This is a genomic window from Neobacillus sp. SuZ13 (assembly GCF_030123365.1).
GTDB lineage: Bacteria > Bacillota > Bacilli > Bacillales > Cytobacillaceae > Neobacillus.
In genome coordinates, this window is record NZ_CP126107.1 from 1107229 (window position 1) to 1337914 (window position 230686).

The window sequence follows — 230686 nt, forward strand, 5'->3', positions numbered from 1 at the left end:
TGGAATGGACGTCATCCCAGAATCAATTGAGGATGCGAAGAAAAACGCAAAGCGTCACGGATTGTCCAATACAAAATATGTACCTGGAAAGGCAGAAGAAGTCCTGCCTAAATGGGTCAAAAAGGGTTGGAAGCCCGATGTCATTGTCGTTGATCCACCGAGAACAGGTCTTGATGGGCAGTTAATCCAAACCATCCTCCAAGCTGAACCAAAAAAGCTCATTTACATCTCATGTAATCCTTCAACATTGGCGAAGGACATTCAAACGTTAAGTGCAAAATATGAAGTAAAGTATATCCAGCCGGTGGACATGTTCCCACATACGGCACATGTGGAGTGCTGTTCACTACTTGTATTGAAAGACAAATAATTGAATGTGGCCTGTGTGTAAAAAAGTCTCTCTGATTTTCAGGGAGGCTTTTATATCTTTCTTTAGTGTTTTTTCTTTATTCTGTCAGAAAGATTTTAATGTACTAATGTGATAAAATTAATATAAGAACAGCACTATTTGGAGGTTCTGGGTTCGACCAGAGAGGTTTATTCAACAATACTAGCAAATATAAAATTTTCTTAGTAGGGATCTTTATTTTCTATACCTATAAGTGAAAAAGAAAGATCTTAAAAAATGCTTCTTATGATTGAAAAAGAGATGCTCTTTACTATAGAGCATCTCTTTTACTTACCAGCCTCGGCTTGAACCGCCGCCGCCGGAGGATCCGCCGCCTCCTCCTCGAGATCCGCCGCCTCCTCTTCCACCACCTCTTGATAGGATGGATAGAAGAAAATATGTCAAGGTGCCTCCGAAAAATTTAAAGTCTAAAACTACCACCACAAGGACAATGATGATGAGAAGCCAGGATGGAATTCCTATCCCTTCATCCTTCGGTACTGTCTTTTGGCCGTCACCACCGTTATATTCGGCAAGGACCTCATTGGCAAGTGCTTTATAAGTTTCCGAAACAGCATGGTTCGGCTGGTTACTTTTCAAATAAGGAATAGCATATTGATCCAAGATTCGGCCAGCTTTAGCATCTGGAATTCTTCCCTCGAGACCATAACCTACCTCAATCCGGATTTTATGTTCCTTCATGGCTAAAACAAGGAGGACGCCATTATCCTCCTTCTGACTGCCAAGCCCATATTGACGGAATGCCTCATTTGCATATTCTTCTATGGATTGGCCGCCAATGGATTGAACGATCAGCAAGGCTACCTGTGCAGTTGTTCTGTCTTCAAGATTCCTGCCTAAATTGATTAATTCTGCTTTTTCTGTTTCATTTAGGACATGGGCAAAATCTTGTACATAAATATCTCCTACTGGAGCAGGTATTTGGACATCCTCAGCAAGTGCACGGGCTGCACAAAGAAATAACGTGGTAAATACCAACAGAAAGCTGAAGATCCTTTTCATATTCATTACCCGTTGCCTCCAAAGTCAACTTTTGGAGCTTCTTGAGCCTTAGGGTCTGCTTTAAAATATTCTTTCGCATCAAACCCGCCGATTCCTGCAATAATGGAGCCAGGGAATCTTTTCGCTTTTTTGTTAAATTCTGCTACTTTTTCATTGTAATCCTTCCGGGCCACGGCAATTCTGTTTTCTGTTCCAGCCAGTTCATCCATAAGCTGAGTAAATTGCTGGTCTGCCTTCAGGTTAGGGTAATTTTCAACGACGACAAGCAATCGGCTTAGAGCCCCAGATAATTGATCGTTAGCGGTTGCTTCTTCTTCGGGGGTTTTTGCTCCAGCAAGCCGTGCACGTGCATCTGAGATGGATGCAATAACTTCTTTTTCGTGAGTCGCATATCCTTTTACAGTATTCACCAGGTTTGGAATTAAATCGAGCCTTCGTTGAAGTTGGTTTTCGATTTGAGCATGAGATTGATTTACGTCTTCTTCTAAATTGACAAAACTATTATAGCTGGACATGAACATAAGGCCCAATATGACAATAACACCGACCACAATCCCTATTCCTAGCCAACCTTTTTTCAATCTAATCAAGTCCTTTCTCACCTATAGTATTTATCACATAGTTAATAAGTTCCCTTTTTAAGCCATAATAAAACTTATCGCAAAATCTATAAATTAAACGTTTGTTTGGCTTTTTATTTTGGCCAAATAATGCTGATTTATTAAGGCTTAATTAACTTTCAATTAAACGTTTTTTTTACTATTTGGCAAAACTAGTTAATCGTTTGATCAAGCAACATTTATCCCCTCTAGAATAACCTTCCCCATCCATAATTCGTCACATCCTTTTAATACTTCCACCAACCTGTTTTTTTACTACTTTTCACGAAATAAAGCAAATCCATCTCCTCGATGTCTCAGTTCCTGCTCCTTCGGATCTTCTGACAACGCCAATTTAAATCGAAACAAAGCCATTTCCTTCGCATGATGGGGGAATATGTGTACCGACATTTAATCCTGCGGTTGTATGGGAAGGCTTGTAGGTGATTAATCCAAGGTCAGAACCGGACTCGGGAAATCCGACCGTCCGGGATCGTAGGGGGGCTACTAGAAACGTGAATCAATAAATATTGATTGCGCGCGCTTGTTTTCTACCCGACGGCGGGCCGAAAGCCAAATGGTTGAAGGGATTGAGCTCCATAATGTTAGTAAAACAAGAGGGCTGATCTATATTTTATCCATCCTTTAAGGCAAGATGGTTAAAACCTCTCTGGAATCAGAGACCTTCGCACGTTACACATTGATATGATATGCAACTCGGGAGACCCTATTGGTCTTTTCTTGATGGAAGAGTATGGTGTACAAGCGATAACAAGCAAGGAAGCTAGATGCCGAATAGGGAGTCGGATAGCAGCGTAGTACCAATGAAGTTGGGGAATGCCGATGGAGGAAAGGCTAGCTACCAGTTATCCACCTTATTAGGGACACATTTACTACACTCTGAGGTAGAAATTATGATGGCAACTATTAAGGATAGCAGAAATGCGAATGGTAACTAGGAGGAGCCGTGTGCTTTAATAGTGCAAGCACGGTTCTGAGAGGGGGTGGAGTACAATCTATCGAAAGGTAGAAAGGCTCCATTCTACTCGACTATTGAATAAAGAAATGGTAAAAGGATGTAAAAAGAGGCAAAATAAAGGTAATAAAGTTTAATATGTTAAAGTGAAAGCAGGAGATGGTGATATGTCAGAAGATGAATTATTCTCAAATAAGGCATCTAATGTTTATGAAATATATTCAAAAATACTCGATTTATTGAAAGAAATTGGACCTTTTGAAATTGAGTTTAAAAAGACTTCTATACATCTTTTGAATAAATCTGCCTTCGGAGGAGTTCATCCAAAAAAGAAATGGTTAGATTTTAATTTAGTAACAAACCATCAAATTGAACACGAGAAGATTACTAAAATTGAACAAGTTTCAAAAAACAGATTTCACAATAACTTTAGATTTCATAGTGAAAACGAACTAAATCAAGAGTTTTTAGTTCTTTTAAAAGAATCATATCAATTAATGAGTTAGTTAGAGGAAGGATATTTATTACCAATGAACAGCATTTTTTAGGAATTATATCTGGTATAATATTTGGTTTATTCTCTGTACTACTAATGCTCCCGATGAAATTTGAAGATAAACGTATTGCTATTATTGGTTAAAGAGGAAGAATTCATCAAATAAATAATGATAATATGGTTGATAATGTTGTTTTTTTAAAACGAGGTGTTCCTCTTGGTGACAGTTATATTAGTTCTTTTTATTGGGATGGACCTATATTCTTGTATTACTTGAATTGTATGTAGTTTATATTGGAGTTTTACATTATGGTGAATGGACAATTATCGTTGGCATTTTTCTAAGTATACTATTATGGAGATGCCTAAAAAAATACCAACCGAAATCACCATTCTAATCTTTTTGTTCAGCATGGCGGTGCCCAAAATAATGGACCATTTAATCGCTTCTGTTTCCCCGAATTTGTATCAGGTTACAGACAGTTAAAAATATGAACTGTTCGACCTTCTAAGGACATCGTGTGTGTATATTCCTACCTTTCGGATATTTATTAATTTATGTATATGAAATATGGAAACTGAAAAAATTGAAGCTTGTTTTTTACATTTTCATCTGGTACGTTTATGCAGTTTGTTTCGAATTCGTCATCGTAAAAGTACATGTATTTACCTACAGAGGATGGAAATTAGCATATGCCTTTCCTGTTTATATCATGGTCATCACCGTTGCTCTATCATTTATGTTTTTTTAACAAAATATAAACCACAAAGGCTGACGTAATAATTGGCTAGTTTCTTTATTTTTACAACAAACTATGATCGGTGACGTGCTTTAAATTGGAAACGCCTTTTTCCTAATTAGTTTGTGAAGATTTACACTTAAAGTAAACAGCTAATAGTTTGTAAAATGAAAGTTGTTTTTTTCTTTGGCTGCTGCATGGGTTTATTTAAGAATATTTAAGTACCCATTTAATTCTGAGGGATCTTGGTTATACACAAGTTTCCATGCCTCAAGGAGATTTTCTTTCGTTACTTTTAGTGCCGGTACAGCTACATAAGCCGGTGCTGGTTTGCCGAGCAGTGCATAACCGGCCAGGATTGCCTCGGCCACTCCTTGATGGTAGGGCATCTGCGAACCCGAGCCCTTGATAAGTTCATCTTTTGCAATTTCTACAGCAGTATTGGTACTCAAATCCATTGTCGTAATAACTAAATCATGTTTTCCTAGGGCACGGGCTGAGGCCATAGCACCTTCCGCCACCAAATCCCATACAACAAAGATTCCCTTCAAATCGAGGTGTTGAGAAATCATAGCGTCTGCAAGCTCTTTCCCATCATTCGGACTAGTAAAACCGCTGCGGACTACGATTTGAATGTCAGGATAACTTTCTCTAATCGTTTTTTCAAAAGCCATTAATCTTTGTTTCGTTACAAAAAAATCAGCATCGTAGTATATGACCCCAATCTTGCCTTTAAAACCTATTTTCTCTGCCATAATGTCGGCGGCATAGGACCCGTTTCCATAATTGTCGGCTGAAACGACGCTTACATAATCCTTACCCGCTTCCAACCCGTATGGTGTATTGTCCATAAAAACCAGCTTCACACCTGATTGAGCTGCGGTTTGAAAGGCACCCGAGGTTGATAACGGATCGATTGGAAGACTAACAATAATATCCGGTTTTTTTGCTAATATCTTTTGAATGTCTGCAACTTGCTTTTCCCAGTTAAGTTCGGCATCAGTTACAGCCACGACCCTAATCCCCATTTTATTAAAAGTTGTCTTCAATCCTTCAATTTGTGCTCTTGCCCAATTATTCCCGGTATAGTGCATGGCAATAGCAGCTGTATAGTTCTTTTCTCTTAGCTTTTTTAAATCTTTCATAGACAACTGCAGTGTCTTGGCAGAAACAGCTTCCTCTCCATTTGGTCCGGTACTTAAAATTTTATGTTCGGGTATATTTTGATTAATTGTACTAGTTAAAGTTTCGTATATAGTTGTTAAGAACTCCTTTACATTAACAGGTTTTGTCAGATAATTATCAAACCCCTTGCCTAATGTCTGCTGGATGTCCTGAGGCATGGCATTGGCACTGACAGCAATAATCGCTATATCCTTCGTGTTTTCATCCTGTTTTATAAGGTCAAACACCTCATAGCCATGCATATCTGGGAGGTTAAGATCTAGTAGAATTAAATCTACTTTTTCAGTCCTAGCCAGTGCCAATCCTTCTTTTCCGGAACGAGCAGTTAAGATCGTATAGGATGGCTGGGATTTCAGGATGTTCTTCACCAGGTGTAAGTTAGATTCATTATCTTCCACATACAGCAAACCATAGTGATCTGACTTAGGATTCTTTGTTGGTAAATCCATCACTTCTTCCCCCCATTGCATCGCGGTCGTTAAATCATGGGGAAGGGGGAGGCTAAAGCGAAAATCGCTGCCGATACCTTTTTGGCTCGCTACACTAATTTTTCCACTCATAAGTTGGACAAGTTGCTTTACTAAAGATAATCCAATGCCAGTACCTTCCTCTTGTGTTCCTTCAATCCGATAAAATGGGACAAACACTTTCTGATATTCTTCAACAGAAAGTCCAACTCCTGTATCCGCGATATGAATAACAGCCTCGTTTTGTTTCATATACGAGAAAATCATGACTTTGCCGTCTTCCCGGTTATATTTAATGGAATTATCGAGAAGATTAAGTAGGATTTGTTTCAGGCGAATCGGATCGGCAAGAACGGTTACGGTTTGCGAATGGTCCATTTGATTATGAATTGTAATTCTTTTTTTCATGGCAAGCGGCTGCACGATATGGATACATTCATTGATAACGGTCAGCAGATCTACCTCTTCAATTGAAACTTTTAATTGGCCTGTTTCGATTCTGGATAAATCCAAAATATCATTAATTAAGCTTAGTAAATGCTTCCCTCCGCTTAAGATCTCTTGGACAAAGTCCTGCTGCTCCTCATTTAAGGTTTCATCTATTTCTAATAGCTGGGCAAAACCAAGGATTCCGTTCAAAGGGGTCCGGAGTTCATGACTCATTTTGGAAAGAAAGTCCGATTTGGTTAGGTTTGCTTTTTCCGCCGCTTCCTTTGCCTGAATGATAGTTTGTTCCATTTTTTTTCTTTTGGTAATATCCGATATGGACACAAGCGCAGCTTGTTCCCCATCTTTATGTAATTTAAGTGGTTTTGAAGTAATGGAAAGCCATTTAGTCCCATTATTTCGATCGCTTACTCCCAAGACATAATCATGGAAAGGAATGCCCTGTTCGAGGGTGATAATTCCTGGCAATTCCGAATAGGGTAGGGGGGATCCATCTTCTTTTACATAATCTAATTTGCTTACATTTGCTTCCGTTAATAAATCGGATTTAATACCAAGTACTTTTTCAACATTTTCATTAAGCGCAATGATTCTGCCCGGCTTTTTATGAATAATGACGCATTCAGACATGGTTTGTAAAACTTCTTTATATAAATTTTCGTTAGGGGTGATTTCCATTTTTATACCCTGCCTTCCGAAAGAATAGTCATGGATTTTCCTGAAGCCATAGCTTTAGTATAGTCCACAGTAATTCTTCTTTAAAACTGCAAAAAACCGCCATACCTAATTAATATTAAAATACTTCCTATCCTGCTTAAACTGCCTTATACTGAGAGTAGTTAGTTTGACAGCGATTTCAAATAGTAGTATGTTATCTATTAATTTTTATATTAATGTTCCACTAAATAGAAGCTTTTAATATGAGGTGATCTTTTGAGAGTTTTAATTGCAGAGGACCATGCACCATCGAGAAAACTATTGAAGCATCTCATTAAACCTTTGCAGAGTTATGAAATGGTTGGAGAAGCCGTTAATGGTGAGGATTTAATTTGCAAGGTGATGATAGAAAAACCAGACATCATTTTGGTTGATATTAATATGCCATTGTTGAATGGGATGGAAGCGGTGAAATCTTGTAAAAAAGTAGTCCCGTCATTACAAGTTATCTTTATCACTGGGCATGATGAGTTTGCCTTAGAAGCTTTTAGTGTAAATGCAATCGATTACATTGTCAAACCTATTGACCGTGACCGTCTTTATGCAGCGTTAGGACGAGCAGCTGCACTTGCTAAGACTCCAGCGGAAAGCGAGCGCCCAACAGTTAAGAAGGATTTAATGGTTAAACAGTCCAATCAGTTTTCTTTTATACCGTTAGATGACATTATTTTTATTGAACGAGCGGACCGAAAGGCCGTCATCCATACAATTGATCAAAAAATAGAGGTAAATGAGGCGTTAACGAATCTTGAAGAACTCCTTGATTCCCGTTTTGTAGCCTCCCATCGTTCCTATATTATTAATTTGCAATATTTAAAGAGGATTGAAACGGCAGGGCAAACGTACAAAGCATATTTTAAAAATTATGAGGAAATAGCAAAAGTTTCCAAGAATAAGTTAGCAGAATTACAAAAAAATAAATCGCTGTGAGGTCCGGGTTTACCGGACCTCAATTTTTTGTTTTTTTAAAAAATTTATGATTTTATTGTCCGAATGAACGATGATTGTGTCCAAAAGGATAGAAAACGATTTCAATTGGAAAAAAACCTTGTCGGAAGATGATTAGACGACAATTTTGTAATCGATTACAATTCGAATATAGAAACAGGAAAGGACAAAAAACAAAGATGGTAGGGATTGTAGATGTAGCAAAGAAGGAAATTGTTTCTGCTAAAACCATTCTAGTTGTTGTGCCTGACATTACAAATCCGTTTTTTTCAAAGGTGTTTAGGGGGATTGAAGCAGTAGCGGTTACAAATGGATATCAAGTTATACTCGGCGATACAGGCAATGATCTGGAACGAGAAAAGTGGTTTTTAAACCTTTTGCATCAAAAAAAAGCAGATGGAATGGCTTTATTAACTGCCAAAACTGATGTAGCAATCGTTGAAGAGGCGGCCCAAAGATTTCCGTTGGTCCTTGCGTGTGAGTATATGGAAGGTTCCAACATCACAACTGTTTCGATTGATAACATAAGCGGTGCCAGAAAAGCAACGGAATATTTAATCGATTTGGGACACGAAAGAATTGGCTGCATTATTGGACCTCTCAATAGTGTCTTGAACCGAGACCGTCTCAAAGGATTCTATCAAGCAATGTCGAGCAACAACCTTATCGTGGATCCTGTGTTAGTCCAGGAAGGTGATTTCTCTTTTGAAAGCGGTTTTAACCTTATGATGAAGTTTTTTGCCATTGGTCAACTCCCATCTGCGATCTTCGCTGCCAATGATGAAATGGCAATGGGAGTCATTAAAGCCATTAAATCTAAGGGGCTTAAGGTGCCAGAGGATATTTCGGTTCTCGGTTTTGAAAATCTGAAATTCTCGTCCATATTCGAACCAGGTCTGACAACGATTGCCCAGCCAGCGTTTGAAATTGGTGAGAAAGTGGCGGAATTATTATTGAGGCTCATCAACAAAGAGGAAATCAAACACGAGCAAATGTTTTTAGCTAACCAGTTGATTGAAAGACAGTCATGTCAGCAGTATGCGAAAATTTTTTAGAAAAAAATGTAATCAATTACATTTTTTGAAGCCCATAGAAGCCTGGTTTTATAACTTAAATGAATGTAATCCATTACTAGTAATATTCTATTAAGCTTACATTTATGAAAAGGGGGTGGTGCCACACTTATAGATTTTAAGGTGGTACCGACAAATAACGAGCTTCAACTAAATAACTACTATAGTGGAGGTAATCAAATGAAAAAGAGTTTTTCTATTACAGTTTTACTGTTACTTGTTTTAAGTGTTTTTCTTGCAGGGTGTGGCGGAAAAAAATCTACATCTGAACAAGCGAGCACGAAAAAGAATGAAAACTACTCAGAAACAGCTTCAGGTCCATTAACGATCAATCCGAAGATTCCTGATTTAGCGGTACAAGATAAAGGGCCGAACGGAGAACAGGCCGTTTCAGCTAAGACATTGCAGCTTACGGAAGATGAGCTAAAGAAGATTAAAGAAGGTAAATATAAAGCGGCGATTGTTATGCACTACTCTGGTACTGACTATATGAATGCCGCAGTTGGTGCGATGAAGGATACATTTAAGAAGATGGGCATCAAGATCGTTGCTGTAACAGATGCACAGTTCAAAGCGGAGAAGCAAGTAAATGATATCGAAACCGTTTTAGCGAAAAAGCCGGACATTATGATTTCTGTTCCAGTTGATGCCGTATCTACTGCACCAGCTTATAAAAAGGCTGTTGCCCAAGGCGTAAAGTTAGTATTTATGGATGGTGCTGCACAAGGTTTAGTTGCAGGTAAAGATTACATCAGTATTGTGTCTGGTGACAACATGGGTAACGGAGCAACCGCAGCAGACATAATGGCTGAAAAACTTGGCGGAAAGGGTAAAGTCGGCATTGTGTATCACGATGTAAACTTCTTTGTAACCAAAAACCGTTCTGATGCTTTTGAAAAAAGAATCAAAGAAAAATATCCAAATATTGAGATTGTCGCAAAAAGTGGGATTACTGGTCCAAATCAGGCAGAAGAAGTAGCATCTGCTATGTTGACAAGACACCATGATATTGATGGTATCTTCGCTCCATGGGATGTACCGGCTGAAGGTGTTATGGCTGCAGCAAGAACGGCTGGCAGGGATGACCTAGTTGTTACAACAGTTGACTTAGGTACAAACGTAGCAATCTCCATTGCACAAGATGGAATTGTTAAAGGTCTTGGAGCACAGCTGCCATATGACCAAGGTGTAGCTCAAGCAATCCTTGCCGGCTATGCCTTATTAGGAAAAGAAGCACCAGCTTATGTTGCTTCACCATCCATCAAAGTTACGAAAGAGAATGTATTAGATGAATGGAAGTTAATCTACGGAACAGAGGCTCCTGACACAGTAAAAAATGCGATGAAATAATTTTAAAAAAAGGATAGAGGCTGCTTTTGAAAGCAGCCTCTAACATAAAAAGAAGGTGAACTTGGATGGAACAACCGATTCTCGAAATGAGAGGTATTAATAAAGCTTTTAATGGGATTACCGTTTTAAACGATGTCCATTTTTCCGTCAAAAAAGGTGAAGTTCACGCCTTGATGGGGGGAAATGGTGCCGGGAAATCGACGTTAATGAAAATCCTCACAGGCGTATACTCTGCAGACAGCGGTGAGATTTTAATTGAAGGAAAACCAGTAAGCATTAAAAGTTATGATGATGCTCAAAAGAATAATATATCGATGATTTTCCAAGAGTTTAGTTTAATTCCTACCCTTACCGTCGCCCAAAACATCTATCTTACTCGTGAGAAGAAAACATCATTAGGGCTGCTCGATGATAAGGATTGTGAAAAGAAAACAGAAAAATTGCTAGAAGAATTAGGCGTAGATATTAGACCAAATGATGTAGTTCAAAACTTGGGGGTTGGCTATTGGCAGATGACGGAAATTGCCAAAGCACTTTCACAAGAAGCAAAGATTCTGATTATGGATGAGCCAACCTCGTCCTTAACCAAAAATGAAACGGAAGTACTCTTTAGTTTTATTAACAAATTGAAAGCAAAAGGTTATTCCATTATCTATATTTCTCACCGGATGGATGAAATCTTTGAAATATGTGATCGAATCACGATTATGCGTGATGGCCGATATATCACAACAGAAAAATGCAGTGAAACCGATCTTGATACTGTAATTTCACATATTGTCGGTATGCAATTTGACCAAGCGTTTGAATGGAAAGAACGTTTCTACGCAACGGACGTGCCGCCGATTTTTGAAGTAAGAAACTTAAATGCCGAACATGTCCAAGATATTAATCTAAAAATTCAGCCGGGTGAAATTGTCGGAATTGCCGGGTTAATGGGAAGCGGCCGGACGGAATTACTTCGAAATCTCTTTGGGATTGACCCAATTAAGAGTGGAGACATCTACATCAATGGTCAAAAACAATCCATTAAGAATCCAAAGAATGCGATAGAAGCCGGACTTGCACTGATTCCGGAGGACCGCCGGATGCAAGGATTGGTTCTTGAACATAGTGTCAAGGATAATATGATTCTTCCAATTCTTTCGAAGGTGAAAAAAGGAGCTTTTATTGATAGTAAGAAGTCAAATGAGATTAGTAATGAATTTGTAAGGATGTTAAATATTAAAACAGATAATATTTTTAAAAAGGCCGGGTTGTTATCGGGCGGTAATCAGCAAAAAATCGTTCTAGCCAAATGGCTGGCGAACGACCCTACTGTCTTGATGTTGGATGAACCAACAATTGGTGTGGATATTGGTGCAAAAACGGAAATTGTGGAGATTATTAGAGCCATGGCCGAAAACGGCAAGGCGATCCTTGTGGTTTCCTCCGAGCTCCCAGAATTGCTTGCTTTGAGTGACCGTGTGATCGTCATGCATGATGGGAAAATCAAAAAGGAACTGACCCGCAGGGAGATTAAATCAGAGGAGGAATTACAATATGCAATCCAAGGTTTCTAGTATTCAAAAGCCAGCAACTCCTGCGTTGAAAGGATTCGAGTGGCGTAATTATATTGTCTATTTTGCCTTCGTGGGTGTATTAATCTATTTTTCTATCAGCTTAAGTGATGAAGGGTTTTTAACTTCAGGGAACTTATTAAACATTGTTAGACAAACAGCGACGATTTCTTTGATGGCGTTAGCAATGACATTTGTTATTAGTACAGGAGAAATCGACCTTTCTGTCGGTTCCATCGCTGCCCTTTCTTCTCTGGTAGGTGCATTAGCCATCCAAGCTGGTTATGGCATCATTGGTGGACTTATAGGCGGTGTTGGTACTGGTCTTGTGGTTGGATTAATCAATGGTCTGCTTGTAACAAAAGTAGCGATTCCATCCTTCTTGGTAACCCTGGGAACGATGGGAGCCATTAAAGGTGCTGCGATGTGGGTTACAGATACTGCTCCAGTTCCGATTGTAGACGCAAATTTCAATTTCATCTTTGGTTCAGGGGACATTGGTCCGATTCCAGTTTTACTTATTTGGACTTTAGTATTTACAGTGATTGCCCATATATTACTTCGTAAGACATCATTTGGCCGTCAGGTATTAGCAACAGGCGGAAATGAAAATGCTGCAAGATTCTCTGGCGTTAAGACAATGAAGATCAAGCTAATGGTATTCCTTGCAACTGGTTTAATGGCTGGTTTAGCTGGTCTCCTTTATGCGGGCCGTATGAATGCCGGACGTTTTTCTTTCGGTGAAGGGGATGAGCTTTCTGTTATTGCTGCCGTTATCCTTGGTGGGACAAGCTTGTTTGGCGGTGTAGGAACAATCATCGGAACGATTGTTGGTTCCCTAATGATTGGTACGATCAACAATGGTTTGATTATCATGGGTCTTGATGTCAGCCAGCAAATGATTATCAAAGGAATTATCATTATCTTGGCGGTGGCATTTGGTAAGAAAGCGATGAAACGATAATTTTAATAGAGATTTCCGCGGAATTATATTAAGTTCCGGGGAATTCCTCCACAAATAGACGGAATTAATGATAAAACTGGCAGAATTTCCTCGGAAATTGTCGTAATTAATGATAAAAGCGGCGGAATTCTTTTCAAAAAAGCGGAATGACCCTATAAGGTCTATAAATTTGCATCCTTGAACAACACGATCAACTTTTGAACAGGAGGAAGAAAGGTGGAGAAGATTAAAGTTGGTATTATCGGTACTGGTTTTATCGGGCCGACTCACATAGAAGCCATCAGAAGGCTTGGCTTTGTTGAAGTAGCTGGTTTGGCGGAAACTAGTCTAGAAATGGCTGAAAAAAAGGCAGCTGAGCTTGGAATTCCGAAGGCCTTTGGTGATTACCGAGAAATGCTGAAAGACAGCGAAATCCAGGTCGTGCACAATTGCACACCAAATCATCTTCATTTTGCCATTAATAAAGAGATTATTTTAGCTGGAAAGCATGTTGTCTCAGAGAAACCACTGGCTATGAACAGTGATGAATCAGCAGAATTGTTAGAATTAGCAGAAAAACAAGGCGTCATCCATGCGGTAAACTTTAATTACAGACAGCATGCGAGTGTACAAAACTTAAAAGCGAAAATCACTGAAGGTGATCTTGGGAAAGTAAACTTGGTTCACGGAAGCTACTTGCAGGACTGGTTATTATATGAAACAGACTATAACTGGCGTTTGGCGCCGGAAGTAGGCGGAAAGTCACGCGCAGTAGCGGACATTGGTTCCCATTGGTGTGATACCGTCCAATTTGTAACAGGCAAAAGGATTGTCGAAGTTTTTGCCGATTTAGCAACTGTTGTTCCAGTAAGAAAGAGACCGACAGGAAACGTAGCTACTTTTGGGGCACAGACGTCGGAAGATATGAAATATGAAGATGTACCAATTAATACAGAAGATTATGCATCTGTGCTTGTCCGGTTTGAGGATGGATCTAGAGGAGTCTTTACTGTATCTCAAGTCAGTGCGGGACGCAAAAATAGATTAAGCTTTGAGATAAATGGAAGTCAAGCTTCAATATTCTGGAACCAGGAAGAACCAGAGAAGCTATGGATCGGGCACCGGGATAAAGCAAATGAAGTTCTATTAGCGGATCCGGCGTTGTTTTCGCCAGAGGCAAGGTCTACTATTCATCATCCTGGAGGGCATAATGAAGGCTGGCCAGATGCTTTGAAAAATATGATGTTGAATTTCTACTCGTTTGTTCGCGATGGCAAAAGCCTGAAAACAGACAGGCCTAATTTTGCGACATTTGCAGACGGGCACCTTTCGATGTGTATCACAGACGCAATCTTAGAAAGTAACCAGCAGCAGAAATGGGTGAAGGTTCAGGCTAGCAAGGAGGTACTTGCGTGAAAATAGGTGTATTTACCCCCTTGTATCAGAACCTGCCTTTTGAAGAAATGTTGGATAAACTGGCAGCCATGGGTGTGGAGGCCGTTGAATTGGGGACAGGGAATTATCCCGGCAATCATCACTGTAATCCGGATGAATTGCTTGAATCTCCTGAAAAAAGAAAATCATTCCTAAGAGCACTTGAAACTAGGGGATTAACGATCAGCGGCTTAAGCTGCCACGGTAACCCGCTTCATCCAAATGTAAACATTGCTCAAGAGTCACATGACGTTTGGCGAAAAACGGTATTACTTGCAGAACTTTTGGAAGTTCCTGTTATCAATGGCTTCTCCGGCTGTCCGGGTGATCATATAAGTGCAAAAAATCCAAACTGGGTTACATGCTCATGGCCTCCGGAATATTTAGAAGTGCTGAACTGGCAATGGAACGAAGTCGTTATTCCTTATTGGAAAGAGGAAGCAAAATTCGCGAAAGAGCATGGCATTCAGCAAATTGCTTTTGAAATGCACCCAGGATTTGTAGTTTATAATCCTGAAACTCTACTAAAGTTAAGAGAGCATGCCGGCGAAAACATTGGTGCAAACTTTGATCCGAGCCACCTTGTTTGGCAAGGAATTGACCCGGTCGAGGCCATCAAAAACCTTGGCAGGGAAAATGCGATTTTCCATTTCCATGCGAAGGACACTTATTTAGATCAAGCAAATATCAAGATTAATGGTGTTTTAGATACAAAGCATTATAGCCAAATTTTAGACCGCTCTTGGACATTTAGATCAGTCGGATACGGCTCGGACGAAAAAATGTGGAAAGACATAGTAAGTGCCCTTCGAGCAGTCGGATACGATTATGTTATTTCCATCGAACATGAAGATATGCTTGCTTCCACCGACGAGGGACTATGCAAAGCTATTACTCTCTTAAAAGGGGCCATTTTCAAGGAGAAAATTACCGAGATGTGGTGGGCTTAATTTTTTGGAAGCATGGGGACGGTTCTCTTGCTTACAAAGGGAGGGGCTGTTCCCTCCCGCAGCTCATTTCAAGGAAATATGATAGGATAATTGTTTTTCAAAATTAATGATGAATGATTGGAGGCAGTACAATGACAACAATGAATGCTGTATTTTTTCCAGGAGATAAAAAGGTAGAGATTCGCCAGGTTGAAATTCCAACGCCTGGCCAAGGGGAAGTATTAGTTCAGTTAAAAGCATCAGCGATCTGCCGAAGCGATATGAGCTTATATTATGGAACTTCCGTTTTTGAAGGAACAAAATGCGGATGCACGGTACCAGGGCATGAACCTGCAGGAGTTATCACAGAAGTAGGAGCTGGGGTTTCCAATTACAAAGCGGGTGACCGAGTTGCTGTTTACTTAGCTCTTGGATGTGGTGAATGTGCACATTGTAAGAGCGGCTACAAAATGTTCTGTAAAGAATTTAAATGTATCGGCTTTGACTCTCACGGCGGTGACGCAGAGTACATGGTCGTTCCAGCTGAAAACTGTATGAGATTGCCAGATAGCATGAGTTTCGTAACGGCTGCTGTTTCAACAGACGCTGTTGGAACCCTTTACCACGCGCAAAAGAGATTAGGTATTTCAGGAAGAGACTACCTGGTTATTTTTGGAATGGGACCTATGGGCGGCGCTGGTGTGATGATCGCTAAAGGATTAGGAGCAACCGTTATTGCTGTTGATATGCTGGATGAGCGCTTGGAGCTTGCGAAGGAATTGGGTGCGGATTATACCATCAATGGTAAAACAATGAATGTTCAAGAAGAAATCGCTCGTATTACAAAGGGTCTTGGTGCAGATGCTGCGATTGATTGTTCCGGAAGCCCTTACGGAGAGAATGATGCATTAGATTGCGTGAGAGCACATGGACGGGTCGCTTTTATCGGCGAAAGTAAAGAGACAACAATCAAACCAAGTGCGCAATTAATTCGAAAACAGATTTCTGTAATGGGTTCTTGGTACTTCCCAATTCAAGAATTTGATGAAATTACGGAGTTTATTGTTAGAAAAAATCTGCCTGTAGAAAAGTTGGTTACTCACCAATTTAAATTGGAAGAAGCGGAAACAGCTTTCCGTATGTTTGATGAAAGAAAGACTGAGAAAGCTGTTTTTGTTTGGGAATAAGTAAATAAGCGCCTGGGAGGATGGCTTTACTGGCGGATAAGCTGTCTCAACTGGCGCATAAATGGATAGGTTGCTTTTACTGTCGGATAAGGTGGCGCACTGGAGGATGGCTACCTAACTGACTTAAAGCAACAATTAATTATAAGGAGCTGTTCACAATGAAAGGTATTTCATTCAATACATGGGTATATAGTAGTTTTCCAAACTGGCTTTCTTCTTATCCATTAGAAGAAGTCATCAACCGTCTTTCCTCTTTTGGTTACGATGCAATAGAAATCGGCTGTGCTGCCCCACATGCATGGCCGGATTATTTGTCAGCTGAAAGAAGACAAGAAATCAAAAAATTACTCAAGGAAAAGAACTTAAAGGTTTCATCTATGCTTCCAGCACCTGGCGGCGGTCCAGGGATGAACCCAAGCTCTCCATTAAAGGAAGAAAGAGAATTTACAATCAATCATTATAAAGAAGTTGTTCGTTTAGCGTCTGAATGGGAATGCCCAACAGTCATGTGGATTGCCGGCTGGGTCGTTTATGGAACCTCGCAACAGGAAGCTTGGAACTACAGTTTAGAAGGCTTAATCGAAGTTGCCAAATATGCAAAGGACCTTGGTGTGACGCTTGTAGTTGAACCAACTCCTGCAGACAGTAACTTAATCGAAACCGCTGATGACGCCCTTCTCTTAGCAGAGCAATCAGGAATGGATAATGTTAAGGTCATGTTTGATACATTCCATGCATTGTACAGAAATGAAGTTGCCAGTGATTATGTATACCGCATGAAAGACAAGCTTCATCATGTTCATATCGCAGACAGCGACCGTCTGCCTCCTGGTAAAGGAAAATGTGATTATGATTCGGTATTGAGAGCCTTAAAAGATATTAATTATGATGGATATCTAGCAATGGAAGTTGGATTCAATTCTAGAGCATCTGAACCGGATTGGTTTGCAAAAGAATCTATTACTTACTTGAAAGACAAATTAAAGGAAATTGGCTGGGAGTAAGTGATTAATTTACTAATTGTATAGGCAAGTGAGGCTTCGGGGTGAAACACAGGCGGTAAGTGCTGCTGGTTCACCCTGTATTTGCAAGGTGATTATTAAGTAAAAGGGGAGATACAACATGGGAAAGTCCTCTATTTTATTAAATACTCTTCAGTTTATCTCTGCCAAAGAAATCAATGAAACTAGTCCTAATTGGTTTAAAGAACATCGAGAGACAAATTATATAGAAATTCTTTATATGCAAGAGGGGTGTGGAGAATTTATTTTTGAAGATAAACCTTTTATTGGACAAGAAGGGGATATGATCATTTTTAATCCATTTAGTACCGTGGTAGTGAGAACATGTACGGGAAGCCCTTTAAAGGCTATTTCCATTTGTTTATTAAATGTTCCTATAAAAGGAAACCAGCGTTTAATTGATTCCAGTAATCACACTATTATACGTTTACAGGAGGAAAAAGACGAGATTAAGCATTATTTTCAAACCATTTTACGTGAATATGACAAGAAACATTCCGAGTATCAAGATGTGATTACCTCCATATTGCAAACCGTTATTATTAAAATCACTCGACTGCTAAAAACTGCTCGTGAGCCATCCATTTCTGAGATGAGCCTTAAAGTAAGAAAATATATTGAACAAAATTTTAGTCAAGAGTTGACTCTAAATATACTAGCAAACTTAGTTTATGTTAGTCCCTATCATTTGGCCCATGTATTTAAAGAAGAGGTAGGACTGCCGCCCATACAATACCTAATCCAGTGCCGTATTCAGGAAGCAAAACGTTTACTGAAGCATTCGGACCTTTCTGTGAGAGATATTGCCGCGATCATAGGATATGAGAATCCTAATTATTTTAATTTACTTTTTAAAAAAATTACAGGAAGTCCGCCAGGGAAATATAGAAAGAATGGAATAGTAGGTAGAGAATAATTCTTTTTTAAAAGTACCTTTTCAAAAAGCCGCAAGAATATATAGTTTTATCCGCAAAATTATTAATTTTCTATCCTATTAATTTAATGTAGAATAACAACTAAGAATATTTTATGTAATGGATTACATTTTTGTTTATGTAAAACAGAGGTAATTCTAATTCTTAACAACTAAAATGTAATCGATTACATCCAAATGAGGTGATGAATTTCTCATAAAACTATTTAAGATTGTAGTAATTTTTAAAAGTATAAAGTCAAAAATTCCAAGAAATATAAGGGGGCTAATTATGAAAAAGTTACTATCTATTATGACTATGATTCTATTTATTACTAGTATTGTACTTGTCGGGTGCGGCAAGCAAAGTGAGACTAGCAGCGGAAGTAACCCAAAAGAGGAAACAAAAACAGAAGAAACAACCGCCATTTCCGGTCCAATCACCATTAATCAAGAGATCCCTGACCAAGAAATATTAAGTAAAGGTCCGGGGGGAGAAGCAGCTGTTTCAGCAAAAACATTGCAGCTTACGGAAGAAGAAGTACAAAAGATCAAAGAAGGAAATTACAAAGCTGCGATTGTTATGCACTATGCTGGGAATGACTGGGCAACCGCTCAAATCGATGGCTTAAAGGCAACTTTTGCAAAAATGGGAATTCAAGTGGTTGCTGTAACAGATGCCCAGTTCAAAGCTGAAAAACAAGTATCCGATATCGAAACGGTTTTAGCTAAAAAACCAGATATTATCGTTGGTATCCCGGTAGATCCTGTTTCAACTGCCTCCGCTTTTAAGAAAGCAGCAGATGCAGGAGTGAAAGTCGTGTTTATGGATAATAAACCTAACGGATTAGAAGCTGGCAAGGATTATGTAAGCGTAGTGTCTGCTGATAACTATGGCAATGGTGTTCAGGCAGCAGAGATAATGGCGAAAAAGCTTGGTGGAAAAGGAAAAATCGGTGTGATTTATCATGATGCTGATTACTTCGTAACAAAACAACGAACAGAAGCCTTTGAAAAAACAATTAAAGAAAAATATCCTAAAATAAAAATAGTTGAGCGAGGCGGTATCATTGGTCCTAACGATGGTGAGAAGGTTGCATCTGGAATGCTGACCAAAAATCGTGATCTTGATGGAATGTTTGTCGTTTGGGATGTTCCAGCTGAAGGTGCTTTGGCAGCAGCGCGTACCGCTGGAAAGAAGGATTTTGTCATTACGACTATTGATTTAGGGACAAACGTTGCTTTGGATATTGCATCAAACGGTTTAATTAAAGGTCTAGGTGCCCAGTTGCCATATGACCAAGGAATTTCAGAAGCGGTTTTAGCGGGTTATTCTTTACTTAGTAAAGAAGCGCCAGCCTATGTAGCTGTACCTGCGTTAAATGTAACGAAAGAAAATGTATTAGATGCCTGGAAGCTCGTTTACCATCAAGAGGCACCAAAGTCTATCCAAGGTGCGGCAAAATAACTATAACTGAAAAATTAAGAGGATGATCAAAATTCTAGAGCCTCTTTTATTAAAAAAACTCCTTATTTGTCAAATAAGCAGTCGAAGTCTACTTTTGGTAAAAATTTAACTCTCATATCACGTAAAAAAAGTCCAGTCAGGCATGAGCAATTCTTCATAAAGAAGGATTGCCTTTTTGCGTTTGCATAGGGAATCCATTCATCTAAGCACCCTGGTTTAACTGCTTCCGTTAAACCAGAGTGGTGCTGAAGCAAAAGGATAGTCGTTTTTACAGACAATAAACTTAAAGATTTAAAAAAGGTAAGGAATAAAAGTGTTGTGTCTACTAACTATAGAGATGTGTAAAAACATGATACCGTTTTATGGCTGATTTACGAAAATTATTGTAATTCCTTATGTAATCGATTACAATAAATGTAAACGAACACTGAAGGGGAAAGCAATACATGGTTAGAATTGCGGATGTTGCAAAAATGGCAAATGTTTCAACGGCCACAGTATCCCGAGTCATTAGTAATGCAGGGACTGTAAAAAAAGAAACAGCTGAAAAAGTTTTAGAAGCCATAAAAAAATTAAATTACCAGCCTAATATGCTGGCAAGACAATTAAGAAGATCTGAAACCAAAACAATTCTAGTGGTGGTTCCTGATATAACCAATACTTTCTTTTCTGCGGTGCTGCGCGGAATTGAATCCATTGCCATCGAAAACGGATATCAAGTACTTCTAGGAGATGCGCGAAACGATGTCGAAAGCGAAACTAGTTTTTTAACGATATTAGGTCAAAAAAAAGCAGATGGATTGATATTATTAACTGCAAGGACCGATCAAAAAATATTAGAAGATTTATCTCAGGATTACCCTGTAGTATTGGCGTGTGAATACTATGAGGGTTCCAAGCTGCCTACGGTCTCCATTGATAATGTTAGCAGTGCAAGAAAGGCAACTGAATATTTAATTAGCTTAAACCACAAGAGAATTGGACATATTTCCGGACCCTTGAATATTGTAGTTGGACGAGATCGATGCAGGGGGTTTCATCAAGCAATGGCGCAACATGGCCTGTCTGTGGATCCAAGTTTGGTACAGGAAGGTGAATTTTCTTTTGAAAGTGGATTTAATTTAATGATGAAATTTTTGTCACTAGAGAATCCTCCTACAGCCCTTTTTGCCGGTAATGATGAAATGGCTATGGGCGCCATTAAAGCCGCTAAATCTAAAGGTTTAAGAGTGCCAGAGGATTTATCTGTTATTGGCTTTGATGATATTCAATTTGCATCGATTTTTGAACCTGCTCTAACAACCGTGGCACAACCAACGTTTGATATGGGTCAAAAAGCGATGCGTCTACTGTTAAAATTAATTAAAGATGAAGAAATAGAGAAAGATCAATTTATTCTTCCTGATAAACTCATTGTCCGTGAATCGTGCAAAGAACTTACCGTAGAAGAGTAGTTTAGCCTATTCCTGTTAGAATTAAAATAATGAAAAACAAAAGGGGAGTGAACTTAATAATGGTTCACTCCCCTTTTGTTTTTTATTGTTAGGGGACCAGCATTCTATTGGTTCTAGATCAGTTTTTATCATTCTGATTAAAAAAGAATCGAGGAAGTTTTAAAAAAATATTGAATTCTATACTGTAATCGATTACAATTAGGGTGTCGAAAAAAAGAGTAAAATATTTTAGTCCTAAGTGAAAAGGTATTTTATTCTGAAAGGTTATTTCTTAATTTAAAAGTATGAATAAATTCAAATTTTTTCGACGAAAATGTAATCCATTACATTTATAGAGGTTTGAAGGATAGATAAATTATATATTTTCTAGGAATAAACACATATTTTTTTGTAAGTTAGTGTAATCGATTACACCAGATGACTTCTACTCATTCTTGGGTGAATCGAAAAGTTCGATTGGAGGACGGAAAACAAATGGAAAAAATAAAAGTAGGAATCATCGGGACAGGTTTCATTGGCCCGACACATATTGAAGCAATCAGAAGACTTGGATTCGTGGAAGTCGTAGCATTAGCCGAGACGAGTCAAGAACAAGCGGAAAGAAAGGCAGCTGAACTTGGAATTCCGAAAGCATATGGAGATTACCTTGAAATGCTGCGTGACAGCGAAATTCAGGTAGTTCATAATTGTACCCCAAACCATGTGCACTTTGCGATTAATAAAGAAATTATTTTAGCAGGTAAACATGTGATCTCAGAGAAACCGCTTGCGATGAATAGTGAAGAATCAGCGGAATTGTTGGCGTTGGCTCAAAAACAGGGTGTTGTACATGGTGTGAACTTTAATTACAGACAGCATGCGAGTGTGCAAAACCTGCGAGCTAAAATTGCTAAAGGTGACCTTGGGAAAGTGAATTTGGTTCACGGAAGCTATTTGCAGGATTGGTTACTATATGAAACGGATTTTAACTGGCGTTTAGCACCGGAAGTCGGCGGAAAATCTCGCGCAGTAGCAGATATCGGGTCTCATTGGTGTGACACCGTTCAATTTGTTACCGGTAAAAAGATTGTAGAAGTATTTGCTGATTTAGCAACGGTCATTCCAGTTAGAAAGAAAGCAATTGGAAGTGTGGCCACTTTCAGCACACAAAGTACTCAAGATGTAGAATATGAAGATGTTTCAATCAATACAGAAGACTATGCATCCGTACTAGTTCGTTTTGAAGATGGATCAAGAGGAGTCTTCACTGTTTCACAAGTAAGTGCAGGCCGAAAAAATCGTTTAAGCTTTGAAATCGATGGCAGCAAGAGCTCTGCTTACTGGAATCAAGAAGAGCCAGAAAAATTATGGATGGGGCACAGAGATAAGCCGAATGAGATCCTTCTTGCCGATCCGGCACTGTTCGCACCTGAAGCAAGATCAGCGATTCATCATCCAGGAGGTCATAACGAAGGCTGGCCAGATGCACTGAAAAATATGATGTTAAATTATTATACGTTCATTCGTGATGGTAAAGATCCTTTAAAGGATCAAGCTAATTTTGCTACATTCGAAGACGGTCATATTTCGATGGCTATTACCGATGCCATTTTAGAAAGCCATGAACAGCAAAAATGGGTGAAGGTTAGTGCAAATAAGGAGGCTTTAGTGTGAAATTAGGTGTGTTTACAGTTCTATATCAAAATCTTCCTTTTGAAGCCATGTTAGATAAATTAGCCCAAATAGGGGTAGAGGCCGTTGAGTTAGGAACCGGTAACTATCCGGGGAATAGTCATTGTAATCCCGATGAATTGTTAGGGAATACAGATAAAATCAAATCGTTCCGACGGGCGATTGAAAGCAGGGGACTAACCATCAGTGGACTAAGCTGCCATGGCAACCCTCTACATCCTAATGTAAAGGCTGCCAAAGAGGCGCATGATGTATGGAGAAAAACGGTTTTACTGGCTGAACAGTTAGAGGTACCAGTTATCAATGGTTTCGCTGGATGTCCAGGGGATCATCCGGGTGCCAAGTTTCCGAATTGGGTGACCTGCTCTTGGCCTCCAGAATATGCAGAAGTTTTAGAATGGCAATGGAATGATATCGTTATTCCGTACTGGAAAGAAGAAGCGAAATTCGCTGAAATGCACGGGATTCATCAAATTGCTTTCGAAATGCATCCGGGATTTGTTGTCTATAACCCGGAAACACTACTAAAACTAAGAGAACATGCAGGACCGAACATCGGAGCTAACTTTGACCCAAGTCATTTGGTGTGGCAAGGAATTGATCCAGTTGAGGCCATAAAAAAACTAGGCCGTGAAAATGCGATCTTCCATTTCCATGCAAAAGATACCTATTTAGACCAAGCTAATATCAAGGTGAATGGTGTTCTCGATACGAAGCATTACAGTCAAGTATTGGATCGCTCATGGACCTTCCGCTCAGTGGGCTATGGCCATAACGAAAAAATGTGGAAAGATATGATCAGTACACTTCGTGCAGTAGGGTATGATTACGTGGTTTCCATTGAACATGAAGATATGTTGGCGTCTATCGATGAAGGCTTAATGAAAGCAATTACACTGTTAAAAGGAACGTTGTTTAAAGAGCAATTATCGGAAATGTGGTGGGCTTAAGGAAGCCCAGAGACGGTTCTCATGCTTCCGAAGCATGAGAACCGTCCCCCCGCACCCAATTAATAAAAATAGAGGTGTTAAAAATGAATACGCTTGTAGGTCAAGAACGTACTTTAGGCGGACTGCCAATGGGAGTCGTTTGGGGATTTGTTGCAACGTTAATTTTTATGGCCGGTGACGGTCTCGAGCACGCATGGTTGTCTCCCTATCTGATTGAAAAGGGATTGACCGTTCAACAATCAGCCACTCTTTTTGCGGTTTATGGAGCCATCTTGGCTATCGCATCTTATTTTTCTGGTGTACTCACCGAGATGTGGGGACCTAGGAAGGTAATGGTTATCGGTCTTGTTACTTGGTTAATCGGTCAGGTACTATTCATTGAATATGGTTTAAAGTTAAACAATTACGCTATTATGCTCCCGACTTATGGGATTCGTGGTTTAGGTTATCCTTTATTCTGTTACTCTTTCTTAGTGTGGGTTACTTATCGCAGTCCAGAGCGGATTTTGGCAACAGCTGTAGGATTATTTTGGGCAGCGTGGAGTGGCGGGCTCTATGTTGTAGGAAGTTATTTCCCTGCTTACATGCTTCCGAAGATCGGATATATCGGGTTATTGTGGAGTGCTGTAGCTTGGGTGTTAGTCGGAGGAATTGTTGGTCTTATTGTAGTAAAAGGTGATGTAAAAAAGGAACAAAAGGGAGATCCAAAGGAAAAGCTAAAGAGCTTAATGAGTGGATTTACCATTTGTATCGAACAGCCGAAAGTGGCGATCGGCGGCGTGGTTCGGATTATCAATTCAACAGGGATCGGTTCACTGCCAATCTTTTTCCCAATGTACTTGAAGTCCAATTACGGATTCACAACTGAACAGTTTTTACAAATGTGGGGAACGATGTGGTTTGCAAATATTATTTTTAACCTAATCATTCCTTACATCAGTGATAAATGGTTAGGCTGGCAAAAAACGATTCAATGGCTTGGCAGCTTCGGTATGGGCGTCATGTTACTCGTCTTGCTTTACACACCTGAAGTATTTGGCAGCAGTTTCTTGGCCTTGAATATTGCAGGTATTTTAATGGGAATTGTGCTTTGTGGTTTCGTGCCACTTTCAGCTCTAGTAGCATCTCTTGCTCCTGAGAAAAAAGGATCAGCAATGGCGATTGTAAGCTTTGGTGCAGGAATGTCCTACTTTATCGCTCCAGCAATCGTTGGGTTATTTATTGGACTTATCGGTGCAAAAGGGGTTATTTGGATCTTCGCAGGCACGTATTTCCTTGGTGCGTATTTAATGAAATTTATGAAACTTCCTTCCGAAAAGGATAATAAAAAAGAGATTTTATTAGAAAAACATGCAGGTTAATTATTTTTAAAAAAATTCGCTCATTAAGGGGGAAGAACAATGATTATCATTCACGCAAAATTGAAGGTGAATGCGTCTTATCGTGAAATATTCTTGGAAGAGGCAAGGCTTGTAACAAAACCGTCTCAAGCGGAGTCCGGAAATATTAGTTATCAATATTATGAAAATCCAGAAGAGGCAAACAGCTTTATCTTTGTTGAGAAATGGAAGGATGAAGAAGCGATTCAACTCCATGAGGAAACCCCTCACTTTAAAAGATTCATAAATGCTGTTGAACCCATAGTTGCTGAACCTATCCATGCAGAATTATTTGAGGCTTCAGTGAAAAATTAATTTTAGACAAATATAAGGATTAACTCCGAGCTGTGTATCAGCTAGAGTTAATCCTTATTTGGTAACTACAATTTTATCAGGTTTGTATAGAAAGGAATGGATGAAAAAATGAATCTGGAATTAAAAAATAAAACCGCACTTGTGACTGGAAGCAGTAAAGGTATTGGGAAAGCAATTGCCATGGCGTTTGCGGAAGAAGGTGCCAACGTTGTAATTTGTGCACGCGGCGCGGAATTGTTAAATGAGGCGTCGGCTGAAATCGAAAAAAACGGAGGAAGTGTTCTTGCTATTCAAGCCGATTTAACAAAACAAGCAGACGTCGACCATCTTGTTGTTTCTGCTATTGATCGTTTTAAAACCGTCGACATCCTCGTTAATAATGCGGGGATTGCAAGTGGATTTGATGACTTTGAATCATTGGATATAGACGAATGGCAGCATATTTTTGAAGTCAATCTTTTTGGAACGGTACGTGTAACTAAAGCAATTATTCCTTATATGAAAAGAACAGGATTTGGCCGCATTATTAACATCTCATCAGAATCCGGCATTCAACCAGACGCATTCATGCCTCATTACAATGCCTCTAAAGCAGCACTAATTAATTTTACAAAAAGCTTATCCAAGGCATATGCTGCAGAAGGAATACTTGTCAATACGGTATCGCCTGCATTTATCATGACACCCATGCTTGAGGACCTGTTGAAGGATAATGCCAAAAAGCTGAACATCAGTTATGATGAAGCAATCCAGCAATTTCTTAAGGAAAATCGTCCGCATGTTGAAGTGAAACGGCCAGGGACGGTGGAGGAAGTTGCTTCAGCTGTTGTGTACCTTGCTTCAAAAAAGGCTTCTTTTATAAATGGTGTCAACCTTCGAGTTGATGGTGGCTCCGTTGCAAGTCTCTAATCTGAATGCTTTAACTATGGATCATCATCAACATCTTGAAAAGCTGGCATAGGTATCGCTCATGAAATTCGTAACCGATTGAAGGTTGTAAAGAGATTTATTCATGTTAATAGTATAAAAGGAAAGGGAACAACTTTTACGATTTCCATTCCTCCTAAGCTTATAGTGAACAAATTGTGACAATATAAAATTATAGGTTGCATATTTAGGTGTAATCGATTACAATAATTCATGTAAGCGATACAACATCTATTATTCTTGTCTGATGATAGTAATGGCTAGAATTAAATAGAGATTAATTCATTACTTCCTTTTAAAAAACAGCAGTCATCTTCATACAAAAATGTAATGGATTACATTGTGCTAAACCGTAAATAGTGGATTAAATCTTATTATTATTGAAAGTTTAGAGAAATTTTTAAAAGAAAATGTAATCGATTACTATAATTAAAGGTGAGTTGCTCGGTTTTTATAGGATGAAATATGGCACACTAAATTCCAAAAGATATGGAGGTAATCAAATGAAATTAGGTTATCAAACAAATACTTGGGGCGGCGTAGTAGGTCATCCAGCAGGTGTGACTTCTATTAAAGACTCTTACTACCTTGCTTACGGATCTACAGAAGAGGCGTTAAAGGATATTGCCGAAGCTGGCTATGATGGCTTTGAAATCTTCGACGGCAACTTAATGGAATATAAAGATAAAAAAGATGAGTTTTTAAAATTGATGAATGAGCATTCTTTAACTTTGGTGGGTGTTTATACAGGCGGGAACTTTATTTTCCCTGATATTTTAGAAGAAGAATTAATAAAAATCGAAAGTGTAGCGGCATTCGCATCAGAAGTAGGTGCAGAGCATCTTGTGATCGGCGGCGGAGCAGTACGTGCAAACGGGATTCTTGAAAGTGATTATACCGCTCTTGGTAATGCGCTTAATAAAGTAGTAAAAATTGCTGAAAAATATAATCTTGTTGCAAGTTATCACCCTCATTTAGGAACGAATGTTCAGGCTCCTGAACAACTAGATAAATTAATGCCATTAACAAAAATTAATCTTTGCCCAGACACAGCTCATATCGAAGCAGGCGGTGGAGATCCTGTGGCTGTTATCAGAAAATATGTGGATCGTATCAAGTATGTGCATTTCAAAGATTATGCCAATGGAGATTTTTTACCATTAGGTAAAGGGCATCAAAAATTTGATGAAATGGTTAAAGCATTAGAAGAGGCAAACTATGATGGCTGGATTACGGTTGAGTTAGACAGCTACCCAGATCCAAAACAAGGGGCTAAAATCAGCCGCAGTTATTTAAATCAATTTGATAAAGTAAATCAAGCATAAACGTTTCATCCATTAGGAATATCAAACTTTTTAAAAATAAGAAGATAATAGTGGGAGGATACTAAGATGAAAAAATTAAACGTAGGTATGATCGGCGGAGGATTTATGGGTAAAGCGCATTCACTTGCATATGCAGGAATGCCAATGTTTTTCTGGCCAGCACCAGCAATTCCTCATCGCCATACAGTAGTTGACGTTAACGAAGGATTGGCTAAAGATGCGGCAGCAAGATTAGGCTTTGACAACTATGCGACTGACTGGAGAGATGTTGTTAATAACCCAGAAATCGATGTCATCGACATTGTTACTCCAAACAATACTCATGCTGAAATCGCAATTGCAGCAGCAAAAGCAGGCAAGCATATTATTTGTGAAAAGCCATTAGCATTAGGCGCTGAACAAGCGAAGGAAATGTTAGAAGCAGTAAAAGCTGCAGGTGTAAAACACGCAGTTGCTTTCAATTACAGAAGAACACCAGCTGTGGCTCTTGCGAAAAAATATATTGAAGAAGGAAGAATTGGTAAAGTTCTAAGCTTCCGTGGAACATACTTACAAGACTGGTCTGCTGATCCGAATTCTCCATTATCATGGCGCTTCCAAAAGAAAATCGCTGGATCAGGTGCTCTAGGTGATATCGGTACACACGTGGTTGATTATGCTCGTTACCTTGTGGGCGAAATTACAGATGTAAATGCAATTACAAAAACATGGATTCCTGAAAGACCAATTCAAACTGGCGGCATCGACAAGTTAGGTACAGTGAAAGCTGGAGGCAATGATGTCCCAAAAGCAGCTGTTGATGTAGACGATGAATTTATCACCATGGTCAAATTCGATAATGGTGCAATTGGAACAATCGAAGCAACTCGTAATGCACATGGCCGCAACAACTTCCTAACTTTTGAAATTCATGGTGAAAAGGGTTCTCTATACTTTAACTATGAGCGCCGTGATGAGCTTCAAGTTTGCTTTGCTGATGATCCAAGTGATGCAAAAGGCTTCAGAACTGTTTACTCAGGACCAGCTACTCCATACGGTGAAGGATTATGGCCAATCCCTGCTCTAGGAATTGGTTATGGTGAAACAAAGATCATTGAAACATATGATTTCTTTAAAGCAATCAGTGAGGGTACTGAATTCTCACCTAACTTCAATGATGGCTACCAGATTGAATTAATCGCAGATGCAATTCTTGAATCTGCTGAAAAAGGTCAATGGGTTAATCTTGAAAAAACGGCTGCGGCTGTAAAATAATGAGATAGGCAGAAGCGCCCATTAGTTACTGGGCGTTGGAGCTAGACAATTCTCAAACTTAACAAGAGGCTTCTCAATCGAGGAGCCTCTTTTGTAAACATGGCGCTTTTCGAAGTGGGATAACTTAAAGGAAATGAGTGAATGGTTATGGAAGAAAGATGGTTAGTTGGTGTTGATGTAGGTGGGACCACGGTTAAAATGGCTTTTATCAGTTTGCAGGGTGACATCATATATAGTTGGGAGATCGATACTGATCTAAGTAATAAGGGCAAACACATACCTGCATCGATTGCAAGAGCGATTGATCAAAAGTTAGTAGAATTAAATCAAACAAAAAATCAGTTAGTCGGAATCGGAATCGGTGCGCCAGGCCCTGTGAATTCGGAGGATGGTTCCGTTGAAGTGGCGGTTAACCTCGGCTGGGAACGATTCCTTTTACAAACCATTCTTGAGAGGGAAACCTCTCTGCCGGTTGTTGTCGACAACGATGCAAATATAGCGGCAATCGGTGAAATGTGGAAAGGTGCGGGCAAAGGGGCTAAAAACTTAATTTGTGTTACTTTAGGAACAGGTGTTGGTGGTGGAATTATCGTTAATGGTGAGGTTGTACATGGGGTAAATGGATCCGGTGGTGAAATTGGCCATATGACTTCCGTACCGAAAAACGGAGCCCCATGTAAATGTGGGAAATCAGGATGTCTGGAAACGGTAGCATCAGCAACAGGAGTTGCCCGTTTGGCAATGGAGAAATTAGCTTCTACCAACGAGACTAGTATATTACGAAATTTTAATGATGGACAGGCCCTGACTGCCAAGCGTGTTTTTGATGCTGCAAATGAAGGGGATGAACTCGCCAACAGAGTCATAGGTGATGTTGCCTACCATTTAGGGTTGGCCCTTGCTAATTTAGCAAATGGCTTGAATCCTGAAAAAATCGTTATTGGAGGCGGAGTATCAAAAGCTGGAGATACATTGCTGAGACCTCTGAAAGAGGAATTTATTCAATTCGCTTTTCCGAGAGTTGCACATGGTGTCGAGATTGTTATTGCCACACTAGGCAATAACGCAGGGGTCATTGGAGGAGCTTGGCTGGCGAAAGAGAAGTTAATTAATAAGTTAGTAATTCAATAATGCAAAAGGCTTCCAGAAATTATTCTAGGCCTTACCTCTAACAGTTTTTATCATGATTGTTCCAAAAAAATTAGTCAAAGTTCAGCTTTTTCTTACCTTCGATCACTTTAAAACTTATTAAGAAACATGCACTAGAAAAAATATAAATCATATATAGGTGATATCCCGTTTGAATGCTTGAGGAGGATATTAAACCTATGTTACCTACTGAAAAACATTTCGGTAATTTAGAACTAGTTTATGCATTTTATGGAGCTATGCCTACAGGTGTTACTGTTTCAGAAACCGGTCGTATTTTCATTTGCTTTCCGAAATGGGGAGACGATGTTAAATTTACGGTGGGGGAAATTGTTGAGGATAAATTGCAGCCTTATCCTAATTTACAAACCAATTTGGTTAATCCCGAGAATATCACAATGACTTTCATCAGTGTTCAAAGTGTAGTTGCTGATGGAAGGGGAACGCTTTGGATATTAGATACAGCAGCACCTAATTTTTCTGAACCTATTATAGGGGGGGCAAAATTAGTCGCTGTTGATTTAGAAACCAATACAATAAGAAAAGTATATACCTTTACAGAAGATGTAGTCCTGCCTACAACTTATCTGAATGATGTCCGTTTTGATTTTCGTGTTGGAAAAGCAGGTTATGCCTATATAACGGATTCTTCTTCAAGAGGCCCAGGAGCTATTATCGTCGTAGATTTATCAAATGGAAACGCGTTTAGACGGTTAAATGGGGCAAATTCAACTTCACCCGATCCCTATTTTTTACCGAAAGTAGAAGGTCAAATTTTAATGAATCGAAACCAAGACGGTTCAACTTCTCCATTTAGATTGGCTTCTGATAGTCTTGCGATTTCTCCCGATGGAAAGATATTATTTTTTGCTCCACTAACCAGTCGTCATTTGTTCTCGATCTCAACAGAAGCCCTGAGAGACAGAACAATACCGGATATGGATTTAACTTATCATGTGGAGTATTGGGGAGAAAAAGGTGCGTCTGATGGAATGATCACCGATGCAAAGGGAACTGTTTATGCTGGTGATTATGAAAACAACAGTATCCGTAAAATATTGCCAAGTGGCATAATGGAAACTATCGCACATGATCCGAGAATTTTGTGGCCGGATACTTTTTCAATTGGTCCGGATCAATATTTGTATGTCATTGTGAACCAATTACATCGACAGCCTAGATTTCATTATGGAAAAGACTTACGACAGAAACCTTATAGTTTACTTCGTATCAAAATTGATGAATTTCCTGCTCCGACATTTTCATAATAAAAATAGTCAATTAATTGTTTTAAATTATATAGGAACAGTTTATTTGTTGAGTGTTAAACTGTTCCCGGAAATTTTTATAATGTCGGTAAGTTCAATGCTGTATTGATATTATTTAAATCCAAACTGATCTGTTCGTTTGTATCCCAAGCATGGTACCATCCTTTTTCTACCATATATGCGGATATTTGTTCATGCATATCAAGAGCTTCCACTAAATGGCGAGTGAGGATTTCTTTAATTTCGGGTGTTCCTGCCTCCGTAGCTGCCATGGCATAATTTCTAATTCCACTTTTGGCTGAAATGAGTAGATCCATTGCAACGACTTGATCCGATAGTCCGTCCATGCCCGTTAAAGTTTCAATGATTGGATTCATGTTCATTCATCTCCTAATTTACTGCTTAGCGTTGGAAAGGATAGAAGCATATTCTTGTAATTGTCTCGTAGATACATCAATGTCTTGCTGCATAATATCTTTTAATAGCTGATCTGTAACTAACGCTTTCATCGTTTTGGATTTAGTTAAACAAGTGGTCTTAAATGCAGCCATCTCATGGACCTCAAGAACTTCATGTAAGGCGTAGTTCATTTTTATACCTCCTTCCTTAAGGTTTCAACACGACTTTTATACAATCATCCATTTTTGTGTCAAAAATCTCATAGCCACGCTTTGCTTCACTAAGTGGAAGTACATGACTTATGACATCTCCTGGATCAATTTTTCCGGTCGAAACTAATTCAAACATATATGGCATATAGTGGATGACAGGTGCTTGACCGGAGCGGATATTGATATTTCGCTGCATAATATCTCCAAGAGGGAAACCATTATATCTGCCGCCGTAAACGCCAGTAACTTGAATAGTCCCACCTTTACGCACTGCTTGTGAAGCCATGATAAACGCACTTAATGCTCCGCCATGAAGCTTCATTCCGCTTGCAAGGAACTCCATATCAGTCATTTTACCGTCCATACCAACTGCATCAATGACAACATCAGCGCCGCCTTTGGTGATTTCCTTCAGGTAATTTCCTACATTCTCATGGTCCTCAAAGTTAACAATTTCTACTTTGTTGGTGCGCTTTGCGTGCTGCAGGCGATAATTGACATAATCAACGGCAATGACTCGCTTTGCCCCTTTTAACCAACAGAATTTTTGAGCAAAAAGACCAACCGGACCACAGCCAAGAACAATAACTGTATCTCCATCCTTTACACCTGAATTGTCAACACTCCAAAAACCAGTAGTCATCGCATCGGCAATAACTGCTAACTTTTCATCTGGCTCTTCACAAGTCTCTGGAATTTTGAAATGAGTAAAGTTGGCAAATGGCACTCTTAAATATTCAGCTTGCCCACCTGGATAGCCACCCGTCGTACCAGAATATCCGAAATAGGCACCCATATCACCATTATCATTTGAATTATCACATTGGCTTTCCAAATGGTTTTTACAGTATTGGCATTCACCGCATGCTATATTAAAGGGGATAATTACTCGATCTCCCTTTTTTAGCTTAGTCACACCTGGACCAACTTCTTCGACGATTCCCATTGGTTCATGGCCAATAACATAGTTTTCTTGCAGGTTAGGAATCATGCCATGAATCAAATGTAAATCAGACCCACATATAGCTGTACTTGTTACTTTAATAATCATGTCATCTGGTTTTTCAATCTTTGGATCTGGAACTTCTTTGACTACAACATTTTTAATACCTTGATACGTTACCGCCTTCATTGGTTACAGCCTCCAGTGTTAGTGTTCATCAGGTGTCCGGTCAAACATACCTTTTCTATTGGTCTCAACAGGAAATAGATTCATTTTGCCAATCATCAATGTATTGTTGGCAGAGAGTTGGTCTAATTGATATTGTTCACTTAATTCGTATGGATGGAACCATTTTTTACTAATCATTAATTCTGTAATTTCTTGGTGCATGGCAATCCCTTGCATTAACTGGTTTCGTAAGAGGGTTCTAACATCAGGTGATGCGGACTCCGTTAATGCAACCGCAATATTACGCACACCTTCTTTGGCACGAAGAAGTAAATCCATCGCAAATGTGGTATCTGCTAACTCTGGTACGTGTAGCGAGTTTATAGGGTCTAAATAGTCATTGTTCAATGAATTTGCCTTCCTTTCAATTTATTATTGGTGTTGGCCGGTTTTGAGGAACAGGCGCTTGAAAAGGTGCACGTTGATAAACTGCCTGTAATTCTCCAAGCGCTTGCATGGACTGTTCAACATCTTTTTGCATTAATGCTCTCAAATCATGATCAAATACCAGTCCTTGCATTAGTTTTGATTTCGCTAAGCATAGGGTTTTAAAATTAATAACTTCATGTAGATCCAATGACTCATGATCGGCTAATTTTTGAATATCCATTTCTAATTACCTCCTTTTTACTACAATGGTATTGTTCCTAGTATAGGAGGAAACATTCTAAAATTTTTTAAAAAGATAAGTAAAGTATTTTGAATGTTTGGGATATTTGTGAGGTGGAGAAAATTCATTCAGCACTAAAACATTAATTTCAGCAATATGTACTTGCTTGGATAATTGATAAGAACGCGAGTTAAAACCCCTTGGTGCTCAAGGGGTTTTGTCTACCTTCGTAAAATCACAGTTATGGTGAAGTTTCTCTAAGATAATTCTCGTCGATCAACGGAACTCGGCGGTTCTTCAAACCATCCATTGGAAATCATGATGTTTGCGCAGTCTTCCGCAAGCTTTACATCCCTTGCGATGGCAGACGAATATTTGAGCCCGAGGTCGCGCCTCATGGAGCCGGACAAGGCAGTTCCATAATATGCCATTGCTGCTTGAATCAAAAATGCGCAATGGAATATCATCAATTTATCCGAAAATGGTGCAATCTGAGAATCTGTAACATGAGTGTCCCATGTGATGGCAGAACTAATGAAGTCTTCATGAAGGATGGTAGTAAAAATTTCAATATGTTCTGCTGCCAGTTTTACCACTTCCTCCATAAACCGGCGGATTTCTTTCGATTTAGCGGTTTGGCTAAAACCGAGAGCCAAGTCTTTAGTCAAGATGGTTTTCTGCAAATTAAAATAAAGACTAGATATTTCTATTGTGTTCAATGGTCGGCGTTCCCCGAACCATCCGGTTAAAAAGCTTTGCTTTTCCGCAAATTCAATTTTTTCTGGAAGCACGATGGTGGGCGGACGTTCCAGGAGACCTCTCGATTGCAGCATTCCCAATGTAGTTTCGTATAATTCATAAGATCCCATGTACGTTTCGAAATAGAATTGACGAATGTCTAGCCTGCGGGAAGCGGTAATCCCAAGAGAATAAGAAGTCAATCCGTGTGTCGACATTTGGTGCAAATAGAACAGCCAGAGTTCGTCTGAAAACAATCTCGGTGCATCTAAATGGACATCTTCCTCTGTAAATGCATGGGGAATCGGAAATTGTTCCTGATTGAATATGGCGGCGATTTTTTGAACAATGTTTTCTGATAAATTCAAAGCTTTGCCAAAAATAGCTTTAATTTCTGGATCTTGAATAGTTTGCAATGCATATTTGTTTACGCATAGAGCCATCGTATTATTCATATAAGGAGTCCATAAATTCGATACATCGAGTGCAACTATTTTTTTCTCCATTGCAATCCTCCAAAATTTTTAACATCTAATTCATGCTAATAACCGACAAGTTTTACAGAAATGTACTTTAAATGTTAGGCTTCTATTTTTAATCGGTTTTTATGTATTTTTGTCAAAAAGTTTGCCATCAAACCAATGTCACCCGGAATGGTGTTTCTCCGCTGACACATCAATTTCATCCGGACATCTTTAGGTAACAGAACAAAATCAAGGAAATAAAATTTGTAAGAAGCGGGGGCTTTAATGCAAAAAGCATAAATCATAAATAAGCAGAATATATACAATAATTTATTATTAATTAAACACACTAACATCTCATGTGTTGCCCCATACACCCGGCACATGTGGAGTGCTGTTCACTGCTGGTTTTAAAAAGGTAACCCAAAAATTAACTCTTCCGAACTAAAATAAACATTTCCGATTTTCAGTCCTGACTCCATACCAACCCGGGTTTGTTCCAATACGAATCCGGGTTTTTTTCAATATTTTTCTCAGACAACCATTCAATAATTGACCAAAGGTTGCCTATGCTTACCCTCATATTTTCTCAAGGGTATTTTTCATCTTTCCATTATCTTTTCTCGGCTTTCTCTTAATACCATTATTAAAGAAGCTGTTAAGCTTGTTGCAAAGTCCATGATGTCTTTTCAAAGATGACAATCATTTGTTTTGCAAGTGGTTGCTTTTGTTCTACGTGTTTCCTTTATCTCTTATGCCCTGTACCTGTCACCTCATAAAAAAGTGGAACAAGCTACTAATTATTCTGGGAAGTTTGTTATTGAAAAAGTTCTAAATATATATAACCTTTTCTAAAAAAGTTAGAATTTTATTCAAACCCCTTAATTATTACAATTAAAAGTGTAAAGAGAGTTTATAAAAACGTTAGAGGAGGCAAAAGGAAATAAAAGATAATTACTTCAAAAAATGAAACCGTTATCAAGTTTTTGAAAAAGAATAGAAACATTAGAGGAGAATTATCAATGAATGTATGGTAGGCTAATAGCCCATTTGGGGGATTACCATTTATTAAGAATGCAGTCAAAAATTAAGGAGGCTGGTTAAGGTGAAGAAAAAGGGAATCCTAACGGTAGTTTCATTACTTTTAGTATTATCTATCTTTTTATCGGGTTGTTCGGGAGAAAAAACAGATAGTTCAGAAACAAAAGGTGATAATAAAACCATTACGGTCCTCGTTGAAGGGGGAAGCCCGGCCTTTAAGGTTGCAAAAGAAACAGCCGTAGAATTTAAACAGAAAACAGGCTACGAAGTTAAAATTGAATCCGTTCCCTATACGGGAGTCTATGACAAACTTAAGGCTGAGGTAGCTTCACAAGCAGGAGCATTCGATGTTGCAACCATCGATATACTTTGGTTTCCTGCTCTAGCTGGCGGACTTTTACCGTTAGAAGATCTCATGACAGATGACCTTAAAAATGATTTATTCCCAGGATTAGTAGAAGGCGGAAGTTATCAGAATAAGGTTTATGGAATGCCTGTATGGACGAACGCCAAAAATTTAATCTACCGTAAAGATCTTTTCGAAGATGAAAAGAATAAAGCCGATTTCAAAGCAAAGTATGGATATGATTTACATCCGCCAACAACATGGGATGAATATCGTGATGCAGCCAAGTTTTTTACTAGAGATACAGATAATGATGGAAAAGTAGATATGTACGGAACTACGGTATTTGGTGCGAACAATGGGGATGCGGTAGCCAGCTGGCTGGATCATGCAGCTCAAGCAGGTGCGAAACCATTGGTTGTTGGTGATAATGGCAAAGTTCTTGTTAATACAAAACCGTATGTTGATTCCTTGCAATTTTTAGTTGACCTTTTGAAAAAAGATCAATCGGTTCCATCAGGTGCACTAGAAATGGCATCTGCTGAAACTTCTGAGCTATTTTGGAATGGAAAATCTGCCATGATGCTTGCTTGGGGTCACTTCTATGTCCCTTCAAATGACCCTAAACAATCAAAGGTAGCAGGAAAAGTTGGAAGTGCTCCAATGATTGGCGGCGGAGCAGGAATAGGTGCTGTCCCAGGTCCTTGGTACCAGGTTATCCCTAGTTCTTCCAAAAAACAAGAGATTGCCAAAGAGTACCTCAACTTCATCTATGAAAAGAATGAACTATTTATGAAATCATTGGGGGTAGCAGCGAGAAAATCCGTTTTTGAAAGTTATAGTACACAGCAGGGCTATGAACATTTGAAACCGCTTATGACGACATTAAGCGGACCACAAACGCAAAATCGACCTGCTATTAAGGAATGGCAAGAAATCGAAAGTGAAGCACTCATCCCAGCCGTGCAATATGCACTTTCTGGAGAAAAAACACCTCAAGAAGCACTAGATTGGGCAGCAGATGTAATCAAAGATTTATTGCCGCCACAATAAACTGAAACGTACTTAATAGAACCTCTTCATGCAGATATATAATCCATGAAGGGGTTCTAAAAAATATATTGATAGAAAGGAGCGGTTTTCTTGAGACTGAAAAATGGAGCATTATCGACTATCTTTTTCTTTCCTGCAGGGATCTTTATGTTGGTATTTCTGGTCTATCCAATCTTTCTTTTAATTAGAGACAGTTTTTATAAGATTGATATCATTAATCCTTCCTTACGAGAATTTGTCGGTTTTGCAAACTATACAAACTCGTTGACTTCAGAACGTTTTTTAAAAGCCCTTTGGAACACAGTAGTATATATAGGAGTAGCGGTGGGATTCGAGTTTATCTTAGGGCTTATCCTTGCTTTGCTTCTAAGTAATGCTTTTAAAGGAAGCCAATTTATTCGGACACTATTATTAAGCCCACTTATGCTGGCACCTTTAGTCACAGGGATAATTTGGAAATTTATGCTTAATGATCAATTCGGCATTATCAACTGGGGGCTTTATAAACTTGGAATCCTTTCTGATCCGCATCAAATACTCTGGTTATCAGACTCCCGTTTTGCACTCTATTCTACGATTATTGCAGACATCTGGTTAACAACACCTTTCATTATGCTCGTTCTATTAGCAGGTATTAAAGGAATTCCTATTAGTTTATATGAATCAGCTGAAATGGATGGGGCCAATAAATGGCATAGGTTCCGTTACATTACTTTCCCTTCTCTTATCCCAGTAGCAACAGTAGCATTATTAATTCGCATTATTGATGCTGCCAGAACATTCGATATTGTCTGGGTGCTTACGCAAGGGGGGCCAGGTTTTTCTTCCGAATTGCTAAGTACATATATGTATAAGACATTGACCCGCTATGGAGAGGTTGGGCAGTCTAGTGCAATGGCAGTCATCTTTATCATCATTTTATTGGTCCTAAGTTCTTTCTTCATTACAAAAATGTGGTCACCTAGGAGAAGACATTCATGATGATAGGAGAGGTGAAATAGAAATGGCCCATATACCATTAAAAGAAACGTTTGCAGAAAAACCAGTTTGGTTTGTAAATTTTCATGTTAAACATAAAATATGGACGCTGATTGTATTGTTGACCACTTGCTTGTTGGCTTTACTATTCTTAGGTCCGTATATCTATCTATTTTTAACATCATTGAAACCATCCGCCGAGGCAGTTACGGCGCCGCCAACTTTATGGCCCTCGAAATTTTCACTAGAAAATTATTTAAAAATGTTCGATTACTTGCCTATAGGAAAATATTTTTTAAATAGCTTAATTACAGCGGGTACCAGCACCATTTTAAGTGTGTTTTTTGGGGCCATGGCTGCATATGGAATTTCCAGGTTTTCTTCCATAACAGGAAGCTACTTTTTGTTATTTACCTTAGTGATCAGAATGGTACCAATGATTAGTATTGCAATTCCGATGTATATGATTGTAAAAAGTATGGGCTTAATTGATACCCATTTTGCGTTAATCTTGGTGTATACCAGCTTAAATGTCCCCTTTGCAATTTGGTTAATGATTGGTTTTTTTGACTCGGTTCCAAAAGAATTTGATGAAGCAGCCAGGGTGGATGGATGCAGCTGGATCGGTGCCTTTATCAGAATTATTCTTCCGGTGTCACTCCCTGGACTGGCAACGACGGCTATCTTTACTTTTATGTTAGCATGGAATGATTTCTTGTTCTCGCTACTCATGACCAGTACGAATGCCAAAACGGCGACAGTAGGGATTTCAGAATTTTTAACCGCCTATAATCTTGATTTAGGGCCAATGACAGCTGCTGCCATCTCATTTAGTCTACCTGTTATGATATTTTCCTTTTTCGTACAACGCTATATTGTAAGCGGTATGACTTTAGGTGCAGTGAAAGAATAACAATTTGATAAAAAAAGCAAATGGCGGAGTGAGGTATAAGTATGTATGATGTAACAGCTATTGGAGAGTTATTAAATGATTTTACTCAGACTAGAAATCCTGAGGAGGAGACGGTTTCTTTTGTTCAGAACCCTGGCGGAGCCCCAGCGAATGTACTAGCGGCATTGGCAAAATTTAATCGAAAGCCTGCACATTTCCTAGAGCAGATGTTAATTGATTGTGGAATTCATACTCATGGATTAACATTTTCGAATGAAATTCGCACCACCCTTGCTTTAGTCCATTTGAATGAAGAGGGGGATCGATCCTTCAGTTTTTATCGTAACCCTAGTGCATATATGATGTTACGAACGGAGGAAGTGGACCACGAAATCCTTTGCCAGTCAAAAATCGTTCACTTTGGTCACTCTCGTTAACAGATGAGCCTGCACGACCGGCAACCTTTGAAGCAATTAAACAGGCAAAAGATATTGGAAAGATTATTTCCTTTGATCCTAATTATCGAAGGCAATTATGGAAGTGTGAGCATCATGCTAAGGAATTGATGAAAAAAGGACTATTGAATTCGGATATCGTGAAATTATCGGAAGAAGAATTTCACCTGCTCGTAGGAGAAATGGAATTTCTCGAGGGAACAGATTATTTGGTAAAGGAATATCAACTGTCATTGCTATTCGTCACACTCGGGAACGAGGGCTGCCTTTTTCGCAAAGGAAAAGCTTTTGGAAAAATTAGCGGTTATAACGTCAAAGCAGTCGATACGACTGGAGCGGGTGATGCCTTCTTAGGATTCTTTAATGGGAAATCTGGTTTAGTGGCCATTTTTACCCATCATGATACGTATACAAACTCAAAGAAACCCCGGCACGGCAAAGCGATGGTTCCGATCAAAAAGTTAAATGGCTAGATAGCGGCAAGGATAATTATGCTGGAGTCAGTTGGTCAGACACAGTAGATGCGAGACGAATTTATATCGGCTGGATGAGCAACTGGAGGTATGCAAACGAAACTCCGACTCAAGGGTGGAGAGGTGCGTTGACGCTTCCACGAGAACTATTTCTGACATCCACGGGTCTGTTGATTCAAAAGCCAATAAAGGAACTGGAAAATCTCCGTGCCGAACATATCCACCTTGAGAATCAAATACTAGAACCAGACACAAATCTCCTTTTGAACCTTCAAGGAACGACTTGTGACATGATTGTGGAATTTGAGTTTGAAGTAGCAAAGGAATTTGGGATAAAAGTGTTGAAATCAGCCAAAAAAGAAACAGTGATAGGATATAATGTTGAAAAAGAGGAAATTTACATTGATAGAAGAAACTCAGGTGAAACCACTTTTAATGGATTCTTTCCATCTATCGATCATGAAGCAGTTAAAGCTCCAAACCATCGGATAAAACTTCATGTATTTGTCGATCGTTCTTCGATTGAGGTATTTGCTAATAATGGGGAAATGGCCATGACCAGTCTGATCTTTCCTGACTTATTAGGTAAGGGTTTTGAATTGTTTTCGAATGGCGGGGCCGTAAGCTGTGTAGAGAATTTATCGAATAATATTTTTCTTTCAGAGCGTATATATTCAGAAAAGCTGCAGGAAAAGCACGAATTCGTAAGGCTTTACTTTTAGCTATATCAAGGAAAAAGTAGTTTATGAACAAACACACTAAATCGATAGGAGAATTTATTTATGGCTAGTAAAAATCATTACGACGTAACAGAGTGGCCTGTCGGTAATCCGTATGAGGATATTGGTGAGGTAATCAATAGCATTATAGCAGATATTAAAAGTAGGCAAACGGACACTGATGTGAATAAAGGCGGAAAGCCGGGTGCGGTTATCTATATTCCACCGGGAGATTATCATCTTGGTAGTCAAGTAGTTATAGACATTAGTTATCTTAAAATTATGGGTTCTGGACACGGGTTTACATCTTCGAGTATTCGTTTTAATACTTCTGAAAATGAATGGGCGGATTTGCATGAATTGTGGCCGGGAGGAAGTCGCATACTCGTAGATATTCCCCTTGAAGTAAATGACGAGGAATATAAAGGAGCTGCATTTTATGTTGAACGAAGTGGAAATCCCCGAATAAGTTCAGTAGAGTTTTCTGACTTTTGTATTGATGGTTTGCATTTTATTGAAGATGGCTCAGGAGAAACAAATCCGGAGAACACATACACCAACGGGAAAACGGGAATTTATGTTGCAAGTGCTTGTGACTCATTTCGGATTACAGGCATGGGGTTGGTGTATTTAGAGCATGGAATTACTATTTATCATGCAGATGCACTGACTATACATGATAATTTCATAGTTGAATGTGGAAACTGTGTAGAGCTGCGAGGTTGGGGACAGGCTTCAAAAATAACCGATAACTTGATAGGAGCAGGTTTTAAAGGATATTCAATTTACGCTCAAAATTTTGGTGGACTTTTGATTACAGCGAATAATGTTTTTCCACGAGGTGCGAGCAGTATCTATTTTGATGGTGTGGCTCGTTCTAGTATCACAAATAATAGACTTCATTCATTTTATCCAGGAATGGTGGTATTCAGGGGTAATTGTTCAGAAAATTTGGTTTCTTCAAATCACTTTTTACGTGACCATGAACCTTGGACTCCTTTTCTGGGAATAGACAATGGTTTAGATGATTTGTATGGTCTCCTCTATATCAGTGGCAATAATAATTCTGTAATTGCTAATCACTTTTCTGAGGTAATTAATACTCAGAACATCAAGCCGGTAGGGGCAACACCTGTAATCATACGTATTGTTTCAGGTAATGGAAATTATATTTCTAATAATCATGTTGTTGCCACGGAGATTCATGCCAAGATAAGTGATTCTTGTTTCTCTGCGCAAGTAGAAGCTTTGTTAACTACCGAAGCATCAGAGCCGCTTACCGTAACAACAGTATTGGTAGAAAAAGAGTCGCTTCAAAATACGATTCTTGATTCGGGAAGTGATGCACTGGTTGTTATGGATAAGACTGTAAATGCATTCAGAGCCACTCCAACGCCAGGAGCATAAATAATATTCAACTATGTTTTTGTGGTGGATTGGCTTGACCGATGGACAGTGAACCAATCAAGTATTCTATCACCAGAGTAAGTATGACCATGGACAAAATTTATAAACTGGAGAAACATAATGGCTAAACTAATGAGACTCATCGATTCTCCAATTAAGCGTAAAATTATCTTATTAGCTTTGTTTTCAGCCCTAATCCCTTTACTTGTTATTGGTCCTTTTACGTTCATTTATTTTAATAAAGTAATAGAAAATAAAGTATCTTCCACGATTGATAACTTTTTAACTATTGTCGATTGGAATATTAACGCATTTGGAAGCAATGTAGAGAATCTATCTAATGACATTTTTCTTTCGGATGAAATTCAGGACTATTTAACCTATAAAAAAACAGATGCAAAGTTATACAGATTGGAGACGTCATCACTTGAAAACTTGAATAATATAACGGTGGTAAACAATCCCTATATTAATGCCATCTACGTTGGGAATGAAAATCACGGCTTTTTGAAAGTAAACCGCGGGGAACAAAATTTGAAGAATGATATCTATCAAACGATAAAAAGGTCCAATATCTATCCAAGATTACTTCATAGCGAATGGCAGGGTGAATGGTTAAATGGAAGTAATTTAAAACTTGTTAAAGGTGCTAACCAATCTTTACTGTACGGAAGAAATATTCGAGATCTTGGAACGAAGGAACAAATGGGGCTGGTTCTGATTGATCTTGATCCAGCCTATTTTGATAATATGTTTAATAATAGTAACCCTCCAGGAGATATTTTAATACTGGATGGAGATAAAATTTTGTTCTCTAGCAATCATAGTTTCTCTTCATCTCAGGTAGCCAAAATCATTCAAGGGCGTGAGAAAAGCGGAACCATAAAAAAAGTAATGAATGGAACGCAATATTTCTTTAATTATCATACAAACAAAAAAACAAATTGGGATGTTGTCAGTATTATCCCCTATGAAAATATTGTTCGCGAGGTCAATCAACTTCGATTAGTAACAATTTCTTTATTAGTGATGGCGTTAATGTTCTCCTTAATTATTGCCTTATTTATTACCAGGAGGATTACAAACCAGTTAAGTTTGCTGCGCATGGTTACTGAAAAAATGGGAAAACGAGAGACTGTAGTAGGTATTCATTTTAATAATGAGGATGAACTTGGAGAAATCGGGAATCAGATTGTTCATCTTTATAATTGGAATAATGATTTAACGAAAAGGTTATATAAATCACAGATTAAGGAAAAGGAAGCAGAGCTATTAGCCTTGCAAAGCCACATTAATCCACATTTTTTATATAACACTTTGAACACTATTTATTGGATGGCAGAGAAAGTAAAAGCGAAACAAATAGCAAAAATTGCGATTAACTTGTCAAAAATTTTTAGACTTACCTTAAATGATGGAAGTCATATTACCTCCGTAAAAAATGAAATGGATCAAGTGAAGAGTTATATGGATATCCAAAATATTCGTTTTGACCATAAAATCCACTACACATTTACGATTGAACCTGAAATCATGGAAGAAAGTATCATTAAATTGCTGTTACAGCCCATTGTAGAAAACGCTGTTTACCATGGGTTAGAACATCAGGAAAGCGGAACCATCATGATTGCAGGCACTAAGGTCGAGGCTGGTCTACTTTTCATTATTCGTGATACCGGAAAAGGATTTGACATGAATGAAGTAGATATTAACAAAAAGGGCTATGCTTTGAAAAATATTAATGAACGATTGAAACTTTATTATGGAAAAGAATATGGATTAAAGATTGAGAGTGAAATAGGAAAGGGAACTACCGTTTATCTTAAGGTTGGCCTAAAGAACGACGGAATTATCCATATCAATCTTTAAGGAGTTTTCTAATATGTATAAACTTTTAATTGTTGATGATGAAAAAATTGTAATTGAAGGTTTAAAATCAGCAGCTAACTGGAAGGAGCATCACATTGAAATTGTAGGATCTGCCTTAGACGGAGAAGAAGCCCTTAAAGAAATTATGAACAAGAAGCCTGACATTGTGTTAGTAGATATAAGAATGCCAAAATTAAATGGATTGGATTTAATTAAAGAAACAAAGGATCTTAATCTAGATACTGTTTTTATCATTATAAGCGGATATTCAAAATTTGATTATGCCAAAAGGGCTATTCAACTCGAGGCAATCGACTATCTAGTCAAACCTATTGAAGTAGAAGAAATTATTGATTCTATTAAAAACGCCATTTTCAAACTAGAAAAAATAAATAATGAAAAACATTCAACTGAGCGGATTAATGAATATCAAATGGCTTTAGAAGAAAAGCGTTTACTTGATTATATCTTAGGACAGAGATTTGCTGCCCCTGAAAAAGACCAAAAGCTAAAAAGTTTTTCTTTTTTAAACATCGGATTGAAGGGGCTTGCCTGGGAAGATTCAAAAGACACGGAAAAAACTCAAGTATCCTTAGAACGTTTAAAAAACTTATTGGAAAACAGGAAGATTGAGAGTTTTATCTATACGATTGATAGTGAAATCGTTGTTATGTTTTTAAACTTTGGTTTAGAGATTGGGAATGACGTGGTTCAGGACCTTGAGTCATTGATTTTTCATGATATTAAAATAAGACCCAATGTTGGAATCAGCAATGTTTATGAGAATATTTCGGACATAAAGAAAGCCTACAGTGAAGCAAAAGAAGCTTTGAAAAATGGCATTTTTTCAAACCAGTTAGTAACCTATTATAAAGAATTAGAAACGTTTAATCATTCATTTGGCAATCGCATTATTGAAAAAATTGATACATTTTTTAATGAAAAAGGCCTAGATCTTCTTAGCAGCATGAATCAGTTCATGGACAAAGTTTTTCTCGATTGCCAAAAAAGCAGCCTGCCTCCAGAAAGATCAAAATATGTATGTTTTAAAATCGTTAATCATTTTTTGGAATATATCGAAAGTGAATATGAAGTAAATAAAACTGGGGGCGAACGATATTTAGTTTACCAAGAATTAAATCAATTACAGTCTTTGGAAGAAATCAGAGTTTGGCTTGAACAATTTATTGAACAATCAACTGCTTTTTTAAATGAGAACCACGTGTCCTATAATGAAAAACTGATCATTGATTTAAAGAGTTTCATAAATGCTAATTTTAAGGACCCAATCGTTCTAGATGATTTAGGCAAGCTGTTCCATAAGAACCCTGCCTACCTATGTAGTTTGTTCTCTAAGGCAGTTGGCAGCACCATTTTTGAATATATTACAAAGGTTCGATTAAATAATGCAAAAAAAATGCTAAGAACCTCAAATTTAAAAGTATCCGAAATTTGTAAACAAGTAGGCTACGAAAATCAAAAATACTTTAATCAAGTATTCAAGAAACATATTGGAACAACCCCAAGTCTCTACCGTTCACAGCACATACTAAAGTAAATGTTGGATGGGAGTAATTTGTGGGGGGAGGACACATAAATTTATGAGCTCGGACGAGTGTTATTTAGAGTACCCGCTTGAATCAATTGGAAGCTGTTGCAAAATTAATATTGAAATAATAGAAGATCATTCTATTCTTTAGTATTTTTAATAAAATTTTGGATGTTAATAAAAAGGGGTACCCAAGTGAATTTTTATCCATTGGGTACCCCTTAAGCTTTATTTAAAACACTTTCGTAGTCCAATCCTCACAATTCCAAATATCGGTTGCAATTTCACGATAGAAATCTGGTTCGTGGGATACCATCAAGATACTTCCGCGGTATGCCTTTAAAGCACGCTTCAATTCTTCTTTTGCGTCCACATCCAAGTGATTGGTAGGTTCGTCTAGAATTAATAAATTCGTTTCTGTGTTAATAATTTTACACAATCGTACTTTGGCTTTTTCGCCACCAGAAAGGACTTCGACTTTACTTTCAATATGTTTCGTCGTTAATCCACATTTTGCAAGAGCAGCACGGACTTCAGCCTGATTCATACTTGGAAATTCGCTCCAAATCTCTTCAATACAAGTGTTGTAGTTGGACTGTTTAACTTCCTGCTCGAAGTAACCGATGTGTTGATACTCACCACGTTCCACTTTACCCGAAATTGGATCAATCAACCCAAGAATACTTTTTAAAAGAGTAGACTTACCAATACCGTTTGCACCAACGAATGCAATTTTTTGTCCGCGTTCCATTTTCAAGTTCAGAGGGCGAGAAAGTGGTTCATTGTAACCAATAACAAGATCTTCAGCTGTGAAAATATAACGACTAGCTGTACGAGCTTCCTTGAAGTTAAACTCTGGTTTTGGCTTCTCTTTCCCCAATTCAATAATTTCCATTTTATCGAGCTTCTTCTGACGAGACATCGCCATATTACGAGTCGCAACACTTGCCTTGTTACGAGCAACGAAATCCTTCAAATTAGCAATTTCTTGTTGTTGACGCTTGTAAGCAGACTCTAACTGTTGCTTCTTCATTTCATATATATTTAAGAAGTTATCATAGTCTCCAACATAGCGATTCAACTCTTGGTTTTCCATATGATAGATCAAGTTAACAACATTGTTCAAGAATGGAATATCATGCGAAATCAAGATGAATGCATTCTCATATTCCTGTAAATAGCGCTTCAACCATTCAATATGCTGTTCATCCAAATAGTTCGTAGGCTCGTCAAGTAATAGGATTTCAGGCTTTTCTAGCAAAAGCTTAGCTAGCAAAACTTTCGTACGTTGCCCACCGCTAAGATCATCTACATCTCGATCTAGTCCAACATCGTCTAATCCTAGGCCACGAGCTACTTCCTCAACTTTTGAATTAATTTGATAGAAATCATTACTATCTAAAGTTTCTTGTAGCTCTCCAACTTCTGCAAGTAATGCATCGATATCAGCACCTTCATCACCCATTTTTGCATAAAGTTCGTTGATCTCTGATTCAGCATCAAATAAATATTGAAAAGCTGTACTCAAAGCGTCACGCATCGTAGTACCTTTTTGAAGTACAGCATGCTGATCTAAATAACCAACACGAACTTTTCGTGACCACTCAACTTTCCCCTCGTCGGGTTTCAACTTTCCAGTAACAATATTCATGAAAGTAGACTTACCCTCACCATTTGCCCCAACTAGTCCAACGTGTTCTCCTTTTAAAAGTCGAAAAGACACATCATTAAAAATCGCACGATCACCGAAACCGTGACTTAAATTTTTTACGTTTAATACGCTCATTTTTTTAACCCCTTATCTAATATCACATGTGGATATTTTACTAGATTTTGGCCGCTTCTTCTATCTTAAAGTTATTTTTATGAAAAATGTAATTCGATTTTTCGGCTAAATTGAAGTCTGCCCCTTCTCAAGTAGTTGAGATTATTGAATTATATTAACTTGGGCGTATGGTAAAAGTCTATTATACAACCGAAACAGAAGGCAAGATATGTGTTATTTCCATATGGGAATAACTGTACAAAAAATGAAAGAATTGGTTGATTTCTAAACTAAAATCTTAATGGCTTACTTTACCATTCATATTAAACTCTTGGTAAATAGGTTATAAAATTTTTTTGAAAGAAAGCGTTGACTTGGAATGAAAGCGGATGCTAATATATGTTTACAAATTAATTATTTTTTTAGGATTGTTACTGATCAAGCAGGCAAAACCTAAATTGTAGTACTATTACTCTTATGGGTGTGGTGTACAATTTAGGTTTTTTTTATTTCCTAATTTGAAGTGCTGTTGCAGGAACTGGCCAGATGCTGCAACTGACTTCGGAAGTTTTACAAGTTTATATTTATAACACAGGATTGTTACTGGTAATGCAGGCAAAACCTGAGGGACACGAGTGGGACCATTGGGTCATATCCATCTCTTGTTACTCAGGTTATTTTTTTACAAAAAATCAGGAGGTATAACCATGGACTACAAAAAAACAGCCATAAGCATCATTGAATTAGTCGGTGGAGAAGGTAATGTTCAAAACGTTATTCACTGTATGACAAGACTACGTTTCAATTTACTGGATCAAAGTAAGGTAGATCGTAAAAGAATAGAAAAAGTTCCTGGAATCATGGGCACCAATATAAGCGGTGACCAATTCCAGATTATTATCGGAAATGATGTTCCAAAAGTATATAACGCTATTCTTGAAAACAGTGCGATAAAAATGGATAGCAAGGGTAAGAAATCCTCTGCAAAAGGAAAAAATCCGATCAATGCCATCTTTGATGTAATTTCTGGGGCATTCACACCACTTCTTCCTGCAATTGCCGGTGCCGGTATGATCAAAGGGATCTTAGCCATTGCGATGGCGTTTGGGGGGATGACAAACACTAGTCAAGCATATACCATCTTAAACGCTATTGGTGACGGTGCATTTTACTTCTTGCCAATTATTTTAGCAGTAAGTGCGGCCAAAAAGTTTGGCAGTAACGTTTATGTAGCGGCAACGATTGCTGCGGCGCTTTTGCATCCAACCATAACAGCTTTATTAGGTGCAGGTAAACCGGTTCATTTCCTTGGACTCCCTGTAACTGCAGTCACTTATTCTTCAACCGTTATACCAATTTTACTAGCGATTTGGATTGCGTCATATGTTGAAAGATGGGTTGACCGAGTAATTCCTAGTATGTTTAAGCTTATTTTAGTTCCAACTATCACTTTACTTTTCATTGTACCAATTACATTAATCGCAGTTGGTCCACTTGGTGCCATTCTTGGAAACTGGCTTTCTCTAGCAATTGGGGCATTATTTAAATATGGATGGATCTTTGCGGGGTTAATCTTAGGTGGTACATTCTCATTAATTATCATGACAGGTATGCACTATGCATTTACTCCAATTGTAATGAACAACCTTGCAACTAAAGGATATGACTTTATCTTGCCGTCAATGTTTGCCGCAAACATGGGACAAGCAGGAGCAACATTTGCCGTATCTTTACGCTCAAAAAATAAATCATTTAAATCATTAGCAATGACTACTAGTTTAACTGCACTTATGGGTATTACAGAACCTGCTATGTATGGTGTTAACATGCGCCTTAAGAAACCATTTATCGGTGGATTAATTGGTGGTGCTGTTGGTGGAGCATACTACAGTGCAGTAGGTGTAAAATATTTCATTCTAGGTGGTAACGTTGGTTTACCAGGTATTGCTTCTTTTATCGGATCGACATTTGTTTTAGCTATTATTGGATTACCAATTGCTTTCGCAGCAGGCGCCATCGCTACTTTTATAATGGGCTTTGAAGATGTAGAAGGTGAAGAAGAGCAAGAGACTACAACAGTAGATGAAACTAACACTGTTGACACAAAGTCTGAATTAGTAGTAGCAGCAGAAAAAGTATTTAGCCCGTTAAAAGGCGAAGTAAAAGCATTAAGTGAAGTAAATGATCCAACATTCTCTACTGGAATCATGGGTAAAGGTTTAGCGATCCTGCCGCAGGAAGGAAAAGTAGTTTCTCCTGTTACTGGAAGAGTAACGACTATTTTTAAAACAAAGCATGCGATCGGCATTACAAGTGATAATGGAGCAGAAATCCTAATCCATGTTGGTTTAGATACGGTAAGACTACAAGGAAAACATTTCACAGCACATGTGAAAGATGGCGACTTTATTGAAGTGGGCCAAACTCTTGTAACCTTTGATATGGAAGCTATTAAAGCAGAAGGATATGACTTAATTACTCCAGTCATTATTACAAATCCTGACCGTTATCAAACAATTGAACCTGTTAAACAAGGGAAAATCAATACACGTGAGGCATTCCTAGCATTGCAATAATATGAAGGTGGGGGAATCTATTTCCCCTGATTTTCTATATATTACTAACGTTAACCATTGGATTTATAAAAAAATTAGAGGTGATTGAAATTGAATCGTAAATTTCCAGAAGGCTTTTTATGGGGCGGAGCAACCGCTGCTAATCAATTAGAAGGAGCATCACAAGAAGGCGGTAAAGGTTTAAACCTTGCCGATGTACTCCCTGGTGGAAAAGTTCGTTTAGAACTCCTTATGAAACCTGGTTTCAATTATGAGATTGACGAAAGTAAGTACCACTATCCAAATCACGAAGCAATTGATTTTTACCATCGCTATAAAGAAGATATCGCTCTTTTTGCTGAAATGGGTTTTAAAGTATTCCGTATGTCTATTGCTTGGTCGCGGATTTTCCCAAGAGGGGACGAAGAAACTCCTAATGAGGAAGGTTTAGCTTTTTACGACCGGGTATTTGATGAGTTACATAAACATGGTATTGAACCAGTCGTAACCATTTCTCACTATGAAACACCGCTGCACCTTATTAAAGAATATGGTGCTTGGAAAAATCGAAAACTCATTGGGTTCTTTGAGCGTTATGCAAGAACTGTTTTTAATCGTTATAAAGATAAAGTGAAGTATTGGATGACATTTAACGAGATCAATGGAGCGACACATTTCCCGCTTTTCGGCTTAGGTTTTTCTGCATCAAGTGAAGAAGCACGATTACAGGAAAGTTTCCAAGGACTGCATCATCAATTTGTGGCTAGTGCCCTAGCTGTAAAAATCGGACACGAAATCATTCCTGGTTCGCAAATTGGATGTATGCTTGTATATGCTCCAGTGTATGCTTTCGATAGCAACCCTGAAAATGTCATGCATGCTTTAAAAGAAGAACAAATATTTAACTACTATTGTGGAGATGTTCAAGTTCGTGGGGAATATCCTGCATTCGCCAAACGTTATTTTAAGGAAAATGGTATTGAAATAGACATTCAAGAAGGCGATTTGGAAATCATTAAAGAAGGTACGGTTGATTATATTGGATTTAGTTATTACATGTCCCGCACTGAAAAGAAAGAAAAAACAAATGAAGAAAGTTCATCTGGTAACATTATCGGCGGTGTGAAAAATCCTTTCCTTAAAGCAAGTGACTGGGGCTGGGAGATTGACCCTGAAGGTCTTCGAATCTCATTAAACAAACTTTATGACCGTTATCAAGTACCTTTATTCATTGTAGAAAATGGTCTAGGGGCAAAAGATACAGTAGAAGCAGATGGCTCAATCAACGATGATTATCGCATTGATTATTTAAGAGACCATATTAAAGCGATGGGTGAAGCGATCGAAGATGGTGTTAACCTAATCGGATACACTCCTTGGGGATGTATCGACCTTGTGAGTGCCTCTACAGGTGAAATGTCTAAGCGATATGGATTTATTTATGTTGATAGACATGACGACGGCAGCGGAACATTAGAACGCAGCAAGAAGAAGTCTTTCTATTGGTATAAAGATGTTATTGCTACAAACGGCGAACAACTTTAATCCTAATACATGCCGGTAAACCATAATGGTTTCCGGCTTCTCTTTTTTAGAAAACTCAAATAGAGGAAATGAAAAATGAAACATAACATGTTCCCCCAGGATATTTCGTCATATCGATGACAGATGGACCTTTCCCATCTTCGTTCCAAACCCCCTCGATTTGATAAGCTGATGTGGAACCGCCCTAGAAAAAGTTCCAAAGTCTGAGTCACCAAATGTTGTACCTTCAAAACCAACGTTCCGTATTGTTAGTTAGCAGTTTCCTCGCTTTTTATCTTCTTATCCGACCAAAGAGCAAGCTGTAGTGTTAAAGCATCTTTAAACCTTTTTGGATCATAACCTGTTTCTTTTTCTATTTTGCTTAGCTGATAAATGAGTGTGTTTCGGTGAAGGTATAAGTCATCAGCAGTTTGCTGGATATTCAAGTTATTTTTAAAAAAGGCTTCTAAAGTATCTGCATATTTTAATAAGGTTTTATTCATGATTCTATTGGTAAACCTTTCTCCCCATGCACGATCTATTTTATAAATTAACGCTTTTGGTTCCACTTCGGCAAATGAAATGAAATCCTCTGCTTCATCACTGATCTGAAGGGCAAGGTCACAATCAATATAGGATTGGTTAAACTTACTCATTGAATTAAAAGAAGTGCTATATGCTAGTCGGAAATTTAACTTGAGCTTTTTCAAATCGTCATATATGTTATGTAGCTTTTTGTCTGCTTCTTCCTGAGTAAATCCGGAAAAGGCGATAAACATTCGATTAATATTGATAAAACCCACAAGGCCGTGTTTTTCACCAATTATTCCTTCTATTTTATTAGTTAATGTTTGATTCGTAATTGTGCGATCCGTCATTTGGATTACATGAGTGATAAATGGTTCCTGAAGTTTTAGCCCAATTAGGTTAAGCCACCGTTCGATATTGCTGTAGGATGGAGAACTTTTCAAAAGTTCTTCGATAATCATTTCTTTCGTTCGTAATTTCCATTCCAATTGAGAAGCGATAAATTTTTCTTTAATCATAAGCTCCGTAATCATTTTTACGATGCCGCCTAACTCCTGTATGTCTTTGGGATTTCCCGTAATGCCAATCACTCCCACAATTCTATCCTGAAATACAATCGGAAGATTAATGCCGGGATGAGCTCCTTTCCAAACACCTTTTTCATTAAAAGGAATAATTAGTGTTTCACCGCTTTTTAAAACTTCAAGGGCCCCCTCGTGAATATCGTCTATCCTAGCAGGATCACCGGATGCAATAATAATCCCTTTTTCATCCATAATGTTTATATTTCTATTAAGGCGTAGAGAGGTTTCTAGTACAATGGTTTGGGCAATTTCTCTTGTTAACATCATTTCCTCCGAAAAGTTAGTTAAACCATACAAAAAATTCAAAAAATTAATCCCTTTTTTTATATGGTACACACGATGTTTTCTATAATCAAGCTTAGTATAATGAGATTAGAAATGAAAACGATTTCTTGAGGGGGGATAATATGAAGATTGTAATTGCCCCTGACTCATTTAAGGGGAGTTTAAGTGCAGTTGATGCAGCAAGAGCAATAGAAAGTGGCATTCAAAAGGCATTTCCAGATGCTAATACTCTATGCCTTCCTGTTGCTGATGGCGGTGAAGGAACGTTGGATACATTAGTTGCTGCCACTCATGGACAAAAAATTCCAGTCTGTGTAACTGGACCACTAGGTCAAAAGATAGAAGCCGAATACGGTATATTGGGTGATGGGAAAACCTGTGTCATTGAAATGGCTAAGGCCTCTGGGATACCGCTAATTCCCCGAGAAGAGCTTAATCCATTAAAAGCCACTACCTTTGGAACAGGGGAACTTATTAAACAGGCTTTAGATGATGGTTTTAAGTCATTTATCCTAGCACTGGGCGGCTCTGCAACCAATGATGGTGGGGCGGGAATGCTCCAGGCTCTGGGGTTATCACTTTTAGATGAACAAGGAAACAAAATTTCCACTGGTGGAGCCGAACTCAAAAAAATCAGTTCCATCGATTTAAGCAATTTTGACAATAGAATTCAAGGTTGCCAATTTCTGATTGCCTCAGATGTAGAAAATCCTTTAATTGGCCCAAATGGAGCATCACATGTGTTTGGACCACAAAAGGGGGCAACTCCCGAGAAGGTTCTAATATTAGATGCATGTCTAGCTCATTGGGCAGATGAAGTTGAAAAAGTAACCGGTGTTCGTCTTCATGATTTACCAGGAGCAGGAGCAGCTGGTGGAATTGGCGGGGCATTCCAAGCTTTTTTCCCTTCTAGAATGAGAAGGGGCATCGATGTTGTTTTAGAATATACAGGCCTTCATAAGGCACTTGGGGGAGCGGACCTTGTCATAACAGGAGAGGGACAAGTAGATTTCCAAACGGCTTCAGGTAAGACTCCGATGGGAGTCGCGCAGGCGGCTTTATTAAAAAATATTCCGACAATCATTTTGGCTGGTTCCGTAGGAAAAGGAATAGAAGTACTTTATCAGTATGGAATTGTAAGCGTTCACAGTATTATAAACAAACCCATGGAATTAAAAGAAGCCATGGAATATGCTGGCGAATTGCTTGAAAAAGCAGCCGAGCAAGTGGTCCGTTCATTTTTTTATCAACGAAATAAAATAAAATTCCCCATAGTTTAAAGAAATTCGATTACGATAATTTACCATTTTGTTAAAACAAAAAATTATTATTATACTTGAGAGGAGCTACACTGTTATGAAAATTAAAGCAACACTTGATCGAATTCCCGGCTCAATGATGCTATTTCCACTTCTTGTTGGTGCAACATTAAATACGTTATTCCCTGGTACTCCTACTTTCTTTGGTTCCTTTACTGGTGCCCTTTGGACGGGCGCGCTCCCAATTTTGGCAGTATTCTTTTTCTGTATGGGATCAACATTAAGCTTCAAAGCCACACCTTATATCATGAAAAAAGGTGGCGTGTTATTAATCACAAAGATTGGCGTGGCTGCAATTGTTGGTATTATTGCAGCACAGTTCATAGGAAATGGAATGGTTCTTGGCGGGTTGTCTGTACTGGCTATTGTTGCTGCTATGAATGACACGAATGGTGGTATGTACATGGCTCTGATGGGACAATTTGGTAAGCCTGAGGATGCAGGTGCTTACTCCATTATGTCTCTTGAATCTGGTCCATTCCTTACAATGCTTACTTTAGGTGCTGCTGGTCTTGCTGGTTTCCCTTGGCAAGCGATGGTTGGTGCAGTACTACCATTAGTGCTGGGAATGGTTGCAGGTAATTTGGATAAAGATCTTCGTGAATTTTTTGGGAAAGCAGGTCCTGTTCTAATTCCTTTCTTTGCATTTGGTCTTGGGTGCGGACTGGATTTCAAAAAAGTGGCTGCCTCTGGTTTGACTGGAATCTTGTTAGGGGTTGCTGTCGTAGTTGTTACTGGTACTGCCCTATTCTTTGCAGACCGTTTAACAGGCGGTAACGGAATTGCAGGATTATCTGCTGCAACCACTGCTGGCAATGCCGCTGGAGTTCCTGCTGCTGTGGCTGCAGCAAACCCTGCCTATGCTGAAGTTGCGGGATCTGCAACAATTATGGTTGCTGCAAGTGTTATTGTGAGTGCAATTCTATGTCCAATAGTAGTTGCATGGTACGCAAACAGGCTTCAGAAGAAAGGAAAATTAATCCTGCAAGAGCGACAGGCGAGTTAATTTCTCTGGGTAAATAAATTGAAAAATATGCCCCTGAGAGCATTCTCAGGGGCTAAAATTTAATTGACTGCAATTATAATATAATTATTTAGGAAAATAAATGGCATTGTTTTTTCTAAAACTACCTATTTAACATTTTAAAAATTGAAAGTGAGCGATTAAAATGAAAACAAACCTATTATATGGCCAAAATAAACTTGAAGTTGAAGTGTCTGATGATGCATTTATTGTTGAGCCTAATCATTTACCAGGTTTAGAAAATGATATTGAAGCCCTAAAAGAAGCATTAAAAAATCCAATTGGCACTGCACCTTTAAAAGAAATGGTGAAAGCCACGGATAAAGTGGCTATTGTTATTAGTGATATTACGAGACCAACACCCAATCATAAGATGGTACCCGTACTGATTGAAGAACTTAATCATGTTCCAATCGAAAATTTTGTTATTATAAATGGAACGGGTACCCATCGTGACCAAACAAGGGAAGAATTTGTTCAAATGCTTGGAGATTGGGTTGTCGATAATGTAAGAATTATTAACAATCAATGTCATGATCAAGAAACATTAGTGAATGTTGGAAAAAGTAAGTTTGGTTGTGATGTATATTTAAATAAGGAATATGTGGAAGCCGATTTTCGCATTGTAACCGGCTTTATCGAACCCCACTTTTTTGCTGGATTTTCTGGAGGTCCAAAAGGGATTATGCCAGGCATTGCTGGTATTGAAACGATTATGACCTTTCATAATGCAAGAATGATTGGGGATGCTCGTTCTACATGGGGGAATATGGAAGATAACCCTGTTCAAGAGATGACTCGAGAGATCAATCGTATGTGTAAACCTAATTTCATGTTAAATGTTACATTAAATAGAGAAAAAGAAATCACATCTGTATTTGCTGGTGAATTGTATGAAGCCCATGACAAAGGATGCGAATTTGTAAAAGAACATGCCATGATCAAGTGTGACGATCGATTTGATGTCGTTATTACATCCAATTCTGGTTACCCCCTTGACCAAAATCTTTATCAAGCTGTTAAAGGGATGAGTGCAGCACATAAAATTGTTAAAAAAGGCGGAACGATTATTGTCGCTTCTGAATGCTCGGATGGACTTCCAAGTCATGGGAATTATTCGAAGATTTTTGAATTTGCTGATAGCCCACAAGCTTTATTGGATCTAATCAATGATCCGAATTTTAAAATGTTCGATCAATGGCAGGTTCAGAAACAAGCGGTGACGCAAGTTTGGGCAGATGTCTATGTATACTCCATGCTCACAGATGAACAAGTTATAGGTTCCATGCTAAAACCTACTCATAATATTGAACAAACTTTAGAGGAATTGAAACAAACATACGGAGAGAATATGTCGATTGCTGTTTTACCATTAGGCCCATTAACGATTCCTTACGTGGAAGAGTAAAAAGGGCAGGTTTAGGGTGGAGAAAATTATTTTAATTGCAGATGATTTAACAGGTGCATGTGATTCTGGAGTTCAATTTGCCCAATAAGACATGAAGGCTGCTGTTTTTTTGAAGAATCAAACCTAAATGGAAAAGATACAGATGTAATTATTTTGGTACCGACAGCCGGGCTTTAAGCCGACAGAAAGCATAAAAAGAAATAGATCATGCAGCAGGAAACCTAGATAAAATTTATAAAGGGTGATTATCATGCTAGATTTGAAATATACTAAACTTCAAGAAATTTTAAAGGAAATGAGGACTGTAGTCATTGCCTTTTCAGGCGGTGTGGACAGTACATTTTTATTGAAGGCTGCACTCGACACTCTTGGTCGGGAAAATGTATTGGCTGTAACAGCTGACAGTGAAACATACCCTTTTGAGGAATTGCAAGAAGCCATTAAGCTCACCGAACAATTGGGTGCAAGACATGAAGTAATTCAGACATCGGAATTAAATATTCCAGGTTATTCTGAGAATACATCAAACCGATGCTACTTCTGTAAAAAAAGCCTGTTTGAGCATCTTGTACCAATCATGGAAGAGGGTAACTACAGTAATGTAGCTTTCGGGCTAATAGCAGATGATCTTGGAGAGCACAGACCAGGAACAAAGGCAGCGAGAGAATATAACGTAAGGGGACCACTTCAGGAAGCTGATCTTTATAAAAGTGAAATTCGTGAGCTATCACAGCAAATGGGGCTACCAACTTGGGATAAGCCTTCCTTTGCTTGCCTTTCATCAAGGATAGCTTATGGAGAGCACATTACGATAGAAAAACTGAAAAAAATAGATAAATCAGAACAAGCTATTCGAGCTATTGGAATTCGGCAAGTACGCGTACGTACCCATGGTGAGATTGCTAGAATTGAAGTAGAACCACAAGAGATGCAACGTTTATTGGAAAATCATCAAGAAATCACAGCAAAACTTCAAGAATTTGGATACACCTATGTCACGATGGATTTCATCGGATACAAGAGTGGCAGTATGAATAAGGTTTTGCAACAGGCAGAGAGGTAGAAACGAGTTGGGAAATCTTTTTGGAGTTTTAGGAATAGGGTTTTTGTTAGGACTCAAACACGCTCTAGAACCTGACCATATTATTGCTGTTTCTACGATAGCAAGTAAACATAAATCACTCTTTCATTCCAGTTTATTAGGTGTTTTTTGGGGGATTGGACATACCTTAACGTTATTAGGGGTATTTCTCATTTTGGCCATTACGAAAGGAAGCATTCCTGAGAAATGGGGAATGGCATTTGAAATGAGTGTAGGCGTTATGCTTGTCTATCTAGGAATCGTTTCCCTTCGAACACTAAAAAGAAAGGATATAAAAAGAGAAAGTAAAGAAAGTAAACAACTTTTCTTAAAGTCTATGTTCATTGGTCAAATCCATGGACTTGCTGGAAGTGCTGCGATGACACTACTAGTTGTATCTGTGGTTGAATCTATGAAGGATGCGGTTCTATATATTGGGATATTTGGAACAGGTACCATACTAGGGATGCTTTTGTTTACATTTGTCGTCAGCTTACCCTTTGTATTTGTAGGAAAAATACAAAGGGTCGAACGCGTTTTAACAGGTATTGCTTCAATAATTAGTATCTGTTACGGAATTTACTATATCTATTTAATGGGTTATCAAGAGGGATTATTTATTTAATTCTTAACTTTAAGACAGCGGGTGATTTCATGAGTAAGTTTGATGATTTAGGATTCAGTAAAGTAGATATTGATCGAGAAAGGCGTACCGGTTATCCAGAAGTGATTTATGGAGAAGGAAAAACACCTGAACAAATTGGTTTGATCATGGATAAGCTGATTGATACGCACGGCAAAGTAATGGTAACTCGTCTATCACAAGAAAAGGCAGAATTACTGTTAGAACAATTCCCTTCAGCAAGATATGATACTGTATCACGCATTTTGCTTTTCGGTTCGGCTTCTCGTCAATATCAAGGTGAAGTGATGGTGATGTGCGCAGGTACTTCGGATTTGCCAGTTGCAGAAGAAGCCGCCGTTACAGCCGAGTGGATGGGATGTAATGTAAAACGACTCTATGATGTCGGTGTTGCTGGAATTGATCGTTTACTAGCGTATCGAGAAGAAATTACCAAAGCTAGTGTTCTCATTGTAGTAGCAGGAATGGAAGGGGCATTGCCTAGTGTCGTAGGCGGTTTAGTGCGGCGCCCGGTCATTGCTGTACCTACTTCTGTTGGATATGGTGCACATCTTCAAGGTCTTACCCCGCTTCTTGGTATGTTGACGTCTTGTGCATCAGGAATGAGTGTGGTGAATATTGACAATGGATTTGGAGCAGCATATCAGGCAGCTCTTATCCTTCAGCTAGTTTCAGAGGGGGTAAACCATGAAAGTACTTTATCTTGATTGCCAATCCGGGATCTCAGGTGATATGACCTTATCAGCATTGATCGATTTAGGAGCAGACTTAACATATATTCGAGAGCAATTGGAGAAGCTGCCAATCGATCCTTTTTCTTTAAATGTGAAGCAAGTAGATAAGAAAGGAATTTCAGCAAAACTGCTCGACCTGCACTTTAAAGAAGAATCACAGGTTCATGGTGCACATTCGAATGGAGAGCATCATCACCATTATGAAGACCATAACCATTTGCATGGTAATCATCATCACCATCATGAAGACCATAACCATTCGCATGGAGAGCATCATCACCATCATGAAGACCATAACCATTCGCATGGAGAGCATCATCATCACCATCATGAAGACCATAACCATTCGCATGGAGAGCATCATCACCATCATGAAGACCATAACCATTCGCATGGAGAGCATCATCACCGTCATGAAGACCATAACCATTCGCATGGAGAGCATCATCACCATCACGAAGACCATAGCCATTCGCATGTTGAGCACCACTATCATGATGACAACGGCCATTCACATAAGGATCACCACCACGGACATGAAGAACAGGATCATTCGCATCATCACCATCATTCACACAGAAAAGCTTCGACTATTTTAAATATGATAAATGACAGCGAATTACCTAGCCGGGTTAAGAAGAGAAGTATTGCTGTTTTTCAAGTGATTGCCGAGGCAGAGGGTAAAATACATGGTATGGATCCAAAAGATGTCCACTTTCATGAGGTAGGGGCAATGGATTCCATTATTGATGTAATCGGGGTATGTTTAGCCCTTGAGAATCTGGGAATCGATAAGCTCATTGCTTCGCCTGTTCCAACAGGTTATGGGAAGGTCATGATGGCGCATGGGCTTTATCCTATTCCTGCTCCGGCTACTGCCGAAATTTTACGAGGAGTTCCTTTAGCAGATTTTCATGTAATGGGTGAGTTAACGACCCCAACAGGAGCAGGCTTTCTAAAAGCGCTGGTTGATGAATATGGCCATATCCCTGCCATGTCAATAGAGCGAATTGGTTATGGGGCTGGAAAAAAGAACTTCGATCACCCGAATGTATTACGAGTTCTTCTTTTTCAGGCAAATGATGAAATTCAAAGAGAGACAATAACGATTCTTGAATGTCAGTTGGATGATATAACAGGAGAAACTTTGGGATATGTTTTGGAAAAAGTTTTAAATCATGGGGCACTTGATGTTTATTTCACTCCAGTAACAATGAAAAAAAGCAGACCTGGTTCGCTTATTACTGTTCTTACAAAGCCACAAGATTGTCTAGCAATGGAAGAGTTATTACTTAAAGAAACAAGTACTTTTGGTGTTCGTAAGTCTGAATGCTCAAGAAGAATCCTGTCACGCCGTTTTGAAAAGATAGAAACTCCTTATGGGAATTTGACAGTTAAAATTGGATACGAAGGGGATAAGATTTACAAATAACACCCGAGTATGAAGAGATAAAAGAGGCGGCAACTGAATACAAAATACCTCTTCTGGAAATCTATTCGGTCGTCCAGTTGGAAGCAAGGAAGATGCTAGAGTCTGGCTCATATTAAAGGAGTACAATAGAATTGATTATTTTTCTATATTCTAAACGATAATAGGGAGGAAATTGGAAGAGAACAAACGAATTCATTTAATGAAAAAAGTTTTTTCGAAAATTGGAGGAAATTATGGAAAGATTAGTTCATTTCGAGATTCATGTGAGTGACATGGACCGTGCGAAGAAGTTTTATGGAGAGGTATTTGGCTGGTCATTTCAAGATTGGAGTGAGTATGCAGGAATGCCTTATTTTGGTGCAGTGACGGGCGATGAAAACGAGCCTGGGATCAATGGTGCTTTGATGCAGCGTCAAAGTGCTCCACCGGAAACAAACCAGGCTTTAAATGGATTTGCTTGCACCATGGGAGTGGAAAATTACGATTCAACGGAAGCTAAAATTTTAGAGTATGGCGGAAAGGTTGCGATGTCTAAATATGCGCTGCCTGGAATGGCATGGCAAGGATACTATATTGATACCGAAGGCAATGTTTTCGGAATTCATCAACCAGATGCGAATGCAAAATAGAATCGATGCTAGGTGAATAAAAACATGAAATCACAAGATCCGGAAGGCATGCTCGAAAATGTACGTAAAATCTGTCTTGCACTGCCCGAAGCTGTTGAACATATCGACGGATTTGGTCACAATACGTTTAAAATAAATGGAAAATCCTTCGTGATTTCAGGTGAAAGTGAAAAAGGTTTCAGGTTATCGTTCAAGTCAGATCGAGAGACTCAAGAATTATTGCTACAGAAAGAGCATTATTACAAAACCCCATATATCGGACAACACGGCTGGGTATCTATTCAAAATCCGGCTGAGGAAAATTGGGATGAATTGACTGATCTAATTCAAGAAGCCTATTTACGTGCTGCACCGAAGCGTCTGGTTAAGCAATGGCATGAATTGAATAAAAAGTGAAGAAAGGCGGATAATCTGCCTTTCTTTATTTATGTTCTCTTAGTATCGATTTTTTCTTAAAGATTTATAATTCATAAATTCGCCCATAGAAACACTAGATTCGCCCATAAAAGACCAAAATTCTCTACGACCCCCTAATTCCTTTGGACAGGAACAGGGTTGAAATTATACACTTGTGCTAAGAATAGTGTCCAAGGTTAGGAGGTCTTATAAGATGTCAAAAAGGAAAATTGATGCACTCAAAAAGAGTTATGTCCGAATGGCTATCAAAAGTGGAAATTATACCAGCGTAGCCCGAAATGCTGGAATCGTTCGAAATACTCTATCGAAGTGGATTAAGGAGTATGGTGACGAAGTTAGGGAACAGATGGACGATCCAACCACTGCAATTCTTTCTGCTGAACCTACAAAAGAGGAATTGAAAGCCAAGTATGAACAGGCTATGAAGCTGCTCGGCGAAAAGGAACTGGAAGTAGCTATGCTTCGCAACCTTTTAAAAAAAGCCAATACCGGCCCTAACGGTCCTAGAGGAGGTTCGGATTTGGGCAGAGGAGGGTTTTTACATTAATAGGCTGACTGATGCTATAGGAATAAACCGGTCTTTATATTATTATCACGCTGGAGAAGAAGTAGTAGAGAGCAAAGGAAAACGTGGGCGCCCTTATCCTGGCTTTTCGAAAACAGAATCAGGCGAGATAGTTCCAGACTCCCAAATTGAAGAGTATTTGATGGAAGCCATTGAAGGTGAAGCTTCGGTTTATGAAGAACTTGACGCAATTACTTAAAGATGAACATCATTTGGTCATCAATCATAAAAAAGTCCATCGCTTGTGTGCTGACCTGGGAATCCTCTTGCCACAAAGGTCTGGGCATCCTAAATACCCTAGGAAACTTGTAAGGAACAGGCTGATTACAGCGCCTAACCAACTTTGGCAGCTTGATATTAAATATGACTCGATCGAGGGTAGCCGGAGGTTCTTTTACCTGGCAAGTGCCATTGATGTCTTTGACAGAAGCATAGTGGGTTATTACAGGGGATCGAAGTGCCAAGCCAAGGATATCACGGGAATGCTTAAAGAGGCAATTATCAGACGGGGCCTGGAGGCTCCCGAGGAAATGGTGGCCACTGCATTATCATCCGTACTGACAATGGGCCACAATTTGTAAGCAACCACTTCGGAGAATTTTGTGAAACAAATAAGGTTTATCATGAAAGGATTCCTCCGAAATGACCAAATTACAATGCTTTTATTGAGTCTTTTCACAGTATAATCGAGCGGGATGTATTCAGACGTTACTCTTTTGAGTTTTTTGAAGAGGCATACTTCCGGATTGACGAGTACATTGAATTCTATAACCAAAGGAGATACCATGGCAGCCTAAGGCGTATGTCTCCTCTCAATTTTCATGAGAAATACAAGGATAGTGGGTTTCCCCCGAAATGGCGATTAGCCTGTAAAGTAGGCAGAGGTACTCCTTCTTCACTTGCCAACTAAGCAGATGATAAAGCGAAAGGGTCAAGCGGTTTGGGCTTGACGCTGTAGTGTAATCATCTACAATGGCAAAAAGTGAGGAAGGAATTCCCCCAAAAATTAAAAACTAAGATAGAACGAGAAAACAGTAGCTAGTGTCAGGAATTAGGGGGTCAAACCGAATTCGCTCGTTAAAACCCCAGATTCGCTCATTAAACCTAAAAATTCGCCCATTGAAGAGATTTTGCATAAATAAAAAGAAAAATGTCCCATACTTGAAGGGGAATTTTACACAAAATAAATAAATAATTAACTACTCCTTGGAATTGAGGCTTCTCATGGACAAATCTCTCGATCTGGCATACACTAATTCAAGGTTAGAGTAGGAATTTTTTTGCTGTTGATTTTACCTATTGTCATAATGCAGGTGATTAAATGATACATAATTATTTAGGTCAGACCATGAGTTTTGAGATAGTTTATAAAAAACGTGAATCGTTGGGCATTACTATAGATGTTTATGGCAATGTTGAAGTCCAGGCCCCAAAAGGAACAACTGATGAACGTGTACTTCAATTGATAGAGGAAAAATGGGATTGGATCCAGCAAAAATCGAAGGAAATGAAGGATAGACTTCTGGGGCAAAAAGTGAAGATCTATGATCATGGAGAAATGTTCCTTTATTTAGGAAAAGAATACCCTATTAAGGTCACTCAAGATATAAATATCTTACAAGACTATGTAGTGTTTGAAGGGGATATGTTAAAAATATATGTTAAACAACTAGAGGAAGCAAAAATAAAACAAGCATTAAAACGATTTTACTATCAAGAATGTAAACAGTTAGTAGAGCGGAGTATTCGTTTTTATCAAAAGAATTTTAAAACAAAACCACGGTCTATGCGTATTTCAGATAATAACAGCAATTGGGGAACCTGTGATTCCAGGCAGCAGTTAACCTTTAATTGGAAGTTGGCGATGGCACCACAGCAGGTGATTGACTATGTAGTTGTTCACGAAATGTGCCATATGGTCCATCTTAATCATGATCGTTCCTTTTGGCGCCTTGTTGGTAAAATACTACCCGATTATGAGGAGCGAGAGAACTGGCTGGCATTATCAAGTTGGAAAATGACTGTTTGAATATGAACACCAAATTTTAAAGGAGGATTATAGATGGATAATAATGATATACTCATTCGATTGAGATATGCACTAGAGTTAAAAAATAAAGAGATGGCAGAAATATTTAAACTTGGCGGAGTGGAAGTAACCGTTCCTGAGGTGATAAAGGTTCTCACAAAATCAGACGATGAGGCTGAATATGACGAACAAATAAAATGTAATAACAGTATGTTCGATTCATTTTTAAACGGTCTTATTATTTATAAAAGAGGCAAACAAGAGCCTAAACCAGGACAACCGGATACCCCTGAACCAACAATAAAGAAAACCGTAAACGTTAATAATCTCCTGTTGAAGAAAGTAAAAATAGCGCTGGCATTAACGACTGATGATCTTCTCGAAATATTCGAAAGTGCAGGAATAACTGTAACTAAAGGTGAACTCGGTGCCTTATTAAGAAAAGAAGGACATAAGAATTATAAAGAGTGTGGGGATAAATTCGCTCGGAACTTTTTAAAAGGATTGGCATTAAAATATAGGGAATCTTAAATTACATACTAGAACAAGAAAGGGGGATACGATGGCAACTGAAAAAACAGAAATTGGCTGGAACTTTGATAACAGTTATTCTCGGCTGCCTGACATATTTTTTACCAAGACTGAACCAACACCAGTACGGTCACCCGAGTTGATTGTTCTTAATCATTCACTCGCAAACTCATTAGGCTTGAACGAGCAGGCACTTGATAGCGAAGCTGGCATTGCCATGTTTGCGGGCAACCAGATACCAGAGGGAGCAATGCCGCTCGCCCAAGCATACGCAGGGCATCAATTTGGGCATTTCACGAAATTAGGAGACGGCCGGGCAATCTTACTTGGTGAACAAATTACGCCAAATGGTGAACGACTTGATATTCAACTCAAGGGTCCAGGAAGGACACCTTACTCTCGCGGAGGAGATGGTCGAGCGGCGCTCGGACCGATGCTGCGCGAATACATTATCAGCGAAGCCATGCATGCCCTTGGGATACCGACCACCCGTAGTTTAGCAGTTGTGACAACAGGAGAGCCAGTATTCCGTGAAAGAACCTTGCCTGGTGCGATTTTGACACGTGTGGCCTCTAGCCATCTACGCGTCGGTACATTTCAATTTGCTGCGAAATGGGGAACGGTCGAAGAACTTCGGGATCTTGCTGACTATGCACTGAATCGCCACTATCCATATGTTGAAACAGATGAGAATCGATATCTTACCTTGCTCCAGGAAGTGATTAAACGACAGGCAGCGTTAGTTGCGAAATGGCAACTAGTAGGCTTCATCCATGGTGTAATGAATACTGATAACATGACGATCAGTGGAGAAACAATCGATTATGGGCCTTGTGCATTCATGGATACGTATGACCCAGCAACAGTATTTAGTTCCATTGATACTCAAGGCCGCTATGCTTATGGCAATCAGCCGTATATTGCTGGTTGGAATCTCGCCCGATTTGCAGAGACCCTTCTGCCGCTTATCCATAAAAATCAGGAAGAGGCTGTAAAACTGGCACAGGATGAGATTTCAAAATATATGGATTTGTATCAAAGCAATTGGCTTTCTGGGATGAGAGCAAAACTGGGGATATTTAACGAAGAAAAGCAGGATGAATCCCTTGTCCATAATCTCCTCGGTATTATGGAGAAGCATCAGGCAGATTATACTAATACTTTCCGCGCCTTAGCAATTGAAAGACCCGATGAAACGCACTTGGTGCAGACACCGGAATTTAAAGAGTGGTTTCAGCAATGGCAGGCACGACTTGGCAGACAACAGGAATCAATTGTTGATTCTCATCAGTTAATGCGTAGCAGTAATCCTGCGGTAATACCACGTAATCACCGGGTGGAGGCTGCACTCGATGCTGCCGTGGATCAAGAAGACTACAGTGTAATGGAGCGGTTGCTAGATGTCCTTTCAAACCCATACGCTCACTCCCCTGCACAAGCTGAATACTGTAAACTTCCGGAAAAAGCAAACCAGCCTTACCGAACCTATTGTGGTACTTAAGCAATCGTGTAATTTACTAGAAGTACAAGATAATGCTATCCTTTATATGGATAGCATTATTTTTTTAATGAAGACGGGGGTGGTTTCGTGTTTATATTAACTGAAAATGCAAAAACTGAATTACAAGATAGATTAACGTTAGCCGGCTCAAAACAATTGATTCGGCTGCAAATGCGGAAAAGTTGTTTTATGAAAGTAAAAGTGACGTTGGAAGAAACAATTCAGTCTAGCGATACAGAAATTACTAAGGATGAGCTCCATTTTATCATTGACAATGCTGAGTGCCATTATTTCAATCATAAAACATTAGATTTTATCCCGGATACAACTGGTTTTAAACAATTTGATATTCTGTAAAAAGAAGCCTGATTTCTATTAGAAATCAGGCTTCTTTTTTGAATATTATCAAAGGTAAATTAAACTATTTAACTAAATTATCTAAAAGATTGACAGAATAATGAACGAGAGTTACTATTAAATTGTCCTTAAGGAATGCGAACGCCATTCGATAATGTCGAACAAAAGGAGGATGGTTGTGTCAGAACGTTTAATTCAATCTGTTGAAAGAGCTGCTGATATCCTTGAATTATTTTTGGTAACTAAACCAGAACTAAGTATCAAAGAGATTAGTGAGCATTTGAATTTATCAAAAAGTACAGTCCACGGCATCATCAAGACCTTAGAACATAGAGGGTATCTTCAACAAAATCCTGAAGATTTAAAGTATAAGCCGGGGATCAAACTTTTTGAGCTTGGCAATTATGTCGGGAAAAATCTTGATATTGCGAAAGTTGCAAAGCCGATTATCAGAAAGTTAGTCGATGAACTAAATGAAACCGTTCACTTAGTTTCCTTACAGCGAGATGAAATTATTTACATTGAAAAAGTAGAAGGACAAAGTGCCCTCACTATTTATTCGCATATTGGGAAAAGAGCTCCCTTTCATAGTACTGGGGTAGGTAAGTCAATCCTTGCTCATTTAAATGAAAATGAGGTAAATAGAATCTTATCATCAATCACTTTGGAATCGTTTACGAAACACACGATGACAAATATTGAGGAGATTAAAGAACAGTTACATGGCATTCGTGAGCAAGGTTACGCGGTGGATGATGAGGAAATTGAGTTAGGTTTGAAATGTATTGCTGCTCCGATTTTCAACCATCAGGGAAATGTAATCGCTTCTATTAGCTGTGCTGCACCTAAAATGAGGCTAGATGAAAATAAGCTACCACAAGTAATAGCTGGAATTACACGGGCTGCAGCTGAGATTTCAAGTTGTTTAGGTTATCAAGGTAAAAGCATCTTATAGAAAAGCTAGATAGAAACAATCAATACAATATTTTTTAGGAGGAGAATTAATTTGTCAAAAGTAAAAGTTGCCGTTCTTGGCTCAGGGAACATTGGTACTGATTTAATGATTAAACTTGGACGCTCGGAATTATTAGAATTAACAGCAGTAATTGGAATTGATCCGCAATCAGACGGGTTACGCCGTGCAAGAGAGTTAGGTTATGCAGGGGTTGATACAGGAATTGATGGATTCCTTGCAGACCCAACCATAGAAGCTGATATCGTATTTGATGCAACTTCAGCCAAAGCGCATCTCTACAATGCAAAGGTATTAAAAGAAGCAGGTATAAAAGTCATTGATATGACTCCTGCTGCTGTTGGCCCATATGTATGTGCTGCTGTTAATATTGATGAACATTTAGACAAAGATAATATCAATTTGATTACTTGTGGTGGTCAGGCGACCATTCCAATGGTCCATGCAGTAAACCGCGTAGCTCCTGTAGAATACGCAGAAATTGTTGCGACCATTGCAAGCTTGAGTGCTGGCCCTGGAACACGTGCCAATATCGATGAATTTACGGAAACAACTTCTCGTGCGATTGCAGAAGTTGGTGGTGCCAAAAAAGGGAAGGCGATCATGATTTTAAACCCTGCAGAACCGCCAATTATGATGCGTGATACTGTTTATACCCTTGTAGAAGAAGGAAAAATGGATGAGGAGGCAATTAGAAAATCTATTGCTGAAATGGAAAAAGTAGTTCAAGCATATGTTCCAGGTTACCGACTTCGTACGGAACCTATTTTTGAAGGAAATAAGGTAACCATCTTCCTAGAGGTTGAAGGTGCTGGAGATTACTTGCCTGTATATGCAGGAAATTTAGATATCATGACATCAGCTGGAGTAAAAATTGCTGAAGCATTTGCCAAAAAACTATTAACGAAAGAAACAGTTTGAGCTGTAGAAAGGGGTAAATAATAATGACAAATGAAAAAGATATTCTTATCACTGAGGTAGCCTTGCGCGATGGGAGCCATGCTATTAATCATCAATATACAGTTGATCAAGTACTTAAAATTGCAAAAGCATTAAATGATGCTAACGTCCCTTATATCGAAGTATCTCATGGCGATGGTTTAGCAGGATCTTCGTTACAATATGGACTATCACGCACAAACGAAATGGAATTAATCGAAGCAGCAGTATCTGTTGCAGATAAATCCAAAATTGCTGTTCTTCTATTACCAGGAATCGGTACCCTGCATGAATTAAAAGAAGCAGCAAATTTAGGAGCTAAAATGGCACGTATTGCAACACATGTTACAGAAGCCGATGTAGCACCTCAACATATTGCCTATGCCAAAGAACTAGGGATGGAAACAGTTGGATTCTTAATGATGAACCATATGGCACCTGTTGCTAAATTAGTAGAACAAGCAAAACTAATGGAAAGCTATGGAGCAGACACTGTTTATGTGGTTGACTCTGCAGGTTACTTACTTCCTGACCAAGTCCGCGAACGGATTCGTGCTCTTAAACAATCGATTTGTGTTAATGTTGGTTTCCATGGTCATAACAATCTTTCACTTGCGATGGCTAACACAATTGCTGCGATTGAAGAAGGAGCTACTCGAATTGATGGCAGTGTTCGCTGCTTAGGTGCTGGAGCCGGTAATACACAAACAGAAGTACTAGTTGCAGTTTGTGAACGGATGGGAATTAAAACTGGGGTAGATTTGTATAAAATGATGGACTTGGCTGAAGATATTGTGGCTCCAATTCTCCAAGTACCACAGGAAATTACAAAAGACAGCTTAACTCTAGGATATGCAGGTGTATACTCAAGCTTTGCACTTCACGCAAAACGTGCTGCTGCAAAATTTGGTGTTGATTCACGTGATATTTTAATTGAATTAGGTAAGCGTAAAGTAGTTGGCGGTCAAGAGGATATGATCGTTGAAGTGGCAGCAGAAATTGCTAAAAATAAAAAAACAGTTTTAGCATAAAATTTACGGCTCACTACAAAGAGATTAATAGAATAGAGTTTTTGGAGGAGGGACAGTAGTCCCCTTCCATCAACTATCGTATATCGTAATCTTTTTTATTTTTACAGCAGGTGTAAGCGTTTAAACCTAAAAGAAGAGATAGACCTGCCTTAATTTCATCTTAGTTGAAATTAACATCCTAGGATTAGAGGAGAAATTGTATGGAATTAGTAATTATATTATTAGCACTCGGAATGTTAATGTTTATCGCATACCGAGGATTTTCAGTTATTATGTTTGCGCCGTTATGTGCGTTATTCGCGGTACTCTTAACAGATCCAGATTGGGTACTCCCGTTTTTCTCTAATGTGTTTATGGGAAAAATGGTAGAATATATTAAACTTTATTTTCCAATCTTCCTATTGGGAGCTATTTTTGGAAAAGTTGTAGAAATGTCTGGACTAGCCCGTTCCATTGCTTCTACATTAATTCAATTAGTGGGACGTAAACGGGCAATGTTAGTCATCGTTTTATTGTGTGCGATTTTAACATACAGCGGTATTAGTTTAGTCGTAGTTGCTTTTGCTGTATACCCATTTGCTGCAAACTTGTTTAGACAATCTAATATTCCTAAGCGGTTAATTCCAGGAACGATTGCATTAGGTTCATTTACCTTTACGATGGACGCACTTCCAGGTTCTCCACAAGTGCAAAACGTTATCCCAACTACATTTTTCAAAACCAATCTTTATGCTGCTCCTACGCTAGGGATTATTGGTGCCATTTTTATCTTCGTGATTGGTATGTTGTATCTAAACTCTCGTCGTAAAAAGGCAGAAATAGCCGGCGAAGATTATTATAGCTTTGGCACAATAAAAGAAAAACAAATCGACATTGATTTGGATCAAAATGAAAGTATTGGACGTAAAATCTTGGCATTTGTGCCAGTTGTGCTTGTTGGTGTGTTAAATAAAGTGTTAACTACTTTCATTCCAAAATGGTATCCTAATGGATTTGATTTTTCAAAAATCGGCTTAAATTTTCCGAACATTGAAACACCTCAAGTTGTCGGCATTTGGTCAGTTGAAATTGCTCTTATTTTTGGTATTCTTACCACTATTTTATATAACCGTAAACCGATTATGATGAACTTCAAAGATGGCATGAATGTAGGTATTGCTGGTGCATTATTAGCCATCATGAACTCTGCAACAGAATATGGATTCGGTGCCGTAATTTCAAACCTTCCTGGTTTTACAATTGCAAGAGATGGAATCGCTAAATTATTTACAAATCCATTATTAAATGGGGCAGTTACGACCAATGTTTTATCTGCCATTTCTGGATCCGCTTCGGCTGGTATCGCCATCTCGCTTGGAATTATGGCAGATAAATATATTGAACTAGCAACCCAATTTGGAATTCCACTTGAAGTAATGCACCGTGTCATTTCCATGGCTTCTGGCGGTATGGACACACTTCCACATAATGGTGCTGTTATTACCTTGCTTGCAATTACAGGATTAACACATAAGCAATCCTATCGTGATATTTTTGCTGTCACTATTATTAAAACAATCGCAGCCTTCTTCATTATTGCTGTATATTTAGTAACTGGAATTGTTTAATATATTAATTATTAAAGATGAAGGTAATGCACTTGGTAATCGACTGGGCATTTTAGAATATATATAAGTATAGACCCGAAGACCCGACTGTAATGGAGCAGTCGGGTCTTGTGAATTTATATCAAAATAAAAACTGTAAATCTCACAAAAATTATAAACAGTAATATTTCTCTAAATTAATAGCAATACCAAATATTCCTTTGTTTCAAGAATATACTATAAACATAGAGAGCATTGAATTAGCTTATCTTTTGGAGGAGTATATGAAAAAATACAGTTTTCTTGGACCTTTGATGGCTGTGGCAGTCCCATATTTGATTTTTGAAGCCTTTCATTTAGGGTTATTTAAGGATTTGAATATCCCTTTGCCGAGAGGACACTTTTATATTGTTAGCCTGGTGTCCATTCTAGCCAGTATCATTGCAATTTCCGTGGGGGTGGCGGGACGAAGGATCCGGAATATTAAAATAAGTTTTCTATCATTATCATTTTTATCACTTGGGTTAATGTTCTCGATTCATGGACTTTCTACTCCTAATTTTATCCTTGGCGTAACCCATTTGCCTGGAATCGCAGCCCAATTAAGTATATTCCTAGCTACCATCTGGACTTATTTATCTTCCATACCCTCAGACCATCCAATCGTTGCGTTTTTTTCAAAAGTGCAGCGGTACCTCCTGCCTTTATGGACAGTTACTTTAATATTTGTTTGTCTAATATTAATGATAAACCAACGTCTCGTTCATTTTCTTCCATTAAATGCAAAATCGTTAAATCCCATTTTGACTAGTGTAACTATGTTATTAAATGGCGTAACCATGTTCCACTATTATCAATCCTACAGGTTTACAAGATTTCCCTTGCAACTTGCGATTGTTTATAGCTCAGGCTGGTTATTGGTCTCTCAACTGATTATGGTCAGAGGGGTATTATGGAGTGTTAGTTGGTGGATTTATCATTTTTTATTACTTGCAGCCATGATTGTCATGATCATCGGTTTAGTGAAACAGTATGCAGTAAAAGGAACATTAGCTGAGTCAATCCGATCCTTGTTTACAAACGACCCATTTGAAAGAATAACTAACAGCATGGGTGCTAGTGTCAAGGTTCTAGTGACGGCTACAGAAAAAAAAGACACTTACACAGCTGGGCATACCTTCAGGGTGACAATGTATGCATTGAAACTTGCCGAAGAACTTGAATTGAAACCTGAACAACTACGTGCCATTGTTCAAGGGGGACTCCTTCATGATGTAGGTAAAATTAGTGTTCCTGATTCAGTTCTAAATAAACCGGGCAAGTTGCAGCCTGAAGAAAGAGCTCTCATTGAAAAGCATTCTGTCGATGGTTACGAAATGTGCAAAGAACTAGGCATTATGAAAGAAGAATTGGGTATTATCAGGTCACACCATGAAAAATGGGATGGAAGCGGGTATCCAGATGGATTAAAAGGGACAGACATTCCATTTTTCGCAAGGATAACGGCGGTTGCCGACGTGTATGATGCACTGACTTCTGAACGTTCTTATCGGAAGGCATGGGCTCATAGTGAAGCTATGAAGTATATTAAAGAAAACAAAGGGACCCATTTTGACCCTCAATGTGTAGACGCATGGGAGCGGCTCTGTATCCGTAATCCATCCGTTTATCAATATCCAGCCCAGGCTATTAAAGACCAGCCAACCATTAGGAAAATTTCTTCAATCAAATGAAAATAGTACAAAAAACAACACTGGAACATGAGTGTTGTTTTTTGTATGTGGATTTATTTACTGTCAATGTTCTCGATTTTCAATTTACTATGCAATTGATTCAGCCGTTCCATCAATTGTTTATATTCCTCGAGTTCAATATGACAGGATTGTATTTTGTCACTGATTGTACTTGTTATAGGCTGCTTTTCTTCAAGAGCTTTCTTTTCCAAGTAAATAAAAACCCTTCGTTCATCTACTGTTGAACGTTCTTTTCGAAGCCAACCATTTGCCTCCATTCTTGTAAGCATAGGAGTCAATGTTCCAGTCCCCAGACTCAATTTTTCGCCTATGTCTTTGACTGAAACACCATCCTTTTCCCATAATGCTAATAGCACCAAGTATTGAGGATAGGTTAAGCCATAGGGTTGTAGTGCACTAGAATACAACTTACTAAATTCGCTTGCTGTTTCGTACACAGCAAAGCATAGTTGGTTTTTTAATACCATGAAGTCTTCCAAGATGATCACCTTACTTTAAATAATTATGACAATAATTTTTTTATATCTTTCTCAATCCTGCTTGGTTCAGTCGTAGGAGCATAGCGCTCAATTACCTGTCCATTAGGGTCGACTAAAAATTTTGTGAAATTCCATTTAATATTTTTAGTAAGTGTACCTGGCTTCTGGTTTTTTAAATAAGTAAATAGGGGATCAGCATTAGCGCCATTAACATCAATTTTCGCAAATATTGGAAAGGTCACACCATAATTTAATTGGCAGAACTGTGTGGTTTCCTCAATATCATCGAATTCTTGATTATTGAATTGATTACATGGAAAGCCTAAAATCTCCAAGCCATCCTCATTGTATTTTTCATATAATTCCTGAAGTCCTTTGAATTGGGGTGTCAAACCACATTTACTGGCAGTATTCACTATCAGTAATGGTTTACCCTCGTAATCCATTATGGATTTTTCCTTACCATTTGTCATTTTTACATTAAAGTCATAAACTGTTGTCAATTTAACTTCCCCCTTAATATTTGGATTCATTTGTTTAAAAATAAGTCGTCTACGATTTAATCTTACACGATTTAATTAATTGTGGCAAGTTTGAAGATATTATTTATGGCTTGGATATCTTGAAATAGAAAAGAGAACGATAAGGATGAAAAGGAGGTCTTTTAGATGGGATTCAATTTTTCTAATGGTAGGAATGAAGAAAAGGAAGTACTTAAAGATGTTCTTACGGATGCTATTGAAACAGAAGAAGATTTAATGCGGACCTATCTAATAACCGCAGAGCGAATTCATGATGATGATGAATTAAAGGAACGTCTCGAGAATTTCGCAGAAGGAAACGCCAAACGAACCAAGCAGCTGATTGATGAACTGAATGAGAACAAGGAATAGTAACCAAGAGCTCATCTAGGGCAGACCAAGATGGGCCTTTTTTTTACCTTCATATCTTGTCACTGATTACCGCTTTTATCCAATCATAACCTCCTTGTTATTAAAGCAAAATAAGATGGTTCACTTATTTATTCCAAAGGAGTTGGTTGTGTTGAAATGGCATAAAACGATCCTATCAATGATACAACAGCGTCAAGATAAAAAGGTAGCCCTGGCTGTTGACACTTCCACGAATGAAGCCCCAAGCATTTTAATCAATAACATAGTAAAACTGTTTGAACAAGTTAAACCGGATACTATATTAGTCCAAGCAGATTTTAAAATTAGAAGTACGACCCCCATTAAAAGTGATACAATTAAATACCATACACATGGGAAATCTTCATATACTTTGGTACTTGAGTGGGCAAAAGAAGAGAATGTTGATACACTGTTTTACATTACAGATGTAACTGGTTTTATTTCTGAAGAGATTGAAAATGTTAGTTATGAAATGATATGGCTTGTACCGGGTGCTATTTTACCAAGAGTTCCGTTTGGTAAAGCAATTAAGGTAGCATAAAAAAGAAATCCCTCACCTACAAGTGGGGGATGACCTCGTTTGATTGGAGCATTCAATGAAAGAATATTATTACGATAAATTGATGGGAATAAAAACAGGCGGGGACCAAAAAGGATTTCATAAGTCATTTCATTACCATCGTTATGAGCCCACTCCTTATAGTGCGCTCGAAGAATTATTTACTTATTATCAAATTAATAGCAATGATCGAATCGTTGACTTTGGGTGTGGTAAAGGAAGATTAAACTTCTTTATCCATTATCATTTTCATGCAACGGTAATTGGAATTGAAATGAATAGGGATTTTTATCAGGAAGCAATTGAAAATCGAAAAAAATATAATAAAACAACTCACTCTAGTAATGATGATATTTTTTTTCATTGTTGTCTTGCTGAAGAGTATCAAATTGATTCATTAGATAATCGTTTTTATTTTTTTAATCCCTTTTCCATTCAAATTTTTATGAAAATCATTAATAATATCTTATATTCGGTTGAAAATGCGAAACGGGATGTTGAAATTATTTTATATTATCCATCAGAGGATTATATTTATTATTTAGAAAATGACACCATGTTTGAATTGAAAAAAGAAATTATTCTTCCTTATGTTCATGAACATAACCCAAATGAGCGATTTTTAATCTATCGATTAACCATATAGGTTTGCATTAACTTGTATATTTGACCATCTAATTTAGAGGCATATGAGGGTTTAAGCAATTGTTCCGAAATAATAATATACGTACAGTTGCTTCCTTTTAAATAGCTATAGATAATCTGAGCGGCATCAATTTCATCTCTACTAAGTTTATTAAAAGAATTATTTGCTGCTGCTTTAAAAATAGTTAATATACTGTCCTTAATGGTTTTGCGAACAGATTCCGGAGTGTACCAGCTAAACTTTTCTGTGAAGAGAATTTTGTTTTTCTGAATAAGGAATAGTTTAAAAGTCGTGTCTGTTAAGGGTTCAATAACGGCAATGCTATGATTGCTTTCTATAAATTCAATGACTTTTTCTTTATTAAGCAGTGAGTGGATAGCATTCAAGGTATCCCTATATTTTCCCGCCGCTTCGAAATCGAATTTTTCAGAGACCTCGATCATTTTTTTCTTCATTTCGTTGAGGAGACTTACATCCAAGCCTTTTAGCAATGCAATGATTTTGTTTATTCTTTCATTGTATTCATTGAGTGCTGCCCCTCCCATACACATGCCGAGACACAAACCTAAGGAATAGTTTAGACATGGAGTATTCTTGTTAGAAGGGCTGCTGCAGTTCACCTTATAGAAGTCTTTCATTCCTAGAAGCGCCTTTTCTACAATATGTTTGCTTTTATATGGGCCAAAATATAGACTATCTGGCTTATCTGTGTCTGTACAAATTTCTATTCTTTGGTACTCTCCATCCTTGTGAATTCTGATGTAGACATAGGACTGAGGATTTTTCATCATTCTATTAAAAATAGGTTTAATTTCTTTGATTAGTTTACATTCGAGCATGAAGGCTTCAAATTCTGTATCAGTAAGGGTATAGTCAAAATCCTTTAGGCTGGCTTTCAGCTTGATGATTTTTTGTGTATGGGCTTTTGAATTTTGGAAGTATGAACGCACACGATTTTTAAGATTTTTTGCCTTTCCCACATAAATAATTTGTCCGTTGGAGTCTTTCAATAAATACACTCCAGGGGAAGAGGGAAGGTGTTTCACTTTATCCTTTAAATACATATGTATACCTCCAATCACTATTTATATCTTATCACAAATAAAAAAGGTGCCCAGCCTTCATCATCCGTTATTCAAGGGGTGAGAAAGCCAGGCACTTTTTTTAATTATTTTATCCCTTTCATGAATCCTTGAATCTTAGGTGATAACATTAATAGGATAATACCTAGGGCGATGGACGCTCCGCCAATCACACCAAAGTAGGTCATTTCTGTTTCAGGGGTGTAGAATTTAACAACTTGTGCATTCAATGCTTGTGCAGCAGCACTTGCTAAGAACCATAAGCTCATTGTTTGTGCTGAGAATGCTGCAGGTGCTAATTTAGTTGTTGCTGATAATCCTACTGGTGATAAACATAACTCACCAAATACAACGATTAAATAACTAAGAACAAGCCATAGTGGACTTACTAATGAATCTGTACCGCCAAGATAAGCCGGGATAAGAATAACTAGGAATGACAAACCAGCAAATAATAATGATAATGAGAACTTTTGTGGAATCGATGGCTGACGATTTCCTAATTTAACCCAGATCCAAGCAAATACTGGTGCAAAGATGATAATGAATAACGGGTTTAAAGATTGGAACCATGCTGGTGAAATCTTAATTCCCATCCAGTCTAATTGAGTCCGCTTATCCGCATAATTGGCAAGGATGGTTGAGCCTTGTTCTTGAATGGCCCAGAACATTACCGCTGCAATAAATAATGGAATATAGGCAATAATTCTTGAACGTTCAACTGTAGTAGTTTTTGGACTGCGATACATGACAACGAAGTAAATCGTTGGGATTAAGATACCAAGGAAAGTGACAATATTAATAAAGCTAGCAAAAGTTAAAAGACCGTTTGGTATCAGTATTGCACATAAGATAACAAGAATAACTACACCAATACCAATCATCATGAAGACTTTTTTCTTCTCTGCAGGAGCCAGTGGATTCGCAACCATCGTTCCAGCAAGGCCTAGATTTTTTTTCTTAGTAACACTGAATACGACTAATCCTAAGAACATACCTACTGCTGCAATAGAGAAACCGATGTGGAAGTTACTTATCGACCCAACGATTAATGGAGATATGAATGCACCAAGGTTTATACTCATGTAGTAAATAGTAAAACCTGCATCACGACGTTCGTCCTTTTCGCTGTATAATTCACCTACTGCGGAAGAAACATTCGGTTTAAGCAACCCAGTACCTAGGACAATCAATACCATGGATACAAAGAACATAGCAACACTGCCAGGAACAGCAAGCGCTATATGTCCAAACATAATTAAGATTCCACCGTAGAACACGGCTTTTGAAGAACCAAAGATCCGGTCAGCTAGCCAGCCGCCAATGATTCCAGACATATAAACAAGTGATCCATAAATGGACATGATCGAAAGTGCGAGATTTTGATCAATGCCCAATCCACCTTTAGAAACTTCATAATACATATAGAAAACAAGGATGGCTCTCATTCCATAGTACGAGAATCGCTCCCAGAATTCAGTAAAGAAAAGGGTAGATAGTCCTTTAGGATGTCCAAAAAAACCTGTTTGAGGTACACTATCCACAATTTTCTGTCTATTGATGTTTGACATGTTATTACCTCCCTTTATATTATATTATAATACTTTCTGAAGTTTTGAATTGTCAAAAACATTTTTTAGTAAAAGAAGTTACAGAAGGTTGTAAACATTGATAATACTGAATTTTAACTAATTTAGATCGGAAAAGAAAGTTTTTTTAAAATAATAAATACATTCAGAGAAAAGGGACTTTTCGCTCTACTAGAGTAATAGATAATTATTTATCTTTAATTTTTGTTTAAAAAGAGCAAACTATACTAATAAGAAATCCTCCATTTTTGAAAGGCGAATTATGAGTGAAAATAAAAATAATCTTGAATCATTAAATAAAATCGATTTATTTTTTCAATTATTTAACGATATGTCAGATTTAGTCTACCTTACAAAGGTGGGAAAGGACGGTCAGTTCAGCTATGTACTGGCGAATGAGCCTGCTCAGAACTTTTCTGGACTAACGTCAAAATCCTTTGGTAAGCCCATAGAGGAAGTATTACCTGAAGAAGTTTTTCATATAATCGAGGAGAAATACAAGCAGGCGATAACTGCGAGGGAGTCAATTACATACGAGGATCGGATTGTTGTTCCTCCATCATACTCAAATAGGCTGAATAATAAGTATTCACCTGGTCAGTTCGTTTATTGGGAATCAACTATTACCCCTTTATGGAATCAAGAAGAGGAGTGTACCCATTTGTTGGCGGTGGTACGTGATGTAACCGAAAGAAAAGAGAGAGAAAATGAATTAAAACGGATGAATGATCGTTTTGAACTAGTATGGAACAGTACCGCAGATGCGATGTATACCTTTGATCGACACCAAAACTTTGTATCGGTAAATAAATCATTTATAAATTTATTAGGTTGGACCGAGGGTGAAATTCTTAATGATTGGACCATTAGTATTATTCCTAAGAACAGTAAAGACGATTTAAAGGAAATTATTAAGAGGGTAAAAAGTGGCGAAGTGGTTCCTTCCCATGAAGTACAGCGGATTACAAAGGAAGGGAAATTAATTGATGTATTAGCATCCTATTCCCCTATTTATGATGGTAACGGAAATTGGGATGGAGCAGTGGTGGTATATAAAGATATTTCTGAAAGAAAAAAGTATGAAGATCAATTAAAACACCATGCTCTCCATGATTATTTAACAGGAATGCCTAATCGAAATTTCTTTTCAATAATGTTAAAAGAAGAAATGACCCGAGCGGAGAAGTCTAAAAGAACACTTGCAGTGTTTTATCTCGATATTGATAAATTTAAAGTCATTAATGATACATTAGGACATGATATTGGTGATGAATTACTAAAGGAATTTTCAAGGCGTGTAAAAGCTTGTATTCGAGAGAAAGATTTACTGGCTCGCATAGGTGGTGACGAGTTTGGCATTCTTATTACTAACTTACATGATAAAAAGAAATCCATTGAAATTGCAGAAAGAATCTTATCCTCCTTCAGAAACAATTGGGTAATCGAGGGGCACCATTTAAAAGTAGCTTCAAGTATTGGCATATCCTTCTATTCTGATCCCTATAAACAGGATGAAAAATTGCTGCTGAAACAAGCAGATATAGCCCTATACAAAGCAAAAGGAAACGGCAGAGGCAACTATCAGGTCTATTAGAATTAATTGGGTGCCTGACACCACAGATGGATATTTGTCCATCTGTGGTGTCAGGCACCTTTTTCCTCGCCGCTAAACGGGCGCTTCCGCTTTTAAATTGTTATTGACATTGACGTTGCGTAAAGGTGTATCGTTAGTTTTACAAGGAGGGGAAACGAATGGAATATACTGTGCAGAAGCTTGGAAGTCTAGCGGGAGTTAGCACCAGAACACTTCGGTATTATGATGAAATTGGGATTCTTAAGCCGGCAAGAATTAATTCGTCAGGATACCGAATCTATGGTCAAGCAGAAGTGGATCGCTTGCAGCAAATCTTATTTTACAGGGAATTAGGGATCAGTTTAGAGAACATTAAAGAAATTGTGACGGCTCCTTCCTTTGACGGGGCAACTGCACTGAAAGAGCATCGTAAAAAACTCCTTGAGAAAAAGGAACAATTAGAATTGTTAATTGCAAATGTTGATAAGACAATTGCAGTAACGGAAGGGAGAATGAAAATGTCAAATAAAGAAAAGTTCGAGGGCTTTAAGAAAAAAATGGTGGATGAAAATGAGAAAAAATATGGAAAAGAGATTCGTGAAAAGTACGGCGATGATACCGTAAATAAGTCCAATGCGAAACTTCAAAATATGACACAAGAGCAATATGAGGAGGTGACTAAGTTAGCTGAACTGATCACAGAAACCCTTGCTGAGGCTTATAAAACAGGAGACCCTGCCGGAGATTTAGCTCAAAAGGCTGCTGATCTCCATAAACAATGGTTATGCTTCTATTGGAATGAATATAATAAGGAAGCTCATGCTGGTCTTGCACAAATGTATGTGGATGATGAAAGATTTACCGCCTATTATGATAAAGAACAGCCTGGTACGGCAGCGTTTCTAAGAGATGCCATTCATATTTATACCGGTATGAAAAAATAATTTTTTATAAAAGAAACTGGAGCTAAATAAACTATGGGCTGTCTTTCTTACCAAATTATGCATATCGGACCATTCGATAATGAACCAGAAAGTTTCGCTAAAATGGAGTTCTTTTGTAAGGAAAATGGCTATCTTCGAACAAGTAAAATCCACCGGGAAATTTATCTATCTGACCCGCGCAGGACTGATGTACAAAAACCAAAAACTGTATTGAGATTCCCTGTAAGACACCAATAGTCTTGCAGGGTTTTTTATTATTTTTAAGGATCTTTTAGTATTTTAGTATTTAAATTTAGGATTTTTTAAGGATCTTTTAGTATTTTAGTATTTAAATTTAGGATTTTGGTGAAAAACTTCAAACGTCCTTTATTGCATCAACGCGGCTCTGTGTAACTGGAATATTTTGAACTTTTTTCACGTAATTGACAAAAATGGATAGTACCACTAAAGTTATATATGTCATAATAATTTTAAAATTTACTATATTATTATATTTCTGATAAAAGGAATACATAAAAACAAACGAATGAACAGGTAGGTGCAAATGTGGAAAAGGATCCTCTTCTTCGAATAAAAGACTTAAAGGTGTCTTTTCAATCAGGGAAAAAATTCATTCCGGCTGTCGATGGTATCAGTTTTGATTTAAAGGATGGCGAAATATTAGGGATCGTTGGTGAATCAGGAAGTGGTAAAAGTGTCACTTCTCTAACGGCCATGGGGTTGATTCCTTCACCACCAGGGAAAATCGAGAATGGCGAGATTATTTTTGAAGGTAAAGACTTGAAAAATTTATCCGAAAAAGAATGGCGCAAAATCCGCGGTAATCAGATTTCAATGATATTTCAAGAACCAATGACCTCATTAAATCCGCTGTTTACGATTGGTAATCAATTAATTGAAGCGATTCGCTTACATACAGACCTTTCAAAGAAAGAAGCCATGGCACGAAGTATTGAATTATTAAAGCTTGTTGGAATCCCGAGGGCAGAAGGAATAATTAAAGATCATCCCCACCAGCTTTCGGGCGGGATGAGGCAGCGGGTTATGATTGCCATGGCAATGGCCTGTAATCCTAGGGTGTTGATTGCAGACGAGCCAACAACCGCACTCGATGTGACAATTCAAGCACAAATTCTAGCATTGATGAAGGATTTAAATAGGAAGACAAATACAACGATCATTCTCATTACCCATGATTTAGGGGTCGTTGCTGAAATCTGTGAACGTGTCATTGTCATGTATGCTGGGCAAATCGTCGAGCAGGGTGATGTTAGAACGATTCTCAAAAATCCTCAACATCCTTATACGAAGGGCCTGCTAAAATCTGTACCCGATTTAAGAGGGAAAACAGATCGGCTGTATAGTATTCCAGGCACAGTTCCTACTCCAGGGACGATTCATAAAGGCTGTCGATTTGCGGCAAGATGCACGGAGGCATTCGCGGAGTGCCAGGAAGAAACACCAGATTTATTTAAAATGGCAAAAGACGGACATGAAGTACGCTGTTTCCTACATACATTGGAGAAGGAGAGTGACAACCATGTCAGAGTTACTTCTTGAGGTTAATGGGTTAAAAAAGTACTTCCCGATTACAGGCGGCCTGTTTGGAACAAAGCAAGGCGAAGTCAAAGCGGTTGACGATGTATCTTTTTACGTTAGAAAAGGAGAGACATTGGGCATAGTTGGTGAAAGCGGCTGCGGAAAATCTACCACCGGCCGGCTCCTTATGCGTTTGATTGAAGCTAGCGACGGAAAGATTGTTTTTGAAGATAAAGAGATTACTAGTATGTCAAAATCGGAATTAAGAAAAACCCGGCGTGATATCCAGATGGTGTTCCAGGATCCCTATGCATCGCTTAATCCAAGACATTCTATTGAACAGATTCTAGAAGAGCCTTTGATCGTTCATGGAATTGGGACAAAAGAGGAACGCAAAAAGCAAGTGAGAGATATGCTTGAAGTCGTAGGTTTAAGCAGCTACCATGCAAAAAGATATCCACACCAATTCAGTGGTGGTCAGCGTCAGCGGATTGGAATTGCAAAAGCGTTAATGACGAAACCGAAACTAATTATCGCGGATGAGCCTGTGTCAGCGCTTGACGTATCGATACAGGCCCAGGTTCTAAATCTGATGAAGGATATTCAAAAAGAATTCCAGCTTACATACATTTTTATCGCTCATGATTTAGGAGTAGTACGCCATATTAGTGATCGCGTGGGCGTGATGTATTTAGGAAGATTAATAGAGTTAGCCGAAAGTGAGGAGCTTTATGAAAATCCAAAACATCCATACACAAAGGCACTTCTTTCAGCGGTACCAATACCAGATCCTGATATTAAGAGGGAAACTATTTTTATAGAAGGAGAACTTCCCAGCCCAGCAAATCCTCCTTCAGGCTGTGCTTTCCATACACGCTGCTCACTGGTGATGGATATTTGTAAAAATACTAGACCAGCGGAACAAAACCTGAACGGTCATTTTGTCGCATGTCACTTATATAACAAGTGATTTGCAGCATTTATGATAAAGAAAACAAAAATATAGGGGGTTAAAAAAGCTTATGAAGAAGAAATCTTTTAAACTGCTATTGATTTCTCTATTAGCCATCAGCATGTTTTTAGTTGGCTGTAGCAGCAAAACGAATGAAGAAGCAGGCGGCAAGAAAGATCCTGCCACAAGTGGCGGAGCGAAAAAGGATACACTAGTATATGGTCGTGGTGGAGATTCTACATCGCTAGATCCGATTACAACAACTGAAGGTGAAGCATTCAAAGTAACAGAAAACATTTATGAAACATTAATCCAATATGGTGACCAAGATACCACGATTAATCCAGGACTTGCTGAATCGTGGGAAGTGACACCTGATGGCTTAACTTACACCTTCAAGCTTCGTCAAGGCGTTAAATTCCATGATGGTACTGATTTTAATGCAGATGCGGTTGTTTTTAACTTTGATCGCTGGATGAATGGGGATGCTGATAAATTCCCTTATTACACTATGTTTGGCGGATTTAAAAAGGATGAGGGCCACGTTATTAAAGAAGTTAAAGCCTTAGATGCGAACACTGTTCAATTTGTTTTAAAACGTGCACAGGCTCCATTCTTAAAGAACCTGGCGATGTCTCCGTTTGGAATTGCAAGCCCTACCGCTGTTAAAAAATTCGGTGACAAGTTTAGACAGAATCCTGTTGGTACAGGTCCATTTAAATTCGTTGAGTGGAAAGAAAACGATACTATTACTTTAGAAAAGAACCCTGACTATTGGCAAAAAGGTTTGCCTAAGTTAAACAAAGTTATTTTCCGTGTAATCCCTGAAAATACTGCACGTCTTAACGCGCTTGCAAATGGCGAGATTGATGTGATGGATGGACTGAATAATTCAGATGAAGCGACTGTAAAAGGAAATGCCAACCTACAAGTAATTGAACGTCCTTCTATGAACGTTGGTTATATCGGTTTAACAACCACTCGTAAACCATTTGATAATAAATTGGTTCGTCAAGCAATTAACTACGCTGTCGATAAAAAATCGATTATTGATGCGTTTTATGGTGGAAAAGCTCTAGAGGCTGTCAATCCAATGCCTCCTTCTATTGAAGGCTATAATAAATCAGTTGAGCCGTATCCATATGATTTAGAGAAAGCTAAAGCATTATTGAAAGAAGCTGGATACGAAAAAGGATTTGAAATTGACTTATGGGCAATGCCTGTTGCGCGCCCTTATATGCCTGAAGCACAAAAAGTAGCTGAAGTTATTCAAGAGAGCTTAAGCAAAATCAACGTCAAAGCCAAAATCCAATCTGTGGACTGGGCTACTTACTTAGATAAAGCAGCAAAAGGTGAATTTGATATGTTCATGCTTGGCTGGACAGGTGACAATGGGGATCCAGATAACTTCCTATACACATTGCTTGATAAAGACAGCATTGGAAGTAATAACTATTCCCAATACAGTAATGACAAATTACATGACGTTTTAATTAAAGCACAAACAGAAATTGATCAAGCAAAACGTAATGCATTATACGAAGAAGCACAAGTAATTATCCATGATGATGCGCCATGGGTTCCACTTGTTCACTCTACACCGTTGTTAGCAGCAGGGAAAGATGTGGCAAATTACTTACCGCACCCAACTGGATCAGAAGCATTAACTAAAGTTGAATTTAAATAATCATGGCTGAAAGGGGGAGGGAGTTTAGCCTCCCCTTTTGTTAGCTAAGCACATTCATAACGATTGAAAAAAATGGTTTTGTGGCAGCGTCTATCTAGTCGCTTATGCTTTACAGTGAGGTGAAATAAATTGTTAACATATACAGTCCGCCGGGTGTTTTCATTAATACCTGTTTTAATAGGGATGACACTTGTTGTTTTTGCCATTATCCATGCTATTCCAGGAAATCCCGCTCAGGTAATTCTTGGTCAGAGAGCAACGGCAGAATCTATTGCCACGTTAACGAAGGAATTAGGGTTGGACAGGCCCTGGTACATACAATACGTAGATTATATTAATGCCCTGCTCCATGGGGATTTAGGAGTTTCACTGCGAACAAGGGGGCCAATTAACGAAGAAATATGGCCATACTTAGCAGCAACGGCAGAACTAACTGTTGTAGCTATGTTTATTGCCATCATTGTTGGAGTTAATGCAGGGATCGTCAGTGCCTGGTTCTCCAAATCATGGTTTGATTATGTTGCGATGGTGCTTGCACTGATTGGAGTGTCACTGCCGATTTTTTGGCTTGGTTTAATGGAACAATGGGTGTTTTCTATTGAATTAGGATGGCTGCCGACGACAGGAAGAGAGAATGTAAGAGACCCCGTTTCAGCGATTACTAATTTCTATTTAATAGATACTTTATTACAAGGAAGAACCGATCAGTTTGTTACTGTCCTTAAACATTTGGTCCTGCCTAGTATTGCCCTTGCCACCATTCCAATGGCGATTATTGCTAGAATGACGCGGGCAACCATGCTTGAGGTGATGAAGTCGGATTATGTCCGTACAGCGAGAGCAAAAGGACTGAGCATGTTTTGGGTCGTATATAAGCATTCCTTAAAAAATGCTGTCATCCCTGTATTAACAATTATCGGGCTGCAAACGGGCCTTTTACTTGGAGGAGCAATTCTAACGGAAACGATTTTTGGCTGGCCGGGAATTGGGAGATACCTCTATGATGCCATCGGCTACCGTGATTATCCGGTTATACAGTCGGGGATTTTAATTATTGCGGCAATTTTTGTACTTATAAATTTAATCGTGGATTTATTGTATGTGTTTGTAGACCCACGAATTAAATACACGAAATAGAGGAGGGGAACTAAAAGTGGCGGAACTTGAAAAAAAACCGGCAAATATAACGACGGTAATTGTTGAAGAAAAGCTGACACCTCCCTGGAAAGAAGCATGGATATCATTTTATAAAAACCGATTAGCTTTAGTGGGGTTAGGGATTGTTGTCTTTTTTATCATTATTGCAATAATTGCCCCGATTATTGCTCCATATAGTTATAAAGAACAAGTCCTAACCGACCGAATGCTACCGCCTTCTAGTAATCATTGGTTTGGGACAGACGACTTTGGACGTGATATTTTTTCTAGGATTGTATATGGCGCTAGAATATCTTTGTGGGTAGGCTTTTTCTCAGTATTAGGGTCTGTTGTGGCAGGGACATTTCTTGGAATTATTGCTGGTTACTACGGGCGCTGGGTAGATGCAATTATCTCACGCATTTTTGATATTATGCTAGCCTTTCCAAGTATTCTTTTGGCGATTGCCGTTGTTTCAATTTTGGGGCCATCCTTGCAAAATGCATTGATTGCGATTGCGGTTATTAATATCCCGAACTTTGGACGACTTGTTCGCTCTAAAGTATTAAGTGTGAAACAGGAAGAATATATTATGGCGGCCCGTGCGGTTGGAATGAAAGATTCCCGAATTCTACTTCGTCATATTTTACCAAATAGTATATCACCAGTAATCGTCCAAGCTACTTTAGCGATTGCTACAGCTATTATTGAAGCAGCAGCCCTTGGTTTCCTTGGTATGGGAGCGCAGGCACCGACACCTGAATGGGGAAAAATGCTCGCTGATTCCAAAAATTATATTACACAGGCACCATGGACATTATTCTTCCCAGGGATAGCCATAATGCTAACCGTCCTTGGCTTTAACTTAATGGGCGATGGACTAAGGGATATACTTGACCCGAAAATGAAACAATAGACGTAGAGACCCCTGTGTGGGTCTCTTTCTTTATAAGGATAAGAAAGATTAAGTTTTTGAACTTAGATTACTGTCTAGCGCAAGTGGCCCTAGCGGCTAGTGTCCTTCGCTCTCCGCCCTACGATAAGTCAAGCACGAATGCGCCTCCGGCTCTTCGTGTTTCCTTTATCTCAGTTGGAGCGCTCCACAAGGAAGGCTTCGGCAGCATAGGCATCGCACGAAGAAAGAGCGTTAGCTCTTTCGAGGAGGCCATACGCCGCTGAACAGGGCGCTTGCGCTTTTCTTTGGTGTCAGGTACCAATTAATCATTCTTACTTAAAAAATTGTCTAAAATCTCAAAATAGCATTATAATTATGCTTAATAATTTGTTTTATCCTATTGGGGGTTTGAGATTTTGGAGAGCAGAGATAAGAGTATTGTTTTTATTGGCTTCATGGGTGCTGGAAAAACTACGATCGGCAAGAAGGTCGCGGCTAAACTTAACCGTGAATTTATTGATATTGATGAAAGAATTGAAAAAGAGTATAACATGCCGGTATCCCAGATTTTTACTGAGTTTGGTGAGACTGAATTTAGAGATAGAGAAAAAAGCTTAATTGTGAGTCTAGCAGAACAGAAGCAAAAAGTTATTTCTGTTGGCGGAGGTGCCTTCCTTCAAAAAGAGATTAGAGAGACGTGTTTAGCATCTTGTATTGTGATTTTCCTCGAACTATCATTGGAAGCCTGGAAGGATCGATTAGGATTAATTATTGATAGTCGGCCGGTATTAAAAGGAAAGTCAATAGAAGAAATGGAAGAGCTTTTTTATAAAAGACAAGACATTTACAAGAACCATCATTTAAAGATTTCCACCGATCATAAAAGCGCGGAGGAAATTACGGACCTAATTGTAAAAGAATTAATTTCTTAGGGGACTAAACTTTTAGAAGTTTCAAAAGATCAATAAGGAGTGGGGATAATGCCTAAAACTATTACCGTTAGAGACCTCACAATTGGGGAAGGAATACCAAAAATCTGTGTGCCAATCGTTGGAGAGACTATTGCACAGTTAAAGGAAGAAGCTGATTTTCTTAAAAATCTCGACCTAGATCTAGTCGAGTGGCGTGTCGACCTTTTTGACCAAGTAGAAACTATTGAGAAAGTAAAAGAGGCGCTTATTGAACTTCGCTCAATCCTGCCTAATACACCACTCATCTTTACTTTTCGAAGTCACAAAGAAGGAGGCAATAAAGAAATTACCACATCGTTCTATTTTGAATTAAACAGGACCATTGCAGAAACTGGCTTGGTTGATATCATTGATGTTGAATTATTCAATGATGAAAATGAAATCAAGAAATTGATTGAAGATGCTCATGTGAAAAATGTCTTTGTTATTATTTCTAACCATGATTTTGAAAAGACGCCTGCAAAAGATGAAATTGTAACCCGGTTAAGGAAGGCACAAGAATTAGGGGGAGATATACCAAAAATTGCTGTGATGCCAATTAGTCCAGCAGATGTGCTCACCCTCCTAGATGCAACAAATACAATGAAGGAGCAATATGCGGATCGACCGTTCATAACTATGTCTATGGCAGGTAAGGGAGTCATTAGTCGATTGGCCGGCGAAGTATTTGGGTCCGCCCTTACATTTGGATCAGCCAAAAAAGCTTCAGCACCCGGACAAATCGCAGTTAAGGAATTAAGAAGCGTATTAACTTTGCTGCATGAAAGCCTATAAATTATTAAAAAACACTCATTGAGTGTTTTTTTTCTTTGGCTCAACATGCATAAAAAGTGAATAATCTTCCATCATTAAATGTAAGCGTTTTCAAAAATTTAAGCAGTAATTTTCATTAAAAACAGAAAATTAAGCTATTTTTCCATTGAATATTTATATGTGAATATGTATAATAATTCATTATAAAAGCAACTTAGGAGTTGGATAAATTGAAGGCTGCGATTATCGGTGGTACTGGTTATGGTGCAATTGAGTTAGTGAGGTTAATCAACAAACACCCCATTTTGGAGGTTGGTTCAATTGTTTCCAACTCCCAATCAGGGTCAAATTTTAGTGAAATTTATCCTCACCTTTCTGAAATTACTGATCAACCACTTGAAAATTTTGATGTTGATAAATTGTCTAAAAAAAATGAAATTGTGTTTTTGGCTACACCTTCGGGGGTGAGCAGTAGGTATGTTCCACAGCTTTTAGAGACTGGTATTAAATGTATTGATTTATCTGGAGATTTCCGGCTAAGGTCGGGTGATATATATGAATCATGGTATAAACATTCACCAGCAGAGGATAAATATTTACAACAAGCAACCTACGGATTAAGTGAAATTTATGCAGAAAAAATAAAGACTTCTAACTTAATAGCAAATCCTGGCTGTTATCCAACCGCCACAACGCTAGGTCTTATACCAGCGTTACAAACAAATTTGATAGATGAAAAATCGATAATCGTTGATGCAAAATCGGGAGTATCTGGTGCTGGAAGAGGACTTTCCTTAACATCTCATTACTCTGAAATCAATGAAAACTTAAAAGCTTATAAACTAGGAGCACATCAACATATTCCTGAAATAGAGCAAGTACTTTCAGATGAAAGTGGGAATCCACTAACGATTTCATTCACTACCCATCTTGTACCAATGACACGAGGAATCATGTGCACGATGTATGTGAATCTTAAAGAAAGAATTTCAACGAAAAAAGTTATAGATTTATATAAACATTTTTATCAAGAATCTCATTTTATAAGAGTACGGCCTGAAGGGAATATCCCTTCTACAAAAGAAGTATCCGGTTCTAATTATTGTGATATCGGCCTGCATGTTGATGAAAGAACAAACAGACTGACAATCATTTCAGTAATAGATAATTTAGTTAAAGGGGCTGCTGGGCAGGCCATCCAAAATGTAAATTTGATGAATGGTTGGGATGAGCGAACGGGGCTCACTGACATTCCGATGTATCCATAAGAAATACTACCTTGTTTAAATTGGAGAACGAAGGGAATTTGAAGGGGGAAATTAAATTGGCACAAGCAACATCCACAAACGAAATCGTTGTTATAGAAGAAGGTAGTGTTACCTTACCAAAGGGATACAAAGCAGGCGGCATGCACTGTGGAATAAAAAGAAAACGACTTGATTTAGGATATATCGTTTCAGAGGTTCCTGCAACGGCTGCAGGAGTATATACAACCAACATCTTTCAAGCAGCTCCACTATTAGTTACCCAAGAAAGTATCGCGAAAGAAAACAAGGTTCAAGCCATTATCGTGAACTCTGGAAATGCCAATGCATGTACAGGGGAACAGGGATTACTGGATGCATTCGCGATGCAAAAAAGTTTTGCAAACGAGTTGGGATTACAAGACCATCTCGTAGCTGTTACTTCTACCGGAGTCATCGGAGAACTTTTACCGATGGATAAAGTGTTAACAGGGATAAAACAACTCTTAAATCAAGAGAATCAAGATGAAAATAACTTTAAAAATGCTATCTTAACAACTGACACATGTGTCAAACATACTGGAGTGCAATTTAAAGTTGATGGAAAAACGGTTTCCATTGGAGGAGCATCTAAAGGGTCTGGAATGATTCACCCAAACATGGCTACCATGCTTGGATTTGTTACAACAGATGCAAACATTGCACAAGCAGACCTATTGGCAGCACTTCGAGAGATAACGAATCAAACCTTCAATATGATAACCGTTGATGGCGATACAAGTACAAATGACATGGTCCTCGTTATGGCCAATGGATTAGCAGAGAATACTCAACTAACAAAGGATCATCCAGAATGGCCACTTTTCAAACAAGGATTAAAAATTGTTTGTGAGTCACTCGCTAAAAAAATTGCAAGAGATGGTGAAGGGGCTACCAAACTAGTAGAAGTTCAAGTGAATGGAGCCTACAGTGAAAACGCAGCAAGTGCAGTCGGCAAAGCAATTATATCCTCCAACCTTGTTAAAACTGCTATTTATGGAACGGATCCAAACTGGGGTAGAATTGTAACTGCTATTGGCTATAGTGGTGTACCTGTTGAACCTAACGCGGTAAAAGTGGCAATTGGACCTTTCACAGTATTTGAAAATGGTTTGCCAAGCCACTTTGTTGAGGAAGAAGTAAAGGAATACTTAGAATCGGAAATTGTTAAATTGAGTGTTGAATTAAATCAAGGTGAATATAACGCTACAGCTTATGGATGCGACTTAACTTATGATTATGTGAAGATCAACGCATCCTACCGCACATAAGAGGAGGACGAGAGAATGAAATATATAGTCATTAAGTGCGGCGGAAGTGTGTTAGATAATCTCCCAAGATCCTTTTATGAAGATATTGTTTCACTTCATGAAGGAGGAGAATGGACGCCCATCATCGTCCATGGCGGCGGTCCATTAATTACCTCATTATTAAAAAATCTAAACGTTGACACCACTTTTGTGAATGGTCTTAGAGTAACCAATCACGAAGTATTAGATATTGTTGAAATGGTATTGAGCGGCTCTGTCAACAAACAAGTTGTCCGAAACATAATCGAAGTTGGGGGAAAGGCGATTGGCGTAAGTGGTGTAGATGGTTCCCTATTACAAGCTGAACCAACTGAAAATGCGGATACATTAGGATTCGTTGGTGAAGTAATTGGTGTCAACCATGAAGTAATCGAAGGAATCATTGCACAAGGTAATGTTCCAGTAATTTCTCCAGTCGGTATCGATGCTGGCGGACAGAGATATAACATTAATGGTGATATTGCTGCTTCAGCGATTGCCAAAGCATTGGGTGCAAATCTTTGCTTCATTAGTGATATACCTGGAATCTTAGTTGAAAAAAATGGTGCCAAGACAAAACTTGATAAAGTCTCAAAGGCAACCATCGAGGAACTGATCGATAATAAGACTATTTATGGTGGAATGATACCTAAAGTAAAAGCCGCCATTGATGGCCTTGTCCACAAAATTCCTGAAGTTAGTATTATCAATGGATCTGAAAAAAGCAGCTTAATAGATTATACGAACGGTAAAATGACCGGAACTAAAATTGTCTTAGAAGAGGGGATCGCGTAATGTCAATCAATAATTCCACCTCCCTGACCTCGCCAGTGATGGCAACATACAGCCGCTTCCCTGTCACACTAGTTAAAGGGAAAGGGAGCTATGTTTGGGATGAACAGGGAACGCAATATTTAGATTTCACTTCGGGTATTGCCACTTGTAACCTAGGGCATGTTCCTGATGTTGTAAAGGATGCACTTGAGGAGCAATTACAAAACCTGTGGCATTGTTCAAACCTCTATAATATCCCAAATCAGGAGAAGCTGGCGTCGCTTCTTACGGGTAATAGCTGCGGTGACCAGGTTTTCTTTTGTAATAGTGGAGCCGAAGCGAATGAGGCAGCGATTAAATTAGCAAGAAGATATGCCAGCAAAGTGAAGGGAAAAGAAGCACCTGAAATTGTCACATTTCAGCAATCCTTTCATGGGAGGACCCTAGCCACCTTATCGGCTACAGGACAAGAAAAAATTCAGCAGGGATTTTTTCCGTTAGTATCAGGGTTTAGTTATCTGCCATTTAATGATGAAGAAGCGCTGGAGTTGCTTTATACGATTGAGCCTGCAGCTGTTCTCCTAGAACTCGTTCAAGGTGAAGGTGGAGTCATTCCTGCAAACCATGAATGGGTCAAAAAGTTAGCGAAGATTTGTAAGGAAAGAGAAATACTCCTGATGGTTGACGAAATCCAAACAGGGATTGGCAGAACAGGTACACTCTTTGCTTATGAACAATACGGAATTGAGCCCGATGTCATTAGTATTGCCAAAGGTCTTGGCTCAGGTTTTCCGATTGGAGCGATTATCGCAAAAGAAGAGGCAGCCAAAGGCTTTGACCCAGGCAGTCATGGCAGTACTTTTGGAGGGAACCCATTAGCCACAGCTGCTGGAGTCGCAACGGTTAAACATATACATGACACGAACATATTAAATCAAGCAAACGAAATGGCTTCATACTTGGATAAAAAACTGCTTGTCATGAAGGAAGAGTACTCATTAATAAAAGATATCCGCGGACTTGGCCTGTTAAAAGGAATCGTTGTTGATACGAATGCCCTAGAAATCGTTCAAAAAGCACTCGAAAACAACCTTCTGATCCTTACAGCTGGTCCAAATGTGGTAAGGATTTTACCACCATTAACTGTCACAACTGAAGAAATAAATGAATTTATTAAAGCATTGGAAAAAACTTTCCAAAGTATTGAGAAAGGCGCGTGAGTAGTTTGCAGAATGGATACCTTACTTTGGAAACGGGCGAAGTCTTTGAAGGAGTACTAATTGGTGCTGAAAAAGATTCTCTCGGGGAAGTGGTTTTTAATACTAGCATGACGGGGTATCAAGAGATTATCACCGATCCTTCTTACGCTGGACAAATCATTACATTCTGTTATCCGATTATCGGAAATTATGGAATAAATGCAATTGACAATGAAAGTATCACACCAGCTTTGTCTGGGGTCATCATCGGTGATTTATGTGAAACTCCAAGCCATTATCAGTCAATCAATAAATTTTCTGAAAACCTTAAAGATGCAGGAGTTCCTGGGATTGCGGGAGTCGATACTCGACTTTTAGTAAAAACCATTCGCAGCCGCGGGACTGTAAAAGGATATCTAAGCAAAACAAAGAATAACGAAAATTTAGAATCAGATAATAGCTCATTTTGGGTAGAGAAAGTATCAACCAAAAAAATTCAATCTTTCAAAAACAACGGTCCGCATGTGGTGTTAATGGACTTTGGATATAAAAAGTCGATTCTTAACGCTCTGCTTGATGAAAACTGTGCGGTTACCATTGTTCCATATAATACGTCTTATGAAAAAATAAAATCATTGAATCCAGACGGAGTCCTGTTCAGTAATGGTCCTGGAGATCCGATGGATTTGAAAAAATGGTTTCCAGAAATAAAAAAGATTAGCCAAAACTATCCCACATTGGGAATTTGTCTGGGGCATCAATTAATAGCTTTAGCATACGGAGCAAAAACAACAAAACTTGCATATGGACATCGCGGAGGCAATCATCCAGTAAAAGAACTATTTACGGGGAAGGTAAAAATCACTGCACAAAACCATGGCTATGTTGTGGTTGATGAAAGTATAGACAACAAAGTATTTGATGTCACTTACCGTAATGTAAATGATCGGTCGATTGAAGGTTTGAAGCATAAGAATTTTCCAATTCAAACCGTACAATTTCATCCAGAAGCCCATCCAGGGCCAAGCGATACAGAGTATATCTTAAAAGATTTCGTAAGTCAGATAGCATCAATGGGAGAGACAGTATATGCCATTAAATAAATCCTTAAAAAAAGTACTAGTGATTGGATCAGGTCCCATCGTCATTGGGCAAGCTGCAGAATTTGACTATGCAGGTACACAAGCATGTATTGCCTTGAGAGAAGAAGGCATTGAAGTCGTTCTAATTAATAATAATCCGGCGACCATCATGACGGATGAAGCGGTTGCCGATAAGGTATATATTGAACCGCTTAATGTGGAAACCATTGAAAAAATTATCAAGAAAGAAAAACCAGACGGAATTATTGGCACCTTAGGCGGCCAAACTGGCTTGAATTTAACGGTTGAACTTTACGAACAAAATATTTTAAGTAAATACAATGTTGAATTATTAGGAACTTCTGTCGAATCCATTAAAAATGGAGAAGATAGAGAAAGGTTTCGCAGTTTGATGCTTGAAATTGGAGAGCCCATTCCTGAATCGGCTATTATTCACAGCTTTGAGGAAGGGGTATCTTTCGTTAAAGAAATTGGATATCCAGTCATTATTCGTCCTGCCTATACACTTGGAGGAGATGGCGGCGGCTTTGCTTACAATGAAGAAGAATTTGAAACGGTTCTAAAAAAAGGCTTAGCGGCTAGTCCAATTCATCAAGTATTAGTAGAAAGAAGTATTAAAGGCTGGAAAGAAGTTGAATATGAGGTTATGAGAGATGCAAATGATACGTGCATCATTGTTTGTAATATGGAGAATATGGACCCAGTTGGCGTTCATACAGGTGACTCGATTGTAGTCGCTCCATCGCAAACATTAACGGATGTCCAGTATCAAATGCTTCGTGATTCTTCAATAAAAGTAATTAAAGAATTACAGATTATCGGTGGCTGTAACATCCAGTTTGCACTGCATCCAGCATCGAATCAATATTACATTATCGAAGTAAATCCACGGGTGAGCCGTTCATCAGCCCTTGCATCCAAAGCAACCGGTTATCCCATCGCGCGGATGGCAGCTAAATGTGCGATTGGGTATCATTTGGATGAGATTGTGAACCCAATAACAGGTAATACGTTTGCTTCATTTGAGCCAGCGATTGATTATATTGTGGTGAAACTGCCTCGCTTCCCTTTTGACAAATTTCCTGAAGCAGATCGTACCTTAGGAACGCAAATGAAGGCGACTGGGGAAGTAATGGCGATTGATCGGACCTTTGAAGGTGCCTTAAACAAGGCTATTCGCTCGATGGAAATGAATGTCTATGGGCTTTGTCTCGAGGGAAATAAAACAATGGATGAAGAGAACTTAATTGGGCTTCTTAAACAAGCGAATGACCAGAGGCTTTTCATCATTGCAGAATCATTTAGAAGAGGAATCTCCCTTGAAAAGGTTCAACAAATCACCGAGATTGACCTATGGTTTTTGCACAAAATTAGCTCAATCGTTATGTTAGAAACGGAATTGGCTTCCTATAACTGGAATGATGTTCCTGTTTCCTTGCTCAAAGAGGCAAAACGAAATAATGTCGCCGATAAGCTATTATCTCAAATATATGCCATTCCAGAGAAACAAGTAAGAAGCAAGTGGAAAGAACTGAACTGGAAACCAGGCTATAAGATGGTTGATACTTGTTCGGCCGAATTTGATGCTGTCACACCTTACTATTATTCTACCTGGCATGGATTTGACGAGGTTGAGGTAACAAGCAAGAAAAAGATTCTTGTTATTGGCTCAGGTCCGATTCGAATCGGGCAAGGAATTGAATTTGATTACTGCTCGGTGCATGCTGCAAAAGCGATCAAGAAAAAGGGATACGAAGCAGTGGTTATCAATAATAACCCTGAGACAGTGAGTACCGATTATTCGGTTGCGGACCGCCTTTATTTTGAACCACTCGCTGCAGAAGATGTGCTCCATGTCATCGAAAAAGAAAAGGTCGATGGTGTTTTGATCCAGTTTGGCGGTCAAACAGCCATAAATATCGCCCATGCATTAGAAGAAGAGGGTGTAAAAATCTTAGGTACGACCGTGGAAAATGTCGATCGTTTAGAAGATCGAAAAGAATTTTATCAGCTGTTGGAGGATTTAAATATTCCGCATATTGAAGGAAAAACCGTTGCGCACCCGGAAGAACTGAAACAAGCAGCGGCTGCATTAGGATATCCAGTTTTAGTGAGACCATCCTATGTTATAGGCGGCCAATCCATGTTTACGATTTTTTCAGAAGCGGAATTGAACCAATATATAGCGCAGCTTGAGAAAAATTCACAAGCTTCTATGTGGCCTTTATTAGTAGATAAATATTTACCTGGACTAGAATGCGAGATTGATGCCATCTGTGATGGGAAAAATATCGTCGTACCAGGAATTTTTGAACATATAGAAAAAGCTGGTGTTCATTCTGGCGACAGTATCTCAGTGTTCCCGCCGGTGTCACTTTCAGAAAAAGTGAAAGAAACCTTAATTGATTACGCCGGGAAAATCGCTAACTCTGCACCGGTAATTGGAATCATGAACATTCAATTTGTAATCTATCAAGAACAGGTGAATGTACTTGAAGTCAATCCTCGTTCATCAAGAACAGTACCAATTATGAGCAAGGTAACAGGAATACCGATGATTGAATGGGCGACGCGTGTTCAATTAGGGGAAACGCTCACCGATTTATGTTCTACACAAGGACTAATGGATGAACCAGGTTATTTTTCTGTTAAATCACCGGTGTTTTCATCTAGTAAACTTAAAGGTGTCGACCATGTGCTCGGACCTGAAATGAAATCTACAGGTGAAGCACTTGGTATGGGAGTAACCTATCAAGAGGCTCTTGAAAAATCAATTCCATCCCTTGGCGGTCAATCAGAGGAAAATTATCTTTTTTGTTCCATCGCCGATCGAGATAAGCAAGCGTCACTTCCAATTGTGCAAGAACTTATAAAAAAACAATACAAGATTGCTGCAACAGAAGGGACAGCTGCCTATTTTCAAGACAATGACATTCAAGTTGAAAAAGTAATTAAGAGCGATGATGAAGTCCTTAATCTTTTCCGAAACCAGTCAATGAAGGCTGTTATTAACATACCGAATCAAGGTCGGAATAAAATTAAATTTGGGTTCCAGATTCGTGAACATGCTGTTCGCTACAAGGTACCTGTATTTACACACTTAGATACAATTGAAGCAATCATTGGCCTTGAAAAAGGGAAGAGATCCGATTTTGGGGTACGATCTGTGAATGAATATTACAAGTTAGAAGAGAGAGGTGCCGTTCATGGGTGAGGCCATTAATTTATTTGAAATTAGTAATAAAACTGTTCAGAAGCTGAAAGGAAAAGATTTCCTACAGCTTTCTGATTTCAGTACAGATCAAATCCTCTATCTTTTAAACGAAGCGGTAGAGATGAAGAAGCTCCAAAAACAAGGCAAACCACATCCGTATTTAGCCGGAAAGGTTTTAGGAATGATTTTTGAAAAATCCTCAACCCGTACAAGGGTATCATTTGAAGTAGGAATGCTGCAGCTCGGTGGCCATGCGATCTTCCTAAGTTCAAAGGATATTCAATTAGGAAGAGGAGAAAGCATATCAGATACGGCTAAAGTGTTGTCCCGTTATGTGGATGGATTAATGATTCGAACTTTTTCACATGATTCAGTAGAGGAATTAGCTGAACATGCAACTGTACCGGTCATTAATGGCTTAACCGATCTTCAACACCCAACACAAGTGTTGGCAGATCTATTAACAATACTAGAACATAAAGGGAAATTAGCTGGTTTAAAGCTATGCTATATCGGGGACGGAAATAACAATATGGCCCATTCCTTAATGGAGGGTGCCATGAAAGTCGGCATGGATATTAGCATTGCTAGCCCACCAGGCTATTTGCCTAATGGTAAAATAACCGAAGATGCCATCAAAGTGGGAAAACAAACTGGATGTTCCCTTATAATTACAAATGACCCTCAAGAAGCGATCAAAGGAGCAGATGTCGTCGTAACAGATGTCTGGACCAGCATGGGGCAGGAAGAAGAAACGGAAAAGAGATTGAAAGCATTCCAAGGTTTCCAAGTAAATGAAGAACTGTGCAATTTTGCAAATGAGGACTTTATCTTTTTGCATTGTTTGCCAGCACACCGTGGCGAAGAAGTAACGGCAGAGGTTATTGATGGTCCACATTCAGTTGTTTTTGATGAAGCTGAGAACCGCCTGCATGCTCAAAAAGCAATTTTAAAACTTTTACTAGAATAATAGTTTCATTTTCTATGGAACTTGTTGTATAATAATTCTATCAGTTGGATAAAAATACAGATATAGTAAGAGGAGAATTATAAAAATGACAAAAGAAAAAATCGTTTTAGCCTATTCAGGCGGTTTAGATACATCTGTATCAGTAAAATGGATTCAAGAAAAATACGGCTATGATGTGATTGCATTGGGTCTAGATGTCGGTGAAGGTAAAGATCTAGAAGCGATTAAAAATAAAGCACTAAATGTTGGTGCGGTAAAAGCTTATATGATCGATGCAAAGGAATTATTAGCAAAGGAATATATTTTACCAGCCTTAAAAGCGAATTGCTTATATGAAGGAAAATATCCATTATCATCAGCTCTTTCTCGCCCATTAATTTCTAAATTATTAGTGGAGGTAGCAGAAAAAGAGGGAGCAACTGCTGTTGCCCATGGCTGCACGGGGAAAGGAAATGACCAAGTCCGTTTTGAAGTTTCCATTCAAGCTTTAAACCCAAGCCTAAAGGTCGTTGCTCCTGTTCGTGAATGGGGAATGACTCGTGACGAGGAAATCAAATATGCAGAGGAAAACGGTATTCCAATTCCCGTTGATTTAGATAATCCGTTTTCAATTGACGCCAACATTTGGGGCCGTGCTTGTGAGGCAGGTGTGCTGGAAGACCCATGGGCTGAAGCACCAGAAGCAGCCTTCGATTGGACGAATCCGGTGGAATTAACTCCTGATACAGCAGAATATGTTGAAATCGAATTTGAACAAGGGGTACCGGTTGCTTTAAATGGCGAAAAACTTCCGCTTGTACAATTAATTGAAACGTTAAATGCGCTTGGCGGCAAACACGGTGTTGGCCGTATCGACCATATCGAAAATAGATTAGTAGGAATTAAATCTCGTGAAGTCTATGAAAATCCTGCTGCACTCATTTTAATCAATGCTCATAAAGAATTAGAGTTTTTAACCCTAACTCGCGAGGTCACTCAATTTAAGACACAAGTTGAACAGCAAATGGCTAAGATTATTTATGAAGGACTTTGGTATTCTCCTATCAAACCAGCACTTGATGCTTTTATTAATGAAACGCAAAAGACAGTTACAGGCACCATCCGCATCAAGCTTCATAAAGGGAATCATACGGTCGTTGGCAGAAAGTCTCCATTCAGCCTATACAATGAGGAACTTGCAACATACTCAAAGGGCGATGCGTTTGATCATAATGCAGCCGTAGGATTTATTAAAATTTGGGGATTACCGACTAAAGTCTACTCAGAAGTGAATAAAAAGGAATCTATTTTAAAATAATTCGGATTGCCCTCGAGTCCTTTTCGAGGGCTTCGTTATTAGGGTAGGGAGGAACACTACATGTCGAAATTATGGGGCGGCCGTTTTACAAAAGAAACTAATAAGCTGGTAGAGGAATTTACAGCTTCAATATCCTTTGATCAAAAGCTAGCTAAGGAGGATATCGCTGGGAGCCTCGCTCATGTGCAAATGCTGGGAGAGTGTGGCATCATTCCAATGGAGGATGCCGAGAAAATTAAGGATGGTCTTCTCTCCATAAAAAAGCTGGTTGATAATCATCAGGTCGAATTTTTAGTAGAAGACGAAGATATCCATATGAATATTGAAAAGCTATTAATTGAAAAGATCGGTCCTGTGGGTGGGAAACTTCATACAGGGCGCAGCCGTAATGACCAGGTGGCTACCGACATGCATCTGTATTTAAGAACAAAAACGACGGAACTTATTAAGTTAGTAGAAGATGTTCAACAAGCATTAATCCAACAGGCGAAAGAGAATGTCCAAACATTAATTCCTGGATATACTCATCTGCAGCGTGCACAGCCTGTATCCTTCGCCCATCACTTAATGGCGTATTTTTGGATGTTTGAGCGTGATAAAGAACGATTGATTGATAGTTTGAAGCGCATCAATTGGCTCCCGCTAGGTTCAGGGGCATTGGCAGGAACAACATTTCCTATTAACCGCGAACGTGTCGCTGAGTTGTTAGGATTTGAAACAGTTTATCCAAACAGTATGGATGCTGTTAGTGATCGCGACTTTATTCTTGAATTTCTATCAATCGGTTCGATTATCATGACTCATATTTCCAGATTATCAGAAGAACTTGTCATTTGGTCAAGTCAGGAGTTTCAATTTGTTGAACTGGACGATTCGTTCTGCACAGGGTCAAGTATTATGCCGCAGAAGAAAAATCCAGATGTACCAGAGCTTCTCCGTGGTAAAACAGGCAGGACCTATGGTAATTTAATCGGTTTGCTGACCGTTCTTAAAGGCTTACCTCTCGCTTATAACAAGGATTTACAGGAAGATAAAGAAGGTATGTTTGATACCGTTGAAACGCTTGAAGGTTCTTTAATGTTATTAGCACCGATGATTGAAACCATGACCGTTAATAAGGATATTATGCGTAAGGCGATTAACAATGATTTTTCTAATGCTACTGATATTGCCGATTATTTGGTGAGAAAAGGTCTGCCTTTCCGTGATGCTCATGAGGTGATCGGAAAAATTGTTTTATATGCGATCCAGAATAACAAATTTTTGCTGGATTTGAGCTTCGATGAATATAAAGACTTTAGTCCATTATTTGAGGAAGATATTTATGTGGTATTAGCTCCAGAGCATGTAGTGGCAGTTCGAAATAGCTTTGGTGGAACATCACCTGAGCAAGTTGAGAAGCAAATCAAGCTTGCTGAGGGGAAACTGCAGCGATAAAGATGAAATTCTAGAAGCCTGCCATTTGGCAGGCTTTTAGTTTGAATAAATTGTATTAATAGCGAAAATATTAGATAATCTCTTTATGAGAAATTTTTACAATTGAGTGGAGGGAAATAATGAAAATTCGTGTATCTGTCGTGCAATACCACCTACATACGATTCAATCCTTTGAGGAATTTGCTTCACAGTGTGAACATTATATAAAAACTGCCGAGGAGTTTGGGGCGGAGTTTGTCCTTTTTCCAGAGTTCTTTACTACCCAGCTATTATCGATTGGGAATGGACAAGGGCAAAGTCTAAGCATCAATGATTTGCCGAGATTTACTGAACAATATAAAGAACTATTTGCTAATTTTGCCAAAAATAAAAACATGCATATTATTGCAGGAACGCACGTGATTGAGAAGGATGGCAAGCTGTATAATACCGCTCATTTATTTTATCCAGATGGGAGGATTGGTGAACAAGCCAAACTCCATATTACACCGACCGAAGTCAATGAATGGAATATGGCACCAGGGGACTCCTTTCAAATCTTTGAAACAGAAAAAGGAAAAATCGCCCTCCTCACTTGTTATGATATTGAATTCCCAGAAATCGTGCGGATGGCAAAAGCCAAGGGTGCTGATGTCATTTTCTGTCCATCCTGTACAGATGATCGGCATGGTTTTCACCGTGTTCGCTATACCAGCCATGCACGTGCAATTGAGAATCAAATATATGTGGTCTTAACAGGAACAGTTGGTTCCCTTCCGACCGTTGACTTTATGCGCGCTAATTTTGGTCAAGCGGTAATCATTACTCCAAACGATATTCCATTTCCACCTAAAGGCATATTGGTTGAAGGTGAAATTAATAATGACATGATTGTGACTGGCGACCTGGATTTAAATTTGTTATATGAAGTAAGAGAACGAGGATCGGTTACAACCTGGCGTGATCGCAGAACGGATTTATACACAGACTGGGAATAGTAAACAGAAGGGGTGGGTTAGTATGTATCGAAGTGAATTTTACGTCTTTGACAAAGAACAGCCTGTTCCGGTTATCATTCGCAATTATTCAAAACAGGATTTTGACGATCTTATCAAGATTCAATCCGAGTGCTTCCCACCTCCTTTTCCGTCAGAATTATGGTGGAATAACGAGCAATTATCCAATCATGTGGCCCTGTTTCCAGAAGGGGCATTATGTATTGAAGTTGATGGTGAATTAGCGGGTTCGTTAACAGGCTTGATTATCGACTTTGACCCAAGCAATAAAAACCATACGTGGGAAGAAATCACTGACCATGGATACATCCGAAACCATAATCCAAGGGGTAATACCTTGTACATCGTTGATATCAGTGTCCGCCCTAGGTACCGTAAACTAGGGTTAGGAAAATTGATGATGCATGCGATGTACCATGTAGTGATCGAGGAAGGTTTAGAACGATTACTAGGCGGCGGAAGAATGCCAGGATATCATAAAACAGCCAATCACATGACACCAGAGGAATATTTAGCATCGACCATTAAAGGAAATATAAAGGATCCTGTTATTACTTTCTTACTGCGCTGTGGCCGTGTGCCAGTAGGAATTGTAGAAAACTATCTAGAGGATGAAGAATCCTGCAATTATGCGGCATTATTGGAATGGAAAAATCCTTTTAAATAAACGGGAGGTAAATCTTAATGGAATATATTAGAATCACCAGTATAGATGATCCAAATTTTAGAAAGCTTCATAACTTAATGGAAGAAATTTTCCCCCCTGAAGAAGTGCTAGAGTATGAGCTATGGAAAGAGCCATTAGAAGATCCGAGTATTCGCGTATTTGTGGCAGTCGACGGTGATAAAGTCTTAGGCGCAACTGAATACCGGTACTATCCTGATTGGAATATTGCCATGACAGATTTTACGATCATCAGTAAACCTGGCCACAGTCTTGGTCGATTTTTAGCTCAAAACCGATTAAAGGATTTACAACAATTAGCCAGCGAAAATAGAAAAGAGCTTTACGGAATGTTTGCAGAAATATACGATCCGTACAGGGTGGAACATCACGAATTTGGTGGAGTTAAGGTTATGGATCCTTTTGTGCGACGTGAAGTCCTTTCCCATCTGGGTTACAAGCGCATTGATATTTCCTATGTTCATCCTTCTTGGGAAAACAATGGGGAAGCCGTAACAGGGCTTGATTTATGTTTCATGCCATTAAATGAGGATATTGTTTCACTCCCTGCCAGCCTTGTAAAGGATTTTCTAACAACCTATTATTCCATTCTTTCAAATAAACCAGAGGAGTGGTTAGAAATGATAGACCGTTTGGGGGACAAAGAAGAGATATCCTTATTACCATTGTGAAAAAAGAAATTTCTAATAATATTGACAATTACAACGGATTCAACTAGAATTCTTTTTATAACTTGGAAATTTAATGAAACAAATACATAAAACTCTTATCCAGAGCGGCGGAGGGACTAGGCCCGATGAAGCCCGGCAACCATCAAGTATTTCTTGAAAAGGTGCTAATTCCTGCAGGTGATTTAACCTGACAGATAAGAGGAGGAATCTAACCCTCTTCTTATGAAGAGGGTTTTTTACTATTTGGTCGTAAATTATTTAATTGAAGGGTGGATTTAACATGTCTGTTATTAAAGTGGCAATTCTGGGTTTTGGAACAGTAGGGGAAGGTGTTTATAGAACGATACAATCTCATGCTCAAGAACTTGAGGGTGTATTAGGAAAAAGGGTCGAAGTTGCAGCCGTACTAATTAGAAATAAGCATAAAAAGAGAAATATTAATGAAGATGTATTAGTCACTGCAGATTTTAATGAAATTTTAAGTCTTCCTCAACTTGATGTGATTGTCGAAGCAATCGTCAATAAAGAACCCACCTTTACATTTTTAAAACAAGCAATTCAAAGAGGATGCCACATAATCACAGCTAATAAAGAAATGTTTGCACACCACGGGAATGAGCTGCTCGAGTTAGCAAAGCATCATAATGTTTCAGTAGGTTACGAAGCGACAGTTGCGGGTGGTATACCTGTTATTCAAACCTTAAGGCAGTTATTAAATGTAAACCGTGTTCATCACGTGCAAGGAATACTGAATGGAACATCGAATTTCATCTTAACGGAAATGCGTGAGAAGAAGCAGTCCTTTGTTGACGCCTTAAGTCTAGCACAAGCAAAGGGGTTTGCTGAAGCAGATCCAACCAATGATGTGGAGGGCTTTGATGCTTTTTATAAAACAATGATTCTTAGCAGAATTGCATTTGGTGAGGAACCAAATTGGGAGGATGTTGAAAGGGAAGGGATTACCTCAATTACAAGTGAGTTAATCGAGGCAGCTGAAAGACTTGGTCTTAGGTTTAAACATATTGCAAGTATAAGTAAGAAAGGTGATCAAATTAAGGCGTCTGTTAGACCAGTCCTTGTTGGGAAGTCTCATCCTTTTTATTCTATTGAAGGGGTAGAAAATGCCGTAAATGTTTACACAGATCTTGTTGGCAGTATTACATTACAAGGACCAGGTGCTGGCATGTTTCCAACGGCAAGTGCAGCAATCGAAGATTTAGTCTATGTCTGTCAAAATAAGCTGACAAAAAAGTATTTCACAAAGACCCCAGCAATTCATTTAAGAGATAAAAAAGAGCATGAAGACGAATTATGGATAATTCAAGGTCTAACAAAAGATTATAACAACCCACTGATCACATGGATTACTCAATCTAGTGCGGAGACAGCAATTATCCGGACAAATACGGAGTTAATTAAACAGTTAATTAGTGAACAGAACATAAAGTGTTGCTTTCAAATTTTAGGGGAGTTTGAAATAGAAAGCAATGATAAAGAAGTAACATTAGCCGCCATATAGGTTAAAAGAAATCATAGCAATTATTTCGTAAAAAAGAGCGCATGAGCTCTTTTTTTTTTTGAACTTCTATGCTCCTAATTGAAGGGAATCAACAAATAGCTAAAAAAATAAACAAAAGCAACCTATAAATGGGGATAAGTTTAGTCAAAATCAAATGGTATTCATATTGTGTAAAAGCAAACCAAATGGACTAGTTAATCATAAAGTAAATTGAAGAGGTGCGTCATGTTATGGAATAGCTTATATGGACGTTTATTAACGGATCTGAAAAATACATTTACCTATGAGTTTTGGGTATTACCTGAAAATGTTCATCATATCGATAAACAATCTCGGGATAAGCCAGTTGATGGAACTGGAACGAATTTTATGATTGGTCCTGGACAGGGGATGTCCAATAATGATGCTGGGGTTAGTGTTTCAGTTGGACTAAATGGAATAACGGTTTATGAACATACTAACGAGAATATATATGCGGTGTTAGTCTATGAAGCCAGCATTAATGATCTCATTCACATTGCTGTTGTCTATAATGAAAGAGAGCCGCAGCTATTCATTAATGGGAAGTTTGTAAAAAAAGGGGATAGAAGCTCTAAAAACTATGTCTATCCATCTGGGATGATTGGCGGGCAGCCAGGTCTATTCTTTAATGGTAATATTAACGAAATTAGACTTTGGGATCATTGCCGCACAGAAAAAAATCTTAATAATTTTTTGAATAAAAAGCTTACTGGAAACGAGAAAGGGTTATACGGTCTTTGGCCAACTCCGACGGTAAATGAACAAGAATCACAGAAGGTAAATGCAAAAACTAAAAAGTCCCCGAATAACAAGGACACAAGCTCCAACGAGAAACTAACTACAGAAACCCTAGTAAATAATAGCCAAGATATTGAAGTCAGTATTATTATTCCTTCCCTAAATAAATATCCACTAAATCTCCTGACTCTTTTCTCACTTGAATATCAAACATTCAATCCTTCAAAAATGGAAGTTATCTTTATAGATGATGCTTCAACTGACCTAACGGAAGAAAAGATAAAAGGTTATAAGCCTCCCTATCATTTCAAATATATACGTAATATAAAGAACCTAGGAAGAGCGAAGGTTCGAAATTTAGGCATTCGTGCAGCAAGAGGGAGCACTCTTATTTTTCTTGATGCAGAAATGATAACAGAACCTGATTTTGTTGAAAAACATCATAAATTCCACCAATCAAAAAATAAGCATATTTTATCAGGAGTAATGCATTCAAAAGTCATATATTCATGTATCTTCCCGGAATTTACTCAGGAGGAAATAAACAATATCGAAACTTTAGCCAAAAATAATCAGTTGCTTTATTCTAGGTACAAAAACTTTAAAAATCCATCTAAACAACCGTACCCGTTGTTGAAAAAAAGCGATATTGCAAGAAAAGCTTTCAAGGATATAGGAGTTGTAACATACCCATGGTTCCAATCGATAACCGACAATTTTGCTGCTGACTTAGAAGGGTTTTCCTTTCCATGGATGGCATTTCTTACAGGGAATGTTTCCATTCAAAAAGAGTTTATTACTCAGGCAGGATTGTTCGATGAAGACTTTGTCCAGTACGGTTACGAAGATTGGGAACTAGGATATCGTTTATATAAAATGGGTGCCACATATATAGCTAGAAATGATTTGATCACATATCATCAAGAACACCCTATAGGCGAAAGCAAATGGAAAGAGGCAATTAACAACCTTGGACTGTTTATTTTAAAGCATCATGACATCGATGTTCTTGTTCTTGGATTAGAGATTTCAGGTCTTGCAGATTTATTAACAATGAGTAAGCTATTAAGTGAATATAAATTACTCATTCAATCTTATCCAAAGCAATTTCAAAAATTCCAAAAAAAATTCATGCACATTCTTGAAACAATTGTCCTTTTACTTCAAATCGACATCCGTCACATAAATATCTTAGGAGCTGCAGGCTTTGGCTCTGACGAAATAAATGAGCTGCAAGAAGAAATTAATTCTATTAAAACTCTTAAAAAGTTTACTAATTTAACCAACCTTTTAGATAAGGTCATGAACTCATAAATAATTCTCAAAGTTAAAGGAGTGAGAGAGTGGTTTCCATTATTACTTGTACAATAAGAGAAGAGAACATCAATAATGTTTTTAATAATTATAAACAGCAATCCTGGAAGAATAAAGAGTTGATCATTATCCTAAATAAGGATTCTATGAATATGGATAGATGGATTACTAAGGCTAGGGAATATCGTAATGTCCAGATTTATCAACTACATGAAAAAGCAACATTAGGTGACTGCTTAAATTTTGGGATTATGAAATCCAATTATGATATTATTGCAAAATTTGATGACGATGACTATTATGGGCCTGACTACATTAAAAGTTCCATGGCTGCTTTTGAAAATAAAGATATTTCTATTATCGGAAAAAACTCTTTATATATCTATTTTAAAAATAAAAAAGCGCTGATCCATGTGCCAGGTAATGAGAATTCAATCTCAGAGACTGTTGCTGGAGCAACATTAATGTTTAGAAAAGATGTCTTTCAACAGGTTCCATTTGAAAAGGTAAATCGAGCTGAGGATTTCTTCTTCATTGAACAATGTAAAGAGAAGGGATTTAAGGTTTATTCAACTGACCGTTCTCATTTTGCGGTTATCAGAAATGATGCTGAAAAACATACGTGGAAGATTTCCGATAAGGATTTAATGGAATGGGGAGAAATAATCGCCTTTACAGATGATTTCCAAACATTAGTGTCAAAGGAGAACCTGTTCTTTCATCCTTAAAGATATACTCATTTTCACTTTGGTTAGATTCTTTTGGCTTTAACATTGAATTCTTATTATTTATTGAGTTGCAGATCTTTATTAATACAGCTGTTGATTGGAGCGGAAGGTGCGAAGACTCCTGCGGGAGTACGGGGCAGGGGAGACCCCGCAGGAGCGCAGCGACGAGGAGGCTCGCCGGCACGCCCGCGGAAAGCGAAGCACCTGGAGCGCAAATCAACAGACTTATCACAAAGCTTGAATCAAAAAAGAAGCAGGATGCCCTGCTTCTTTTTTTGATTCATCTACATAAAGATTTATTTATTTCTTTTTGATTGTACACGCTGATTCGCAGCATTAGCACGTGCAAGTGCTTCAAGGTCTGCATGGTCTGCAAATTCTGCAGAATATTCTACGTCATTTCCATCTGTTATTTTTAGGTTCTTAGGTGTTTGTGGAAGTGAACTTTTGTTACTATTTCCAGTTCCGTTATGCATACGACCCATTACTAAAAACCCCTTTCATAGTTAACATCCAAGAAGCAAAAATGCTCCCTTTACTATGATGTACAACTTATGAGGGAACCATGAATGGAAAATACTTCAGCAGAACCTTTCGATAACTATAGTCTCGTTTTCTTGTCGTGAAACCCGCCAGCACGGTCTGCCATTTTAAATTCTCTTTGATAAGATACCTCTTGCATACTCGTTAGAGAGTATTTTCCACGATCCTTATCCTTTTTCTTTTTTTCCGCCATTTTGCTCATTCCTTTCAACAGTTTTTTTAGTTAATCGTCATCAAGCTATGTGGTAAAAAATAGAAGCACTTATGTACTTATTTCCATTTTTACCTTTTAGGAAAGGAATGATACGGTTTTTAAGAAAATATATTTTTTAATGCCAATTGTAGATTTGAATACTTAAATTGATAGCCATTTTCTAAAAGCTTTTCCGGTAATACTTTTTGCCCATCAACAACCAATGTACTCATTTCACCAAGGAGCAGACGAAGGGCAAAGCCCGGGACAGGCAGCCAGTGAGGACGGTGTAATACACTAGCAAGTGTTTTCCCAAATTCATTCATTGTTACCGGGTTCGGTGCGGTAAAATTAACCGGCCCATTAATTTGTTCATTATTGATAATAAAGGATATACCCTTAACCACATCATCAATGTGAATCCAAGACATCCATTGTCTACCATTCCCAATGGGTCCGCCCATAAATGATTTATAAGGAAAAGCTATTTTAGGAAGGGCTCCTTCTTGCTTATCAAGGATAATACCAAACCGACAAAAGACGGTGCGTACCCCTTGTTGAGCAGCTCTACTAGCTTCTGTTTCCCATTGCCGTACTGTTTCGGACAAAAAATCATTCCCAAACCCATGGTTTTCTTTTTCCGTAAAGATTTTTTCAAAAGATGTTCCATAAATGCCTATTGCGCTCGCATTAATCAAAGTCCTTGGTTTAGTGTTTAATTTTGATATGATATTTAAAAGTTCTTTAACAGAGTCTAACCGGCTTGTTAAGATTTTTTCTTTTCTTTGATCAGTCCACCGTCCGCCATTAATCGATTCGCCAGCAAGGTTAATAAAAATATCGGTACCCTCAAGGGCTTGTAAAGGGCTTGAATCTTCACCCAGCCATTGGACGTAACGGATCCGATCATTTCCATTTGAGCCTTTTAATCTCCTTGTTAAAATGTTTACCTCATGATTGTTTTTCAATAATTCATCCATAAGTGCTTTCCCGACAAAGCCTGTTCCACCTGCAATGGTAATCCTCAATTTTTCCGCCCCCTTATTATGATTTATCTTACAATATTTTATCAGGAATATGGTAAAGTATTGTTGAGGTGTATGACATGGCTATAATTACAAAAATCACCACTCAGCAAAAAAATCAGGATCGCTTTAATATTTTTATGGATTACGGCAAGGGGAAGGGGGAGGAATTCGCCTTCAGTGTCGATAGTGATGTCTTGATCAAATTTCAATTAAAAAAAGGGATGGAACTTGACGATTTTTCCTTTATGGAAATTCAGTATCAAGATGACATTCGTAAAGCTTACAACAAAGCCATCCATTATTTATCTAGAAGGATGAGGTCGGAAAAAGAAATCAGGGATTACCTTTTTTCAAAGGAAATAGAAGAACCTGTCATTAATGAAATTATCCATAAACTATCAGCTTTTAAATACATAAATGATGAGGAATTTGCATTGGCTTATGTAAGAACCCAAGCAAATACCACTGACAAAGGTCCAACGAATATCAAAATGGAACTGAAGGATAAAGGAATTGATGAAGGCACACTTATGCTTGCTTTAGAGGAATATCCCTTAGAGCAGCAGATTGAAAAAGCCACCAAAATAAGTGTTAAGTTCTATGAAAAAAATGCGAAGGAATCATTAAAAATTCAAAAACAGAAGCTAGAGAATTTACTGCTTAGAAAAGGATATTCTTATGAAGTGATTCATATTGCTGTTAATGAAACTTCAGTAAACACCGATGCTGATGAAGATATGGAGGCAATCAGATTTCAAGGTGAGAAGGCACTTCGAAAATATAGTAAGTACAGCGGGTTTGAATTTCAACAAAAGATGAAGCAAACCTTATATCGAAAAGGCTTCCCAATGGAACTGATTGAAGCATACCTTTCAGAAGTAAAAAATCATGACCAAGAAGAGTCATGATTTTTTACTTTCAATAATAATGGAGTCCTGATCGATTTGTTCCATAATAATCTCCGCAACTTCTTTTGGTGTACGGAAACGGGAAAAATCTTTGACATGATCGGAATTATCCCAAAATGGAGTGTCCATACCGCCCATATAAACAGCATTTATTTTAATACTGTGATCTTCATATTCCTTTTGCAAACTTTCCGTAAAACCTCTTACCGCAAATTTACTGGCTGCATAGACCGCTTCATTGACTTTTCCACGCAAACCAGCTGTAGAAATAATATTCATTATTCTCCCATCAGATGACTTAAGAATATGAGGTAATATTGCTTTTGTCATCAAAATAGTCCCTAGAACATTTGTATTCATCATTTCCATGATCTGCTGTTCATCGATATCAATAAACGGACCGAAATGCCCTACCCCTGCATTATTGACTAATCCGCACAAAGTATATGTCCCGCTGATTTCTTCTATCTTTTTTGAAACATCATCTGCATTTTGAATATCTATTGGAAGGGTGTCAGCTTTTCCTCCGAGAGCAATAATTTCATCTCTTGAAGTTGTTAATTTATCAACAGTCCTCCCAGTAAGCAAAAGATGATAACCTTTCTGTGAAAAGAGGTGGGCCAATTCTTTGCCTAACCCGGAGCCAGCTCCTGTAATGATGATTGTTTTCATATCTAATCTCCTTCAATAATTTCAACCTTTATTAATTATATAAAAATTACTATACTAAAATAAAGGGATATAGAGGGAGTGAATGAACAATGCAGCAGGACAAACGCTATAGTACAATGACAGAACATGAATTACGTCAGGAAATTGGCATCCTTCAAGAGCAAGCACGAAAAGCAGAACAAATGGGAATGGTAAGTGAGTTTGCCGTCCTCGAACGTAAGGTTCAAATGGCAAAAGCATACCTAATGAACCCGGATGAGTTTAAACCAGGAGAACTTTATGAAATAGAGGGCAGTCCAGGCGAATATTTTAAAATTGACTATCTAAACGGTGTGTTTGCATGGGGGTATCGTCTCAAGGGGGATGGCCATGAAGAGGCCTTGCCAATCTCTTTGCTAAAAAAGTAAAGATAATGATAAGACAAACCAGAGAGTAATCCTCTGGCTTGTCTTTTTTAAGGTTGTTAAAGGCTACCTATTTATACACTTGCGGCGATTCATCGTCGCGCTCTCCAGATGCACGCATGCGCTCTTGTGGGTGAGTATTAATCGTGCCATCAGCTCTTTTTGATGCATATTCTGCTTTAGCCCGTGGTTCTCCCTCGAGTTTATTATTATTTTGATTTGGGAATCCAGTTTCTTTATTTCTCATGATATACCTCCAAAATGGAATGAGAGCACGTGAAAAGCAAAGCATTTTCAATGCTTACCACGTAACATTAGTATCTGCGTTAATAATTTAGGTTATGTTAAAAGAAATTGGCAATGAGGTGTGAACATGAACAGTTACCATGATGAATTAGCAAATCTGCTATTAAGTAAAAATAACCAACTAAGCTATAACCAAGCCAGAACATGGGTGGAGCTGCTTTGGGAAGATTTTGAAACCACCTACGCGAAGGCGGGCAGAGAATATAAGGGCAGTGACATGACTGAGAGAATTGTCAAGCAATGGATTGAAAACTATGGGGAAAAGTTACACGAATTTGTGGCAACCAACCCAAAATACAAGGATTTTCTAAAGCCTGATAAAAATAGCTTAAACTAGAAAAAGCGAGTGACTTTTCGTCACCGCTTTTTTTAACTGATAAGAAAGTATAAATTTTTGAACTTAGATTAACGCTGACCAGGGCGCTTGCGCTTTTTTAACTTGGAATGATGCTCAATTTTTTTCGTAATTTCTTTTCACTAAATACCCAGCCAGTATATGAACTAATTGGTTTCAAGTCACAATCTAATTGAACGACTGCAACAAATGGATAGTGTCCATTGCTCCTGTATCGTAAATCAATAAAGCGCACTTCGAAAAAATCAGTGTATTCATCCACTTCCCAACGATAGACTGGCGAAAAGGATAAGAATGCAGAAAGATTTTTATCCATCTTTGCCGCCTCAATTACAGGAGTCTTGGGAACGGGTATACGGTTAAAATAATCTAAGATCTCGACTTCATTATTTACTGCTTTTCCTACAAAAAATTGTTTTTCGTTCATGGCAGCAATTCGCCATTGATGAAACCTCATTGTTGGTGCGATAATTATTTCTGTTGCATCTGGTATTTTTTTTCTTATCTCAGTCATAACACGATGTTTTGCCTTAAAGCGTATGAGATAATATCCGACAATAATGGCATACATGACCAAAAAAGTATAGCCAGGATCTGCCCCTAATACCCAGATAATAATCCCAAGAATATGAATTCCAAAGATAACCGGATCAAAGGTATTGATGACGCCTAGGGCGACCCATTTTGAAGAGAATGGTCTTAGAGCTTGTGTTCCGTATGCATTAAATATATCAACAAATACATGAATAAAGACTGCTGCAAATGTCCAAGCCCATAAATGATATAGATTGGCACCAGTAAAAAACGGATAAATAACGGCTACTAAGAGAAGCGGCCACAAAATCACAGCTGGAATGGAATGGGTAACGCCTCGATGATTGCGAATGTAAATGGCATTATTCTTTAACTTTAAAACCGTATCAATATCAGGTATTTGCGATCCGGCAATTGTAGCAATTAAGACACTAGTCGTGGTAGCATGGCTGCTAGCGACAACAGGGTCAAGAGTTGCTAAACCACCTAGAGCAATTCCCATGACAACGTGTGTTCCTGTATCCAAAAGGAAGTCCTCCTTCAAATATAATTCTTGTCAAACATGCTCAATTAATTTATCGTAAAACAAATACATTACTTATTATAATGCCTTTTTTCACGCAGTTTAACTACATCTGGAGGAACAAAAGTTATGATTATTGAACTAAAGAATATAGAAAAAATCAACAAATCTGCTTTTCAAACAGATTTAATTAACTGGTTTAAATATGAACAACGTGACCTACCTTGGCGAAAAGATCAAGACCCATATAAAATATGGGTTTCAGAAATTATGCTGCAGCAAACAAGAGTGGATACGGTTATTCCCTATTTTAATCGTTTTATTGAGTGGTTTCCTACCATTGAAGACCTAGCAGAGGCTGAGGAAGATAAGGTTTTGAAAGCATGGGAAGGACTCGGATATTATTCAAGGGTAAGAAACTTACAATCAGCAGTAAAGGAAGTAAAGGAGAAGTATAGCGGAATTGTACCCAATAATCCTGAGGACATCGCTGGACTAAAAGGGGTTGGGCCATATACGGCTGGAGCCATATTAAGTATCGCCTATGGAATTCCTGAACCCGCTGTGGATGGAAACGTAATGAGGGTATTTTCAAGGGTTCTTTCAATATGGGAAGATATTGCAAAATCATCCTCACGAAAAATATTTGAAAAGGCAGTTCGAGAATTAATTTCTCATGATGACCCATCCTCCTTTAACCAAGCATTAATGGAATTGGGAGCATTAATCTGTACACCAACCTCTCCATCATGTTTATTATGTCCTGTTAGGGAACATTGCCAAGGGTTTGAGGAGGGGGTTCAAAATGAACTTCCGATAAAGACCAAAAAAAATAAGACAAGAAATGTTCAACTTGCGGCAGCTGTCCTTTTAGATGGGAATGGAAAGGTATTAATCCACAAGCGGCCGGCAACAGGTTTGCTCGCAAATTTATGGGAGTTCCCTAATGTTGAAATTCATCATCCATTACAAAATGATCGTGAGCAGATTATAGATCTATTTGAGCATACCTTAAATATAAAAGTAAAACTTGAAAAAATTATTGGGCAGCTTGAACATGTTTTTTCTCATTTGGTGTGGAATATTAACGTATATACAGGTACCTTCCACTCTGATTTTCAGGAAAGTGACGAGTGGAAGTTTGTATCATTAGAAGAAATGAAAGAATTTGCCTTCCCTGTTTCCTACCAAAAAATGCTTAGGCTTTATTTAGAACGCCAAAAGGAATGAACGCCGCAAAGCTGCGGCGTTTTTTCAATGATAAGAAAGTATAAATTTTTGAACTTAGATAACTGTCTAGCGCAAGCGGCGCTTGCGCTTTTCTTAATCATATACTGTTTTCGTACCATGGGTATAGTCTGCCTCTTGTCTATTAATGCCTCCCCTGTTTTCAATTTCCTCAATAATTTCACGATGGATCGTTTGTCCTTCACTATTTAAATAGGGGGCAATTTGCTGCAAAGAATGGTGGAAAAAAGCAAGTTCACTGCTTTTCCAATCCGATTTAGACATCATCGACAGTTCAGTCATATCACGTCCTACATACATCTTTATATCTTCCTTTCCAAGGTTAATTACTCTTATTGTTTAATATTAATTGTCTTCTATTCGTGGAAAAGATAAAATAAATTGAAAAGCGCAGGCGCCCGTTTAGCGGCGTATGGACTGGAGCCCTTTGACTTATCGTAGCGAAAAGAGCGAAGTCCACTAGCCGTTGGGCGATGAAGCTAGACATTGATCAAATATATTTAACATAGAAGGGAATAGTTACATGACTCAAAAAGTAGCACTCATCACGGGAAGCAGCAGGGGCATCGGTAAGGCGACTGCTCTTCGATTAGCTGAAGCAGGATATGATATTGTCATTAATTATGCTAGAAGTAAAAAATCAGCTCTAGAGACAGCAGAGCAAATAGAGGCATTAGGGAGAAAAGTACTCGTTGTTAAAGCAAATGTTGGCGATGTAGCGAAAATAAAAGATATGTTCACCCAAATAGATGAAGAATTCGGTCGTCTAGATGTGTTTGTAAATAATGCTGCCTCTGGCGTACAACGACCAGTAATGGAGCTTGAGGAAAATCATTGGGATTGGACTTTAAATATTAATAGTAAGGCCTTGCTGTTTTGTGCCCAAGAAGCTGCCAAATTAATGGAACGAACTGGCGGCGGGAAAATTGTCAGCATTAGTTCTCTTGGTTCGATCCGCTATCTAGAAAATTACACGGTCGTTGGCGTTTCCAAGGCGGCTTTAGAAGCACTAACTAGATATTTGGCGGTTGAATTAGCCCCTAAAAATATCGTCGTTAATGCAGTTTCAGGTGGCGCAGTTGATACGGAAGCATTAAAGCATTTTCCAAATCGTGAAGAACTGCTTCAAGAGGCCAAAGAAAAAACTCCTGCAGGACGAATGGTAGAAATTGAGGATATGGTAAATTGTGTTATGTTCCTTTTGTCAGATGAATCAAGCATGATCAGGGGGCAGACCATCATAATTGATGGTGGAATTTCATTACTCGTTTAATTATTTTTAAATAATATTTTTGCGGATAATCTCCACGAAGGATGGACAAATTATATTCGTGGAGGTGATTAACATGGCAAATTTCAATCAACAGCCAAACAAAACTTCAGCTGGAACTAACATCCAGGAAGTAAGACAACAAAACGCTCAATCTCAATCTGGGTCACAAGGCTCATTTGGAACTGAATTTGCAAGCGAGACAAATGCTGCTGAAGTAAGAGCTCAAAATGCGCGTTCTGCTGCTGGTACAGCAGGTGCTGCAAGCTCTTCAGCTGCTGCTGGCTCATTCGGAACTGAATTTGCGAGTGAAACTAATGCTGCTGAAGTAAGACAACAAAACCAACAATCTCAAGCACGTAAAAACCAAGGCAATGGCCAATTTGGTCAAAGCTAATAATAGTTAACAAAAAGAAGACACTCTAGATTCGAATAGAGTGTCTTTCTTTTTGTACGTGGATAATTGTCTAGCTCCAGCGCCTAGGGGCTCGGGGTCATAAGCCAATCCGTCCTGAAGGTTAAAAAGTAACCTCCTGCCGGCTCGTCTTATGCCTGTCGCCCCTGTTCAAGGCGCCTCCGCTTTTCTACTTTCGACAAAACTTCTATAATGTCTACATAAATTTTCAAAGGAAAATCCGACTTGTTCAAGAATACATATTAGGAACAAATAAGAAGGCGGTGAGGGAAATGGATCATTTTAACAGATTAGTTTCCGAACAATTGGTGACGATGGATAAATTATTATATCTTCAAGGAGAACTTGAGCGTTGTCAACAAATCGAAGTGGAGCTTCAGACAATACAGAAGTCGACGGATCTTGAAAGTATACAATTAGAGATTCGGCTGATGAAAGATGAGTTAAAAGAGATCCAGTCCATTTTTGAAAAGCAGACAGAAGAAGTAATCAATTCCTATCGGGAAATGAACTTAACACCTTCCTTTTAGGTGGAAAACAAGGAATCTCCTTAAAAAATTCGCAAATTTTTACAAAGAGCCATCGAAATATGGCTCTTTTGTTTTAAAATCTGTTCTCAACCGTTATAATAATAATAAATAGGAATTGTACTTTGTTACCTTTTGTCATTATTTATCTAACGGTTTCAAATAGGGTTACAAAGCGTTCAGGAATGAAGGTAGGGGAGAAACATGGGCGTACCCATCGAAGGTGAACCAATGCAAATACATAGCTATAAGCACAATGGGCACATCCATCGCGTCTGGGAAGAAACAACTGTTTTAAAAGGGACTCAGAATTTGGTTATTGGAGGCAATGATCGAACACTAGTGACAGAATCAGATGGCAGAACGTGGATAACCAGAGAACCAGCCATTTGTTATTTCCATTCACAATACTGGTTTAACGTAATTGGAATGATTCGTGAGGATGGTATATATTACTACTGTAATATCAGTTCCCCTTTTATTTTTGATGGCGAAGCACTAAAGTATATTGATTATGACCTAGATATTAAGGTGTTTCCAGATATGACTTTTAATTTACTAGACGAAGATGAGTATGAACGTCATCGCCGTGAAATGAATTATCCAGATCCAATTGATCAAATTCTAAAAAGAAATGTTGAAAAACTGATTCAATGGATTCGGCAACGGAATGGCCCATTTGCACCAGATTTTATTGATATTTGGTATGAACGTTATTTAACATACAGACGTTAGATGGGTAAAGAGGATATTACGCGCCTGTTGATGTAATCAACAGGTTTTTATTTGCTTTTGTAGTACGAGAATAACCTGCGTGGTTTTATTATTGTAAAAAAATAATTGTATCAATTGCTTCCTATTATTTTTTGAAAGGAGGACTACTTTGAGCAGTATTCTAAGGTATCTGCAATTTGTAAAACCGTATCGGCTTCAGGTGATAGGGACAATCATTATTGGGGTAATAAAATTTTCTATTCCGCTAATGATACCACTATTGATTAAATATGTTGTTGATGACATTGTGGGCAGTCATACTCTATCTCATGATGAGAAGATTGAAAAACTCTTGTTCATTATGGTTATCATGCTTGTTGTTTTTGTCATCTTGCGACCGCCGATCGAATATTACCGCCAATATTTTGCCCAGTGGACTTCAAGCAAAATTCTTTATGATATTCGTGATTCGATGTATACCCACATTCAAAAGTTAAGTTTTAAATATTTTTCAAATAATCGTGCAGGGGAAATTATCTCACGTGTCATTAATGATGTTGAACAAACGAAGACGTTCGTCATTTCCGGATTAATGAATCTTTGGCTGGATATTGCCACAATAATTATTGCCATTATTCTTATGTTTTTAATGAGCGTTAAGCTAACGTTCGTATCAATATTGTTATTTCCGCTATATGCCTTTTCAATTAGGTATTTTTTTGGGAATCTACGTAAGTTGACTCGGCAACGGTCACAAGCACTTGCCGAGGTTCAAAGCTATTTACATGAGCGTGTTCAAGGTATGCCGGTAATCAAAAGCTTTGCGATAGAAGAATTTGAACAGGGTCAATTTGATAAGCAAAATAGAAATTTCTTGGAAAAGGCCTTGCAGCATACTAGCTGGAATGCAAAGGCATTTTCTGCAGTTAATACCATTACAGATATTGCCCCATTAATTGTAATTGGCTATTCTGCTTATCTTGTGATTCAGGACCAGCTATCATTAGGGACGATGGTTGCATTTTTTGCCTATATTGATAAGCTCTACAATCCATTGCGAAGATTGGTTAATTCCTCTACAACAATCACTCAATCATTTGCATCAATGGACAGGGTATTTGAATTTTTAGATGAGAAGTATGATATCGTTGATTCCCCAGATGCACAAGTTTGTAATCAAGTACATGGTGATATTTCATTTGAGAATGTGTCTTTTAGCTACGAAGCAAACGAAGAGATGGTTTTGAAAGATATAACTCTGCATGTAAAAAAGGGAGAAACAATTGCTCTAGTAGGGATGAGCGGCGGTGGGAAGTCGTCGCTTGTTAGTTTGATCCCCCGTTTTTATGATGTGACAAAGGGGAGAATCACATTAGACGGGATAGATATAAGAAACTTTAAGGTTCAATCTTTACGGGACAAAATTGGTGTGGTTTTTCAGGATAATCTCTTGTTTAGTGAATCGGTAATGGATAATATCTTATTAGCGAAGCCAGATGCATCTACAGAAGAAGTATACACAGCTGCAAAAGCCGCTAATGCCGATGAGTTTATCTTGAACCTTTCTGAAGGATACAATACCAAGGTCGGCGAACGAGGTGTTAAGCTTTCAGGAGGACAGAAACAACGAGTTGCGATTGCCCGCGTCTTCTTAAAAAATCCGCCTATCTTAATACTTGACGAGGCAACATCAGCTCTGGATTTGGAGAGTGAGCATGCAATACAAGAATCACTAGAAGTGTTAGCTAAGGATAGAACCACCTTTATCGTTGCACACCGATTGTCAACCATTACTCATGCCAATCGAATTGTACTGATCGAACATGGTCAAATTGTGGAAATTGGGACACATGACGAGCTAATGGCGAAACAAGAGAAATATTATAAACTTTTTCAAGTCCAACAATTAGAACAAAAAGAAACCGAAGCAGAATAATCTGTTTCGGTTTTTTTATGAAATGTCTTCCTCAATTGAAACTTCATTATGGTGATACGAATGAAAACTTGTGATTAAGGTATCTAAGTGCTCAACCTGTTCACCATAATCGATAATCGAGGCTATGATTTGCATTGTATGGTAAACATGCGGGTGGTCACGTCCAGTGAATTCTTGCTGGTGAAGTAAAAACAAATCAAATAATTGCTTTTTATTTAAACAAACACTATTTTCCGAATCAGTAGGAGGAGTTGTAATTTTACCAATGAATCTAAGCATAAGTTGTTCATGATGATAGATGAGACAATCCAATTGTTCCTGAATGGCCTGCTGAAGAGACTCTGGAAGATGTAATAATTCATTCTCAAAACGGTGAAGTCGTTTTAATGTATCAAGAGCCTTTTTGGCTGCTGAATGCATTTGTCTATAAATAACAAGCTTACGCGATTTTTCTAAGCTTTTCTTCTTAAAATAGCTGCGTTCTTCTTTATACATTGTATAAAACAGACCCATTTGAATAATATTGTCTTTTAATTTAACAATATCTGTTTTTAAAAGATTATGATCAAAGTCATGCCGTGTGCTTAACCGAATCCATCTAATGATTTCTTCTGTTGTGCTAGTCATTTTGAAGTATAGTTTGTTTTCATACCTTGGGGGCATAAACACAAGATTGACCAAGAAGGCAGAAAATACCCCAATCATAATAGTAGAAAAGCGGATCCCAGCAAATGGAATGAAATTCCCACCAGGGGTTTCCATAATCGAAATTAATGTTACAAGCGATAGTCCAATTGTATTTTCGAGTTTAAGCTTTAAATTAATGGCAATGACAATAATGGCTGCTAATCCAATTACAATAATGTGATTTCCTAAGAGAAGAACAAAAACAACTGCGAGCAATGCGCCAATAAGATTTCCTTGAATTTGTTCAATAATCGTTAAATAGGAACGATAAATGGTTGGTTGAATCGCAAATATGGCGGCAATGCCAGCGAATACCGGAGAGGGAGAGTGTAACAACTGACCCAAGTAAAGTGAGAGTACAATAGCAATTCCCGTTTTTAATATGCGGGCACCTAACTTCATTCTAATTGGTTTCCTTTCAAAAGGTTTTCTTAAGCAAATTTTTACTATACATGGATTACCCCATATTATCAAGAGATATCATATGAATTTTTTTGATATTTGTTAAAAAAAGTTGGAATAAAAAACGTCCGCTGAAACAGCGGACGTCGTTAAACTTGTTATTAATAAATCATTCTGTAGATACAGATGGATCAGCTTGTTCTTTGACAGGAAGCACCTGCACAAAGTGATTTTCTACATCTGTTAGTAGTGCGCGAAGTTGCTGTGCTTCTTCAGCCTGACCATTCTGTTCAAGCAAGTCGGTATATTGACTTAATAGCTCGTTAATATCCTGCTTGCCTTTCTCATTTAAGTCCACAACTGAAACCTTTGCGCCTTTAGCAATTCTTCTATGAATTGCTTCTTTCGTTAATCTCATCTCAGGCTGTTGACGAATATAAACAACCCCGCCTGTCATTCCTGCGCAAATCCATGGACCTGGGTCTCCTAAAACAAGGCCTCGGCCATTTGTCATATATTCAAAGGCAAACCCTTTAATATTAGCATTTGATCCAATATTACCTGCTTCATTTTCCGGAAGTGGTTTTTTTACAGTGCCTCCAATAATTAAATCAGCCCCAGAAAGACGAATTCCTGCTCTCGCATCTGCATTACCTTGAGCGATAAGAAGTCCCTTTTGAGCTCCATAGCCAAATCCTTTTCCTACGGAACCATTATAAAATTGACCATTCTTACCTTTTGATTTTAAAATTTGGATATTTCCACCAAAGGATGTTTTTCCGACACCATCTTGACCGCCGCCATTAACGGTGATTTCGATTCCTTCACTATTATAGGCGCCTAATCCATTACCAGGAATGGAACCGTCTTTGTATTTTAGCTGGACGGATGGTAACTGCTTATATGAACCATCAAGTCTGCCGCGGACACGGTGACAAGATACTCGGCTTCCTAACACACGCTGTTCGGATGTGACACTAGTGAATTCACGAGAAGAGTGTAATTGATCTACACTGCCATCAAGGTACTCTGCTCCAACAGCTACTTGCATTTGAACTTCTTCAATTGATTTTGATGCTTCGGTTTTTGCAAATTGACTGATTTCTAATGGTTTTAGCAAATAGGAGAGGCTTAGTTGCCCTTGACCTTTGACTTGCTCTAATAAATCAGAACGACCTACTGCATCCTGTAGATTGCGAATTCCAATTGAAGCTGAAAGATCCTTTAATTCTGTTGCAAATGCAGTAAAGAGATTCATAATTCCTTGTACTGCTAAGTCCAATTGGCGAGGCACAAAACGTCTTAGACCGTGCTCTTTCGCCTGAGCTTCTGATTCAATTTGAGTGGCAATTCCAACGTGACAAGTATCTAAATGGCAGCCACGGCATGTAGTACAACCAATTGCCAGCATCGATAATGTCCCAAAGCCAACACGGTTAGCGCCAAGCAGCATAATTTTCAGAACGTCCATTGCACTTTTCATACCGCCATCAGCCCAGAGTTCTACTTTGTGGCGAAGGCCGCTTTCTAGCAGGGCATTATGGGCAGCTTTTACGCCAATTTCAACCGGTAATCCAACATGTTGAAGCGCGTGAATTCTTGCAGCACCTGTCCCGCCGTCAAAGCCGCTCAAAGTGATAATATCAGCCCCCGCTTTAGCAATCCCTACAGCAATTGTTCCAATATTCGGTACAACTGGAACCTTAACAGCGATTTTTGCTTGATCATTAGCTGTTTTTAATTCCAGGATCATTTGCGCTAAATCTTCGATTGAGTAGATATCATGGTTATTTGATGGTGAGATTAAATCTGATCCAAGGGTTGCATTACGTGCTTCGGCAACCTTTGCCGTAACCTTTGAACCAGGTAGATGACCGCCTTCACCAGGCTTTGCACCCTGACCAATTTTAATTTCTAATAAATTGGATGAGTTAAGTAGTTCCGCATTGACTCCAAATCTTCCAGAGGCAATCTGCTGTCCTCTAGTTTTTGGATACTTACCGAGCATATCTTTAATTTCTCCGCCTTCACCATTTAAGCTGACCATGTTTAGACGGTCTGCTCCTTCGGCATAGGCTCTAAATGCTGTTTCATTTTGAGAACCAAAAGACATGGAAGAAATAATGAACGGTAAATCATGGTCACCGACGCGAAGGTCGACATCTGCTGGTGCTAACTTTTTATTACTTTGTTTAAGCTGAACTAAATGACGAATCGTTGTTGGATTCTCTGTTTCTTGTTCAGTGATTTTATCACGATAAACATTGTAATCACCTGTAGCTGCTATTTCACCAATTGCCTTCCAAATCCGTGGGAAGAGATGGAAAGTCTTTCCGACTCTTTCCTTTTCATTGTGGTAAGCTTCGGCTCTTGATAAGGCATCAAGTTTCATTGCTTCAAAATCAGTTTCAAGTTCTTTCGAACCAAAAAAGTTTACAATGTTTAATAGATTAGCAATATCCTCATGTAAGCCGATACTTGAGAATAGGCGGCCGTATCCACGTAGTTCATGAATACCAATTGTTGAGATTACTTTTTCCAGCCCTTTTGTAAGAGCACTAAATAGATTTGTTAAAGGCTTTGAAGTCTCGTCAAGAACCGTTAAGAACATATAGTAAGGGCTGATTAAATCTGCACCTAATCCAAATGCAGTAATGATGTCATGAAGAGAACGAATTGCAGCAGAACGTAGAACTAATGAACAGTCTCTTCTTATTTCTGCTTTAACAAGTGCTTGATCAATGACTGACGTTACTAAATGAGGATCAATCCAATAGAAATCTTCCTGATGTGCTTTTGCATCATCCAGAACAAGCAACGATTTTCCTGCTTGAACTGCCTGAACGGCTTCATTGGCAAGTCTATCTAGCGCTTGCTCGAGCTTTTCTTCTTTGCTGAATGTAGCAGAAATAAAGGTTACAAGCTTCTGCGCCTGAAAATGGGAAACAACTTGATCAAAACTTGGCTGACCTAAACTCTCAGATAAGTCAAAGCCTGCTTTCCCTTCCAATAATAGAGGGGTAGTTAACTCAATAACTGTTTCGTTATTTTCTTTATTGAATAGTGTTGGACGTTTTCCGATAATGACACGTGTTGAAAAATGCTCAGTCTCACGGTCCCTGTCAATTGCAGGATTCGTTACAACCGCTACACTTTCTTTAAAGTAATCAGCAATATTTTTTCTTTCTGGGTTAAGTGCAGCTAGTGGGGCATCGTGACCAAGCGAACGAATTGGTTCCACACCTTTTTCCGCCATTTGTTCGATTAATTGGATATGATCTCGTTCCCAGCCAAATGCCTTATATTGTCCATTATGGATTTTGTCAGGATATGTCATCGTCACTGTTTTTCCTAAAGAAGGAGGAAGCAAACGAGCTCTAACTTCACTAATATTTAACTTTTCAGAAAAACGGGAATACACTTCAGTCTGAAAACGATCTTGCTCATAAACTTCAAGCGTGTCACCATTCCATTTAAAGCCAACCTTTTCACCTGGTGCTAAAGGCTTTGGTTCATTCACATATTCACTCGAAGAAATGATCCCTGGTTCAGATGAAAATAAATAAGAGCTTTCTGTCTCGAGCATCCATAGCGGACGAAGTCCTAGTGCATCAACACTAAATACGGCTTCATCACCATATCTTGAAATAATACCAGCAGGACCTTGAGCAAAATGCCCCCAGGCTTCTCTAAGGTAGGTATATAAATCTTGTAGATTTTCAGGGTATGCCTTAATTTCATTGATGATTGGCGGGAATAAAACATCAATTGCTTCAAATAATGAAAAACCTTCGCGGCAAATTAATGTTTCCATCGTCCGGCTTAAATCTTGAGAGTCACTGCCATCTTTGACAAGGGGCACACCAATCATTCTTGCTTCATCACGAAGTTTGGCAATGGTATTAATTTCTCCATTATGTCCAAGAACACTAAATGGCTGTACTCTGAAAAAGCTTGATAATGTATTTGTAGAATAACGATTATGTCCAAGTGTCATGGTAGAAGCTACAAGTGGATTTGCAAGGTCATGATAGTAACGTGGGAGAATATCCCCTGCACCCATTACCTTGTATACAACATGGTTGTGACTTAATGAAGCAACATGAACTTGATCATTTGTTTCAAAATCAATTATTACTTCGAAAAGGCTCTTTGTTAATTCTTGGCCGTTTTTTGAAGAAAGACAGGCAAATTGCCAGAACACAGGATTCTCTTGAATTGCGATTGGACCAAGTGCTGAAGAATCAGTTACTTGATCTGTTTCAAATACTACATCAAAGTTGTGTTTTTCTAACTTTTCAAGTAATTCTTGTTTAGTAGTTTTCCAGTTTACTTTTTGACTAATGAAAACATGGCCAACAGCAAATTCTTCTTTTTCGGCAAGCGTTGGTTCCTGACCTGCCTGAAGCAATTTTTCTTTCCAAAGCGCAACTGGGATATCGGTATGAATGCCGACACCGTCGCCTTCTCCATTTATAAAACCAGCACGATGATTCATAGTCACAAGCGCATCTATACAATCAAAAATATTTTTTCTAGTCGGGCGCTTAGTTTTTTCAAGACATGCGACGATTCCGCAAGCATCATGTTCTTGTTTGTGGAAATCTTTGAATAGGGAAGGGGTCCATTTTTGTGTCATCATATTAGGCTTTAGCAGTTATCTGCTAAGGCCATTCACCTCCTATGAAACTAAAAGTTTAAGTATATCATCGTGGTTGTCATTCGTTTGTCACTTTAACGTGGTATATTGTTAAAGGAAAAATATAAAAATAATAATTTAATAGTATCATAAGAATTTTCAGAAATCAAATAAATATACATTGTTTTGGATAAGAAAATAGTGGATAATACGCGTTTGATAATTGAGGGAACATGTTAATGTAAACGTTTTCAAAGCGTTTTAAAAAATAAAAGGAAGTGATTTCCACTTCCTTTAGTGCATAAAAATTGTATATTTATTCGTTCGCAAGTGAAGAAAATGCATTTCTTACTGCATGTAAAGTGGCCTCGATATCCTCATCTGTATGAGCGATTGTCAAAAACCATGCTTCATATTTGGATGGAGCAAGATTTATTCCTTGATGGAGCATATGCTTAAAAAACTTTGCAAACGTTTCTCCGTCTGTATTTTCTGCTTGAACATAGTTTTCAATTTTTTCCTTTGTAAAATAAACAGTTAGAGCACCTTTCAAACGGTTGATTGTTATATCGATATTATTTTCTTTCGCAGCCTCTAAAATTCCCTCTTCAAGAATGGCACCTAAACGGTCTAGGTAATCGTAAATACCCTCTTGTTTTAGCACTTCGAGACAGGCAATTCCCGAAAGAATGGATGCTGGATTTCCTGCCATAGTTCCTGCTTGATAGGCAGGACCAAGCGGAGCTACTGTTTCCATAATTTCTTTCCGTCCACCGTAGGCGCCAATTGGCAGGCCGCCGCCAATGATTTTTCCGAGGACGGTTAAATCTGGTTCAATCCCTAATAAATTTTGGGCACCACCGTACATAAACCGGAACGCTGTAATTACCTCATCATATATCACAAGCGCACCTGTTTCATGGGTTAAGTCATTGACCTGCTGCAGAAAACCAGGGTTTGGTTCAACAATCCCGAAGTTTCCAACAATGGGCTCCACTAACACAGCTGCGATTTGATCTCCCCATTTCGCTAATGCTTCTTTAAATGGTTCAATATCATTAAAAGGAACCGTTATTACTTCTTGTGCGATACTTTTTGGAACTCCAGCAGAATCTGGTGTACCTAATGTTGATGGACCGGAGCCAGCTGCAACCAGGACGAGGTCAGAATGACCGTGATAACAGCCTGCGAATTTAATGATTTTATCTCTGCCTGTATATGCACGGGCAACGCGTATTGTTGTCATCACAGCTTCTGTACCAGAGTTTACAAACCGAACTTTTTCCATCGAAGGAATGGCTTCTTTCAACATTTTTGCAAATTTGACTTCATGTGGTGTTGGTGTACCATATAGGACACCACTTTCTGCTGCGCGTTTGATTGCTTCAGTAATATGTGGGTGGGCATGTCCTGTTATAATTGGACCATACGCAGCGAGATAGTCAATATATTGATTTCCGTCTACATCCCAAAAGTATGCCCCTTGAGCCCGTTCCATTACCACGGGTGCTCCACCGCCAACCGCTTTATAGGACCGTGATGGGCTGTTTACTCCGCCGACAATATGTTCTAGTGCTTCATTATGTAATCTTTCAGAATTAATAAAATTCATGTATTTTCCCCCTTCAATCATTTCTATCCCATTTTAGCACTTTTTTAGCTAATATTTGTCTGTTTAACTATTCGGATATTTTATGAAGGCGTGCTTGTTGTTTTATCAACCTTATTTGGCTAAACTAAATCTCTAGGTCATTGTTTCGGGGGGAGAAAATGAAAAACGTAATAGAAGTTAATAATTTGCGAAAAGAATTTAAGGCATATTCCAGCCGAACAGGTTTAAAAGGGGCATTTAGGGATTTATTAACAAGAAATTATAAAATTGTTCCTGCAGTTAATGATATTAATTTCTCTGTAAAAAAAGGTGAAATGGTGGGTTATATCGGTGAGAATGGAGCAGGAAAATCTACAACCATAAAAATGCTGACCGGAATTTTAACACCTTCATCAGGAGATATCATTGTAAACGGGATGAACCCGCATAAAGAACGGGAAAAATTTGTCCAAACAATTGGGGTTGTGTTCGGGCAACGTTCCCAATTGTGGTGGGATATTGCTGTTCAGGAATCTTTCCGCCTCTTGAAAAAAGTGTACAAGGTATCCGATGAAGATTATAACACCCACATGAATCATGTGATTCACACATTAGATATTGAACCACTTTTAGATAAGCCAGTAAGAAAATTATCGCTTGGTCAGAGAATGAGATGCGAACTAGCTGCTGCGCTCATTCACAATCCTCCATTATTATTTTTGGATGAACCAACGATTGGATTAGATGTACTTGTAAAGTTGAAAATTCGTGATTTTTTAAAAGAAATTAACGAGAAATATCAAACTACGATTCTTTTAACTACACACGATTTAACAGATATTGAGGCATTGTGCGAGCGAGTAATCATGTTAGATGAAGGTAAGGTCATATATGATGGGGCATTAAAGAATCTTCAGGAGAAATGGGGCGAAGGGAAAGAGATTCAGTTTCAGTTTCTTGAACATGTCGAACTGTCTGCTGTGCATAAACTAACAAGTGAAATTCCTGTAAAGTGGGACCTGGACGAAAAGGAGCAAATCTTTACGGCCACACTGGAAGATAATGATGAAATTATCTCACAAGTCATTGCTCAAGTCGTAGCTGAATTTAAAATAAAAGATGTCAAAATAAATGAAACGTCAACGGAAGAGATCATTCGAAATATTTATGAAAAGGGTGCGGTATAAGTGGATAAATACCTTGAGATGATTAGAATCCGCTTTTTAATGATGCTGGCATACCGAACTAATTATTACACAGGAATTCTAATTTATAGTATTAACATTGGTGCCTATTATTTTCTATGGTCCGCCATTTACGGTTCGAAGGAAGAAATCGTGGGTCTTTCAGTCGCGCAAATGACTACATATGTAGCTGTTTCCTGGATGGCGCGTGCCTTTTATTTTAACAACCTTGATCGTGAAATGGCCTTAGAAATTATGGAAGGGAAGGTCGCTGTTGAACTAATTAGGCCCTATAATTACCTGGGGATGAAAGTTATGCAGGGGTTAGGGGAAGGGATTTTCAGGCTATTCTTCTTTTCGGCTCCAGGACTGATTATCGTTTATTTTGTCTTTCCAGTACAGTTTACATGGGATCTTAGTGTTTGGGGATTGTTTGCCATTTCAATTTTGTTGAGTTTCTTTATTAATACGGAGTTGAATTTATTGACAGGGATTACTACTTTCTTCATATATAATAACTCTGGGCTGATTCGAGCCAAACGTGTTGTCATCGATTTGTTTTCTGGGTTGTTATTGCCGATTAGCTTTTTTCCAGGATGGGCCCAGGATGTGATGAAATATCTTCCCTTTCAAGGAATTAGTTATTTTCCGAGTATGATTGTGACCCAAGGTTTTTCTCAATCACAGGCGATCGATGCAATCATTCAACAATTTGTTTGGGTAATCCTTTTATTTTTTCCAATTCAAATTCTTTGGTCCTTGGCAAAGAAACAACTGATTATTCAAGGGGGGTAAGAGTTGTTTTATATTTCAATGTTTTTTCAATACCTATCTCAGTATTTAAAAACGAGACTTCAATATCGAGCCGATATTTTTGTTGAATTTTTTTCGGATCTATTATCGCAAGCGATAAATTTAATTTTTATAGTAGTTGTCTTTGGCCATACCAATTTACTTAATGGCTGGACAAGGGATGAAATCATTTTTATTTATGGATTTTTCCTCGTCCCATCTGCTGTTTTTTCTGCTTTTTTTAATATTTGGGATTTTAATGAACGGTATATCGTGAAGGGGGAATTGGATCGAATTTTAACAAGACCTATCCACAGCCTCTTTCAAATTATCCTTGAGAGGATTGAACTAGAGTCCTTATTGGGGGCCATTACTGGACTTGCTGTGATGTTTTATTCGGGAAACAGACTTGACCTTTCATTGCACTGGTTTGATCCATTTCTATTTATCCTTTTTGTCATCGGTGGTGCACTTGTTTATGGAGGAGTTTTCATTATGATTGCCTGCATTAGCTTTTGGGCGGACGCCCGTACGTCGCTAATGCCGATGATGTACAACATTAGTAATTATGGCAGATACCCAGTAAACATTTACAATAAACTCATTCGTTTTGTATTAACCTGGGTGCTGCCATTTGCCTTTGTTGGTGTCTACCCCGCTGCCTTTTTTCTTGGCAAAAAGGAATGGTTTTGGTACTCATTTTTAACACCTGTAATTGGTGTTAGTTTCTTCGTGATTGCCGTTATGATATGGAATCAAGGTGTTAAGAAATATAGAGGAGCAGGGAATTAGCTATTTCAGATATTTTATTGTCCAAGCTAGCATAGAAATAAACTACCAGAAGCTAAATTTGAGGTGGTTTATTGTGTTTTTTTTCTTACTACCAATCGTTATTTTTTGCATCTTCATGAGTTTAAGAACGCTTTTTATTCCCAATACAGTTAAAGGTAAGTTAGTATCGATTGATAATTTTTTGTATTTAGGCTCTGTTTATTTGACTGTCATTCTTGGATTTGGCCTTATTTATTTACTTTTTGAGTTAATCGGCATTTCCTTGTTGATGGAAGTAAATAATCAAGATAATAGGAATATTTTTGAGACTAGTTTTTATTTTAGTGCGATGACCTTATTTTCAGTTGGCAATGGTGATGTCATTCCACAAGGGATAGGAAGGATTATTACAGTTGCAGAAGCGTTGATTGGTTATACATTACCAGCAGCATTTGTAGCTCGAGTTATGTTTGACCGGGAAACACTATAATAGATGCAGGATAGTTGTTTTATATGGGTGAATTTTGTTACGCTTACCCTAAGGAATTACATAGGGAGTGGTAAAAGATGACCGTTGAAATTGGAATGCAAGTACCTGATTTTGAGTTGAAGGCTAATAATGGTGAGGTAGTAAATCTGAAAAATTTCCGAGGCACCAATATTGTTTTGTATTTTTATCCAAAGGATATGACGCCTGGATGTACCACAGAAGCATGCGATTTTCGAGATCAAATTCAACAATTTACTGAAGTGGATGCCGTTATTTTGGGGGTAAGTCCTGACCCTGTTGACCGTCATCAAAAATTTGTCGAGAAATATGGATTACCTTTTCTGCTTCTAGCAGATATAGAGCATCAGTTAGCGGATATTTTCGGGGTATGGAAGTTAAAGAAAAACTTTGGCAAAGAATATATGGGGATCGAAAGGTCTACATTTATTATTGATAAGGAAGGCAAGCTTGTGAAAGAATGGAGAAATGTCAAAGTAAAGGGTCATGTTGATGAAGCTTTAACATACATTAGGGAGCAGCTCAGCTAATTCCTAACTGAAGCCTATTTTGTAAAGGAAAGGCATTTGTCCAATGCAAGAAACGAGAGATTGAATATCCTTTTATTAGGGCATACCTCCTCAGATAAAATTTGGGTCCATAGTGGCCCCTTTTTTTATGGAGTTAAATAAGATTTGTATATTATGAGTTTTCTAAATATACAAACCGGTGTTATGATGAAAAAATACTCGCATAATAAGATGTCTTGAAGTCGCGTTTATTAACAGGGGGATAAATACATGAAAATTTATACTAAAACCGGTGATAAAGGAACAACTTCACTTATTTACGGAAAAAGAGTGGCGAAAAACGACTTACGTGTGGAAGCTTACGGCACTTGTGATGAAACCAATTCAATGATTGGCCTTGCGCTTAGTTATTTAAATAAGGAAAATTTTCAAGGAAAAGAAATAATTGATACTATTTATCATAAAATACAAACAAATCTCTTTCATGTCGGTGCAGAGCTGGCAACACCTAAAGGAATGGAAGTAAAGTGGGCACTTACTTTATCAGATATTGAAGAGTTAGAAAAACAGATTGATGAATGGAATGGGGCAATTCCTGAGTTAACAAATTTTATCTTGCCAGGGGGACATCCAGCAGGTGCTGCTTTTCATGTGGCGCGAACAACAGCAAGGAGGGCAGAAAGATGCGCTGTTGGATTAGGCGAAGATGTAAATCCACTTGTATTAGCCTATTTAAATAGACTTTCCGACTTATTGTTTGTGACTGCACGCTATGTAAATTTTCAATTTAGGGCACCTGAACAGACATTACACGGAAAAGGATAATAGACATTACATGTTAATGAGATAACAATATTGACAAAAGTACAATTTACTTAGTAAAATTAATTATAACAATTATAAAGTAAGAATATTTTTTAGAAAGAAGGTGCATGGCGATGAATCAGTTAAAAGAAGCGTTGGATACCTTAAAGGAAACAGGGGTACGCATTACTCCACAACGTCATGCGATACTTGAATATTTAATAAACTCAATGTCACATCCTACTGCAGATGATATTTATAAAGCCCTTGAAGGGAAATTTCCGAATATGAGTGTGGCAACGGTTTACAATAATTTACGAGTATTTCGTGAAGTCGGTCTTGTAAAGGAATTGACTTTCGGGGATGCCTCAAGCCGATTTGACTTTGTTACATCCCATCATTATCATGTCATCTGTGAAAAGTGTGGAAAAATAGTTGACTTTCTATATCCAGGCTTAGATGAAGTGGAGCACTTAGCTTCCCATGTAACAGGTTTCAAAGTCGAAAATCACCGCATGGAAATCTATGGTTCCTGTCCGGAATGTGCAAGTAAAGAGGTACATTAAACTGAAGTAGCAGATTTTTGAAAATAAAGAAGGAAGACTCAAACCACAGTAGCTTTTTTAGCAATTATGGTTTATGTCTTCCTCTTTTTATTTTTTATTATATGACTCGTCAAATTCCTTGCCTACTAGATTAGGATCAAGGGTTAATGGTTCCCGACAATACATACACATATCCACTCGACCAAGCATTTTTGTGTGCTTTTTGCAGCTAGGGCATGTTACTTGGATTGTTTTTGTTGATAGCATTCCAATCCAAAAATAAACAATGGTACTTGCGATAATAAAAAGTAATCCTAAAATCATAAAAATGGTCATAATAAGTGGAGAAGTTCGAAAAAAGATCCCGCCATACATAACAATGAAACCAATAAAAATTAATGATAATGCAAAGGTACGAATTTTATTTATTTTACTCGAATATCTTGCCATGTTACTCCCTCCTATAGAAACTATACCATAATTATGGTAAGAAGGAAAAAGCAAGGATGAAGAATGTCGAAATTTGTCTCTGAAGAAAGAAGGAGATTTGTTTTCATTGTCGAAGTTATATTGCTACCTGAAAAAAATGGAGGAATGATAGATGGAAGACATCCTTCGGCCTATTTATCAAGAACGGGCGAGCCAAATGAATACTCTTGGGGTATTGATGGTAGAGAAAAAACAAAAGTTAAGTCATATAACAGATTCATTTGATGTAATTCTGTTAGTCCTTGTAAAAGAAGCAGAGCAGCCATTATTTATCAAGCACTATTCCTATTATGATAAAAAGGCAGCCATGCATATCATCACGGAAGAGCAGTTGAATGAATGGATATTATTAGGATCGAATCGAAAAATATTTGAATGGCTTTATGAGGCAAAAATCATATTTGACCGGAACGAATATGTGGCCAATTTAAAAACAGAATTGCGTGATTTTCCTTTTAATGGCCGTAAAATAAAAATGGGTTTAGAATTTGCAAAATTGATTCGACGCTATGTGGATGGGAAAGCATTATTTGAAAGTCATCAGTTTTTAGATGCATACAATTATGTTGTTCATTCCCTGCATCACCTTGCAAGGTTGGCTGTACTAGAAAATGGGCTTCACCCAGAGTTAACTGTTTGGAATCAAGTAAAACAGATAGAGCCTGAAATTTATAAATTATATGAGGAGCTCGTGTACAGTGAAGAAACGCTTGAAAAAAGATTAGAACTATTGTTCCTTGCAAGTGAATTTATGATCCATTCGAGGACTAAAATGGGGACAGGTCATTTTTTAGAAGTACTAAGCAGCAGGGAAGTTTGGTTATTCAATGAAATTATGAATGAACAAGAATTGATCCCTTATTCAGTGGATCTAGGAGTATTGCTTGAATATTTAATTGACAAACATTTAATTGATGTAGTGAATATAGAAACTAAAGGCCAAGGTGTTTTTCATAGAGGCTATTGTCTTAATAAAAAATCATTGTAAAAAATATTGAAAACATATTGACCTTTTAAGAATTACTTGGTATATTAATAACCGTCGCTGCGAGACATTAGAGTTTTTGTTTTCGTAAGTGACGGTTAAAAAATGTTGACAGTATTAAATGCTATGTGTTATATTAATAAAGTCGCTTGCGGGCGATGTTAATTGTTCTTTGAAAACTAAACAAACAAAATCGTGCAAACAAACAATAAAATTTAGTTTCAATTATGAACTAAGCCAACGTAACAAATGAGCTAATCAACTTTCTTGGAGAGTTTGATCCTGGCTCAGGACGAACGCTGGCGGCGTGCCTAATACATGCAAGTCGAGCGAGACTCTTCGGAGTCTAGCGGCGGACGGGTGAGTAACACGTGGGCAACCTGCCTGTAAGACTGGGATAACACCGGGAAACCGGTGCTAATACCGGATAATCCTTTTCCTCTCATGAGGAAAAGCTGAAAGTCGGTTTCGGCTGACACTTACAGATGGGCCCGCGGCGCATTAGCTAGTTGGTGAGGTAACGGCTCACCAAGGCGACGATGCGTAGCCGACCTGAGAGGGTGATCGGCCACACTGGGACTGAGACACGGCCCAGACTCCTACGGGAGGCAGCAGTAGGGAATCTTCCACAATGGACGAAAGTCTGATGGAGCAACGCCGCGTGAGCGATGAAGGCCTTCGGGTCGTAAAGCTCTGTTGTTAGGGAAGAACAAGTACCGGAGTAACTGCCGGTACCTTGACGGTACCTAACCAGAAAGCCACGGCTAACTACGTGCCAGCAGCCGCGGTAATACGTAGGTGGCAAGCGTTGTCCGGAATTATTGGGCGTAAAGCGCGCGCAGGCGGTCCTTTAAGTCTGATGTGAAAGCCCACGGCTCAACCGTGGAGGGTCATTGGAAACTGGGGGACTTGAGTGCAGAAGAGGAAAGCGGAATTCCACGTGTAGCGGTGAAATGCGTAGAGATGTGGAGGAACACCAGTGGCGAAGGCGGCTTTCTGGTCTGTAACTGACGCTGAGGCGCGAAAGCGTGGGGAGCAAACAGGATTAGATACCCTGGTAGTCCACGCCGTAAACGATGAGTGCTAAGTGTTAGAGGGTTTCCGCCCTTTAGTGCTGCAGCTAACGCATTAAGCACTCCGCCTGGGGAGTACGGCCGCAAGGCTGAAACTCAAAGGAATTGACGGGGGCCCGCACAAGCGGTGGAGCATGTGGTTTAATTCGAAGCAACGCGAAGAACCTTACCAGGTCTTGACATCCTCTGACACTCCTAGAGATAGGATTTTCCCCTTCGGGGGACAGAGTGACAGGTGGTGCATGGTTGTCGTCAGCTCGTGTCGTGAGATGTTGGGTTAAGTCCCGCAACGAGCGCAACCCTTGATCTTAGTTGCCAGCATTTAGTTGGGCACTCTAAGGTGACTGCCGGTGACAAACCGGAGGAAGGTGGGGATGACGTCAAATCATCATGCCCCTTATGACCTGGGCTACACACGTGCTACAATGGATGGTACAAAGGGCTGCAAGACCGCGAGGTTTAGCCAATCCCATAAAACCATTCTCAGTTCGGATTGCAGGCTGCAACTCGCCTGCATGAAGCCGGAATCGCTAGTAATCGCGGATCAGCATGCCGCGGTGAATACGTTCCCGGGCCTTGTACACACCGCCCGTCACACCACGAGAGTTTGTAACACCCGAAGTCGGTGGGGTAACCGTAAGGAGCCAGCCGCCTAAGGTGGGACAGATGATTGGGGTGAAGTCGTAACAAGGTAGCCGTATCGGAAGGTGCGGCTGGATCACCTCCTTTCTAAGGATAAAGCTGGACCTGTGAGCCAGACAAAACAGTTTGTACACGATCTTTGTTTGTTTAGTTTTGAGGGAGCAATTCTCTCAAAGCTTTTTTTAATCGTTCTTTGAAAACTAGATAATCGTAATGAAGAAGCAAAGTAAACATCGAGTAATCGCCATTTTAGTTTTTCTCTCTTATTTAGTAAGAGTTATAAACCTTTTAGGTTAAGTTAGAAAGGGCGCACGGTGAATGCCTTGGCACTAGGAGCCGATGAAGGACGGGACTAACACCGATATGCTTCGGGGAGCTGTAAGTAAGCTTTGATCCGGAGATTTCCGAATGGGGAAACCCACTGTTCGTAATGGAACAGTATCTTTACCTGAATACATAGGGTATGGAAGGCATACCCGGGGAACTGAAACATCTAAGTACCCGGAGGAAGAGAAAGCAAACGCGATTCCCTGAGTAGCGGCGAGCGAAACGGGACATAGCCCAAACCAAGAGGCTTGCCTCTTGGGGTTGTAGGACACTCAACATGGAGTTACAAAGGAACGGGGTAGATGAAGCGACCTGGAAAGGTCCGTCAGAGAAGGTAAAAACCCTGTAGTCGAAACTTCGTTCCCTCCTGAGTGGATCCTGAGTACGGCCGGACACGTGAAATCCGGTCGGAAGCAGGGAGGACCATCTCCCAAGGCTAAATACTCCCTAGTGACCGATAGTGAACCAGTACCGTGAGGGAAAGGTGAAAAGCACCCCGGAAGGGGAGTGAAATAGTTCCTGAAACCGTGTGCCTACAAGTAGTCAGAGCCCGTTCATGGGTGATGGCGTGCCTTTTGTAGAATGAACCGGCGAGTTACGATCCCATGCAAGGTTAAGTTGAAGAGACGGAGCCGCAGCGAAAGCGAGTCTGAATAGGGCGTATGAGTATGTGGTCGTAGACCCGAAACCAGGTGATCTACCCATGTCCAGGGTGAAGTCCAGGTAACACTGGATGGAGGCCCGAACCCACGCACGTTGAAAAGTGCGGGGATGAGGTGTGGGTAGCGGAGAAATTCCAATCGAACTTGGAGATAGCTGGTTCTCTCCGAAATAGCTTTAGGGCTAGCCTCACGTAGTAAGAGTCTTGGAGGTAGAGCACTGTTTGGACTAGGGGCCCTCATCGGGTTACCGAATTCAGACAAACTCCGAATGCCAAAGACTTATCCGTGGGAGTCAGACTGCGAGTGATAAGATCCGTAGTCAAAAGGGAAACAGCCCAGACCACCAGCTAAGGTCCCAAAGTATACGTTAAGTGGAAAAGGATGTGGAGTTGCTTAGACAACCAGGATGTTGGCTTAGAAGCAGCCACCATTTAAAGAGTGCGTAATAGCTCACTGGTCGAGTGACTCTGCGCCGAAAATGTACCGGGGCTAAACGTATCACCGAAGCTGTGGATTGACATCTTTGATGTCAGTGGTAGGAGAGCGTTCTAAGGGCGTTGAAGCTAGACCGTAAGGACTGGTGGAGCGCTTAGAAGTGAGAATGCCGGTATGAGTAGCGAAAGATGAGTGAGAATCTCATCCACCGAATGCCTAAGGTTTCCTGAGGAAGGCTCGTCCGCTCAGGGTTAGTCGGGACCTAAGCCGAGGCCGAAAGGCGTAGGCGATGGATAACAGGTTGATATTCCTGTACCACCTCTTTATCGTTTGAGCAATGGGGGGACGCAGGAGGATAGGGTAAGCGCGCTGTTGGATATGCGCGTCTAAGCAGTTAGGCTGAGAGGTAGGCAAATCCGCCTCTCGTGAAGGCTGAGCTGTGATAGCGAGGGAAATTTAGTACCGAAGTTCCTGATTCCACACTGCCAAGAAAAGCCTCTAGCGAGATAAAAGGTGCCCGTACCGCAAACCGACACAGGTAGGCGAGGAGAGAATCCTAAGGTGAGCGAGAGAACTCTCGTTAAGGAACTCGGCAAAATGACCCCGTAACTTCGGGAGAAGGGGTGCTTTTTGAGGTGAATAGCCTCGAAGAGCCGCAGTGAATAGGCCCAGGCGACTGTTTAGCAAAAACACAGGTCTCTGCGAAGCCGCAAGGCGAAGTATAGGGGCTGACGCCTGCCCGGTGCTGGAAGGTTAAGAGGAGGGGTTAGCGCAAGCGAAGCTCTGAATCGAAGCCCCAGTAAACGGCGGCCGTAACTATAACGGTCCTAAGGTAGCGAAATTCCTTGTCGGGTAAGTTCCGACCCGCACGAAAGGCGTAACGATCTGGGCACTGTCTCAACGAGAGACTCGGTGAAATTATAGTACCTGTGAAGATGCAGGTTACCCGCGACAGGACGGAAAGACCCCGTGGAGCTTTACTGTAGCCTGATATTGAATTTTGGTACAGCTTGTACAGGATAGGTAGGAGCCTGAGAAGCCGGAGCGCTAGCTTCGGTGGAGGCGTCGGTGGGATACTACCCTGGCTGTATTGAAATTCTAACCCGCACCCCTGATCGGGGTGGGAGACAGTGTCAGGTGGGCAGTTTGACTGGGGCGGTCGCCTCCTAAAAAGTAACGGAGGCGCCCAAAGGTTCCCTCAGAATGGTTGGAAATCATTCGCAGAGTGTAAAGGCACAAGGGAGCTTGACTGCGAGACCTACAAGTCGAGCAGGGACGAAAGTCGGGCTTAGTGATCCGGTGGTTCCGCATGGAAGGGCCATCGCTCAACGGATAAAAGCTACCCCGGGGATAACAGGCTTATCTCCCCCAAGAGTCCACATCGACGGGGAGGTTTGGCACCTCGATGTCGGCTCATCGCATCCTGGGGCTGTAGTCGGTCCCAAGGGTTGGGCTGTTCGCCCATTAAAGCGGTACGCGAGCTGGGTTCAGAACGTCGTGAGACAGTTCGGTCCCTATCCGTCGTGGGCGCAGGAAATTTGAGAGGAGCTGTCCTTAGTACGAGAGGACCGGGATGGACGCACCGCTGGTGTACCAGTTGTTCTGCCAAGAGCATCGCTGGGTAGCTATGTGCGGACGGGATAAGTGCTGAAAGCATCTAAGCATGAAGCCCCCCTCAAGATGAGATTTCCCATAGCGCAAGCTAGTAAGAACCCTGAAAGATGATCAGGTTGATAGGTCAGAGGTGGAAGCGTGGTAACATGTGGAGCTGACTGATACTAATCGTTCGAGGACTTATCCTAATTTTAAGGTGAATTCGAGTTTACCACTTCTTCTGCATTATCTAGTTTTGAGGGAATGAAAAAAATAAATTTTCCTCTTGAAAAATATGAAAAAAACATTATAATAAAATAGTGTCGAATATATGGTCTGGCAATTATGGCGAGAAGGTCACACCCGTTCCCATACCGAACACGGAAGTTAAGCTTCTCAGCGCCGATGGTAGTTGGGACACGCGTCCCTGTGAGAGTAGGACGTTGCCAGGCTGTAATACTATTATATTATTCCGCAGTAGCTCAGTGGTAGAGCTATCGGCTGTTAACCGATCGGTCGTAGGTTCGAGTCCTACCTGCGGAGCCATTTATGGAGAGCTGTCCGAGTGGCCGAAGGAGCACGATTGGAAATCGTGTAGGCGGGTAACCCTGTCTCAAGGGTTCAAATCCCTTGCTCTCCGCCATAAATTTTTAAACGATATGGCCCCTTGGTCAAGCGGTTAAGACACCTCCCTTTCACGGAGGTAACACGGGTTCGAGTCCCGTAGGGGTCACCATATTTATTCACACTAGTGAAATAACTTTCAAAATTATGGAGGATTAGCTCAGCTGGGAGAGCATCTGCCTTACAAGCAGAGGGTCGGCGGTTCGATCCCGTCATCCTCCACCATAATCATATTATTATTATCGCGGGGTGGAGCAACGAGCGTTGCTTCAATGAAAAAACTGCGAGTTGTATCAATCGAGCTGCTTCTTGCATATGCTTACTGAGATTGATACAGTTCATGCAACTAAACGCATGAACTAAATTTTATATTTCTATTATCGCGGGGTGGAGCAGTCCGGTAGCTCGTCGGGCTCATAACCCGAAGGTCGCAGGTTCAAATCCTGTCCCCGCAATTGGTCTGGTAGTTCAGTTGGTTAGAATGCCTGCCTGTCACGCAGGAGGTCGCGGGTTCGAGTCCCGTCCAGACCGCCACTTGTGGCTCAGTAGCTCAGTCGGTAGAGCAAAGGACTGAAAATCCTTGTGTCGGCGGTTCGATTCCGTCCTGAGCCACCTTTAATTTTTGCTTGCACCAGCTGCTAGCATTTTGAATAATATGTGGAGGGGTAGCGAAGTGGCTAAACGCGGCGGACTGTAAATCCGCTCCCTCCGGGTTCGGCGGTTCGAATCCGTCCCCCTCCACCATTTATAGGGGTATAGTTTAAAGGTAGAACGAAGGTCTCCAAAACCTTTGGTGTGGGTTCAATTCCTACTACCCCTGCCAATTTTATAGTGGCGATTGTGGCGAAGTGGTTAACGCATCGGATTGTGGTTCCGACATTCGTGGGTTCGATTCCCATCAGTCGCCCCATCATATAAAAATATTAATTTGTATACATTGGGCTATAGCCAAGCGGTAAGGCATCGCACTTTGACTGCGACATGCGTTGGTTCAAATCCAGCTAGCCCAGCCAATTTGCGGAAGTAGTTCAGTGGTAGAACACCACCTTGCCAAGGTGGGGGTCGCGGGTTCGAATCCCGTCTTCCGCTCCAATATTTATGGCGGCATAGCCAAGTGGTAAGGCAGAGGTCTGCAAAACCTTTACCACCGGTTCGAATCCGGTTGCCGCCTCCATATTATTTGCCAACTATGGATAAGAACAGGTAATTAGATTTCGCCGGGGTGGCGGAACTGGCAGACGCACAGGACTTAAAATCCTGCGGTAGGTGACTACCGTACCGGTTCGATTCCGGTCCTCGGCATTGCTTTATCAAAACATTTTAATACGCGCCGGTGTGGCGGAATTGGCAGACGCGCACGACTCAAAATCGTGTTCCGTGAGGAGTATCGGTTCGACCCCGATCACCGGTATCAAATTGATTGAAAAAAGTTGTTCATAATTTTATGAGCAACTTTTTTTTGACTTAATTTTATTTCGCTCTTTTCTAAAAGCATATTGCTTCTTAAATTCGCCCATTGAAACACTAGATTCGCCCAAAGAAGGCCGAAATTCGCCCATTAATACCCAAGATTCGCTCATAGAACTTAAAAATTCGCCCATTGAAGGGATAAGTCATTAAATCTAACTAAAAAGTCATATAGTAAAGTGTAATTTCACACGAAATATCGATTTTAAATGGGCTCTGCTTGAGATATCACAACATTATTTTCGAAAACAGGCTTTATTTTTCTAAGATGGTTAATTCCAGGTACATTTTCCTCATTATATAAGTGATTTCGACAAAATCTGCATTTTCCCCTTGACTATAGTAAAAATAGTGTGTATTATAATAAAGGTAAGTTGCTGATTCATTAATTTATATAATGCGGGTGTAGTTTACTGGTAAAACCTCAGCCTTCCAAGCTGATGTAGTGGGTTCGATTCCCATCACCCGCTCCATACATATTAACTAACGCAGTTTATCGTTACATTAGAGAACGATGAGTTGCGTTTTTTCTTATACAAAAAGGTGCCCTATGGACACCTGATTATTTGGAAGGACGCTTCTCCTCCATGTATTTGTATAAACATGTTCATTAATGACTCTGTTAATCTCATCGACTTTTCAACATCGGTTGATGGTCTCAAATATATTACTTGCAGGGCATTTTGGGTAGCAAAAGTTACAGGTGCTCTATCCGAATCGACAAATGGACTTCCGAAGGCCCCTACATTATCCGAAGATACGATCAGACGATTCAAAGAATTTATCCGCCCATTCAATCCAGTATACTCCTCCTCTTCTGTTCCTAATCGAATGCTAATCGCTCCATTCAAGTTATCCAGATCGTAAATTCCAATAGGTACTTGATATTGTAAGGAGAAAAAGTTATTAATATCAGTAGCACTCTGTATAGATGAAAGGAAATTTTGTTTTTGTACCCTTCTATACAAAGCTTCAACTGAAGGACGATACCGATTGGGATCTTTCCCGTATATTTTAAAAATGTTACGCCATTCCTGAATTCCTGAGAGTTCAGTAACATTTTTATTTTCTAAATCAAAATAAATAGATTCTTGAAAAAGCTGAAGTCTTCCTCTAATCATTTGCGGTGATTCAGCGACTGTAATATTTTTATATACAATGATCCCCACTTTAAAGTTAGGAATTTTCTCGATTATTTCCTCTGAGAGTTTAATTTCCAACCATTCCACCTCCAAAATTCAATGAAAATAGTTTATCATAAATAGATGTGCAACTAATAATTTAACAATCCATATTTATTATAAATCACTTCGAAGGAAGGGAGGGGACCACATGAATATTGAAGAGTTAAAGGAAGAAATAATTGCCTATAGTAAGGTAATTGGCATTGATAAAATTGGTTTTACGACATCTGACACGTTCACTGAATTAAAAAATCGACTAATAAGGCAGCAGGCACTCAACTACCAATCCGGATTTGAAGAACCAGATATAGAGAAACGAGTGAACCCTTCATTATTACTAGAGGAACCTCGTTCGATCATCTCAATTGCAATTGCTTACCCTTCCAAGATGAATCACCGTGTTGAAAGTAAAAAGGGTGAGAGGAGAGGGATTTTCAGCAGGGCCTCATGGGGGCTTGATTATCACCATGTGCTAAATGATAGGCTTAAGAAATTAGAAGAGTTTATCACTACAAAGGTACCTGATGCAAGGTTAAAATCGATGGTTGATACGGGAGAGCTCTCAGATCGAGCCGTAGCTGAACGAGCTGGCATCGGTTGGAGTGGAAAAAACTGCGCCATTATTACACCTGAGTTTGGGTCGTATGTGTATTTGGGTGAAATGATTACAAGTATTCCCTTTGAACCTGATTCTCCAATAGAAGACCAATGCGGGTCATGTACAAAGTGCTTGGATGCTTGTCCCACCGGAGCCTTGGTCCAAGGTGGACAGATTAACGCACAACGCTGTCTTTCTTTTTTAACACAAACAAAAACATTTATTCCAGATGAGTATAGAGATAAAATTGGTAACCGCATATATGGTTGTGATTCATGTCAAACTGCCTGTCCTATTAACAAAGGGAAGAACTATCATTTTCATGAAGAACTGGAAGCACAGCCTGAAGTGGCGAAACCCTTATTAAGGCCGATTCTAAAATTAAGTAATCGAGAATTTAAAGCTCAATTTGGACATGTATCTGGTGCTTGGAGAGGGAAAAAGCCAATCCAACGGAATGCAATTATTGCCCTTGGGCATTTTAAGGATGAAACAGCCATTCCTGATTTAGTAGATATTCTAGAGAATGAGGGAAGTCCAGTTTCAAGAGGAACAGCAGCTTGGGCCCTTGGGAAAATTGGCGGTGAGACAGCTTTTGCGGCCTTAAATAAAGCTCAGGAACATGAACAGGATCTTGAAGTACAAAATGAAATAGAAAAAGCCTTAAGTTTTTATAGGTAAAATGAGCGAACTCAAGTGGTTCGCTTATTTTTTTGATTGAATCCCTGTCTTCTCACATATGTATGAAGGAAAGGGGTGAGGAATATGCTTCATTTGATACAAGAGTTATTTGAAAAAAGAGTCAGTCAATTTGTTTCCGATAAAAGAACACATAAAGTATTTTTTCCAAAGGCTGAAAATAAGCAAAGTACATTAGCAAAAAGATCCGCTGAAGTTGTAAAAGTAAAAGCTTCCGGCAGAATCATAGAAATTGATAAAGAGGAAGAATTTCAAACGGTAAAATATCAGGCCCATTATCAATATTTAATCAAGCAAAAAGGTTTGTTGTATATGGAAGAAGAAGTGGAAGAAAGATTAGCTAAGTTTTATAAAGAGGCTTTAGTGTTGGATGAGGAAATTAATCCGTATGCACCTCAAGAAACTTATCAAACGCCTGCAGAATTTATTGTAGAGGACCTAGATGAGCGATTGAGTTTTCAGTACAATCGTTTAAAGGCTGTTCAATATGCAGAACGGTGGTGGAATAGCTATAATCCTGCATATAAAAAATTTGAAAATGATTGCACCAATTTCATCTCACAATGCCTTCATAGTGGCGGAGCACCGATGAGAGGCTATCCTAATCGGGCAGCAGGTTGGTGGCTCCAAAAAAGCAATTATAGCTATAGTTGGGCAGTGGCACACTCTCTAAAGGGATACTTAGCTAATTCAAAAATTGGTTTACGGGCAAGGGAAGTAAGCAGTCCGGACCAATTATTATTGGGAGATATAATTTGTTACGATTTTGAAGGGGATGGACGGTTTAATCATAATACAATTGTGACGGGTAAGGATGCAAATGGCATGCCGTTAGTTAATGCCCATACGTATAATAGTCGAATGAGGTATTGGGCATACGAAGATTCATCCGCCTATACGCCAAATATTAAATACAGATTTTTTTCAATCATCGATTAAGGATGCTTAATTATTGAAAGGGTCTATGATAATGGTATAATTGCATGTAGAGTTTTTACATGAGGTGAATTCCATGTCAATTAATGTTGTTTTATATCAACCGCAGATCCCTTCCAATACAGGAAATATTGCAAGAACATGTGCAGGAACAGATACAAATTTACATCTAATCCGTCCATTAGGCTTTTCTACGGATGACAAAATGCTAAAAAGAGCAGGACTCGATTATTGGGAACACGTTAATATCTCCTATTATGATTCTCTTGATGACTTTTATGAGAAAAATGCAGGCGGTGAATTTTTTTATATTACAAAATTTGGACAGAAGGCTTTTAGCAGTTTTGATTACAGTAATTCAAGTAAAGATTATTATTTTATCTTTGGGCGTGAAACAACAGGACTTCCGAAAGATGTCATTGAAAATAATAAAGAAGTCAGCTTGCGAATTCCTATGAATGAAAATATTCGTTCTCTAAATTTGTCCAATACAGCCGCTATTCTTATCTATGAAGCGCTTAGGCAGCAAAACTATGCGCATCTACAATAATCCGAGGGGGCCAAAATGGCCCCCTTTTGAGTAATGGAAAGGAAGATTGTTATGAATGAAGTTATCAAAACAATATTAAACCACCGCTCTCATCGTCTTTTTGAGGACAAGCAACTAACAGACGAACAAATTAAAACGATCATTACTTGTGCTCAATCGGCATCCACATCCAGTTTTATTCAGGCCTACTCTATAATTGGTATTAGAGACAAAGAAAAAAAGAAAAAACTAGCAGAGATTGCAGGCAATCAGGAATATGTTGAAAACAACGGCCACTTTTTTGTCTTTTGTGCAGATTTATACCGCCATACCATTATTGGGGAGAATGAACAGATAGATGTTACCCCTTCGATTGAAAGCACGGAAAAGTTCATGGTAGCTCTCATTGATGCATCTTTAGCCGCACAAAATGCAGCGATTGCCGCAGAATCGATGGGGTTAGGGATTTGTTACATAGGTGGAATTCGCAATAATTTAGATGAGGTAACTAAGATTTTAAAAACACCAGATCGGGTTATTCCTTTGTTTGGACTGGCAGTTGGGTTTCCGACAAAATTAAATGAAAAAAAACCGAGGCTGCCATTTGAACATGTTTATCATGAAGACGAATATGAACAAAATAAAGAGGTTTACATTGACCAGTTACAAAATTATGATAACTTAATTTCTAACTATTATGAAGAGCGGACAGATGGGAAAAGAAAAGACCGCTGGACAGAACAAATGGCTAGGATGCTTGATCGGAAGAGTAGAATGTACATGAAGGAATTTATTCAAAAAAATAAACTGGATCTCCACTAAAAAAGCTGCCAATCGGCAGCTTTTATTTGGTTGAACCTGGTTTGTCGTTATAACCTGATGTGAAGATTGCCGCTAAAAACGCACCCATGACTAAACAAACGATGAAAGTGTTCATATTTATGTAATCCTCCTTCGTCATACATTTTTCAATTTTATCACACATATAGTCTTATTATAGCCTATCTTATAAAAATGAAAAGAGGAAGATTCTTTTTATTGTAACAAAAAAGATAGACGCTAACTGCAATGGTTACGCATGTTCAAAAGCTTATCAGCATAGAGTATATTAAATCGTCTCTGATTAACCTACGGGGGAGGGCCTTATGGATATTCTAAAAAAAATCGAGATGTATCGCGAAGAAGAAGAAAAGTTACGTTGGGAAGGGTCATTCGCAGACTATTTACAGTTGTTGAAAGAGAAGCCATGGGTTGCACAGTCGGCACATTCACGAGTTTATAATATGCTTAAGGATGCAGGAATTACAGAAGAAAAAGGGACGAAGAAGTACGAATTCTTTAGCAATCAATTATTTGGTTTAGAGGAGTCGCTTGAGAGGCTTGTGGAAGAATACTTCCACCCAGCTGCAAAAAGATTGGATGTAAGAAAACGTATTTTATTATTAATGGGTCCAGTAAGCGGAGGGAAGTCTACTCTTGTTACCATGTTAAAAAGGGGGCTAGAAGCCTACTCGCTCACTGATCGGGGCTCTGTATTTGCTATTAAAGGATGCCCGATGCATGAGGATCCACTCCATTTAATCCCACATCATTTGCGAAAGGACTTCTTTGATGAATATGGCATCCGCATTGAAGGTAATCTTTCACCGCTGAACATGATGCGTCTTGAACAGGAGTATGGCGGGAGGATTGAGGATGTATTAGTCGAAAGAATCTTTTTCTCCGAAGATAAACGAACAGGGATTGGTACATTCAGCCCATCCGATCCAAAATCTCAGGATATTGCTGATTTAACGGGTAGTATCGATTTTTCAACGATTGCGGAATATGGTTCTGAATCAGACCCGCGTGCTTATCGATTCGATGGTGAACTTAATAAGGCTAACCGAGGAATGATGGAGTTCCAGGAGATGTTAAAGTGTGATGAGAAATTTTTGTGGCACTTGCTGTCTCTTACTCAAGAAGGGAATTTTAAGGCTGGACGGTTTGCTCTCATTAGTGCGGATGAGTTAATTGTGGCGCATACGAACGAAACGGAGTACCGGTCCTTTATCTCCAACAAGAAGAACGAAGCACTGCATTCACGGATTATTGTTATGCCAATTCCGTATAACTTAAAGGTGTCACAAGAAGAAAGAATTTATGAAAAGATGATCAATGAAAGTGATGTTTCTGATGTTCACATTGCACCGCATACGTTAAAAGTAGCTGCGATGTTTACTATTCTTACGCGTTTAAAGGAACCGAAAAAAGGCGATATTGATTTACTTAAAAAAATGCGCCTTTATGATGGGGAAAGCGTGGAAGGATTTAATACAGCTGATGTGGATGAACTGAAGAAGGAATATCCTGATGAAGGTATGAGTGGTATCGACCCTCGTTACGTAATTAACCGAATTTCATCAACAATCATTCGAAAGGAAATACCATCAATTAATGCACTTGATGTATTAAGATCATTAAAAGATGGACTCGACCAGCACCCGTCCATCACCGCAGAGTTACGGGAACGTTATATGAATTATATTTCATTAGCCCGAAAAGAGTATGATAATATTGCCAAGAAGGAAGTCCAAAAGGCATTTGTGTATTCATATGAAGAATCTGCGAAAACCTTAATGGACAATTACCTAGATAATGTGGAAGCCTATTGCAATAAATCGAAACTGCGTGACCCGCTCACTGGCGAGGAGATCAATCCAGATGAGAAGTTGATGCGCTCCATTGAAGAACAAATTGGTATTTCTGAAAATGCGAAAAAGGCCTTTAGGGAGGAAGTTCTTATTAGGATTTCAGCCTTTGCGAGAAAAGGGAAACGATTTGACTATAATTCTCATGATCGCCTCCGTGAAGCTATTCAAAAGAAATTGTTTGCTGATCTAAAAGACGTTGTGAAAATTACCACGTCTTCAAAAACACCTGATGAACAGCAACTCAAGAAAATTAATAATGTAGTTGCAAGATTAGTGGATGAACATGGCTATAATACAACGTCAGCGAATGAATTACTTCGTTATGTTGGAAGTCTATTAAATAGATAAGTTGGGGTTAAAATAGCAGGGACTGGCAGAAGGAAATCTGTCAGTCTATTTTTTTCCTTATTCAAATTCACGAAGAATCTGTAATGCTCCCACTTTACACTTTGTCCAATTTTATAGGCGAATACACAATTGTCGAAATAATTTGTAAATTATTCTTTATTTCTGCATAGGATAAAGTAATCCATATTTATCTTAATTTTTCACTCGCGTTATCATATGTATTTGATGAAAATTTGTGCATTTTGGAACCTATTAAATTTATAAGGAGGGGTTTACATTGTCAACAAACAACCATCAATTTGTCATTTCAAGAGAAGATTGGTCCCTCCACCGTAAAGGCCACGATGACCAGCAAAGGCATCAGGAAAAAGTCCAGGAGGCAATTCGAAACAATCTTCCCGACTTAATTACTGAAGAAAGCATAATCATGTCTAACGGTCGAGATGTCGTAAAAATTCCAATTCGTTCATTGGACGAATATAAAATCCGTTATAATTATGACAAAAACAAACACGTGGGCCAAGGTGATGGTGACAGTCAAGTAGGTGATGTAGTAGCACGTGATGGTTCTAGCGGCCAGAAGGGACCTGGAAAAGGCCAAGGAGCTGGCGACCAAGCAGGTGAAGATTACTTTGAGGCGGAAGTATCATTAATGGAGCTAGAGGAAGCATTATTTAAACAATTGGAGCTTCCAAATTTGAAAAGAAAAGAAGAGCAAGAACATCTAGTTGAAAACATTGAATTTAATGATATTCGCAAAACAGGGCTGATGGGGAATATTGATAAGAAACGGACGATGATGTCAGCTTTTAAAAGAAATGCGATGACTGGAAAGCCAGCATTTCACCCGATTTACAAGGACGATTTAAAATTTAAGACCTGGAATGAAGTCATCAAACCAGATTCTAAAGCAGTAGTTATTGCCATGATGGATACAAGTGGATCGATGGGGATCTGGGAAAAGTATATGGCCCGAAGCTTTTTCTTTTGGATGACTCGATTTTTAAGAACCAAATATGAAACGGTGGAAATTGAATTTATTGCCCACCATACTGAGGCTAAAGTTGTTTCAGAGGAAGACTTCTTTTCAAAGGGTGAAAGTGGTGGAACCATTTGTTCATCCGCATACCGCAAAGCACTTGAAATCATTGATGCCAAATATAATCCACGAAAGTTCAACATCTATCCATTCCATTTTTCAGACGGCGATAATCTTACTTCGGACAACGCCCGCTGTGTGAAGCTAGTGGAAGAATTAATGAAAGTGTCTAATATGTTTGGCTACGGTGAAGTAAATCAATATAACCGCCATTCAACGTTAATGTCCGCCTATAAGAACATTAAAGACGATCAATTCCGTTACTATATTCTTAAACAAAAAGCAGATGTCTTTCATGCCATGAAGAGTTTCTTCCAAGCAGAGGAATCGAAATTATTCGCTTAACAAAAACGACTGGTGTCAGGCACCAGTCGTTTCTGCTGTTATTCAATGGATAGGATTCCGTCTTGACCTTGGGATGAGTGTCCCTGTTTTTTTACATTTAATTTTGTTAAGTTTGTAAAGATAATTGGAGTAACTGTTGATGGTGCTGACTTTTTAATGAAATCTAAGTCAAATTTTAAAATCTCCTGACCTTTTTTAATCTTTTCTCCATCTTTTACAAGCACGGTAAAACCTTCGCCTTTTAAATTTACAGTATCCATGCCGACATGGATGAGAATTTCATATCCTTGATTTGACTTGATGCCAATAGCATGTTTAGTAGGAAATACGTTCATAATTTCACCATCAACAGGTGAAACTACAGAACCCTTAGATGGAACGATTGCAAAACCATCCCCCATCATTCTTTGGGAGAAGACTTGATCTGGCACTTCAGTAATCGGGATAATTTCCCCTTCGATTGGCATAACGAAATCTTTTTCAGAAAGTGGAGAGCGTTCATTCGATTCCACTGGAGTATAAGTATCATTTTTGGTTGTATTAATTTTCTTCATCGCATTTGGATTATTACGAAGTTTTAAAATTTCGTCTGCTACGAATTGTACATTCGTTCCAACAATTACTTGAATGCTTTGCTTTCCAACAATATTAATTCCTGGTACACCAGTCGATTTAATTTTTTGTTGATCAACTGCGTTCATGTCTTTTACTTCCATCCTTAAACGAGTTACACAATTGTCAACAGAAGTTACGTTGGCATCTCCACCTAATCCTTCATAAATCTGTGCTGCCATAACAGTAAATTTACTTTCACCGGTTGCAACATTGATTTCAGAAGATTCTTCATCATCCTCTTCACGTCCAGGAGTCATCAAGTTAAATTTCGTAATGATGAATCTGAATAAGAAATAATAGATTACCGCAAACACTAAGCCTTGAACTATTAACATGTAAGGATGGTTTGCTAACGGTAATCTAGAACTTAAAATAAAGTCAACTAGACCCGCACTAAAACCAAATCCAGCCGTCCAATGGAATACAGCTGCAATGGCTAAGGAAATCCCTGTTAAAACCGCGTGCACTACATAAAGCATTGGAGCTACAAACATAAAGGCAAATTCAATTGGTTCTGTTACACCAGTAAAGAACGCTGCGAAACCTGCTGCTAACATTAAGGAAGCCACAGCTTTTTTCTTTTTGTCCTTTGCAGTATGGTACATCGCTAATGCTGCTGCTGGTAAACCAAACATCATGACAGGGAAGAATCCTGCTTGATACATACCAGTAACACCTTTTGTTCCTTTCCCAGCCCAGAAATTACCGATATCATTAATTCCAGCTACGTCAAACCAGAATACTGAGTTTAAGGCATGGTGCAAACCAGTTGGAATCAATAAACGGTTAAAGAATCCATATAAACCTGCACCAAAAGCGCCTAAATGAGCAATACCTTTACCAAATGAAACAAGTCCTGTAAAGATAACAGGCCATAAGAAGAATAGTATCGCAGAAACAGCAAGCATAGATACCGCAGTCATGATTGGGACAAGACGCTTACCAGAGAAAAATGCTAAAGCATCTGGTAATTTAACATGGCTAAAGCGATTGTACATCGTGGAAGCAACAATACCAGAAAGAATACCAACAAAAGCATTTCCAATCTTTACAAACGCAGGATCTACCTCTTCTGGTTTAATCCCTTCGAGCAATGCCACTGAGCCTGGTGAAAGCAGGGTTGTCACAACTAGGTAGGCAACCAAACCACTTAACGCGGACGAACCATCTTTCTCTTTAGCCATCCCTAATGCTACCCCAACGGCAAATAGGATAGGGATATTATCAATAATCGATGAACCTGCTTTAATTAGGAAAGCCGCTAGCGGACTATCCGCCCCCCAACCCGTAGGGTCGATCCAATAACCAATACCCATCAAGATAGCTGCAGCCGGTAAAACAGCTACAGGTAACATCAATGAACGACCAATTCTTTGTAAATATTTCTTCATCACATTACCTCCTAATATAATCTAAAAAAAAACTATAAAATAATTCATTAAAAAAATCATTGCAGGTGTAAGCGCTTTTCCGTTTCTAATATAACACTAAATATTTATAGATGTCTATACCAATTTACTAAATTTAATTACAAACTGATTCTATTGGGTTAAAGTAGTATTAAAATGAAATGGTATTATGTTCTAGTTTTTATTAAAAAATAAATTGGTATAGACAACTATATAATGGTGATGCTAAGATTTAGATATAACCTGAAAGGAAGTATCGAAGATGATTTCCAACGATAATCATATTTTACTAAAGGGTATACGGGTTTATTCACAAGAACAAATAATAGAAGATGGATATATTAAAATAAAAAATCAAAAAATCATTGAAATTGGTTCATCATCTGAGCTATCTAATAATGAAAACTATAATGTAATTGAACTTCCTGACCATTTTAATGCAGTTCCAGGCTTTATCGATGTTCATATCCACGGTGTAGGAGGTGCCGACACAATGGATGCAACAACGGAAGCACTGGATACAATGGTAGCAGCATTGCCTAAAGAAGGTACTACTAGCTTTTTAGCTACTACGATGACACAGGAAGGGAAACAAATTGAAAATGCCTTAATAAATGCCGGGGATTACATTAAAGAACAGCACGCTCCAGGAAAATCTGAAATACTAGGCATTCATCTCGAGGGACCGTTTGTGAATAGTAAAATGGCTGGGGCACAGCCAATTCAACATATAATTGATCCAGATCTTGCTTTACTTGAAGAATGGCAAAAGCTGTCCAATGAGACGATTAAACTTGTCACTTTAGCTCCGGAAAGACCGCATGGTTTGGAGATGATTCGATATTTAAAGGAGAAGGGGATTATTGCATCGATTGGTCATACAGATGCTACTTATGATGAGGTGAACGAAGCAATTGAAGCTGGAGCAAGTCACGTCACCCATCTTTATAATCAAATGAGAGGGCTGCATCATCGTGAACCTGGGGTTGTGGGAGCGGCCTTTTTAAGAGAAGAATTAAAAGCTGAGATTATTGTCGATGGGGTGCATAGCCGTCCAGAAATGGTTAAACTTGCTTTTAAGCAAAAACGAAGTGATGGATTGATTTTAATAACCGATTCAATGCGGGCAAAATGCTTGAAAACTGGGAAGTATGAGCTCGGCGGCCAAGAGGTTTTTGTAAAGGATGGAAAAGCAGTACTTAAGGATGGAACTCTTGCAGGAAGTATTTTGAAATTGGGTCAGGCGGTAAAAAATATCATTTCATATGCAGACTGTTCACTTGAAGATGCAATTGAAATGGCTTCAGTGAACCCAGCCAAGCAATTGAACCTTTATGATCGAAAAGGCAGTATTGCAGTTGGAAAAGATGCGGACATTGTTATTTTAGATGAGAATATGGAAGTTTATATGACATTATGCAGGGGAGTTCTTGCTTATAATAGGGAGGAAAATTCTAAATGAAGATTATTGAAGTCAAAGATTATCAACAAATGAGTAATAAAGCAGCTGAATATATCATAAAAAAGGTTATTCAGAACCCAAGTATTAAACTTGGGTTGGCGACAGGCGGAACTCCAATTGGGACATATAAATGCTTAATTGACGACTACCATAAAAATGGGACTACTTATCAAAAGGTAACCACTTTTAATTTAGATGAATACATTGGGCTCTCGGGTGAAAATAAAAATAGCTACCGGTATTTTATGAATAACCAGCTTTTTAATTACATTGATATCAATAAAGCCAAGACAAATATTCCAAGCGGTATTGCTTCAGATTTTCAAGAGGAATGTCATCGATATGAGGATTTAATAAATCAGCATGGCGGTGTTGATTTGCAAATCCTTGGGATTGGCAGTAATGGACATATAGGCTTTAATGAACCAGGAACTCCCTTTGCTTCCAAAACGCATATTGTAGAGTTAGCTTCTTCAACTATTGAAGCAAACGCAAGATTTTTTAATAAAATCGAAGAGGTTCCTACTAAAGCCATTACAATGGGGATTTCCACCATTATGGATAGCAAAGAAATTCTGCTTCTTGTGTCAGGTGAGAAGAAAAGAGAAGCACTTTTTAGACTTTTGAATGGGGAGATAAGTGAAAGTTTTCCAGCATCAGTGTTGAAAAATCATCCATGTGTTACAATTATTGCAGATAAGGCGGCAATAGCAGATTTAAAGGTTACAACGTGACAGTTTTAAGGAAAGGATGCAGCTGGAGGAAATGATTAATAAGAATTCTCCGATTCCAATTTATTACCAAATTGAAGAATATATTAAAGAACTAATTGAAAATGGAGAGTTGCGTCCCGGTGATGCGCTCCCACCAGAAAGAGAATATGCGGAAAAATATCAAATTAGCCGGATGACAGTGAGACAGGCATTTACACAGTTAGTAAATGAAGGATTGTTATATCGATTGCAAGGAAAGGGCACATTTGTTGCAGAAAGAAAAATTGAACAGCCCCTTCAAGGATTAACCAGCTTCACAGAAGATATGAAAGCCAGAGGATTCGAGCCTGGAAGCCAATTACTTCACTTTGAAATTATTCCTGCAACAAGACAAGTAGCAGGGCAGCTTTTAATTTCTGAACATGGCCCTGTATATGAAATCAAAAGAATTCGTATGGCAGATAATGTCCCAATGGCGTTAGAAACAAACTATATTTCAGCCAACCTTATTAAAGGACTTACAGAAAGAATTGTAAATGATTCCCTGTATAAATACATTGAAGAGCAATTAGACTTAAAAATTGATAGTGCTTCACAGATCATCGAATCATCAGTGGCCAGTCAAAACGAAGCTGATTTACTAAAGATTAGCAAGGGTGCACCAGTTATGTTAATCCAAAGAAACACTTTTTTAAAGGACAATACCCCTGTTGAATACGTTAAATCGGTATATCGTGCCGACCGCTACAAATTTATGATCCAAATGAAACGTTGAAGACATGGTAATGGAGGTTATTTAACGTGTTCAATCATTATTTTCAAAAGCTTCACGAATTATTAAGCTTAGTTGAAAAGGATGAAACTGATGGCCTCAAAGTAGCTGCTAAAAAGATCGCAGAATGTATCCAAAACGATGGAATTGTTCATGTTTTTGGGTGCGGACATTCACATATCCTTGGAGAAGAACTATTTTACCGTGCAGGTGGACTAGTACCTATTAACCCTATCCTGATTGAGGACTTAATGCTTCATAAGGGGGCTGTTCGTTCATCTGAATTAGAAAAGGAAAATGACTTAGCAAAAAAATTTCTAACTAGAGTGAAAATTCAACCTCAGGATGTTGTTATTGTTGCATCAACTTCTGGCAGGAATCCCGTACCAATCGATGTTGCCGAGTTTGCTAAAAATAAAGGGGCATTTGTCATTGCTATCACATCATACGTATATACAAACGCCGTGGCATCAAGGCATAAAAGTGGTAAATATTTGTATCATACTGCTAACCTTTCCATTGATAATCATATAATGGTTGGTGATGCATTAATGGAGCACGAGTCTCTTGCTGTTAGCTTTGGTTCAGGTTCAACAGTCATTGGGACAGCAATCGTTAACGGAATTATGGTGGAGGCCATTAGCAATATGATTAGTAACAACTTTGAACCGCCAATTTTTAAAAGCGGCAATGCTGATGGTGCAGAAGAGCATAATCGTGCGCTGATTAACAAGTATAAAGAACGAATTCCAATGTTGGAAAATTGAATACTATTACAGAAACCGACAGTTATTACACTAGTTGGTTTTTTTTGTGGAATAAAATACGTTTATTTTCCACCAATACTTTCTTTGAAAATCTAGAAAAATAAAGGGGTAACATGATTTCTACAAAGGAGGTATTTCGATTGATAAAAAAATCTTTTGGGTTAGCTTTAACAGCGGTTTTAACATTAGGACTTGCTGCTTGTAATAACAATGATAAAAATGACTTAAATGATCAGGATACTCATGTTGGCATGAACAATGACATAAGAAATAACACCCCTTATATGGATGTCCGTAATGGCAGAGATGATGGGATTGACCACAATGGTCCATTAACTGAGGACTACACCAACAATAATAACAGTCAATCAGATCTTGATGTAAATCTTTTCAATACTAAACGGAAAAATAAGAAAAATTATAACAATAATGATGATATGATTTCTTCGTATCAGACATCCTTAAACAGTAACCAATATCCACATACAAGAGCGGTATTAATCCGTGATGCGAAATATCAGTATATAACAATCGACCCTAGAAATTGGGCTATGCAGCAAATACAACCATATATCCAGCAACAAACACCGACAGGACAGGCACCAGCAGGGCAGCCAGCACCAATTCAGCAGCCAGTACCAAAGCAAACAACACCAACACCAGCACCAAAGCAAACAGCGCCGGCACCAGCACCAAAACAAACAACACCAGCACCAAAACAGCCGGCTGCTACACAAAATAATGCACCAGCACCAACTACTGGAAATGTTAGTCAATATGTTCAACAAGTAATTGACTTGACTAATGCACAACGTAGTAAGAATGGCCTTCCAGCTTTAAAGGCAGACACACAGCTTAATGGCGTAGCTCAGAAAAAATCGCTCGATATGCAGCAAAAGAATTACTTCTCACATACAAGTCCTACTTACGGATCTCCATTTGACATGATGAGGGACTTTGGTGTTACCTATAAATCTGCAGGTGAAAATATTGCTCAAGGACAACGGACACCACAAGAAGTAGTAACTGCTTGGATGAATAGTGAAGGCCATCGCAAAAATATCCTAAGTGCTAATTTTACTCATATTGGGGTAGGATATGAAGCTACTGGGAAACATTGGACACAAATGTTTATTGGAAAATAAAAAACCATGTAAAAACAAACCGACAGTTAATTATCCTGTCGGTTTACTTTTAGTTTAATTCACTTTTTAATATCATGGGTATGGTTGGAAATTTAAAATGAAAAGTGGTCCCTACTCCGATTTCACTCTCTGCCCAGACAGTACCATCCATGGCTCGGGCAATGCTATAAACAACCATCATACCTAAACCAGTACCATTTTTCCCCTTTGTGGAATAAAAGGGTTCACCTAATCGCTCAAGTTGCTCATTAGTCATTCCAATACCAGTATCATTAACACTTATGGTTACATAATTTTTACTGAATTCAGTGGTAATGGTTAGATATCCGCCATTTGGCATCGCTTCAATCGCATTTTTGATGACATTCACAAAACATTGACGAAACTTCTGTCCATCTCCCTCAATAAAACCGATAACCGAGAAATCAGTAATAATTTCTACTGAATTTTGATTGGCTAGAGGCAGAAGAATATTGATTATTTGTCGTAGTTCACTTTTTACATTAAGTTCTTCTAGCGCGTCCAAGGATGGCTTTGCAAAAGTTAAGTAATCTTGAATAACACGTTCAGCAGAAATTAATTCTTCTTTAACAATAGATAGGTATTCTTTTCTTTTATGCCTTGAAAGATAATCATCTTGAAGGAGTTGGACAAACCCACTGGCAGCCGTAAGTGGATTTCGGATTTCGTGAGAAATAGCAGCTCCCATCTGTTCGACTGCTTTTAATTTTTCTGCCTTAATGAGCTCCTGCTGCATTTCGTTATTTCGTCTAACAAATTCAATCCCATATGAGATAATGCCAATTCCAAGTGAGGGAATAAATAGGAATGCAAACCAAGCATCCAGCCAAAAGGTATGGGTATTTTCGAAACTCATCCCAATAACTGTTACTACACCAAGAATCACACCTATGCATACCGTAATGAAAATGCGACGTCCTGGAACTTGTCTTAGAAACCACGGATATAATCGCCAGAAAATTACTCCCATTGGTGCATAAAGTGCGGCCGTTTGAACAAAGCCCAAATCAAAGCCATAAAAGCCTCTTATGACTATAATCGCAACTGTAAGAATTGGTCCGATTCCAATATAAAGGGCACCCAACACTAAAGGAATAATTCTTAAATCGTATCGGGCAGATGGGACTGGATTGTAAGAGAATTGAATACATAACCAAACACAAGCAATACACAAAATACTTAATGAGGATTTAGAAAGGGTAAATTTTTTTATATTATCAAAAAATATTAAACAGAAAAATAATAATATGATAAAAATTGAGAGGTTTAAAAAAAGATGTTTCGTTATGTCCATTAACGTCACCATCCATAATAAGGCTGTTAGGGAAATTTTACATGTATTTTCCACATTATACAACAATATTTGCACAATTTAGAAAAAATAAAATAGTATTTTGAAAATGAAAAATGGAAGGCTTGTTAGTTACAAACCTTCCAAACTTAATTGAGCAGTCGTAATCGTATTTCTCCCTTTTGTCTTAGATACGTACAAGGCCTCATCGGCCATTTTTATTAACTCTTGTGGCATGATAGGTCTAGAGGGGACAATGGTGGCAACTCCCATACTAAGTGTAATAATATCGGTGATTTCAGAACTAAGATGAGGAATCGCTAGTAACCGAATGGTGTCTTGTATTTGTTTTGCAATTTTCATCCCTTCCTCTACTCCTGTGGAAGGGGAGATGAGGGCAAACTCTTCTCCCCCATACCGGCAAAAAGTACAGTTAGAGTTAATGGTAGTAATCTGATTGTTTATGGCCTGAGCAATCGATTGTAAGCATGCATCTCCTGTTAGATGGCCGTATGTATCATTGTATTTTTTAAAGTAATCAATATCAAACATAATTAAAGTGATTGGAGAATGGGTATAAGAACAATTTGAACAGTCTTTCACAAGTGTTTCATCAAAATATCTTCGATTTGCTATTCCGGTTAGACCATCCATATAGGAGAGACGATTTAGAAGTTCATTGGCTTCTTGTAATTTTTGTTCTGTTAGTTTACGGTCAGTTATATTTCTTGATACAATAATGACCTTTTTGCTGCCATCTTCCTCAAAATGGACACTTTTCAGAGCAGATTCGATCCAGACATAGTCTCCCAAATTTGTACGATAACGATAGGTCGAATTAGCAGCACCCTCTTCTAAAGCTTTCTCAAACATCTCATTTGTATGTTCAATATCATCAGGATGAATAAACATATACATATTTTTATCTAGAAGTTCGGGATACTCATAATGGATAATTTCCTTAACAGCAGGTGAAATATATTTGTATTCAGCATTTTCGTTGTGCATGGTAATCATGTCACTAGAGTATTCAGCGATGAGTCGAAACCGCTCTTCCGTTTCTTTTAATTTCATTAAGCTATGCTTTAATTGATTTTGTGCTTCATAAGATTTAACTACAAAAACAAAGAAATGATAAGCTATAAAACCGCCAATGAGAGAAATAAAATAATGCAAGGTTAATACATTTTTAAGAATTTGAAGATCCTCAATTCTGATGATAAAAATTATAGAAACAAAAAACAAGCCTATTAAATTCATGAGGAAGGCCTTAAGGGTTCTTGAAAGGTTAATATTTGAAATACACCCACAGAATATTCCTGTGAGAAGTGCACCGATTGATCCGAGTATGGATGATTCATTAATTCCAAAAAGAAGAATTCGTCCTGCTGCAATTAGAACGGCAGAAAATAATGCAGGAATAAATCCACCAAAAGTAGCTGCAATAACAATGGCCAAGTGACGTAAATCAGCAATTGTACTTGCGTTTATTTGAATACTAAAAACCATTAATACATTCCCCAAAATTCCAAAACAAAGGCCCCAATAAAGTTTAGATGAGCGGGGAGCGTTTATGCGTATGGGCTTGTCTTTAAATAACACTCCCATTACAGAAAAAGAAGCAATTAATATTGCTGCATTTGATACAAAATCTTTTAACATGAATACGCTCCTGGTATGGTAAATAATGTTTTCAGTACTATTGTACAATATTAATACTTGCATCTTTCCAATTATACTATGAAATAGATATTAATGACAAAATCAGACATTAAAAAAGCTTCCCTTAATTAAAGAGAAACTCAAGTACTTTTACCTTAAACCGTGACAGGATTAAGAGCGAAATCTTTAGCTGCAATTCTTGCGTTTTCTTGTCCTTGGGCAAGAATCTCAGGCACCTTTAGTGGATTAATATCAAAACCTTCTGTAATAACTGAATCAGCAACCTCTATTCCTAAGAAACGAAGTGCGATTTTTAAATACCGATCACCAGACTCCAATGCTTCCATAGGAGTCCCTGTGTACTGACCTCCTCTTGTTTGCAGATGTATCGCTTTTTTATTCATTAAAAGACCTTTAGGTCCGTTAATTGTATGGGCAAACGTTTTTCCAGCAATAAATAAATTATCGATATATGCCTTTAAAATAGCAGGGGAGTTTAAATTCCACATTGGGGATACAAAGACATAGTAATCATAACTGATAAACTCATTAGCGAGTTCATGCATTTTCAGGATTTTTTCTCTTTCAATGTCTAATAGTCGATCTAAGGTATACCCATAACCAGCTAATTTTCCTCTGGCTGAAACCAATCCGCATCCATTTGCGGGAAATCTAAAGAAAACAAATCGACCTTCTTTATAGAGACAGCTGGGAGGACTTGATGAAAAGACTCAAGAAAGGCTTCCCCAATTTTTAATCCTTTTGATTTCTCAAGCCCTTTTGGATTTGCGGTTATATATAGTAATTTTTCCATAAAATACACGCCCCATCTTAAATTATTTCTTTCCCAATATTTATTATAAAAAAAATAACTTAACTCAATAATGAACATCTGGTGACGATCTTGAACAATAAGTGTCTGAAATAGTATTTATAGCGAGTTTTAGTATTTCTCATATGATCGCAATAATCATTTATCCCGGCCAAATTAAAAATTCCCAATTTTTTTAATTAAACGCTTACAAAAATCTATTGACTGAGTAAATAGACGATGATAAGATACAAATATATTAATTAGTTCATCAAACTAACTAATTAATACGAAATCATATTTTTTATAATCATTAATGAAAAGGGTTACAAGGTATTGAATATTCAAATACAACAGGAGTTAACAGCAAGTTTTGGCAAATCTTTAAAATTATACAGAAAATGGGGGAGTAAATTATGGGTCAGCCAGCGAACAAAACAGCAGTTGAACAAACAACTAATGGATTCAGAAAGTTTGGAATGAAAGATAAAATCGGATATATGTTTGGTGACTGGGGGAATGATTTCTTCTTTATTCTAGTTGCAGCATTCCTAATGGTTTTCTATACAGATGTCTTTCATATTAATCCTGCTGCAGTCGGTGGATTATTCTTTCTTGCCCGTTTGTGGGATGCAGTAGCAGACGTTACATGGGGTCGTTTTATAGATACAAGAAAAGCAGGGAAAAATGGAAAATTCAAGCCTTGGATTTTTAGAATGTCCTTCCCGCTAGTTATTTCTGGTGTTTTGATGTTTGTTCATATTCCAGGGATGTCAGACGGTTTTTATCTTGCTTATGCTTACGTAACATATATTATTTGGGGAACACTATATAGTACAGTTAACATTCCTTACGGATCAATGGCGTCAGTTATCACAGGTGATCCTGTTGAACGTACTGCATTATCAAGCTGGAGAACATTAGGTGGAAATTTGGCTGGTTTAATTATTAACGTGGTTGGACCAATGATTTTGTTCGTTAACAACCGACCAGATGCTAATCGCTTCATATTAGCTGCATTACTTTTTGGTGGACTTGCACTAGCATGTTACATGGCTTGTTATAAATTATCTGTTGAACGGATTGTAATGGATGAAACAAATAAACCACAGATGAACTTTGGACAAACAATGAAAGGCCTTGTTAACAACAGACCATTAATTTGGTTCCTTATTGCTTCATTATTGTTCCTGGTTATCTTTATGTTAATTGGTGCAGTAAACGTATATTTATTTAAGGATTACTTCGGAAATGCAAAGGCATTAAGTATGGTTGGTCTGCTTCAATCTATTGCAGTATTTGTAGGTATGCCATTTGTAAAACCATTAGTTGCGAAATTTGGTAAAAAAGAAGTTGCCTCTGGTGGTTTATTACTTGCTGCTATTGTATATGGTGCTCTATATTTCCTTCCTAACTTAACTGCAACACAATTTATCGGAATTTTGACCGTTGGAATGTTAGGTTATGGTCTTTTCAACCTTGTAATTTGGGCTTTCGTGACTGACGTTATTGATTATCATGAATATTTAACCGGTTTACGTGAAGATGGAACCGTTTACTCAATCTATTCTATGGCACGTAAAGTTGGTCAAGCAGTTGCTGGCGGTGTTGGTGGGGCAGCAATCGCAGCAGTCGGTTATAATTCAAATCTTAAAGCACAGACAGCTGATACACTTCAAGGAATTCATACAATTGGTACTCTAGTACCTGCAATCGGAATTGGTGTTGTGTTCCTAATCATTGTATTCTGTTATCCATTAAACAAAAAGCGTACAGCGCAACTTGCGGCTGATTTAGCTGAAAAAAGAAAAGGCAAACATTAATTCATATATCACAAGAAAGAAGATAGCTAAGATCTGCTTAGCTATCTTCTTTTTTGTGATGATAACCGCTTACAAATTTTTATTGACGAAATATATCGATAGGTGTATTCTATCTATGCGGGATATTTGTTAGTTTATTAAACAAATTAAAAAAATATTACAATGCTCAGAACTCAATTCATTATTATTCTTAATTTTTATTGAAAAGGGTTACAGGTAAAGTCTATTTAGTTAAGGGAAGGGTGAAAAAATGATGAATAGCGGTACAAAGAAATTAACCTTAAAAGAAAAAATGTCATATGGTTTAGGTGATGTTGGAAACGGTTTTATGTTTGATATGGGTCAAATTTATTTACTTAAGTTCTATACTGATATTTTAGGAATTTCGGCTTACTGGGGTGGCCTTGTATTTTTGATCTCTAAAATATTTGATGCATTTGCAGATTCTGCTGTTGGTGCTTTTGTGGATAAACGTAAGGTAGGTAAACGAGGCAAATTCCGACCGTTCATCTTATTTGGATCATTACCGCTTGCCTTAATGACGGTCATTTCTTTTATGGCACCTGATTTTTCTGAAACAGGAAAAATTGTATTTGCGTTTATAACTTATATGGCCTTTGGATTGTCATATTCCATTGTCAATATTCCTTACGGATCACTCGCAGCATCAATGACCCAAGATTCGGTTGATCGCGCATCTCTTGGATCCTTCAGAGCTATTGGAAGCCAATTTGCTTTACTAATTTCAGGGATGGTTGTCATTCCAATTGTTTTATATTTTCCAAATCAAAAATTAGGTTATACTGTTGCAATCGCTACAATGGCGGCGGTTGGGATGATTTTCCATTACATTTGCTACCGTAATACAACTGAAAATGTTGTTAGGACGCCTAAAATAGAAAAAGAAAAGGTTCCGATGTCAAAACTATTTAAATTATTACTAAGCAATAGACCGCTTATTGCCCTTTGTTTCGTTTGTTTGTTTATGGTTGCGGGGAGTAATTTACGCACGGCTGTTCAACTTTTTTACTTACAATATAATTTAAATAATCCAGGTTTGATGTCATTTCTTTCCTTTACTAGTATTGGAATCGCTGTCATTGGTTCATTTTTTATTCCAGCTCTTGTTAAAAGACTAGGAAAAAAGAAAACGTTTATCATGGGTCTTTTTATTGGAATTGCAGCGGATGTTGCGAACTTCCTTTTACCTGCCAGCGTACCAACATTTCTAATATTACTCGCGATTGGAAGCCTGGGACTTAGCTTTGCACTTGGTTTACCATGGGTTATGGTTGCTGATGCCGTGGATTATCATGAATGGAAAACAGGACAACGGACAGAAGGGATTGTATACTCAAGTTACAGCTTCTTCCGTAAATTAGCACAGGCACTAGCTGGTTTTATTCCTGGTATTGCTTTAGGATTAATTGGCTACGTTCCTAATGTGGAACAAACAGCTAGCACACTCCTTGGTATTAAGGGGCTAATGTTCCTCGTTCCTGCTGGACTAAATTTGATTGCAGCAATTATCTTAATTGTTTTGTATAATTTGTCAGAGGATTTATATAAAAAAATTGTTGATGAATTAAAAAATAAGCAAAAGGTTAATGAAAATTTAAAGAGTGCCTAATAAATATGAAAGCCCCTTTTAGCAATCGCTAAAAGGGGCTATGACGTTTAGACGAGGCATTTATAAGACTAAATGATTACGTTTTCAATATTGTTGCTTTTAAAATCAAAGGATAAATTTAACATGGGAACATCGAGAAATTGTTTTATTGCAAGTGCACATGCCCCGAGGACGCAAGATTTATTTCCAATTGAAGAAATAATCAATTCACGATAATGGCTGATAGAAGAATTTAGATTCTTGCTTATTTTTTCAAGGGAATCTGGATACAAACGTAACAATTCACTATCAAGCACCAGTACGTCGGGGTTATACATGTTTATCATATTATTCAATCCGATTGATAGGTAGAAAATGAATTGCTCCATCAAGTCAAGTACTTCCTCATCGCCTTCATCTAGCCACTTTTGAATATGTTCATAAGACAAATTATTGATTTTCCTTTTTTCCGATAGATATTCAAAAATACTGGACTCGGAGGCATATTTTTCCCAGCACCCATTATTTCCACAATTGCAAGGCTTACCTCCTGGCACTACAATCATATGGCCAATTTCGCCAGCATAGCCTTCATGCCCTCTGAAAAAATCATCATTCATCATCATGCCAAGACCGATTCCCGAATAAAGAGTAGCACATATCAGATTGTCTGTTTCATGATGTACATAAACCCGCTCTGCAAAAGAGCTTAGATTTGCATTGTTTTCAAGATGAATAGGGATATCGATTTCTCTTTCTAAATCACCTTTTAGGTTGATATTGTGCCAATTTAGCTTTGGAATATAGTGAATGACTTCATCTTTTGCTACCAGGCCATGGATTGCAATGACAATTCCAACAATGCCATAACGACTGTCAATAAAATTGGCTTTGTATTTTTTAATTTGGTCAATTAAAAGATGAAATATCTCTGTATAATCTACAGAACTAATTTTAATAATATTAGATGAAACAGGACAGCCGAGAAGGTCTGTTAATGTAAATGATATTTGACCATAATCAAGATCAATACCAAGTGCATAGCCAGCTTGTCCGTTTAAAGAGAGCATAATTGGCTTTCTTCCAACCGAATAATGCTCGAGTTGTGTCTCGAGTATAAGTCCTTCTTCCAATAAGTCTGCAACCTGAGCGGATATTGTAGCTCTCGTCAAGTTAGTAGTTTTGGATAAATCTGCTCTTGAAATCATTCCTTCTTTTACAATTTCTCTTATGATTAAAGATCGATTTATTTTTTTAATATATGCCGCATCACCGGTAACCATATATATCCTCCATTTCGAGAATTTCATTGTGTATATTGCTATTATATCAGTTATTTTATTAAATAGGTTTATTATTACTAAATAGTTAATTGACTAAACATATTAATCGTGATAAATTATTCTTGTAGTTAATTTGTTTAATAAACAAATTAAAGTAATTGAATTAAAAACGGAATAATTATATATTTCTGTAAGGGGTTACAGATTATGCGTGAACAGTTTGAATTTCTATTTAAAGGAGAGAGATACTAGATGAAAAAATTTATGGATCAACATTTTTTACTTAATACAGAAACAGCGATTAAACTGTATGAAAATGCGGCAGTATCTTCACCGATTTTTGACTTTCATTGCCACTTAGACCCAAAGGAAGTTTGGGAAAACAAGTCATATGAAAATATTACACAAATCTGGCTTGGGGGCGACCATTACAAGTGGAGAACAATGCGCATGAATGGTGTTGGTGAACGCTATATAACAGGTAATGCTAGTGATTGGGAAAAATTTGAGAAGTGGGCAGAGACGGTTCCTCATTTACTTGGAAATCCTGTTTATCATTGGACACACTTAGAGTTAAAAATGTTTTTCGGAATTGATAAAGTATTAAGTCCAGAAACAGCTCGTGAAATTTGGGATGAATGTAATAAAAAATTACAGACATCAGAATTCACTGCGAGGGCTTTAATTGAGAGGTCAAATGTAAAGTTTATCGGAACGACTGATGATCCAATCTCAACACTAGAATACCATCAATTATTGAAAAATGATGACACCTTTCAAACGATTATTGCTCCAACTTTCCGTCCTGACGGTGCGATGTTTATTGAACGCCCTGCTTTTACAAGCTGGATTGAAAAATTGGCGGATGTTTCTGGGATAAAAACCGATTCCTTAGATGGATTTTTAACAGCATTAAAACAAAGAGTCGAGTATTTTCATGAAAATGGAGGCCGTGCCTCTGATCATGACATCCAAAAGATGGAATATGTAAAAACAAGCAAACAAGAAGTTGAAGCGATCTTCAATAAACGTCTAAGCGGTGAACAGCTTACACATGATGAATTGATTGCCTATCGTATTTTCCTTTTAAAAGAACTTGGAAAAATGTATGCTGAAAAGCAGTGGGTTATGCAGCTTCACATGGGAGCAATGCGAAACAATAACACAAGAATGAAAGAATTGCTTGGAACAGATGTTGGATTTGATTCAGTTGGAGAAGCTAATATGACTGAAGGCTTGTCGAGATTCCTTGATTCATTAGATCAAGAAAACGCACTGCCAAGAACGGTATTATTTAACTTGAATCAAAAAGATAACGTAACATTAGCTGGTATGATGGGGAACTTCTATGAAGAGGGTGTTCCAGGTAAGGTTCAATTAGGTTCAGGCTGGTGGTTTGTTGATCATATCGATGGTATGGAGAGACAAATGAAGGATTATGCAAATGTTGGATTACTCAGTCACTTTATCGGTATGCTAACAGACTCTCGCAGCTTCTTATCTTATGCCCGTCACGATTACTTCCGCAGAATACTGTGTAACATCCTTGGCGAATGGGTGGAAAAAGGGTCGGTACCAAATGACATGAAGCAAATGGAGCGAATGGTAAGGAATATTTGCTATGATAATGCCGAAAAATATTTTTTAAGACGCTAAAAAAGCACTTTTTAATTGTATTGATGAAAGAAATATGGTTATCTAAATAGTATTAAAATAGAAAGAGGGATAGTATGTCAAAACAACAAATTGGTGTAGTTGGTTTAGCTGTTATGGGTAAAAACCTTGCCCTAAATATCGAAAGCCGCGGTTATTCTGTGGCTGTTTTTAATCGTTCTTATGAAAAGACAGAAGAATTCCTAAAGAATGAAGCAGAGGGTAAAAACTTCGTTGGTGCCCGTACTGTTGAAGAATTCGTTAATTCTTTAGAAAAGCCTCGCAAAATTTTATTAATGGTTAAAGCTGGTGCTGCCACAGATGCTACAATTGACTCCTTGAAGCCATTTCTTGAAGAAGGCGATATCCTAATTGATGGTGGGAATACATTCTTCCAAGATACAATCAGACGTAATAAGGAACTTGAGACAGCAGGGTTCCATTTCATTGGAACGGGCGTTTCAGGTGGAGAAGAAGGCGCATTAAAAGGTCCTTCTATCATGCCAGGCGGTAAAGAAGAAGCTTATAACCTTGTCAAACCAATCTTAGAAGCCATTTCTGCAAAAGTAGAGGGAGACCCTTGCTGTACGTATATTGGTCCAAATGGTGCTGGTCATTATGTGAAAATGGTTCATAACGGCATTGAATATGGAGATATGCAGTTAATCTGTGAAGCTTATTTTATTTTGAAAAATGTCCTTGGTTTAGATGCAAAAGAGCTTCATGAGGTCTTTGCTGAATGGAATAAAGGCGAATTAGACAGCTATTTGATTGAAATTACGGCTGATATCTTCACAAAAGTGGATGAAGAAACTGGTAAACCTATGGTAGATTTAATCCTCGATACAGCTGGTCAAAAAGGTACTGGTAAATGGACAAGCCAAAATGCTTTAGACTTAGGAGTTCCACTTCCAATTATCACTGAATCTGTATTTGCCCGCTTTATTTCAGCAATGAAGGATGAGCGTATTAAGGCTAGTCAGGTTCTTAATGGACCAGAAGTTAAGGGCTTTGAAGGGAATAAAGAAGAATTAATCGAAGCAGTTCGTAAGGCATTATATATGAGTAAAATTGTTTCTTATGCACAAGGTTTTGCACAAATGCGTGCTGCATCAGAAGAATACGATTGGAATCTTCGTTACGGTGATATCGCAATGATTTTCCGCGGCGGCTGTATCATTCGTGCCCAATTCTTACAAAAAATAAAAGATGCGTATGATCGCGATCCTGAATTAAGAAACTTATTACTAGATCCTTATTTTAAAGAAATCGTTCAGAATTATCAGCAGCCATTACGCCAAGTTCTTGCTGTGGCAATTGAACGTGGAATCCCTGTTCCGTCCTTTGCAAGCGCAATTGCGTATTATGACAGCTACCGTACTGAAACTCTTCCAGCGAATTTGTTGCAAGCACAACGTGACTACTTTGGTGCTCACACTTATCAACGTGTTGATAAAGAAGGAGTTTTCCACACAAATTGGATGGAATAATGGGTTTATAAGAAACCAACTGCAAAAGGAGACAAATACTAGCCCTAAACGCTGTAATTGTCTCCTTTTTTGTTTGTCTAAAAAACAATGTTTAAAAGCAATATCAGTCAAATAATAAAAATTATTGAGCAGTTTTAGAGAATGTTTTTTGTGTATATCTTCAATATAATATAAGTATGTTCAGTTAACAAACTTATATGTTAACGCTTACTTTTAAGGGTGTGAAAGCAATGGAAAAGTTTACTAGCTCTTCATTAAAAAAAAGAATAATGGATGAGTGGATATACGGTTTCTACCGTGTACAGGGTGTTGACTTTTACAACTTTAATTTTCACTCACATCAAGAATATGAAATTTATTTTTTTCACTCGGGTGATTGTAAGTATTTAATTAACAATCGGATTTATGAGTTGCAGCCTGGTGATATCATCCTGTTAGATGGTATGACTTTGCATAAAGCTAATCCAGGAACAGACAGTACGTATACAAGAAGTATGCTTCATTTTTCACCTATATGGCTGCAGGAATCATTAAATGGACTTGGTATTCCTAATCTGCTCGATCCGTTTAAAAAACTTCATAATTGCTTCCTTCGTACAGGTTACGATGAATTTGGACAATTTGTTGATGGCAGGATAAAGGAAATTGCCCGCTCGCTTACTCATATTGATGAAGAACTGCAGCGGACGGGAAAGAAAAATGAGCTCCTGGAAGCTGAAGTAAAACTTGAGTTGATTCAATTATTGATGGGAATTTACAAGATTAGTCAAAAGGAATTATCTCAAGTAACGAGCAAAAAGTCCGAAAAAGAACTTCATGCCGAGTCCATAGCATCTTGGATTAATGATCATTATGCTGAGAAAGTCAGTTTAGACCGAATCTCAGATGAGTTAAATCTAAGTAAGTATTATGCTTCACATGTCTTTAAAGAAGTCACTGGCTTTACGGTGATGGAATATGTGATGGCTTGCCGGCTTAACCAGGTCAAGTATTTGTTAGAAATGGAGCCTGATCAATCACTAACAGATGTGTCTCGTGCAACAGGCTTCGAGAGTGTCGCTCATTTTAGCCGGTATTTTAAAGAGAAAGTGGGCATGACACCTTCAAGTTATCGGAAAACAAAAATAAGTAGAACCAATCCTGTTAAAAAGGAGGACAAAACATAAATGAATCAAGACTTAATGATTTCAGGATTTTCAGATGAAATATCATCTGATTTTGATACCCAGCTTGAGGTTGTATCAAATTTAGGAATGAAATATATATCACTTCGTGGTATTGATGGGAAAAATATTGGTGATTTTACTGTTGATGAAATAAACGAAAATGTCCTGCCCAGGCTTCAAAAGGCCGGAATTTGCGTTTCTTCTATAGGCTCGCCAATTGGAAAGGTATTCATCAATGATGAAGAGGGCTTTGCTAAGCAAAAGCAAATGTTGGACACGCTTTGCCAAATTAGCAATTTGCTAGATTGTAAATATATGCGAATCTTCAGCTTCTATATTCCTAAGGGTGAAGATGCAGATCAATTTCGCAGTCAAGTTGTTAGCAAGTTAAAGGAATTTGCTGCCATAGCAGAAAAATACAATGTGATTTTGCTGCATGAAAATGAAAAGGATATCTTTGGTGATATCGGAAGACGCTGTCATGAGATTTTAACAGAAGTAGGTTCTCCTTACTTTAAAGGGATTTTCGACTTCGCTAATTTCGTACAGTGCGGTGAGGATACTGGGGAGTGTCACGATCTCTTAAAAGATGAGATTGTTTATATACACATAAAGGATGCTGTAACACAGACAAGTCAAAACGTTGTCTGTGGAACTGGCGAAGGCAAAATACCGCAAATTTTAGCCCAGTTTATTAAGAGCGGCTACAAAGGCTTTTTAACTCTTGAGCCACATCTCGTTCTCTTTGATTCTTTAAAGGATTTAGAGCTTGAAGATGCAACTGAAATCATTAAGGACAACAAAGGGCTGGATGGTGCCAGCGGCTACAAGCTTCAATATGAAGCACTTCTAGACATTCTTAAAAATATTGAAAGCGAGGGAATTTAATTATGGCAGATGTAAGATTAGGGATTATTGGATTAGGTGCAGAAGGTGGTATGTACGCTAATTTCATTTCTGAAGGAAAAGTTAAAAACATGGTGATTGGTGCGATTTGTGATAATGATCCTGCTAAAAAACAAGTAGCTGAAGAGAAGTATCCTGGTGTTCCTTTCTACGATAATTATATCGATATGCTTGAAAGTGGTAATGTTGATGCAGTTGTTACAACTGTTCCCCATTACCTACATCCTGAAATGGGAATCGAATCACTTAAAAGAAACATACATGCATTAGTGGAAAAACCAGCTGGTGTTTATACAAAACAAGTGAAAGAGTTAAACGACTTTGCAGCATCAAAACCTGAACTTAAGTTTGCAATCTTCTTTAACCAGCGTACAAATCCACTTTATAAAAAAGTAAAAGAACTTATTGATAATGGTGAAATTGGCAGTATTCGCAGTACCAATTGGATTATTACTACCTGGTGGAGACCTCAAGGGTACTACAATCAAAGTGAATGGAGAGCAACTTGGGGCGGAGAAGGCGGTGGTGTCCTTGTAAACCAAGCGCCACACCAAATAGACTTGCTTCAATGGATGTGCGGCATGCCGAAAAAGGTTTATGCAAAATTAAACTATGGCTATCAAAGAGATATTGTGGTTGAAGACGATGTAACTGCAGTATTTGATTATGGAAATGGTGCTACTGGTGTATTTGTTACTAAGACACACGATGTAGTAGGGACAGACCGTTTAGAAATCCATGGTGATAAAGGAAAAATCGTGGTAGACGATAGTAAGAAAGTAACAATTAAGCGCCTGAAACAATCTGAGAATGAAATGAGTAATTCCATGGATATGTCAGATGTTATGAAGCTGTTTATGGGCGGCGGTGCAGGTGATATTTTCACTGAGGAAGTACTTGATTTTGGTAATGTTTGGGGCGAACAGCACATTGCTGTATTAGAAGACTTTGCCTCTGCAATTGTAGAAGGTACCCCATTATTAGCTCCTGGCAGCGATGGAATTAATGGTGTTAGACTTGCAAATGCGATGCACCTATCAAGCTGGTTAGGCAAGGAAATAGAAGTACCATTTGATGAAGATTTATTCCTAGAAGAATTAAATAAACGGATTGCCGAAGAAGGTAAATATCCGGTTAGAAAGTAACGATCACATGAAACGAACTCGGGCGTTAATGCGCTCCCGACTTCGTTTCAAAAAAAGGGGTGGAGCAAATGCTAAAAGTAGCAGTAATAGGACTTGGAGATATTTCAAAAATTCATATTCCAGCTATACAAGCTAACCCGAATGCTGAGTTGGTAGCAATATGTGATCTTGATGAATCATTAAAAGATACCGTACTAGGGGTAAACTTTTATACGGATTATAACGAGATGCTTGAAAAAGAAAATCTTGATGTTGTCCATAATTGTCTGCCTCACTATTTACATTATCCTGTAACAAAAGATTGTGTAGAAGCGGGAGTTCATGTTTTTCAAGAAAAGCCGTTGGGCATGAACACTGAGGAAGGACAGGCACTTGTAAAACTAGAGGAAGACCATAGTGATGTTAAAATCGGTGTCTGTTTACAAAACCGTTATAATGAGTCTTTTGAAATGCTTATGGAGATTGTCAAAGGCGGCGAATATGGCAAGGTCACTGGAGTTAAAGGATTGGTGGCCTGGTATAGACCAAAAGCTTACTATGATGTGAAACCTTGGCGTGGAAAAATGGCGTATGCCGGTGGTGGTTCCATGATCAATCAATCCCTTCATACACTGGATTTAATACAGCTAGTCGGCGGAAAAATAGAATCAATAAGAGGTTCAGTGGACCAATTATTGGATTATGGGATTGAAGTTGAAGATACTGCTTCCGCACATATACTCTTCAAAAATGGTGCAAGAGGATTATTTTTTTCAACCAATGCCAATCCAGAGAACTCCAGTGTAGAGCTTGAAGTATATCTTGAAAAGGGTAAATTCATCATTAAAGACAGCATTCTCACAAGAATAAATGAAGAGGGAAAAAAGGAAGATTTGGTAGAAGATGCTAAGCTGCCTGGATCAAAATTCTATTATGGTGCCAGCCATGCAAAAACAATCAGTCAATTCTATAACTGTATCTTACAGGGCAATCATGATTATGTTCATGCAAAGGATGCGGTCGTATCTATTCAAATGATTGATGCTATTCGACTTTCTTCAGAGACAAAACAAAGTATTAAGATGGAGGGGTAGCAAATGAAAAAAGGGAAAATTGGCGTTCAAATGATGATGCTTAAAGGTAAAGTTGAAGAGCTAGGTGCCTATGAAACAATGAAAAAAGTAAGTGAGCTTGGCTATCATGCTGTAGAGGTATCACAGATCCCAATGACAGCTGAGAATGTAGCAGAATTAAGGAGAGCTAGTGTTGACTTTGATATCAAAATAGCAGCGCTTTCAGCTGCACTAGAGCCAATGCTCCCTGGCGCGCCTGGCGAGACATTAACCAATGATTTTGAAAAAATCGTAAATGATTGTAAGACTCTCGACTGTAATTTTTTACGAATCGGAATGCTGCCGTTAACTTGTATGGGTCATAAAGATAGAATCATGGATTTTATTGAAAAAGCAGAAGCGATGGCCCATAGATTAGCTGAGCATGGAATTGAATTGTATTATCATACACATCACCTTGAATTCCAAAAATATGATGGCGAATATTTATTGGATATCATAAAAAATAACACAACAAAACTTGGTTTTGAGTTAGATGTTCACTGGATTCAAAGAGCAGGCGTAAACCCGGTTGAGTTTGTTAAAAAATACGCTGGTCGCATTTCTTTAATTCACCTGAAAGATTACCGAATCGGACAGATGGATATAGATAAAGTTGACTTTAGTGATCTATCTAAATTCATGCAAGTCTTCACGAATACAATTGAATTTGCGGAACTTGGAGAAGGAAATCTTGATATCAAGGCGATTACTGAAGCTGGTCTAGAGAGTGGCGCACAGTATTTCTTAGTTGAACAAGATGATACCTATGGCCGTGACCCTTTTGATTGCTTAGAAACTTCAGCAAAACACATGCGAGAACTAGGATTTGCAGACTGGTTTTAATTTTCGGTGTCAGGCACCACCTAAAGACCTAAGTCTTTTCGCGGTGCCTGACACTTTTATTATAAACTGGCTTTTATTTTATAAAGGTTTTATAAAGGTAGACTCCCAGCTGTACATTTAGATAGTCCTCATATTGATTGAAGTCTAATTCAAGAATTTCTTCTATTTTTTTAATGCGGTTATAGAGTGTGTTTGCATGAATATGTAGTTCAAACGCAGTTAGCGTCATGGAACGGTTATTCTGTACATAAGTAAAAAGGGTTTGCAAGAGTTCGCTGTTTTTCTTATCTGATTTCAATAGTGAGAACGTCTCATTCAGATAGGAAGCGATTTCTTCAGAATTATGATGTAAAAATAGTCTGCTGATACCGATATCCTTGTAATGGAGCACGCCCTTTTTCTTTTGCTTTTTTAAGTGGAGAAGGGCTTTCTCGGCCTTCACATGATTTTCCTCTGCCTGCCCAGGAAAGTAGTGCCCTGTGGAAATACCAGCCCTGGCAGATATCTTAAATTGCTGATTCCACCAATTAATGGTACTTTCAATTATTTCTACGAATTTTAATTCTCTATCGGTGCTTAAATAGGAAGAAAAAAAGGTAATCTTGTTATTGTAGCTGAAAAGAAGACTGTTTTCGGGCTGAATTTTTTTCTTCAAATGTGTTAGTAGAAGTAAGGCATCGTTTTCAAGAGAATGCAAATCAGCGTTACCATCAAGCTCAATTAAAGCAGTCTGGTGAAATGAGTGCTGTTGAATTCCTAATTCTTCTGCAAGAATTTCTGCCTGCTGAGGTTTTTTTGTTTTTAAAAACTGTTGATAGGTTTCATAGGTTTTTTTATACATTATCTCGGTCTTTGACCGAAGTTTCATTATTTCAAGTGAGAGAATGGGGGCCCCCTGTTCAATTACTAGGCGATCAAGCAGGGACAGAGCGGAGCTGCCATCCACTATCAAACATCCTAAAAAGGTGGAACCCGATCTAATTGGGTAAATATAGCAGTCAGTCTGATTTACATCATAGATTGAAACGTAAGCAGGCCCACTTTTATTAGCGAAAAGAAGAAAGAGATCATCAAGACTTTTGATAAAAGGCGGAAGGTGGTCCGGGCTGCATTTTCCTGTAAGGTAATCCGCATAGAATAGCTTCTTTTCCATCAATTTATTCATTTCAACAATTATGACATCTAGTCCTCGGTTTTGAATCGATAACTTGGTTAAGAGGTTGTGGATACCTGTTCTCTTTTCTAATAGACCATTTGTTTCCGTAAGCTTTTTAGATAAATGTGTGACTTCTTCCAAGCTTTTCTGTACTTCCGTGTGAAGCTGAGCATTATGTATGGCAATAGCAGCTTGAGAAGCGAAGCTCTGCAAAAAAAGGAGATCCGTCTCGCTGAGAGCTTCTTCTTTATCGAAACAATGAAGTGTCATTACGCCAATTCTATTTGTTCTAAACGAAATCGGCACTGATAAAATAGACTTGATATTTGGGTGCAAGTGTGACATTTCAAGAAAGTCTAAATTCTCTTTTCTTAAATCAATCATATTGTCATAAATCTTTTTTTTCGTTCCAATTAGGCAGACATTGCCATCTCTGTATACTTTTCCTGTAATAGATTCACCCACATTCACCTTAAATGATTTGATCTTGTCATTAAAACCAACGTAGGACTTAATAATTAATTGATTTGAATTTTCGTCATAGAGTTGGATATAACCGGCATCTGCATTCTGGACTATATTTAGTGCGCTGTAAATGATTTTTTTCAATACCTCAGTCAATTTAAGTGTTGAGTTAATGGCCTGAAAGCTTTCAATCAAATTCATCATAGCATGCTGTGCCTTTTGATTTTCTAACTTTAACTCTCGTAAAAAAGCTTCTTTGTTTTCCACACTTTTCACCTCCACTGTTGCATTCAACAATGAACATAGACAAAGATTGTTAGCGTCCACATTGTTGATTTATCTGATATTTTATAATATTTAGTTAATATAGGGAAGAGAATAAAAAACTTTTCTATACTATGAAAGCGATTTCACACTTTAGGAAGGGGAGAAATACAAGACCTTATTAATATTAAAAATTTAAAGGGGGAAAATTATGCCAAATAGCATAACAGTTAATAAGAAAAGATATATGATTCTTGCTCTGCTATTTTTAGGTTGGTGTTTATCTTATCTTGATAGGATGGCAATGAATGTAGGTATTGTTGAAATTGCGAAAGATTTTAAACTAAGTCCGACTGTTATGGGGGTTGTGCTAAGCAGTTTTTTTGCTGGCTATGCTTTAATGCAGGTGCCTGGCGGCTGGCTTGCCGATAAGTATGGTTCAAGAAAAGTGATTACGATTGCTATTATTTTCTGGTCCATATTTACGGTTTTAACAGGAATGGCTTGGTCTTTAATGAGCATGGTCATGATTCGTTTTATGTTTGGTCTTGGTGAGGGCGGCTATCCGGCAGCAAGTTCAAAAGCGATCGCGAGCGTTTTTCCTAAGAGAGAGCGTCCTGGTGCACAGACAATCATGATGTCCTCCAATTCACTTGGCGGGGTAATCGCACCTCTGATTGCAACGCCTTTACTTGTGTGGATTGGGTGGCAAAATCTTTTCATTGTAATCGGTATTTTGGGTGTATTTGTTGCTTGGCTCCTTTGGTATTATCTGAAGCCGGCAAATATGATAGAGGACAGTTCTGAAGGAGAAGTTTCACAAAAAGCATCTTTTAAAGATGTTATAAAAATACCAATCACGTGGAAATTAGCAGTTATTTGGTTTGGTATGAGCACGGTGATTTGGGGTCTAATCTCCTGGATGCCTCCTTATCTTGTGGGAGTAAGAGGACTGGATCTACTGTCAATGGGGATGCTAACATCCATTCCAGCGTTTACGGGTGCTATAGGAACAATTGTAGGCGGACAGCTCTTCCAAACCTACTTAAGTGGAAAAGAAAAAATCGTAGCGATTGTAAGTTCCATTTTAGTCATCGTGTTTCTTTTCTTGTTATTTAACGCACCTTCTGTAACGATGGTCATTTTTTATCAATCATTGTGTACTATATTCCATGGACTTGTGTTTGCAACAGCCTTTTCATTACCTCACAAAGTAATTTCAAAAAGTAACATTGGTTCAGCGATTGGGATTATTAACCTTGGAGGGATGATTGGCGCATTCCTGGCACCAATGATCATGGGTTATTTAATTGAAGTAAATAACGGTTCCTATACGCCAGCTTTCATCTATTTAATCGGTTGCGCAGTGTTGAGCATCGTCGCAGCAGCGTGTCTTAATTCAAAAACAGAACTTAATTTCAAAAGTAAACTAACGATAAATAACGGAAAATCCATGTGATTTAATTGGATAGGAGTGGTAAGTGTTGTGTAAACAGAATATTCTACAATGGATAAATGAACACCATCCCTCATTCACGGATATGGCTCAAAAGATCTGGGAAAATCCTGAATTGTCATATGGAGAGATATATGCTTCAGAATTGCAGATTTCGAGATTAATTGAAGCAGGATTTGATATTAAAAAGCGGATTGGTAACGTGCAAACAGCTTTTGTTGCGGAATATGGTACTGGAAAACCCATTATCGGGATTTTAGGTGAATTCGATGCCCTCCCAGGATTATCGCAAAAAGTAAGTCCAGCACGAGAAGAGGTAGTTCAAAACGGTCCAGGCCACGGCTGCGGCCACAATTTGCTTGGGACAGCGGGAGTTGAAGCCGTATTAGCATTAAAACAAGTAATGGATCAGGCAAGACTTCCCGGGACGATTCGCTATTACGGCTGTCCAGCAGAAGAAGAACTATCTGGAAAAACTTTCATGGCACGGGCCGGTGCATTTGATGATTTGGACTGTGCATTGACTTGGCATCCGGGCACATCGAATGAAGTTACAAATAACAGTTTACAAGCGATGACTTCTATGAAATTTTATTTTAAAGGAATAACCGCCCATGCTGGGGCAGCGCCACATGCCGGAAGAAGTGCACTTGATGCCGTTGAACTTATGAATGTAGGGTCTAACTATATGCGAGAACATATCCTTGACGGGTCCAGAATCCATTATTGTATAACAAATGGTGGACTTACTCCTAACATTGTTCCAGATAAGGCAAGCGTTTGGTACTATTTGAGAGGAGCAACAAAAAAGATAGTTAAGGAAATGGAAAAAAGGCTGCAAAAAATTGCCCAAGGGGCAGCATTAATGACAGAAACAGAAGTAACATGGGAGATAGTGGCGAGCCCATATGAAACCTTTTGCAATGACACTTTAAATGATCTAATTTATGATAATATGTTACAGATAAGTTCTCAGGAATTTACAGAAGAAGAAATATCCTTTACTAAAGAATTGGTGAGTACCCTTAATACCAATAGCGAAGTGAGGTTAGAGGAATTCATGGAAGAGGTCCTGCCAATTGCCTGCCAAAACAATAAACTTTTAAAAGGAACCACATTTGGGGCTTCAACGGATGTAGGCGATGTTTGTTGGATTACACCGGTGGGACAATTCATGACAACCTGCGCTCCAGCAGGAGTACAATTTCATACTTGGCAGGCCACTGCTAGTTTCGGTTCTTCTATTGGTTTCAAGGGCATGCATTTTGCCGCGAAAACGATGGCGTTGACACTTTATGACCTACTATTAAACAAAGACAATGTTTTGGAAAAAGCAAAAAAAGAATTTATATCAAGCACTAAGGGAAAGACCTATGTGCCTGGGATACCAGATAGTATGGTGCCAGTCACTAACGCTTAAAACGTTAGAAATCATTTGAATTTGTGGTTTTTCTACAGAGCTAAAAAACAAAAGTACAAAAAGGCAGTTGCTAGTAACTGTCTTTTTAAATTTATAAAAAAAAACCAATTCCATTTTATTTACGTGAATTGGTTTTTACTGGTTCAGATAGATGAAATGGAATGTATTCACCATGTTTTTCAATTTGTTCAACTACTAAACTAATTAGTTTTTTCATTACAATTCCTCCTATTGATTTGATACTCATATTATCATTCATTATCAATATTTAAACAATCTTACTGAAAACGGAAACAAAAACCGTGAAAACGGGAACATTGGTTATGAAAGTGCTCACATCACTCTTTTTCTTATTATTACATTAATTTTCTCGTTTTTTCATTAAAATTAAGTGAAAAGGAAAAAAGCCTACTGGAATATAGGCTTATAGTTACTTTTTGCTTATTCTATTTATCGAGAAAGCTTTCCTCGCTCAAAGTTAAACATAGCTCTGAAACTCCTAAAAAGTTTTGAATGGCTAGAGCACAGGCTCCCATAATACATGCCTTTTTGCCAAATTCAGAGATCTGCAATTTAGAAAAGTGGCTAATTGATGAAGAAAGAAGGGTTTTTAGTTTATTAACCGGATCTGAAAATAAACGAAGCACTTCACTATTGACCACAAGGATTTCAGGATTATAAAGGTTAATTAAATTATTTAACCCAATCGAAAGAAAATAAAGAAATTGATCTAACTCTTCATTAAATTCAGGAACATATTCGTTCATTCGATGCTGGATATATTCAAAGTTAATAGGGAGATCTTTTTGTTTTTCAGCCATTTTGATAAACAGACTCATTTCGGAAGCGTATTGCTCCCAGCATCCTAAATTTCCGCAACTGCAGGGCAGGCCATTCGGAACAACAATCATATGCCCAATCTCACCTGCATAGCCGTGGTATCCTTTGAATAATTCACCATTAATAATGAAACCAATCCCAATTCCAGAATACAAACTAACTGATAATAAGTTGTTACTATGATGGTGTTTGTATACTTTTTCCGCAATCGAGCATAAGTTGGCATTATTTTCGATGTAAACATTGACTCCAATTTCATTCTCTAAGTCTTTTTTTAGGTTTTTGTTTTGCCATCCATGTTGAGGGACATAATCGACTATTTCATCTTTATTTATAATTCCATGGATTCCAATCGCAATCCCAATAAGACCATAACGTAAGGAAGCGAACTTAATTTTATAACCATTAATCTGTTCAATTAATAATTTCAGAATGACATCATAATCTGATACTTGCAGTTCAATTATTTCGGTCTGAATAGAAGTACCGATTAAGTCTGATATGGTAAATGTAATTGAATTTTTATCTAGGTCAATTCCTAGCGCAAATCCTGCCTCGCGGTTAACAGAGAGCATGACTGGCTTTCTCCCTAAACTTCTGTGTTCCTGTGGTGTTTCAATAATAAACTTTTTTTCCAGCAACTCTGATACCTGTACTGAGATTGTAGCTTTATTTAATCCCGTAATTTTTGCCAACTCTGCTCTAGATATCATTTTATGCTCAACAATTTTACTTAAGATTATCGACCTGTTCATTTTTTTAATAAATGCTGCATCCCCAGTGAGCATAAAAGAACCTCCTTAGTTTTTTAAAAGGAAAAAATCTCATATTTATTGACGTAAATTGTCTATAATGTTATTATACAGGTAATTAGTTTGTTTGGTAAACAAATTAAATAAATATATTTTTTTATATTTCCTTTGTAAGGGATTACAGAAGAAGATTATCAATTATAAATTTCATAAATACATGGAATAGGATGGAAAGTGGAAAACTTAATAGGTAAAAAAAGGAGTGAAGAAAATATGGGTATCCTACAAGAATTATTAAAAGATATTCCGGTTCCTAAAATGGCAAAAGTCAAAGTTCACTTTGATAACAAAAGGATCGATGACCTTGGCTCAACCCTGATGACACAATTACAACGAGTAGATATACAGGAAAAGGTAAAGCCTGGAATGGAAATTGCAATTGCTGTTGGCAGCCGGGGGCTCGATCGCCTTCCTGAATTGACCGCGGTAACAGTCAAGTTTTTAAAAGATTTAGGGGCCAAACCTTTCATTGTACCAAGTATGGGGAGCCACGGGGGGGCGACAGCAGAGGGACAGCGCGAAGTTTTAGCACATCTTGGGGTAACCGAAGAAAGTGTCGGATGCGAAATCCGCTCTTCAATGGAAGTAGTAAAGATAAGTGAGCTGCCGAATGGATTACCTATTTATGTGGATAAATTTGCTTCAGAAGCAGATGGAATTGTGGTCATCAACCGTATCAAACCACACACAGCTTTTCGTGGTCCTGTTGAAAGTGGAATGATGAAGATGATTAGTATTGGATTAGGAAAGCAAAAAGGGGCAGAAGCTTGTCATCAAATGGGATTTAAGTATATGGCAGAAAATGTTCCAGCAATGGCAAAGATCATCATGGAAAAGACCCCTTTCCTGTTTGGGGTTGCATCCGTTGAAAATGCATTTGATAAAGTAGCCATCATTGAAGTACTTACATCAGAAGAGATAATAAATAAAGAACCTGAGCTTCAAAAGAAAGCAAAAGAGTTATTGCCAAAGCTTTTCTTTGATCAATTGGATGTCCTTGTCATTGATGAAATCGGCAAAAATATTAGTGGTGATGGAATGGACCCTAATATTACTGGACGTTATCCAACTCCATACGCTTCTGGTGGACCGGATGTTAACAAAATGGTGGTCCTCGATGTAACACATCAATCTGAAGGAAATGCCAATGGAGTAGGAACAGCAGACTTTACGACACAACGGCTTGTTGACAAGATGGATAAAGAAGGAACTTATGCTAATGGCTTAACTTCAACAGTTGTTGCCCCAACTAAAATTGCTACGACCTTACCAAACGATAAACAAGCATTCCAAGCAGCAATTAAAACATGTAATATTCTAGATTTTACAAACGTGAAATTAGTCCGTATTAAAAATACCTTAGTATTAAGTGAAATTGAAGTATCTGAGCCTTTACTAGAATATGTGAGGCAGCATCCTAATATGGAACTATGTTCTGATCTTTATGATATTCCTTTCAATGAAAATGGAAATTTATTTTAAAAGTAAAAGGGAGAGAATAAATTATGGCACAATTATTTGATTTAAGTGGAAAAGTTGCAGTTGCAATTGGTGGAAATGGTGTTTTGGGATCAGCTATGGCAAAAGGCTTGGCTTCCCACGGTGCCAAAGTTGCAATTGTAGGACGTAATCTTGAAAAAGCAGAAGAAGTGGCCAAGGAAATTAATGAGAGTGGCGGGGAAGCCAAGGCATTTTCTGCTGATGTTAGTTCAAAGGATTCCTTAGTTAACGTTGCGAATGAGATTGAACAATGGTCTGGTGGCTGGGACATTCTATTAAACGCACCAGGTACAAATAGCGCCACACCATTTTTTGAACTTGGCATGGACGAATGGGACAAAATTATGGATATAAATTTAAAAGGAATTGTATTAACCTGTCAGATTTTTGCGAAGAGAATGATTGAACAGGAAAGAAAAGGAAGCATTATTAATATCTCTTCGGTTTCTTCAACAACACCATTATCAAGAGTGTTTACCTATTCCGTATCAAAAGCAGGTCTTAATAGTGTTACACAGTTCTTAGCACGAGAATTTGCACCAAATGGTATCCGTGTCAATGCAATTATTCCAGGATTTTTCCCTGCTGAACAAAACAGAAAAATTTTAGATAAAGAGAGAATTGAATCAATCATGAGACATACTCCAATGAATCGCTTTGGTGAGGCGGAAGAGTTACAAGGTGCTACGGTTTGGCTTGCTTCTGAAAAAGCGTCGAGTTTTGTAACAGGAACACTCGTACGAGTAGATGGCGGCTTTGGAAGCATGACAATATAAATCCCCGGTGCACATAAATCTAAAGTCTATTAAATAAATTAACAATGGCTGACTTTAATTAGATAAGGGATTGGGGGAGAAACGGTCCATGCTAACAGAGAAATACAAAAAATTAACGTCAATTCTCCAAGATATGGAATCGATAGTCGTTGCATTTTCAGGAGGAGTAGACAGTACTTTTTTATTAAAGGCTGCAGTGGATGCTTTAGGGGCTGAGCATGTTCTCGCTGTAACAGCAGACTCTGAAAGCTACCCTTCTAGTGAACTGGAAGAGGCAAGAGTTCTTGCAAATCAAATTGGTGTCAGGCACCAAGTGATTGAAACATCAGAACTTGCTATTCCAGGCTATGCAGAAAACAATAAAAATCGATGCTATTTCTGTAAGAGCAGTTTATTTGATCATTTGATTCCAGTCATGGAAGAAAAGGGCTTTCAAAATGTGGTTTATGGTGTCATAGCAGATGATATGAATGAGTTTCGACCAGGTATGCAAGCCGCTAAAGAAAAGGGGATACGTGGTCCACTCCTAGAAGCTAATTTGTTTAAACAAGAAATCAGAGAACTCTCGCGTGAATTCGATTTGCCAACTTGGGATAAACCATCCTTAGCGTGTCTTTCTTCAAGAATTGCTTATGGTGAATATATTACAAAAGAAAAGTTGACGAAGGTAGAAAAAGCCGAAGCCTATTTAAAATCACTAGATATCCATCAAGTACGGGTGCGAACACATGATGAGATTGCAAGAATCGAAGTAGAACCAGATGATATGAAAAAGGTTCTTGAAAACCATGACTCAATCGTGAAAGCACTCCAAGGATATGGTTACAAATATATCACGTTAGATTTAGTTGGATATCAGAGTGGAAGTATGAATAAGGTGTTGTCTTAGAGCTTTCACTTCGCCAATGTGTTTAGGAAAGTACATTTAAAAAAAGGCTTTGGAAATATCCAGAGCCTTTTAATATAACATTATAAAAATTGCAATAAATAATATACTTTATGTTATGTGAAAAGGACGAGGAGAGAATGTCAAGAGAAGTTGTGATAGGACTTGATATCGGAACAACAAGTGTTAAAGCATGCGCATTTGACCTTCAAGGTAAATTAATCGCAGAAGCTGAGAGAATGAACACATTTCATTATCCAAAGCAAGGATGGGTCGAACAAAACCCAATTGAGATTGAACAATCAGCTGTACAAGCCATAAAAGAGGTAATTGAGAAAGCCAAAATTGAAAATCGTGAGTTGATTTCAGTTGGTTTTTCTTCTGCAATGCATTCCCTCATTTGTATAAATGAGAATGGATTCCCAATATCTCCAGCCTTAATTTGGGCTGATGGAAGAAGTTATCTACAAGCAGAATCAGTGATTGAAAAAATGGGGAACGGGGTGTATTCAAACACAGGCACACCGGTTCATCCCATGACGCCATTTGTTAAGTTATTGTGGATGAAAGAAACTAAATATGATCCGTACCTCCAAGCAAAGTACTTTATGTCTATTAAAGAGTATTTACTTCAATGCTGGTTTAACAAGAGGGTTATAGATTATTCGATGGCATCTGCGACAGGGTTATTTAACCCAGACACACACACGTGGAATCAAACATTATTATCTCTAACGGGTATTCATGAAGATCAGCTTTCTAGAATTGTCCCTCCAACAGAGATATTAACAGGGATGAATCCTCTAAAAGCCGAAGAAATGGGGATTGATTCTGAACTTCCTTTTGTTATCGGTGCTGCGGATGGCCAACTGGCTAACCTGGGTATTGGAGCGATTCTCCCGGGTGAAGTGGCAGTTTCAGTTGGAACTAGCGGAGCCATTCGGCAATTCACAAGAGGCGTTAAAATGAGTGAACATCAAGAAAACTTTTGTTATTCTTTTACAGAAGATTTTTCTATCATAGGAGGTCCATCTAATAATGGAGGGATTGCCTTACAATGGATAAAAGATCTTTTGAATGACCCTAGGGATTTCGCTGATTTCCTTGCGGATGCAGAAAAGGTGCCACTTGGTTCCGATGGAATCATCTTTCATCCATATCTCAATGGCGAAAGAGCACCGATATGGAATCAACGAGCAAAAGGAAATTTCTTTGGATTGTCTATCACACATAGAAGAGAACATTTTATTCGAGCGGTTCTAGAAGGTATTACATTTAACCTCTTTCAAATTGGCAAGGCTTTAGAGGGGTTAGCCGGGAAACATCAAAAGATATATGTAAATGGTGGTTTATCCAGGTCTCCATTGTGGCTGCAAATGATGGCGGATGTATTCGAGGCGGAGATTTATGTGCCGGAGAGCTATCACAGTGCAGCGTGGGGAGCAGCATGGACTGCATTAGTGGCTACTGGTAAAGTTCATTCCTTTGAAGATATTAAAAAGAATATCCCAATGGGTGAAGCAATTGTTCCTATTAAGGATAATAGTGAAAAATATAAACTTATTTATGAGAAATATGATAAGTTGGCAAGCGGAATGGCCCAACATTTTTGAAGTTTATATTAAAAAGGGGGGAAATGAATGCTTGAAGAAATTTTAGAGCAGGTTCAAAGAGGTACCCTTAGTGTCAAAGAGGCAAAAGAGCAATTAGCAACATTTGAAAATTTGGGATTTGCTAAAGTTGACCATCATCGTAAGAAACGTCAAGGCTTCCCAGAGGTCGTATACGGCGAAGGTAAAACGACTGAGCAAATTATTTCAATTATCCAAGTGTTAAGAGCCCGAAACAACCAAGTGCTCGTCACACGTATTACCAAGGAAAAGGCAGAAATTGTCCAACGTGCTTGCCCTGATTTTATCTACAAAGAAGAAGCACAAATTCTTTTTTGGAAAGAGGACACTGTCTATGAGGGAGAGCCAAAAGGGTATATTGCCGTAATTTGTGCAGGTACATCGGATTTACGAGTTGCCGAAGAAGCAGCGGTTACGGCAGAAGTATTAGGCAGCACAGTACATCGGATCTATGATGTAGGTGTTGCTGGAATTCATCGCTTGTTAAGTCATGCGGAGGAAATTCAAAATGCCACGGTCTCCGTTGTTGTTGCTGGTATGGAAGGGGCACTTCCAAGCGTAGTTGGCGGACTTGTTTCCCATCCTGTTATTGCTGTCCCAACGAGTGTTGGGTATGGAGCAAATTTTAATGGATTATCTGCCTTATTAACGATGTTGAATTCATGTGCATCAGGCATTAGTGTCGTGAATATTGATAATGGGTTTGGCGGGGGATATAACGCAGTATTAATTGATCAACTTGCACAAAAAGGGGCCGGGAAAAATTGAGGACACTTTATTTTGATTGTTTTTCAGGTATTAGCGGCGATATGGTTATTGGAGCTCTAATTGATGCCGGAGCAGATCCGAATCGTTTAGTAGAAGAATTAAAAAAACTTCATATTGATGATGAGTATATGTTGACATGGAAAAAGATAGTGAAAAATGGGATTACAAGTACCAAATTTGATGTGGTGTTGAAGAATGTTCATACCCATAACCATCATCATGAACATGAACATACCCATGCACATGAACATGGACACACCCATGCACATGATGATGGACACGTTCATGGACAAACCCATGCACATGATGATGGACACGATCACGGACACACCCATGCACATGATCATGAACACAACCATGAAAGTCACGAACACATCCATGCACACGACCATGAGCACCATCATGACCATCATAATCATAGCCATGGAAATGACCATCATCATCATCATGAACACCGGTCTTATAAAGACATTGTTGCTTTAATTGAGGGGGCAGGTTTTGTTGAGCCTGTGAAAAATACAGCATTAAAAATCTTTAAAAGAATTGGTGAAGCGGAAGGACATATCCATGGAATTCCCTTAGAGAAGGTCCATTTTCACGAAGTAGGGGCAGTAGATTCGATTATTGATATTATCGGTGCAGCTATTTTAATTCATCAATTAGGAATAGACGTAATTAAATCATCGCCCATTCCTGTGGGAACAGGTCGAATCCATATTGATCATGGTATTTATCCTGTACCTGCACCGGCTACTCTTGAAATTTTAAAAGGTGTACCAATTGAACAATCTGACATTCGCTTCGAGCTCACCACTCCCACTGGGGCAGCGATTGTCGCTGTATTGGCAGAAGAATTTTGCCCGATACCATCTATGAAGGTTACATCCATTGGTTATGGGGCTGGAACGAAGACCTTTAAAAAACATCCCAATGTGCTCCGTGTTGTCATTGGAGAGGACTAAAATAAACCTTTAAGCGGACGTCCTTTTTGATATTTAATGCCTCTTTTTGAAAAGAAAGGAAATGATTTAATGATCTCTCATCTTCCTCCCAGTAATGAGCATCTTGATGATCAGATGGTCAAAATGGAAGTTAATCTCGATGATATTCCTGGAGAATGGCTTGGCTATGTGATGGACTTGTTATTTGAGGCTGGCGCTAATGATGTCTTCTATACCCCGATTTATATGAAAAAAAATAGACCAGGCGTATTACTTCAGCTACTTTGTTCGCAGAAACATATAAATACTATGAAGGAAATTCTTTTTAAAGAAACTACCACACTTGGAATACGCTATTATCCTTTAACTGTACACCGGTTAGAAAGAATGTTTAGGAAAGTTATTACAGAGTGGGGTCCTGTGACAGTAAAAGAAGGAATATATAATGGACAAGTTGTGCAATGTGCTCCGGAGTTTGAAGAATGTAAAAGCATTGCACAACTTCATGATATTCCCGTGAAAAAGGTTTACGAAATGGTTTGGAAGGCTTTGGGAAGAGAAGAATAAGCCAAAAGTCTCGCCTCATTTTAAGCAAGATTCGTAGATAAATTTTAATAGATTTGGCGTATAAAAATGGCTGCCATACAGTATAATGGCAGCCATTTTTTAAACCCATTTAATTTCTTCAACTATTTGTTGTTTAAACAACTGGATGATAAATTCATTATAAAAGTCTTTTCTAACAATTATTTGAAACCTATTTTTCGGATGAATATAAAAATAGATATCAGTTAGGATGTTATTTGTATCAAAATACTCACGAATTTCTTCGATTTTTTTCTTCCATTTGTTATCAATAAAAGTAAGTGTAAATTCAAAATCATCGCCGTTTGGAGTTTCTTTTAGTTCGAGAAACTGTTCGTTATATTTATACTCTACTTTCATTATACCCCTCCTAAATTAGATATCTTAAATATATGTAAATCGTACAAATAATAATTGATAAAATCATTAATGGAAATGCAATCAACATGAATTTTCCAAATGTAATAGGATGGCCTTCCTTCGCTGCAAGACCCGCCACAATCACATTGGCACTTGCGCCAATTAATGTGCCATTTCCGCCTAGACATGCCCCTAAAGATAGACTCCACCAAAGAGGTTCTAAATTAGTAATGCCAAGTTCCCCCATGTCTTTTATCATTGGAATCATGGTGGCAACAAACGGAATATTATCAATAAATGCTGAAGCGATCGCGCTAACCCAGAGAATTAAGATGGATGTGGATGTAACATCCCCTCCAGTTAGGTGTACGGAGTAATCTGCTAATAACGAAATTACCCCTGTTTCGATTAATCCTGATACCAATACAAACAGGCCGATAAAGAAGAATATGGTTGTCCATTCTACTTTTAAAAATGCTTTATCTAAATACTTTTCTCCTGTTAATAGAAGCAGCAGGAAGGCACCAGCTAACGCAACGGTAGCAGATTCAATATGAAAAAGCTGATGCAGGAAAAAACCCAAAATAGTTAAAGAGAGAGCAGTTAGAGATTTAATTAGTAACTTGGTATCTGTTATTTCTTCCTTTTCATCTAAGTCCATTAAATTGGCCCTTAACTCATCCGTTGTTCGAAGCTGCTTCCGATAAATAAATGCTAAGATCCCAATATTTACAAATAAGATAAAGAATGTTATCGCTGTTAGATTATTAATAAATGCCATAAAGGTAAGTTCTTTTACGGCGCTGCCGAGCATGATATTCGGCGGGTCGCCTATCAGTGTGGAAGTTCCGCCAATATTTGAGGCAATAACTTCGGTTATTAAAAAGGGAATCGGATTAACCCGTAATTGTCTCGTGATACTGAAAGTAACTGGAACCATTAATAGGACCGTTGTTACGTTATCTAAAAAGGCTGATCCCAAGGCAGTAATAGTTCCGAGCACCAACAATATTTTTAATGGATCACCTTTCACTTTTTTTGCTGACCAAATAGCTATGTATTTGAACAGACCTGTCTCTGAAGTTATGGCAACGATGATCATCATACCGGTCAATAATCCGAGTGTATTAAAGTCGATATGGTGAAGCGCTTTTTCCTGCCCAACAATTCCTAGTAATACCATCATAATTCCGCCGCACATGGCAATGATCGTGCGATGAATCTTTTCAGTGACGATAAAGGCATAGGTAAATAAGAATACACCTAGTGCGATTAGAGCTTGTGTTGACATGTAGTAACCCCTTCTCCCAAGATTTAAATGGTCCATTTTTAAAAAATGACAAAAAGGAGCCTGTTTGACAGACTCCCCCAATAAAAACACCATTTATATTATTCACTTTATTTTATATAACTAAAGTTTGAAAGTAAAGAATGTTTTAACTATTAAAGCCCTAATTTATTAATAAAATCAACTGTTTCCTGATGCTCTGGTTTAATTAATTGATAAAGACGTTTATCTCTCTTAACAAGGGAGGTCCCGGTATCATTAGCAATTGCTCTTGTGAAGGATGTCCCTTTTAATACAATCCAATGGCCATTTGTTTTTTCTAGTCTGAGATCAATAATTCCAAGACGATTACCAAAAGCCCCTGCCATTACGACAGGTTTACCATTAATTTGTCCTGTTTCTATGTTAGTATCAGGAGAATTTTTATACACAGAACTTGGAAAGACATTATGCGAATGTCCTGCCAATATGACATCGATGCCCGGAATCTTTGATAAATAATAGACTGCATTTTCTGATTCAGCGCTATAGGTTCCGTAGCTGATTCCTGTATGGGCTAGGGCAACAATGATATCGGCTCCTTTTGACTTCATGATTGGGATAAATTCTTTTGCAGTATCAACAATGGGTTTAGCCATAACTTTACCTTCAAGATTTGCCTTATCCCATTTCATAATTTGTGTCGGCATAAATGCTATTACCCCAATGTTTAGTTGATGTGTTCCTCCATTCTGATCAACCACTTTTCTTTTCAAAATAACATACGGAGTAAAGTAGGGTCTTTTCTTTTTAACAGAGAAAACATTGGCATTGAGGACGGGCATCTTTGCCCCTTTCAAGGCTGCTTTTAAGAATCCTAAACCGTAGTTAAATTCATGATTACCAATGGCAATGGCATCATAATGTAAATAATTAAAGGCACGATAAACTGGATGAATTTTTCCCTTGCGTATCCCTCGAATTCTCGCTAAATATTCTCCAAGAGGATTTCCTTTCAGATGATCTCCATCGTCAAATAATAAAGAATTTTGTACTTCATTCCGTGCCTTCCGAATAAGTGTCGCTGTTTTGATTAGACCAATTCGGTTGTCTACTTTTGTTTGATAATAGTCATAATTGACTAAGGATGCGTGTAAATCAGTTGTTTCTAGGATACGTAAATCCACGACACCAGGATGTGTTTTTACAGCTTTTGCCTTAAATGAAAAGGCAGGTTGAGAGAATTCAACAAGTGAGAGGATGATTAGAAAAATAAACGTTTTTTTATTCAATTTGAAAACCTCCTTCATAGTCTTGCATTAAAGGTTTTCTTAGTATTCGTTTTCTTACTAGAATTATGATTAGTGATCATGTTACTTTCATTAAATTTAACATAAGCAGTTCCTCATTCTTTTTGACAATCCAGAATGTAAATAAACAGGAATTACAAAAGGGTGCCTCGCTTGTAGAAGTGGTTATATCATAATAGGAAAAGTCAGCTGAAAGTTAGCTGGCTTTTCCTATTAAATTAATTAATATTGAATGAATGTGATCATACTCACTTAATTGAAAATTATTTTCAATTAAAATAAAAATAGAAATTGTAATTTAGGAGGAATTATCTATGGAAAAGAATTCAGTTAAAACATATATGGAATATAGCGAAGAAAAATTTACAAAAAGGATTATTTACAAAAAAGGTGAAACAACTGCTTTTGTATTAAATTTTTTACCTAGCCAACAACTGCCCACTCATAAGCATCCAGGAACAGAAGTTTATATTTATGTCGTAACCGGTAACGGCACAATTAGTATTGATGGGAAAGAAACAGAAGTCTCTGAGGCAGACTTAATCCATGTTCAAAGTGAGGAGGAAATGTCATTTAACAATACCGGGAAAGAACCAGTTAGCTTGTATGTAGTACTCAGCAAAATACCGTCTGAAATTTATACAAAGAACATCTAGGCAGAACAATGTTAAGAGGTGCTGGTTATAGTGTGAAATACAAAAAAAGTCAGCCTGTATTTTAGGTCAGGCTGGCTTTTTTTTAGTCATATGCCGTTTTTTATGTTTGATGCCAAAAAACCACCAGTTCCAATCGCCAAGTAGTTTCATCAGTGCTGGAACTAACACCATCCTCACAATGGTTGCATCTATAAAAATTGCTATAGCAATTCCTACTCCTAGTTGTTTAACTGGCATGACGCCGGTAAAAGCAAATGCACCTGTAACGACAATCATAATGGCTGCAGCAGAAGTGATAATTTTACTAGTATAAGTCAATCCAGATATAGTCGCTTCACTATTATCTCCAGTTTTTAAGTAAAATTCCTGAATTCTCGAGATAAGGAACACTTCGTAATCCATCGATAGTCCAAAAACAAGAGTAAAAACAAATACAGGTAAAATTAACGCAATATCTACAGGTGTGACGCCAAAATGCCCTTGTTGGAAAATCCAGACTAGGATCCCAAAGGTGCAGCTCAGGCTTAGTATGTTCATTACAATTGCTTTCAATGGTATAAGAATGGAACGGAATGCTGCCATTAATATGACGAAAGTCGAGAGAACAATCAATAATAGCCCATCTGGTGCTTTTTGATATATTTCAGAAAAAATTTCTTGCTCGAATTTTATCGATCCGCCGAAGGAAGCGCTTAAACCTAAATTCTTATTTGACCAGTCACTTACCCATTGTCTTGCTTTAGCAGAATGTTCACCAGTTTTTAAATATACCTCTAAGAGCATTTTATTATCTCTAATAAAGTAGTCGATAATTGGGGCTGCCTTTGTCGTTTTCCCAGAAGTGAGTACTTGATAAAGCTGGTTTACATCCTTTATTCCAGTAGCTGAAAAGGGTGAATGAACGGTATTCACAAGAGCATCGTTTTCAATGTTTTTAATCACGTTATTCACTTTTTTTAGATTATTCATATGAAGAATGTTACCACTTGATTCAAGGACCACGATGACTTTTTTCTCATCCCGTTTTTCTTTAGCAACAAAATGGTCTTTATAGATTTCTAAAGCAGTTCTTGAAGGGTAATTTGGGGGCAGGGATTCTGTACCAGGGATCGCTAAAACCATTTGTTTAACAGGAATCAATCCTGCTAAAAGAATTGCAAGGGCTGCTATAGTCATCAGAATAGGGCTCTTCATGACAAATTTAGCAAAATGATGCCAAAAACTTATCGTTTGCTTGTCCACTGCGGGTAAAATACTTAATTTATTGATTTTATCTCCTAAAACGCCAAGCAGCGCAGGAAGAAAGGTTAAGGCACAAACGGCAGAAATAAACACAACAGTCATTCCGCCAAGCGCAACATTCTGAAAAATATCGATTTTGATAAACCACAATGCAGATAAACCAATAAAAACACAGAGTCCTGAAAAAATAATCGAACGACCAGCAGTAGAAACTGTTATCTCAAGAGCATCCTTTATCGACTTTGTCTTCACTTCTTCTTTATATCGATTTATAAATAATAAGGCAAAATCAATACTTAACGCTAATCCAATCATTGGAACAATATTTAAAATAAAGATCGTTAAATCAGCACGATAGCTAAAAAAGTAAACGGTTCCCATTGTACATAATATAGAAACTACGCCAATGACAATCGGGAGTGACGCAGCAATAAGTCCTCCAAAGGCAAGGATAAGAACCACTAAAGCGATTGGCAGACCGATCATTTCCGCTTTTGCTAAATCTTCTTGGCTTGCTGTATTAAGGTCTTGGACAATAATCGGTTCGCCGGTCATTGTGACCTTTAGCCCCTTTTTATTTACTAGTAAAGGCTTTAATTTGTTGATTTCTGTCCCAAGGTTTTCAGCATTCTTGTTAAAAGTAAGAAGTCCATAGGCATATTGTGCTTTTAACATTCCTGCTCGTTCCAAAGGGGAAATCGTTTGCTCTGCATCATCAAAGCCTGATAACCTTTCAAAGGTGGCTAGTATGTATTGTCTGAAATCTTCATTACTAATGGCTTTGTCTTTTTCAAAAACAAGAATAATGGAGGATTTAGCATATCCAAATTCTTGCTCGAGAAGGTTGCGTGTTTTAGTATATTCCCCGTTATATTCAAAACCATTTCCACTAAGAACGTCAGGCAGTTTTAATGCAAACAAACCTAATAGTAAAATAATGAACCCCCATGTTACCAGAACCCACTTCCGCTTTTGGTAAATAAATCCGCCTAATTTCTGCATCATATCGCCTCCTCTCATAATAATTGTTCCCCATTAAAGAGGCTGAAAATTCATGTTCAACGCTTAGCTTCACTTGTATTAGCTGAAATTATATTCATAATGATTTTTACAAATGTAAAACAAAAGTGATTTCGTTTATTATTTTTGTTACAATAAAGAGAAAATAATAAACGATAAGGTGATAACAGTGGATCGTGAAAAGTTAACGAAAGTCATTGAAGCAGCAAAGCTCTATTATCTGCTGGATTATAATCAAAACGAAATTGCCAAGAAACTAGGGGTTTCCCGTCCCACTGTGTCGCGTTTACTACAACAGGCAAAAAGTGATGGAATTGTCCAGATTAATATAATGGATCCGACGGAAGATGTTGAGAATCTAGCGAGACAACTTGAAAACAAGTTCAACCTGAAGAAGGCGGTTGTCGCTTCAATTCCGCAATATGAAGACCATATTATAAAAAATTATCTTGGGGAAAAAGCAGCTATTTATCTTGATCAAATTGTTAAGGATGATGACATAATTGGTGTAACATGGGGAACGACCCTTTACCATATAGCCATTGAATTAAAACAGAAATTTGTAAAAGGGGTAAAAGTTGTCCAACTAAAGGGTGGTGTCAGTCACGCTGAAACCAATACGTATGCATCAGAGATTTTATATCTTTTTGGAAAAGCATTTCATACTACACCACACAATCTTCCACTTCCAGCCATAGTGGATCATGTCGTTGTAAAACAGGCAATGGAGGCTGATCGCCATATCCGGAAAATCCTTGAACTAGGTAGTCAGGCGAATATTGCTCTATTTACGATCGGACCAATTAAAACAGATTCTTTATTATTTCAATTAGGCTATTTTACAGAGAGTGACTTAGAATCTCTGTATGGAAAAGCTGTGGGTGATATTTGCTCCCGTTTCTTTGATGAAAACGGCGAAGTGTGCAACGAGAGCCTGAATGAGAGGACACTTGGAGTAAATTTGGATGAATTAAAGAAAAAAGATTATTCCATTCTTGTAGCAGGCGGGCCAAATAAAATTGAGGGAATATACGGGGCATTAAAAGGCGGGTTTGCAAACGTGCTAGTTACAGACCAGTTTACAGCACAATTCTTGCTGGATAAGAACTAAATATAGACTGTCTTTAAGTAGGATGAAAAAGTTTTACATTTGTTCATAAATGTATTTACAAATGTTCATTATATTTGATATAGTTACATTGTGATAATCGACAAAAACATTTATATATAAAATTTAATTAAAAGGGAGACGTAGAATATGACACAGAATGTAGTAGGAATGATTGACCATACATTATTAAAGGCAGATGCAACAAAAGAAGAAATTGTAAAGCTAGTGGAAGAAGCAAAGGAATATTTATTTGCATCTGTGTGTGTGAATCCAACTTGGGTTCGAACAGCTGCTGGTATGCTTGCTGACACTCCAGAAGTGAAAGTATGTACCGTAATTGGGTTTCCACTTGGGGCAACTACTCCTGAAACGAAAGCATTTGAAACAAAAAATGCGATCGAAAATGGAGCAGATGAAATCGATATGGTTATTAATGTGGGTGCTCTAAAAGATAACCAAGATGACTTAGTAGAAAGAGATATCCGTGCGGTAGTCGAAGCTGCTAAAGGAAAAGCATTGGTGAAGGTAATCATCGAAACTTGTTTATTAACAAAAGAAGAAAAAATTAGAGCATGCGAAATTTCTGTAAAAGCTGGGGCAGACTATGTAAAAACATCTACAGGTTTTTCAACAGGCGGAGCCACTGTCGAGGATATTCGCTTGATGCGTCAAACCGTGGGTCCAGAAATTGGTGTGAAAGCTTCAGGTGGGGTTCGCAGCCGTGAAGATGCACTTGCGATGGTTGAAGCAGGAGCAACTCGAATTGGTGCAAGTTCTGGCGTTTCAATCAGTAAAGGTGAGCTATCCTTAAGCAATTACTAATAAATCAATTGTGAGGTTAATTCAATGAGAGACGTAATAATGGCTTTAATTGCCGGTTTAATAGTTGGTATGTTGTTTAAATTCTTAAAGCTTCCATTACCTGCTCCCCCTGTTTTCTCCGCAGTTGTTGGTGTTTTCGGGGTGTATTTTGGCGGCGTGCTTCTTGATTGGATTACTAAATTAGTTCAGCAATAAATTTCCTTAACGGAGCGTGAACATGATGGAAAAGAAAGACTTAATTGTAGAAGCAAATAAAGCAAGAGAGTTTGCATACGTACCCTACTCCAATTTCAAAGTTGGTGCAGCACTATTATCAAAAGATGGGCAAGTTTTCCACGGCTGCAATATTGAAAATGCAGCTTACAGTATGACCAACTGTGCAGAGCGAACAGCACTGTTTAAAGCGTATTCTGATGGGATTACACAATTTGCTTCACTCGTTGTCGTGGCGGATACTGAAGGGCCGGTTTCACCTTGCGGGGCTTGTCGTCAGGTTATTTCTGAACTTTGTGATGCGGAAATGGAAGTAGTGCTTACAAATTTAAAAGGCGATATTAAAAAAATCCTTGTAAAAGATTTACTACCAGGAGCTTTTTCACCAAAGGATCTAAATAAATAAATAAATAAATAAATAAATAATCGAGAAGTTTATCCAATTGTGATAAACTTCTTTTTTATTTGGTGTGGGAAATCACCTTGAATTGGAAAATACAATATGGAACATAATATACATAGCAAAAATAAAGGATGATTCCATGATTTATATCTATAATGATTTTGGCGGAACTCATACAACTTCTTTAGCAGCGGCCTACCATTTAAAACAATTACCACAATCCGAACGAAAACTAACAAAAGAAGAAATTTTAAATGTGAAATATTTCAATAAATTAACGAAAGCAGATTTTGGTAAGATTATTTTCCATGGAATGGATGAAGATGGAAACTCTGTTTATACGATTGGACGGAAAAGAAATAAATATGTGATCCCTGCATTAAAAGAAATGAGTTTATTGCTGCAAGAAAAATTTAAATTTGATGAAAAAATTGTCTTCTCCAATACTTCACCAACTGTTCCTTTTGCTATGTCCATGGGTGGATTTTTCTCAAGGGGGTTAAAAATTGATTTTATTGGGGTACCCTTATTAGTTATAGGTGCTAAACAATGTTGTGATAATATATACAGGTTGGTGGAAAATACAAAAGAAATAGGGAAAACAACTTTCGCAGAAAACATCATTGTATTGGAGAATGAGATGTATAAATAGGTGGGGAGATTAAAGTGGAAAAGAAAATAGGTTTTATTGGGGCAGGAAAAATGGCGCAGGCAATGATGGCGGGAATGGTTAAATCATTAACAATTCCAAAAAAGAATATTTTGGCTAGTGCTAACACAGAAGATACGACAAAAATAATCAAACAAAAGTATGATATATGCACAACATTAAATAACAGAGATGTTGCTATGTTTGCTGACATACTTATTATTGCAGTGAAACCTGATTTACATTCAAAGATAATCGAAGAAATAAGGAATGATATAAAACAAGAGGCAATCATTGTAACGATTGCGGCTGGAATCACCTTGAGGAATGTTGAGCAGGCATTTGGCTTCCAAGTAAAGGTAATTAGGACAATGCCTAATACTCCCTCTTTAGTTGGGGAAGGAATGAGTGTGATCTGTGCAAATGATTACCTTACTGAAAATGAAATTGTTGAGGTAGAGCACTTGTTCCAGACCTTTGGAAAGACCGAGAGGCTAGAAGAGAAGCTTATGGATGCCGTTCCTGCTATCAGCGGTTCTTCCCCGGCATATGTGTATATGCTTATAGAAGCTATGGCAGATGGTGGAGTAAGGCAAGGAATACCAAGGAATCAAGCATATCGACTAGCTGCTCAAGCTGTTCTTGGGGCTGCAAAAATGGTCCTTGAAACCGGAAAACATCCTGGAGAACTCAAAGATAACGTGTGTACGCCAGGAGGGGCAACAATAGAAGCAGTCGTTGCCTTAGAGGAAAAGCAATTTCGGGGATCAATTATGACAGCAATGGACAGTTGTACAAATAAAGTTAAAAACCTATTATAAATAGGAATCTTAGGATCCAGTTTTTGGATCTTTTTTTGTTTTTAGAACTCAAAAGAATTCGACAAGCTTTATTATTATTCGACTTTTTCTGCATTTTTCGCGTGACACAAGGACTTATTAATAATAAACTTTAAATACACTAAATCTGTTTAGAAAAAAGGGAATAGTAAAAGCAATGAATCAAAATAAAGAAGGTCTGTCTATTCATATATGAAGGTTCGTCAGTCTGGGAAGTAGGTAGTTATGGACTTAAATAATAATTTTATAAAAAAAACATTGTACGTTTCGGTCATTGATGATGATCCAATAATTCGAACTATGTTAATTAGAATACTTAAGGTTATGAATTTAAATCATTTTGAATTAGACATTGACACATTTGAAAATGGTCTTCAATTCTTTGAATCAAAACGCTTAGAGGCGAATGGAGAACATTTTTTAATACTTGATGGTGTTATGCCTGTTATGGATGGTATCGAAATCCTGCAGAAAGTAAAAAGAATAGAAAATGGAAGAAATATTCATGTTCTTATGTTGACCGGGAGAAAAAGGGAAACTGACATGGAACGGGCATTAAAACTAGGAGCTGATGATTATATGACCAAACCTTTTAGTATTAAAGAACTCCAAGCTAGGATTGAAAGGTTAATCAAAAGGATGAATTAGCATGCTGAAAAATGAATTATATTACCTGACAATTTTAACGATTACCATTTTAGGCATTTTATTGGTGTTGCTAATATATCTAATCATAAGAAAAGCTATGGATATTAAAAACAGGAAACGGATTGAGCAATTTATAGAAAAATATCATTCCATTCTTTTTACCATGTTAATGGAGGGAGGGTATTCAAGGGGATTAAATCCTAAATCTGTTCTTGAACAAATAGCCATTGAAGAACTTCTAAGCAGATTTAGCAAAATTTTAGAAGGCGAGGATGAAAAGACACGATTAACAGAACTAGCATCAATGTATTTATTGGAGAGGTATCGTAAGAAACTTAAAAGTAAAAGGTGGAGTCAACGGATGAACACCCTCTATCATATTGAGGATTTCAAATTAAATCTCCTGATGGACGATATCTACTTACTAACAAAGAAAAAAAAGCTCTCTCACGCAGAACTTATTCATTCATTAAGAATCCTTGCTTTATTTCAACACGAATTTTTATTTAATCTGTTAACAACCCACTACCAGAATTTCTCTGAATTTGAGTACCGCACAATATTAATCCGCCTTAAGCAACAACAATTTGAACAATTTATTCTTCATTTCCATAAAGGCAGTCAGCCATTACAAAAAGCAGTCCTAGATGTAATTTCAATAAAAAAGGAATTAAATTATCTTCCTTTTCTTGAGAATATCTTTTCGGTCTATAAAGGGGAAATCAGGCTCCGAGCCTTAAAGGCATTATCGATGGTGGGCCATGTGAAAAATTCAGAACCCTATTTAGAACTACTTTATTCTAGTAAATGGGAAGAGAGAATGGTTGCAGCAAAACTAATTGGTTCATTAAAAGAAGTCAAAGGAATATCAAGATTAATCGAACTTTTGCATGACCAAACTTGGTGGGTACGTTCTCAAGCCGGGCAAGCCATCTGCCAATTTCCAAATGGGCACCAGATATTGCGGGAAGTATTAGAAACTTCAAAGGATCCATTTGCTAAGGATATGGCATGGGAATGGCTACATAAAGGGGTATAGAAAATGGTGATTTTTGAGTGGGGAAATGTTGTAACGATTTTTGCTTGGTTTATCGCAATATATATGGTGATTGTCATCTCTTTTTACTCTGTTATCTTGGTGATCTCTTTTTTTCAGTTGCGCAAGGAATACCAACTTGACAGAGTTCAAGCCTATGAAGATTATTCGGATGAATTTTATACCAAACCTGTTTCAATTATTGTGCCCGCTTACAATGAAGAAGCAGGTATTATTCAAAGTGTCCGTTCCTTATTAAGCGTAGATTATCCAACATATGAAGTGATTGTGGTGAACGATGGGTCAACAGACCAAACTCTCGCAAAAGTAATTGATCACTATGATATGCAGGAAATAAAAAAAGCGGTTAGGAAACAAGTGGAAACAAAACCGATTGTCCGGATTTATCAATCAGCTGTACTATCAAATTTGTTTCTTATTGATAAGGAAAATGGGGGAAAGGCAGATGCCCTTAATGTTGGTCTTAATTTCTCTCATTACCCATATTTTTGTTCGTTAGATGGTGATTCCGTTCTTGAGCAGGATGCATTTTTAAAGGTTATGAAGCCCATTATTGATTCAAATGAAGAAGTGATCGCTTCGGGTGGAAGTGTTCGAATTGCGAATGGCTGCCAAATCAAAAACGGCCAAATACAAAGAATCGGTTTATCAAATAAACCTTTGGTAGTTATGCAAATCATCGAATATTTACGTGCCTTTCTCATGGGGAGAATTGGTTTGAGCCGGCACAACCTCCTATTAATTATTTCAGGCGCATTTGGCGTCTTTTCAAAACAATGGGTAATTGCTGCAGGTGGATATAAAACAGATACTGTCGGGGAAGATATGGAATTAGTCGTTAGGATTCATCGACTGTTAAAGGAAAAAAATATCAAGAAAAAGATTGTCTATGTTCCGGATCCGGTTTGTTGGACAGAAGTTCCTGAGGAGATTACATTCCTTCGTAGGCAAAGAAGACGTTGGCATCGAGGGCTGCTTGAAAGTTTGTGGACTCATCGGAAAATCACCCTTAACCCGAAATACGGTTCCATTGGTTTAATATCGTTTCCTTACTTTTGGATTGTTGAATTTTTCGGACCAGTCATTGAGTTTTTAGGATACCTTTTTATGGTCCTTTGTTTATTCCTAGGGGGAATCTATATAGAATTTGCTATTTTGTTATTTCTGCTCTCCTGTTTATATGGGTCTATTTTTTCAATGGTATCGGTTCTATTAGAAGAATGGAGTCTTACAAAATATCCAAAAGTATCAGATATCATGAAGTTATTTGTATATTCTTTAACAGAAACTCTTTGGTACAGACCGATGACCGTATTTTGGAGATGTGAGGGAATATGGCAAATGCTCATCGGTGAACAAAGTTGGGGAGAAATGAAAAGAAAAGGTGTTTCCGAATGATCAAACCAATCAATTTAATAATTTATACGGTTCTTTTATTAATATTTATCACCAGTCCGTTTTGGCTATGGCAAATTCAACCTGTAAAACAATTAAATGTGTTGATTGTTGATAAAACGGTTCCGAATCCTTCGTATCGGGAACATAAAGGTTTGGTTTGGATATTAAATAATGCAAAATATTTTAAAGATGGGAAAAAACCTTATTCAGTTACGGAGGATTATAAAGGATTTGAACCAAAGGAGGGAAAGAAATATTCGATCGCTCCTTTACCAAAGGATTTAAGACCGTACGATGTGATTTATTTAACGGACCAATATGGAGTATATAAAGAGGAATTTTACGGACAAAATCCATTAGGAAAACACTCAACAAAAATTTATGGTGGACTTCAAACTGATGAAGTTAATCAAATAAAAAAAGAACTAGTTAAATCTAAAGGCAAAACATTAATAGCAGAATTTAATACGTTTGCAAGTCCTACAACAGAATCATCGAAAGCTGAGATCTCAAATTTACTTAATGTAGAATGGGCAGGCTGGATCGGACGCTATTTTTCTAACCTTAATAGTACAGAGGTACCAGAATGGGTAAAAGAGAATTATGAGAAGCAAAACAAAAAGTGGTCATTTACTGGAAAAGGATTTGTATTTGTCAGTAAAAACAATTATATCGTTGTGATTGGGGAAAAAGACATTAACGACAAGGGTCTTCTTTTCGAATTGACAAAGAACGGAAAAAAACACTTTACTCAAAGTATTGATGGAAAGTATTCCTATTGGTTCGATATTATTGATGCCAAAGATGAGAAGGAAATATTGGCCGCCTATAAGTTGCCAATAACTAAGCAAGCACAAGAAACTCTTAAAGGATATGGGATTCCACTTTCTTTTCCAGCCGTCATTTATCACCAAAATGCTAAGTATTCCTCTTATTATTTCTCAGGAGATTTTGCAGATGAAGCTGATGTTCCAGGAATTTATCAAACAAAGGGTTTGGATGCTTGGAAAAAGAGTGTTGGTTCGGGAGGTTCTTTCTATTGGGAAACCTACGTACCAATGATGAAGGATATTTTAAAGCATGGACTACACCATGTAACACGTCAAGAAAAAGTGGAACTAGTCGAACTTAATGGCATTAAATCAAACAGCAAGACTGGAAAATCCTATCTACAGATTCAGAAGGACGGGAAATGGGAAAACCTTTTAATAAAGGGTGTAAATATGGGGATAGGAAAACCTGGTTATTTTCCTGGGGAGACAGCGATTACAAAAGATGAATACTTTCGTTGGTTTAAAGAAATTGGTGCAATGAATGCCAATGCGATCAGAGTCTACACACTCCACCCGCCACAATTTTACGAAGCCTTTTATGAATATAACAAAATTGCTAGTAAGCCGCTATTCTTATTTCATGGGACGTGGGTTAATGAAGAGAATCTTATTCAGACCCAAGACGCCTTTGCCAAAATAAATACTGAAGATGCAAAACTTGAAATAAAAAATATGATTGATATTATCCATGGGAACGCAAACATACCAGACCGGCCTGGCCATGCGTCAGGTGAATATAAGTACGATATTTCGAAGTACGTTCTGGGAATCATTGTTGGTACTGAATGGGACCCTGCTATGGTCACAAACACCAATGATAAGCATTCAAAAATTAGTCGATTTACAGGGGAGTACTTTAAAACAGAAGGGGCCAATCCATTTGAAGTCTGGCTGGCTGGTTTAATGGATTTTGCTGCGGATTATGAAGCGGAACACTACCAGTGGCAGCATTCAATGAGTTTTACAAACTGGGTTACAACAGATATGTTGAAGCATCCCACTGAACCACTGGAAAATGAAGATATGGTTTCAGTGAATCCAAATCATATTAAAGCATCTAAGGGGTTTTCTGCAGGATTATTTGCTTCCTATCATATCTATCCTTATTATCCTGATTTTCTTAACTATGAAAAGCCATATCTTAATTATATAGATGCAAAGGGTAAGAAAAACAATTATGCTGGCTACTTAAATGATCTCCGTGCTGTCCATCAAATGCCAGTGCTTGTTGCAGAATTTGGTGTTCCGGCTTCAAGAGGATTAACACATAAGAACGCTTATGGGATGAACCAAGGTTTTCATTCAGAAGAAGAACAAGGGAATATTAATAAGCATCTATACCAATCGATTGTTTCTGAAGGCTATATGGGGGGACTTGTCTTCACCTGGCAGGATGAATGGTTTAAACGAACATGGAATACCATGGATTTTGATAATCCTGATCGAAGACCATATTGGAATAATATGCAAACAAATGAACAGCATTTTGGCTTATTAGGATTTGAACCTGGGAAAAAGGAAAAAGAAATCATAGTGGATGGAAATGCATTGGATTGGGAGTTAGCGGGAGTCAAAAAGAGTTACCCTAGCACAGATAAAAAGGACGCTTTAAATGAAGTTCGGTTGACCTCTGACAATGGATATTTATATTTCCTTTTAAAATATAATCGTCCAGTTGATTTTCGCAGACAAGGAACCTTCCTGCTGCTTGATTCCATTAAGCAACAGGGCCAAACCCAAATTCCTTTAAACGATAATATAGCAATCAAAACAGACTTTGGAATTGATTTTTTAGTAAGTCTAACAGGGCCTGAGAATTCAAGTATCATGGTCGATAGTTACTATGACACATTTTATTATCAATACGCCCATCTACTGAAGATGATTGATGTGGAACAGTATGCAAATCAAAAAAATAATGGTGTATTTCATCCCATTAGACTTGCTCTTAATAAGGAATTAACGATTCCAACCACCAAAAAGGTGATTCCATTTGCGATTTACGAGACAGGAAAACTAAAGTTTGGGAACGCCAATCCAAATAGTAAAGAATTCGACTCATTAACAGATGTTAGCATTAGTAATGATAAAAAAGTGATTGAAGGAAGAATTCCATGGCAGCTCTTAAATGTGAAAGACCCTAGTTCAAAGGAAGTAATGGGAAATGTTTGGGAAGGTGGTTTATCTGGCAGTGTTGAAACGAGTGGTATTCGGCTTGCGATTGTGACAACAGAACAAGGGAAGGTTATCCAGACATTACCTAAAACAAAGAATAATCTGCTTCAGCAAGCTGATACATATTTGTACAGCTGGGAGAAGTGGGAAGAACCATCCTTTTATGAACGGTTGAAGAAATCCTATGGAATTATGAAAGAAACGTATCGAACAATTGACATAAAGGGAAAGTAATATTAAGGAAAGGAAAACGCTAGTGATAAACGAGCGTTTTCCTTTCCTTTTGTTTTAATAATAAGGAAAATGTTGATTATTGTTTCCTCTTACGGTTAGCGCCGTCATAAAGCCGACGCAGATGATCGTAAGAAGAGAATAAAAGAACTTTTCCAACCCAACAACCTGAATACCGCTTGTGATGACAAGACCATCTATTAAGAAGATGATAATCCCGATATTAATAGAAGTAAATTTAGTTAATAATTGGGCAAGCAAATCTGTCCCGCCTGTACTGGTTTCATAACGCAGCATAAGCCCTATCCCTATCCCTACAAGCAATCCACCAATAATTGTACTGGGTAATATCCCTATTTCGATTTTACCATTAATAAATGATAGAAAATCGATACAAAAGGATGAGATGATAAGTCCGTGGAGGCTGTAGTAGAAATAGCGTCTCTCAAAGAACCAGGCTAAAACATATAAAGGAAGACTTAACACAATAATACTTAGTCCAGTCGGCCATCCGTAAAAATAATGAATGATTAGTCCTAACCCGATGACGCCTCCATCAAGTAAGTGATAAGGAACTAAAAATCCATTTACCCCAAGGCTTAACAGTAAACTCCCGAGCAGCATTGCTGCTAGTTTTTCCTTCATCATCCATCACTCCAAAACTTGTCCTCTAACATAAAAATATGAATGTTTGCTACATTTAGAAGTGATATAAGCAAAAAAGGAAACCAGAAAAATTTTCTGGTTTCCTTTTTTAAAAGAAGATATTAAGGATGAAGTAGATAATACCTGCTAATAGCATTGTGATTGGAAGAGTAATTACCCATGTTATTAACATTCGTTGGGCGGTTCCCCACTTAACTCCTTTTAGGCGATGAGAAGCACCTACCCCTAAAATTCCTGATGAGATAACATGAGTTGTACTGACAGGTAAATGAATATAGGTAGCACCGAAGATAATTGCTGCACCCGTTAAATCGGCTGCAACACCGTTGATAGGTCGAATCTTCATAATTTTACCACCAACAGTTTTGATAATCTTCCATCCACCTATCGAGGTACCTAGTCCCATTGCAATTGCACAAGAGAGCTGTACCCAAAAAGGAACTTCATCTGTATGAAGATAACCGTTAGCTAACAGAGCCATGGTGATAATCCCCATGGATTTTTGCGCATCGTTTGTTCCATGTGAATAGGATTGCAATGCGGCCGTAGCAATTTGGATTATACGAAAGGATCGGTTCGTTTTAGTTAAATTAAAGTTCTTAAAAACGACTTTAAAAATGCTGTAAACAATATATCCAACTGTAAAAGCTAAAATAGGTGATAAAATTAATGCTTCAAGAATTTTAAGAAAACCTTCGGCCTTTATTACATCAAAACCTTTTGCAGCAATGGCCGCACCCGCAATAGAACCGATAATTGCATGAGAAGAACTACTTGGAATACCGTAATACCATGTGAGTAAGTTCCAAAAAATCGCTGCTAACAGTGCCGCAAAAATTACAATTGAGCCGGTATGACCGCCAGTAAGCGAAAATGGATCAACAATGTCTTTAGAAATAGTTTTTGCTACACCAGTAAATGTTAATGCACCAATAAAATTCATTACCGCTGCCAACAAGATTGCTTGGCGTGGTTTAAGAGCTTTAGTAGATACAGAGGTTGCGATTGCATTTGCTGTATCATGGAATCCATTAATAAAGTCAAATGCAAGGGCACCAATGACAATTAAAATCGTTAAAATTAATACAACGCTCATATGTTTGCTCCTTAAGCATTTTTCATGATAATGGTTTCAAGTGTATTAGCAACCGTTTGACAATAGTCGGCAATATCTTCAAGGTTTTCGTAAATTTCTTTGTATTGGATAATCCGGATCGGGTCTTTTTCAACCGTAAATAAATTTTTAATCGACTGGCGTAAGATATTATCGCAGTTGGATTCAAAATCTTTTATCTTAATGGCATGTTCTCTTATTTGCTGTAACTTTTTATTTGAAAGAAGTTCAACAGCTTTGTCAATTTCATGGACACTTCCTTGAATTGCATCTACAAATTTCTTCATGAATTCATCTGCATTCGTAATAGAGTACATTTCAAATAATGCTGCACAACCTTCAAGCCCATCAAGTACATCATCCATACTCATCGCCAGGTGAAGGATGTCCTCCCGTTCAATTGGAGTGATGAAGGCATCATTCAATTCTTTAATTACTTCATGCACATATGTATCACCTTTTGTTTCAAGTTCCTTCATTTTCTCAGAGAAAATTTTCAAATCACTCACATTTTTTAATTTGTATTCAGTAAAGAAATTTGCACTTTCCTTTAAGTTTGCAGAAATATTACTAAGTAATGCTGAAAATTTATCGACTTTTTTAAATGCCATGTGAATACCCCCATTTTCAATTAAACAATTGTAAATACCGACCTCAGTAATTTTATATGAAAAATGTCGAAAAAAGAAACAAATTCTTTATAAATTTACAAAAACTTAACATTAGAATTTTTTGAATCGTTCATTTTATTGGAACAAATTCTATGTATGTTTACAAAATCTTTACATTATATGTTTTTAAAAAGTTCTTTTAAATATAGATATTTTTACTTTTGCCTACATTTATGTATTTATGTACTTAGTTGCCCGAGTTAAGATTTTTTCTTTTCTGAGTATAAAAAAGAAATTAGGGTACTTTATAAATACAGGTAGCATGAAAAAAGGTTACTTTTCCAACTGCCTGAGACAAATAATTGGTTACTAAAAAGGAGTGTACTAAATGAGTTTCATTTGGGCATTAATTATTGGTGGGATTATTGGATGGTTAGCCGGTCTTATCGTTGGAAGAGATATTCCGGGTGGCATTATTGGTAATATCATTGCAGGTTTTGTTGGGGCATGGCTGGGAAGAGCGGTCTTAGGTGATTGGGGCCCAGAAGTTGCAGATTTTGCAATAATACCTGCAATTATCGGTTCGGCTGTTTTGGTCTTGCTAGTAAGTTTCATTCTGAAAGCCTTTAGAAGAACCGATAGATAATATTTCTTTACTTTAAAAAAAGCCTCCGCTCGGAGGCTTTTTCATGCTCTATAATGAAAAGATATCAATATCCCTAAAAATTACAGGTTGATCTACAAATGGGGCATGACATACAATCTTTTCCTGCGTAAATGGATGAATGAATTCAAGCTTTGCTGCATGTAGTGCTTGTCTTCTCACAATTGGTTTTCCGCCATACAACGTATCTCCAACAAGAGGATGCCCTAAATGACTTAAATGCACTCTGATTTGATGAGTTCTCCCCGTATCGAGCCAACATTTTATATATGATAGTTGCTTCTCTTTGTCCACTTTAACTACACTGTAATGGGTAAGGGCAGCCTGACCAGTTGGAGAAACTCTCCTTCTTGTTGCATGGTGGCGATCCCGGCCAATCGGTTCATTAATTGATCCTCTACTGTGTTTAACTATCCCATGAACCAAAGCAATGTAGGTTCTTTTAATATTTCTCTTAAAGAGCATCTGGTCCATAATAGCCCCTGCTAGTGAATGTTTAGCAAAGAGAATGGCACCTGACGTATCGCGATCTAATCGATGGACTTGCCGAACGTTTCTATTTTCTCCTTTTGCTTGCAGATAAAATTGGGCTGCATTAACTAATGTATCATGATCTGCAATTGGGTCATTTGGATGGCTATTCATGAAGGGCGGTTTGTTAATAACCAAAACATGATCGTCCTCAAAAAGTATGTCAATATCTTTATAATAGGGTAAAATTTCTACTTTTTCGTCCTCGAAAAGTTTTATTTGCAACTTGGAACCCTTGACGAGAGGCATAGTCCAGTTTGCGCGGTCTCCATTAATTTTTACCTTATTCTCCATTCTAAAAGTATGGGTTAATTTTTTAGGGGTTTCCCAGACATGCCGAAAAATAGCGTCGATTGTTTTTCCATTCCATTCTAATGGGATGACTATTTGAAACCATTCTCCCATTCGCATTGTGTTTAGCATTTAATTCTCCTTAAGGTTATAATTACCACCGTCAATACTGACTTAGTTATGTTATTCTTATCATATACAATAAGACAGAAATAAGCGATGGCAAAGGTGGGTTATTAGTGAAAATTGTATTTGCCTCGACACCGAGTCAAGAGGAAGAAATTAATGGACTGGTGAGGTACATCTATTCGAATATATTTCCGCTCTATTTTACTGATGAGGAGATTTGTCAATTTGAGCGATTAAAGGTTCTGCATACATCTGAAGAGTTCAATACATTAAAAGATGCCTTTCAGGTTATGACGTGTATTCAAACCTTAATCTCCATTTTAGAGTCCTCTCAACCTGATGAACAGTATGCCTCATTATTTAATAAGAATGTAGAGACATTAACGGAGTTTGGTTTACTGTTTCCATTCAAATATGAACAATTTGAAGAAGCAAAAAATATTAGAATTCCTATGTTAAGTATCTATTCAAAAGCTGATAATGAGTTACTAATATAAGAAAGTAAAAGTCTGCATATGCAGGCTTTATTTTTTTTCTACTAATAATAGTGGTTTTTGAGGTAATATAGAAAAAGAACCGATTAAATGTAGTTCTGCGAAAATTGTCGTTTAATTTCATAAGATTTTTAAAGGAGTAACAATGTTGAGATTAGAAACAATATACAGTAGACAAAATTTGGAGGGAATCACCATGGACTGGAAAAAGACAGCAAAGAGTTGGATGGAATTTGACGGATTGGATACTGAATTACAAGATCAATTAAATGAGTTAATGAAGGATGAGAAGCAATTAGAAGAGGTCTTTTATAAAAACTTAGAATTTGGTACTGGTGGTATGCGTGGAGAAATTGGGGTAGGCACCAACCGAATGAACCTTTATACTGTTCGCAAAGCATCTGCTGGGCTGGCAGCATACATAGAAAACCATGGAATTGAAGCAAAACAACGTGGAGTTGTCATTGCTTTTGATTCACGCCATAAATCTCCAGAATTTGCGCTGGAGGCTGCAAAAACATTGGCCACACAGGGGATACAAACGTATGTGTTTGATGAATTAAGACCGACTCCTGAATTATCTTTTGCCCTAAGATACTTGAATGCTTTTTCAGGCATTGTGATTACTGCAAGCCATAATCCACCTGAGTATAACGGCTATAAAGTTTATGGGTCTGATGGAGGCCAACTGCCACTTGATGCTGCGGACGAAGTGATTGCCAAGGTAAATGAGATTGAAAATGAATTATTGATTGAGATTGATAGTGAAGAAAAATTAAGAGCAGAAGGATTAATTAAAACAATTGGTTCGGAAATTGACCAAGCCTATACGGAGAAACTATTAACAATATCTGAGAATCCATCCCTTGCTCAAGAAACGGATATCAAAATCGTCTTTACTCCACTACATGGAACTGCTAATAAGCCTGTCCGTGCTGCACTCTTAGCATTGGGATATGAGAATGTAACGATCGTAAAAGAACAAGAACTTCCGGATCCAGAATTCTCAACGGTAAAAAGTCCTAACCCTGAAGAACATGCTGCCTTTGAATTAGCGATTCGTGATGGAAAAAGAATCGGTGCTGACCTTTTAATTGCAACAGACCCTGATGCTGATCGTTTAGGGATTGCTGTTTTAAATCCTGAGGGAGAATATGTGGTTCTTACTGGTAACCAAACTGGTGCTTTATTACTGGATTACATCCTTACCCAGAAAAAGGAAAAAGGAAAACTTCCAGAAAATGGAGTGGTTTTAAAGACAATCGTTACATCGGAAATAGGCAGGAAGATTGCTGATGCTTACGAATTAGAAACAGTTGATGTGTTAACAGGGTTTAAATTTATCGCTGAAAAAATCAATCAATATGAGGCTGCGGGCAATCGTAAATTTTTATTTGGATATGAGGAATCCTACGGATATTTAATTGGTGATTTTGCTCGTGATAAAGATGCGGTACAGGCTGCTCTCTTAGCAACGGAAGTTTGTGCTTTTTATAAGAAACAGGGCTTGTCCCTCTATGATGGGTTGATGCAGGTATTTGAAAAGTATGGATATTACCAAGAAGGCCTTCGTTCTCTAACCTTAAAGGGCAAGGAAGGCGCAGAGACGATTCAACAGTTATTGGCATCTTTCCGTGCAGAACCAATTACAAAACTTGGAACATTGGCTGCATCCACTGTGGAGGATTATTTAGCAAGTACTCGTGTAACGGACAAAGGGCTAGAAACGATTGATTTACCAAAATCGAATGTGTTAAAGTATTCGTTTGAGGATGGTTCATGGGTTTGTTTACGTCCATCTGGCACAGAACCAAAGGTGAAGTTCTATTTTGGTGTCAATAGTAACAGTTTAGAAGAAAGCAAAGCTAAACTAAAAGCCATTGAAAATGATTTTATGGAGTTAGTTGACAATAAAATGAAATTGGTTCAGGAAATTTAATTGCCTTCCTAAACTAACTAAGAACTTCATCATGAGAGGAAGAGAAACATGCTTAAAGACCAAATTGCCATTGTAACAGGCAGCTCTAGAGGAATTGGCAAGGAAATTGCCGTAAAACTGGCAGAGCAAGGAATGAAATTAACGATTGTGGGAAGTTCTTCACAGATTTCAGACACAGCTGAAGATCTAAAAAAAATGGGTTACGCAAATGTATTGCCTGTACAGGCGGATGTCTCAAAAGAAGAAGATATGAAGGCTGTTGTTGAACAGACAATTGAAACATATGGTTCCATAGATCTTCTAGTTAACAATGCAGGTGTCGGCTTCTTTAAGTTAACGGAGGAAGTATCCTTAGAAGAATGGAAAAAGGTTTTTGAAGTAAATGTTCAGGGTGTATTCTTAGCAACAAAGGCTGTCTTACCACATATGAAAAGCCGAAAATCAGGAACGATTATAAACATTTCATCTGACGTAGCCCGTTATACCATTCCGAATGGTGCAGCTTATACGGCAACAAAATATGCTGTTCAAGGATTCACTGGTTCAGTGGCTCAAGAAGTTCGTGAATATGGAATTCGTGTAGGTACGGTTAATCCAGGTATGGTTGATACGTATTTTGCTGAATCCACTCAAGGATTGCCAGAGAAAAAGGACTGGCTCAAGGTAGAAGATATTGCAAACGCAGTTGTGTACATGGCATCTGCTCCAAAGTACATGATGATTGATGAAATCATTTTACACCCGATCGCTCAACAATATCCGATCGCGTAACTAAATTCATAAGACAGTTTTAAAACACGGCTCCCCACTTGTGGAAGCCGTGTTTTTTTGGTGGTGGAATTCTTTGGTCCGGTAGTAAAAAGTTTCTCAATTTCATTTGCATTCACTTGTTAAATTAGGAAAGACTATACATCGGTATCTCATTAGGGTCAGTTTCAACGGTTTCATTCGCATGGTCAATGTATCGCAGCAGGTTATACAGTTTTGTTTCAATTACCGTGTAATCACGTTCGAAATTGTAAGCATGCAGGAATTGTTCAATTCTTTTAGATAAAAATTGGTCTTTTGTTCGTACCATTAAAATCAGCAAATTATCCCACTCAGAACGATGTGTATAATACAACGCTCGATCATAATCCATTTTATTCATTTGTTTTTATCTCCTCCTTATTAGGAGTTGAGATTATTGTATGATATTTTGACGATAACTTTCACAGAAAATGTTGGACATTCACTATTTACGCTGTTTTCAACATTTACCTGCATAAATTAAATTAGTGGAGGTCATATGGCTAAAATTATAATCTGTATCATCGTTTTTTTTACAATTCAGCAGGAAAATGTGACAAGCGCAAAAATTGTTAAAGGCAATAAACCTTATAGTTTTGAGATGTTAGAAGATGACCTTTCAAAAATAAACGAAAAATATAAAGAAAAATTAAAAATCCAATCAATCGGTACATCCCACTTTGGTCGTCATATTTGGGCAATCAAGTTAGGAACAGGTAAGAAAAATGTTGTCTTAATTGGTTCTCATCATGGTAGAGAGTGGATGACAAGTCTCATGTTAATGAAAATGCTTGAGTCTTATGCGTCGACATATAATGAAAGAACCTTTTTAGGTTTCAAGTCCAATCAAATCTTTAATGATGTCTCCATTTGGTTTGTCCCTATGTTAAATCCGGATGGTGTAACCATCCAACAGAATGATTTGAAAAGTTTCCTATCTAAACATCAGAGGCTTTTGGTCAAGATGAATGATGGATCAAAAGATTTCAAACGATGGAAAGCTAATGGCTTGGGAATTGACCTGAACAGGCAATATCCTGCAGGATGGGAAAGTCTCGATCGAGAACCAGCTTCTCCGTGGTATAAATTCTATAAAGGGAAAGAACCACTAGAATCCAAAGAAGTAAGATCTCTTACAAATTTTATTAAAGAAGTCAACCCTACAATCGCCATTGCTTATCACACTTCAGGAAGAGAAATTTATTGGAACTATAAAAATGGAGAAAATTTGAAACGGGATAAACGGATTGCAAAAAAAATATCGAAATTAACTGGTTATAAATTAGCAGTGCCGGACCAAAATGCAATGGGCGGCGGATTCACCGATTGGTTTATCACAACTTATCATCGGCCGGCGCTGACAATCGAAATAAGTAACTTAGTTGGTGAAACCAATCCACCCTTATCTATTTTTCAAAAGGAATGGAAACGAAATCGAAATGTAGGGATAAAAATAGCGAAAGAGGCCAAAAAAATATCAAATTAAATCCGTACTTGCCTATTGTTTTTTCTATCTTGTTTCATCATTCCTCTTTTTACTTCATACATTGTGGTAAGAGGAAAAGGGGGAATGGCAAATGAATGTGGAAGGACGTAATGCACTGGAATATGCGATCAGTGAAATTACTGAAATCGCAACCGGGTTTGGTTTGGATTTTTATCCCATGCGCTATGAAATCTGCCCTGCTGAAATTATTTATACATTTGGGGCCTATGGTATGCCAACCCGATTTTCACATTGGAGCTTCGGAAAGCAATTTCACAAAATGAAACTTCATTATGATTTAGGCCTGAGTAAAATTTATGAATTAGTTATCAATTCCAATCCATGCTATGCTTTTTTGCTTGACTCTAACACCCTAATACAAAATAAATTAATTGTTGCCCATGTATTAGCACACTGTGACTTTTTTAAAAATAATGTTCGTTTTCAAAACACGAAGCGGGATATGGTCGAAAGTATGGCAGCTACGGCTGAAAGAATTCATCAATATGAAATTCAATACGGCAAAAAGGAGGTAGAGACCTTCCTTGACGCGGTATTGGCCATCGATGAACACATTGACCCATCATTGATGAGACCAAAATTATCTTGGTCTATCGGAGATGACGAGTCAGATGATGAACATGAAATTCAGGCGGCTACGCCCTATGATGATCTATGGGGATTAGATGAAAAGGACAAAAAGGAAACAAATCAACCAAGGAAACGGAAATTTCCTCCTAAACCAGAGAAGGACCTATTATTATTTATTGAAACCTACAGTCGTGAGTTAACCGATTGGCAGCGAGATATCTTGACAATGATGCGGGAGGAAATGCTTTACTTCTGGCCGCAACTGGAAACAAAAATCATGAATGAAGGCTGGGCTTCTTTTTGGCATCAACGGATCCTAAGAGAAATGGATTTAACAAGTGGTGAAGCCATCGAATTTGCTAAATTGAATGCCGGCGTGGTGCAGCCTTCCAAAACAGGAATCAATCCATATTACCTTGGAATTAAGATTTTTGAGGATATTGAGGAGCGCTACAATAATCCAACAGAAGATATGATTCGAAGGGGAGTAATACCAGGGTCTGGAAGAGAAAAGATATTTGAAGTTCGTGAAGTAGAGTCAGATATTTCCTTCTTGCGAAACTATCTAAATAAGGACCTAGTCATGCGAGAGGATATGTATCTTTTCCAAAAACAAGGCAGGGACTATAAAATAGTCGATAAACAATGGGAACAGGTTCGCGACCAGCTTGTAAATATGCGTGTAAATGGCGGTTTCCCTTATATAACGGTTAATGATGGAGATTATTTGAAAAATGGTGAACTTTATTTAAAGCATTGGTATGAAGGTGTGGAACTTGATGTTAAATATCTCGAAAAAGTACTTCCATATATCCAGCAGCTTTGGGGAAGGCCTGTCCATATCGAATCGATGATCGAAGAAAGAAAAATGTTGTTCTCCTATGATGGGAAAGGGGTACATCGTAAATATTTGTAATTTCTTTAGGCTATCTTGTAATATCAAGATAGCCTATTTTTTATTTTTGGACAATAGAAGACAGGAAAATCAATTCATGAATATAAATTGTTTACTCAAGTGAACACTATGCTAAAAAGGGGATAAATTTGATGAAACAAACGCTAAGCCCGAATGTGCTTTCTGTTTTAGAAGACAAAATTAAATTAATCAAGTCACAAAAAGGAGCGATATACTTAGTCGGTCCGATTCGGCTTCCAGTTAATTTATATGGTGAAACCGTCGTTTTTAAATGGTACTGTTGGCTGAACTGTGATGAAGTAACTGAGGATTTTGAAAGAATTATTGAAAAATTATCTTCGGCTAATTTAGCGGAGTTCCAACAATCTAGTGTGTTAGTATACGGAGATTTCGAATATGGAGACGATGCAATTATTAGATTCCATTCGATTTGCCATACAGGGGATATTTTTGGGAGCAAACGGTGTGATTGTGGTTTCCAATTAAAACAGTCAATGAAGATGATCTCAGAACATGGTACAGGAGCGTTATTCTATTTAGCAAACCATGAAGGAAGAGGGATCGGCTTATTTAGCAAGGCAATGGCCTATGTTCTTCAAGAAAACGGTTATGATACGGTTGAAGCGAATGAAGGTCTTGGTTTTGTTGATGATTCAAGAAATTATGGAGATGCGATTTTAGTTCTTAAAGCATTACGATCCAAACCTGTAACACTTATGACAAACAACCCGAAAAAATTGGAAGCATTAAAAAGCTCTGGTTTAGAGGTCTCAGGCCGAAAGCCCTTGTGGGGTGATGTATCTGAGTATAACGAAAAGTACCTTCAGACAAAAATTAGTCGTTCGGGTCATTTAAAAGATAAGGAGACTTGTCCAAATGACTAATCATGAATTCTATATGGATCTAGCTTTAAAAAATGCCAAAGCAATGAAAGGCCAAACCGACCCCAATCCACTTGTTGGAGCCGTAATAGTGAATGATAACCGTGTAGTCGGAATCGGTGCTCATTTAAAAGCAGGAGAGCCGCATGCTGAGATACACGCACTGCGTATGGCTGGTGAAGCGGCAAAGGGAGGTACCATTTATGTGACGTTGGAACCATGCTCCCACTATGGCAGGACAGGCCCCTGTGCTGTCGCGATCGTTGAGGCAGAAATTAAAAAAGTGGTGATCGCGACACTTGACCCTAATCCTGTTGTTGCAGGTAATGGTGTCAAAATACTAAAAGATGCTGGAATCGAAGTGATTATCGGAGTTCTGCAAGAGGAATCCCAAAGGATGAATGAAGTGTTCAATAAGTTTATTGTCGAGAAAAAGCCATTTGTCACTTTAAAATCAGGGGTTACCTTAGATGGGAAAATTGCCACACATACTTCAAATAGTAAATGGATTACTTCTGCAGAATCAAGGACGGATGTCCATCATCTACGTAATGAAAATATGGCTATACTTGTAGGTGTAAATACAGTAATAGAAGATAACCCTGAATTAACGACAAGGATCCCAAATGGGAGAAATCCCATTCGGGTAATTCTAGATTCAACTTTAAAAATTCCTTTAGAGTCAAAGGTTGTCACCGATAACCTTGCAGAAACGTGGATTTTTACAAGCAAGAATTATGACGAGGCAAAAGAGGAAGTGCTTAAGTCTTTAGGGGTTAAAGTTTTTGTCACTAATGGATTAGAAAGAGTGGATCCTAATGAAGTGGTCCAAATATTAGGTGAGAACTTGGTCTCTTCTGTATTAATTGAAGGAGGAGGGACTATTAATGCATCTTTCCTAGAAAATAAATGTATTGATAAAGTCATCCTATACTTTGCACCAAAACTAATTGGTGGAAAGCATGCACCAACTTTCCTCGAAGGTACGGGAATAGAGAAAATGGCTGATGCAGTTGATTTATTGGACACTTCAATTATAAAAATTGGAAAAGATTATAAATTTATTGGCTATCCAAGTTATTCAAAAGAGGGAATTATGTGATGAGATTTGGTTTTGATATTGATGATACATTAATCAATCTACGAGAACATGCTTTTAATATCTATAATAAAAGGTTGAATCAGAATGTTCCAATTGAAATTTTTCATAACTTAAAAAGAGTTGAAATACATGAACCTTTTGGATTGACTGATATACAAGGGAAAGAAATGTGGAATAATTCATTAGAAGAAATTTATTATACGTCATGTCCAGCCTTTCCTGATGCTGTTGAAACTTTACAACAACTGGAGAAGAACGGGCACGAGATATATTATATAACAGCAAGACCTAAAGAACATGGTGAACGAACGAAGGTTTGGTTAAAAGAAAACGGTTTTCCCGTTCAGGATGAAAGATTTTTTTACGGAATGCAGGATCATGAAAAAGTAGAAATCATAAAAAAATTAAAGCTTGATTATTACTTCGATGATAAACCAGAAGTATTAAATACTTTATTGAACGAATCTATTAAAATTTTTCTTCGCGATCAATCCTATAATCGGCATTTAAACTTTCCACGGATCGTAAATTGGAGTGACCTTGAGGAAATCATAACAGAAAAAGTTTAATAATTCCTAATACAATAACAAAAAGAAGGCAGCTACTAAATAGCTTGCCTTCTTTTATTACAATTAAATTGAAGCAAGTTCTTTTTCTAAGGCCTTTTCTACTGTTACATAATCATAGCCAAGATCTTTTGCTACTGCCTCATACGTGATTTCACCGTTGGCCACGTTAACGCCAAGATACAATGCAGCATTTTCAGAAATGGCTTTAAAAACCCCTTTATTAGCGATCTGCAATGCATATGGAACCGTAACATTTGTAAGAGCCATTGTTGAAGTCCGAGGTACGGCACCAGGCATATTTGCAACTGAATAGTGGACAACCCCATGTTTGATAAATGTTGGATTATCATGTGTTGTTACATGATCGATTGTTTCAACGATTCCACCTTGGTCAATCGCAACATCGACGATAACAGAACCAGGTTTCATCGATTTTACCATTTCTTCAGTAATCAGCTTAGGAGCTTTTGCACCAGGGATTAGTACTGCACCGATAAGAAGATCAGCTTCTGCCACGGCTTCAGCAATATTAAAAGGGTTTGACATTAAAGTTTTGATTTGATTTCCAAAGATATCATCTAACTGACGAAGGCGTTCTGCACTTAAATCAATGATTGTCACGTCGGCACCTAACCCGATGGCCATTTTAGCGGCATTGGTCCCTACAATTCCTCCACCGACAATGGTAACTTTTCCGCGGTTAACTCCTGGAACACCCGCAAGCAGAATTCCAAGCCCCCCGTTATTTTTCTGTAAGAACTGTGCACCAATTTGTGCTGCCATACGACCGGCAACTTCACTCATTGGGGTAAGTAATGGAAGAGTTCGGTTCATAGATACGGTTTCATAGGCAATCGCGATAACGCCTTTATCTTTAAGAGCTTGTGCCAACTCTGGCTCTGCTGCTAAGTGTAAGTAAGTAAATAATATTAAACCTTGACGGAAGTACTTATATTCACTTGAAAGAGGCTCTTTTACCTTCATAATCATATCAGCTTTAGTCCATACTTGTTCAGCACTATCTATGATTTCAGCACCAGCTTTAGCATAAGCTTCGTTAGTGAAACCGCTTCCAATTCCTGCGTCCTTTTCTACTAATACTTTGTGTCCAGCATTTAGGAATGAAACCACACCTGCAGGAGTTAGTGCTACACGATTTTCATTATTTTTAATTTCTTTAGGTACGCCAATAAACATATATTTATTTCCTCCCCTAGTAACATTAAAGTGTTTAGCTATGGCTAAAGTATAAAATGTTTCCTAGAGAATTTCTTTGTTCAGAAAAGAGAAAGATTTTCATTCTTTTTGGAGATTTTCACAAAACGTTCAAATCCCCTGATATTTTTCCAGCTTTAAATCTAAGTAGAGAATCATCTTTTGATTAGGATCCTTGAAATTTACATCCCCAATTTCAGAGATCCGTTTAAGTCGATAATTTAATGTATTTGCATGGACATTCAGTTCCTTGGCTGCATCATTTATGTTGTTGTCTTTATTTAAAAAAACCTCTAATGTTTCGACTAAGTTGCTATTGTGTTTTTGATCATATTCATGAAGCCGTTTTAAGGCATAATTTTCATAGGCTTCAGTTTTTCTTTTTTCTAAAATAAGATCCACTATTTGATAGATTCCAAGCTTTTGATAGGTAAAAATATCCTTGGTCTCCAAAGGGAACTTTTCTTTAATTGCTAAGACTGCTAAGGTTTCCTTATAGGCCTTGTTTGTTTGTAGATAATCCTTATAAATACTGCTATAGCTTGGTTTGATCTCATTGATTCCATATCTCTCACCCATTTGCAGAACAAAAAATTTTGAAAATTGATCCAGTTCATTGAAATGGTTCTCAATAGTAGTTGTGGATACCATAAGAATGAGTTGATTGCAGTCTATTGTGTTAAGAATAATTTTTATTCTTTGATTTGTTTTTAACAGATATGATATGGATTGTTCTACTTTACTCGAGATATTCTCCTGAAACTGAAAAACAAGAACCGCAAAAGAGGTAGGTGGTGTTAATTGTAGAGAATGGAAATGATCGAAAATCTCCTCGTTTACTTTAAGGTGACCTGTTAAAAGTTTCCAAAAGAATTCTTGTGAACGTTCTTCTTTTTTGTTCTTTCTTGTCTGAAGCTGTAATAGTTTATTTTTTGCGGAATCTGCAGCTTTTTTTAAAAGAATAAAATCTTCATCTGTTAAAACTTTATCAATTTCAATTGCCCAAATAAATCCAATCACTTCATCTTGTTTCCAAATTGAAATGGCAACTCTATTGTTAAGACCGATGTCACTCATATTTTTCACACGGATCGGCTCTTGGGTCTTTAGTAAAGCAGGAATGGTTCCTTCTTTCCATAATTGATTTATAACTTTTTCCGGCACCCGTCGTCCAATGATCGTAGAAATTCTCGCTGGATCCGTCCGTTCATCATGTGTGCTGTAGGCAAGTAGACGGTGGTTTGCATCCTCAATAGTAATAGGGCACATTAGTACCTGACTAATAAGGTCGGCAAATTCATCTAAGCTTTCGAAGGCAGTCTTAAATGGATCAGGTAGTCTAGTATTCAGAACGATTACCCCCAGATTAATATAGAATGATTTATAGTAGTCTTATTAAAATATTGGCTATGTAAGTGCTTATTGTTTATTTTGGCACCATGTTGATTGGAAAGCGAAGTGCTTGGAGCGGAAATCAACAGGCAAGTTTAACAGAGCCATAATATAAAAAATCCCTTTGTTTAATTTTACAAAAAAAATATAATAATTTCATGTGTTTTTACAAAATAAATAATATGCTATAATGTTAAAATGATTCCGAGTAATTCAAAAAGAGAAAATATTTTCATAATTACCTTTTGAAAGCGTTGCCAATTAGGTCTTAAGGAGGGTTAAGTAATAATAGGCTTAAAAACAAAGTCTAAAATTGCTATAGTGAAAAAGCAAAGAAATTATTTCTGGGATGAGAGAATTCTAATGTGTATTCATAAGGGGGATTTATATGAGTAAAAACACTAATGGTAAAGAGCTTCATCGTGGTTTAGAAGAAAGGCATATCACCTTGATGTCTTTAGGGGCAGCCATCGGGGTGGGATTATTTCTTGGTTCAGCAACAGCAATAAAAATGGCTGGACCAGGTATTTTGGTTGGATATGCGGTTGCAGGGCTGATTATGTTTTTTATTATGCGTGCATTGGGCGAAATGGCGATTCAAAAACCAGTTGCAGGTTCTTTTAGTAAATATGCAAGGGATTATTTAGGACCACTTGCTGGTTATATCACAGGCTGGAATTATTGGTTTTTATGGGTTGTAACCTGTATGGCTGAGATTACTGCTGTTGGAATATACATGGAATATTGGTACCCAGATGTTCCGCGCTGGATCTGGGCACTCGCAGCACTAGTGATAATGGCAGGAGTCAATTTTCTTGCTGTAAAAGCATATGGTGAATTAGAATTTTGGTTTGCGCTTATAAAAATTGTTACGATTATTGCGATGATTGCTATTGGTCTTGGAATGATTTTCTTTGGAATCGGCAACGGCGGTATTGCTACCGGCATTAAGAATTTATGGGAACATGGCGGTCTTTTCCCGAATGGAATTAAAGGTGTTTTACTATCATTACAAATGGTTATGTTTGCCTATTTAGGAATTGAAATGATTGGTGTTACCGCAGGTGAAGTTAAAAACCCTGAAAAGTCTCTTTCAAAAGCAATTGATTCGGTTTTCTGGCGTATTCTTATTTTTTACGTAGGTGCATTATTCGTGATCATGTCCATCTATCCATGGGAGGAAATTGGTACAAAAGGAAGTCCTTTTGTTCTAACCTTTGAACAAATCGGCATACCAGGAGCAGCAGGTATAATTAACTTTGTTGTACTAACAGCAGCACTTTCATCTTGTAACAGTGGGATATTTAGTACGGCACGGATGTTATTTAATTTAGCACAGCATGATGAGGCTCCAAAGAATTTCGCGAAAGTAACTAAGAGTGGTGTTCCTGGTGTTGCAGTCATAGCTTCTGCAGGTGCATTATTGATTGGTGTTATCTTAAATTATATTGTTCCGGCAAAAGTATTTACATGGGTAACGAGTATCGCCACTTTTGGAGCGATTTGGACTTGGGGAGTCATCCTTTTATCGCAAATTCGCTATCGCAAAACTTTAAAGCCGGCTGAGGAGAAGGGTCTAAAATATAAGATGCCACTGTTTCCGTTTACTTCTTATCTTTCATTAGCCTTCTTAGCTTTTGTCATTGGTCTAATGGCGTATAATCCTGATACTCGGATTGCACTAATTATTGGACCCTTATTCTTAGTCTTCTTGGTTGCGGTTTATTATACAAAAGGATTCCATAAGCGAAATTCGATCCAGGATAAGGTAAATAAACGAGTAGGCTAAAAAGTTATTAAAGATTACTATAATAAAAAAGCAGTGGGGGTTATCCCTACTGCTTTTTCTATGGAAAAATATTAATTCGCTGAATTTTCTTTTACAGCTGCCATGGTCCTTTTGGACGGCCAGAAAGCCCATTTTCCCAGTATGACGGTGATTGATGGTACAAGTAATGGCCGTACGACGAAGGTGTCCAATAAAACCCCAATTGCAGTAATTGTTCCAAAGTGCACAAGGACCTGAATAGGCAAGGTGGTTAATATCGCAAATGTTCCGGCTAGTATTAAGCCAGCAGAAGTGATGACTGAGCCAGATTCAGCAACACCTTCCTTAATAGCTTGTAGAAGTGGCAAATGCCTGCTTTTTTTCCATATACTCGAAATCATAAAGATATTATAATCTTCCCCTAATGCAACTATAAATACAAAGGCATAAAGCGGAATAAATCCTTGGATTGCTTCAACTCCAAAAATATTATGAAGAAGTACCCAGCCAAGTCCAAGTGCACTAAAGTATGATAATAGAACCGTTCCGATTAAATAAGCTGTGGCCGTAATTGAACGAAGATAAACTAGCAGTAAAACAGCGATGATACTAATAACAATTGGAATAATGATGTTGCTATCATGATTGGTTGTCTGTTTGGTATCATACTGTTCTGCTGTTAGACCCCCAATCCAAACATGATCAGATGTATGAACAATTCCAGCATTTTTTAAGCTGTTCTCTACTGTTTTGTGAAGGTCTGGAATATGGCTCATTGCTTTATTTGAATATGGGTTTACATTCATTTCTACATTATAGCTAATTATATTGGCATTTTTTACTCCCTGTTTCCCCTCAGAAACTAGTTCAACGAAAGTGAGCTTCTCTAAATCTTCTTTTACAGCGTTTGATTTCCCATCAGTTTGCACGATTACTTGAACAGGTGCTATTTCACCTGGATTAAAGTGTTCTGAAATGATTTTGAACCCTTCTCTTGATGGCATATCTTTTGGAAAAGAAGATAAGGTATCGTAAGTATAGACAATTTTGGATGAAAAGAATGCAAAAATACCTAGAAATAATAACGTAATTACACTTAACTCGATTGGCTTTTTCACGATAAGTTTACCTAGTCGTGTACCAAAACCCTCTTTATCATTTTGAAGGGGTAGTGTTTTTCCTTTTCTTTGGGCCCGTTCTTCTTGCATTGACCTAGTCTGCGGCAAGAACGGATAGAAGGAGGCTCTGCCAATAATACTTAAGAGTGCCGGTATTAACGTTAGACTGGCCGCCATCATTATTAAAATAGAAAGGCTAAATGGAATGGCGAAGCGGTGGATTGCGCCGTATTTGGATAGCAATAACACCAGCAACGAGAAAACAACTGTTAGCCCGCTCATTGCGATAGCACCAGATGCACTTTTTAGCGAGAGTTTCATAGCAGAAAACTTATCTGTTTCTTCAAGTAAGTTACTTCTATATCGTGAAATGAGAAATAAACAATAATCAGTTCCTGCACCGAAAAGAAGTACCGTCATAATCGAAAGGGCTTGAGAGTCCAGTTCAACCCAGCCCGCCTTTGCAATTCCACCGAGGATGGGACTTATGACACCATAGGCAATCCCAACTCCTAATAATGGGATCAAGGCTAAAATGGGAGAACGATAAATTAGTAGTAATAAAACGAGAACAATAGCAACCGTTCCAAATAGTAAGGAAAGATCTCCTTGACTAAATAAAGCTGTTGCATCAGTTGAAACGCCTGCAGGTCCAGTAATTCGCAATAGTAATCGATCCTTATCCCCCATTTTTGCTTTATTTGGATTCTCAGGAAAGATAGAAGCAGCTTTTTCTTTGAATGTTAATATGCCATCAGCAATTTGCTCCTTGTCTGCTTCCTTTTTAAAGGTAACAGGTAAAATTAAGGTTGTACCATCCTCTGAAAGCTGCTGTTTAAGAGCTGGGAGTGGGAATTGGTAAAAAGGTACAACAGTATCCTGTGAATCTACTGGATTTTTGTCTAGTTCCTTGGAATACTTTTGAATTAGTGAAAGGTCTACTTCCGTAATTCCAGTTGATTTATACCAGGTTAAAAGGGCAGGAGTACCTGAAGTTGTCGGGAATTCTTTCTCTGCAACAATTTTCGCTTGTTGTGAAGGGGTTGTTGATTCTAGATTTTTTGCCATCTCATTTTTTTGGGAATTTGCTTGTGGCAAAGTGGCATTTAAAACAGCTGCTAGAATCAGCCATGTAATAAGAACGATCCATCTGCCTTTCTTTCCACTTACAGCATTACCATACTTCTTAAACCATTGTTTTTCCAAGTTGTTCACTCCGATCTTATTTCCTTATCGTTTGATAAGTAGTGGGTAAAAAAAATTAAATTACGCTCTAATTCCATTAATAAAAATTTCAACCATTAATTTGGCTTTTTCCATGGCCTTTAATTGCCGTTCCTCTGTAGAGAGTATGGTGGTATTTTCTGGCTCAAGAATGGATTTAATAATGTTTAATATCAAAAAGGCTAATTCAGTGGTATTTGTATTCATCAATGCAGGCTTCTTAATTTCTCCTCTTGAAACCCCATCATTTATCATTTTTTCAAAAGGTGTTAAAAAGGCCTTGGTCCAAGATTGATAGAGGTGCTGTTGTTCAGTCGGATGCAGTTCATGTGAAATGTCGTGAAACATTTGTGCCAGATCCATTTCAAAATGCTCCGTCATATAGAGTGCAATTTGAGTAAGCCTTTCTTGAAAGGTGGTGAACTGAGATAAGAATGCATTTAAGTCAAGTTCTGTTTGGTGAAGAGTTTGCTTCATCACTTCGACATAAAGTGTTTGTTTGTTCTTAAAATGATGATAAATAGCCGGCTGTGTTACACCACAAATTTGAGCAATTTGTCTTGTAGAAACGGCGCGATAACCTAGCTCCATGAATAAGCGCCGCGCAGTATGAATAATCAATTGGTACGTTTCCTTGGGATCTATTGCTTTCGCTTGTATGTTCATCTTGCTCATATATTATTGGTCCTTTCGTAATGATTTGCTTATCAGTTGATAAGTAAAATATAACGAAACTGGAGAAAGAAGTAAAGTGGCAAAAAAGAAGAATCCCAATGGATGATTGGAATTACTCCTATTCCACATACTAATATTGAAAATTAAATGAGGGATAGGTGTTGGTATTGAATAGAATTCTTACAATAATCACTGCAGCATTTTTTATTATTTCTTTAACCAATTTTCGCGCACATGCAGAAAAAATGGCTAGTTTGTCTGAACAAAATACGATGTCGGTGCTTTGGTTTCAAAAAGCTGGGGAAGCCAAAGGATTATATTATCAAGGCTATAACATTGGGAAAATGAGATTAGACGAAATCTTTAGTAAAAAACGGAGCAAGAATGCCTTGAAACCAGCAATTGTCCTTGATATCGATGAGACCATATTAAATAACAGTCCGCACCAAGCATGGTATGTTTTGGCCGGAAGAAAAATTCCTTTTAATTGGAATGAATGGTTTAAGCGGGCTGAAGCAAAACCACTACCGGGTGCCATTGAATTTTTGCAGTATGCAAAATCTTTGGGAGTGGAGATTTTTTACATCTCTAACCGTTATGAATCACAAAAAGATGCTACTATTAAGAATTTGCAAAGTGTGGGGGCGCCACAAGCAGATGTTGACCATGTATTATTAATTCAACCTGGCGAAGTTGGTAAAGAAACACGCCGCCATCAGGTCGCGAAAACACATGAAATTCTCTTATTATTTGGTGATAACCTCGGGGACTTTAGTGGATTTGATAAATTATCTGTTACAAAAAGAAATCAGGCGGTTGATAAGTATAGGGACGAATTCGGTAAAAAACTAATACTTTTTCCAAACCCGATGTATGGAGATTGGGAAGGGGCCATTTATAACTATAACTACAAGATATCAGATGAAGAAAAAATCAAACTAAGAAGAAAATTATTAGAAATTTATCGCTAGCAATGAAAAGACGCCCAAAAAAACAAGGCGTCTTTTGTTGTACATGTAACAAATGATATAAACACTATAGTGCAGATTAATTCCTAACATTTTTAAGGATATTAATCGCAAAGACAATGATCCCTAATACCATCAAGGTACCACCAGTAGCTACCGCGGGAGCAGCGCTTTCTGTCCCAGATACTAAAAAAGCGAGTCCTATCATCATAATGGGTAGAGAGATATTATGAAGCCAAAAGTGAACCTTTGCGAGTGTTGTTTCTGCTGCACCAGGAAAACCAACATAGATGAGACCAGCAACAGCCATAGTCAGCCAACCTAATAAGTTGATATGGGCATGAACAGGGGTGAAGTCAAAACTTTCCGTCATAGACATATACATACCCAGGCAAACCCCAATGACAAAATACACCACAGAAATTTTAATCAACTTTATTGCCATTTTTCAGCCTCCTTTTTTACCGTAGAAGTCATGACTACTGTAGTAAATATGTAGGATTTTTCTGAAAAAGAACTCTGATTTTAATAGGACAAAATAAGAATTTATACTAGAAAAAAGCCACCATCTTTCGGCAGCTTTTTGGGAGGTGAATTAAAAGAGAGCTTTAATACCAACTAAGACAAGCCCTATTAAGAATCCACATACAGCTCCATTCACCCGGATCCATTGCAGGTCTTTTCCGACGTTGTTTTCAACCATCTTAATAAGTGTTTTATCATCCAGTTTTTCTAAATTTTCTTTGACAAGAATGCCTATTTTCGAATGATTTTTATCAACAAAACTAGAAATATGGTTCTTAATCCAGGCTTCAATCGCCAGAACTTTTTCTGGATCTGATTTGATCCCATCTAAGCCCTTTTTTACAATTGGCAGGAGATAGTCATCATAAAAGTTAGGTTTATCAATAAAGTCATTAGCTTTTTGCTCTATCTGATTTAATAATTCTGTAATTTGTTCTTGCAAATCCCATCTATTAACTAATTGTGTTTTAAGATTATTAAGTTCATCGTAGACCTTCTGGTCATTTTTTAACGATTGCAGTTTATTATCAATATGAATCATTAATGTTTGGCGATTTTGATTTAATGGGTCTTGGAAGCTAGCTACCCCTTTTAAAATAAGGCCTTGAATCATACTTCCTAATTTCTCCTCGTTAACCAAATTACTAAATGATTTTAAGGCGAATTGCATAAAACCATCAGCTTTGATATTTTCGACCGCATCGACCGCCAACTCGCCGAGTTTATACTTGGTACTTTCCTTTCTTGCCCAATCATCAACCTCTTTAAGTAAGTAATCAAGAGCTTTTTCATCATACTTTCTAATCTTAACTTGGTCTATCAGCAAAGGAAGAAAACTCTTACTATCGATATCATGGAGCCGAGCTTTTATTTCTTCTTCTAACAGTGGAGCGAATCTTGTTATATCAAAGATTTTTAGCAAATGTTTAGCGATCGTGATGAAATTCTTTTGGACTGCTGGAGAAGGTAATTCACTGTTGATGATGTCAAATATTTTATCAGTAAAATTAATGGTATCAATTTTTCTACGGATACTCTCTTTGGTGAGCCAATCATTTTCTAACATGGAAATGATTCCAGCGATAATTCTATTCCGATTTTTTGGCAGCAGTGCTGTATGTGGTATAGGAATACCTAGTGGATGCCGGAATAATGCTGTTACGGCAAACCAATCGGCTAGTCCGCCTACTAGACCTGCTTCAAATCCACCCTGCAGGATCATCCCCCAGATTGACTCTTTTATAGGAATAGTGGCTAGAAAGCCAATCCCCATCACAGCAAGAAAAATTGTTGCTAAATGCTGTGTTTTTTTATTCTTACTTTTTACCATCTTTGAAACCCCTCATTTTTCAGAAATATTATTTTCTATTGCTATTATCTCAATTTTAGTTAAAAAAAAGCAAAAAAAATTACTTATATTTGGATTATTTACTAAAGTTTATAAAAAAGATCAATGCTTGGGGAAAAGGTTTTAAAAAAATTCCAGAAAAAATTAACTATTTAGAACACTAAATACTTTTTTGATATAATAAAATGTTGTAAAATATACAAGGTTTCAAAAATAGTAAATTAGGGAGAAATGGAAATGAAAAAGTTCTTGTTATTTGTGTCTGCAATTACGATGGCTATTGGTCTAACAGCTTGCTCAAGCAATGATGAAGCAAAGACAGACAAGAAGGAAGCAGCGGAAGAAACTGCATCTAAAGTGGATGTTAAAAAGGAATTAGTCAGATTTTATATGGATCTTGGTAATAAAATTAACGCAAAAGATGCTGATTTAAATGCTTATGTTGCAAAAGCAACTAAGGAAGATGCTACACCTGAAGAATTACCAACAGCGGAAGATCGAGCTAAAGCAAGTGAATCGGCAGCATCGGTTGCCGCCGAATTAAAAACTTATCAAGTTCCTGCATCATTAAAAGATAAAAAAGCAGATCTTGATGCGGCGATTAAGGATTTTGCGGCTTCTTACCAAGCTAAAGCAGATGAATTAAAAAAGGAAACACCAAATTTTGATGCAGCTACCGCAACCTTCACCCAAGGGGAAGAAAAACTTGGTAAAGTATATGAAAGTGAAAAATTACTTCCACCAAGCGTTGATAAGCAAGTAAATTAAATCCACTTCAAAACCAATTAAAAACAAGCCAGATAACATATACTGGCTTGTTTTTTTATGGTCTTTATATTTAATTAAATTACCGCTAAACTTGGGAGTTCATGATATGTAACCATAATTTCATCTAGATAATTATCCATAGTTAAGGCTGTTTCAGTATCTTCAAAGAACCAAGCATCATTGTCTTCAACAAAGAAGGTAATCCCATTAATCTCTTTAGAATATCCAACATGAACAGGGGATTCAACTGAAAAAGCAAGACTATAACCTTTATGCTTTTTCCCAAAACCAGCGTATTGAGGAAACATCCGAATGCAAAATGGTTTGTTAAATTCGAATTCATTTGTGAACCATGTGGCAGCTCTTTCATCGATAGATATGAACATCTAAATGCACCAGCCTTTTCCTATTAGGTATTGATTCATAAAGGAAGAAATGGATGTCATGGTGAAAGCTAAATGAAGCCTTTTTCCATTTCCCTATATTGAAAGATTATAACTTTTAAATAGTTTTGCATGTGATTTTATTCACGGACTGGTCCTTACATAATATGATTTTTTAAAATGTTCATTTATTTTTCTTAAAACGTTCACTTGTGTGCAATGAATCACAACGTGGGGGATATGTACTAAGGGTTTGGAAAATATAAGTCAGTATTTATATCGGATCGAGTGTTGCTGATATTGTAACATATTTATAGTGAAAATAATGATAAGATTAGAGCAAGAACGAAGGAGGGGTCTTCCAATGGTACAAGAAATCGATAAGCTAACAGATAATGTTAATGACATAAAAAGTTTATTCCGTACCTTAAATGAAACATTAGAAAGTATCGAAAAACGATTATCTCGGCTTGAAAAAATGGATAGCATTGAGCATCGTGTAGAAGTAAATCAAATTGACCTTTCTGATATAAAGGAATCGCTTCAACGGATAGAAGAGACACACAGTAACGAAATACAGCATATTAACCGCCGACTCGATTCCCATTTAGTAAAAATTGCCAAAATAGAAGAAGAAATGATTATAATTAAATCTCGATAATCATATCATTAAGCGAGCTAATTGATTAGATAAAAAACCAGACGGGTAAAAATCCGTCTGGTTAGGATTGTTTTAAGAAAGCACTTCTGAATTGGATATTGAAACTTGTTGACTAACATTCTCGTCATTATTGGCGTTTTTCGTAACCTCAATATAACGAATATGATGCTCTTCCATATCAAGGATTTTAAATGAATAGGTTTCATGAAGTAGGATATCTCCTTCTTTTGCTTCGTAATTTTCGGTTAGAATCCAACCTCCAATTGTATCCACATCTTCATCGTCAATTTCTACTCCCAGAAGATCATTGACCTCACTAACTAAAACTTTTGAGTCAATAATATAATGGTTTTCTTTAATTTTTCGTATCTCTGGAATTTCGTCCATATCGAATTCGTCACGAATTTCCCCAACAATCTCTTCAAGGATATCTTCAACAGTTACAAGTCCCGAAGTACCACCATATTCGTCCATTAATATTGCCATGTGTACGCGGTCTTTTTGCATTTTTACTAATAGGTCATGGATTGGAATAGTCTCTATTACTCTAATAATTGGTCGAGTATAGTTTTCTAGAGTCCGTTCAGCTAGTTTTTCATTACCAATTAAATCTGTCATTACTTCTTTAATATTGATCAGGCCAATTATATGGTCCTTATCCCCATCGATGATGGGATATCGTGTGAATTTCTCTTCACGTAATACCTGAAGAAAAGTCTCTAATGTATCTTCCTTTGATAAGGACACGATTTCTGTTCTTGGAACCATAACTTCTTTGGCAATACGGTTATCAAATTCAAAAATTTTATTTACATACTTAAACTCAGATTGGTTAATTTCACCACTTTTGTAGCTTTCAGAAAGGATAATTCGAAGTTCTTCCTCTGTATGAGCAATTTCATTTTCAGATACAGGCTTAAGACCGAAAAATTTAGTCGTAATTCGGGCTGAGCCATTAAGCAGCCAAATAACAGGGTACATTATCTTGTAAAATAGTACAAGCGGACGTGACACCATCAAAGTAATCCGTTCCGCCTTCTGGATTGCCAATGTTTTAGGAGCAAGTTCACCAACTACTACGTGTAAAAAGGTAATTGCTGCAAATGCAAAGCCAACAGATAATACTTGGTTAAAGCTTTCTGGAATATTCAGTCTTTCGAATATTGGATGCAGAATCTTTTCAAAAGTTGATTCACCTAGCCAACCTAAACCAAGGGCAGTGATGGTTATTCCCAACTGACAGGCTGAAAGGTATTCATCCAGATTAGAAATCACTCTTTTAGAAGTCACAGCACTCGAATTTCCTTCTTCAATTAACTGATCAATTCTTGAGCTCCTAATTCGGATAATAGCAAATTCTGAAGCAACAAAAAAGGCAGTTAACCCAATTAAAATGGCTATAATAACCAAGTTAAATATGTCCAAATAAGTTCCCTTATCCTGTTTTTAGACAGGTAAGGAGTCACCTCCCAGTTTGATAAAAAAATTAGCTCCTATTTCCTTGATTTATTTCTAGTTTTCTCCTAATCTCGTCTAATGGTCATCATACCACCTCGACAATTTAATAAATTAACAATAATTATAAAGAATTTGAACTATACAGTCAAACGTTCTGGTTAGTATATTAGTTGATAACTATATTTTATGGAGAAACATAGTGAATATGAACGATAAAGACGAAATATTACAAAAATTTATAAAAAGAAATAAGCAGATCCTACTCAGGAACAGGATCTGCTTGTTTTTCATCTGAATCGGCTTTATAAACCTCAATGTACAAGATATGGTGTCCTTCAATCTCATTAATTTGAAATACAAAATCTTCATGTTCAATGGAGTCACCTTTATGTACATCAAACTTTTGTGTTAAAAACCAGCCCCCAATTGTATCGACATCTTCCTCATCAAGTGTTGTGCCGAGGAGGTCGTTTACTTCGCTGATTAATACTTTACCATCTAAAACAAAATGACCATCGGCTTTTTTCTGGATAAGAGGAAGTTCATCCAAGTCAAATTCATCGCGTATTTCACCAACAATTTCTTCAAGTATGTCTTCAACCGTGACAATTCCTGCTGTCCCGCCATATTCATCAGATAAAACGGCCATATGTGAACGGTTTTTTTGAAGTTTGAGCAGAAGTTCCTGAATCGGTATAGTTTCAATGACATGAATAACGGGCTTTAGATAAGGAAGCAGTGGTCGTTCGCCAGTACATTTCTGCTGGATACAATCTGTTAAAACTTCTTTTATATTTATAACCCCTAAAATATTATCTTTGTCACCATCAATAAGGGGATATCTTGTATATTTTTCTTCCTTAACTATTTCAATAATTTCTTCCATGGATGCATCTTTTGAAAGTGTTACAAGTTCAGTTCTGGGAACCATGATCTCTTTAGCAATCCGATTATCAAATTCGAATATTCGGTTCATATATCGATATTCCGATTGGTTTATTTCACCACTTTCATAACTTTGCGAAAGAATTAACCTTAATTCTTCCTCGGAAAGGACGATATCGTGCTCGGATGCAGGTTGTACTCCGAAAAGACCAGTAACAAACCGAGCCGACCGATTTAGAATCCAAATAAATGGGTACATCAATTTATAAAACAAGATTAAAGGACGAGAAAAAAACAAGAGAATTTCTTCTGCTTTTTGAATCGCAATTGTTTTCGGTGATAATTCACCAATAACGACATGGAAATATGTGATGACAATAAAAGCAAAGATAAACGAAATAATATGTTTTAGTGATAAAGGGATGTGAATTAAGTCAAAAACAGGATTGAGCAATGCCCTAATAGTAGGCTCCCCGAGCCATCCTAAAATAAGGGAGATAATCGTAATCCCAACTTGGGTGGCAGATAAATAACCATCCAAATTAGATATTACCTTTTTTGCTGCTTCTGCTTTTGGATTACCTTCTGATACTAATTGATCAATTCTTGTGGATCGAACCTTTACCATCGCAAATTCTGAAGCGACAAATAGAGCAGTAAAGGCTATTAGGATAACAATAATCACTACATTCATCCAAATCATCTATCACCTTACAAGTGTAAGGGTTGCCACCTCACTTACGTTGGTCTCTAAACATTATTTCAAAAAAAAAATCTATAAGCAAATCGAACAGAAAAAATGCTGCCAATCAGGCAGCATCCATGAGAAATAGAAAGTCAGTTTTATGTCAAATAAGGGACTCGTTTATTCCAGTCACGGGCAAGCATACTGTAAATAAAGAGGTCATGAAAGCGTCCGTATAATTGTTCGCCTTCTCTAATGACTCCTTCTTTAATAAAACCTAGTCTTTCAGGTATAGCACGGCTTTTTTTGTTTTTGATACCACAGCGAATTTCAACACGATTTAAACCTAATTGGAAAAATGCATAGTTTAACAGGAACTGAACAGATCGAGTCATTATGCCATGACCTTCTGCCTTTTTTGAAAGGTAATATCCGATACTGGTCATTCGGTTGTGCCAATCTACTTGTTGTAAACTAATTGAGCCGACCAACTCACCCTTATAGACAATCCCTACGTTAAATCCACTATTTTCTGCAAATTGATTTAGCCATATCGGAATAATGGATTCAAATTGATACGGGGAGTTCATGCTATCCACCCAGGGCA

General features: G+C 38.0%; 204 protein-coding genes, 16 tRNA genes, 3 rRNA genes, 5 pseudogenes and 1 riboswitch (2 of these 229 running past the window's edge). Of the genes and pseudogenes, 172 read left to right on the top strand and 56 right to left on the bottom strand.

The genetic code is table 11. From position 1 onward, the window contains the following. On the top strand, positions 1–370 hold the end of the coding sequence (gene rlmD / locus QNH17_RS05265) for a 23S rRNA (uracil(1939)-C(5))-methyltransferase RlmD (RefSeq protein WP_283877740.1). 1016 nt of this gene lie to the left of the window's left edge; only the last 370 of its 1386 coding nucleotides appear in the window; the start codon falls outside the window, past its left edge; it ends in the stop codon at positions 368–370. 309 nt (positions 371–679) lie between these two features. Here rlmD and QNH17_RS05270 read toward each other — a convergent pair whose 3' ends face one another. Next, complete coding sequence (locus QNH17_RS05270; RefSeq protein ID WP_283877741.1) at positions 680–1417, bottom strand: TPM domain-containing protein; 738 nt, start codon at positions 1415–1417, stop codon at positions 680–682. After that, the gene (locus tag QNH17_RS05275) at positions 1417–1932 is read right to left on the bottom strand and encodes a LemA family protein (RefSeq protein ID WP_283879438.1); all 516 of its coding nucleotides are present in this window, start codon (positions 1930–1932) and stop codon (positions 1417–1419) included. Before QNH17_RS05275 ends, QNH17_RS05270 begins: the two co-directional genes overlap by 1 nt. 1221 nt (positions 1933–3153) lie before the next feature. Here QNH17_RS05275 and QNH17_RS05280 point away from each other — a divergent pair. Further along, the gene (locus QNH17_RS05280) at positions 3154–3492 is read left to right on the top strand and encodes a DUF5655 domain-containing protein (RefSeq protein ID WP_283877742.1); all 339 of its coding nucleotides are present in this window, start codon (positions 3154–3156) and stop codon (positions 3490–3492) included. A 933-nt stretch (positions 3493–4425) separates the two neighbouring features. Here QNH17_RS05280 and QNH17_RS05285 read toward each other — a convergent pair. Next, positions 4426–6999 (bottom strand): substrate-binding domain-containing protein, encoded by a 2574-nt coding sequence (locus tag QNH17_RS05285; protein ID WP_283877743.1) that lies wholly within the window; start codon positions 6997–6999, stop codon positions 4426–4428. Positions 7000–7254: 255 nt separating this feature from the next. Here QNH17_RS05285 and QNH17_RS05290 point away from each other — a divergent pair, with 255 nt between their 5' ends. The 21 genes from QNH17_RS05290 (at position 7255) to QNH17_RS05390 (ending at position 31556) form a co-directional block, all read left to right on the top strand. Beyond that, positions 7255–7968, top strand: coding sequence for a LytR/AlgR family response regulator transcription factor (locus QNH17_RS05290; protein ID WP_283877744.1), 714 nt, complete (start codon positions 7255–7257; stop codon positions 7966–7968). A 197-nt stretch (positions 7969–8165) separates the two neighbouring features. Then, complete coding sequence (locus QNH17_RS05295) at positions 8166–9041, top strand: substrate-binding domain-containing protein (RefSeq protein WP_283877745.1); 876 nt, start codon at positions 8166–8168, stop codon at positions 9039–9041. Positions 9042–9239: 198 nt separating this feature from the next. After that, positions 9240–10409 carry a substrate-binding domain-containing protein gene (locus QNH17_RS05300; protein ID WP_283877746.1) on the top strand — a complete coding sequence of 390 codons (1170 nt, stop codon included), beginning with the start codon at positions 9240–9242 and terminating at the stop codon, positions 10407–10409. Positions 10410–10474: 65 nt separating this feature from the next. Further along, on the top strand, positions 10475–11971 hold the full coding sequence (locus QNH17_RS05305; RefSeq protein WP_283877747.1) for a sugar ABC transporter ATP-binding protein: 1497 nt from the start codon (positions 10475–10477) through the stop codon (positions 11969–11971). After that, positions 11952–12932, top strand: a complete 981-nt coding sequence (locus QNH17_RS05310; protein WP_098575672.1) for an ABC transporter permease — start codon at positions 11952–11954, stop codon at positions 12930–12932. Before QNH17_RS05305 ends, QNH17_RS05310 begins: the two co-directional genes overlap by 20 nt. Before the next feature lie 216 nt (positions 12933–13148). Then, complete coding sequence (locus QNH17_RS05315) at positions 13149–14327, top strand: Gfo/Idh/MocA family protein (RefSeq protein WP_283877748.1); 1179 nt, start codon at positions 13149–13151, stop codon at positions 14325–14327. Beyond that, on the top strand, positions 14324–15295 hold the full coding sequence (locus QNH17_RS05320) for a sugar phosphate isomerase/epimerase family protein (protein ID WP_283877749.1): 972 nt from the start codon (positions 14324–14326) through the stop codon (positions 15293–15295). Before QNH17_RS05315 ends, QNH17_RS05320 begins: the two co-directional genes overlap by 4 nt. A 131-nt stretch (positions 15296–15426) precedes the next feature. Then, positions 15427–16461: a zinc-dependent alcohol dehydrogenase family protein gene (locus QNH17_RS05325; RefSeq protein WP_283877750.1), complete on the top strand. Its 1035-nt coding sequence runs from the start codon at positions 15427–15429 to the stop codon at positions 16459–16461. Positions 16462–16619: 158 nt separating this feature from the next. Next, the gene (locus QNH17_RS05330; RefSeq protein ID WP_283877751.1) at positions 16620–17465 is read left to right on the top strand and encodes a sugar phosphate isomerase/epimerase family protein; all 846 of its coding nucleotides are present in this window, start codon (positions 16620–16622) and stop codon (positions 17463–17465) included. Positions 17466–17583: 118 nt separating this feature from the next. After that, positions 17584–18399, top strand: a complete 816-nt coding sequence (locus tag QNH17_RS05335; RefSeq protein WP_283877752.1) for an AraC family transcriptional regulator — start codon at positions 17584–17586, stop codon at positions 18397–18399. A gap of 289 nt (positions 18400–18688) precedes the next feature. Then, positions 18689–19864, top strand: coding sequence for a substrate-binding domain-containing protein (locus tag QNH17_RS05340; protein ID WP_283877753.1), 1176 nt, complete (start codon positions 18689–18691; stop codon positions 19862–19864). Between the two features lie 446 nt (positions 19865–20310). Further along, positions 20311–21318 carry a LacI family DNA-binding transcriptional regulator gene (locus QNH17_RS05345; RefSeq protein ID WP_283877754.1) on the top strand — a complete coding sequence of 336 codons (1008 nt, stop codon included), beginning with the start codon at positions 20311–20313 and terminating at the stop codon, positions 21316–21318. 417 nt (positions 21319–21735) lie between these two features. Then, positions 21736–22971, top strand: coding sequence for a Gfo/Idh/MocA family protein (locus tag QNH17_RS05350; RefSeq protein ID WP_283877755.1), 1236 nt, complete (start codon positions 21736–21738; stop codon positions 22969–22971). After that, entirely contained in the window at positions 22968–23939 is a 972-nt protein-coding gene (locus QNH17_RS05355; protein ID WP_283877756.1) for a sugar phosphate isomerase/epimerase family protein, read from the top strand. The genes QNH17_RS05350 and QNH17_RS05355 overlap by 4 nt, the downstream gene beginning before the upstream one ends. Positions 23940–24022: 83 nt before the next feature. Beyond that, a complete protein-coding gene (locus QNH17_RS05360) occupies positions 24023–25300 on the top strand; it encodes an MFS transporter (protein ID WP_283877757.1) in 1278 nt (425 codons plus the stop codon). 39 nt (positions 25301–25339) lie between these two features. Beyond that, complete coding sequence (locus tag QNH17_RS05365) at positions 25340–25633, top strand: putative quinol monooxygenase (protein WP_283877758.1); 294 nt, start codon at positions 25340–25342, stop codon at positions 25631–25633. A 108-nt stretch (positions 25634–25741) separates the two neighbouring features. Further along, positions 25742–26542, top strand: a complete 801-nt coding sequence (locus QNH17_RS05370) for an SDR family NAD(P)-dependent oxidoreductase (RefSeq protein ID WP_283877759.1) — start codon at positions 25742–25744, stop codon at positions 26540–26542. Positions 26543–27063: 521 nt separating this feature from the next. Next, positions 27064–27885 (top strand): sugar phosphate isomerase/epimerase family protein, encoded by an 822-nt coding sequence (locus QNH17_RS05375; protein ID WP_283877760.1) that lies wholly within the window; start codon positions 27064–27066, stop codon positions 27883–27885. 66 nt (positions 27886–27951) lie between these two features. Beyond that, on the top strand, positions 27952–29139 hold the full coding sequence (locus QNH17_RS05380; RefSeq protein ID WP_098576285.1) for a levoglucosan dehydrogenase: 1188 nt from the start codon (positions 27952–27954) through the stop codon (positions 29137–29139). Positions 29140–29286: 147 nt separating this feature from the next. Beyond that, positions 29287–30270 carry an ROK family glucokinase gene (locus QNH17_RS05385; protein WP_283877761.1) on the top strand — a complete coding sequence of 328 codons (984 nt, stop codon included), beginning with the start codon at positions 29287–29289 and terminating at the stop codon, positions 30268–30270. A 173-nt stretch (positions 30271–30443) separates the two neighbouring features. Then, positions 30444–31556 (top strand): L-dopachrome tautomerase-related protein, encoded by a 1113-nt coding sequence (locus QNH17_RS05390; RefSeq protein WP_283877762.1) that lies wholly within the window; start codon positions 30444–30446, stop codon positions 31554–31556. Positions 31557–31633: 77 nt separating this feature from the next. Here the strand turns inward: QNH17_RS05390 and QNH17_RS05395 are convergent, their stop codons facing one another. The 6 genes from QNH17_RS05395 to QNH17_RS05420 all read right to left on the bottom strand — a co-directional run bounded on the left by QNH17_RS05395 (position 31634) and on the right by QNH17_RS05420 (position 35192). Beyond that, positions 31634–31933 (bottom strand): spore coat protein, encoded by a 300-nt coding sequence (locus tag QNH17_RS05395; RefSeq protein ID WP_283877763.1) that lies wholly within the window; start codon positions 31931–31933, stop codon positions 31634–31636. An 18-nt stretch (positions 31934–31951) separates the two neighbouring features. After that, positions 31952–32146: a hypothetical protein gene (locus QNH17_RS05400; protein ID WP_007083743.1), complete on the bottom strand. Its 195-nt coding sequence runs from the start codon at positions 32144–32146 to the stop codon at positions 31952–31954. A 16-nt stretch (positions 32147–32162) separates the two neighbouring features. Then, positions 32163–33299, bottom strand: a complete 1137-nt coding sequence (locus QNH17_RS05405) for a zinc-dependent alcohol dehydrogenase (RefSeq protein WP_283877764.1) — start codon at positions 33297–33299, stop codon at positions 32163–32165. 18 nt (positions 33300–33317) lie between these two features. Beyond that, positions 33318–33686: a spore coat protein gene (locus QNH17_RS05410; RefSeq protein WP_101648872.1), complete on the bottom strand. Its 369-nt coding sequence runs from the start codon at positions 33684–33686 to the stop codon at positions 33318–33320. A gap of 16 nt (positions 33687–33702) precedes the next feature. After that, on the bottom strand, positions 33703–33948 hold the full coding sequence (locus QNH17_RS05415; RefSeq protein WP_283877765.1) for a spore gernimation protein GerQ: 246 nt from the start codon (positions 33946–33948) through the stop codon (positions 33703–33705). A 257-nt stretch (positions 33949–34205) separates the two neighbouring features. Beyond that, complete coding sequence (locus tag QNH17_RS05420) at positions 34206–35192, bottom strand: DUF3231 family protein (protein WP_283877766.1); 987 nt, start codon at positions 35190–35192, stop codon at positions 34206–34208. A 1063-nt stretch (positions 35193–36255) separates the two neighbouring features. Here QNH17_RS05420 and QNH17_RS05425 point away from each other — a divergent pair. The 10 genes and pseudogenes from QNH17_RS05425 (at position 36256) to QNH17_RS05465 (ending at position 45941) form a co-directional block, all read left to right on the top strand. Continuing rightward, positions 36256–37590 (top strand): ABC transporter substrate-binding protein, encoded by a 1335-nt coding sequence (locus tag QNH17_RS05425; protein WP_283877767.1) that lies wholly within the window; start codon positions 36256–36258, stop codon positions 37588–37590. Positions 37591–37680: 90 nt separating this feature from the next. Then, positions 37681–38571, top strand: a complete 891-nt coding sequence (locus QNH17_RS05430; RefSeq protein ID WP_283877768.1) for a carbohydrate ABC transporter permease — start codon at positions 37681–37683, stop codon at positions 38569–38571. Between the two features lie 22 nt (positions 38572–38593). After that, positions 38594–39481 carry a carbohydrate ABC transporter permease gene (locus QNH17_RS05435; protein WP_283877769.1) on the top strand — a complete coding sequence of 296 codons (888 nt, stop codon included), beginning with the start codon at positions 38594–38596 and terminating at the stop codon, positions 39479–39481. A 41-nt stretch (positions 39482–39522) separates the two neighbouring features. Further along, on the top strand, positions 39523–39897 hold the full coding sequence (locus QNH17_RS05440; protein ID WP_283877770.1) for a PfkB family carbohydrate kinase: 375 nt from the start codon (positions 39523–39525) through the stop codon (positions 39895–39897). Then, complete coding sequence (locus QNH17_RS05445; RefSeq protein ID WP_283877771.1) at positions 39858–40388, top strand: PfkB family carbohydrate kinase; 531 nt, start codon at positions 39858–39860, stop codon at positions 40386–40388. Before QNH17_RS05440 ends, QNH17_RS05445 begins: the two co-directional genes overlap by 40 nt. 35 nt (positions 40389–40423) lie before the next feature. Further along, positions 40424–40513 (top strand): annotated as a pseudogene (locus QNH17_RS29950) (hypothetical protein); the annotation flags it as partial. A gap of 3 nt (positions 40514–40516) precedes the next feature. After that, the gene (locus QNH17_RS05450) at positions 40517–41110 is read left to right on the top strand and encodes a GH32 C-terminal domain-containing protein (protein WP_283877772.1); all 594 of its coding nucleotides are present in this window, start codon (positions 40517–40519) and stop codon (positions 41108–41110) included. 60 nt (positions 41111–41170) lie between these two features. Further along, the gene (locus QNH17_RS05455; RefSeq protein WP_283877773.1) at positions 41171–42514 is read left to right on the top strand and encodes a NosD domain-containing protein; all 1344 of its coding nucleotides are present in this window, start codon (positions 41171–41173) and stop codon (positions 42512–42514) included. A gap of 120 nt (positions 42515–42634) precedes the next feature. Next, positions 42635–44383, top strand: a complete 1749-nt coding sequence (locus QNH17_RS05460) for a cache domain-containing sensor histidine kinase (RefSeq protein WP_283877774.1) — start codon at positions 42635–42637, stop codon at positions 44381–44383. A 13-nt stretch (positions 44384–44396) separates the two neighbouring features. Continuing rightward, positions 44397–45941, top strand: a complete 1545-nt coding sequence (locus tag QNH17_RS05465; protein WP_283877775.1) for a response regulator — start codon at positions 44397–44399, stop codon at positions 45939–45941. Positions 45942–46164: 223 nt separating this feature from the next. Here the strand turns inward: QNH17_RS05465 and QNH17_RS05470 are convergent, their stop codons facing one another. Continuing rightward, a complete protein-coding gene (locus QNH17_RS05470; RefSeq protein ID WP_283877776.1) occupies positions 46165–47718 on the bottom strand; it encodes an ABC-F family ATP-binding cassette domain-containing protein in 1554 nt (517 codons plus the stop codon). A gap of 686 nt (positions 47719–48404) precedes the next feature. Here QNH17_RS05470 and QNH17_RS05475 point away from each other — a divergent pair. After that, positions 48405–50273: a beta-glucoside-specific PTS transporter subunit IIABC gene (locus tag QNH17_RS05475; protein ID WP_283877777.1), complete on the top strand. Its 1869-nt coding sequence runs from the start codon at positions 48405–48407 to the stop codon at positions 50271–50273. A 90-nt stretch (positions 50274–50363) separates the two neighbouring features. Continuing rightward, positions 50364–51797: a glycoside hydrolase family 1 protein gene (locus QNH17_RS05480; RefSeq protein ID WP_283877778.1), complete on the top strand. Its 1434-nt coding sequence runs from the start codon at positions 50364–50366 to the stop codon at positions 51795–51797. 88 nt (positions 51798–51885) lie between these two features. Here QNH17_RS05480 and QNH17_RS29860 read toward each other — a convergent pair. Next, positions 51886–51981: pseudogene (locus tag QNH17_RS29860) on the bottom strand (family 1 glycosylhydrolase); the annotation flags it as partial. A gap of 64 nt (positions 51982–52045) precedes the next feature. Beyond that, positions 52046–53152, bottom strand: coding sequence for a CdaR family transcriptional regulator (locus QNH17_RS05490; RefSeq protein WP_283877779.1), 1107 nt, complete (start codon positions 53150–53152; stop codon positions 52046–52048). Between the two features lie 143 nt (positions 53153–53295). Here QNH17_RS05490 and QNH17_RS05495 point away from each other — a divergent pair, with 143 nt between their 5' ends. The 21 genes and pseudogenes from QNH17_RS05495 to QNH17_RS05590 all read left to right on the top strand — a co-directional run bounded on the left by QNH17_RS05495 (position 53296) and on the right by QNH17_RS05590 (position 73105). Beyond that, entirely contained in the window at positions 53296–54453 is a 1158-nt protein-coding gene (locus tag QNH17_RS05495; RefSeq protein WP_283877780.1) for a glycerate kinase, read from the top strand. A 76-nt stretch (positions 54454–54529) separates the two neighbouring features. After that, the gene (locus tag QNH17_RS05500) at positions 54530–55498 is read left to right on the top strand and encodes a 2-keto-3-deoxygluconate permease (RefSeq protein ID WP_283877781.1); all 969 of its coding nucleotides are present in this window, start codon (positions 54530–54532) and stop codon (positions 55496–55498) included. A 163-nt stretch (positions 55499–55661) separates the two neighbouring features. Further along, positions 55662–56924 (top strand): nickel-dependent lactate racemase, encoded by a 1263-nt coding sequence (larA, locus tag QNH17_RS05505; protein ID WP_283877782.1) that lies wholly within the window; start codon positions 55662–55664, stop codon positions 56922–56924. Between the two features lie 250 nt (positions 56925–57174). Then, positions 57175–57987, top strand: coding sequence for an ATP-dependent sacrificial sulfur transferase LarE (gene larE, locus QNH17_RS05510; protein ID WP_283877783.1), 813 nt, complete (start codon positions 57175–57177; stop codon positions 57985–57987). A gap of 7 nt (positions 57988–57994) precedes the next feature. Next, the gene (locus QNH17_RS05515; RefSeq protein ID WP_283877784.1) at positions 57995–58630 is read left to right on the top strand and encodes an urease accessory protein UreH; all 636 of its coding nucleotides are present in this window, start codon (positions 57995–57997) and stop codon (positions 58628–58630) included. A gap of 29 nt (positions 58631–58659) precedes the next feature. Next, on the top strand, positions 58660–59355 hold the full coding sequence (gene larB / locus QNH17_RS05520; protein ID WP_283877785.1) for a nickel pincer cofactor biosynthesis protein LarB: 696 nt from the start codon (positions 58660–58662) through the stop codon (positions 59353–59355). Beyond that, positions 59336–60814 (top strand): nickel pincer cofactor biosynthesis protein LarC, encoded by a 1479-nt coding sequence (gene larC, locus QNH17_RS05525; protein ID WP_283877786.1) that lies wholly within the window; start codon positions 59336–59338, stop codon positions 60812–60814. The genes larB (QNH17_RS05520) and larC (QNH17_RS05525) overlap by 20 nt, the downstream gene beginning before the upstream one ends. 233 nt (positions 60815–61047) lie before the next feature. Continuing rightward, the gene (locus QNH17_RS05530; protein WP_283877787.1) at positions 61048–61443 is read left to right on the top strand and encodes a VOC family protein; all 396 of its coding nucleotides are present in this window, start codon (positions 61048–61050) and stop codon (positions 61441–61443) included. Positions 61444–61467: 24 nt separating this feature from the next. Continuing rightward, positions 61468–61839: an MmcQ/YjbR family DNA-binding protein gene (locus QNH17_RS05535; RefSeq protein WP_283877788.1), complete on the top strand. Its 372-nt coding sequence runs from the start codon at positions 61468–61470 to the stop codon at positions 61837–61839. Positions 61840–62053: 214 nt separating this feature from the next. Next, positions 62054–62407 carry a transposase gene (locus tag QNH17_RS05540; RefSeq protein ID WP_283877789.1) on the top strand — a complete coding sequence of 118 codons (354 nt, stop codon included), beginning with the start codon at positions 62054–62056 and terminating at the stop codon, positions 62405–62407. Positions 62408–62598: 191 nt separating this feature from the next. Then, positions 62599–63006 (top strand): DDE-type integrase/transposase/recombinase, encoded by a 408-nt coding sequence (locus QNH17_RS05545; RefSeq protein WP_283877790.1) that lies wholly within the window; start codon positions 62599–62601, stop codon positions 63004–63006. Between the two features lie 77 nt (positions 63007–63083). Then, positions 63084–63335: pseudogene (locus tag QNH17_RS29955) on the top strand (integrase core domain-containing protein); the annotation flags it as partial. Positions 63336–63746: 411 nt separating this feature from the next. Continuing rightward, complete coding sequence (locus tag QNH17_RS05550) at positions 63747–64454, top strand: M48 family metallopeptidase (RefSeq protein ID WP_283877791.1); 708 nt, start codon at positions 63747–63749, stop codon at positions 64452–64454. Between the two features lie 33 nt (positions 64455–64487). Then, positions 64488–64985 carry a YehS family protein gene (locus QNH17_RS05555; protein ID WP_283877792.1) on the top strand — a complete coding sequence of 166 codons (498 nt, stop codon included), beginning with the start codon at positions 64488–64490 and terminating at the stop codon, positions 64983–64985. Between the two features lie 31 nt (positions 64986–65016). Further along, positions 65017–66486: a protein adenylyltransferase SelO gene (locus QNH17_RS05560; protein ID WP_283877793.1), complete on the top strand. Its 1470-nt coding sequence runs from the start codon at positions 65017–65019 to the stop codon at positions 66484–66486. Between the two features lie 87 nt (positions 66487–66573). Further along, positions 66574–66843, top strand: coding sequence for an iron-sulfur cluster biosynthesis (locus tag QNH17_RS05565; protein ID WP_283877794.1), 270 nt, complete (start codon positions 66574–66576; stop codon positions 66841–66843). Between the two features lie 178 nt (positions 66844–67021). Next, entirely contained in the window at positions 67022–67798 is a 777-nt protein-coding gene (locus QNH17_RS05570) for an IclR family transcriptional regulator (RefSeq protein WP_283877795.1), read from the top strand. 51 nt (positions 67799–67849) lie between these two features. Next, the gene (locus QNH17_RS05575; protein WP_283877796.1) at positions 67850–68737 is read left to right on the top strand and encodes an acetaldehyde dehydrogenase (acetylating); all 888 of its coding nucleotides are present in this window, start codon (positions 67850–67852) and stop codon (positions 68735–68737) included. A gap of 23 nt (positions 68738–68760) precedes the next feature. Continuing rightward, positions 68761–69786: a 4-hydroxy-2-oxovalerate aldolase gene (gene dmpG / locus QNH17_RS05580; RefSeq protein ID WP_283877797.1), complete on the top strand. Its 1026-nt coding sequence runs from the start codon at positions 68761–68763 to the stop codon at positions 69784–69786. A 200-nt stretch (positions 69787–69986) separates the two neighbouring features. Continuing rightward, positions 69987–71393 carry a GntP family permease gene (locus QNH17_RS05585; protein WP_283877798.1) on the top strand — a complete coding sequence of 469 codons (1407 nt, stop codon included), beginning with the start codon at positions 69987–69989 and terminating at the stop codon, positions 71391–71393. 263 nt (positions 71394–71656) lie between these two features. Next, on the top strand, positions 71657–73105 hold the full coding sequence (locus QNH17_RS05590) for an HD-GYP domain-containing protein (RefSeq protein WP_283877799.1): 1449 nt from the start codon (positions 71657–71659) through the stop codon (positions 73103–73105). Between the two features lie 53 nt (positions 73106–73158). Here QNH17_RS05590 and QNH17_RS05595 read toward each other — a convergent pair whose 3' ends face one another. Together QNH17_RS05595 and QNH17_RS05600 are read right to left on the bottom strand one after the other, a co-directional pair. Continuing rightward, positions 73159–73593: a MarR family winged helix-turn-helix transcriptional regulator gene (locus QNH17_RS05595; RefSeq protein ID WP_283877800.1), complete on the bottom strand. Its 435-nt coding sequence runs from the start codon at positions 73591–73593 to the stop codon at positions 73159–73161. Between the two features lie 35 nt (positions 73594–73628). Then, complete coding sequence (locus QNH17_RS05600) at positions 73629–74108, bottom strand: glutathione peroxidase (protein WP_283877801.1); 480 nt, start codon at positions 74106–74108, stop codon at positions 73629–73631. A gap of 165 nt (positions 74109–74273) precedes the next feature. On the opposite strand from QNH17_RS05600, the gene QNH17_RS05605 reads away from it, so the two are divergent. The 3 genes from QNH17_RS05605 (at position 74274) to QNH17_RS05615 (ending at position 75724) form a co-directional block, all read left to right on the top strand. Next, complete coding sequence (locus QNH17_RS05605) at positions 74274–74498, top strand: hypothetical protein (protein ID WP_283877802.1); 225 nt, start codon at positions 74274–74276, stop codon at positions 74496–74498. A gap of 151 nt (positions 74499–74649) precedes the next feature. After that, positions 74650–75060: a VWA-like domain-containing protein gene (locus tag QNH17_RS05610; RefSeq protein ID WP_283879439.1), complete on the top strand. Its 411-nt coding sequence runs from the start codon at positions 74650–74652 to the stop codon at positions 75058–75060. A 55-nt stretch (positions 75061–75115) separates the two neighbouring features. Further along, positions 75116–75724, top strand: coding sequence for a methyltransferase (locus tag QNH17_RS05615; RefSeq protein ID WP_283877803.1), 609 nt, complete (start codon positions 75116–75118; stop codon positions 75722–75724). Here QNH17_RS05615 and QNH17_RS05620 read toward each other — a convergent pair. After that, positions 75706–76788 carry a GIY-YIG nuclease family protein gene (locus tag QNH17_RS05620; RefSeq protein ID WP_283877804.1) on the bottom strand — a complete coding sequence of 361 codons (1083 nt, stop codon included), beginning with the start codon at positions 76786–76788 and terminating at the stop codon, positions 75706–75708. The two genes, QNH17_RS05615 and QNH17_RS05620, sit on opposite strands and share 19 nt — an antisense overlap. A gap of 104 nt (positions 76789–76892) precedes the next feature. Beyond that, complete coding sequence (locus tag QNH17_RS05625) at positions 76893–78377, bottom strand: peptide MFS transporter (RefSeq protein ID WP_283877805.1); 1485 nt, start codon at positions 78375–78377, stop codon at positions 76893–76895. Between the two features lie 280 nt (positions 78378–78657). Here QNH17_RS05625 and QNH17_RS05630 point away from each other — a divergent pair, with 280 nt between their 5' ends. The 25 genes from QNH17_RS05630 (at position 78658) to QNH17_RS05750 (ending at position 108083) form a co-directional block, all read left to right on the top strand. Then, a complete protein-coding gene (locus QNH17_RS05630) occupies positions 78658–79989 on the top strand; it encodes a diguanylate cyclase domain-containing protein (protein ID WP_283877806.1) in 1332 nt (443 codons plus the stop codon). A gap of 158 nt (positions 79990–80147) precedes the next feature. Continuing rightward, a complete protein-coding gene (locus QNH17_RS05635; protein ID WP_283877807.1) occupies positions 80148–80912 on the top strand; it encodes a MerR family transcriptional regulator in 765 nt (254 codons plus the stop codon). A gap of 57 nt (positions 80913–80969) precedes the next feature. Next, on the top strand, positions 80970–81149 hold the full coding sequence (locus QNH17_RS05640; RefSeq protein ID WP_349632581.1) for a GyrI-like domain-containing protein: 180 nt from the start codon (positions 80970–80972) through the stop codon (positions 81147–81149). 309 nt (positions 81150–81458) lie between these two features. Continuing rightward, on the top strand, positions 81459–82472 hold the full coding sequence (locus QNH17_RS05645) for an ABC transporter ATP-binding protein (protein WP_283877809.1): 1014 nt from the start codon (positions 81459–81461) through the stop codon (positions 82470–82472). Then, entirely contained in the window at positions 82453–83421 is a 969-nt protein-coding gene (locus QNH17_RS05650) for an ABC transporter ATP-binding protein (RefSeq protein WP_283877810.1), read from the top strand. Before QNH17_RS05645 ends, QNH17_RS05650 begins: the two co-directional genes overlap by 20 nt. A 52-nt stretch (positions 83422–83473) precedes the next feature. Beyond that, positions 83474–85090 carry an ABC transporter substrate-binding protein gene (locus QNH17_RS05655; protein ID WP_283877811.1) on the top strand — a complete coding sequence of 539 codons (1617 nt, stop codon included), beginning with the start codon at positions 83474–83476 and terminating at the stop codon, positions 85088–85090. Between the two features lie 129 nt (positions 85091–85219). Continuing rightward, positions 85220–86227 (top strand): ABC transporter permease, encoded by a 1008-nt coding sequence (locus QNH17_RS05660; RefSeq protein ID WP_283877812.1) that lies wholly within the window; start codon positions 85220–85222, stop codon positions 86225–86227. A 16-nt stretch (positions 86228–86243) separates the two neighbouring features. Beyond that, on the top strand, positions 86244–87143 hold the full coding sequence (gene nikC / locus QNH17_RS05665) for a nickel transporter permease (protein WP_283877813.1): 900 nt from the start codon (positions 86244–86246) through the stop codon (positions 87141–87143). Positions 87144–87577: 434 nt separating this feature from the next. Next, positions 87578–88054, top strand: a complete 477-nt coding sequence (locus QNH17_RS05670) for a shikimate kinase (RefSeq protein WP_283879440.1) — start codon at positions 87578–87580, stop codon at positions 88052–88054. Between the two features lie 48 nt (positions 88055–88102). Further along, a complete protein-coding gene (aroD, locus tag QNH17_RS05675) occupies positions 88103–88867 on the top strand; it encodes a type I 3-dehydroquinate dehydratase (RefSeq protein WP_283877814.1) in 765 nt (254 codons plus the stop codon). 209 nt (positions 88868–89076) lie between these two features. Then, positions 89077–90114 carry an N-acetyl-gamma-glutamyl-phosphate reductase gene (gene argC / locus QNH17_RS05680; protein WP_283877815.1) on the top strand — a complete coding sequence of 346 codons (1038 nt, stop codon included), beginning with the start codon at positions 89077–89079 and terminating at the stop codon, positions 90112–90114. A gap of 56 nt (positions 90115–90170) precedes the next feature. After that, positions 90171–91400 (top strand): bifunctional ornithine acetyltransferase/N-acetylglutamate synthase, encoded by a 1230-nt coding sequence (argJ, locus tag QNH17_RS05685; RefSeq protein ID WP_283877816.1) that lies wholly within the window; start codon positions 90171–90173, stop codon positions 91398–91400. A 15-nt stretch (positions 91401–91415) separates the two neighbouring features. Further along, positions 91416–92213 carry an acetylglutamate kinase gene (gene argB, locus QNH17_RS05690; RefSeq protein ID WP_283877817.1) on the top strand — a complete coding sequence of 266 codons (798 nt, stop codon included), beginning with the start codon at positions 91416–91418 and terminating at the stop codon, positions 92211–92213. Beyond that, on the top strand, positions 92213–93412 hold the full coding sequence (locus QNH17_RS05695) for an acetylornithine transaminase (RefSeq protein WP_283877818.1): 1200 nt from the start codon (positions 92213–92215) through the stop codon (positions 93410–93412). Before argB ends, QNH17_RS05695 begins: the two co-directional genes overlap by 1 nt. 5 nt (positions 93413–93417) lie before the next feature. Further along, positions 93418–94494, top strand: coding sequence for a carbamoyl phosphate synthase small subunit (locus QNH17_RS05700; RefSeq protein ID WP_283879441.1), 1077 nt, complete (start codon positions 93418–93420; stop codon positions 94492–94494). After that, the gene (gene carB / locus QNH17_RS05705) at positions 94481–97708 is read left to right on the top strand and encodes a carbamoyl-phosphate synthase (glutamine-hydrolyzing) large subunit (protein WP_283877819.1); all 3228 of its coding nucleotides are present in this window, start codon (positions 94481–94483) and stop codon (positions 97706–97708) included. Before QNH17_RS05700 ends, carB begins: the two co-directional genes overlap by 14 nt. Continuing rightward, complete coding sequence (argF, locus tag QNH17_RS05710) at positions 97701–98678, top strand: ornithine carbamoyltransferase (protein WP_283877820.1); 978 nt, start codon at positions 97701–97703, stop codon at positions 98676–98678. Before carB ends, argF begins: the two co-directional genes overlap by 8 nt. An 85-nt stretch (positions 98679–98763) precedes the next feature. After that, positions 98764–99975: an argininosuccinate synthase gene (locus QNH17_RS05715; RefSeq protein WP_283877821.1), complete on the top strand. Its 1212-nt coding sequence runs from the start codon at positions 98764–98766 to the stop codon at positions 99973–99975. A 60-nt stretch (positions 99976–100035) separates the two neighbouring features. Beyond that, positions 100036–101412, top strand: coding sequence for an argininosuccinate lyase (gene argH / locus QNH17_RS05720; RefSeq protein WP_283877822.1), 1377 nt, complete (start codon positions 100036–100038; stop codon positions 101410–101412). A 119-nt stretch (positions 101413–101531) separates the two neighbouring features. Then, complete coding sequence (locus tag QNH17_RS05725) at positions 101532–102389, top strand: carbon-nitrogen hydrolase family protein (protein WP_283877823.1); 858 nt, start codon at positions 101532–101534, stop codon at positions 102387–102389. 22 nt (positions 102390–102411) lie between these two features. Then, positions 102412–103074, top strand: coding sequence for a GNAT family N-acetyltransferase (locus QNH17_RS05730; protein WP_283877824.1), 663 nt, complete (start codon positions 102412–102414; stop codon positions 103072–103074). A gap of 17 nt (positions 103075–103091) precedes the next feature. Then, a complete protein-coding gene (locus tag QNH17_RS05735; RefSeq protein WP_283877825.1) occupies positions 103092–103763 on the top strand; it encodes a GNAT family N-acetyltransferase in 672 nt (223 codons plus the stop codon). A 92-nt stretch (positions 103764–103855) separates the two neighbouring features. Next, positions 103856–103964: riboswitch (SAM riboswitch) on the top strand. 79 nt (positions 103965–104043) lie between these two features. Next, positions 104044–105282, top strand: coding sequence for a homoserine dehydrogenase (locus tag QNH17_RS05740; protein WP_283877826.1), 1239 nt, complete (start codon positions 104044–104046; stop codon positions 105280–105282). A gap of 225 nt (positions 105283–105507) precedes the next feature. Beyond that, the gene (locus QNH17_RS05745; RefSeq protein WP_283877827.1) at positions 105508–107355 is read left to right on the top strand and encodes a glycosyltransferase; all 1848 of its coding nucleotides are present in this window, start codon (positions 105508–105510) and stop codon (positions 107353–107355) included. 29 nt (positions 107356–107384) lie between these two features. After that, positions 107385–108083, top strand: a complete 699-nt coding sequence (locus tag QNH17_RS05750) for a glycosyltransferase family 2 protein (protein WP_283877828.1) — start codon at positions 107385–107387, stop codon at positions 108081–108083. A gap of 296 nt (positions 108084–108379) precedes the next feature. Here the strand turns inward: QNH17_RS05750 and QNH17_RS05755 are convergent, their stop codons facing one another. The 3 genes from QNH17_RS05755 to QNH17_RS05765 all read right to left on the bottom strand — a co-directional run bounded on the left by QNH17_RS05755 (position 108380) and on the right by QNH17_RS05765 (position 109847). Then, positions 108380–108568 carry a YfhD family protein gene (locus QNH17_RS05755; RefSeq protein WP_283877829.1) on the bottom strand — a complete coding sequence of 63 codons (189 nt, stop codon included), beginning with the start codon at positions 108566–108568 and terminating at the stop codon, positions 108380–108382. Positions 108569–108684: 116 nt separating this feature from the next. Next, positions 108685–108819: a YfhE family protein gene (locus QNH17_RS05760; RefSeq protein ID WP_081825373.1), complete on the bottom strand. Its 135-nt coding sequence runs from the start codon at positions 108817–108819 to the stop codon at positions 108685–108687. A gap of 119 nt (positions 108820–108938) precedes the next feature. Then, complete coding sequence (locus QNH17_RS05765) at positions 108939–109847, bottom strand: TIGR01777 family oxidoreductase (RefSeq protein ID WP_283877830.1); 909 nt, start codon at positions 109845–109847, stop codon at positions 108939–108941. A gap of 77 nt (positions 109848–109924) precedes the next feature. Here QNH17_RS05765 and recX point away from each other — a divergent pair, with 77 nt between their 5' ends. Beyond that, entirely contained in the window at positions 109925–110755 is an 831-nt protein-coding gene (gene recX, locus QNH17_RS05770; protein WP_283877831.1) for a recombination regulator RecX, read from the top strand. On the opposite strand, the gene QNH17_RS05775 is transcribed toward recX, so the two are convergent. Next, entirely contained in the window at positions 110750–111427 is a 678-nt protein-coding gene (locus QNH17_RS05775) for an SDR family NAD(P)-dependent oxidoreductase (protein WP_283877832.1), read from the bottom strand. The two genes, recX and QNH17_RS05775, sit on opposite strands and share 6 nt — an antisense overlap. Positions 111428–111516: 89 nt before the next feature. Between QNH17_RS05775 and QNH17_RS05780 the strand changes: the two genes are divergently transcribed. Then, complete coding sequence (locus QNH17_RS05780; RefSeq protein ID WP_283877833.1) at positions 111517–111834, top strand: YfhH family protein; 318 nt, start codon at positions 111517–111519, stop codon at positions 111832–111834. 67 nt (positions 111835–111901) lie between these two features. Here the strand turns inward: QNH17_RS05780 and QNH17_RS05785 are convergent, their stop codons facing one another. Further along, complete coding sequence (locus tag QNH17_RS05785; protein WP_098576239.1) at positions 111902–112078, bottom strand: small, acid-soluble spore protein K; 177 nt, start codon at positions 112076–112078, stop codon at positions 111902–111904. Between the two features lie 126 nt (positions 112079–112204). On the opposite strand from QNH17_RS05785, the gene QNH17_RS05790 reads away from it, so the two are divergent. Beyond that, the gene (locus tag QNH17_RS05790) at positions 112205–112474 is read left to right on the top strand and encodes a YfhJ family protein (RefSeq protein ID WP_283877834.1); all 270 of its coding nucleotides are present in this window, start codon (positions 112205–112207) and stop codon (positions 112472–112474) included. Between the two features lie 97 nt (positions 112475–112571). Here QNH17_RS05790 and QNH17_RS05795 read toward each other — a convergent pair whose 3' ends face one another. Beyond that, positions 112572–113552, bottom strand: a complete 981-nt coding sequence (locus QNH17_RS05795) for a metal-dependent hydrolase (RefSeq protein ID WP_283877835.1) — start codon at positions 113550–113552, stop codon at positions 112572–112574. Positions 113553–113678: 126 nt separating this feature from the next. Between QNH17_RS05795 and mutY the strand changes: the two genes are divergently transcribed. Next, positions 113679–114779, top strand: a complete 1101-nt coding sequence (gene mutY / locus QNH17_RS05800) for an A/G-specific adenine glycosylase (RefSeq protein ID WP_283877836.1) — start codon at positions 113679–113681, stop codon at positions 114777–114779. A gap of 93 nt (positions 114780–114872) precedes the next feature. Here the strand turns inward: mutY and QNH17_RS05805 are convergent, their stop codons facing one another. After that, a complete protein-coding gene (locus QNH17_RS05805) occupies positions 114873–115097 on the bottom strand; it encodes a hypothetical protein (RefSeq protein ID WP_283877837.1) in 225 nt (74 codons plus the stop codon). Between the two features lie 223 nt (positions 115098–115320). Between QNH17_RS05805 and fabL the strand changes: the two genes are divergently transcribed. From fabL to QNH17_RS05830, 5 genes are all read left to right on the top strand, one after another. Beyond that, on the top strand, positions 115321–116070 hold the full coding sequence (gene fabL / locus QNH17_RS05810) for an enoyl-[acyl-carrier-protein] reductase FabL (RefSeq protein WP_283877838.1): 750 nt from the start codon (positions 115321–115323) through the stop codon (positions 116068–116070). Between the two features lie 73 nt (positions 116071–116143). Then, complete coding sequence (locus QNH17_RS05815; RefSeq protein ID WP_283877839.1) at positions 116144–116464, top strand: gamma-type small acid-soluble spore protein; 321 nt, start codon at positions 116144–116146, stop codon at positions 116462–116464. 290 nt (positions 116465–116754) lie between these two features. After that, positions 116755–117012 (top strand): YgaB family protein, encoded by a 258-nt coding sequence (locus QNH17_RS05820; RefSeq protein WP_283877840.1) that lies wholly within the window; start codon positions 116755–116757, stop codon positions 117010–117012. A 201-nt stretch (positions 117013–117213) separates the two neighbouring features. Next, the gene (gene ntdP / locus QNH17_RS05825; protein ID WP_098576231.1) at positions 117214–117744 is read left to right on the top strand and encodes a nucleoside tri-diphosphate phosphatase; all 531 of its coding nucleotides are present in this window, start codon (positions 117214–117216) and stop codon (positions 117742–117744) included. Positions 117745–117892: 148 nt separating this feature from the next. Then, positions 117893–119659, top strand: coding sequence for an ABC transporter ATP-binding protein (locus tag QNH17_RS05830; RefSeq protein ID WP_283877841.1), 1767 nt, complete (start codon positions 117893–117895; stop codon positions 119657–119659). 15 nt (positions 119660–119674) lie between these two features. Here the strand turns inward: QNH17_RS05830 and QNH17_RS05835 are convergent, their stop codons facing one another. The 3 genes from QNH17_RS05835 to QNH17_RS05845 form a co-directional block, all read right to left on the bottom strand. Beyond that, entirely contained in the window at positions 119675–120748 is a 1074-nt protein-coding gene (locus QNH17_RS05835) for an FUSC family protein (RefSeq protein ID WP_283877842.1), read from the bottom strand. A gap of 169 nt (positions 120749–120917) precedes the next feature. Then, a complete protein-coding gene (locus QNH17_RS05840) occupies positions 120918–125387 on the bottom strand; it encodes a glutamate synthase-related protein (RefSeq protein WP_283877843.1) in 4470 nt (1489 codons plus the stop codon). Between the two features lie 316 nt (positions 125388–125703). Next, positions 125704–126999: a glutamate-1-semialdehyde 2,1-aminomutase gene (locus QNH17_RS05845; protein WP_283877844.1), complete on the bottom strand. Its 1296-nt coding sequence runs from the start codon at positions 126997–126999 to the stop codon at positions 125704–125706. 158 nt (positions 127000–127157) lie between these two features. Between QNH17_RS05845 and QNH17_RS05850 the strand changes: the two genes are divergently transcribed. The 7 genes from QNH17_RS05850 (at position 127158) to perR (ending at position 132112) form a co-directional block, all read left to right on the top strand. Then, positions 127158–128165, top strand: a complete 1008-nt coding sequence (locus QNH17_RS05850) for an ABC transporter ATP-binding protein (protein WP_283877845.1) — start codon at positions 127158–127160, stop codon at positions 128163–128165. Beyond that, positions 128166–128957, top strand: coding sequence for an ABC transporter permease (locus QNH17_RS05855; RefSeq protein ID WP_283877846.1), 792 nt, complete (start codon positions 128166–128168; stop codon positions 128955–128957). Between the two features lie 3 nt (positions 128958–128960). Further along, a complete protein-coding gene (locus tag QNH17_RS05860) occupies positions 128961–129746 on the top strand; it encodes an ABC transporter permease (RefSeq protein ID WP_283877847.1) in 786 nt (261 codons plus the stop codon). Between the two features lie 73 nt (positions 129747–129819). After that, positions 129820–130215 carry an ion channel gene (locus tag QNH17_RS05865; RefSeq protein ID WP_313958721.1) on the top strand — a complete coding sequence of 132 codons (396 nt, stop codon included), beginning with the start codon at positions 129820–129822 and terminating at the stop codon, positions 130213–130215. A 77-nt stretch (positions 130216–130292) separates the two neighbouring features. Beyond that, positions 130293–130763: a thioredoxin-dependent thiol peroxidase gene (bcp, locus tag QNH17_RS05870; RefSeq protein ID WP_283877848.1), complete on the top strand. Its 471-nt coding sequence runs from the start codon at positions 130293–130295 to the stop codon at positions 130761–130763. Positions 130764–131012: 249 nt separating this feature from the next. Beyond that, positions 131013–131567, top strand: coding sequence for a cob(I)yrinic acid a,c-diamide adenosyltransferase (locus tag QNH17_RS05875; protein WP_283877849.1), 555 nt, complete (start codon positions 131013–131015; stop codon positions 131565–131567). A gap of 107 nt (positions 131568–131674) precedes the next feature. Continuing rightward, positions 131675–132112 (top strand): peroxide-responsive transcriptional repressor PerR, encoded by a 438-nt coding sequence (gene perR, locus QNH17_RS05880; protein ID WP_026564336.1) that lies wholly within the window; start codon positions 131675–131677, stop codon positions 132110–132112. 87 nt (positions 132113–132199) lie between these two features. On the opposite strand, the gene QNH17_RS05885 is transcribed toward perR, so the two are convergent. After that, positions 132200–132541: a YgzB family protein gene (locus QNH17_RS05885; protein ID WP_283877850.1), complete on the bottom strand. Its 342-nt coding sequence runs from the start codon at positions 132539–132541 to the stop codon at positions 132200–132202. Positions 132542–132692: 151 nt separating this feature from the next. On the opposite strand from QNH17_RS05885, the gene QNH17_RS05890 reads away from it, so the two are divergent. The 20 genes from QNH17_RS05890 (at position 132693) to QNH17_RS05985 (ending at position 140861) form a co-directional block, all read left to right on the top strand. Further along, positions 132693–133568, top strand: coding sequence for a nucleotidyltransferase-like protein (locus QNH17_RS05890; protein WP_283877851.1), 876 nt, complete (start codon positions 132693–132695; stop codon positions 133566–133568). Positions 133569–133829: 261 nt separating this feature from the next. Then, positions 133830–135367 (top strand): 16S ribosomal RNA (locus QNH17_RS05895). A 204-nt stretch (positions 135368–135571) separates the two neighbouring features. Continuing rightward, positions 135572–138506 (top strand): 23S ribosomal RNA (locus tag QNH17_RS05900). 126 nt (positions 138507–138632) lie between these two features. Further along, positions 138633–138749, top strand: a 5S ribosomal RNA gene (gene rrf / locus QNH17_RS05905). Together the 16S, 23S and 5S rRNA genes with 16 tRNA genes alongside form the textbook arrangement of a ribosomal RNA operon. 19 nt (positions 138750–138768) lie before the next feature. After that, positions 138769–138843 (top strand) — tRNA-Asn (locus tag QNH17_RS05910). Between the two features lie 5 nt (positions 138844–138848). Continuing rightward, positions 138849–138940 (top strand) — tRNA-Ser (locus QNH17_RS05915). An 18-nt stretch (positions 138941–138958) separates the two neighbouring features. Further along, positions 138959–139033: transfer RNA gene (locus QNH17_RS05920), tRNA-Glu, on the top strand. Between the two features lie 37 nt (positions 139034–139070). After that, positions 139071–139146, top strand: a tRNA-Val gene (locus QNH17_RS05925). 156 nt (positions 139147–139302) lie between these two features. Continuing rightward, positions 139303–139376: transfer RNA gene (locus QNH17_RS05930), tRNA-Met, on the top strand. Positions 139377–139378: 2 nt separating this feature from the next. After that, positions 139379–139455: transfer RNA gene (locus QNH17_RS05935), tRNA-Asp, on the top strand. Between the two features lie 5 nt (positions 139456–139460). Next, a tRNA-Phe gene (locus QNH17_RS05940) sits at positions 139461–139533 on the top strand. Positions 139534–139580: 47 nt separating this feature from the next. Continuing rightward, a tRNA-Tyr gene (locus QNH17_RS05945) sits at positions 139581–139665 on the top strand. A 5-nt stretch (positions 139666–139670) separates the two neighbouring features. Then, positions 139671–139744 (top strand) — tRNA-Trp (locus QNH17_RS05950). 11 nt (positions 139745–139755) lie between these two features. Beyond that, positions 139756–139831: transfer RNA gene (locus tag QNH17_RS05955), tRNA-His, on the top strand. Between the two features lie 28 nt (positions 139832–139859). Then, positions 139860–139934, top strand: a tRNA-Gln gene (locus tag QNH17_RS05960). Between the two features lie 4 nt (positions 139935–139938). Then, positions 139939–140013, top strand: a tRNA-Gly gene (locus QNH17_RS05965). 8 nt (positions 140014–140021) lie between these two features. After that, positions 140022–140095: transfer RNA gene (locus QNH17_RS05970), tRNA-Cys, on the top strand. Positions 140096–140137: 42 nt separating this feature from the next. Continuing rightward, positions 140138–140223: transfer RNA gene (locus QNH17_RS05975), tRNA-Leu, on the top strand. A 27-nt stretch (positions 140224–140250) separates the two neighbouring features. Continuing rightward, positions 140251–140332 (top strand) — tRNA-Leu (locus tag QNH17_RS05980). Between the two features lie 455 nt (positions 140333–140787). After that, positions 140788–140861: transfer RNA gene (locus QNH17_RS05985), tRNA-Gly, on the top strand. 75 nt (positions 140862–140936) lie between these two features. Here QNH17_RS05985 and QNH17_RS05990 read toward each other — a convergent pair. Beyond that, positions 140937–141608 (bottom strand): B3/B4 domain-containing protein, encoded by a 672-nt coding sequence (locus tag QNH17_RS05990; protein ID WP_283877852.1) that lies wholly within the window; start codon positions 141606–141608, stop codon positions 140937–140939. A 112-nt stretch (positions 141609–141720) separates the two neighbouring features. Between QNH17_RS05990 and queG the strand changes: the two genes are divergently transcribed. The 6 genes from queG (at position 141721) to yhbH (ending at position 148819) form a co-directional block, all read left to right on the top strand. Next, positions 141721–142851: a tRNA epoxyqueuosine(34) reductase QueG gene (gene queG, locus QNH17_RS05995; RefSeq protein WP_283877853.1), complete on the top strand. Its 1131-nt coding sequence runs from the start codon at positions 141721–141723 to the stop codon at positions 142849–142851. Between the two features lie 84 nt (positions 142852–142935). After that, complete coding sequence (locus QNH17_RS06000; protein WP_283877854.1) at positions 142936–143808, top strand: amidase domain-containing protein; 873 nt, start codon at positions 142936–142938, stop codon at positions 143806–143808. 73 nt (positions 143809–143881) lie between these two features. Beyond that, positions 143882–144355, top strand: a complete 474-nt coding sequence (trmL, locus tag QNH17_RS06005; protein ID WP_283877855.1) for a tRNA (uridine(34)/cytosine(34)/5-carboxymethylaminomethyluridine(34)-2'-O)-methyltransferase TrmL — start codon at positions 143882–143884, stop codon at positions 144353–144355. A gap of 51 nt (positions 144356–144406) precedes the next feature. Next, positions 144407–145156 carry an oxygen-insensitive NADPH nitroreductase gene (nfsA, locus tag QNH17_RS06010; protein ID WP_283877856.1) on the top strand — a complete coding sequence of 250 codons (750 nt, stop codon included), beginning with the start codon at positions 144407–144409 and terminating at the stop codon, positions 145154–145156. A gap of 323 nt (positions 145157–145479) precedes the next feature. Then, on the top strand, positions 145480–147375 hold the full coding sequence (locus QNH17_RS06015; RefSeq protein ID WP_144554722.1) for a PrkA family serine protein kinase: 1896 nt from the start codon (positions 145480–145482) through the stop codon (positions 147373–147375). A 277-nt stretch (positions 147376–147652) separates the two neighbouring features. Continuing rightward, positions 147653–148819, top strand: a complete 1167-nt coding sequence (yhbH, locus tag QNH17_RS06020) for a sporulation protein YhbH (RefSeq protein WP_026565896.1) — start codon at positions 147653–147655, stop codon at positions 148817–148819. Positions 148820–148857: 38 nt separating this feature from the next. Here the strand turns inward: yhbH and QNH17_RS06025 are convergent, their stop codons facing one another. Beyond that, on the bottom strand, positions 148858–149373 hold the full coding sequence (locus QNH17_RS06025; protein ID WP_349632582.1) for a PTS sugar transporter subunit IIA: 516 nt from the start codon (positions 149371–149373) through the stop codon (positions 148858–148860). A 15-nt stretch (positions 149374–149388) separates the two neighbouring features. Beyond that, a pseudogene (nagE, locus tag QNH17_RS06030) lies at positions 149389–150825 on the bottom strand (N-acetylglucosamine-specific PTS transporter subunit IIBC); the annotation flags it as partial. Between the two features lie 280 nt (positions 150826–151105). Between nagE and nagA the strand changes: the two are divergent. The 5 genes from nagA to QNH17_RS06055 all read left to right on the top strand — a co-directional run bounded on the left by nagA (position 151106) and on the right by QNH17_RS06055 (position 155702). Further along, complete coding sequence (gene nagA, locus QNH17_RS06035) at positions 151106–152305, top strand: N-acetylglucosamine-6-phosphate deacetylase (protein ID WP_283877857.1); 1200 nt, start codon at positions 151106–151108, stop codon at positions 152303–152305. After that, positions 152302–153039 carry a glucosamine-6-phosphate deaminase gene (gene nagB, locus QNH17_RS06040; RefSeq protein WP_283877858.1) on the top strand — a complete coding sequence of 246 codons (738 nt, stop codon included), beginning with the start codon at positions 152302–152304 and terminating at the stop codon, positions 153037–153039. The genes nagA and nagB overlap by 4 nt, the downstream gene beginning before the upstream one ends. Positions 153040–153070: 31 nt before the next feature. Next, positions 153071–153793, top strand: a complete 723-nt coding sequence (locus tag QNH17_RS06045) for a GntR family transcriptional regulator (RefSeq protein ID WP_283877859.1) — start codon at positions 153071–153073, stop codon at positions 153791–153793. Between the two features lie 26 nt (positions 153794–153819). After that, positions 153820–154557 carry an SIS domain-containing protein gene (locus tag QNH17_RS06050; protein WP_283877860.1) on the top strand — a complete coding sequence of 246 codons (738 nt, stop codon included), beginning with the start codon at positions 153820–153822 and terminating at the stop codon, positions 154555–154557. 140 nt (positions 154558–154697) lie between these two features. Continuing rightward, positions 154698–155702 (top strand): CAP domain-containing protein, encoded by a 1005-nt coding sequence (locus QNH17_RS06055; RefSeq protein ID WP_349632565.1) that lies wholly within the window; start codon positions 154698–154700, stop codon positions 155700–155702. Between the two features lie 49 nt (positions 155703–155751). On the opposite strand, the gene QNH17_RS06060 is transcribed toward QNH17_RS06055, so the two are convergent. The 4 genes from QNH17_RS06060 to QNH17_RS06075 form a co-directional block, all read right to left on the bottom strand. Continuing rightward, positions 155752–157017: a sensor histidine kinase gene (locus tag QNH17_RS06060; protein ID WP_283877861.1), complete on the bottom strand. Its 1266-nt coding sequence runs from the start codon at positions 157015–157017 to the stop codon at positions 155752–155754. A gap of 129 nt (positions 157018–157146) precedes the next feature. Continuing rightward, the gene (locus QNH17_RS06065) at positions 157147–158676 is read right to left on the bottom strand and encodes a diguanylate cyclase domain-containing protein (RefSeq protein WP_283877862.1); all 1530 of its coding nucleotides are present in this window, start codon (positions 158674–158676) and stop codon (positions 157147–157149) included. Between the two features lie 155 nt (positions 158677–158831). Next, positions 158832–159326 (bottom strand): FMN-dependent NADH-azoreductase, encoded by a 495-nt coding sequence (locus tag QNH17_RS06070; RefSeq protein WP_283877863.1) that lies wholly within the window; start codon positions 159324–159326, stop codon positions 158832–158834. Further along, the gene (locus QNH17_RS06075) at positions 159302–159490 is read right to left on the bottom strand and encodes an NADPH-dependent FMN reductase family protein (RefSeq protein WP_283877865.1); all 189 of its coding nucleotides are present in this window, start codon (positions 159488–159490) and stop codon (positions 159302–159304) included. The genes QNH17_RS06070 and QNH17_RS06075 overlap by 25 nt, the downstream gene beginning before the upstream one ends. A 413-nt stretch (positions 159491–159903) precedes the next feature. Between QNH17_RS06075 and QNH17_RS06080 the strand changes: the two genes are divergently transcribed. Together QNH17_RS06080 and QNH17_RS06085 are read left to right on the top strand one after the other, a co-directional pair. Then, positions 159904–161310 (top strand): MFS transporter, encoded by a 1407-nt coding sequence (locus tag QNH17_RS06080; RefSeq protein ID WP_283877866.1) that lies wholly within the window; start codon positions 159904–159906, stop codon positions 161308–161310. 250 nt (positions 161311–161560) lie between these two features. Continuing rightward, positions 161561–162940, top strand: a complete 1380-nt coding sequence (locus QNH17_RS06085) for a glycoside-pentoside-hexuronide (GPH):cation symporter (RefSeq protein ID WP_283877867.1) — start codon at positions 161561–161563, stop codon at positions 162938–162940. 68 nt (positions 162941–163008) lie between these two features. Here QNH17_RS06085 and QNH17_RS06090 read toward each other — a convergent pair whose 3' ends face one another. Beyond that, entirely contained in the window at positions 163009–164202 is a 1194-nt protein-coding gene (locus tag QNH17_RS06090) for an ROK family transcriptional regulator (RefSeq protein WP_283877868.1), read from the bottom strand. Between the two features lie 252 nt (positions 164203–164454). Here QNH17_RS06090 and uxaC point away from each other — a divergent pair, with 252 nt between their 5' ends. From uxaC to QNH17_RS06125, 7 genes are all read left to right on the top strand, one after another. Continuing rightward, positions 164455–165858 (top strand): glucuronate isomerase, encoded by a 1404-nt coding sequence (gene uxaC / locus QNH17_RS06095; RefSeq protein ID WP_283877869.1) that lies wholly within the window; start codon positions 164455–164457, stop codon positions 165856–165858. 74 nt (positions 165859–165932) lie between these two features. Beyond that, a complete protein-coding gene (gene gndA / locus QNH17_RS06100) occupies positions 165933–167345 on the top strand; it encodes an NADP-dependent phosphogluconate dehydrogenase (RefSeq protein WP_283877870.1) in 1413 nt (470 codons plus the stop codon). 230 nt (positions 167346–167575) lie between these two features. Continuing rightward, a complete protein-coding gene (locus QNH17_RS06105) occupies positions 167576–168511 on the top strand; it encodes an AraC family transcriptional regulator (RefSeq protein WP_283877871.1) in 936 nt (311 codons plus the stop codon). Then, a complete protein-coding gene (locus tag QNH17_RS06110) occupies positions 168512–169399 on the top strand; it encodes a sugar phosphate isomerase/epimerase family protein (RefSeq protein ID WP_283877872.1) in 888 nt (295 codons plus the stop codon). A 2-nt stretch (positions 169400–169401) separates the two neighbouring features. Then, positions 169402–170562, top strand: coding sequence for a Gfo/Idh/MocA family protein (locus QNH17_RS06115; RefSeq protein WP_283877873.1), 1161 nt, complete (start codon positions 169402–169404; stop codon positions 170560–170562). A gap of 68 nt (positions 170563–170630) precedes the next feature. Then, positions 170631–171635 (top strand): Gfo/Idh/MocA family protein, encoded by a 1005-nt coding sequence (locus QNH17_RS06120; protein ID WP_283877874.1) that lies wholly within the window; start codon positions 170631–170633, stop codon positions 171633–171635. Positions 171636–171638: 3 nt separating this feature from the next. Continuing rightward, positions 171639–172499 (top strand): sugar phosphate isomerase/epimerase family protein, encoded by an 861-nt coding sequence (locus QNH17_RS06125; protein ID WP_283877875.1) that lies wholly within the window; start codon positions 171639–171641, stop codon positions 172497–172499. A 73-nt stretch (positions 172500–172572) separates the two neighbouring features. Here QNH17_RS06125 and QNH17_RS06130 read toward each other — a convergent pair whose 3' ends face one another. Beyond that, entirely contained in the window at positions 172573–174387 is a 1815-nt protein-coding gene (locus QNH17_RS06130; protein ID WP_283877876.1) for a helix-turn-helix domain-containing protein, read from the bottom strand. Between the two features lie 208 nt (positions 174388–174595). Between QNH17_RS06130 and QNH17_RS06135 the strand changes: the two genes are divergently transcribed. Further along, on the top strand, positions 174596–175843 hold the full coding sequence (locus tag QNH17_RS06135; RefSeq protein WP_283877877.1) for an MFS transporter: 1248 nt from the start codon (positions 174596–174598) through the stop codon (positions 175841–175843). Positions 175844–175868: 25 nt separating this feature from the next. Further along, positions 175869–177260: an amidohydrolase gene (locus QNH17_RS06140; protein ID WP_283877878.1), complete on the top strand. Its 1392-nt coding sequence runs from the start codon at positions 175869–175871 to the stop codon at positions 177258–177260. A gap of 446 nt (positions 177261–177706) precedes the next feature. Here the strand turns inward: QNH17_RS06140 and QNH17_RS06145 are convergent, their stop codons facing one another. Further along, a complete protein-coding gene (locus tag QNH17_RS06145; RefSeq protein ID WP_283877879.1) occupies positions 177707–178888 on the bottom strand; it encodes an ROK family transcriptional regulator in 1182 nt (393 codons plus the stop codon). Positions 178889–179125: 237 nt separating this feature from the next. On the opposite strand from QNH17_RS06145, the gene QNH17_RS06150 reads away from it, so the two are divergent. The 6 genes and pseudogenes from QNH17_RS06150 (at position 179126) to larC (QNH17_RS06175) (ending at position 185981) form a co-directional block, all read left to right on the top strand. Beyond that, positions 179126–180394 (top strand): nickel pincer cofactor-dependent isomerase, group 22, encoded by a 1269-nt coding sequence (locus tag QNH17_RS06150; protein WP_283877880.1) that lies wholly within the window; start codon positions 179126–179128, stop codon positions 180392–180394. A gap of 23 nt (positions 180395–180417) precedes the next feature. Continuing rightward, complete coding sequence (locus tag QNH17_RS06155; protein WP_283877881.1) at positions 180418–181188, top strand: SDR family oxidoreductase; 771 nt, start codon at positions 180418–180420, stop codon at positions 181186–181188. 88 nt (positions 181189–181276) lie between these two features. Next, positions 181277–182077 carry an ATP-dependent sacrificial sulfur transferase LarE gene (gene larE, locus QNH17_RS06160; RefSeq protein ID WP_283877882.1) on the top strand — a complete coding sequence of 267 codons (801 nt, stop codon included), beginning with the start codon at positions 181277–181279 and terminating at the stop codon, positions 182075–182077. Positions 182078–182214: 137 nt separating this feature from the next. After that, positions 182215–183687 carry a gluconokinase gene (locus QNH17_RS06165; RefSeq protein ID WP_283877883.1) on the top strand — a complete coding sequence of 491 codons (1473 nt, stop codon included), beginning with the start codon at positions 182215–182217 and terminating at the stop codon, positions 183685–183687. 27 nt (positions 183688–183714) lie between these two features. Continuing rightward, a complete protein-coding gene (gene larB, locus QNH17_RS06170; RefSeq protein WP_283877884.1) occupies positions 183715–184473 on the top strand; it encodes a nickel pincer cofactor biosynthesis protein LarB in 759 nt (252 codons plus the stop codon). Positions 184474–184514: 41 nt separating this feature from the next. After that, positions 184515–185981, top strand: a pseudogene (larC, locus tag QNH17_RS06175) (nickel pincer cofactor biosynthesis protein LarC). 99 nt (positions 185982–186080) lie between these two features. On the opposite strand, the gene QNH17_RS06180 reads toward larC (QNH17_RS06175), so the two are convergent. The 3 genes from QNH17_RS06180 to QNH17_RS06190 all read right to left on the bottom strand — a co-directional run bounded on the left by QNH17_RS06180 (position 186081) and on the right by QNH17_RS06190 (position 188918). Next, the gene (locus QNH17_RS06180; protein WP_283877885.1) at positions 186081–186359 is read right to left on the bottom strand and encodes a hypothetical protein; all 279 of its coding nucleotides are present in this window, start codon (positions 186357–186359) and stop codon (positions 186081–186083) included. 10 nt (positions 186360–186369) lie between these two features. After that, positions 186370–187650, bottom strand: coding sequence for an ArsB/NhaD family transporter (locus QNH17_RS06185; protein ID WP_283877886.1), 1281 nt, complete (start codon positions 187648–187650; stop codon positions 186370–186372). Between the two features lie 152 nt (positions 187651–187802). Continuing rightward, positions 187803–188918, bottom strand: a complete 1116-nt coding sequence (locus QNH17_RS06190; RefSeq protein WP_283877887.1) for a metallophosphoesterase — start codon at positions 188916–188918, stop codon at positions 187803–187805. Positions 188919–189250: 332 nt separating this feature from the next. Between QNH17_RS06190 and QNH17_RS06195 the strand changes: the two genes are divergently transcribed. Continuing rightward, on the top strand, positions 189251–189592 hold the full coding sequence (locus QNH17_RS06195) for a cupin domain-containing protein (protein WP_283877888.1): 342 nt from the start codon (positions 189251–189253) through the stop codon (positions 189590–189592). A gap of 66 nt (positions 189593–189658) precedes the next feature. Here QNH17_RS06195 and QNH17_RS06200 read toward each other — a convergent pair whose 3' ends face one another. Further along, a complete protein-coding gene (locus tag QNH17_RS06200) occupies positions 189659–191839 on the bottom strand; it encodes an MMPL family transporter (protein WP_283877889.1) in 2181 nt (726 codons plus the stop codon). Between the two features lie 184 nt (positions 191840–192023). Between QNH17_RS06200 and QNH17_RS06205 the strand changes: the two genes are divergently transcribed. The 10 genes from QNH17_RS06205 (at position 192024) to QNH17_RS06250 (ending at position 202236) form a co-directional block, all read left to right on the top strand. Further along, positions 192024–192965 carry a DNA-binding transcriptional repressor DeoR gene (locus tag QNH17_RS06205; RefSeq protein WP_283877890.1) on the top strand — a complete coding sequence of 314 codons (942 nt, stop codon included), beginning with the start codon at positions 192024–192026 and terminating at the stop codon, positions 192963–192965. A 147-nt stretch (positions 192966–193112) separates the two neighbouring features. Next, positions 193113–193787: a deoxyribose-phosphate aldolase gene (gene deoC, locus QNH17_RS06210; RefSeq protein ID WP_283877891.1), complete on the top strand. Its 675-nt coding sequence runs from the start codon at positions 193113–193115 to the stop codon at positions 193785–193787. A 24-nt stretch (positions 193788–193811) separates the two neighbouring features. After that, positions 193812–193982, top strand: a complete 171-nt coding sequence (locus QNH17_RS06215) for a DUF1427 family protein (protein WP_283877892.1) — start codon at positions 193812–193814, stop codon at positions 193980–193982. A gap of 25 nt (positions 193983–194007) precedes the next feature. Then, on the top strand, positions 194008–194406 hold the full coding sequence (locus QNH17_RS06220; RefSeq protein WP_283879444.1) for a cytidine deaminase: 399 nt from the start codon (positions 194008–194010) through the stop codon (positions 194404–194406). 136 nt (positions 194407–194542) lie between these two features. Then, a complete protein-coding gene (locus QNH17_RS06225; RefSeq protein ID WP_283877893.1) occupies positions 194543–195055 on the top strand; it encodes a DUF3189 family protein in 513 nt (170 codons plus the stop codon). Between the two features lie 14 nt (positions 195056–195069). Then, a complete protein-coding gene (gene proC / locus QNH17_RS06230; protein WP_283877894.1) occupies positions 195070–195873 on the top strand; it encodes a pyrroline-5-carboxylate reductase in 804 nt (267 codons plus the stop codon). Positions 195874–196116: 243 nt separating this feature from the next. Beyond that, a complete protein-coding gene (locus QNH17_RS06235; protein WP_283877895.1) occupies positions 196117–196539 on the top strand; it encodes a response regulator transcription factor in 423 nt (140 codons plus the stop codon). Between the two features lies 1 nt (position 196540). Then, complete coding sequence (locus QNH17_RS06240; RefSeq protein WP_283877896.1) at positions 196541–197578, top strand: HEAT repeat domain-containing protein; 1038 nt, start codon at positions 196541–196543, stop codon at positions 197576–197578. 3 nt (positions 197579–197581) lie between these two features. Next, complete coding sequence (locus tag QNH17_RS06245) at positions 197582–198994, top strand: glycosyltransferase family 2 protein (protein ID WP_283877897.1); 1413 nt, start codon at positions 197582–197584, stop codon at positions 198992–198994. Further along, positions 198991–202236, top strand: a complete 3246-nt coding sequence (locus QNH17_RS06250) for a hypothetical protein (protein ID WP_283877898.1) — start codon at positions 198991–198993, stop codon at positions 202234–202236. The genes QNH17_RS06245 and QNH17_RS06250 overlap by 4 nt, the downstream gene beginning before the upstream one ends. A 54-nt stretch (positions 202237–202290) precedes the next feature. On the opposite strand, the gene QNH17_RS06255 is transcribed toward QNH17_RS06250, so the two are convergent. The 3 genes from QNH17_RS06255 to QNH17_RS06265 form a co-directional block, all read right to left on the bottom strand. Further along, positions 202291–202878, bottom strand: a complete 588-nt coding sequence (locus QNH17_RS06255) for a YitT family protein (RefSeq protein WP_283877899.1) — start codon at positions 202876–202878, stop codon at positions 202291–202293. Between the two features lie 109 nt (positions 202879–202987). Then, a complete protein-coding gene (locus QNH17_RS06260) occupies positions 202988–203995 on the bottom strand; it encodes an inorganic phosphate transporter (protein ID WP_098572116.1) in 1008 nt (335 codons plus the stop codon). Between the two features lie 11 nt (positions 203996–204006). Continuing rightward, the gene (locus QNH17_RS06265) at positions 204007–204624 is read right to left on the bottom strand and encodes a DUF47 domain-containing protein (RefSeq protein ID WP_144554764.1); all 618 of its coding nucleotides are present in this window, start codon (positions 204622–204624) and stop codon (positions 204007–204009) included. Positions 204625–205012: 388 nt separating this feature from the next. Between QNH17_RS06265 and QNH17_RS06270 the strand changes: the two genes are divergently transcribed. Then, positions 205013–205270, top strand: a complete 258-nt coding sequence (locus QNH17_RS06270; RefSeq protein ID WP_283877900.1) for a GlsB/YeaQ/YmgE family stress response membrane protein — start codon at positions 205013–205015, stop codon at positions 205268–205270. A gap of 48 nt (positions 205271–205318) precedes the next feature. On the opposite strand, the gene QNH17_RS06275 is transcribed toward QNH17_RS06270, so the two are convergent. After that, entirely contained in the window at positions 205319–206242 is a 924-nt protein-coding gene (locus QNH17_RS06275) for an RluA family pseudouridine synthase (RefSeq protein WP_283877901.1), read from the bottom strand. A 107-nt stretch (positions 206243–206349) separates the two neighbouring features. On the opposite strand from QNH17_RS06275, the gene QNH17_RS06280 reads away from it, so the two are divergent. From QNH17_RS06280 to QNH17_RS06290, 3 genes are all read left to right on the top strand, one after another. After that, on the top strand, positions 206350–206736 hold the full coding sequence (locus QNH17_RS06280; protein ID WP_283877902.1) for a YhcU family protein: 387 nt from the start codon (positions 206350–206352) through the stop codon (positions 206734–206736). Positions 206737–206929: 193 nt separating this feature from the next. After that, on the top strand, positions 206930–208672 hold the full coding sequence (locus QNH17_RS06285; protein ID WP_283877903.1) for a phospho-sugar mutase: 1743 nt from the start codon (positions 206930–206932) through the stop codon (positions 208670–208672). Between the two features lie 48 nt (positions 208673–208720). After that, positions 208721–209443, top strand: coding sequence for an SDR family oxidoreductase (locus tag QNH17_RS06290; protein ID WP_283877904.1), 723 nt, complete (start codon positions 208721–208723; stop codon positions 209441–209443). Between the two features lie 124 nt (positions 209444–209567). Here the strand turns inward: QNH17_RS06290 and QNH17_RS06295 are convergent, their stop codons facing one another. Beyond that, complete coding sequence (locus tag QNH17_RS06295) at positions 209568–209822, bottom strand: YhdB family protein (RefSeq protein WP_144554770.1); 255 nt, start codon at positions 209820–209822, stop codon at positions 209568–209570. Between the two features lie 138 nt (positions 209823–209960). Between QNH17_RS06295 and QNH17_RS06300 the strand changes: the two genes are divergently transcribed. From QNH17_RS06300 to QNH17_RS06320, 5 genes are all read left to right on the top strand, one after another. Then, positions 209961–210947, top strand: a complete 987-nt coding sequence (locus QNH17_RS06300; protein WP_283877905.1) for a M14 family metallopeptidase — start codon at positions 209961–209963, stop codon at positions 210945–210947. 91 nt (positions 210948–211038) lie between these two features. Then, positions 211039–212454, top strand: coding sequence for a SpoVR family protein (locus tag QNH17_RS06305; RefSeq protein WP_144554772.1), 1416 nt, complete (start codon positions 211039–211041; stop codon positions 212452–212454). Positions 212455–212585: 131 nt separating this feature from the next. Next, positions 212586–213338 (top strand): GTP cyclohydrolase II, encoded by a 753-nt coding sequence (locus QNH17_RS06310; RefSeq protein ID WP_283877906.1) that lies wholly within the window; start codon positions 212586–212588, stop codon positions 213336–213338. Further along, the gene (ribD, locus tag QNH17_RS06315) at positions 213331–214437 is read left to right on the top strand and encodes a bifunctional diaminohydroxyphosphoribosylaminopyrimidine deaminase/5-amino-6-(5-phosphoribosylamino)uracil reductase RibD (protein WP_283877907.1); all 1107 of its coding nucleotides are present in this window, start codon (positions 213331–213333) and stop codon (positions 214435–214437) included. Before QNH17_RS06310 ends, ribD begins: the two co-directional genes overlap by 8 nt. Then, complete coding sequence (locus tag QNH17_RS06320; protein ID WP_283879445.1) at positions 214437–215006, top strand: 5' nucleotidase, NT5C type; 570 nt, start codon at positions 214437–214439, stop codon at positions 215004–215006. Before ribD ends, QNH17_RS06320 begins: the two co-directional genes overlap by 1 nt. Before the next feature lie 63 nt (positions 215007–215069). On the opposite strand, the gene ald is transcribed toward QNH17_RS06320, so the two are convergent. Further along, on the bottom strand, positions 215070–216203 hold the full coding sequence (ald, locus tag QNH17_RS06325; RefSeq protein WP_283877908.1) for an alanine dehydrogenase: 1134 nt from the start codon (positions 216201–216203) through the stop codon (positions 215070–215072). Positions 216204–216332: 129 nt separating this feature from the next. Next, positions 216333–217490, bottom strand: coding sequence for a PucR family transcriptional regulator (locus QNH17_RS06330; RefSeq protein WP_283877909.1), 1158 nt, complete (start codon positions 217488–217490; stop codon positions 216333–216335). Positions 217491–218001: 511 nt separating this feature from the next. Here QNH17_RS06330 and alaP point away from each other — a divergent pair. Continuing rightward, positions 218002–219402, top strand: coding sequence for an alanine permease AlaP (gene alaP, locus QNH17_RS06335; RefSeq protein WP_283877910.1), 1401 nt, complete (start codon positions 218002–218004; stop codon positions 219400–219402). Positions 219403–219473: 71 nt separating this feature from the next. Here alaP and QNH17_RS06340 read toward each other — a convergent pair whose 3' ends face one another. Both QNH17_RS06340 and QNH17_RS06345 read right to left on the bottom strand, forming a co-directional pair. Continuing rightward, the gene (locus QNH17_RS06340) at positions 219474–221705 is read right to left on the bottom strand and encodes an MMPL family transporter (protein ID WP_283877911.1); all 2232 of its coding nucleotides are present in this window, start codon (positions 221703–221705) and stop codon (positions 219474–219476) included. A 60-nt stretch (positions 221706–221765) separates the two neighbouring features. After that, on the bottom strand, positions 221766–222398 hold the full coding sequence (locus QNH17_RS06345; protein ID WP_283877912.1) for a TetR/AcrR family transcriptional regulator: 633 nt from the start codon (positions 222396–222398) through the stop codon (positions 221766–221768). Positions 222399–222565: 167 nt separating this feature from the next. Between QNH17_RS06345 and QNH17_RS06350 the strand changes: the two genes are divergently transcribed. Then, positions 222566–223369, top strand: coding sequence for a 5'-nucleotidase, lipoprotein e(P4) family (locus QNH17_RS06350; protein ID WP_481858575.1), 804 nt, complete (start codon positions 222566–222568; stop codon positions 223367–223369). 76 nt (positions 223370–223445) lie between these two features. On the opposite strand, the gene QNH17_RS06355 is transcribed toward QNH17_RS06350, so the two are convergent. Next, complete coding sequence (locus QNH17_RS06355) at positions 223446–223811, bottom strand: cytochrome-c oxidase (RefSeq protein WP_283877914.1); 366 nt, start codon at positions 223809–223811, stop codon at positions 223446–223448. Between the two features lie 150 nt (positions 223812–223961). Further along, positions 223962–225221 carry a DUF445 domain-containing protein gene (locus QNH17_RS06360; RefSeq protein WP_283877915.1) on the bottom strand — a complete coding sequence of 420 codons (1260 nt, stop codon included), beginning with the start codon at positions 225219–225221 and terminating at the stop codon, positions 223962–223964. Positions 225222–225476: 255 nt separating this feature from the next. Here QNH17_RS06360 and QNH17_RS06365 point away from each other — a divergent pair, with 255 nt between their 5' ends. Next, a complete protein-coding gene (locus QNH17_RS06365) occupies positions 225477–226007 on the top strand; it encodes a hypothetical protein (RefSeq protein WP_283877916.1) in 531 nt (176 codons plus the stop codon). Between the two features lie 74 nt (positions 226008–226081). On the opposite strand, the gene QNH17_RS06370 is transcribed toward QNH17_RS06365, so the two are convergent. After that, the gene (locus QNH17_RS06370) at positions 226082–226393 is read right to left on the bottom strand and encodes a HesB/YadR/YfhF family protein (protein WP_283877917.1); all 312 of its coding nucleotides are present in this window, start codon (positions 226391–226393) and stop codon (positions 226082–226084) included. Positions 226394–226754: 361 nt separating this feature from the next. Between QNH17_RS06370 and QNH17_RS06375 the strand changes: the two genes are divergently transcribed. Next, positions 226755–227051, top strand: coding sequence for a hypothetical protein (locus tag QNH17_RS06375; RefSeq protein WP_283877918.1), 297 nt, complete (start codon positions 226755–226757; stop codon positions 227049–227051). Positions 227052–227123: 72 nt separating this feature from the next. Here QNH17_RS06375 and QNH17_RS06380 read toward each other — a convergent pair whose 3' ends face one another. From QNH17_RS06380 to QNH17_RS06390, 3 genes are all read right to left on the bottom strand, one after another. Further along, on the bottom strand, positions 227124–228476 hold the full coding sequence (locus QNH17_RS06380; RefSeq protein WP_283877919.1) for a hemolysin family protein: 1353 nt from the start codon (positions 228474–228476) through the stop codon (positions 227124–227126). A gap of 292 nt (positions 228477–228768) precedes the next feature. Further along, entirely contained in the window at positions 228769–230097 is a 1329-nt protein-coding gene (locus tag QNH17_RS06385; RefSeq protein ID WP_283877920.1) for a hemolysin family protein, read from the bottom strand. Positions 230098–230237: 140 nt separating this feature from the next. Beyond that, positions 230238–230686, bottom strand: partial view of a GNAT family N-acetyltransferase gene (locus QNH17_RS06390; protein WP_283877921.1) — the 3' portion only. 112 nt of this gene lie beyond the right edge of the window; 449 of the gene's 561 nt are visible here — the last part of the coding sequence; its start codon lies off the right edge, out of view; its stop codon occupies positions 230238–230240.

Bases quoted from the DNA above. Each gene is read 5' to 3' on its own strand.
- QNH17_RS05615 (WP_283877803.1), top strand. From the start codon at position 75,116: ATGAAAGAATATTATTACGATAAATTGATGGGAATAAAAACAGGCGGG.
- QNH17_RS05420 (WP_283877766.1), bottom strand. From the start codon at position 35,192: ATGGAGAAAAAAATAGTTGCACTCGATGTATCGAATTTATGGACTCCT.
- deoC (WP_283877891.1), top strand. From the start codon at position 193,113: ATGACACAGAATGTAGTAGGAATGATTGACCATACATTATTAAAGGCA.
- QNH17_RS06215 (WP_283877892.1), top strand. From the start codon at position 193,812: ATGAGAGACGTAATAATGGCTTTAATTGCCGGTTTAATAGTTGGTATG.
- QNH17_RS06385 (WP_283877920.1), bottom strand. From the start codon at position 230,097: ATGATTTGGATGAATGTAGTGATTATTGTTATCCTAATAGCCTTTACT.
- QNH17_RS06260 (WP_098572116.1), bottom strand. From the start codon at position 203,995: ATGAGCGTTGTATTAATTTTAACGATTTTAATTGTCATTGGTGCCCTT.
- QNH17_RS05840 (WP_283877843.1), bottom strand. From the start codon at position 125,387: ATGACACAAAAATGGACCCCTTCCCTATTCAAAGATTTCCACAAACAA.
- larE (WP_283877783.1), top strand. From the start codon at position 57,175: ATGCTAGATTTGAAATATACTAAACTTCAAGAAATTTTAAAGGAAATG.
- QNH17_RS05590 (WP_283877799.1), top strand. From the start codon at position 71,657: ATGAAAAAATACAGTTTTCTTGGACCTTTGATGGCTGTGGCAGTCCCA.
- QNH17_RS05835 (WP_283877842.1), bottom strand. From the start codon at position 120,748: ATGAAGTTAGGTGCCCGCATATTAAAAACGGGAATTGCTATTGTACTC.
- QNH17_RS06220 (WP_283879444.1), top strand. From the start codon at position 194,008: ATGGAAAAGAAAGACTTAATTGTAGAAGCAAATAAAGCAAGAGAGTTT.
- QNH17_RS05805 (WP_283877837.1), bottom strand. From the start codon at position 115,097: ATGTATGTAGGACGTGATATGACTGAACTGTCGATGATGTCTAAATCG.
- nagA (WP_283877857.1), top strand. From the start codon at position 151,106: ATGATTTCCAACGATAATCATATTTTACTAAAGGGTATACGGGTTTAT.
- nagB (WP_283877858.1), top strand. From the start codon at position 152,302: ATGAAGATTATTGAAGTCAAAGATTATCAACAAATGAGTAATAAAGCA.
- QNH17_RS05560 (WP_283877793.1), top strand. From the start codon at position 65,017: ATGGCAACTGAAAAAACAGAAATTGGCTGGAACTTTGATAACAGTTAT.
- QNH17_RS05380 (WP_098576285.1), top strand. From the start codon at position 27,952: ATGAAAAAATTAAACGTAGGTATGATCGGCGGAGGATTTATGGGTAAA.
- QNH17_RS06165 (WP_283877883.1), top strand. From the start codon at position 182,215: ATGTCAAGAGAAGTTGTGATAGGACTTGATATCGGAACAACAAGTGTT.
- QNH17_RS06185 (WP_283877886.1), bottom strand. From the start codon at position 187,650: ATGTCAACACAAGCTCTAATCGCACTAGGTGTATTCTTATTTACCTAT.
- QNH17_RS05295 (WP_283877745.1), top strand. From the start codon at position 8,166: ATGGTAGGGATTGTAGATGTAGCAAAGAAGGAAATTGTTTCTGCTAAA.
- QNH17_RS06045 (WP_283877859.1), top strand. From the start codon at position 153,071: ATGATTAATAAGAATTCTCCGATTCCAATTTATTACCAAATTGAAGAA.
- fabL (WP_283877838.1), top strand. From the start codon at position 115,321: ATGACTCAAAAAGTAGCACTCATCACGGGAAGCAGCAGGGGCATCGGT.
- argF (WP_283877820.1), top strand. From the start codon at position 97,701: ATGGGTGAGGCCATTAATTTATTTGAAATTAGTAATAAAACTGTTCAG.
- QNH17_RS05330 (WP_283877751.1), top strand. From the start codon at position 16,620: ATGAAAGGTATTTCATTCAATACATGGGTATATAGTAGTTTTCCAAAC.
- QNH17_RS05280 (WP_283877742.1), top strand. From the start codon at position 3,154: ATGTCAGAAGATGAATTATTCTCAAATAAGGCATCTAATGTTTATGAA.
- QNH17_RS05340 (WP_283877753.1), top strand. From the start codon at position 18,689: ATGAAAAAGTTACTATCTATTATGACTATGATTCTATTTATTACTAGT.
- QNH17_RS06000 (WP_283877854.1), top strand. From the start codon at position 142,936: ATGCTTCATTTGATACAAGAGTTATTTGAAAAAAGAGTCAGTCAATTT.
- QNH17_RS06115 (WP_283877873.1), top strand. From the start codon at position 169,402: ATGGCAGATGTAAGATTAGGGATTATTGGATTAGGTGCAGAAGGTGGT.
- gndA (WP_283877870.1), top strand. From the start codon at position 165,933: ATGTCAAAACAACAAATTGGTGTAGTTGGTTTAGCTGTTATGGGTAAA.
- QNH17_RS06240 (WP_283877896.1), top strand. From the start codon at position 196,541: ATGCTGAAAAATGAATTATATTACCTGACAATTTTAACGATTACCATT.
- QNH17_RS05740 (WP_283877826.1), top strand. From the start codon at position 104,044: ATGTCTGTTATTAAAGTGGCAATTCTGGGTTTTGGAACAGTAGGGGAA.
- QNH17_RS05405 (WP_283877764.1), bottom strand. From the start codon at position 33,299: ATGAAGGCGGTAACGTATCAAGGTATTAAAAATGTTGTAGTCAAAGAA.
- QNH17_RS05500 (WP_283877781.1), top strand. From the start codon at position 54,530: ATGAAAATTAAAGCAACACTTGATCGAATTCCCGGCTCAATGATGCTA.
- QNH17_RS05630 (WP_283877806.1), top strand. From the start codon at position 78,658: ATGAGTGAAAATAAAAATAATCTTGAATCATTAAATAAAATCGATTTA.
- QNH17_RS05550 (WP_283877791.1), top strand. From the start codon at position 63,747: ATGATACATAATTATTTAGGTCAGACCATGAGTTTTGAGATAGTTTAT.
- QNH17_RS05640 (WP_349632581.1), top strand. From the start codon at position 80,970: ATGCATATCGGACCATTCGATAATGAACCAGAAAGTTTCGCTAAAATG.
- QNH17_RS05620 (WP_283877804.1), bottom strand. From the start codon at position 76,788: ATGTATTTAAAGGATAAAGTGAAACACCTTCCCTCTTCCCCTGGAGTG.
- QNH17_RS06110 (WP_283877872.1), top strand. From the start codon at position 168,512: ATGAATCAAGACTTAATGATTTCAGGATTTTCAGATGAAATATCATCT.
- QNH17_RS05535 (WP_283877788.1), top strand. From the start codon at position 61,468: ATGAAATCACAAGATCCGGAAGGCATGCTCGAAAATGTACGTAAAATC.
- QNH17_RS05325 (WP_283877750.1), top strand. From the start codon at position 15,427: ATGACAACAATGAATGCTGTATTTTTTCCAGGAGATAAAAAGGTAGAG.
- QNH17_RS06225 (WP_283877893.1), top strand. From the start codon at position 194,543: ATGATTTATATCTATAATGATTTTGGCGGAACTCATACAACTTCTTTA.
- QNH17_RS05715 (WP_283877821.1), top strand. From the start codon at position 98,764: ATGACAAAAGAAAAAATCGTTTTAGCCTATTCAGGCGGTTTAGATACA.
- QNH17_RS06015 (WP_144554722.1), top strand. From the start codon at position 145,480: ATGGATATTCTAAAAAAAATCGAGATGTATCGCGAAGAAGAAGAAAAG.
- QNH17_RS05270 (WP_283877741.1), bottom strand. From the start codon at position 1,417: ATGAATATGAAAAGGATCTTCAGCTTTCTGTTGGTATTTACCACGTTA.
- QNH17_RS05435 (WP_283877769.1), top strand. From the start codon at position 38,594: ATGGCCCATATACCATTAAAAGAAACGTTTGCAGAAAAACCAGTTTGG.
- QNH17_RS06250 (WP_283877898.1), top strand. From the start codon at position 198,991: ATGATCAAACCAATCAATTTAATAATTTATACGGTTCTTTTATTAATA.
- QNH17_RS05775 (WP_283877832.1), bottom strand. From the start codon at position 111,427: ATGAAAACAATCATCATTACAGGAGCTGGCTCCGGGTTAGGCAAAGAA.
- QNH17_RS06150 (WP_283877880.1), top strand. From the start codon at position 179,126: ATGGGTATCCTACAAGAATTATTAAAAGATATTCCGGTTCCTAAAATG.
- QNH17_RS05820 (WP_283877840.1), top strand. From the start codon at position 116,755: ATGGATCATTTTAACAGATTAGTTTCCGAACAATTGGTGACGATGGAT.
- QNH17_RS06075 (WP_283877865.1), bottom strand. From the start codon at position 159,490: ATGGAAAAATTACTATATATAACCGCAAATCCAAAAGGGCTTGAGAAA.
- QNH17_RS05385 (WP_283877761.1), top strand. From the start codon at position 29,287: ATGGAAGAAAGATGGTTAGTTGGTGTTGATGTAGGTGGGACCACGGTT.
- QNH17_RS06145 (WP_283877879.1), bottom strand. From the start codon at position 178,888: ATGCTCACTGGGGATGCAGCATTTATTAAAAAAATGAACAGGTCGATA.
- QNH17_RS05585 (WP_283877798.1), top strand. From the start codon at position 69,987: ATGGAATTAGTAATTATATTATTAGCACTCGGAATGTTAATGTTTATC.
- QNH17_RS05375 (WP_283877760.1), top strand. From the start codon at position 27,064: ATGAAATTAGGTTATCAAACAAATACTTGGGGCGGCGTAGTAGGTCAT.
- larB (WP_283877785.1), top strand. From the start codon at position 58,660: ATGAGTAAGTTTGATGATTTAGGATTCAGTAAAGTAGATATTGATCGA.
- larC (WP_283877786.1), top strand. From the start codon at position 59,336: ATGAAAGTACTTTATCTTGATTGCCAATCCGGGATCTCAGGTGATATG.
- QNH17_RS05625 (WP_283877805.1), bottom strand. From the start codon at position 78,377: ATGTCAAACATCAATAGACAGAAAATTGTGGATAGTGTACCTCAAACA.
- argB (WP_283877817.1), top strand. From the start codon at position 91,416: ATGAAATATATAGTCATTAAGTGCGGCGGAAGTGTGTTAGATAATCTC.
- perR (WP_026564336.1), top strand. From the start codon at position 131,675: ATGGCGATGAATCAGTTAAAAGAAGCGTTGGATACCTTAAAGGAAACA.
- QNH17_RS05495 (WP_283877780.1), top strand. From the start codon at position 53,296: ATGAAGATTGTAATTGCCCCTGACTCATTTAAGGGGAGTTTAAGTGCA.
- QNH17_RS05390 (WP_283877762.1), top strand. From the start codon at position 30,444: ATGCTTGAGGAGGATATTAAACCTATGTTACCTACTGAAAAACATTTC.
- QNH17_RS06135 (WP_283877877.1), top strand. From the start codon at position 174,596: ATGCCAAATAGCATAACAGTTAATAAGAAAAGATATATGATTCTTGCT.
- QNH17_RS05790 (WP_283877834.1), top strand. From the start codon at position 112,205: ATGAACAGTTACCATGATGAATTAGCAAATCTGCTATTAAGTAAAAAT.
- QNH17_RS05885 (WP_283877850.1), bottom strand. From the start codon at position 132,541: ATGGCAAGATATTCGAGTAAAATAAATAAAATTCGTACCTTTGCATTA.
- mutY (WP_283877836.1), top strand. From the start codon at position 113,679: ATGATTATTGAACTAAAGAATATAGAAAAAATCAACAAATCTGCTTTT.
- QNH17_RS06085 (WP_283877867.1), top strand. From the start codon at position 161,561: ATGATGAATAGCGGTACAAAGAAATTAACCTTAAAAGAAAAAATGTCA.
- QNH17_RS05470 (WP_283877776.1), bottom strand. From the start codon at position 47,718: ATGAGCGTATTAAACGTAAAAAATTTAAGTCACGGTTTCGGTGATCGT.
- QNH17_RS06065 (WP_283877862.1), bottom strand. From the start codon at position 158,676: ATGTTAAAAGATTTTGTATCAAATGCAGCAATATTAATTGCTTCTTTT.
- QNH17_RS06080 (WP_283877866.1), top strand. From the start codon at position 159,904: ATGGGTCAGCCAGCGAACAAAACAGCAGTTGAACAAACAACTAATGGA.
- QNH17_RS05815 (WP_283877839.1), top strand. From the start codon at position 116,144: ATGGCAAATTTCAATCAACAGCCAAACAAAACTTCAGCTGGAACTAAC.
- queG (WP_283877853.1), top strand. From the start codon at position 141,721: ATGAATATTGAAGAGTTAAAGGAAGAAATAATTGCCTATAGTAAGGTA.
- QNH17_RS05455 (WP_283877773.1), top strand. From the start codon at position 41,171: ATGGCTAGTAAAAATCATTACGACGTAACAGAGTGGCCTGTCGGTAAT.
- QNH17_RS06275 (WP_283877901.1), bottom strand. From the start codon at position 206,242: ATGCTAAACACAATGCGAATGGGAGAATGGTTTCAAATAGTCATCCCA.
- QNH17_RS06255 (WP_283877899.1), bottom strand. From the start codon at position 202,878: ATGAAGGAAAAACTAGCAGCAATGCTGCTCGGGAGTTTACTGTTAAGC.
- QNH17_RS05530 (WP_283877787.1), top strand. From the start codon at position 61,048: ATGGAAAGATTAGTTCATTTCGAGATTCATGTGAGTGACATGGACCGT.
- QNH17_RS05595 (WP_283877800.1), bottom strand. From the start codon at position 73,593: ATGGTATTAAAAAACCAACTATGCTTTGCTGTGTACGAAACAGCAAGC.
- QNH17_RS05400 (WP_007083743.1), bottom strand. From the start codon at position 32,146: ATGAACTACGCCTTACATGAAGTTCTTGAGGTCCATGAGATGGCTGCA.
- QNH17_RS06195 (WP_283877888.1), top strand. From the start codon at position 189,251: ATGGAAAAGAATTCAGTTAAAACATATATGGAATATAGCGAAGAAAAA.
- QNH17_RS05850 (WP_283877845.1), top strand. From the start codon at position 127,158: ATGAAAAACGTAATAGAAGTTAATAATTTGCGAAAAGAATTTAAGGCA.
- QNH17_RS06290 (WP_283877904.1), top strand. From the start codon at position 208,721: ATGCTTAAAGACCAAATTGCCATTGTAACAGGCAGCTCTAGAGGAATT.
- QNH17_RS06155 (WP_283877881.1), top strand. From the start codon at position 180,418: ATGGCACAATTATTTGATTTAAGTGGAAAAGTTGCAGTTGCAATTGGT.
- trmL (WP_283877855.1), top strand. From the start codon at position 143,882: ATGTCAATTAATGTTGTTTTATATCAACCGCAGATCCCTTCCAATACA.
- QNH17_RS06125 (WP_283877875.1), top strand. From the start codon at position 171,639: ATGAAAAAAGGGAAAATTGGCGTTCAAATGATGATGCTTAAAGGTAAA.
- QNH17_RS06180 (WP_283877885.1), bottom strand. From the start codon at position 186,359: ATGAAAGTAGAGTATAAATATAACGAACAGTTTCTCGAACTAAAAGAA.
- QNH17_RS06355 (WP_283877914.1), bottom strand. From the start codon at position 223,811: ATGGCAATAAAGTTGATTAAAATTTCTGTGGTGTATTTTGTCATTGGG.
- QNH17_RS05395 (WP_283877763.1), bottom strand. From the start codon at position 31,933: ATGAATCCAATCATTGAAACTTTAACGGGCATGGACGGACTATCGGAT.
- QNH17_RS06295 (WP_144554770.1), bottom strand. From the start codon at position 209,822: ATGAATAAAATGGATTATGATCGAGCGTTGTATTATACACATCGTTCT.
- carB (WP_283877819.1), top strand. From the start codon at position 94,481: ATGCCATTAAATAAATCCTTAAAAAAAGTACTAGTGATTGGATCAGGT.
- QNH17_RS05475 (WP_283877777.1), top strand. From the start codon at position 48,405: ATGGACTACAAAAAAACAGCCATAAGCATCATTGAATTAGTCGGTGGA.
- QNH17_RS05415 (WP_283877765.1), bottom strand. From the start codon at position 33,948: ATGGATATTCAAAAATTAGCCGATCATGAGTCATTGGATCTACATGAA.
- QNH17_RS06320 (WP_283879445.1), top strand. From the start codon at position 214,437: ATGAGATTTGGTTTTGATATTGATGATACATTAATCAATCTACGAGAA.
- QNH17_RS05650 (WP_283877810.1), top strand. From the start codon at position 82,453: ATGTCAGAGTTACTTCTTGAGGTTAATGGGTTAAAAAAGTACTTCCCG.
- QNH17_RS05875 (WP_283877849.1), top strand. From the start codon at position 131,013: ATGAAAATTTATACTAAAACCGGTGATAAAGGAACAACTTCACTTATT.
- QNH17_RS05300 (WP_283877746.1), top strand. From the start codon at position 9,240: ATGAAAAAGAGTTTTTCTATTACAGTTTTACTGTTACTTGTTTTAAGT.
- QNH17_RS05555 (WP_283877792.1), top strand. From the start codon at position 64,488: ATGGATAATAATGATATACTCATTCGATTGAGATATGCACTAGAGTTA.
- QNH17_RS06235 (WP_283877895.1), top strand. From the start codon at position 196,117: ATGGACTTAAATAATAATTTTATAAAAAAAACATTGTACGTTTCGGTC.
- aroD (WP_283877814.1), top strand. From the start codon at position 88,103: ATGCCTAAAACTATTACCGTTAGAGACCTCACAATTGGGGAAGGAATA.
- larA (WP_283877782.1), top strand. From the start codon at position 55,662: ATGAAAACAAACCTATTATATGGCCAAAATAAACTTGAAGTTGAAGTG.
- QNH17_RS06105 (WP_283877871.1), top strand. From the start codon at position 167,576: ATGGAAAAGTTTACTAGCTCTTCATTAAAAAAAAGAATAATGGATGAG.
- QNH17_RS05540 (WP_283877789.1), top strand. From the start codon at position 62,054: ATGTCAAAAAGGAAAATTGATGCACTCAAAAAGAGTTATGTCCGAATG.
- QNH17_RS05785 (WP_098576239.1), bottom strand. From the start codon at position 112,078: ATGAGAAATAAAGAAACTGGATTCCCAAATCAAAATAATAATAAACTC.
- QNH17_RS05890 (WP_283877851.1), top strand. From the start codon at position 132,693: ATGGAAGACATCCTTCGGCCTATTTATCAAGAACGGGCGAGCCAAATG.
- QNH17_RS06360 (WP_283877915.1), bottom strand. From the start codon at position 225,221: ATGGTAAAAAGTAAGAATAAAAAAACACAGCATTTAGCAACAATTTTT.
- QNH17_RS05655 (WP_283877811.1), top strand. From the start codon at position 83,474: ATGAAGAAGAAATCTTTTAAACTGCTATTGATTTCTCTATTAGCCATC.
- alaP (WP_283877910.1), top strand. From the start codon at position 218,002: ATGAGTAAAAACACTAATGGTAAAGAGCTTCATCGTGGTTTAGAAGAA.
- QNH17_RS06090 (WP_283877868.1), bottom strand. From the start codon at position 164,202: ATGGTTACCGGTGATGCGGCATATATTAAAAAAATAAATCGATCTTTA.
- QNH17_RS06270 (WP_283877900.1), top strand. From the start codon at position 205,013: ATGAGTTTCATTTGGGCATTAATTATTGGTGGGATTATTGGATGGTTA.
- QNH17_RS05605 (WP_283877802.1), top strand. From the start codon at position 74,274: ATGGGATTCAATTTTTCTAATGGTAGGAATGAAGAAAAGGAAGTACTT.
- QNH17_RS05755 (WP_283877829.1), bottom strand. From the start codon at position 108,568: ATGGGTCGTATGCATAACGGAACTGGAAATAGTAACAAAAGTTCACTT.
- ntdP (WP_098576231.1), top strand. From the start codon at position 117,214: ATGGGCGTACCCATCGAAGGTGAACCAATGCAAATACATAGCTATAAG.
- QNH17_RS05365 (WP_283877758.1), top strand. From the start codon at position 25,340: ATGATTATCATTCACGCAAAATTGAAGGTGAATGCGTCTTATCGTGAA.
- QNH17_RS06265 (WP_144554764.1), bottom strand. From the start codon at position 204,624: ATGGCATTTAAAAAAGTCGATAAATTTTCAGCATTACTTAGTAATATT.
- ribD (WP_283877907.1), top strand. From the start codon at position 213,331: ATGACTAATCATGAATTCTATATGGATCTAGCTTTAAAAAATGCCAAA.
- QNH17_RS06305 (WP_144554772.1), top strand. From the start codon at position 211,039: ATGAATGTGGAAGGACGTAATGCACTGGAATATGCGATCAGTGAAATT.
- QNH17_RS05275 (WP_283879438.1), bottom strand. From the start codon at position 1,932: ATGTTCATGTCCAGCTATAATAGTTTTGTCAATTTAGAAGAAGACGTA.
- larB (WP_283877884.1), top strand. From the start codon at position 183,715: ATGCTTGAAGAAATTTTAGAGCAGGTTCAAAGAGGTACCCTTAGTGTC.
- dmpG (WP_283877797.1), top strand. From the start codon at position 68,761: ATGACAAATGAAAAAGATATTCTTATCACTGAGGTAGCCTTGCGCGAT.
- QNH17_RS06345 (WP_283877912.1), bottom strand. From the start codon at position 222,398: ATGAGCAAGATGAACATACAAGCGAAAGCAATAGATCCCAAGGAAACG.
- QNH17_RS05670 (WP_283879440.1), top strand. From the start codon at position 87,578: ATGGGTGCTGGAAAAACTACGATCGGCAAGAAGGTCGCGGCTAAACTT.
- ald (WP_283877908.1), bottom strand. From the start codon at position 216,203: ATGTTTATTGGCGTACCTAAAGAAATTAAAAATAATGAAAATCGTGTA.
- QNH17_RS05545 (WP_283877790.1), top strand. From the start codon at position 62,599: ATGAAGAACTTGACGCAATTACTTAAAGATGAACATCATTTGGTCATC.
- QNH17_RS06365 (WP_283877916.1), top strand. From the start codon at position 225,477: ATGAAAAAGTTCTTGTTATTTGTGTCTGCAATTACGATGGCTATTGGT.
- QNH17_RS06375 (WP_283877918.1), top strand. From the start codon at position 226,755: ATGGTACAAGAAATCGATAAGCTAACAGATAATGTTAATGACATAAAA.
- QNH17_RS05845 (WP_283877844.1), bottom strand. From the start codon at position 126,999: ATGAATTTTATTAATTCTGAAAGATTACATAATGAAGCACTAGAACAT.
- QNH17_RS06200 (WP_283877889.1), bottom strand. From the start codon at position 191,839: ATGATGCAGAAATTAGGCGGATTTATTTACCAAAAGCGGAAGTGGGTT.
- QNH17_RS05360 (WP_283877757.1), top strand. From the start codon at position 24,023: ATGAATACGCTTGTAGGTCAAGAACGTACTTTAGGCGGACTGCCAATG.
- QNH17_RS05350 (WP_283877755.1), top strand. From the start codon at position 21,736: ATGACTTCTACTCATTCTTGGGTGAATCGAAAAGTTCGATTGGAGGAC.
- argH (WP_283877822.1), top strand. From the start codon at position 100,036: ATGTCGAAATTATGGGGCGGCCGTTTTACAAAAGAAACTAATAAGCTG.
- QNH17_RS05285 (WP_283877743.1), bottom strand. From the start codon at position 6,999: ATGGAAATCACCCCTAACGAAAATTTATATAAAGAAGTTTTACAAACC.
- QNH17_RS05370 (WP_283877759.1), top strand. From the start codon at position 25,742: ATGAATCTGGAATTAAAAAATAAAACCGCACTTGTGACTGGAAGCAGT.
- QNH17_RS06300 (WP_283877905.1), top strand. From the start codon at position 209,961: ATGGCTAAAATTATAATCTGTATCATCGTTTTTTTTACAATTCAGCAG.
- QNH17_RS05695 (WP_283877818.1), top strand. From the start codon at position 92,213: ATGTCAATCAATAATTCCACCTCCCTGACCTCGCCAGTGATGGCAACA.
- QNH17_RS05760 (WP_081825373.1), bottom strand. From the start codon at position 108,819: ATGGCGGAAAAAAAGAAAAAGGATAAGGATCGTGGAAAATACTCTCTA.
- QNH17_RS05305 (WP_283877747.1), top strand. From the start codon at position 10,475: ATGGAACAACCGATTCTCGAAATGAGAGGTATTAATAAAGCTTTTAAT.
- QNH17_RS05635 (WP_283877807.1), top strand. From the start codon at position 80,148: ATGGAATATACTGTGCAGAAGCTTGGAAGTCTAGCGGGAGTTAGCACC.
- QNH17_RS05730 (WP_283877824.1), top strand. From the start codon at position 102,412: ATGTATCGAAGTGAATTTTACGTCTTTGACAAAGAACAGCCTGTTCCG.
- QNH17_RS06025 (WP_349632582.1), bottom strand. From the start codon at position 149,373: ATGAAGAAAATTAATACAACCAAAAATGATACTTATACTCCAGTGGAA.
- QNH17_RS06060 (WP_283877861.1), bottom strand. From the start codon at position 157,017: ATGGACATAACGAAACATCTTTTTTTAAACCTCTCAATTTTTATCATA.
- QNH17_RS05735 (WP_283877825.1), top strand. From the start codon at position 103,092: ATGGAATATATTAGAATCACCAGTATAGATGATCCAAATTTTAGAAAG.
- QNH17_RS06310 (WP_283877906.1), top strand. From the start codon at position 212,586: ATGAAACAAACGCTAAGCCCGAATGTGCTTTCTGTTTTAGAAGACAAA.
- bcp (WP_283877848.1), top strand. From the start codon at position 130,293: ATGACCGTTGAAATTGGAATGCAAGTACCTGATTTTGAGTTGAAGGCT.
- QNH17_RS05465 (WP_283877775.1), top strand. From the start codon at position 44,397: ATGTATAAACTTTTAATTGTTGATGATGAAAAAATTGTAATTGAAGGT.
- QNH17_RS05725 (WP_283877823.1), top strand. From the start codon at position 101,532: ATGAAAATTCGTGTATCTGTCGTGCAATACCACCTACATACGATTCAA.
- uxaC (WP_283877869.1), top strand. From the start codon at position 164,455: ATGAAAAAATTTATGGATCAACATTTTTTACTTAATACAGAAACAGCG.
- QNH17_RS05745 (WP_283877827.1), top strand. From the start codon at position 105,508: ATGTTATGGAATAGCTTATATGGACGTTTATTAACGGATCTGAAAAAT.
- QNH17_RS06330 (WP_283877909.1), bottom strand. From the start codon at position 217,490: ATGTGCCCTATTACTATTGAGGATGCAAACCACCGTCTACTTGCCTAC.
- QNH17_RS05460 (WP_283877774.1), top strand. From the start codon at position 42,635: ATGGCTAAACTAATGAGACTCATCGATTCTCCAATTAAGCGTAAAATT.
- recX (WP_283877831.1), top strand. From the start codon at position 109,925: ATGGCTATAATTACAAAAATCACCACTCAGCAAAAAAATCAGGATCGC.
- QNH17_RS06285 (WP_283877903.1), top strand. From the start codon at position 206,930: ATGGACTGGAAAAAGACAGCAAAGAGTTGGATGGAATTTGACGGATTG.
- QNH17_RS05345 (WP_283877754.1), top strand. From the start codon at position 20,311: ATGGTTAGAATTGCGGATGTTGCAAAAATGGCAAATGTTTCAACGGCC.
- QNH17_RS06120 (WP_283877874.1), top strand. From the start codon at position 170,631: ATGCTAAAAGTAGCAGTAATAGGACTTGGAGATATTTCAAAAATTCAT.
- QNH17_RS05335 (WP_283877752.1), top strand. From the start codon at position 17,584: ATGGGAAAGTCCTCTATTTTATTAAATACTCTTCAGTTTATCTCTGCC.
- larE (WP_283877882.1), top strand. From the start codon at position 181,277: ATGCTAACAGAGAAATACAAAAAATTAACGTCAATTCTCCAAGATATG.
- QNH17_RS05310 (WP_098575672.1), top strand. From the start codon at position 11,952: ATGCAATCCAAGGTTTCTAGTATTCAAAAGCCAGCAACTCCTGCGTTG.
- QNH17_RS06245 (WP_283877897.1), top strand. From the start codon at position 197,582: ATGGTGATTTTTGAGTGGGGAAATGTTGTAACGATTTTTGCTTGGTTT.
- QNH17_RS05490 (WP_283877779.1), bottom strand. From the start codon at position 53,152: ATGTTAACAAGAGAAATTGCCCAAACCATTGTACTAGAAACCTCTCTA.
- QNH17_RS05780 (WP_283877833.1), top strand. From the start codon at position 111,517: ATGCAGCAGGACAAACGCTATAGTACAATGACAGAACATGAATTACGT.
- QNH17_RS05440 (WP_283877770.1), top strand. From the start codon at position 39,523: ATGTATGATGTAACAGCTATTGGAGAGTTATTAAATGATTTTACTCAG.
- nfsA (WP_283877856.1), top strand. From the start codon at position 144,407: ATGAATGAAGTTATCAAAACAATATTAAACCACCGCTCTCATCGTCTT.
- QNH17_RS06370 (WP_283877917.1), bottom strand. From the start codon at position 226,393: ATGTTCATATCTATCGATGAAAGAGCTGCCACATGGTTCACAAATGAA.